Consider the following 194,174-nt stretch of genomic DNA (forward strand, 5'->3'; position numbering starts at 1 on the left):
AGCCGGCGAGGATCTCGTCGGCGCCCTGCCCGGACTGCACCACCGTGATCCGCTGCGACACCTCCTCGGAGAGCAGGTGGAACGCCACGCAGTCGTGGCTGACCATCGGCTCGCTCATCGCCGCGATGGCCTGGTGCACGGCCGGGACGAACCGCTGCGCGCCGATGCGGATCTGCTGGTGGTCGGTCGCGAAGTGGCGGGCCACCAGGTCGGAGTAGTGGAACTCGTCGCCGCTCTCCCCCGCCGCCGCCTCGAAGCCGATGCTGAAGGTGGCCAGCCCGGTCTGGCCCTGCTCGGCCAGCAGGGCGACGATCAGGCTGGAGTCGAGACCGCCGGAGAGCAGCACGCCGACCGGCACGTCGGCGACCATCCGCCGGCGTACGGCGGTGCGCATCGCCGCCATGAGCCGTTCCTGCCACTCCTCGGCGGACATCGCGGCGGCGGCGGCCCGGTTGAACTCCGGCCGCCAGTAGGTGGTGTCGGTGCTCCGGCCGTCCGCGGTGATCACCCGCACGGTGGCCGGCGGCAGCTTGCGGACCCCGGCGAGGATCGTGCGCGGTGGCGGCACCACCGAGTGGAAGCTCATGTAGTGGTGCAGCGCCACCGGGTCGAGGTCGGTGTCCACGTCACCGGCGGCGAGCAACGCCGGCAGGGTCGAGGCGAAGCGCACCCGGCCCGGCCCCTCGGCCAGGTAGAGCGGCTTGATGCCGAGCCGGTCCCGGGCCAGCACCAGGGTGTGCCTGGCCAGCTCGACCAGGGCGAACGCGAACATCCCGTAGAACCGCTCGACGCAGGCCGTCCCCCAGCGGTGGTACGCCTTGAGGATCACCTCGGTGTCCGACGTGGACCGGAAGGTGTAACCGGCGGCGGTCAGCTCGTCGCGCAGCTCCCGGTAGTTGTAGATGCAGCCGTTGAAGACCATGGCCAGGCCCAGCTCGGGGTCGACCATCGGCTGGGCGCCCGCGTCGGACAGGTCGATGATGCGCAGCCGGCGGTGCACCAGGGCCACCGGCCCCTGCTGCCACCGGCCCTCGCCGTCCGGGCCCCGGGAGGCCAGGACGGGAAGCATCCGCTCGACGGCCGCCGCGTCCGGTGGCGCCCCGTCGAGGCGGAACTCGCCTCCGATACCGCACATGGCACGCACCTCTCATCGGCTCAAGACCGCTCGGGCCGCTGACCGGTCCAGGCTTGGCGGACCGGTTTGCGTCCCGATGACGGATGGGTCAAGCGTGGGTTACACCGGTGGTTCGTCGGCTCCACCGAGCAGCCAGGTGTCCTTCGACCCACCGCCACGCGACGAGTTGACGATCATGCTGCCGGCCGGCGCCACCCGGGTCAGCGCCACCGGCGCGACCTCGGCGGTGTCCCCGAGGAACACGAACGCCCGCAGGTCGACGTGGCGGGGCGCGAGCGCCGTGCCGTCGAAGACCGGGTGGGTGGTCAGCGCGACCATCTCCTGGGCGATCCACCGGTGCGGGGCCGCGAGGATCTGCTCCCGGACCGCGTCCAGCTCCTCGGCCTCGGCCCGCGGGCCGATCACCACCCGGTCACCGCCGTACCCGTCGACCGGCTTGAGCACCAACTCGTCGAGCCGGCCCAACACCTCGGTGCGCTGCTCGGGCAACCCACACAGGTACGTCGGCACGTCGCCCAACAGTGGCTTCTCGCCCAGGTAGTACTCGATCAGCCGGGGCACGTACGCGTAGAGCGCCTTGTCGTCGCCGACACCGTTGCCCAGCGCGTTGGCCAGCGTGAGCCGCCCAGCGTGCACCGCGGCGAGCAGCGGCCAGCCCAGCGGCACCCCGTTGGCGCCCGGCGCGTGCAGCAGCGCCTCCTCGTCCATCCGCAGGTAGATCACGTCGACCTCGCTGCGGCAGCCCTCCCGGACCAGCCGAACCCGGCCCTCCTCGACGAGCAGGTCGCTGGTCTCGGTCAGCGGCACACCCATCTCGTCGGCGAGCAGCCGATGCTCGAACCACGCGGGATCACCCGGACCGCTGCTGAGCACCACCACGGCCGGGTCGTCGGCCGCGGCGGGCGCGGCGGCGACCAACGCCCGGTACAGCATCGCCGGCGTCTCGTCGGCGGGCAGCAGATCCGCCGGCACCGGCAACTCCGGCAGCACCGCCTGGGTCAGCCGGCGGTTCTGCACCGCGTAGCCGATCCCGGAGGGCACCCGCAGGTTGTCCTCCAGCACGTACCAGCCGCCGTCCGGGTCCCGGACGAGGTCGGTGCCGGACACCTGGGCCCGGGTGCCGCGCCGGCCCATCAGTGCCCCGGTCGGACGCAGCCCGGGTGAGGACTCCACCACCCACGCCGGCACCACGCCGTCGGCCACCACGGCCCGGTCGGCGTAGACGTCGCGCAGGAACGCGTCGAGGGCGCGGGCGCGCTGCACCAGGCCGGTCCGCAGCGTCCGCCAGTCGTCGGCGGGCACCACCCGTGGCACCAGGTCGACCGGGAAGAGCCGGGTGCTCGCCTCGCCGGCCACGCTGAACGTCACCCCCCGGGCGCGCTGCTCCTCGTCCCGCTCGTGCTCCCGCTGACGCAGGGTGCCGGCGCCGAGCTGGCGCAGGGCCGCGAGCATCGGGGCGTACGCCGGCTGGGGCCCGGCCGGTCCGAAGACCTCGTCCCCGGCGTCGGCGTACGTGGGCAGCGCTGGCGGTGTCGGCGCACCCGGCAGCGGCCCGCGGACCCGACCCCGGGTCTCGTCGAGCAGCAGGTCGACCACGTCGGCCAACCGGCCACGCCGCTCGTACGCCCGCCGCTGCCGGGCCGCGGAGCTGCCGCGTTCCAGTGCGTACCGGGTCAGCTCGCCGACCTGCTCCCAGTCTCCGGTCGCCTCCAACGGCGGGCGCAGGTCGGTCACCAGGCGGCGGACCGCCTCGGCGGCCGGCACCGGTCGGGCCGACCGGGGCAGGTCGAGCAGGTCACCTTCCAGCCCGGAGCGGGCCGCCCGCCACACGGCGGCGCGCAACACCGGTGGCCGTACGGCGGTGCGCTCCAGCCCGGCACGCAGCGCGGCGACCTCCCGCCGGACGATCGCCCGGAACAGGCCGGTGAGCAGGACGATGGTCTCCACATCGGCGTTGGCGTCGGTGATCCGCAGCTCCACGGTGGGCACGTGCGCCGACGGCCGGACATCGAAGTAGATCATGGCAGGGTCGGTGATGGTCTCGGAGGAGATCAACTCGGCGACCAGCGCCTCATGGTCCGCCGCGCTGCTCACCTCGCCCGGGTCACCCGCGGTGGGCCAGCGCTGCCAGACCAACGACCGGACGCTGGCGTAGCCGCTGTCCTGACCCATCCAGTACGGAGAGCTGGTGGACAGTGCGAGGAGCACCGGCAGCCACGGCTGGACCCGGCGGGTGACGGCCACCGCCAGGTCCCGGTCGGACACGCCGACGTGCACCTGCGCGCCGCAGATCAGTTGCTCCCGGGCGAGCAGCTGGTACTCGTCGAGCATCCGCCGGTAGCGGGAGGTGGGTGTGACGCTGGGGTCGCCGTCGGCGCGCAGTGGCACCGTACCGGCCGCCACGATGCCCAACGCGGCCCGGTCGGCGACCTGGACAGCCGCCTGCCGCAGCCGGGTCAGCTCGGCGCGGATCTCGTCCAGGGTGCGGCAGACCGCGGTGTTGGTCTCCACCACGCTGCGGTGCAGCTCGGCGGTGAATGAGGCAGCCGGCAACCGGTCCAACAGCTCCCCGGCCCGGGGTACCAACTCGCGGGTGTGCAGGTCGACGACGTGGAATTCCTCCTCGACACCGATCGTGGCCAGATCCGCCGGGTCGCCGTCCAGCGACAGGACCGGGTTGGTGCGGGGGGTGGGCAGCGTCCGGCCGTTGTCGGACCGGCCCACCGGCCCGTCGTACGTCGGCGCGTTCGTGGTGTTGTCGGCCATGGTCACCCCGGTTCGCGTGTCGGTGTCTCGACTGTCCGACGAGCGTTCCCAGGGTTGGTACCGGGGGTGTTTCCGGCGCGTTAAGGTGACGCGCGCGTTCTGGTCGCGCTGCTCAACGGTGCGCGAGGGCGCGCAGCACGCACCGTCGACACGGGTGTGGTGATGTCGGGGCGTCCCGTGGGCCTGGACACCCCGACATCAGCGACGCCGAGTCGATCACAACCGGCCGGCGGCCGGCGTCACCTCATGTTCGCCACCACGAACGGCGCGTGGCCGTGCAGGTAGTTGGTCCACCCGCCGGTTACCGGCGCGCCGGGGCTGAGCAGGTTGGTGGTGTCGGTGCCGACGTCGAGCTTCCACGCGGTCCAGGAGATTCCGTTCGCCCTCATCCAGTCGATCCACGACTGCGCTTCCGGCAGGCAGGCCCGGCCGTCGAGGCCGCCATCGGCGTTACTGGCGCCCCACTCGGTGACGAACAGTGCCAGACCCGCGCGGATCGCCGCGTCGCCCTTGGCGCGCAGCGAGGCCCCGTGCGTGCACGAGTAGAAATGCAGCGTGTACATCAGGTTGGTGCCGGTGACCGGGCTGGCCGCCGCGACGTCCACGTCCTGCGACCAGGTCGGGGTGCCCAGCACGATGATGTTGTCCGGGTCGGCGGCGCGGATCGCGGACACCACCGCCTGGTGGTACGGCTTGATGACGGTGGTCCAGCTCACCTGGAGCGGCTCGTTGTAGGGCTCCCAGATGACGTTGGGCAGGTTGCCGTAACGGCGCGCCAGGTCACCGAAGAACGCGACCGCCTGGGACTGATTGTTCTGCGCCTCGTGCGCGTGCCAGTCGACGATCACGTACACCCCGGCGGTGACCGCGTTGTTGATGATGGTCTCCACCTGCGCACGCGCCTTGGCCGGGTCACTGAGGTAGGCGCCCGCCGGCTCCACGCCCATCGCCGCGCGGATCACCTGGAGGTTCCAGTTGTCGCGCATCCAGCGCAGCGCGGAGAGGTTCTCGGCGTACGGGGCGGTCTCCCAGTTGAGCCACATGCTGCTGATGCCGCGCAGCTGCACCCGGGCGCCGGACTTGTCGCACATCGTCGTGCCGCAGACCCGCAGCTGCCCGTACCGCTCGACCGGCGTACCGGTGGTCGGCGGCGGAGTGGTCGGCGGCGGAGTGGTCGGCGGTGGGGTGGTCGGCGGTGGGGTGGTCGGCGGTGGGGTGGTCGGCGGTGGGGTGGTGGTCGGGGGTGGGCCGCCGGCGCAGGACGCGCCGTTCACTGTGCAGTTGACCGGGGTGCCGGTGCCGTTGACGAGGAAGCCGAACGAGGTCGAGGCACCGGCGGCGAGTGTCCCGTTCCAGGACACGTTGGCGAAGGTGTAGTGACTGCCGGCTGTCGTCTGCTGCGCGTTCCACGACTGGCTGACGGTCGAGCCGGCCGGCAGGTCGAACTCGACCCGCCAACCGGTGATCTGTGCGGTGGTGTCGTTGGTGACGGTGACCTGACCCTGGTAGCCACTGCCCCAGTAGTTCGTCACGGAGAACACGGCGGTCGCCGCGCTGGCCGGTGTGGCGGCGACCATCGCCACTCCGCCGGCGAGCAGCCCGGCGACGGCCAGAGTCGTGACAAGTCTCAGTGTGCGCATGCGGAACCCGCTTCGGATCGACGGTGGTGGTCTGAGGCGGGGCGGCGCCTTCGCGCACGATATCGATCAGTGGCTATGGAGGCAAGGTGGCGCGCCGGCCCCGGAGGTCAACGCCGCCGCCAGCGGAAACGACGTGCACCGGCCGCGTCACCGGTGGGCACGCCGTCGCGGCCCAGCAACTCGGCGGCCACGCGGAGGTTCTGGGCGGGCTGCTCGGCCGCCGGCCCCAGCAGCTTCACCAGCCGATTGCCCAGCGCCACCATGACGCCCGCGCGCTCGACGTCGCCGGCCATGGCCAGGCACCGCGCGTACACCCCGTAGGTGTCCGCCAGTTCCCGGAGGCTTCGCGGACGTGCCGGATCGAGCAGCGCCTGACGCAGCTCGCAGGCCCGCGACGCCGCCAGCGACGCCTCCCGGAGACCGTCGGCCGCCGCGGGCCGGGTGAGGTGCCGGTGCAGCAACGCGGTCGCCTGGTGGTGGTACGCCACACCCATCGCCCGGCGGGTGCGGGGCCCGGCCGCCGGCGGAGCCCCGACGGCGGCCAGGCCCACCGCGACCGCCCGGCTGAGCAGCTCCCTGCGGGTGGCCGGCTGGCCGGCGGTGAACGCGACCTCCGCGAGATCCACCAACGCGGTGATCAGCTCCGCGAGCGCGTCGTCCCGGGGAGCGGCCGCCACGTTGCCAGCCTCGGCCGCCACCGCGTCGTACACCCGCTCGAAGATCGCGACCGCCTCGCCGCCGGGCGCCATCCCCTCGGCAGCCCGGCCGTGCGCGGACAGCAGCATCCCGCGCCGCCGCAGCGCCCGCGCCAACTGCTGCTGGTCGTGACGGCCGGCGTGACCCGGGCCGCGCGCCGCCTCCCGGTAGGCGTCGATCACCCGTATCCACAGGCGGTCGGCCTCCGGCCAGGTGTCCCGTCGCCGCGACCACTCCCGCGCCTGCTCGAACAGCCGGCCCCGCTCGTCCGGTCCCACGTCCCGCACCGCCCTCCACGCCGGCCACCCGCGACACCCGCAGCGCAGACAGTGACCGTCGTCGATTCTACGGGGTTGTCGGCGGAACCCGGCCCGCAGCGCGACGGGGACCGGCCGGGGCTGCTGGTCAGCGAGCCTTGACGACGTCGACCAGTTGGTCCAGCGCCGCGCCCCAGCCCTCGTGGAAGCCCATCTCCTCGTGCGACTTCTTCGCCGACGCGTCGGCGTGGATCGCGATGGCGGTGTACTTCGTGCCGGCGCCGTCCGGCTCGATCCGGACCACCGCGGTGAACGGGAAGCCGTCCTCGGTGACGAGCGGGCGGAAGCCGGGGCCCAGGGCGGAGGTGAAGACCAGCGTGGAGCCCTCGTCGACCGCCAGGATGCAGCCGCTGCTCGGGAATTCCTGGCCCTCGGGTGAGCGCATCGTGGTGTCGAACCGGCCACCAGGGCGCAGGTCGATCTCGCAGGCGACGGTCGACCACGGCTTCGGGCTGAACCACTGCATCAGCAGCTCGGGCGTGGTCCAGGCTCGCCAGACCAGCTCGGGTGCCACGTCGACGCGGCGCTCCAGGACGAGGTCGAGTTCGGGGTTCACGGTGTAGACGGTCATTGCTGTTGCTCCTTCAGGTCATAGAGAAGCGAGTCGAGTTGGTCCAGGCGCCGGGTCCATCGCGCGCGCTGCGCGGCGAGCCAGGCGTTGAGGTGTTCCAGGGGCTGGGGGGCGAGCCGGTAGGTACGCACCCGACCCTGCTTGTCGGAGGTCACCAGACCGGAGCGCTCCAGGACGCGCAGGTGCTGGGTGAACGACGGCAGTGCCATGTCGAACGGACGAGCCAGCTCACTGGTCGCGGCCGGCCCCTGGGCGAGGCGCTCCACGACCTGGCGGCGGGTGGGGTCGGACAGCGCGTGCAGCACGCCGTCGAGCGCGTCGCCCCCCACATGCTTAGCCATGTGCCTAACTATGCCGGTGGGCATCACTTAGGTCAAGCCCTAAGTGATGCCCACCGGTCAGGGGCGCAGCGCGTTGAGCACCAGGTCGGCGTACCGACGCCACACCGCCGGGTCGCGCTCGTCGAGAACGATGAGCTGCCGGACCGCGCCGCAGAGAAGCACCCGGATGTCCAGCTCCCCGGCGTCTTGGCGGATCTTGCCGGACGATCGGGCCGCCGCCACCAGCTGCCCGATCAGGCCCAGGATGCGCGCGGCGGGCACCAGCCTGCCCTCGAAGAAGGCGTCGGCGAGGACCCGGTCGCGGGCGAGGCGTCCGAACAGGTCGGGCACGAAGGAACACCACTCCCGGTACGCGTCAACGCCGTCGAGTGCCGCCCGGATGCGCTGCTCCAGCTCCCGAAACTGCTGCTGGACGACGGCGACGATCAGGTCTTCCTTGCTGGGGTAGCTGCGGTACACCGTCGCGCGACCCACCCCGGCCCGCTCCGCCACCTGCGGCACCGTCACCTGCAGACCCTGCTCGGTGAAGAGTTCCCGGGCGGCGGCGATGACCCGCTCCTGGTTGCGCCGGGCGTCCAGCCGCCGATGGGACGCATCCGGGTCGCTCGGCGTCGGCGGGGTCATGCTGTCAGTCCGCCCGCTCGGTTTCGTCGGTCAGCAGCGGCTCGTCGCCGTACACCTTGGTGAGTTCGACGTCGAGCACCGTGGCCACCCGACCGAACGACCAGTAGTAGCCGATCACCTGGAGCACCTCGACGATCTCGCGCTCGCTGAGGATGTGCCGCACCTGGTCGAAGAGGTCGTCGGAAACGCGCGGTGACCGCACCACCTCGGCGGCGAATCGAATGAGTGTCCGGTCGTACCCGGAGAGGTGCGAATTGTCGATGTCCCGGCTGCTGATGATCTCGCGGGTCCGCTGGTCGACGCCGGCCGCCTCGGACATCGGGCGGTGCTGGGCCGCCACGAACTCGCACTCGGTGTACTCGGCCACCGTGAGGATGACCAGTTCCCGCGAGCGGGCGGGCAGTTCCAGCGAGGTGAACTGTGCCTTCGCGAGCTGGATGAAGAGGGCCACCGTGCCGACCGAGTGGGTCAGCATCTTGACCATCGGGTCGGGCGGCAGGGCGGACAGGACGTCGCGGACGTCGGCCGGAATCGCGTTCGGGTCGGGGTCGGTAAGGCGGGGCACGGCTCTCACTCCGGTCGTGGTCGTCGGGATGGGTCAGGCGGGCAGGTCGAAGCCCGTTTCGCTGAGGTGGCGGAACCGGCCGTCCTCGGCGTACGACCCGAAGATGGCGATCTCCCGCTGGGCGGTGGACCCATCGGTCAGGGTGATCTCGTAGACGTGTCGTTCGGCGTAGCGCAGACCGTCGCGCAGCTCGTCGAGGACCTGCACGGTGCCGCTGACGATCTGGCCACGCACCCGGGTCACCATCTCGACGAACTCGGCCCGGTCGAGGGTCTTGCCGTCGGTGCGGTGGGTGTAGTCGGGGGCGTAGAACTCGTCCAGCGCCTCGGCCAGGTCGCGGGTCGGCGCGAAGACCACCGCGCGCAGGGCGTCACTGATCCGTACCGGGGTCATGGGGCTCCTCGTGGGATATCCGAACTCGTGGGTCCGCTTAGCGTCCACCGTACCGGACTCCTGAGTCCACTTCCGGTGAGAGTCGTCACGCGCCCGGGAACATCCGTGCCCACCTCGGCGGATGCGGGTCGGCCCCGTCCGGTCGTAGCGTGGGGCGCATGCGAACCACCACGCTGGGCAGCACCGGTCCCGAGGTCGGCGTCATCGGCCTCGGCTGCATGGGCATGAGCCACGGCTACGACATCACCGGCCCGCGCGACGACGACACGTCCATCTCCGTCATTCGACAGGCACTGGACCTGGGCGCGACGCTGATCGACACGTCGGACGTGTACGGGCCGTACACGAATGAGGAGTTGGTTGGGCGGGCGCTGACCGGCGGTCACCGGGAGCGGGCCGTGCTGGCGACGAAGGTCGGCCTGGTGGCCACCTCCCCCACCGGCGGCCCCGGCAACTCACCGAAGATCGGCAACAACGGCCGCCCGGAGCACATCCGCGCGGCGATCGACGAGAGCCTGCGCCGGCTCGGCACCGACCACGTCGACCTCTACCAGTTGCACCGGGTCGACCCGGAGGTGCCGATCGAAGAGTCCTGGGGTGCGATGGCCGAGGTCGTGGCGGCGGGTAAGGCCCGGCAGATCGGGTTGTCCGAGGTCACGGTGACCCAGATCGTGCGGGCCCAGGCGGTGCACCCGGTGACGTCGGTGCAGTCCGAGCTGTCGCTGTGGACGCGCGACCCGTCGACCGAGGTGTTGCCGTACTGCGCCGAGCAGGGCATCGCCTTCCTGCCGTTCTCCCCGCTCGGTCGCGGTTTCCTCGCCGGCCGGTTCACCTCGTTCGACGACCTGCCCGCCGACGACTTCCGGCGCGGCCTGCCGCGCTTCCAGCAGGACGCGTTGCGCGCCAACCTCGCCATCGTCGCCCGGGTCCGGGAGATCGCCGACCGGGCCGGGCTGAGCCCGGCGCAGGTCGCCCTCGCCTGGGTGGTGGCCCAGGGTGACCAGGTCATCCCGATCCCTGGCACCAAGACCCCGAAGTACCTGGTGGACAACTGTGCGGCCGGTGACGTGCGGCTCAGCGCCGAGGACCTGGCCGACCTGGACGCGCTGCCCGCACCCGAGGGTGGCCGCTACTGAGCCTCCGGCGGCCCGGCACCACGCGGCCGGGCCGCCACCGGCGGGCCGAACCTGACCCCGACACCGGGCGAATAGAGCACGCTGACCGGCGGCCCGACCGGTGCCGGCAGCCCGGCGGCGGCGACCAGTTCGTCGTCCAGGTGCAGCAGCTCGGCCCGGTGCAGCGGCCAGCTCGGATGCCAGTTCGGCAGGTGCAGCGTGCGCCCGTACGCCCGGGTGTGCAGCCCCCAGCGGGCGGTGACGAAGTGTTCGAGTGGGGTGGGGTCGGCGATCCGCTCCCCCACCCGCACCACCATCGCGCTCGCCGCGCCCGGCGGCCCCGGCCAGCGCCGCCGGCAGCGGTAGGAACGACGGTCGCCGTCGCGGTCCAACCGCATCGACGACCAGAGGTACGGCAGACGCAGCGTCGCCCGCGCCACCAGCACCGGCACCAGGCGGGACGCGTCGAGCGACCGGAACACCACCGCTCGGCGACCGGCGTCGTCGACGGAGTAGAGCCGGACGTTGGTCTCCCAGAAGGTGCCGAAGTAGGGAATTCCAGGGCCACGGCCGAAGCCCAGCCCGACCATCCGGAAGCCGATCAGGCCGACGTAGCTGCGACCGTCCAGCGTGTCCGGGCGGGTGCCGACGGGCAGCAGCGGCGCGACGACCTCCGGGGCGACGGCCCAGTGCAGGAAGGTGAGATCCTCCCAGCGCTGCCGCAGGAGCGCCCAGGAAAACGCCTGCCGGGGAGCGTGGTCGACCGGTTCGGGATGCACGCCCTCATCGTGCCCCGGTTCAGGCGTGTGGGCCGACACTCACCCTGCCGATGGTCAGCGTGGCGTGACCCTCCAGGATCTGACCGACCCGCTCGACCTCCTCGGCCAGCTGCCGCTGCCGGCCGGGGTCGAGGGCCCACAACGGCTCGACCGTGACCTGGATCGTCCGGCCGGAGCGGCGTTGGTGCCACACGCCGGCGACCACCCCGTCGATCAGCAGCACCGGGTAGTTGCCGGCCTGTCCGCCGGCCAGCGCCCGCTCGGCGGCGGCACCGGGAAAGAGCTGCTCGCGGGGGTGGCAGCCGACGGCGTACGCGTCGAAGTAGGGCAGCAGCCGCAACCCGGACGGCTCGTCGTCGGGGAACTCGGCGTCGTCGACGGGCACCCAGGCCCGGGTGCCCTCCACCGTCACCTCGGTCAGATCGACCGACTCGAACAGCCCCGTCGCCCACGGCGGGGCCACTCCCAGCCACCGGGCGAACTGCGCCGGGGTGGCCGGCCCGTACGCGTACAGGTAGCTACGCACGAGCGCGGCCAGGGCGGCGCGACCGGGCATCGGCGCGAAGTCGGGCAGCCACCGGGCCGGGCTGGTGTACGTGGTGGCCCGACCGCGATTCGGGCCGAAGCAGATCACTCCGCCCCGGGTGGCGGCGGTCATCGCGGCCACCCACCGGGGCCACTTGTCCTGGAACGCCTCCATGACCAGGTCGCCCGCCCACGGACCGGTACGGGCGACGATCTCCTCGGTCAGCTCGGCGGTGGTCAGGTCGGCCTCGGCAACCGCGTCGGCGATGGCGGCGAAGACCTGCTCGGTCTGCCGGGGCGTCAGCAGCACCACACTGCGCTCCCACGGCGGAGCCGGCAACGCGGACAGCGCGCCGACCCACATCGGCAGGTCCGCCGCGGCGAGCAGGTGCACGGTCCCGCGCGGCCCCCGCGTCTTGACCAGCGTGCGGTCCGTCCACAGTGCTCGACGCACCAGGGCGCGGGTCGCACCCGGCACCCGCAGCCCGACGGACAGCTCGGCGGCCGACGCGATCTGGGCGTGGGCGCCGCACATCACCGACACCACGTCCGCGAGGCGTCCGACGTCCGGTGCCGCGTCCGACACCGGCTCTGCCGGTGGGCAGAGCCGGTGTCGCTGAAGTCGCCGGGCGGACACCTGCGCCCAACTCAGCTCGGTCATCGCAGGCTCCCGAAGAACTCCCGGATGTCCGCCGCGTGCGCCAGCGGCTCGTCCATCGCCACGAAGTGGCTGCCCGGGCCGCGCGCAGCAGCGCGTGATGGTCCACGCCACCGCTCAGCCACTGCTGCATCTACTCCCACTCGGCGCGCTCCACCGCGCTCATGTCCGGCACGTCGGCGGTGGTCGGGAAGCCGAACCCGCCGGTCGATGGTAAACCGGCCGGCGGCGCCTGCGAGAAACCGTAGCCGGGCGCCGACGGAACCTGCTGACCCTCGGTTGCGACCTGGAGGTGCACGAGCCGCCGGAGTTGATCGCGCACCTGCGGCAGATCGGCACCAGGGCCACCCGCGCCGCCAGCCCTTCCGCTGGGTAGGACGACACTCCGGGCCGGACATCGACCCGCCGCTCCGCCGTACGCTTGATGGAGCACAAGCGTGCGAAACCGGTATTTCGGGGAGGAACTGGCCGTGACGCAGAGCGACGCGGAGCTGGTCGTGCTCGCGCAGGCGGGAGATCCGGCCGCGCTCGGGGCGCTGCTGACCCGGCACGAGGCCGGAATGCGGGCCGTCGCGCTGAGCATCCTCGGTTACGGGCCGGACGCCGAGGACGCGGTGCAGGACGCGATGGTCGTCGCCCTGCGTCGCATCGGCGACGTCCGCGACCCGGCCGCCGTCGGCGCCTGGCTGCGGACCATCGTCCGCAACAGCAGCCGGATGGCCGTGCGCGGGCCCAGGGCCGTTCCGGTCGCCGAGCCCGAGTGGTTCGCCCAGCCCGCCGACACACCCACCCCGGAGGAGGCACTGGAGCGCAGTGCGATGCGCGACTGGGTATGGCACTCCATCGAGCAGCTGTCCGAGCCCGACCGGCTGGTCACCCTGCTGCGCTACTTCAGCGACGCGTCCTCGTACGAGCAGATCGCGGCCGTGTGTGGCGTACCGGTCGGCACCGTCCGCAGCCGCCTCAGCCACGCCCGCCGCGCGCTCGCCGGTGGCCTGCGGACGGCGGCGACCACGGCGCACGCCGACATCACCGCCGCGAACGACTCGCGGTGGCGGGAGGGCCGCGACATGATCGACACGGCGATGAGCGGCGACTTCGAGCGGGTGGTCCGCGAGAGCTGGTGGCCGGCCGCCGAAATGATCGTGCCGGGCGGCCCGCGCGGCGGCCGTGACCTGGCGATCAACGGCATGAACTGCGACCTGACCGCCGGGGTGCGCCAGCGGCTGCGCAACGTGGTGGCCAGTGGTGACGTGCTGATCTGGGAGACCGACCTGATCAGCCCGCCCGACGACCCGGAGCACTGCCCACCCGCCGCGCTGTGGTTGCAGGTGCTGCGCGAGGGCCGGGTACGCCAACTCACCCTCTTCCACCCCGTCCCGGCGCTGGTCTGAAAAAACTTCCCGACCGAGCGAACTTTCCCCTCGGCCCGCGCATCTGGTCCGCGTCATGCACCAGTCGCCGTGTCGGCGGACGCCGCGCGGGTCTCGGATCGGGAGATAGTTCATGGGTTCCATCAGCCACGACGTCAGCGCGCTCGCACCCGGTGCCCACACGTTCACCGTCGATGGCGTTCGGCAGGTCTACCACGTCGCCGGCACCGGCCCGGTGTGCGTGGCGCACTCCGGCGGCCCGGGCATCGAGTGGTCGTACCTGCGGACGCCCCGCCTTGAGGCGCACTTCACCATGGTCTACGTCGAGCCGGTCGGGACAGGCGCGTCGGGACAGCTCGACAATCACGACGATTACCGTCTCGACACGTATGTCCGGTTCCTGCACGCGGTCGTCGAGCACCTGGGGAATTCCCCGGTGTACCTGCTCGGGCACTCGCACGGCGGTTTCGTCGTCCAGCGGTACGCCCTCACCCACCCGGACCGGGTCGCCGGCCTCGCCCTGTACGACACCTCACCCGTCACCGGCGCCGAGTTCTGGTCCGAGGCCATGGCGGCCCTCGCCGCGTACCCGCAGCGGCACCCGGACCGGCCGGAGGCGGCGGCGGTCCCGGCCGCCTTCGCGCAGATCGGCGGCGCGACGGACGACGAGTCGTTGGGGGCTGCACTGCGCGCCGCGCTGCCGGCGTACTTCGCGGACTTCTGGGGTCGCCAGGACGAGTTCGCCCCGTTTCAGGCGGCCGTCCGGATCTGGTCGACGCCGGCCGGCGCGCAGGACCCCACGCCCTTCGACGTGCGGGACAACCTTGGCGAGATCACCGTGCCTGTCGTGGTGATCGTCGGCGCGTACGACTTCATCTGCGGACCCCGCTGGGCCGAGCAGTTGCACGCGGGCCTCAAGGACTCGCGGCTGGTGACGCTGGAGCACAGCGGGCACTTCGCGCACATCGAGCAGCCGGCAGAGTTCACCGAGGCCGTGGTGGAGCTGCTGAAGCGTTGACCCACGGCATTCCCCGAGGTCCGTTCGTCACAGCGGGCAGACCTCGGGGCGCGGTTTCGTTGCACGGTCATAGGCTGGGCACTTTGGTGCACCGTGACAAAGAGGAGACCGCCGTGAGCCAGACCGAGCGGATGGATTCCGTCGACGAGTGGAACGTGGCCGAGGACGACGGCGTGCTGGACGCCTCCGACACGCTGGACGACGACCTGGTTGGTGATCCCCTGGACACCGGCATCATCGCCGAGGACCACTGGACGGCGGCCAACCGGTTCGGCACGACGCCCGCCGAGGAGCGGGCGGGCGAGTCCCTGGAGCAACACCTCGCCCAGGAGGTGCCGGATGTCGACCCGTACGCCGAGGGTGGTGACGACGAGGACGAGCTGACCCGGCGGGGTTACGAGGCGGAGTCGCGCGCCGGTCGACTGGTCGAATACGACGAGGGCGTCCGCGAGGACGACGAGGCCGAGTCGGTGGCGTGGGACGCCGGAATCGACGCGGGTGCCGCCAGCGCCGAGGAAGCGGCGATTCACCTGGTCGAGGACCCGGACGGGCCCGGCGACGGTCCGCTGCGCTGACGCCGTACCCGCCGCGCTCAGCACCTGACAACGGTGCTGAGCGCGGCGAGGTCGGTCAGTGGATGACGACGGGCGTCTTGACCTGCTCGCCCTGCGGTTCGTCGAGCTGCGCCGGCTGACGTCGGCGCGGCAGCAGCGCGGCCGGGATGAGCGTCAGCACGACCAGCGCGAACGCGACCCAGAACGTGTTGGCGAACGACGTGGCGGCGAAGTCGAGCCCGCGCTCGATGATCGACGGGTCCACCGGTATCTGCTGGAGCAGCTCCGGCCGCTGCTGGGAGGCGATGGCCAGCCCGGCCTCGGTGACCGGCTTGCCACTCTCGTCCACCAGACCGGGGATCGGCCGGGAGCCGTTCAGCTCGTTGGTGAGAATCACCGACATCACGGCGGCGCCGACCGATCCGCCGATCTGCTGGAGGATGTTGACCAGCGTCGAGCCGCGCGCCACCTCCTGCGCCTGCAACGTCCGCAGCGCCGACGTCATGATCGGCATCATCGTGCCGCCCATGCCGAGACCCATCACGAACAGCGACCCGCCGAGCAGCCAGTACGAGGTCTGCGGGTCGACCTGGGTGAAGCCGAAGAACCCGACGACGATGAGCCCCAACGCGAACGGGACGGTACGTCCGATCGGCACCCGGTCGGCCAGCGTGCCGGCGATCGGCATGGTGATCATCGCGCCGATGCCCTGCGGGGCCATCAGCAGACCGGCGGCGAGCGTCGTCTCGCCGCGCACCTGCAGGAAGTAGCTCGGGAACAGCAGGCCGGCGCCCATGAACGCGATGATGAAGACGAACATCGTGACCGACGCGATGGTCAGGCTGCGGTTGCGGAACAGCCGCAGGTCGAGCAGCGGGTGCTGCGGCCTGAACGAGTAGAGCACGAACGCCACCACCAGCGCGCCGCCGACCAGCATCGGGGCCCAGACCTTGGCCTCGGCGAAGGTGCCCGCCTCCGGCAGGGACGAGACGCCGTAGAGGAAGAGCGCGAGGCCCGGCGAGAGCATGAGCATGCCGACAAAATCGAACGACTCGGACGGCTCGGGGGCGTCCTTCGGCAGCGCGAACTGCGCGTAGATCAGGGCGATCACGCCGATCGGCAGATTGATCAGGAAGATCCAGTGCCAGCTCGCGGTGTCGATCAGCCAGCCACCCAGGATCGGACCGCCGATCGGGCCCAGCAGCATCGGGATGCCCAGGACGGCCATCAACCGGCCGATCCGGTGCGGGCCGGCCGCCCGGGTCATGATGGTCATGCCCAGCGGCATGAGCATGCCGCCACCGAGGCCCTGCAGAACCCGGTAGCCGATCAACTCGCCGATCGTGTCGGCCATGGCGCAGAGCCCCGACCCGATCGTGAACAACGCCAGCGCCACCATGTAGAGCCGTTTGGTGCCGAACCGGTCCGCCGCCCACCCGCTGAGCGGGATCACGGTGGCGAGGGCGAGGGTGTAGGCGGTCATGGTCCAGGCGACGCGGGCGTAGGACGCGTCGAACTCGCTCTGGAATGTGGGCAGCGCCACGCTGACCACCGTCACGTCGAGGATCGACATGATCGCGCCAAGGACGACGACGCCCGCCACCTTGAGCACCGCGCCGTCGAGTTTGTCCGATGTCGCGACGGATTGCTGTGTCACTAACTCTCCTGAAGTCGATTGAGCCGGCCGATGGTGTGCGGTGGCGGCGATGCCGCGCCGACCGGGCGCGGGGCGCGACGTGCCAGGACGACGTCGCGCGCCAGGAAGAGTATCGGGCGGATGTGACGGTTCGCCGCCGGATTAACGCTCGTCCGGGCCTCGCATCCGATCGGCCCCTGCGACTCTGGCCGGACGTCGGGGTGGTGATCAGCCAGCAGAACCACGAGCTACGGACGGGCCGCAGCCCGGATCAGCGCCGCCTCGACAGCTGAGCCGGAGTGGAGCGTGCCGACGCTGGTTACGCGCCTCTCACCGCCTCGGTGGCTGAGCCGGAGTGGGGCCCTGGTCACGCGCCTCACTTCGCGTCGGTGGCCACGTGGAATTGGGTCGTGCTGGGCTGTCCAGTCGATCGGCCTACTGCCCCGGATGATGGTTGCGTGCTGGTGGTGCTCACGGTCGTCGGTGGTAGTGGTTACGGCGGGGGACCTGTTCGGGGTCGAGCCAGGCCGGTGGCACGAATTCGGGGTGGCCGTCGCCGGCCAATCGCACGGTCCAGTCGCTGTGGTGCAGGTGCCGGTGATGGTGGCCGCAGAGCAGGACGGCGTTGGCGAGGCTGGTGTCGCCGCCGTCGGCCCAGTGGTGGATGTGGTGGGCGTCACACCAGCGCGGCGGTCGGTCGCAACCCGGGAAGGCGCAGCCATGGTCACGCAGCACCAGGGCTCGCCGAAGGGGGCCGGTGATGAGGCGGCGTTGCCGGCCGAGATCGAGCGGCTGGCCGGCTCCGCTGAGGACGGCGGGGAGGATGCCGGCGTCGCAAGCGAGGCGGCGCACGGACTCGGGGGTGAGGTGCAGGCCGGTGTCGAGAGTGCCGCTGCCTAGTTGCCGGGTCAACCCGTCATAGCTGGTGGTGACCACGATCTGAGCATGATCGCCGCCGTGCTCGGGCAACTCGCCGGTGCGCAGGGCGAGGCGGCACACGTCGCTGAGGGCGTCGTGCCGGCGCTGCCCGGGAGTGCGCTGGTCATCAGGGCCCGAGGGTGCGCTGACGGGGTCGATGGCGGCGCGGAGCAGCCCGGCGGTCTCGGTATCGAGGATGCCGGTGAGTCGCAGGCGGCCGTCACTGAGGGTGGAGAGGGTGAGGTGGCGGTCGCGGGTGGCGCGGCGGGCCTCAGCATCGAGGGCGGCCTTGGCGGCGGCGTCGGCGATGTCGGGTGCGACGTGGTCGAGGATGCGGGTGCTGAGTTTGCGGAGGAGAGTGGGATCGAATTGCTCGGCCCACTCGACGAGCACTCCGAGGGCCTTGTCAGCAGCCTCGGGACCGGCGGCGGTCTGCACGGTGTCGACCGTGTCGGTGATGACCCGGGCCTGGTCCACCGTGATGTGACCATCGGCCAGTGCGTGGCGTACCCCAGGGTTGCCGGTGTCCAGGACGGCGGCGAGGTCGACGAGGCGGCGGGCGGCCGGGATGGTGAGGCGTAGCCGTTCGCGGAGCCATACCGCGGTGGAGGATGCCCCGTGCGTGGTGGCGGTGCCTCGGCCGTCGAGCTCACGGATCAGAGCCAGCTTCACCGACGCGAGACGCTGCTCGATGCGGTGCGCGGTGTCGAGCGCGGCGATCAGCTCACCCTCGGGCAGTGCCCAGATGGCCGTGTCGGCGCAGGCAGCGATGGCGTCCTCAGCCTGCGGCAACTCCTCGACCATCGCCCGACTCTAGAACAGGCGTACGACACTCTTAATCATCATGATCGATCTTCGGTAGGCCCCGCCACCCGAATTGAGGGCTGGCTCGTCGAAGTAGCTAGGCCGAGTGTGAGCGACTCAGTCGTTCGCGTATGTCGGCCTTGCCCGCGGTCGTCATGAGGGCGAGCGCGTCCAGGAAGTCGTCGAAGGCGCGGTCGGCTCGTGGCGTGTCGCCGGTGGCCTCAATGTCCATGATGAGGCCGCGGATGACGGCCAGCACGAGGGTGGCGAGCTCGGGGCGGCCGATAGTACGCATGCCGTCCTCCAGCGGCTGCAGCCAGTCGGTAGTGGCCTCGCGCCGGAAGTTCGGCCACAACCGCTGTTCAGCGTCCTGGCGGAGCTTACCGAACATGCTGAGGTAGGGGCGCCCCTCGGGGCCGGTCATGGCCTGCCACGTGCGCCGCAGCGTGGTCAGGTAGGGCTCGCCCGACCTGGGGGGAAACAGGTCGCCGTAGAACTCGCGTTGACGCTGCCGCGCCCGGCGCAGGGTCTCGCGCAGCAGCGCGTCGCGCGTCCCGAAGTGGTAGATCAGCATGCGGGTCGAACAGCCCGACGCCTTCACGAACGGTTCGAGACGGTCAGGGAGGCCGTGGGCGAGCGCGTGATCGACGCAGGCGTCGAGGATGCGGTCGCGGATCTCGGGTTCTTGGTGACGTCCCACCATCACACTTTTTCACGTAACTGGCGGTACGTCTAACGTTGATCCCAGCCCAAAAGGAGGCAGAGATGCGAGTGGTATTCGTGCACGGTGCGTGTGTCCGGGACGGCGCCTGGTGGTGGCACCCGACCGCCGAAGCACTGCGCAAGCGTGGCATCAGCAGCGTCGCGCCGTCGTTGCCGAGCTGCGGTGAGGGCGACCAGCCCGCCGGTTCGAACGGTCCCGGTCTGCCGGAGGACGTCGCGGCGGTGCGGGCGGTGCTAGCCGCCGGCGATGAGCCGACGGTGGTCGTGGGACACAGCTATGGCGGGATCGTCGCGGCCGAGGCCGCCGCGGGCATCGCATCGGTGAGGCACCTGGTTTTCGTGTCGAGCTACCTGCCCGAGCCGGGCGAGTCGCTGTCCACCTTCGGGGCTCCGGAACCGCCGCCGTTCCTCGACTTCGACCCCGAGGGCGGCACGTTCGGCGCGGTACCGCAGTTGTTCGCCGAGACCTTCATGCAGGACTGCCCGCTCGACATCGTCCGCGAGGGTGCGGCTCGCCTGATCCGGCAGACGATTGCCGTAACCCAGCAGCCGGTGCGGCAGGTGGCGTGGCACGACCTGCCGACAACGTACGTGGTGTGCGCCGACGATCGCGGCACTCCAGCATCGGCGCAGCGCGAGTTCTCCCGCCGCGCCGACAAGGTCGTCGAACTGCCGACAGGCCACCACCCGTTCCTGTCAGAGCCGCAGGCCGTCGCCGACATCCTGACCGGGCTCTCATGACCACGGCGCCGCAGCTGGTGTGGCGCATGTACGCCGCCTACAACCGCCGGGACGCCGACGGCCTGCTCACCCTGCTGACCGACGACGTCGACTGGCCGGACGGTGATGCCAGACTGCACGGCAAGGATGCGCTCCGCCGCTATTGGCTTGAGCAGTGGACCCGGGTCCACACCCACGACGAGCCCAGCGAGCCGGTCGAGCTGGGTGAAGGGCGCATCGCGGTCCGTGTCGACCAGACGGTCCGTACGCCGGACGGGTCGCCCGTATCGACGGCGCGCTTCGTCCATCTCTTCCGGATCCGGGATGGACTGGCCGCCCGAATGGACATCGAAACAGCTTAGGGAGTGACTCGTCTGGGACGCTCCCGCCTGCCCTCCGTGAACGTGGCCGGCCGTCCGGAACGGGGCAGGGCGGTGAGGTCGGCCAGTCCTTCGTCGGCGAACCTGCCAACTAAGGCCAACTGTGTAGCTGTTGGCTACGCCCTCCTTCACTAGTAAGGCAGCCGCCATTAGCAGTTTGACCTGCTGGGATGTGGCGGGGGTGATGTCCAACCTAGACGGAGCCGCCTGTTGATCATGTGTTTGTGAGAACTACAAGATCGAAGGTGGCTGCTGCTGCCAGGATAGAGGCTGCGCAGACAGCCCGGACCGCGGGTGAGTTGCTGGAGCAGTTGCGGTCGTGTTTCGCCCGGACGCAGACCTGGCAGCACGCGGGCCGGTACGTACCGGCGCTGGTCAGCGATATCCCGAAACGCAACGGGTGGACGATCGCGCAGCAGGCCGGGGACCGGACACCGGATCGCACGCAACGGCTACTCAACCGGGCGGTGTGGGACACCGAGCCCGGCATGATCGCGCTGACCATCCCCGAGACCGCACGCCTGCTCGCCACCATCTGGCACCGGCCGAAACCCACCGACCACGACACCCCACTGGCGCAACTGGCGACGCCGCCACCAAGCCCGAGCACGCTGGTTCCACCAACGCACCCGACTCAACCGAGAGTTTTCCCTGGTCAACTAGCATATGGCGGCTGCCGTACTAGCCTAGTACTACAGCCGTAGATCGTGATCTTCACGCCTGTCCGGCTTGTCGCTGGTAATGGCTTGCCTGGGAGCGGGTCTGGTGGCGGCGTCGCCAGTCGGACCACCCGAGCCGGTGGGCAGCGGCGTGGGCGTTCTCGATCCTGCCCACCGTGCTGGTGTTACTGGCGCTGGACTCCCACCGTCGCGGCGCCCTTCTTCAGGTCGCCGGTTTCATCCACGACGGGGACTGCCTCCTCGTCCCCGGGGTCGTCCACCACGTAGACTCCGCCCGAAGGAGAGAGTTCCGATGAGCCGCTTTTCGATGGACGAGCGCGAGGCCTTCGTGGCCATGTCCCGGTTCGTATGGCAGTTCGCGAACCGTGCCGGGGACGACCTGCTCACGCTTCTGGGAGACATCGGCATCGAGGCAGACGGTGGGACAACGGACCCCGCCGCGTGGAACGACTGGCTGGCTTGCGTTCGCTCGGTAGTAGACGGCGCAGAGAACCCGGCCGGCGGCTCGGCCGGATAGAGACCCGCCCAGCGAGCATCAACTCCAGCAGGAGAAGAGCTTCCGACAGGCCTGGACAGCAAGATCACGCTCTACGACTGGAGTACTCGGCGGTGACCACCGGCACGGCGGCGGTCAGCGCCCAGTCGTGCCCGATGTCGGCGGCCGCGCGCAGCAGCCTCGGCAGGTGCTCCTCGCGCAGGGTCTCCAGCGAGGTCTCGGCGGCGTGCACGGTCACGTTGATGGCGGCGACGACCCGCCCGTCGCCGTCGCGTACGCCGGTGGCGACGGACCGGATTCCCGGCGCCAGGTCCTGGTCGGCGAGCGCCCAACCCTTCGCCCGGACCTCGCGCAACGCGGCGTCCAACTCGCCGGGCGAGGGCTGCCAGCGGGGGGTGATGCCGGAGCGGCTGGGCTCGGCGAGGACGGCCTCCAGCGTGTCCGGTGGGAGGGCCGCGAGCAGCACCTTGCCCATTGACGTCGCGGGTGCCGGAAAGCGGGTGCCGATGGTGACGCCCAGCGTCACGATCTTGGGGACGGCCACCCGGGCGACGTAGACGATGTCGCTGCCGTCGAGCTGGGCCATCGAGGTCGACTCGTTGGTCTGCCCGACGAGCTTCTCCATGTGCGGGCGGGCCACGTCCCACATGTTCAGCGCGTTGACGTACGCCATCCCCAGCTCCAGGACGCGCGGGGTGAGGGCGTGACCGCGGCCGACCGCGCGGACGTAGCCCAGCGACTCGAGGGTGATGAGGATGCGCCGGACGGTGGGGCGGGCCAGGCCGGTGGCGGCGGCGATCTCGCTGAGCGTCATCGACGGGCAGGCCGGACGGAAGGAGCGCAGGACGTCGAGGCCGCGCGCGAGGGCCTCGATGAAGTCGGGCCCGGCGCCCCTTCCGTTGTCACTCATGTCCTAATGCTTCCATTGCGCCGAGCCGGCGTCCCACTCGGTGTACTGGTAGGGGTTCTCCAGGATCGCGGTCTCGGGGATGTCCGGGTTCATGCCCCGCCGCCACGCCTCCTCCCCCATCGTCTCGCGCAGGTGGTCGATGGTCGCCGCCACCCTGGCTCGCGCGGCGGCGAGGTCGACGCCGACGAGGCGGCCGTCCCGCTTGACGACCCGGCCGTCGACCAGCACGGTGTGCACGTCGGCGCGCTGGGCCTGGAAGACGACGTGGCCGTGCGGGTTCAGGATCGGGAACATCACCGGCGAGGCGTCGTTCTTGATCAGGACGACGTCGGCCTGGCGGCCGGGGGTGAGCGCGCCGATCGTGGCGTCCAGACCGAGGGCGCGCGCCCCGCCCCGGGTGGCCCACTCGACGACCTGTTCGGCGCGCAGGTGGCAGTGGGTGATGGTTTCCTGCTTGGCGTGCGCCTCCAGGTGCTCCCGCGAGCGGTCCGCGCCGAGCGTGCTCCGCATCGCGGAAAAGAGGTCACCGCTCCACCACACGCTGGTGTCCATCGACAGCGAGACCGGGATGTCGTGGTGGCGCAGCTGCCAGGTGGGCGGGTAACCCTGACCGGCGCTCTGCTCACTCTCCGTCGAGACGGAGACCGAGCCGCCGGTCGCGGCGATCCGGTTGTACGAGTCCTGGGTGAGGGTCGCCGCGTGCACGTAGACGGTCGACGGGCTCATGAAACCGTTCTCGTGCATCAGCCGGATGCCGTCGTCGTTGGTGGCGCCCCACACGCCGGCGTGGGTGGTGACCGCGGCGCCCAATTCCCGGGCCACCTCGAAGGCGGCCCGTTCCGGGAACGCCGGGTCACCGGTGACGTCGAACGCCAACTGGAAGCCGGCCAGCTTGCCACCGTCGATGCGACGACGGTGGAAGTCGCGGAACTCCGGCGAGGTGGCCCACTCCCACGGGCCCTGCTGGATGTTGCCGTAGGCGAGCACGAACCGCCCGTCGACCGCCTCCAGGGCGTCCACGGCGGCGTCGGCGTGCTCGGGCGTCTGCAGACCGTGCGACCAGTCGACGGTGGTGGTGACGCCCGCGTCGATCGCCTCGATCGCGCCGAGCAGGTTGCCGGCGTAGACGTCCTCGGGCCGGAAGAGCTTGCCCGATTCGAGGTAGTACCAGACGAAGTACTGCGTCAGGGTCCAGTCGGCGCCGTACCCGCGCATGGCGGTCTGCCACAGGTGCCGGTGGGTGTCGACCATGCCCGGCATGAGGATGCCGCCGGAGGCATCGATCTCCAGGGCGTCGTCGGGTGCGCTGAGGCCGACGCCGACCTCCGCGATCCGGCCGCCGGTGACCAGCACGTCGGCGCCGGGCAGCACCGTGTGCGCGTCGTCCATGGTGAGAACCAGGCCGTTTCGGAAGACCACCGGCCGGTCGGTTGCGCTCATCGCCACCCATTCCTTTCGGGTACGAGGGATGCCCGGACCGATGTCCGCTGTGCGGCCAGCCCGAGTGGCGCAAGTGTGGTCCCGGTCACGATTCATGTCAAGCGCATGTTTCTGCTCGATTAATGCACCGTTGACACGCACCTTTCGGTATCGCAAGCTGTCCCGGCGGACAGGTGTCCGTAGAACGGGCGGAAACATGGTTCAGCATTCGACGGGCCCCCTGGCCGGCTTACTCGTCGCGGACTTCTCCCGGATCCTCGCCGGGCCGTACGCGACGATGCTCCTGGCCGACCTCGGCGCCCAGGTGATCAAAGTGGAGAGCCCCGGTGGCGACGACACCCGCACCTGGATGCCGCCCACCCGCGACGGCGTCTCGACGTACTACCTCGGCATCAACCGCAACAAGCGGTCGGTCGCCCTGGACCTCAAGAAGGCGGACGACCTGGCCGCCGCGCAGGAGCTGGCCCGCCGCTCCGACGTGCTGATCGAGAACTTCCGACCCGGTGGCCTCACCCGGTTCGGCCTCGACTACGACACCGTCGCGGCGAACAACGAGAAGATCGTGTACGCGAGCATCAGTGGCTTCGGCACCGGCGCCGGTAAGGACTTCCCCGGCTACGACCTGATGGTGCAGGCCATCTCGGGCCTGATGAGCCTCACCGGAGACCCGGACGGCTCGCCGTACCGGGCCGGGATCTCCGTCTTCGACGTGATGGCCGGGCTGCACGCGAGCATCGGCATCCTCGCCGCACTGCACCATCGTGGGGACACCGGGCGAGGCCAACACGTCGAGGTCAACCTGCTCAGCTCGGCGCTGTCCGGGTTGGTCAACCACTCCAGCGGCTACGTCGCCGGTGGCACCGTCCCGTTCCGGATGGGCAACGCACACCCCAGCCTCTTCCCGTACGAGCCACTGCCCACCGCCGACGGCGAGCTGATCGTCATCGCCGGCAACGACGGACAATTCCGCAAGCTCTGCCAGGTGCTCGACCTGCCCGGCCTCCCGGACGACAGGCGTTTCGGGCGCAACCAGGACCGCACGGCCAACCGTGAGCAGTTGCGGCCCCTGCTGGTCGAACGCCTCGCCAAGCGGACCAAGGACGAGTGGTTCCGGGACCTGCTCGCCGCCGGCGTCCCGTGCGCGCCGATCAACACCATCGACGGCGGTGTCGCGCTCGCCGAGGAGCTGGGGCTCGATCCGGTCGTCACCGTCGGTGAGGTGCCCGGCGTCCGCAACCCCATCACCTTCTCCGACACCCCGGCCCGGTACGAGCTACCGCCACCCGGGCTCGACGAACACGGCGAGGAGATCCGCGCGTGGCTGAAGAACTGAGCTTCCCGACCGGTATCGGCACCTCCGACCCGACCACCATCTCCCTGCTCGGGCAGGACCTGGCCGCCGACCTGATGGGCACTGTGGGCTTCGGCGAGCTGGCGTACTGGTTGGTCGCCGGCCGCCGCCCCACCCCCGGCGAGGTCCGGGTCTTCGAGGCGGTGTTGGTGGCGCTCGCCGACCACGGCTTCACCCCGACGGCGATCGCCGCCCGACTGACGTACCTGTCGGCGCCCGAGTCGTTGCAGGGCGCGCTCGCCGCCGGCCTGCTCGGCGGTGGCTCCCGCTTCCTCGGCGTCACCGAGGACTGTGGACGGTTCCTCGCCGACACGCTCGCCCAGGCCGGCGAGGTGACCGACTTCGACGCCGTGGCGCTCGACGCGGTCACCCGGGCGAAGCGGGAGCGCCGGCTGGTCCCCGGGCTCGGTCACCCCGTGCACAAGGAGCAGGACCCGCGCACCCCCGTGCTCATCCGGATCGCCACCGAGGAGGGTCTGCACGGCCCGCACCTGCGGCTGTTCGAGGCGATCGGACGCGTGCACCCGCAGGTGCTCGGCCGCACCCTGCCGCTCAACGGCGCCGGGGTCTGCGGCGCGGCCCTCGCCGACCTCGGGCTCCCCGTCGAGATGCTGCGCGGTTTCGCCCTGCTGGCCCGCGCGGCGGGGCTGCTCGGGCACCTCGCCGAGGAGCGACGCCGACCGCTGGGCATGGACATCTACCGGACCGTCGACCGCAACGCCGTCTACGAACCCTGATCCCCTCATCCGCCCCCGAAAGGAGTGGGAATGGCCTCCATCGTCGCGGTCATCGCCTCCACCCACCACCCCTTCTACTACCGGGCCAGCACGGCCACCGGCGAGGATCGACCACCGTTCGCCGACGAGTGGACCCGCAAGATCCTGGCGTTCCGGGAGACGTTGACCCGGGCGCGACCCGACGTGCTGGTGATGGTCGGCTCCGACCACTTCCACCAGCTCTGGCTGGACAACATGCCGCAGTTCCTGGTCGGCAAGGCGCCCTTCTACGACGCCAACTGGTACAACGAGGAGCGCGAGTTCGGGCTGCCCCGGATGCTGCTCAAGGGTCAGGAGGACCTGTCCGGGCACATCCTGCGGGCCGGGCTCGACGCCGGCTTCGACCTCGCGTTCAGCAACGAGCTGCGCATCGACCACAGCGTCACCTGCCCGATCATCACGTTGCGGCCCGAGGCCGACCTGCCGATCGTGCCGATCTACACGAACATCTTCGCGCCGCCGCTGCCACAGCCGAAGCGCTTCGTCCAGCTCGGCCAGACCATCCGGGAGATCGTCGAGTCGTGGCCGTCGCACCTGCGGGTGGCCGTCATCGGCACCGGTCACCTCTCGCTGGAGCTGGGCGGCCCCCGGCAGTTCGGCCCGCACGGCCCGGACCCGGAGTTCGACCAGCGGGCCGTCGAGTGGATCGCCAACGGCGACCTGGACGGGTGCCTGCGCGAGGTCACCCTCGACAGCCTGCACGCACCGGGCAACGCCACCCACGGCTTCATGGACTTCATGCTCATGATGGGTGTGGCCGGCGCCGGTGTGAAGGCCGACTACGTGGACACCCTCGATCTGTTCCACACCATGGAGGCGTACTTCACCTGGTACCCGAACGGAGCGCCGACGGCATGAGCAAGTACCTGCTGAACAAGTTCCTCTTCATGGTCGACCGGGACCCCGAGCTGGTCGAGCGCTACCGCAGCGAGCCACGCGAGCTGGTCGCCTGGTGGGAGGCCGAGTGCGCCAACACGGTGCTCAACTGCCACACCGGCGAGGCGAGCACCTGGCTGCGCTTCGACGACGTGGAGCGCGAGGCGTTGGCGGCCCACGACCACGTGAAGCTGTTCGAGCTGGGCGCGCACCCGTTCCTCACCCTGACCCTCTTCATCGCCCTCTTCGAGCGGGACAACACCGCGCCGCTGGAATACCAGAAGTCCTACGGCGCGCGGCTGGCCCACTTCTCGATGCCCTACCCGGACATCGCGACGTGATCCGCGCGGCCCTGCTCACCGCCTGCGGCAGCCCACCGACGATCACCGAGCGGCCGGTGCCCGTACCGGCCGACGGTGAGGTGGCGGTCACCGTCGAAGCCGTGCCGATCACCCCGCTGGACGTGCTCTGCGCCGGCGGCACCAGCTACTTCGGCACGCCGGCCACCCCGTACGTGCCGGGCGTGCAGGGGGTCGGTCGGCTCGCCGACGGCACCCCGGTCTGGTTCGGCACCTCGGCCGGGATGCGCTCCGGTGTCGACGGCAGCATGGCGACCACGGTCACGGTGCCCGCCGTCGACGTGGTGGCGCTGCCGGCCGGCGTACCGCTGACCCTGCTCGCGGCCCTGGGTCTCTCCGCGGTCGCCGCCCACGCGGCGCTGACCCACGCCGGTGGCCTGGCGGCCGGCGACCAGGTCATCGTGCTCGGGGCCGGGGGTGTGGTCGGCCAGGCCGCCGTCCAGCTCGCCCTGCTCGGTGGCGCCCGCCGCGTCATCGCGGTGGCCCGGTCGGCCGTTGCACGGGCCCGCGCCGAGGAGTTCGGCGCCGCCGTCGCCATCCCGCTGCTCCCCGACGACGACGTCACGTCGATGGCCGACCGGCTGCGCCATGCCGCCGACGGGCCGGTCGACCTTGTTCTCGACCCGGTCTTCGGTGTCCCGGCGGCGGCGGCGCTGCGGGTGCTGCGCCCGGGTGGGCGGCTGGTCAACCTGGGCAGCGCGGCCGGCGCGACCGCGCCCATCGAGTCCGCCGTGCTGCGCAGCGGCGCGTTGCGGATGATCGGCTACACCAACAACGGGCTGTCGACCGACGAGCGTGCGGCGGCGCTGGCCGTGGTGGCCGGACACGCGGCGGCCGGTCGGCTCACCGTCGACCACGAGATCGTGCCGTTCGACGCCGTCGCGGACGCCTGGGATCGGCAGGACGCCGGCACCGCCGCCAGCCGGATCGTCCTCGCGCTCTGACCGGGCCGGGCCCCAGCCAGGGATCGCGGGACCCTGGATAAACCGCACCTGGTTGGGGTTCGGCAGCGGTGCGACGGTCGGTCCATGACACCTTCCACCTACACCGTCACCGGCCACTGGATCGGTGGCGAGACCGTCACCGGCTCCGCCGGCACCCTTCCCGTCGTGAACCCGGCCACCGGCGAGGTCGTCGCCGAGACCCCGGCCGGCACCGCCGCCGACGTCGACCGCGCCGTCGCCGTCGCCCGCGCGGCCTTCCCGGGCTGGTCGTCGACCACGCCCCGACACCGGGCGGACGTGCTGCGCCGCCTCGGCGCCGGCCTCGCCGCCCGCACCGAGGAGATCGCCCAGGCCATCACCGCCGAGATGGGCTCGCCGATCGGTATGTCCCGGACCGCCCAGGTCGCGTTCCCGGCTGCGGTGGTCGAGTCCATCGCCGCCCTGGCCGACGACTTCGCCTGGACCGAGGAGGTTGGTAACTCCCTGATCGTCCGGGAGCCGATCGGCGTGGTCGGCGCGATCACACCGTGGAACTTCCCGCTCCAGCAGATCGTCTCCAAGCTGGCGCCGGCCCTGCTCGCCGGCAACACGATGGTCTTCAAGCCGTCCGAGAACGCCCCGCTGACCGCGCGCATCCTCGCCGAGGTCGCCGCCGAGGCCGGCGTACCGGCGGGCGTCTTCAACGTCGTCTACGGCACCGGCGCGACCGTCGGCGAGGCGATCTCCGCCCACCCGGACATCGACATGATCTCGTTCACCGGCTCCACCCGGGCCGGGCAGCGCATCTCCGCGGTGGCCGCGGCGACCGTGAAGCGGGTCGCGGTGGAGCTGGGCGGCAAGGGCGCGAACGTCATCCTCGACGACGCCGACCTGCCGGCCGCGGTCGAGCGGGGCCTGCTGATGGCGTTCAGCAACGGCGGTCAGGTCTGCGGCGCGTGGCCGCGGATGCTGGTGCCCGCCGCCCGTCAGGACGAGGTGGTGGCGTTGGCGGTCGAGGCCGCGAAGCAGTACACCGTGGGTGACCCGAACGACGAGGCCACCCGGATCGGCCCGATGGCGTCCGAGGCCCACCGACAGAAGGTCGTCGGCTACATCGAGCGGGGCATCGCCGACGGCGCCCGGCTCGTGTTCGGCGGCTCGGCGCGGCCCGAGGGGCTGCCCGTCGGTGCCTACGTGCAGCCGACGATCTTCGCCGACGTCGACCCCACCTCCGCGATCGCTCAGGAGGAGATCTTCGGCCCGGTGCTGACGATCATCCCCTACGCCGACGAGGACGAGGCCGTGGCCATCGCCAACGGCACGCCGTACGGACTGACCAGCGGCGTCTTCGGCGAGCCGGAGCACGCGCTGGCGGTCGCCCGGCGGCTGCGCGTGGGCCAGGTCGACGTGAACGCCGGCCACTGGAACCCGCTCGCCCCGTTCGGCGGCTACAAGCAGTCCGGCAACGGCCGCGAGTTCGGTCGAATGGGCCTGGAGGAGTTCCTGGAGATCAAGTCCATCCAGCGCTGACCGCACCCGGAACACCGGCCCCGGGCTCGCCTGTTGCACTGGACAGGTCGAACCCTGCCGGCAACCAGTGATCGGAGACACCGTGGACCGCGCCCAGCTCGCCAGCTTCCTGCGCACCCGCCGCGAGGCGCTCCAGCCCGAGGACGTCGGGTTGCCTCGGGGCCCGCGTCGGCGCACCGGCGGGCTGCGGCGCGAGGAAGTCGCCACGTTGAGCGGAATGTCCACCGACTACTACAGCCGGTTGGAGCAGCAGCGCGGGCCGCGACCCTCGGAGCAGATGCTCGCCGCCCTCGCTCGTGGCCTGCGGCTCACCCTGGTCGAACGGGACCACCTGTTCCAGCTCGCCGGCCACGCCGTTCCGCGCCGGGCGGTACGCGCCGACCACGTGAACCCGGGGATGATGCGGATCCTGGACCGGATGCACGACACCCCGGCCCAGGTGGTGAACCACCTCGGCGAGACCCTGGCGCAGACCGCGCCGGCCATCGCCCTGCTCGGCGACGAAACCCGCTACACCGGGCTGGCCCGCAGCGCGCACCACCGCTGGTTCAGCGACCCGACGGCTCGGCGACTGCACCCGACGGAGGATCACCACACGCAGAGCCGCCTGCTCGTGGCGCACCTGCACGCGTCGTACACCCGCGACGGGCGCGGCTCGCGGGCCGCCGCGCTCGTCGACGACCTGCTGGCCAGGAGCCCGGAGTTCGCGCGACTGTGGCGTGAGCACCCGGTACCGGCCGGCTACTGCCCGCCGAAGCACTTCGTGCACCCCGAGGTCGGGGCGTTGGAGCTGCACTGCCAGACGCTGGTGGACCCCGACCAGTCACAAACCCTGTTGGTCTTCACCGCCGTGCCCGGGTCGCCGAGCGACGAGAAGCTGCGGCTGCTCTCCGTCATCGGCAGCCAGCTTGTCTGACCGTGCTCAGCTGCGGGCGGCGTAGCGGGCCGGGCTGACACCCAGGTAGCGCCGAAAGTGGCGGGTCAGGTGCGCCTGGTCGAAGAACCCGGCCGCGCTGGCCACCTCTGCGGGCCGCTGCCCGGCGAGGAGCAGGCGACGTGCCAGCTCGACTCGGCGACCGGTCAGGTACGAGTGTGGTGGCACGCCGAGCACGTGGGTGAACGTCCGGACCAGGTGCGTCGGGTGGGCGTGCAGCAGCTCGGCGGCCTCCCCCAGCGTGACGCCCTCCACGGTCCGGGCGTCCAGCAGCTCCCGCAGTTGGACCGCAAGTCCGGGGCCGGCGGGTTGGCCGCCGGTCGGGGGACGCTGGCGCAGCTGCCCGCGCAGCCGGTCCAGGATGAGCGCGAGTCGGCTCTCGGCCTCGAACTCGTCCCCGGGCGCGGCGAGCGCCTGGTGCAGGTGGTGGATCCGGTCGCGCAGCTGCGGATCGGCCAGGTCCGGTTCGTCGACGGCGCGACCGACCAGTTCGGCGTCGAGCGCCGAGGTGTCGAGGTAGAGGACCCGCTTGCGGAAGCCGTCCGGGGTGGCGGAGCTGCCGTCGTGCGGCACGTACGGCGGCAGCAGGGTGACCGACGTGCGCAGCGCGCCGTGCCGGTGCCGGTCCAGGTCGAAGCGGACCGCGCCGTCGTCGACGATCAACAGCGTCCACACCTGGTGGATGTGCCGGGGGTAGGCGTGATCCACGAAATGGGCGTGGAAGACCTCGGCGACCCCGGCTACGGCGGGTCGCCACGCGCTGACGTGCGAGCCCGCCGGGCGGGTGGCCACGCTAAGAACGTACAAGACCGGTCGGCGTCGAGGCGGGCAGGCTCGACGCCATGACCGAACCGATCCGCTTTCCCACCAAGATCGCCGTGCTGCTCCGCAACGACCTGGCCAGCTGGCAACGGCTGAACGTCACCGCCTTCCTGGTCAGCGGCATCGCGCACGCGCTGCCCGAGCTGCTGGGCGAGGAGTACGCCGACGCGGACGGCACCCGTTATCTGCCGATGTTCGGTCAGCCGGTGCTGGTCTTCGCCGGGGACCGGGCGGCGCTGGTCGGCGCGCACTCGCGCGCGCTCGCCCGGGGTCTGCGCCTGTCGATCTTCACGTCCGAGCTGTTCGCCACCGGCAACGACCGGGACAACCGCGCGGCCGTCCAGGCGGTCGGGCGGGAGAAGCTCGACCTGGTGGGCCTGGCGCTGCACGCGCCGCGCACCGTGGTGGACAAGGTGCTCAAGGGCGCAACCATGCACCCGTGACCCGCCACGAGAGCGTGCACCGGCTGTTCAGGTGGCGTTCCGGTCGGGGTTCCACTGTGGTGGGCGACGGCCGATTGCATCGGCCCGGCGGTAACGGCCGCCGACTTGATGCTGGAGGCAATGTGCGTACCACTTCCACAAGGGCCCGGGCCGTCGCGTCCGCCGCGGCGGCGATTTCGCTGCTCGCGGCGGCGCCGGCGCTCGGCGCGCCGACGCACCCGATCCCGGGGCACGTGGGGACGGGGGCCACCTGCGCGCCGGACGCGTCGCTGCTCGGCTTCTCCGACGCCCTCGACAAGACCACCTTCGCGGGCACCCCCGTCGCCGGCCTGTCCGCGCTGGCGTTCGCCCGTCCGGGGCGCGCCCTGGCGCTGGTGGACAACATCGGCACGACCCCCGCACGGGTCTACGAGTTGGGCCTGAAGACGGATCGGCGCGGGGTCGACGTGGGTGTCCGCGACGTCGCCGTGCTCAGCCGCCCGGATGGCACGCCGTACACCGGAGGGGACTTCGACGGTGAAGGGCTCGTCGCCGAGCGCGGCGGGGCCACCGTTCTGGCCAGCTCGGAGCGGGAGCCGTCGATCCGCCGGTTCCGACTCTCCGACGGCCGCGAGATCGCGTCGCTGCCCGTGCCGGACCGGTTCCAGGTGACCCCGGCCGGCGAAGCCGCGGTCAACCAGACCTTCGAGGCCCTGGCCGCCACCCCGGACCACCGAGTGCTCTACGCCGGGATGGAGGGTCCGCTCGCCGCGGACGGCCGCGACGCGGAGGCCCGGGGCCGGCACCGGATCCTCCGGTACGACGGCCGCGAGGGCGGCGCGTACACCCCGAGCGCCCAGTACGCCTACCGGACCGACCCCAACCTCGGCCTGGTGGAGCTGATCGCCCTCGGCGACGACCAGTTGCTCGCCGTGGAGCGCGGCTTCACCACCGGCGTGGGCAACACCGTCCGGGTGTACCGCGTCTCCGCGACCGGCGCGCCCGACGTCTCCGCCGTGTCGTCGCTGTCGACGGCGACCGACCCGCGATCGTGGCTCGGCAAGGAACTGCTGGTCGACATCACCGACTGCCCGCCATCCGGCGCGACCACCAAGCAGCCGCAGCCCAACCCGCTGCTGGACAACATCGAGGGTGCCGCACTCGGTGGGCAGCTGCCGGGCGGTCGCCGGGAGCTGTACCTCATCTCCGACGACAACGGCAGCGCCACCCAGACCACCCGGGTGTACTCGCTGTCGGTGAAGCTGCGGCCCGAGGTGACCCTGCAGGACCGGGCGCTGATCTCGGCGACCGCGTACCAGCCGGGCCCGATCTCCGGCACCCAGCTCGCCACCAACCCGGTCAACGGGATCACCGCTCCCTTCCCCGGCCAGCCCATTCCCGGCTTCTCCGCGGTGATCCCGGCGGCCGGTGACCGGTCGGGCAAGCGGCTGCTCGCCATGCCGGACAACGGGTTCGGCGCGAAGACCAACTCGGCCGACTTCCTGCTGCGGGCGTACGAGATCGAGCCGCGCTACCGCAGCCACGACGTCACCATTCGGGGGCACATCAGTTTCCGCGACCCCGACCACAAGGTGCCGTTCCCGATCGTCAACGGCAACACGCGGGAGCGGCTGCTGACCGGCGCGGACTTCGACATCGAGTCGCTGGCCCGCGACGCGCGCGGCAACCTGTGGATCGGCGACGAGTTCGGCCCGTACCTGGTCCGCACCGACAAAACGGGCAAGGTGCTCCAGGCGCCCATCCCGCTGCCGGACGGGACCAAGTCCCCGCAGTCGCCGGATCTCGCGCTGGGCGAGACCCCGACCCTGCGCGCCAGCAACGGCTTCGAGGCGATGGCGGTCAGCGAGGACGGCTGGACCCTCTACCCGATCCTCGAAGGTGCCCAGGTCAACGACCCGGACCAGCGTCGCCGGGTCGTCTACGAGTTCGACGTACGGCACAACCGGTACACCGGCCGCACCTGGTCGTTCCGGGTCGACGCCGCGTCCCTGCTGGTCGGCGACGCGGCAGTGCTCGACGGCCACCGGCTGCTGCTGATCGAGCGGGACAACGGCATGGGCCAGCAGTCGCTGGTCAAGCGCCTGGTCGTGACCGATCTGGACGAGGTGGGCGCGGACGGCTACCTGGTCCGCCGCACCGCGGTCGACCTGATGCACATCGCCGACCCGAAGGGCGTCTCCACCCCGTCCCGCCCGGGCGAGTACGGCGTCGGCCCGCTCTTCTCATTCCCGCTGCAGTCGGTCGAGTCGGTGCTGCCGCTCGGCGGTGACCGGGTGCTCGTTGCCAACGACAACAACTTCCCGGGCAACGACGGTCGTCTCCCGGGGCGCGCGGATGACACGGAGTTGATCGTGATCGACGTGCCCGGCCTGCGGTAGCCCGTCGAATCGGACGGCCCCCCGGCGCGCGGCGTCGGGGGGCCGTCCTCGTCTTGGTAGGCCCTCGGCGGACGAAGAGACATCGATATCGATGCCCACCACTGTAATAATTAACAGACTTTACAGTTGGATCCGCCGCTCGGAAGGACCCCGACATGGCGCAACGATTGGCCAGGCCAACCCCCGCCGGCCCCGCACCCGGTTGATCGCCGCGCTCGCCGTGGCCACGATCACCGAGGTCGGTTTCAACGCGATGAGCAACCGGTTGGGGAACGTCATGACCAACACCCAGACCCTCACGCTGCAACAACGTCCGGCCGGCAGCAACAACCTCTTCGTCGCCTGGGAGACGTTGACCCACGCCAACAACCCCAATTGAGCGGGCCGCCGTGGGGCGGTGCCGGATGCCCGGCCCCGCCCCACGAATGTGTTCAGCCGTCGGCACCCAGTGCCACCACCGGGCTGACCCGCGACGCCCGACGGGCTGGCAGCACCCCGGCCAGCGCGGTCAGCACGACCAACGCCACGAAGAGCCCGGCCAGCGGCAGCAGCGGCGCGGTCAGCGGCGCCTCGATCCCGAGGGTCTGCACCGCCAGCCAGGCGTACGGGATGCCGAGCACCAGACCGATGGTCGCGCCGATCACCCCGTACAGGCCGGACTCGACGGTCAGCATGGTGCGCAGGCCGGTCCGGGACAGGCCGATCGCCCGGAGCAGCCCGGACTCGCGTACGCGCTCCACCACCGACAGCGCGGTCGTGGAGCCCACGCCGACGACCGCGATCAGCACGGTCAGGCTGACCAGACCGACCGCGATCCAAACCAGGGTGCGCACCAGGGCGTCGTTGCGGTCGCGTTCATCGGCGAGCACCGCGAGACCCACCCCCTCGCTGCCGCCGATCGCCTGCCGCAGCGCCCGCACCCCGGCGGTGCGACCGTCCTCGCCGGTGCCGGCCGCGTCGGCCAGCAGACCGGTGTACGCGGCCGGCACGCCGAGCCGGTCCAGGTCGGCCGGGTCGGCGAGGATGCCGGCGTGCAGCGGGCCGTCGCCCGGCAGGACCGCGACCACCCGCACGTCGACCCGGCGCGCGGCGACGGCGAGCGACACGGTGTCGCCGACCCGCAGGCCGGCGTCCCGGGCGACCCAGCTGTTGAGCACGATCCGGCCGGGGCCACGCTCGCCCAGGCTGCCCTGGGCCACGTCCAGGTCACCGGTGCTCGGCAACGCCGCCAGGTCCAGGTCGCTGGTCGGATAGCCCGACTCGACGCCGCCGAGCTTGTCGGCACCGCGCAGCAGCGTGGCGTCGTCGACCGTCCGGTACGGCACCACCCGGGCCAGCGCGCCATGGGCCGCCTCGGCCCGGGTCACGACAGCCGGCGGTAACGTCCCGCCGTTGCTGGTGACCTCGAAGTCGGTGGGCGCCGAGAGCGCCATCTCGCGGTCGGCGAGGATCTGCAACGACGCGCCGCCGATCACCACCCCGGAGATCAGGGTCACGCCCAACGCGACCACCACGGAGACCGCGGCCGCCCGGCGCGGCGCCCCGCCGATCCCACCGACCGCCATCTTCCCGAGTGGTCCGAGCTGGCGCAGCGGCCACCCCACCACGGCCAGCACCGGGCGTAGCAGCAGTGGACCGAGGGACACCAGCGCGAAGAACGCCAGCGTGCCCGACGCGACCAGCAGGAGCAGCGGCATCGTCGGGTCGTACGTCGACTGTTCCGGCTTCGGCAACTGGCTGATCGTCGCGAGCGCGGCCAGGATCGCGCCGCCGGCCAGGAGCAGCCCGAACACCAGACGCTGCGCCCCGATGCCGCGCCGACCCGCGGTGGTGCTCGCGGTCCGCAGCGCCTCCAGCGGGGAGACCCGGGCCGCCGAGAGCGCCGGTGCCAGCACGGCCAGCACGGTGATCACGACGGCGCCGATCACCACCATGACCGCCGCCGCCACGGGCAGGCCCGGCGACGAGACCGCGTGGCCGGTGGCGCGCAGGATCGCCGGCATTGCGTACCCGACGGCGAAGGCGCCGGCGACGCCGAGGAGGCCGGCGACCAGGCCGGTCAGGGCTCCCTCGGCGGTCAGCGCCCGCACCAGGGTCCCCCGGCTCGCGCCGACCGCCCGCAGCAGCGCGAGTTGCCGCATCCGCTGCGCGAAGACGATGCGGAAGGTCGAGGTGACCACCAGCGCCGCCGCGACGACCGCGATGGAGACGAACATGCCGACCAGGATGAAGAGTTTCCCGACCTGTTCGGCCGCCGCGTTGGCCTCCGCCTGGCGCACCTCGGCGCCGGAGCGGATCGGCTGACCGGCGACGGTGGCGGTCACCCGTTGCCGGACGGCCTCCGTCGAGGTGCCGGGGACCACCCGCACGTCGACGCGCTCCACCGTCGTCAGGCGCGCCCAGGTGATCACGGCACTGTCCGGGGCGTACGCGTCGAAGCCGGCGTCGGCGTCGGTGTCGACCAGGCCGGTCACGGTGAGTGCGGCGGGGGTGATGAGTTCACCGCCCGTACCGTTGGTGGTGGTGCCCACCGAGAGCCCGAGCCGCTCGGCGGTGCGCGGCGTGATCGCGATCTCGCCGGGCTGGTCCGGATAGCTGCCCTCGATCACCCGGACCGTGGTCAGCGGGCCGGTGCCCGGGTCGGACTGGAGGTTGAGGTACCCCTCGCCAATGGAGACCCCGGTCGAGACCCGGGCCACCGCGTCGGCCACACCGGGCACGGCCCGAATCCGCTGCAGGTCCGGCACGGTGGGTGGCGGAACGTCCGTGCTGCCGATCACCAGGTCGGTGACGGCGGGGGTACCGCTGAGGTTGTCCCGCACGGTCCGTTCGGTGATCTGTTGCACCAGCACGGTGCCGAAGACGACGAACGACGCGACCAGGATCGCCAGGCCGGTCAGGATCAGCCGGCCGGGCCGCCGGGCGGCGGCGGTCGTCTGGGTACGCAGCACGGTCGCCCTCATCGGCCGGCCGCCAGGTCACGCAGGGCGTCGGTGACCGACATCTGGTTCGGCTCGTCGATCTCGCCGGCCAGCCGCCCGTCGGCGAGCAGCACCACCCGGTCGGCGTACGCGGCGGCGATCGGGTCGTGGGTGACCATGACGACGGTCTGGCCGAGGTCGCGTACCGAGTCGCGCAGGATGGTGAGCACCTCCGCGCCGGATCGGGAGTCGAGGTTGCCGGTCGGCTCGTCGGCGAAGACCACCTCGGGGCGTGCCACCAGGGCCCGGGCCAGCGCCACCCGCTGCTGCTGGCCGCCGGACAGCTCGCTGGGCCGGTGGTTCAGGCGGTCGCCGAGGCCGAGCACCCGCACCAGGTGGGCGAGGAGTTCCGCGTCGGGCTGCCGGCCGGCGAGGTCCAGCGGCAGGGTGATGTTCTGCGCGGCGGTGAGCTGCGGCAGCAGGTTGAAGGACTGGAAGACGAAGCCGATCCGCTCCCGGCGGACCCGGGTCAGCGTCTGGTCCGACTGGCCGGTCAGCTCCGTGCCGCCGAGCAGGACGCGGCCGGAGGTGGCCGTGTCGAGCCCGGCGAGGCAGTGCATCAGTGTCGACTTGCCGGACCCGGACGACCCCATGATCGCGGTGAACTCGGCCCGGCCGAAGCCGACCGAGACCCCGTCCAGGGCACGGACGGCGGTGTCGCCGCTGCCGTACACCTTCACCAGGTCGACCGCGGCGACCGCGGCGTGGCTGGTCGGCGGCGGGGCGTGGGTTGTCATCGTTCCTCCAGTGGCTGTGTGGTGACCTGGGAAGCCTCGCCGCCGCCGGGGTGTGGGCGCATCGGTCCGGGGCCGGGTATCGCCGGTGCCGGGTCTGCCTTTCGGCCGATCCGGTAGCTCCGCCTGGCTGGCTACGCTGGGTCACCATGAGCACGCCGGATCTTCGACGCTGGTGGGTACGCCTGGCCCAGGCCGCCGGACTGCTGGCCATGGGGTTGCTCGCCCTCTTCGACCTGCGGTTCAGTACGCCCGAGGGCCTGGCCGCCCTGCTGCTCCTGCTGGTGCGGGTGGGGCTCGCGGTGGCGACGGTGCCGCTCTGGCTGCCGGTGCATCGGCTGGGCTCCCGCCGGCTGCCGCTGGCCGCCCTGGCACTCGCCTCGGCGTCACTGGTCGTGACCGCAGCGATCGTGATCATTCCCGATGGCAGCTACGCGCTCGGTGGCGGCAGCTGGGGGCTCGCCGAGTCGGCCGGGCTGATCGGGGTCGTCTTCGCGGTGGCGCGCTGGGGTGCGCCTCGACTCGCCCCGGCGGCGGCAGTGGTCGCCGGGCTCGCCGTCGCCGCGCTGCCGCTGCGGTCCGGCGCCGACAGCCTCCTGGTGATCTTCGGTCTGCTTCAGGTGATCGCCGCGGCCGGCGCCGCCGGCGTGGGGCTCTACCTGCGCATCGTGGCCGCCGGCCGGGAGCGGGCGATCGCGCTGGTGCGGGCCGAGCAGCGCGCCGAGTTCGCCCGGGACCTGCACGACTTCATCGCCCACCACGTCACCGGCATCGTGGTGCAGGCGCAGGGCGCCCGGTTCGTCGCCGAGCAGGACCCGCAGCGGGTGATCGTCGCCCTGGAGCAGATCGAGCGGGCCGGCGCGGAGACGATGGCCTCGATGCGGCGGATGGTCGGGATCCTGCGTAACCCGGACGCCCCGCCGGACGCGCCGCTGGCCCCACTGGCCGGGGTGACCGAGCTGGAGCCGCTGCTGACCGGGTTCAACGGCGCGGCGAACGCGCCGGCCAGACTGCACGTCGACGGAGACTTGGACGGGCTGCCGGTGGAGGTTTCGACGTCGGCGTACCGGGTGGTGATGGAAGGGCTGACCAACGCCCGTCAGCACGCGCCGGACGCGCGGTCCGTGGACGTGGCCGTGCGGCGTACCCCGGACTGGTTGCTGATCCGGGTGGCCGACGACGGAGCGTCGCCGCTCACCGCGCCGGCCCGGGGGCACGGCTTCGGACTCATCGGCCTCACCGAGCGGGTCCGTGCCCTGGGGGGGACGATCACCGCCGGGCCGGGCGTCGCCGGTGGCTGGGTGCTTGACGCGGCGTTCCCCCTGCACCTGGCGGTGCCCCGGTGATCCGGGTGCTCATCGCCGATGACCAGGCCATGGTTCGGACCGGCTTCGGCATGATCATCGGCGCCCAGTCGGACATGGCGGTGGTCGGTGAGGCCGCCGACGGGGTGCACGCCGTCGAGTTGGCCCGACGGCTGCGGCCGGACGTGGTGCTGCTGGACATCCGGATGCCCCGCCTCGACGGTCTGGAAGCACTGCGGCTGCTCGCCGGGCCGGGCGTCGCCGACCCGATCCGGGTGGTCGTGGTGACGACCTTCGACCTCGACGAGTACGTGCACACGGCGCTCTCCAACGGCGCCTGCGGTTTCCTGCTCAAGGACTCCGGCCCGGCGCTGCTGGTGGAGGCGGTCCGCGCGGCCGTGTCCGGTGACGCGCTGATCAGCCCATCCATCACGGTACGGCTGTTGGAGCACCTGAGCCGGCCCGCCCCGGCGCGCGACGACGGCGGCCTGTCCCCGCGGGAGCTCGACGTCGTGAAACTCGTCGCCCGGGGTCTGACCAACGCCGAGATCGCCACCCAGCTCTTCATCGCCGTGGGCACGGTCAAAACCCACCTGGCCAGCGTGCAGATGAAACTCAAGGCCCGCAACCGGGTCGAGATCGCCGCCTGGGCCTGGGAACGCCGCCTCGTCGGCTGACGGGACAACGGCGCGACCAGCATTGGCCTAACATCGTCAATAGTCGATGACTGGTCCGCTGCGGTCACCCGGAAGCGAGGCAAGCATCATGCGCGATCATCAGGTGCGCGGCGTCCGATCCAGGGCCGCCGCGCTGGCCGCCTGCGTGCTCACGGCGACCCTGCTGGCGGCGGGCGCGACCCCGGCGTACGCCGCGGCAGACACCGAACGCCCCACCGCCCCCGGCCCGATCACGGTCGTCGCCATCGACACCACCTGGGTCGAGCTGACCTGGGCCGCCTCGACCGACAACGTCGGCGTGGTCCGCTACCCGGTCGGCGCGCAATTCGAGGACTTCGGCGCCCAGTATTCGACCGACACCAACAGCATCCGGATCACCAACCTGCGACCCTCGCGCACGTACACCTTCTCGGTGTGGGCTCTGGACGCGGCCGGCAACAGCTCGGTGTCCAACCCGACCCTGCGGCTGACCATGCCACCGGGGGACGACCAACCGCCCGGCGCACCCGGCCAACCGGTCGCGTACGACGTCGCCGCCACGCTGGTCTGGTTGCGCTGGGCGCACTCGGTCGAGAATGTCGCCCTCGACCGGTACGAGGTGTTCCGGGTCAACGCCGACGGCACGCTCACCCGGGTCAGCGAGGTGTACCAGTACCCGCCCGGACGCAACAGCACCCAGATCAGCGGGCTGACGCCGAGCACCACGTACACCTTCGTGGTGCAGGCCCGGGACGAGGCCGGCCATCTGTCGCCGCTGTCCGAACCGGTCACGGTGACCACGCTTCCGCCGCCACCGAGTTGCACGGTCCGGTCGACAGTGGGGCAATGGCCGGACGGCTTCGTGGCCCGCCTCGCGGTCACCAACACCGGACCGACGGCGATCGACGGTTGGACGATGAGGTGGCGGTTCTACGCCGGCCAGCAGCTGCGCAGTCTGTGGGGTGCCGAGGTCGTCGACCGCGACAGCAGCTACCTGCGGGTGCGCAACGCCCGCTACAACGCGCTGATCCCGCCCGGCGGCACGGTGTCGCTGGGGGTCGTCGCCACCGGGTCGCAGGCGCCGGAGGAGGTCACTGTCAACGGCGGCGTCTGCGTGGTGGCAGACGAGTAACACTCGCGTGCGAAGTCTGGCGTGCGCCGCGACATCTTGCGACGCTAGCCGTTGTGTATGACTACGACCTGTTGGTGCTGGGCTCCGGACCCAGTGGTCAGAAGGCCGCGATCGCCGCCGCCAAGCTGGGCAGGCGGGTCGGCATCGTGGACCGCCGCGACATGATCGGTGGGGTGTGCATCAACACCGGCACCGTCCCCTCCAAGACACTGCGCGAGGCCGTGCTCTACCTGACCGGCCTGAGCCAGCGGGACCTCTACGGCAGCAGTTACCGGGTCAAGGAGGAGATCACGGTCAGCGACCTGGCCGCCCGGACCCAGCACGTCATCACCCGGCAGACCGACGTCATCCGCAATCAACTGGCTCGCAACCGGGTCGCGATGATCACCGGCACCGGGCGTTTCGCGGACCCGCACTCGATCTGGGTCGACGGTGGCTCCGGCCGCGAGTCCAAGGTGACCTTCGACAAAATCATCATCGCCGCGGGGACCCGCCCGGCCCGCCCGGACAGCGTCGACTTCGACGACCGCACGATCGTCGACTCCGACGGCGTCATCAACCTCCAGGCCGTCCCCCGCAGCATGGTGGTGGTCGGTGCCGGTGTGATCGGCATGGAGTACGCCTCGATGTTCGCCGCCCTCGGCACGAAGGTGACGGTGGTGGAACGCCGCGACCGGATGCTGGAGTTCTGCGACGACGAGGTCGTCGAGTCGCTCAAGTACCACCTGCGCGACCTGTCCGTGGCGTTCCGCTTCGGTGAGGAGGTCGCCGCCGTGGAGAAGCATCAGGCGGCCGCGCTGTGCATCCTCAAGAGCGGCAAGAAGATCGTCGCCGACACGGTGATGTACTCGGCCGGCCGACAGGGCCAGACCGACGACCTGGCGCTGGAGGCGGCCGGGCTGGAGGCGGACCGACGCGGCCGGATCAAGGTCGACGCCAACTACCGCACGCCGGTGGAGAACATCTACGCCGTCGGCGATGTGATCGGTTTTCCCGCGCTGGCGTCCACCTCGATGGAGCAGGGCCGGCTGGCCGCCCAACACGCCTGCGGCGAGCCGATCCGGGAGATGCACGGCCTGCAACCGATCGGCATCTACACGATCCCGGAGATCAGCTTCGTCGGGCAGACCGAGGCACAGCTCACGGAAAGCTCGACACCGTTCGAGGTGGGCATCGCCCGGTACCGCGAATTGGCCCGGGGGCAGATCGTGGGCGACTCGTACGGCATGTTGAAGCTGCTCGTCTCCCCCGACGACGGCCGGCTGCTCGGGGTGCACGTGTTCGGCACCGCCGCCACCGAGATCGTCCACATCGGCCAGGCCGTGATCGGCTGCGGCGGCACGATCGACTACCTGGTCGACGCGGTGTTCAACTACCCGACGCTGGCCGAGGCGTACAAGGTGGCCGCCCTGGACGCGTCCAACAAGATCCGCAACATCACCCGCATCGACGGCTGAGGACGCCGCGCGGAACGGCCTCGGCCGACTAACCGTCGACGGCCTCGGCGAGCGAGACCGGCAGCCGCGCCTCGGGCGCGGCGCCGGTGAAGGCGTCGAAGAGCACCCGCAGGCAGCGCTCGTACCAGTGCAGGTGCGGTGGTCGTCCGGCTTCCAGGCGGGCGAACACCAGGTGATAGACGTGGCGCATCCAGTCGCGGTAGCGCGCGGCCGACGAGCCGTCCGCGACCGGCCAGCGGGTGGTGATGGTGTGGTACGCGTCGTAGAAGGTGCGGTGTACCTCGACGTCGTGCAGGACCGCCGTCGTCGCGCTCGGCACGTCGGCGATGCGGTGGTAGACGACGGTCGGCCGGGCGAGGTGCGCGATCCGGTACCCGTGACCGACCACCAGCCGCTGCCACATGTCCCAGTCCTCCTCCACCCGCAGATCCTCGTCGAAGCGTGCCCCGACCGCGCGTACGTCACGACAAACCACCGCCGACGCCGCGATGAAGTTGGTGACTCCCAGGAACTCGGGGTGCAGGGGCAGGTCGAAGGCGACCGGGAAGCCCGCGAGGTCGATCCCCCGTGGGCTCACCCGCCGGGGCGCCACCACGGCGGAGGTGTAGACGAAGTCCGCACCCGACTCCAGCCGGTCGAGGGCGGCCCGCAGGTGCCCGTCCAGGTAGAGGTCGTCGTCATCAAGGAAGGCCGTGTACCGCCCACGGGCCTGTGCGATGGCGGCGTTGCGGGCGGCGGAGGGGCCGCGACCGGGCTCGTGGGCGACGACCCGGGCACCGAACTCCGCCGCGACCGCTGTCACGTCCGCGCTTCCGTCGTTGACGACCAGCACCTCGACGCCGTCGACGTGCTGGTCGACCACACTGCGCAACGCCCACCGCAGCGTCGCCGGGCGGTCCCGGGTGGGGATGATGACGGACACCTCGATGCTCATTCGGCCTGCCTCTGCTGGTTGGCGGGTATCGGTGTGACGGCGCGAGGGGCGTCGGCGCCGACCGCGACCAACAGCAGCACCGGCAGCACGAGCGCGACGGTGAGCCCGTACGCCTCGGTGAGCGCGCCGATGACGACCGGTCCGGAGAGCACCCCCGCGTACGAGACGGTGGTGAATCGCGCGATGGCCGGGCCGACCGCGCCGTCGTTTCGCCCGAACTGCTCGCCGACCGCGCCGATCAGAACCGGCAGCAGCACCGACAGCCCCAGGCCGCAGACCCCGAACGCCAGCGCCGTAGCCACGGACGACGGTACGAGCAGGGCGACGCCGAGTGCGGCGGCCGCGCACCACGCCCCGGCGCGCAGCAGGACACCCGTGCTCCAGCGGCCACGCAGACGGTCACCGGCGAGCCGGCCGCCGGCCATGGCCACGCTCAGGGCCAGGTAGGCGAGTGCGGCGACGGCGGACGAGGCGCCCCGCTCGTCGGTCATGAAGACGGCGCTCCAGGTCAGGGCCGCGCCCTCGGCGAGGGCACCGGCACCGCCGAGGGCACCCAGTCGCACCAGGCCGGCCCTCCAGCGGGCCCGTACCCGGCGCGCGGAGGGCGCGCTACGGTCCGCCGCAGCCGGAAGCAGTCCGTCGATCGCGACCACCGATGCCACCACGAGGAGCACGCCGACCACGGCGAAGTGCCCCTGCGGTGACAGGCCCGCCCCGGCGGCCGCCCCGGCGCCGGCCGCACCTGTGATCGCGCCGGCGCTCCAGGCGGCGTGGAACCCGCTGAGCACCGGTCGTTCGAGTACGCGTTCCACGGTCACGGCGTGACCGTTCATCGCGACGTCGAGCGCCCCGACGGTCAGCCCGAAGACCGTGAGGAGGACCCAGAAGCCGCTGCCGCCGGGCGCGACGGTCGCCGCGAGGGGCAGCAGCGGCAGCCCCACGACGCTGACCCGCAGCAGCGGCGCCGTCCCCGCACGGGCGACGAACCGGCCGGCGGGGTGCATGGCGAGGATCGCGGCGCCGGCGACGACGAAGGAAGCCAGGCCGATGTCGCGGTTGGTGAGCGCCAGCGCGTCGCGTACGTCCGGCATCCGGACGAACCATGACGACAGGGTGACCCCGCTGACGAAGAAACACCAGGCCGTCGCAGTGCGGGCCGTCAATGCTCGCATGCCGGGCCCTTTCCGGTCGGATCCTGCTGCCACGAAACCGGCGAGCATGGTCAGCGATCCAAATTACACAACGAGAATGATCACTGCGTAGCCGCGATGCTAGCAGCCCTTGAACTCCTCAACAAGAGTCCCCTAAATCCGGTCAATGCGCGAGCAAGAGTGCACAACGATGGCAAATTTCGGTGATTGTCGAGCTCGCGCCTCGGTAGTATGCTGTCCGCCTTACCCTTTGGCAGTACGGGTTACAGACACAATCTGTCCATAGTGGAATGCGAGGTAAACGTGTCCACAGCATCCGCAGGCGAGACGTTATCCAATCTGACACCCGTAGCCCGACGCGCTCTGCGAATCGTCAACGCCTCGCCCGACACATTCGCATTCACCGACTTGACGAAGACAAAGATCGGGGGTGACCAGAATCGTTTCTTCCGGCTTTTCACACCGGTAAAGCGGGAGCGGATGCGGCTTCCGACGTCACTTCCGGAATTCCGGAATCTCCGGCACTACGCGCCGTTGTCGGACAGCCCCGTCACCACGGCCAGCCACCTGGGCGGGCACTGGACCGACTACAACCTCGCCGCGATCACCCAGGTCGCGGCATGCAACTTCCGGTGCTCCTACTGCTACGTGGACTTCCGTCACCTCGCCGGCGCGGACTCCTTCACCGCGGGTCCGGCTGATCTGGTGGACGAGTTCGTCGCGCTCCGCGCGGAAATGGCCACCCAGGGTCATCAACTGTCGATTCTGCGGATCAGCGGCGGCGAACCGCTCCTGGCCCCCCGCCTCCTGATCGGCGTGTACGACGAACTGGTACGCCGGCGGCTGCTGGACAGTTGCATTCTCAAGGTGGAGAGCAACGCGAGCATGCTTCCGGTCACCGCCGCGGCGCTCGACGAAGCCGACCGGGCCCGGCTGGCGGCCGTCGCCCCCCACGTCACGCTGCACGTCACCATCCACGCCCGACCGGGCACCCAGAACTGGGACAACATCGTGCATGGGCTCGGCGTCGCCGTGCGGTTGGGCTTCGACCTCTACCCGGCGATCGGCGGCGCGGACTGGCCGGAGGCCGACATGCGCCACCTCTACCGGGTGCTGGCCGGGATCGCGCCGGGACTGCCCCTGCGTCTCGCGGTCCGACCGTTCAACCTCACGTACGCGATGCTGCGGGACCGGCGCAACCTGCCCCGGCTGGGCGAGGGCAACGACCCCCCGTCGTCGGTCTGGGAGGGCGTCCTGCGCGAGTCCACCGGCATCGACTACCTCGCACGACCCCGGCACGAGATCCCCCTCACCCCCGCCGCCGAGGAGGCCGCCTGATGGTTACCCGGATCGCCCTGCCCAGCAGCACGAGCCGCATCCACAGTTCCCTGTTGGACCTGATTCGCGACGCCGTCGACCAACCCGACCTCACCTTCAACATGCGCAACCTGCACCTGCCGATCTCCGACGACTACGAGCTGATCCTGTGTCGCGGCACCGACGTTGCCACCGTGGTCGGCCACGGCGCCGCCGACATCGGCATCACCGGGTACGACATGGCCGTGGAATGGTCCTTGGAGTACGACCTGGACCTTGACATGCGCTCACTGCCGTCGCGTACGTCGTTCGTCACCTTCGCCACCGTCTCCGGGCGCACCGTGGAGCGCATCTACACCGAGTACTGGAACCTCACCAAGGCGTGGCAGGCAACCTCCAACCGCTGGGCCGACGCCGAGCTGGTACGCCTGCACGGCTCCTCGGAGGGCGTGATCCGCACCGACGAACGGTCGGCCGGTGTCCTGCTGGTGACCAGCGGCGTGACCGCCGAGGTCAACGGCCTCGACCTGACGATGCCGCTGCTGGAGACCGACGCGGTCATCGTCCGACCCAAGGGCAGTGACCACCGGATCGGGCACATCGACCCCTCCGAGCTTTCGACCCTTGGTATGCCGACCTTCGTACCCGGCAGATGACCTGGGTCACCGTCGGGCCGCCGGGCCACCTGGGCAGTCGCCGGGCGGCCCGGCACGCCGAGTGGGACGCCCGGTACGGCAGCGGCAACTGGCGGCTGCGGTGGCGGGTCGGCCCCGCCCTGCACGAGCAGGCCGCCGCCGTTGCGCTGTACGAGGACGCCTACGTCGCCCACCTCACCGCGCACCCCTGGTTGCTGGAGACCCTGGTGTCGACGGCCCGCGACGTCTGGGACCACGAACCCGCCGACACTGCGTCTGGTCTGGACTACACCGTCCAGCGCGGCCGTTCGACCCACTTGCAGGACATCGCCGTCCGCCGGGCGCTGGTGCGGCTGGGCACCTGGTTCGCCGGCTCCGAGCTGATCCGCCTGCGCCGGCCCACGGACGGGTCCACCGGCGTCGCGGCGGATCTGGGCACCCGGCTGGACTCCGGCCTGGTGCCGTTCCACCGGCCGGACCTCTGTGCCGACGACGAGCTGCCCGGCTGGTGGCAGCCGGGCAGCGTGGAGAGCTTCTACCAGTCCAATCGGGTCCTGCAACACCGCTGCGACGCCGTGGCGACCTGGTCGATGCCGGACACGCTCGCCGACCGGCCACTGGATCCCGACCTGCGGGCACGACTCGACTTCCTGGTGGAGGCCCACCGCCTGACCGGCGTCGACCGACTCAACCGGCTGCTCACCGACGCGCGGAGCGAGTCGAGCGCGGAGCACAGTTGGCACCTCGGCCTCATGGTGACGGTCCTCGGCCCGGTCCTGGCGCCGGGGCTGGACCACAGTCGCGTCACGACGATGCTCGCCATCCATGACCTCGTCGAGATCGAGGCGGGCGACGTGCCGGTCTATGACGTCGACGGGCGCTCCGACGTCGCGGCGCGCGAGGCGGAGGCGGCGGCCCGCGTCTTCGGGCGACTGCCGGCCGCGCAGTCGGCGGACCTGCACGCGCTGTGGCACGAGTTCGAGGCGGCGGAGACCGCCGAGGCCCGCTTCGCGAAGGCGATCGACCGCCTCCAACCCGTACTCCTGCACTGGGCCGGCGGCGGCCGGGTGTGGCGTCGCCGCGGGACCAGCGCGGCGGAGGAACGCCGGGTCACCGCCTCGATCCAGCGGCACTGGCCGGATCTGTGGCCGCTGACCGACGCGCTGATCGACGACGCCCGGGCACGCGGCATGTTGGCCGGCTGAACGGCGGCCCGGCCAGTGGGCCGCCCCGGTCGGCCGTCGGCAGGATGGTCTGTCGCGGTGCGTGCTGCCAGAATTCCGGGATGCGACGCGCCATCGTCGGGCGGGACGAGGTGTTCGACCGCGCCTGGCACCTGCTCAGCCGACCCGGGGCGGTGCTTCTGGAAGGGCCCGCCGGGATCGGCAAGACCGAGCTGTGGCGGGCGCTCGTCGCGCGGGCCACGCAGGCGGGGTGGCTGGTGCTGAGCTGCGCGCCCACCGAGGCCGAGGCCGAGCTGCCGTACGCCGCCCTGGCGGACCTGCTCGGTCCGCTCGGCGACCGGGTCGCCGCGCTGCCCGGACCGCAGCGGGCGGCAGCGGAGGTCGTCTTCCTCTCCGGCGACGCCCACGAGCCGGTCGACGTCCGGGTGGTCGGGGCGGCCACCCGGACGCTGCTGGAGGTCGCCGCGGCCGCGACGGCCCACCCCGGGGTGCTCGTCGCGGTGGACGACGCCCCCTGGCTGGACCGGCCCAGCGAGCGTGCCCTGCACTACGCGCTGCGCCGGCTGACCGGCCTGGCCGTCCTGGTGAGCCAGCGGCACGCTCGCGGCGCCCCGCAGGCCGTACCACTCGGGCTCGACGAGGTCCGCGACGGCGGCCCGGCCGCCCGGATCGAGATCCCGCCCCTCGACGTCGGCGCGCTGCACCACGTCCTGCGGGACCACCTCGGCGTCACGCTCACCCGGCCGATGCTGGTCCGGGTCGCGCGGGAGGCCGGAGGCAACCCGCTGCTGGCCATCGAGGTGGTCCGCGCGGTGCAACGCCTGCCACGCCAACCCGCGCTCGGGGACGACCTGCCGGTGGCCGCGTCCATGCACCACCTGCTCGCGGACGTCCTCGCCGGGCTGCCCCCACCCAGCCGCGACGCGGTACGACTGGCCGCGCTGCTGAGCGTGCCCACCCTGGCCGACCTCCGAGCGGCGGGGGTGGCGATGGCTGCGCTCGACGCGCCCGAGGAGGCCGGGCTGGTCGTGGTGACCCCGACCGCCGTGCGGTTCACCCATCCGGTGCACGCGGCGGCGGTGCGGGCCAGCATCCCGCCGGGGGTTCGCCGCCGCCTGCACCGGCGGCTGGCCGACCTGCTGACCGATCCCAACGAGCGGGCCCGGCACCTCGCGCGGTGCACCACCGACCCGGACCCGGTGGTCGCCGACACCCTCGCCGCCGCGGCCGAGCGATGGCACGGCCGGGGCGCGCCCGACCTCGCCGCCGACCTGCATGACCAGGCCGCCGAACTCACCCCGCCCGACGACCGGTTCCGCCTGGGACAACGGCGGTTCGCGGCTGCGCGCTGCCGGTTCGACAGCGGCGACTTCCCGGCCGCCCGGCGCGCTGCCGAAGCGGTCGCGCTCGAGTTCGACGGCGACGTCCGCGCGGAGTCGCTGCTGCTGCGCGCCGCCGTCGCCTGGTCCGGTGGGGAGGCCAACCGCGTGGCGGTCGACAACGGCACCCGGGCCCTCGCGGCGGCACGGCCCGACTCGGCCCTGGCCGGGCGTATCCACGCCCACCTCGCGGTCTTCGAGGACCGGACCGAGTCGGCCCGCGCGCACGCGGAGGCCGCCGCCGCGCTGCTGGACGGCCGCCACGACGACCACGACCTGCTCGCCGCCGCGCTCGTCCTGCTGTTCTTCCAAGAGGTACGACTCGGGCGGGCACCGCGTACGGACCTGTTGGACCGGGCCCTCGCCCTGGAGGGCGACGAGCCGTCCTGGCTCGCCAGCACCGTACCGGCGATCTGGTGGAAGTCCATCGACGACGCGGAGCGGGCCCGGCGGCGGCTGCACCGGATGCTCGGCCGCGCAGAGGCGCGCGGCGACGAGCCGCTGCAACACGAGTTGCTCTCCCATCTGGGCGAGGCGGAGTTGTTGGCCGGACGGTGGGACGAGGCCGAACGGCACATCGGCGCCGCCCGGGACCTCGGCGACCAGCTCGGCACCGGTCTGGTCGGTGAGACCTGGCTGGCCGCCCTGCTCGACGCCCACCGGGGCCGCCTGACCGAGGCGTCCCTGGTGGCCGAGGCCGGTCTGCGGACCGCCGACGACCTGGACGACGACTGGTGTCGACGCATCCACCAGCAGTTGGCGGGGTTCGTCGCCCTCTCCGCCGGCCGAATGGCCGAGGCCGCCGCCGCCTACACCAGCCTGGCTGCGATCATCGACGCGAACGGCCTGGTGGAGCCACTGGCCATGCGGTTCGAGCCGGACTGGATCGAGGCGTGCGTCGGGGCGGGAGACCTGGACCGGGCGGAGGCCGTGCTGGAACGTCTGACCGCCCGGCACCACCGGTTGCCGCGGCCCTGGACGACACTGGGCACCGCCCGCGCCCGCGCTCTGCTGGACAGTGCCGCCGGTCGCGATCCCGGGTCGGCACTCGAGGCGTTGGCGGCGGCGCGCGATGCCGTACCGCCGGACGTGCTGCCCCTGGACCGCGCGCGTTGCCTGTTGGTGGCCGGGATCGCCCATCGGCGGTCGCGCCGGAAGCTGGCGGCGCGGCAGGCGCTGGAGGCGGCCGTCGCCGAGTTCACCGCGATCGGCGCGGCGGCGTTCGCGGAGCGCGCCCAGGCCGAGCTGGCGCGGATCGGTGGCCGCCCACCGACGCCTCGACACCTCACCGCCACCGAGGAACGGGTCGCGCGGCTGGCGGCGCGCGGGCGTACCAACCGGGCGATCGCCGACGAGCTGTTCGTCAGCCCGAAGACGGTAGAGGCCAACCTTGCCCGGATCTACCGCAAGCTCGGCATCTCCACCCGGGCCGAGCTGGGTGCCGCGATGAGCAGGGCCGACGCAGAAGCATAGGGAAACGCCCGATTCCTCGCCGCCGGCGTCGACCTAGCCTCGACGCATGGCCGGCCACCTGTTCGCCCTGGAGCAGTACGACCTCTCTCCCGGTGCGGGCGGGACAGTTCCGGTGCTCCGCACCGCGGAGTGCCGGCTGGTCGCCGTCATCCGGTTACCCACCGACGATGTCGTGATCGCGTTCGTCGAGGGCCCCGACGCCGACGTCGTGGCCGCGGCCGTCGCGGCCACCGCCTGGCGGGTCGACCGGCTGATCCCGGCCCGATGGCTCCAGCCACCGGTGGCCAACCCCAGCAATCAGGACACCCCACGACAGGCGAGGGAATCATGACTGTACGCCGTCTGATCGCACCCCTGTGGTGCGCGCTGCTCGTCCTTCCGCTCGTCGCGTGCGGCGGGGACGACACACCGGAGCCCACCGCCGGCGCCACCGCCGACGCGGACTCCGGGGCCGACGCCGGCGGCGGGGACCTGCCGGCGGCGGCGCCCCCACCGTCGTGCCCGTTCACCGCGGCCCAGGTCTCCGACCTCGTCGGCCAACCGATGGAGGACCAGGGCAGCTGCCTGTTCGGCGACGGCAAGGGCGTCGCCGCGCTCACCGTCACGACCGCCTCCACACTCGCCGGCGACGCCACGTACGACTACCAGCGTGAGCAGGCCGCGAAGGCGTACCGCGAGGTGAAGGACGTCGACAAGGGCCGCAAGGCGTACCTCGCGGTCAAGGACATCGGGGGCGAGACGGTCGTGGTCGGCGACAAGGGCAGCTACACGGTGATCCTGAGCAGCTTCCAGCAGATCGGTGCCAGCCCTGGCGGGTACGAGCCGACGCTGCGCAAGGTCCTCGACGCCCTTCCGCTGTGATACCGACCCCGCGACCGGCGCTCTCCGGCAGAAGTGGAGCCACGATGACAGACCACGCAACCCGCCAGCGGCGGCGGATCCGGCTCCTCGCCGCCGTGGCCGCGCTGTCGGCGCTCACCGCGCTCGGCGGTTGCGGCGCGAGCGGCGACAGCGACGGCCGCGGCGCACCGGCCGCCGCGGCGCCGAGCGCGCCGGCCACACCCGACGGTGGCACCCCGCCGACCGAGGCGACGGACGCGCCGCCGGCCGGGACGGCCGTCGACGCCTGCACGCTGGTGACGAAGACCGAGGCCGAGAAGCTGGCCGGCACCCGCCTGGAGGATGCGCTGGAGAAGCCGGAGGACCGGGACACCTGCACCTACACCGGGCCGTTGAGCGGGCCGACCGCCCAGGTCGAGGTGTACGTCGGCGACGGCGCGAAGAAGTTCCTCGACATCGACCGGGAACTGGGGCACAAGTTGACTCCGATCAGCGGCGCGGGCGACGAGGCGTACGCCGAGGACGGCACCGTCTTCGTCCGCCGGGGCGAGGTGTGGGCCTGCGTACGGCTGGTCCGCAGTGAGGATCCGGCCACGTACCGCAAGGCCCTGGAAGCCGCGGCCCGTACGGCCGCCGGCCGGCTCTGAAGGGCGGGGAGACGACGTGGTGACACCCGGGTCACGCCGTCGCCGGACGATGGCCGCGCTGCTCACCGCGACCCTACTGCTGACGGCCTGCGAGCGGGGGGACGCCGATCCGACGCCGCCCCGCCCACCGGCCGGCGGCACCGGCGGGGATCAGCGGTACGGGGCAGCGCCCGCGCCCGACCCCGGGGTGACCTACCAGCCCGACGTGGTGTTCGTCGGCGGCGGGGGCGCGTCGGTGCGCGGTCTTTCGGCGGACGCGCTCACCTGGCGTCTCGATCCGGAGGCCGATGGCGCGGACAGGCTGGCCCGGGGGAAGGTCATGTTCCTCACCGGCCGGGCGGTCGGGCGGGTGCTCGACGTCCGCCGCGACGGCGGCGACCTGGCGGTGACCCTGGGACCGGTGGACATCACCGACGTGATCCGGGACGGGACCTTCGCCAGCGACGGCCCGGTCTCGCTGGCGAACCCGACTCGGTACGACGCCGGCACACCCTTCTGGGCCGAGTACGACACGGCCACCGGAGGCACCGGAGGCGGGGCCTCGACCACGGCGGTCACCCTGCGGATGCCCGGTCCGGCGGCGGAGACCCGGCAGCGGCGTCCGGGGACCACGCTGCCCCCGGAGGCTGTCGCCGCCACGCGGCGGGTGGCCGGATTCGCCGTGACCCCCATCTGCTGCAAGGGTGGGGTGGGCGCGCGGTTCAGCTACGACGGTGGCGGCATCCGCGTCGTGGGCACGGCGACGTTGCTGATGCGAAACCCCTCCGCCCGGTTCCACCTGGAGATCAGCGGCGCCACGGTACGCCGGGCCGAGTTGCGGATCGCCGGGATGGCCGGGCTGCGCATCGACATCGCGGGGGCCACCGACAGGCGACAGAACATCAACAAGAGCCTGCCCATCCCGCTGGACTTCAGCGTGCCGGTGGGTGAGATCCTCGGCGTGCCGTTCTCCGTCACCGCCAACCAGCTGATCGGTGTGCAGACGGCCTTCAGCGCCAAGGACGGCAACATCCGGGCGAGCGGCGAGTGGTCGCTGGGTGGCTCGGTGGGCTTCGGGTACGCCGACGGCGCCTTCGGCGTCACCCAGCCCTGGAACCTCAGCGTCCGCAACAGCATCACGGACTCGATCAGCGGCCCGTCGGTCGGCGTGAACGGGATCATCGTCCACTACCAGGCGGCGTTCCGGGCCGGGCTGGGCGCGCTGGGCTTCACCGCCGGGCTGTACGCCACAGTCACCGCCACGGTGGGGCTGACCGTCGGTTCCGCACTGGGAGCACCGATCGCGCTGTGCCGCAGCACCCAACTCGGCCTCTACCTGAATTACGGCGTCGGGTACCGCATCCCCGCCGGGCTGGTGACGGTGATCAACGCCTTCCTGGATCTGATCAACGCCACACCGATCGAGGCGACGGCCGGCATCGGAAAGGTTGACACCGTGTTCAACAAACTCGACATCCAGCCCGACAAGAAGATCTGCAAAACCTGACGCCCGACGGCTCTCCGGCCCACACGCGATCGGGGGTGGGCCGCAGAGGTGGGGTGTGGCCGGTGCGGAGGCGCGAGCCTCCGCACCGGCCGAACTCCGTCAGCTCGCGGAGCAGGTGGGGCTGAGGCTGCCGGCGGTGCCGTTGGCCTGGAAGCCCCACTCGGTGAACTGACCGGCGCCGACTTGGCCGTTGTAGGCGACGTTGGTCCAGTTCGTCGTGCCGGTGTTACCGCTGCGGTTGGCGTTCCACGCGTTGGTGACTGTCGCGCCGGACGGCAGGCCGATGGTGACCGTCCAGCCACTGATGGCCGACGAACCGGCGGTCACCCGCACGGTGGCCACGAATCCACCGGTCCACTGGTTCACCGACACCGTCGCGGTGCAGCCGCCCTGCCCCGGGGGCGGGGTGGTGGGCGGGGTGGTGGGCGGGGTGGTGGGCGGGGTGGTGGGCGGGTCGGTCGGCGTGGTGCCGTTGTTCAACGCGGCGAGGACCGCGTCGTACGCGGGCTTCTTCGAGCCGTTGCTGTTGAACAGCAACGGGGTCTGCGACGCCCGCCACGAGTCACTGTCGCGGATGCCCCACACCGTGATCCCGTTGCACCGGGCCACCGCCAAACAGTCCTCCACCACACTGCGGTAGGTGTTCGCCGAAGCGCCCTGGATGTCCAACTCGGTGATCTGCACGTCCACACCGAGCGCCGCGAAGCTCGACAGCGTGGTGCGGTAGTTGCTCACGTACGGCGACTCGTTGTTGAAGTGCGACTGGAAACCCACACAGTCGATCGGCACACCACGAGACTTGAAGTCCCGCACCATGTTGTAGACCGCCTGGGTCTTCGCGTGCGTCCAGTTGTCAGTGTTGTAGTCGTTGTAACACAGCTTCGCGTTCGGATCCGCCGCATCCGCCGCCCGGAACGCCGCCTCGATCCAGTCATTGCCGGTGCGCTGCAGGTTCGAGTCCCGACGCGCACCCGAACTGCCGTCGGCGAACGCCTCGTTCACCACGTCCCACGCCACCACCTGACCACGGAAATGCGTGGCCACCTGCGTCACGTGGTTGAGCATCGCCTGCCGCAACGCACTACCACTCATGCTCTGCATCCACCCGGGCTGCTGCGAATGCCAGGCCAGAGTGTGACCCCGCACGCTCATCCCCCGACTCCGCGCATGACTCACGATCTGATCGGCCGCGCCATAACTGAACCGACCCTGCTGCGGCTCAGTCGCGTCGATCTTCATCTCGTTCTCCGGCGTCACCGAATTGAACTCACGATTCAAAATCGTCGTGTACGCACTGTCGGACAGCTTGTTCGCCGCCACCGCCGTACCGAAATACCGACCCTTCTCGGCGGCGGACGCGCCGAGCGTCGTCCCGGCGGCGGCGGGTGCCGTCAGGAACAGCGCCATGCCGGCGGCGAGGGCACCCGCGCCGGTCAACGCGATGGCGGCTCTCGATGCCGCCTTCCATCTCGGGTTTCTCATCGTGCGACTCCTTCTGTGGTGGGGTGGGAAGGGGAATCAGGACACCGAACAGGCGGCACCGTTGAGGGCGAACGACGAGGGTTTGCCGGTGCCGCCGTCATGCGTGGCCTGGAAGCCGATCTCGACCGACGCGTTCGGGGCGATGGTGCTGTTGTAGGAGACGTTGCGGGCGGTCACCGCACCGCTCGCCGGGGCGTACTGGGCGTTCCAGCCGCTGGTGATGCGCTGCCCGCTGGGCAGCGTGAAGGTCAGCGCCCAGCCGTTCACGGCGGTCACACCGGTGTTGGTGATGGCCACGCTCGCGGTGAACCCGCTGTTCCAGGCGTTGACCGTGTAACCGATTCGGCAGGCACCCTCGGTCGGCGGTGGCGTCGTCGGCGGCGGAGTCGTCGGGGGTGGAGTCGTCGGCGGCACGGAGCCGTCCAGCCCGAAGAAGCGGATCACCTGCGCGGCGTCGACCGGCAGGTTGTGCGTGACACCCTGCATGCTGATCGCCTCGACCGGCGCCATCGGGCCGTTGCTGCCGTAACGGGTGCGGGTGTACCCGGACTGCGGAGAGTCGGTGTACGTCGGGGTCTGGCTCAGCCCGTGCACGTTGGTCCACTGCTTGACCTGCTCGCCGAAGTTCGGGTAGCGCAGCGTCTCATCGTTGGTGCCGTGCCAGATCTGCATCCGGGGCCGCGGGCCGGTGTAGCCGGGGTACGCCTCCCGGACGAGGTCACCCCACTGCTGCGGGGTCCGGATGAGTTGCCCGTTGGCGCACTGGCTGTTCCACTCCGAGGTGCCGCCGGTGGCGAAACAGGCGAACGGCACGCCGGCGAACGAGGCGCCCGCAGCGAACACGTCCGGGTAGACGCCGAGCATGACGTTGGTCATCATCGCGCCGGAGGAGGTGCCAGTAGCGAAGATCCGCGCAGGGTCGGCCGAGTAGCGCTGCCGCACGTAGTCGACCATCGACATGAGCCCGACCGGGTCGCTGCCGCCGCCGCGCCGTAACGCCTGCGGCGAGTAGACGTCCCAGCACTTGCTGCTGCGGGTGGCCGACGGGTAGATCACGATGAACCCGTACCGATCTGCGAGGGACGCGTACTGCGTGCCCGAGTGGAACGCCGGCCCCGTGCCGGTGCAGTAGTGCATGGCCAGCAGGATCGCTGGTCGGGTCGCCACCCGGTCCGGAACGTACAGGTGCATCTGCAGGTTGGTGGGGTTGGTGCCGAAGTTGGTCACCTGCGTGAGCGTCGCCGCCGACGCGGGAGTGGCGAACGTCAACGCGGCGGCGGCCAGCGTCACGGCCGCCATGACGGCGCCAAACGCCCTTGTCTTCAGTGTCATCGTCGCGATCCCTAGCGAAGAAGGCGCGTGGAAGGGGACTTAAGTCGAGGACTGCCCTTCGCCCGACCTTGACCGCGGCTCGCGTGACCATGCCAGCTTCAATCGAGCGTCCTCGATTGTCAAGACTTCCGGAAACCTTTCGCCGCAACGGTTTCGGCGGCCACCTGCACACCAACCGGCCCTGGCGAGCGTGGTGGGCGGCGACGGGCCACGAGCAATTACCGGGACGTTCTCGGAACGTGTCGGCCGGGGCGAGCACGGCACGAGGAGGGCCCGACCGGATGGCCGAGCCCTCCTCGCCGCCGATCAGTAGATGCGCCGCCCTCGCTCGTCCGGCACCCCGGACTTGCGGAAGAAGTACGTGTTGATCTGGTCGCGCCACTCGGTGGCACACCGCACCTGCTCGTCGAGGCGTTCGGCGACCCGCTCGTAGACACTCGGGTCGATCATCCCGTGCAGCGTCTGCCATCGTCGTCGCATCGCCGTCACCTCCTCGACGCCGGCGAAGTGGGTGTCGTAGATGTGCTGGATGACGGTCGAGCCACTGTGCAGCACATGCCCGTACGGCACGTGGTGGAAGAAGAGCAGCAGCTCGTCGGGGCAGGTCTCGGGCGACTCGTACACCTCGGCCCAGTACGGCGGGTACTGGCCGGCGAAGCCGGTGCCCGACGCGCGGCTGCGGTCGACGCCCACGCCGTCACGGTCGGCGAAGTGGTAGGTGCCCCACCGCGTGTACTCGTACCCGTCGACGCCGGGGCCGTAGTGGTTGCCGGGGTTGACCATGAAGCCGACGCCCAGCGGGGCGGTGTAGCGCTCGTAGGTGCGCCACGACTCGTCCATGATCAGGTGCAGGGTCCGCCGTACCAGCTCCGCGTCGGCGGTCGCCGACGGTGGGAAGGTGAGCGTGATCCACTCGTCGAGGATCTCCGTCGGGTCCCGACGAGGGTCCCAGGCCAGCCGGCCGAACGTGTACAGGTTGGCCTGTGCCAACGGATGCCCGGTCCAGAAGACGTCGTCGCCGACGTTGGCGACGGCGACCAGTCCGCCACCCGCCGCCGTCCCTCCGGTGACCACGTCGGCGATCGTCCGCCCGCCCGGACCCCAGGGGGCGAAGCGCAGCACCTCGCTCCACCACGGGCCGAGATGGCAGACGTGCCGCTGTTGGCCCGTGTACTCCTGGGTGACCTGCAACTCCACCGCCAACCGGGTCGCCGGCATGGCGGCGAGCACCGGTGAGACCGGCTCGCGCGGCTGGAAGTCCACCGGACCGAACTTCACCTGGACGACCGCGTTGGTGTGGAACCGCCCGTCGAGCGGGGCGAAGTGGTCGTACGCGGCCCGGGCCCGGTCGGTGGAGCGGTCCCGCCAGTCCTGGTGGTGGTTGTAGACGAACGCCCGCCAGTGCACCACTCCCCCGTGCGGTGCGAGCGCCTCGGCCAGCAGGTTCGCACCGTCGGCGTGGTCGCGCCCATAGGCGAACGGACCGGGTTGTCCCTCCGAGTCGGCCTTCACCAGGTAACCGCCGAAGTCGGGGATGCGCTCGTACACCCGCCGGGTGGTCGCGGCCCACCAGGCCCGCACGGCCGGGTCGAGCGGGTCGGCGGTCGGCAGGCCACCGAGGACCACCGGCGCGGCGAAGCTGACCGACAGGTGCACCCGGATGCCGTACGGGCGCAGCACGTCCGCGATCTCGGCCACGTCGCCGAGCCGTTCGGTGAGCAGCAGCGCCTCGGTACGGGCCACGTTGACGTTGTTCACCGAGATCGCGTTGACGCCGCAGGAGGCCAGCAGCCGCCCGTACTCGCGCACCCGGGCCAGGTCGCCGCGCGCACGGCCGTCCTGCCAGAAGATCGAGCCGCCCGCGTACCCCCGTTCGACCTGGCCCATCACCGGGTGCACGGCCACGTTGTCCCAGTGGTTGAGCATTCGCCGGCGCAGCGCCGGCTGGTGCCGCTCCGGTGGACGGGCCGGATCGAAGGCCGCCGCGCAGAGCCGGACCACGTGGAAGAGCCCGTACAGCAGGCCGGCGGGCGCGTCGGCCAGCACCACCGTCACGTCGCCGGCCCGCGCCAACAGGAAACCCTCGTCGCCGAGCGACTCACCGACGCCGCTCTCGACCAGCGCCGCCTCCCCGGCGGCGCGTGCCGCCTCCACCGACGGGTTGGGCAGCTCGTCGGCGCCCCGCAGGGCGAGCACCAGGTCGACGTCGACGTCCCAGGAGGGCGAATGCCACACCCGTCCGCCGTAGCGCGCGCAGGCGCGCGACACCTCGTCGAGGACGGTGTCGACGAGCAACCCGTCACCGTGGACGAGAACGCGGCGCGCGCCGAGCGACCGGAACGCCTCCGGGGGCAGCCAGGCCGCGTGGAAGCGCGGCACGTCACCGTCCATCGGGTCCTCGACGAACATCAGTTGCTCCAACTCCACCGACTCCTCGGCGTTCACCGGTCCTCCTCCTCCACCACGACGACCCCGTACGCCGGCAGCCGCAGGGCGGCGCCGACCGCGACGTCGATCCGAACCGCGCCGTCGCCGCGGCGGGCCGGGTTGCCCACGTCCTCGGGCCACTGTTCCGGGTTGTAGTCGCCCCCGAAGGCACCCTGGCGCTGAAGGGCAGGCTCATGGGGTGAACTCCTTCCGGATCAGGTGGATCATCGGCTCGCTGATGCGCAGGAACGCCAGGACCGCGATCGACGCGAGCAGCATCAGCACCGCCTCGGAGAAGACCGCGGTGATCCCGGCCGCCGCGGCCAGCAGCAGCGCGTTCCCGACGGTGACAGCCGGGGTACGCACGAGGAAGTGCACGGACAATCGGAGGACGTCCCGGGTGCGGAAGTCGAAGAGCGAGGTGATCACCAGGGCGTTGGCCGCGCAGAGCGTCACCCCCGCCGCGATCAGCACCAGCGGCACCGTCCACCAGCTCGCCAGGCCGACCGCACCCCGGTAGGCGAGGTTCATGGCGAGCACGGCCAACCAGAGCAGCGTCGGCACCCAGACGCGCAGTACTCCGAGGAGGTTCGCCCGGTAGCCGCGCCAGAACAGGGCTGCGGGCCGCAGGTCGGTCAGGTCGGGTCGCTGCTGGCGCAGCGCGTACAGGGCGGCGGAGATCGCCGGGCCGACCGGCACCAGGAACAGCGCGACCAGCGGCAGATTGCTGGCATCGCGGCCCAACAGCAGCAGCGGCAGCAGGGTGGGCAGCGTGGTGAGCAGCAGGAGCAGCTCGACCACGAGCAGGATGTAGACGCGCGAGGTGATCCGCGACAGGGGTCCGTCGCCGAACTGTCGCCAGGTCTGGGCCGCGCCAGTCACGATCGCTCCCTCCGGTCGAGATGGCCGACCCGTGGTCGCCGGAGGTCCGGTCGGGCCGCGACAGGCCGCCCGACCGGACCCGCTGATCAGCCGTTGTTCTTCTGGAACCGCTCGTACGCCTTGTTGACCAGGTCGATGTACTGCTCGGAGTTCTTGGCCTTCAGCTCGGCCACGTACGCGTCCCACTCGCTCAGGGGCCGCTGGCCGAGGGCGAACTTCAACGTGTTCTGGGTGACGAAGTCCTTCAGCGGGGTCTCCCAGAGCGACACCCGCTCGCGTTCCTCATCGGTGAACGGCCGCGGCGGGGGGACCTCCCTCGGCTTGCGGGCGTCCATCACCTTCTGGAACTCCAGTTCCTCCGGGGAGAAGAACCCACGGACCAGGTCGGGCGTGCCGCCGTAGGCGAAGACGCCGTTCTGGAAGCCGAAGTCCTTCTGCAGGTGCTTGGGGGCCTTCGGGTTGAGGCCGAGGAAGTCGACTCCGGGGTTGAGCGTGCGCTTGCCGGACGCGTCCTTGGTGAAGGTCGTGCCCTCGATGCCCCAGCGGGCGAACTCCAGGCCGGCGTCCGAGTACCACAACCAGTCGATGAACTGCATCATGGCCACGAAGTTCTTGCTCTCCCGGGCCTTCGAGGAGATCATGATGCCGTTCTCCAGCCGGGGGAACGGGTTGACCTCGCCGGCCGGACCGATCGGCAGCGGGATCTTGGCCATCTTCGCGTTCGGCAGGGTCTTGGCCAGGTCGGGCCGGTGGTTGTTGACCAGGGTCTGCGCGTTGCCGGTGACCACGAAGGACTTGCCGTTGGCGAGCTTCTGGCGTGCCTGGTCGTCGGTCTGGGTGAAGCTCTCCGGGTCGAGCAGGCCCTCGGAGACGAGCTTGTGCAGGTACGTGACCACCTGCTTGTACTGCTCGGACGAGCCGGTGTAGGTGAACTTCTTCGCCGCCGGGTCCCAGGTGGCGTGCTGGAAGTCCCAACCCGCGTAGGTGCCGTGCGACGAGCCGAGGATTCCCAGCAGGGCGCCGGTCGGGTTGGGCTTGCTGAAGAGGTCGGAGTACGGGTAGACGTTCGGGTACTTCGCCTTCATCGCCTTGAGCACCGCGTACAGGTCATCCCAGGTCTTCGGGGTCGCCAGGCTGAGTTCCTGCATGATGTCGGTGCGCACCAGCACCGTGTAGTCCTGTGTGGGCTTCTCGTGCAGGCCGGGCAGCAGGTAGAACTTACCGTCGGCCTGCCGCAGGTTGTCGATCTCCGGCTTGAGGTTCCACTTGGTGATCTTTTCCTTCAGGTTGGGCATCAGGTCCAGGTAGTCGCTCACCGGGAGGATCGCCCCGGAGGACACGAATGCGTCCTCCTGCGGGTGGTACGTCTTCGGGATGATCAGCGGCGCGTCGCCCGCGCCGATCAGCAGGCTGCGCTTCTGCTCGTAGTCGCTCAGCGGCACGGCCACCGGCTCGATCTTGACGTTGGTCCGCTTGGTGAGTTCCGACCAGAACAGCCAGTCCTCCTTGAGCGGATAGAACGTGTGGTTGTTGTAAAGGGTGGAGAAGGAAAGCGCTTCGGTGGCCTTGAACTGGTCGCCGACGCCGTAGTTGGCCATCGCGCCGACCCGGTTCTCGGAGAGGTCCTTCGACTCACCGGGGTCCTCGGAACAGGCGGTGGCAAGGGAGAGCGCGAGCAGACCCGCGGTGGCTGTCGCCACCCGGCGCCACGTCTTATGGAGCATGGCTCGTCCTTTCGGTGGTGGGGTTCGGAGGTGCAGCGGTGCGGTGCTCGCCGTCATCCCTTGACCGCGCCGAGCATGACGCCGGAGACGAAGTACCGCTGGACGAAGGGGTAGACCGCCAGGATCGGCAGCGTGGTGAGCACGATCGTCACGGCCTGGAACGTGGCTGCGGCCTGGACCTTGTCGGCGTCGGCGGCGGACGACTCGGCGCTTGTAGCGCCCGCGATGAGGTTGCGCAGGTACACGGTGACCGGCAGCAGGTCCTGCTCGTCGATGTAGAGGAACGCGGTGAACCAGGAGTTCCAGAAGGAGACCGCGTAGAAGAGCACCATCGTGGCCACGATCGCCTTCGACAGCGGTAACACGATCCGCAGCAGGGTGCCGTACGTGTTCAGCCCGTCGACCGCGGCGGCCTCCTCCAGCTCACCCGGCAGGCTCTCGAAGAACGCCTTCATCACCAGCAGGTTGAACACGCTGATGGCGTTGGGGATCACCACAGCCCAGATGGTGTTCTTCATCCCCAGGCTGGTGACCAGCACGTAGTTGGGGATCAGACCGCCGGAGAAGAACATCGTGAACAGCGCGACACCGATGAGAACACCGCGTCCCTTGAGCTGCGGCTTCGACAGCACGTACGCGTAACAGGTGGTCAGCACGATCGAGATGAGTGTGGCTACCACCGTGTACACCACAGTGTTGCGGTAGTTCGTCCAGAACATCGAGTCGGACATCACCAGCTTGTACGCGGTCAGGTCGAACCCACGCGGGACGACGGTGACCTTCCCGGCGAGGATGTACGCCTCCTCGCTGAGCGATCGGGCCACGATGTTGAGGAACGGGTACAGCGTCACGACCACGACGCCGAGCAGGACGACCGTGTTGACGACTCGGAAGATCCGGTAACCCCGACTGTCCACCGGTCCGCGCGTCTTCGGGGCGTCGACCTTCGTACCGAGGGTCACCACAGGCTCGTCCCCACCGTGCGACGGGAGATGACGTTGGCCGACAGAACGAGGATCAGCCCGATCACCGCCTCGAAGAGGCCGATGGCGGCCGCGTAGCTGAAGTTGCTCGACTGGAAGCCCATCCGGAACAGATAGGTGGAGACCACATCCGCGGTCGGGTACGTCAGCGGGTTGTAGAGCAGCAGGATCTTCTCGAACCCGACCGCCAGGAAGCTGCCGATGTTGAGGATCAGCAGCGTCACCATCGTCGGCCGGATGCCGGGCAGGGTGACGTGCCAGGTCTGCCGCAGCCGGCTGGCGCCGTCGATCCGGGCGGCCTCGTACAGGTCCTCGTCGATGGTGGTGAGGGCGGCGAGGTAGAGGATCGTGCCCCAGCCGACGGTCTGCCAGACCTCGGACGAGACGTAGATGGTGCGGAACCACTCGGGTTGTTGCAGGAACGCCACGGCGTCCCCACCGGCCAGCCGGACGATTTGGTTGGCCGTGCCGTCGACCGAGGTCACCTGGATGACCATCGCCGCCACGATCACGATCGACAGGAAGTGCGGCAGGTAGGACACGGACTGGACGAACCGCTTGAAGCGGCGCGCCCGAACCTCGTTGAGCAGCAACGCCAGCACGATCGGCAACGGGAAGCAGAACAGCAGGGTCAGCGTCCCGAGCACGAGGGTGTTGGTGAACACCTCCCAGAACGTCGGGTCGGTGAGGAACATCCGGAAGTACCGCAGCCCGACCCAGTACTCGCCGAAGATGCTGCCGCCCGGCTTGAAGCGACGGAAGGCGATGATGTTGCCGATCATCGGCAGGTACCGGAAGACCAGGAAGAACAGCAGCGGCAGGACGGCGAGGGAGTAGAGCTGCCAGTCGCGGCGCAGCGCCTGCCGCCAACTGCGGCGGCGCGGCGGCTGCGGCGCGGAGCTGCGCGCCAGCGTCGGAGAACGCGGTGGCGCCGGCGGTGGTGGCCGCATCGTCGATGTCATCTGGGCCTCCTATGCCGACTGTGCGACGGCAACGAGGGTCTCGACCCGCACCGACGTGAGCAACTCCCGCTCGTAGCCGAGCGGGCGCTCGGCACCGACCAGGCGCAGCGGCAGGGTGGCCGCCACCTCGCCGCTGGAGCGGCCGAACCGCAGCTCGACCCTGCCGGGCTCGACGATCCGCCGGCCGGACCGCCCGATGAACGACGTCACGTCGGCCGGTACGCCGAATGTCACGTGCGCCGCCTCGCCGGGCGCCAACGGCAGTCGGGCGTAACCGATCAGCCGGACCACCGGACGGGTGGCCTGTGCCACCGGGTCGTGCAGGTAGAGCTGCACGACCTCGGTGCCGGCCCGTTCACCGGTGTTGGCGACGGTGATCCGCACCCGCACCTCGCCGTCGACCGGCCAGGCCGTCGGCTCGTTGCCCGCCGTGCTCGCCGAATCGACCACGGTGGGGTCGGACCACTCGAAGGTGGTGTAGCTCAGCCCGTGGCCGAACGGGTACGCCGGAGTGGGGTCGATCGAGGAGACCTTGTTGCGGTGGCCGAGCGGTGGTGCGAGGTAGGTGCTCGGCAATCCGCCAACGTCACGGGGAACGCTGACCGGCAACCGCCCGGAGGGGTTCACCGCGCCGGTGAGCACCTCGGCGAGCGCCTGCCCACCGCGTTGGCCGAGAAAGAACGCCTGCACCACGGCCGCCGCGCCGTCGAACTCCGGGCCCAGCGCGTAGGGACGACCGGTCATCAACACCAGCACGACCGGGGTGCCGGTGGCGAGAATGGCGCGGACCAGGTCGGCCTGAACGCCGGGTAGCCGCAGGTCGGCGGCGTCGCAACCCTCGCCGGAGGTGCCCCGGCCGAACATGCCCGCCCGGTCACCCACGGCCACCACGCACACGTCGGCGACGGCGGCCGCGGCGACGGCGGCCGGAATGCCCGAGCTGTCCTCTCCGGTGATGGCGCAGCCCGGCTCGTGGGTGAGCAGCGGCACGCGTCGGGCCAGCTCGTCGCGCAGTGAGGGGATGTCCACGCCGAGCCCGAACTCGCTGTGATGGATGCCGACGTGGTTGGGGAAGGAGTAGCAGCCAAGCATGGCCATCGGGTCGTCGGCGGCCGGGCCGACCAGGGCCAACCGGCCGCCTGCGGGCAGCGGGAGGATGCCGGTGTTGCGCAGCAGGACGACCGATTCCCGGGCCAGGCGTACGGCGACGTCCTGGCTGGCCTCGTCGTCGAAGCGCAGGGACGCCACGTCGTCGGGCAGCTCCCGCCACCCCTCGTCGAGCAGACCGATCTCGATCTTCTGGATCAACACCCGCCGCAGCGCGCGGTCGATCAGCGCCTCGTCGACCTCGCCGCTGCGCACGGCCTCCACCAACGGTTCGCCGAAGGTGTCCACAGTGGGTAACTCGACGTCGATCCCGGCCCGCAGGGCAAGCCGGGCCGCGTCGGCGGCGCCCTCGGCGACCCCGTGCAGGGTCTCCAGGAAACGTACCGCGAAGTAGTCGGCCACCAGGGTGCCGGTGAAGCCCCACTCGTCGCGCAACAGCCCGGTGAGCACCCCGTGATCGGCGGCAACGGGCAGACCGTCGATCTCGGCGTAGGAGTTCATCACCGAGCGGGCGCCGCCGTACCGCAGCGCCATCTCGAACGGCGGCAGGATGACGTCGGCCAGTTCACGCGGCCCCATCGACACCGGGGCGAGGTTACGTCCGCCGCGGGAGGCGGAGTAGCCGGCGAAATGCTTCAGCGTGGCCACCACGCCGGCCCGCTCCAGACCCCGCACGTACGCGGTGCCGGTCGTCCCCACCAGGTAGGGGTCCTCGCCGATCGTCTCCTCGGTGCGGCCCCAGCGGTAGTCGCGGGTGACGTCCAGGACCGGGGCGAGACCCTGGTGCACACCGGCGGCGCGCATCGACCGCCCGATCCGATCGGCCATCACCTCAACGAGTTCGGGGTCGAAGGACGCGCCCCAGCTCAGCGGAGTCGGATAGACGGTGGCGCGCCATGCGGCGAAACCGGTGAGGCATTCCTCGTGCACCTGGGCCGGAATACCGAACCGACTGGCGGCCACGATCTGCGCCTGCGACGCCGCCAGCGACCGGGCGCCGAGCACCGGGTCGACCGGGGCGGTGCCGAAGGGTCGGGTGAGCTGGCCCAACCCGTGCTGGATGACGGTGCTCCACGGCGGCAGTTCACTGATCATGTCCGAGTGGTGTGGTGCGACGCCCTCGCCGGTGGCCTCGGCGCCGACCCAGACGCCGACGAGTTGGGCGATCTTCTCCTCCAGGGTCATCTTTGGCAGGAGTGCCTCGGCCCGCTCGGTCGGCGACAGCCGCTGATCGCGCCATGGCACGGCGCCGCTGTCCGCGGGCAACTGACTACTCATGCCAAGACCCCTTAGCTCCGGCCACATCCCCGCCGCCCCCGTGGAATCAGCGCCGTGGCGGACGTTTCCCACGATCCGAAACTTTCCGGAAACCTGCGTAACCTTTTCGGCAACCTAAGGTCCCCATCGATGCGTGTCAAGGGTCTCAAACGGACCGCCAGCGCGTACTCCCTGCACACGCAACTCTGCCGTCGGCGCTCGGTCGCCGTTGGATCGCGTGAATCGCGCACCGAACCGCGGTCGAGCCGGCGGATCATCGCACCGACTGGCGTAAATGTCTGATCGTGTTAAGGTCTGCCGAAACTTTCGGATGTTGTATGAGGCCGCGATGACAGAGCACCGCCCGCTCGGCCCACCCGCCTCGGCCACCATCGCCACCATCGCCAACGATGTCGGCGTCTCGGTCGCGACGGTGTCCAAAGTCCTCAACGGGCGCGGCGATGTCGCTCCCGGCACCAGAGCCCGGGTGGAGGCGAGCCTCGACCGCCACCAGTACCAGCGCCGTCCGCGGCGCCACTCGACCAGCGGCGGCCGGATCGACCTCGTCTTCCACGAGCTCGACACGGGCTGGGCCATGGAGATCCTGCGGGGCGTCGAGGCGGTGACCTCCGCGGCTGGCATCGGGTTGTCGGTCGCCCAACTCGACGGTGCGCACCGCCCGCCCGCCCGATGGCTGGACGCGTTACTCGCCGACCGCCCACTGGGCGTGGTGTTCGTCCTCTCCCACCTGGCCGAGGCGGAACAACAGCACCTGCGACGGCAGGGCATCCCGTTCGTCGTCGTCGACACCGACAGCGCGACCTTGGCCTCCGTGCCCACCGTCGGGTCGAACAACTGGAACGGTGGCCTGCTCGCCGCCCGACACCTACTGGACCTGGGGCACCGACGGATCGCCATCATCTCCGGGCCGCCCGACGTGCTGTGCAGCCGCGCCCGCGCGGCCGGCTTCCAGTCCGCCCACGACGAAGCGGGGATAACGGTCGACCGCGAGCTGATCCGGTACGGCAGTTTCTCCGCCGGAGCCGGCCACGCCCACGGGCGGCAACTGCTCCAGCGGCCGGACCGACCCACGGCGATCTTCGCCGGGTCGGACATCCAGGCCATGGGGGTGCTCCGGGCCGCCCGTCAGTGCGGCCTCCGAGTGCCCGAGGACCTTTCGGTGATCGGGTACGACAACCTGCCGGTCTCCGCCTGGACCGACCCGGCGCTCACCACGATCAACCAGCCACTGCGCGACATGGCCGGCATCGCCACCCAGATGTTGCTCGACCTGACCAGGGGCAACGAGCCCCCGACCAGCCGGATCGACCTGGTGACCGAGTTGGTTGTCCGGGAGAGCACCGCACCGCCCGCCACCCCGTACTGACCCCGGCCCGCTGCGAGGACCCGTGCCCCACTCCGCCTTCACCTTCGACGAACTCCAGCGGTACGCCCCGGAGGTCGTCGAGCCCGACGACTTCGACGCGTTCTGGCGGGACACCCTCGCCGAGGCGACCGCGGTGCCGGTGCTCGTCGACGTCCGTCCAGAGTCCACCGAGCTGCGGCTGCTCGACTGCTGGGACGTCACGTTCGCCGGCTTCGGCGGCGACCCGGTACGGGCCTGGTACACCCGTCCGGCCGGTGTACCGGAGCCGCTGCCGGCCGTGGTCGAGTACGCCGGCTACGGCCGGGGCCGGGGCCTGCCCCACGAGCGGCTGACCTGGCCGACGGCCGGGTACGCGCATCTACTGATGGACAACCGGGGCCAGGCCGGGCAGTACGGCGCTGGGGACACCCCCGACCCACACGGCGCGCCCGGCGGCCCCTGGCCGGTGACCTGGGGGATCCTCGACCCGCGTGACTACCACTACCGTCGTCTGATCACCGACGCGGTCCGGGCGGTCGAGGCGATCCGCGCCCTGCCAGGGGTCGACCGCGCGCGGGTCGCCGTGGTCGGCAACAGCCAGGGCGGTGGTGTCGCCCTGGCGGCGGCCGGTCTCGTCGACGATCTCAGCGCGGTACTGACCACCGCCCCGTTCCTCTGCGACATGCGCCGGGCCGTCCCGCTCACCGACCTCGCGCCGTACGGTGAGATCGCCCGGTACCTGGCCGTGCACCGGGAGGCCGAGGAGGCGGTGTGGCGCACCCTGTCCTATGTCGACGGGGTGAGCTTCGCGCGGCGCGCCACGGCACCGGCGCATTTCGGAGTGGGCCGGCGCGACACCGTCTGCCCACCACGGACCGCCTTCGCCGCCTACAACCACTACGGTGCCGCGAACGGACGGCCGGTCCCACCCGAGCGGGAGATGCACGTCTACCCGTTCAACGGTCACGAGGGCGGCGAGGCAGTCCACGTCCGGCGTCAGCTGCGCTGGCTGGACTCGGCGCTCCACCCGGACGGTCATCCGTCGAGGCGCGCCGGTGCTAGATTCGACAGTCATCGATACCGCTTCGTCGGCCGCTGACGCTCGACACCGGCGCCGACCTCAGCGACGGGGAGATCATGACGAGCCAAGACCCGACACCCCGTACGATCTGGTCCCGCGTCATTCCCACAGCCATCGCACTCGGCTCGCTGGTCGCGTCCACCCTGACCGGGCCGGCACCGCGCGCCGCAGCCGCGGCCCCGGGCACCGGTCCCGCCAATCCGGTGGTCGTCTGGGACCTCAATGCCCAGACGGCGATCTGGGACGTCGCGGCTCAGCAGCCGAACGAACAGGTGCGGAGCTTCGCGATGGTGAGCGGGGCTGTCTACGACGCCCTGAACGCGATCGCCGGCACGCCCTACCAGCCGTACCTGACCGCACCGCCGTCGAGGGGGACCGAGTCGGCGGAGGCCGCCGTCGCCACCGCAGCCCACGACGTACTCGCCGCTCTCTTCCCCGCTCAGCAGGAGCGGCTCCGCGCACAGTACGACGCGGCTCTCGCCGTGATCCCCGACGGACGGTCGAAGCAGGGCGGGATCACGATCGGGGCACGAGCCGCGGCCGCGATGGTCTCAGCGCGGCAGGACGACGGCGCATTCGGGGACCAGCAGTGGAAGAACGGGACACGACCCGGCCAGTGGCGACCGACACCGCCGCTCTTCCTGTCCCAGGGCGCATGGACCGGCCACATGCGGCCGTTCCTCCTCCCCCGTGCGTCGACGTTCCGCGCACCCCCGCCGCCACAATTGACCAGCGCTGCCTACGCCCGCGACCTCAACGAGGTGAAGGAGGTCGGCTCGGCGACGAGCACGGTGCGCACCCAGGACCAGACGGAGGCCGCGATCTGGTGGCACGACCGGCGCTCCGTCTCCTGGGAGGTCAAGCGACAACTCGCCACCACTCAACGACTGGACGCCCTGCAGACCGCGCGCTTCTTCGCGATGACCGACCTCGTCGTGGCCGACTCGGGAGTGGCGTGCTTCAGCCAGAAGGACCTCTGGAGCTACTGGCGTCCGGTGACCGGGATCCACCTGGCCGACACGGACGGCAACCCGAGGACGGCTGCCGAGCCGGATTGGCAGTCCCTGCTCGTCACGCCACCCTTCCCCGAATACCCATCCGGCCACGCCTGCGGCACCGGTGCGCGGATGTCGCTGTACCGGTACTTCTTCGGCCGCGACGACATCACGTTCAGCGGTTTCAGCGTCGACTCCGGCACGACCAGGCACTTCACCAGCTTCTCCCAGGCGCTCGACGAGCTGATCGGCGCACGTGTCTGGGGCGGCGTCCACTTCCGCGCCGCTGATGTCGAGGGGGCACGTCTGGGTGAGGAGGTCTACCGCTACGCGGTCCGGCACCACTTCCGCCCCCTGAGGTGAGCGGGTCCGTCGCCGCCCCTGATCCTGTGGAGGGACTCAGGAGGCGGTGACGAGCCGGGCGGTCACTGGCCCCCGGCCCGGTAGAGCCGGCTCACGGTCTCGGCCACGCAGACCGGTTTGCCACCGCTGTCGCTCTCCACGGTCACCGCGGCGACCAGCTGTACGCCGCCGCTCACCGGCGACACCTCGGCGATGGTGGCGGTGGCGCGTACGGCGGCGCCGACCCGGACCGGCGCGGGGAAACGCACCCGGTTCAGCCCGTAGTTGACCCCCATGGCCACCCCCTCGACCCGGTAGAGCCGGCCGGCCAGCGCCGGCAACAGCGACAGGGTGAGGTACCCGTGCGCGATCGTCCCGCCGAACGGCCCCGCCGCGGCCCGGACCGGGTCGAGGTGGATCCACTGGTGGTCGTCGGTCGCGTCGGCGAAGAGGTCGACGCGGCTCTGCTCGATGCGGTGCCACGGACCAGGCCCGAGGCTCTCGCCGGTCGCGGCGGCCAACTCCTCGAACGAGGTGAACACTCTCATGCCAGGTCTCCCTAACAGCTAGAAGGCGTTGACGCCGGTGAGCGCGCGCCCGATGAGGAGTTGCTGGATCTGACTGGTGCCCTCGTAGAGGGTGGCCACCCGAGCATCCCGCAGGTACTTGCCGACCGGGTACTCGTCGATGTAGCCGTACCCACCGAACACCTGGACCGCGTTGTTGGCCGCGCGAACGGCGGCCTCGCTGGCGAAAAGCTTGGCCAGCGACGCCTCGGTGGCGAACGGCTGGTCGCGGTCGATGAGGTCGGCCACCTGCCACACCAGCAGCCGGGCGGCCGCGGTGTCCACCGCGATCGCGGCGAGCAGTTGTTGGACGAGTTGGTGCCCGGCGATCGGCTTGCCGAACTGGGTCCGCTGCCCGGCGTATCCGACCGCCACGTCGAGGCAGCCCTGGGCGATGCCGACGCAGCCGGCGGCCACCGACATCCGCCCCTTGGCGAGGGTGGCCAGCGCCAGGCGGAACCCGGCGCCCTCGGCGCCGAGACGGGCCGTGTCGGGTACGCGTACCTCGTCGAAGCCCAGCTCACCCGTGGCCTGGCCGCGCAGGCCCAACTTGCCGTGGATCTCCCGACGGGTCAGTCCAGGGCTGTCGGTGGGCACCAGGAACGCGCTGATTCCTCGGTGCCCGGCCCCGCCGGTGCGGGCGAAGACCAGCGCGACGTCAGCGGTGGTGCCGTTGGTGATGAACGTCTTCGTGCCGGTCAGCAGCCAGTCCGCTCCGTCGCGGACCGCACGGGTGCGCAGCGCGGCGGCGTCCGAGCCGCTGTCCGGCTCGGTCAACGCGAAGCAGCCCAGGGCGCTGCCGGCGCAGAGTCGAGGCAGCCACTCGGCCCGCTGTTCCGCGCTCCCGTGCGCGGCGATCGACTTGGCGACCAGGCCGAGCGAGACCGAGACGATGCCGCGCACGGCCGAATCACCCCGGCCGAGCTCTTCCAGGACCAGGCAGTACGCGAGGTGGTCGCCGCCGGAGCCGCCGTCGGCCTCCGCGATGGTCAACCCCAGGAAGCCCAGGTCACCGAGCATGCCGACGATGCCGGGGTCGACCGATTCGCGGCGATCCCAGGCGGCCGCGTGGGGCAACAGCTCTCGGTCGGCGAACTCGGCGGCCAGCTGGCGGACCGCCGCCTGCTCGGCGCTGAGGGTGAGGTCCATGGCCATCAAACTAGCGGTGATAGTTTACTGCGTCCAGAGCGGACGATCACCGGTCCGAGGCCAGGCCGACGTGCCGCTCGGCGGTGAACGCGCGGGCCAGCTCGGTACGCGATCGGATGCCCAGCCGGTGGAACACGTTGCGCAGGTGATGGTCGACCGTACGGGTGGAGAGGAACATCCGGGCGGCGATCTCCCGGTTGGTGGCACCCTCGGCGACCAGCTCGGCTATCCGCAGCTGCTGGCCGGTCAGCAACCGCGCCGCGGGCAGGTCCGGGGGGCCGATCGACTCCCCGGCCGCCCGCAGCTCGGTGGTGGCCTGCTCGGCCCAGCGCGTCACCCCGAGCAGACTGAACATCTCGCGGGCCTGGTGCAGGTGCGTACGCGCGTCGCGCGGACGCCGGCTGCGGCGCAGCTCCTGGCCGAAGAGCAGCTCGGTGCGGGCCCGCTCGAACGTGCCGGCCTCGGTCGGGTGCAGGCGCAGCGCCGCCTGGAAATCCCGTTCCGCCGCCGCGCCTCCCCGCGGCGCGAGCAGCGCGTGGCACCGCGCGGACAGGGCCCGGCGCAGCGGGCTCGCGGTGCTGCTGGCCCACCTGTCGAACGCGGCGAGCGCGGCCGTTGCCGCCGGCCGGTGCGGAAGGTGCGCCGCCGCCTCCACCAGGTACGGGGTGGCCATCACCTGCACCAGGACCTGACCTCGACCGGTGCCGAGCCGGGCCAGCGACGCCAGTCGGTCCGCTGCCTCGGCGTGCCGGCCATCGACCAGATCGAGCACCGCCAGGGCCCACGCGGCCAGCGCGTGCGGGCGGCTGCCCGGCGTCGGTGACTCGCCGATCTCACGGATCCGCCGCAGGCTGGTGTCCCGGTCGGCCCGGATCGCGGCGAGGACGGCGAGCATGCCCAGATGGATGTTGGCGCAGTTGGCCTGGCCGGTGGCCCGGGCGGCGCGCAGCCCGTCGCGCGAGGTCTCCGCGGCCGCCTCGTGCCGACCCAACCAGTACTCGGCGACCGCCCGCAGCTCCAAGGCCCGGGACAGCATGGACACCTCGCCCCGTTCCCGGGCCAGCTCCACGGCGCGCTCGGCCAGCCGGTGGGCCGCGCCGTCCACGGCCACCAGCAGTCCGGCCGCCGCGGCACAGCTGAGCGCGGTGGGGGTCAGCGCCGACCCGGTCAGCCGGCCGCCCAGCACCACGGCGCGGCGCAGCGCGGGCCCGGCCCGCTCGTGGTCACCCCGCAGGGTCGCCGCCACCCCGGCGATCAGAGAGCTCATGAGTTCCATGGCCGGCGGGTCGCTCGGGTGCCGCACCGCCAACACCCGACGGCCAACCTCGGCGTACCGGTACTGGTCGCCGGCGAAACAGACCGCCTCGCCGGCCCGCACCAGCCCGACCAACGCCAGTGCGCGGTCGGTGCCGTCCACCGCCCTGGCGGACGCCAGCAGCAGCACCGACGCGCTCGACGCCGCGCCGCAGCGCAGCTCCAGCTCACCGCGGAGCAGGTCGGCGCGCCCTCGGACGACCGGGTCGGCGGACACCACGCGGAGGCGGTCGAGCAGCAGGCGGGCCACGTCGGGCTGACCCCCGGTCCAGGCGTACCGGGCGGCGGCCAGCAGGCGGGTGGCCCTCAGGCTCGGGTGGTCACTCAGCTCGGCGGCCCACCGGAGGGCCACCGAGGCGGTGGCCCAACCGCCGGCACCGCCGGCCGCCGCCTGTTCCAGCTCGGCGGCGAGGGCCGGATCGACACCCGCCGTCGCGGCCGCGAGGTGCATCGCCCGGCGCAATCGCTGCCCGTCCGCGACCAGCACCTCGGCGAGCAGGCGGTGCGCCGCGCGGCGCTCCGCGAGCGGCGCGCTGGCCGCGATCATCGTGCGCACCAGCGGCTGCGGAAAGGTGACACCCCGGTGCTCGACCCGGACCAGGCCGGCGACCTCCGCCGGGGCGAGTGCCTCGACCTCGGCGCCGGCGACCTTCGCGGCCCGGATCAGGGTGCCCGGCTCGCCGTCCTCGTCGAGCGCGGCGAGCAGCAGCACCCGCCGGGTCTCCGCTGGCAGCCGGTCGAGCCGGGCGCGATACGCCCGGCCCAGCGCCCCGTCCGCCGGCGGCGCGGCGGGCAGCGGCTCCTCCCCCCGCCACTGCCCGGCGGTGAGCACGTCGGCGAGGTCCACCAGGGCCTGCGGGTTGCCGCCACCGATCGCGGCCGCCGCGGTCAGGGCCGACGCGGCGGGCCGCTCGGGAAGCCGGTCGGCGTGCTCGCGCTCGACCAGCCCACGGAGTCGGTCGGTGAGGACCGCCGCGCTCTCGCGCTCGGTCAACGCGCGAAGTCGGTGGGTCGGTATCCCGTCGAGGTTGGCCGTGACATCCGCGGTGAGCAGGACGGCGAACGGCAGGCTTCGCAGCCGGCGGGCCACGAACGCCAGCACCTGCGCGCTCTGTGGGTCACCTCGGTCGATGTCGTCCATGGTGGCGAGTAGCGGGCGGTCCCGGGCCGCGGCGGCGAGCAGCCCGAGCACCGCCATCGACAGCGTCAGTTGCCGGTCGGCCGGGCAGCCCTTGCCGGCCAGCGCGCGCCGCAGCAGCTGGCGCTGCTGGTTCGGTAGGGTGGCGGCCCGGTCGAGCACCGGGTCGACCAGGCGTTGCAGGCCGGCGTACGGCAGGGCGGCCTCCTCGGCCAGCCCACTGGCGGCGAGCAGGGTGCAGCCCTCGGCGTGCCGGTGGGCGTAGCCGACCAGCGCCGTCCGGCCCGATCCGGGCTCGCCGCGGATCAGCAGAGCACCGCCGGCGTTGGTCATGCCGTCGAGCAGGCTTCGGACAGCCCGGCACTCGTCGTCCCGGCCACGCAGCACGGTTAGTTGCACTCTTGATGCAGTAACCATGCCTGTCAGTGTTGCCCATCGGAAACCGAATGGAAAGAGGGGGCGATATCGGGCCGGGCCGGAATCAGTCGGGCGCGACCTCGGCCAGCAGGGCGCCCACGGTCCGGGACATCACCGCTCGGGCCTGGTCCACACCCAGATCGAGCCCGTAGCGCAGCATCGACCAAGCCTGCCACGTGCTCGCCGCCACCAGGGCGTTGAGCAACTGCTCCCGCCCCTGCCCGGCCTCGGCCAGCTCGACGGCGAAGAGCGCCTCGACCTCGTCACGGACCCGCTCGATGTGCTTGAGACGGTTGCGGTGCAGCTGCTCGGAGACCGGCTCGCGCATCTGGGCGGCCCGCGCGGACGGCGCGATGAGCTGGAGCAGCCGAGCCCGCTGCCGGCAGTACGCGTCGACCCGCTTCGCCAGCGGCAGCCCTGGCGAGATCGGCCGGTAGGCGGCGTCCTGCTGGCGCAGCACCTCCGCACCGCTCGCCTCGAACAGCGTCTCCATGTCCTTGAAGTTGGTCCAGAGCGTGCGCAGCGAGATGCCCGCCCGTTCGGCGATGCGTTCCCCGGTCGGGCGGAGGTCACCCTCGGAGATGAGCGCGAGGTGCGCCTCGACGATGGCCGCGCGGGTCCGCTCGGCCCGGGCGGTACGCCCGTCGACCCGGCCCACGACGTCGACCCCGTCCATTCGCCCCCGCCCCCTCACCGCCATGGCGTCTCCCGGCACACTGCCGAGTCTAGACAGGCGGTGATCAGTGGCTCCGAACGCTCCACCGACGTCGTCATCCGGCCCGGCCGGTCAACGAGACACCGCCGCCGCAGACGATGCCCTGCCCGTTGATCCAGCTGGCGCCGCCCGAGGGTCGGCCCGAATATGCATTCACGGTGCAGATAGTAGGAGCGTCGATCGGTATCGGTCAACGCCTCGGAGCATCGGTCGGCAGACCGCCGCGCGGGAGCACGACGCAACCGTCCGACCGGACGCGGTCACGCGGAACCACGCCCGGTCGGACGTCGGGTGTACGGGTGCTCAGGAGACGGTCGGTATCCCGTTCGCCGGCGGCACGGCCGGTGGGGCGGTGTACTCGTTGACCGGCCCGTCCGCCTCGTCGGTCTCGTACGCCGGCCCGAAGTAGCTCTGCACTCCCCCACTCACCCGGCTCAACCGCTGGCCGCCGTAGCCGGAGTGGTCCTTGGCGGAGAAGCGCAGCGGCACCAGACCGGGGCCCTGGAAGCCACCCTTCTGCACGGCCTCCAGCACCTTCTCCCGGGTGAGGTCCTTGCCGGCGGCGAGCAGCGCCTGCACGAACAGGTACCCGACCGACATGCCGTAGACGGTGTTGCCGTCGAACGGTGCGTCCCCGTTGTGCTCCTTGTTGACCTTCGTGAAGAGCTGGATCCACGGATTGGCGGTGTCGTTCTGCATCGGCAGGTAGTTGGTGCCGACCATGCCCTCCAGCAGCGGCGCGGCGGCGCCGAGTTGCTTGGCCAGGGTCGGGTGGTCGGCGCCGACGTTGGAGACCAGCCACTGTGGCTTGAAGCCCAGCCGGGCGGCGGTGCCGATGGAGAGCGCGGTGAAGCCGGGCACGGTGGCGAGCACGACGACCTGGCAGCCGGCCGCCTTGAACGCGCCGATCTGCGGCGCCACGTTGGTGTTGCTGGTGACGTACGTCTGCTTGACCGCCACGGCGCTGCCGCCGAGCACCTTCTCCACGCCGGCCAGACTGTCCCGGCCGAAGTCGTCGTCCTGGCCGAGGAAACAGAGTTTCTGGCCGGCCAGGTTCGTCTTCGCGTAGTTGGCGAGGATCTTGCCCTCGACCGTGTAGTCCGGGTTGAACCCGAACGTGCCCGGATACTTGTCCGGTTGGTCCCAGCTGCGGCTGCCGGAGGCGACGAAGAGATCCGGTACCCGGTTGCTCTTCAGGAAGTCGAGCACTCCGGTGTGCGTCGGCGTGCCCAGACCATTGAGGATGGCGAAGACCTTGTCCTGTAGGACGAGCTGGCGGACCACCTGCTGGGTGTTCGCCGGGTTGTAGCCGTCGTCCATGATCTTGTAGGTGATCTTTCGGCCGTGCACTCCACCGTTGGCGTTGACGTAGTCGAAGTACGCCTTCGTCGCCGGGGCGATCTTGGAGTAGCCGGCCGAGGCCGGCCCGGTGAGCGGCATGTGGGTGCCGACGACGATCTCCGTGTCGGAGACGCCCGGCACCGACGCCCCGCCGGAGCCGGGGCCGTCGTCGCCGCTACAGCCGGCCGCGGTGATGAGCAGGGCAAGGGTGCTGGCGATCGCGAGGCCGCGATGCGCTTTACGGTGCATGGGAAACACCGACCTTTCTCGGTCCGGTTGTGGGAACGGGTGTGGTGGTGGGGCGCCCGGCCGAGGCCGGACCGAGGACAGCTCAGGAACGCCGGGTCGGCCGCCTGGCGAGCAACACCCGGCCGAGACGCGACAGCAGACCCTGCACACCGCCAGGGGCGGCGATCATGACGACGATCAGGGTGAGTCCGAAGATCGCCAAGGGAAGGTTGCCCTCCAGCCGCTGCGCCACCGCGGGCGAGAGCGTGAGCAACTCGGTCACGGAGTGGGTGAGGTCGGGCAGGGCAACCAGCAGGACCGCCCCCCACAACGCACCGGCGAGGCGGCCCAGACCACCGATCACCACGGCCATCAGCAGGAACAGCGACAGGGTCAGTGAGAACGCCCCGGGGGACACGCTCTGCGCGAGGACCGCCAGCAGTGCACCGCCGAGCCCAGCGGTGGCGGCGCTGACCACGAACGCGAGGACCTGGGTACGCGCCACGTGGATGCCGGCGAGACGGGCCGCCACCTCGTCGTCCCGGACCGCCCGGAAGGTGCGCCCGTACCGGCTGCGGATCAGGTTCGCCAGCAGCAGCAGGGCGAGCAGGGTGGCCGCGCCGGTGAGCCAGAGCTGCCACCGCTCGTAGGGAAAGTACGGGCCGAGCGCCAGCGGCGGCGGCTCCACCGGCACCGACAGCCCCTGCTCGCCGTTGAACACCCCGTCGAAGGTGACCGCCAACGCCGGCACGACCACGGCCACCGCAAGGGTGACCCCGGCCAGGTAGGGCCCGCGCAACCGGGCCGCAGCCACCCCGACCACCGCGCCGACCGCGACCGTGCTGACGATCGCCGCACCCAGCGAGAGCGGCAACAGCCAGCCGCCGGTCATCCCCCGGTCGGCGAACGCGTTCTGACACAGCGCCACGGTGTACGCCCCGGTGGCCATCAACGCCCCGTGCCCGAGCGACAGTTGACCGTTGAGCCCGGTGAGGACGGTCAGCCCGGCGGTCGCGCAGAGATAGGCGGCCACCGTGGCGAGCTGGAAGTTGCGGAACGGCTCGACGGCGTAGCTGACCCCCACCAGCAGCACCCCGACGGCGAGCACCACCGCGAGGTGACGCAGCAGGGTGGAGCCACGTCGCCGGTCGACCGGCCGACCGGCCGGGTCGGCCGGCCGGTGTCGCGGCGGCAGGGCCGCCCTCGTGGCGCTCACACCCGCCTCGCCGCGACCGGGGCGAACAGCCCACCGGGCCGGACCAGCAGCACCGCGAGCAGCAGGACCAACACCGCGAGCGGGGTGAGGTCGCTGCCGGCGTAGCCGCTCACGTAGGAGAGCAGCAGACCCACCACCAAACCGCCGACCACCGCGCCCGGCGGACTGTCCAGGCCACCGACCACCGCCGCGGTGAACGCCGAGACGAACACCAGGTCCATCGCGTGCGGGTGTAGGCCCAGTTCCGTCGGCAGGACCAGCATGGCGGCCAGTGCGCCCACTCCGGAGGCGAGCGCCCAGCCGAGCGTCAACATGCCACCGACGTTGACCCCGAGCAACCGGGAGACCTCCGGCGCGAAGGCCGCCGCGCGCATCCGCAACCCCACCGGAGTACGCGCGAACATCCAGGCCAGCCCGCTGACCACCACCCCGATCGTGGCGAAGACGAACAGGTCGTACGGGGACAGCACGGCGACCCCGCCCACGGTGAGGGCGGACCGGCTGAACGGGGCCTCGGCGGGGCGGAACTCACTGCCGTACACCATGCCCAGCACGGCCTGGATCAACAGCACCAGCCCGAGCGCCACGATCACCGGGTTGAGCGGGGAGGCGTGGTCGACGTGCCGCATCACCACACGGTCCACCACCGCACCGAGCAACAGGCCGGCGACGATCGCGACCACGAAACCCAGCCAGTAGGAACCGGTCGCGGTGCTCACGGTGTAGGCGACGTACGCGGCGGCGACGGCCATCGCCCCCTGGGCGAAGTTGACGACCCGCGCCGCCCGCCAGATGAGCACCAGGGCCAGCGCGAACGCGGCGTACACCGCGCCCCGGGACAGGCCGTCGACGGTGAGGAAGACGAAGCGGTCCAACAGTCCTCCCTCCGAGGGACGAGGTGGTGGTCAGAAACCGAGGTACGCGTGGCGCAGGTCGACGTCGTCGCGCAGCTGCGCCGCCGGGGCGGCGATCACCACGCGACCGAGGGACATCACGACGCCCTGGTCGGCGACGGCGAGCGCGCTGCGCACGTTCTGCTCGACCAACAGGACGGTCAAGCCGGTGCGGTCGCGCAGGTCGCGGAGCAGGGCCATGGTCCGGGCGACCACCCGGGGCGCCAGGCCGAGCGACGGCTCGTCCAGCAGCAGCAGCCGCGGTCGGCCGACCAGGGCCCGACCGAGCGCGAGCATCTGCCGCTCACCGCCGGAGAGCTGGTGACCGAGGTGCCGGCGGCGTCGGGCCAGCGGCTCGAAGAGCTGGTAGACCTCGTCGAGGGCCCGCCCCGCGTCGGCCCGGTCGCGTCGCCACAGCCCGCCCAGCCGCAGGTTCTCGTCGACGGTCAGCTCGCTGATCACGCCCCGGCCCTCCGGGACGTGCGCCATGCCGCGTCGGACGAGCTGCTCCACGGGCGTACCCCGCAGGTCCTCCCCGGCGAGAACGACCTGGCCGGCGGCCGGGCGGATCATGCCGGAGAGCGCGCGCAGGAGGGTGGTCTTGCCGGCGCCGTTGGCGCCGACCACCGCCGCGATAGTGCCGGCCGCAACGGTGAGGTCGATGGCCCGCAGCACGGGCGCGGCTCCGTAACCGGCCACCAGCCCCCGCACGACGAGCAGGTCGGGGGCGGTCATGGGGACACCTCCGCCTCGACGGTGGCACCGAGGTACGCGTCGGTGACCGCGGGGTCGTCGCGGATCTCGTCCGGGGTGCCGGCGGCGATGACCCGGCCGAAGTCGAGCACCACGAGGTCGTCGCAGACGGCCATCACCAGGTCCATGTGGTGCTCGACCAGGAGCACGGCACAGGGGTCGGCGTCCCGCCGGGGCAACTGCCGGACCAGCTCCGCCAGCTCGGCGATGTCGTCGGCACCGAGACCACCGGCCGGCTCGTCGAGCAGGAGCAGCCGGGGTCGGGCGGCGAGCGCGCGGGCCAGGGCGACCCGCTGGCGTACGGCGAAGGGCAGTGTGGCCGGCGCGGCTTCGGCGTGCTCGACGATGCCCAGCTCGTCGAGGATGGCCAGGGCGTCCCCGCGAAGCCGGCGTTCGTCGCGGTCACTGGCCGGCAGCCCGAGCAACGCCGGGACAAAACCCGCACGCGCGGTGTGTGAAGCGCCGGTCATCACGTTCTCCAGGACGCTCAGCCCGGCGAAGAGCCCGGTGCCCTGCAACGTGCGGGCGATGCCGAGCCGGGTCAGCCGGTGCGGCCGGGGCCGCAGCGGCCGGCCGTCGAGGGTGAGTGAGCCGATCTCCGGCGCGACGAAGCCGCAGATCACGTTGAAGAGGGTGGTCTTGCCGGCGCCGTTGGGCCCGATCACGCCCACCACCCGGTTGGGTGGCACCCGCAGGGAGACGTCGTCGAGGGCGGTGAGGCCGCCGAAACGGACGCCGATGTGGTGCAGTTCGAGGCCGCGCTCCATCACCCATCCCTCTGTCGTGGCGGGTGTTTATTTACACTCGCAGTGTACGTTTCTCGGGTATGGCGTCAAGACCTTCTATGCCCGTGCACGCAGACGGACGGGGCGGCCGCCAGCGGCGACCGCCCCGGTGACCGCCGTCAGGCGCTGGGGCAGGTGTTGCGGTACTCCTCGATCTGCGAGCCGCTCGGGCCGGGGCAGAGGAACTGCTCGTAGCGGGTGTCGTCGTCGACGAACCGCTTCAGCCAGGCCACCATCTGCCGTGCGGTCGGCGTGTTCGTGGTCTGCGGGAAGAAGTGGCTCGCCCCGTTCAGCTCCAGGTACGCCTTCTCGGCGGAGGCCGGGATGCTGGTGTAGAAGGGCACCGAGTGCGATGCGACCGGCGCGACGCTGTCGCTCTCGCCGCCGACGATCAGGGTCGGCACCCGCAGTTCGGACCAGCTCTTGTCCAGGTTCCACGGTGCCAGCGGCACCGCGGCCTGCAACGACGGCCGCGCCGAGGCGGCCTCCAGACTGCCGCCGCCGCCCATCGAGTGGCCGGCCACCGCGAGCCGGCTGCTGTCGATCCGACTGCGCACCGAGCTGCGTTCGGTGAGGTAGTCCAGCGCGGCGAGCAACTGCCGGCCCCGGCTGTCCGGCTGGTCCAGCCGACTGTTGGTCTCGATGCCGATCACCACGAAGCCGTGCGAGGCGATGCGCGGTCCGAGCCAGCTGATGCTGGACCAGGCAGCGGTGTAGCCGGGCGAGATGGCGATGGCGCCGAAGGTGCCCTCGCTGGTGCTGGTCGGGTAGTAGATGACGCCACCGCCGAAGCCGGTGACGCTCAGCGAGGACACGCTCTGCGAGGCCGTCGCGAACGGGCCGCGGCTGGCCTCCAGGATCGCGGTGGTCGGGGCCGGGCCCCGCTCGTACGGGCCGGCGGCCTGGGCGGCGCCGGACGATCCGGCCAGGACGCCGCCGGCGGCCAGGACGGCGGCCAGCGCGAACCGGGTGGCTCGGGCCGCGACGGAACGGGGACGGGTGGTGGTTGGTGAGGACACGTCGGGCACTCCCTAGAGTCGAGGGATATCGACGTGTGTCAGTTTTGGCTGGTTCACCGATCCCGGCATCGGCGAAATCACCAGTCCCCGGCGCCGGATGCTGAGGTCAGTTGTGTTTCGACCCTCTGACCAGGGGTAGCAGGGCAGGCGCCGACCCGCACACGCGCCATGGAGAGGTTCATTCAGTGGATTCCAGCAAGCCCGCCGAAGCGGTCAAGAACGCCGTGAAGACCGCCTCAGGAAAGATCGCCGATGCCCTCACCCCGGATGTCCCCGGCGCGCCGGGGAGCGCGCCACCGACCGTCGAGGAGCCGACGACGCCGCACGACCCACTGCCGCCGAAGCCGGAGCAGGGGGCACCGCAGACGCGTACGCCGACCGGTGCCCGGACCGGCGCGCCCACGACCGCGAACGGTCAGCAGGGGGCCTACCTCACGACCGCGAACGGGGCGCGGCTGCGCGACACCGACCACTCGCTCAAGGCCGGCCCGCGCGGTCCGGTGCTCCTACAGGACCACCACCTACGCGAGAAGATCACGCACTTCGACCACGAACGTATTCCGGAGCGCGTGGTGCACGCCCGGGGCGCCGGGGCGCACGGCGTGTTCACCGCGTACGGCACCGCCGAGGCGGTCACCAGGGCCGGCTTCCTCAAGAAGGGACGTGAGACCGAGGTCTTCGTCCGGTTCTCCACCGTGCTCGGTTCACGGGGTTCGGCCGACACGGTCCGCGACACCCGTGGCTTCGCCACGAAGTTCTACACCGACGAGGGCACCTTCGACCTGGTCGGCAACAACATGCCGGTCTTCTTCATCCAGGACGCGATCAAGTTTCCGGACATCATCCACGCCGGCAAGCCGCACCCCGACCGGGAGATCCCGCAGGCGCAGAGCGCCCACGACACCTTCTGGGACTTCGTGTCGCTGCACACCGAGGCGCAACACCACACCATCTGGAACATGTCCGACCGGGGCATTCCGCGTTCGTACCGGACGATGGAGGGCTTCGGCGTGCACACCTTCCGCCTGGTCAACGAGGCCGGGGAGACGGTGTTGGCCAAGTTCCACTGGAAGCCGAAGCTGGGTGTGCACTCGCTGACCTGGGAAGAGGCGCAGTTGCTCGGCGGTGTGGACCCGGACTTCCACCGCCGGGACCTCTACGACGCCATCGAGGCCGGCGCGTACCCGGAGTGGGAGCTGGGCATCCAGGTCTTTCCGGACACTCCCGAGGAGACCTTCGCCGGCATCGACCTGCTGGACCCGACGAAGATCGTGCCGGAGGAGTTGGCCGAGGTGCAGCCGATCGGGCGGCTGGTGCTCAACCGGACCCCGACGAACTTCTTCGCCGAGACCGAACAGGTCGCCTTCCACCTCGGCCACCTGCCCCCGGGCATCGACGTCACGAACGACCCGCTGCTGCAGGGCCGGCTCTTCTCGTACCTCGACACGCAGCTCACCCGGCTGGGCGGGCCCAACTTCGCGCAGATCCCGATCAACCGCCCGCACGCCGCCGTGAACGACATGCTGCGCGACGGCTTCCACCAGCACGCCGTACACGCGGGCGTCGCGCCGTACCGACCGAACTCGCTCGACGGCGGCAACCCGTTTCCCGCCGGGGACGCCGAGCACGCCTTCGTCGACGTGCCGGTCACGGTCGCACAGGCACCGAAGGTACGCGCGAACCCGGCCTCGTTCGACGACCACTACAGCCAGGTTCGCCTCTTCTGGCTGAGCATGTCGCCGGTCGAGCAGGAGCACATCATCCGGGCGTACACCTTCGAGCTGGGCAAGTGCTACCACCAGGCGATCAAGGAGCGGCAGCTGCAGAGCCTCGCCAACATCGACCCGGTGCTGTGCGAGCGGGTCGCCACCGGCCTGGGCCTGCCCGCGCCGCAGCCCACCGTGTCGCTCGCCGACGTCACACCCAGCCCGGCGCTGTCACAGGTCGGTCGGGAGTGGCCGAGTGACGGCCGCACCGTCGGCATCGTCGTCGACCCGGCCGGCGACCTGGACGGCGTCGACGAGGTCCGTCGGGCCGTGTTCAGCGCCGGCATGGTGCCACTGCTGATCGCCCCGCACGGCGGCATGGTGGGCGACCTGCCGGTGCAGCGCACCTTCGTCACCGGCCGGTCGGTCGAGTTCGACGCGATCCTGCTGGCCGGAGCGCCGGCACCCGGACCGGATGCGCTGCCCGCCCGCGACGCCAAGGCGGGCCGGCCGGATCCGGCGACGGTGGACCCCCGGGTGCTGCTCCTGGTCGAGGAGTGTTGGCGGCACGCCAAGGCGATCGGCGCCTGGGGCGCCGGCGTCACCGTGCTGGAGCAGGCCGGCGTCGCCGGCACCCCGGGCGTCGTGGCGGCGGGCTCCGGCACCGAGGCGCTGACGGCGCTGCAGCAGTTGATGGCCGCGCACCGGGTGTGGGAGCGGTTCCCCGCCTCGGTCGCCTGACCCAGCAGCCACTGACGAGGGCCGTCCTCCTCCGGGGACGGCCCTCGTCGGCGTCATCGCCGGACCCACTGCAACTGGTTGGTGCCGCCGCCACAGCTGCGCTGCTCGATCACCGCGCCGTTCGCGGTGCTCTGGCCGGCCGTGCCCAGGCACATCCCGCTGTGCGCGTTGACCAACTGCCCGTCGGTCAGGGCGAACTGCTGCGCCGGGGTCGTGTTGCAGGTGGTGAGCTGGATCGCCGCACCGGCGTCGCTGGACGCGCCGAGCACGTCCAGGCAGCGCCCACCCAACTGCACGCTCCCGTCCGATCGCATCGCCCAGAGCTGGTTGCGGGCGCGATCGTCCCGGCAGTCCCAGATCCGCAGCCGGACCGGGTCGGGTGAGTCCGGCGCGCTGACATCCAGGCACCGGTTGCTCGCCACCCCGACGAGCCGGTTGCCCGACCGCGCCGCGGGCGCGCTCGGCGTCGGTGACACGCCGCGGTCCGGAGTGGTGGACGGGGTGACGCTGCCCGACGCCGGTCGGAAGCCGGTGGTGATCCGCCGGAAGGCATCCGCCGCCCAGGCGGACTCGGGCGTCAGCCAGAGGATGCTGTAACCCTTGCGCTTCGCCGTCGTGAAGGTGCGCTGGCGGGCGTGCATCCCCGTACCCGCGTCACTGGTGTAGACCCACTCCAGGTCGGCGGCCTTGAGTTGGTAGTTGACGGTGACCAGTTCGACTCGGCGGTAGTCGCGGTACCGCTCGCCGACGGCCGGGGCACTCAGTTCGGCCAGCGGATCGCTGCGCGGCGAGTCGGTCTGGCTGACGACCAGCATCCGTTCGCCGCCCGGCTCGTGGAGTTCGACCTGCTGGCCGCGCCGGACGATCTGCCAGTCGCGCGGCGCTGGCACCGCGAAGCCGCTGCTGTCCCGGTAGACCGACCACGAGATCGGTTGGTGTGTGGCGGTCGTCGGTGCCGGGCCGGGTGTCGACGGCGCACCCGGCGCGGCGGCGTCCACCAGCTCGGCCCCGCCGCCGGTCGGCCGCGCCACACGACGCGTGGCCAGCGGAACCCCGACCGCCAGGCCGAGCACGACCAGGGCCGCCAGGCCACCGAGAAGCCAGGTCCGTCGTCGGCGGGCCGGTCGCGGACGGTCACCGTTCACCGCGGCGGCCGACGACCGGGGTACGGCGGGCGCGCCGATCGAGGGGGACGTGATCGCCGCCGGTGGAGGCGTGGCAGGCGCCGAACGCCACGTCACCGCGATGGGCGGCGTCGGTGTGGCGTCCAGCGCCGCCCGGAGCAACTGCTCGGCCGCGTCGGCGTCCATCCGCTCGGCCGGGTCCTTGCGCAGCAAGCCGGCCAGCACCGGCGCGAGCGGCCCCGCGCGCCGCGCCGCGGGTGGTGGCTCGGTGACCAGCGCGGTGAGGCTCATCAGACTCGACGGTCGGGCGTACGGCGACTGGCCCTCGACGGCGGCGTACAGGGTCGCGCCGAGCGACCAGAAGTCCCCCTCCGGACCCACCGTGCCCCGCATGGCCCGCTCGGGAGAGACGTACGCGGGCGAGCCGAGCACCACACCGCTGAGGGTCAGGTTCACGTCCTCGACGGCGGTGGCCAGGCCGAAGTCGGTGAGCACGATCCGGCCGTCCACGCCGACGAGGATGTTGGCGGGCTTGACGTCCCGGTGCATGATCCCGGCGCGGTGGGCGGCGCGCAGCGCGCCGAGCACGGCCAGCCCGATCTCGGCCGCCCGCACCGGCGGGATGGGGCCGTCGGTGGTGATGGTGTCGTGCAGCGACCGGGACGGGATGTACTCCATCACGATCTGCGGGTCACCGTCGGCACTCAACAACACATCGAAGACCCGGACGACGTTGACGTGGTCGAGCTGCGCGATGGCGCGGGCCTCTCGAAGTGACCGGATCCGCAATTCCTGTCGCGCTTCATTGGTCAGGCCGGGCGGTGGAACGATTTCCTTGATTGCGACGTCCCGTTGCAGCATTCGGTCGCGGGCTTTCCACACTCGACCCATTCCGCCCTGGCCGATGACCTCGACAACGTCATACCGATCGGTAACAAGAGGCGGTAACATCTGCGACACCCGGAGAGGCTACCTGGCACGACGTCGAACGATTTCCGGCAGCCGAGGCGAACCACCGTTTGTGATCCGGCTCATCCCCCGCTGGGAATGTCGCTTATGGAGCCCGGGACGGTGCGGGCGCACCGTTGATCCCCCGTAATTGCCCCATGTTCACCGTGGTGCCCGCACCCGTCACGGCGGAATCAACCGATGTCGGCCAGCCGGGGCAGCACCTCGCCGCCGAGCCGCTGCGCGAACTCGACCGGGTGCCGATCCGGCGTCACCTGCACCTCGCTCACCCCGAGCGCGGCGTACTCGGACACCTCGGCGAGGAACGCGTCGGTGTCGTCCAGCGGCGACCGGGAGGCGACCACCGTCTTGTCGATGGTGTCGTAGTCGCGGCCCTCGGCGGCGCAGTGCCCGCGCAGCACCTCCAGCTTGCGCGCGATGTCGTCGATGCCACCGCGACCGAACAGGTTGCAGGCGTCGGCGTACCGGGCCACCAGCAGCAGGGTCTTCTTCTCGCCGCCGCCACCGATCATGATGGGCGGCCGCGGGCGGCTCAACGGCTGGGGCGAGTTGATGGTCTCGGCGAGCTGGTAGTGCTTCCCGTTGAACGGGCCGTCGGCGGCACTCCACATCTGAAGGCAGATGCGCAGCGTCTCCTCCAACCGCTCGAACCGCTCGGCCACCGGGACGACCGGCACACCCAGCCCGAGCTGCTCCCGCTCGTACCAGGAGGCGCCGATGCCGAGGCGGGCTCGCCCGGCGGAGAGGACGTCGAGAGTGGTCACGGTCTTGGCGAGCAACCCCGGATACCGGTACATCACACCGGTGACCAGCACGCCCAACGTCATACGCTGCGTCATCGCCGCGACGTAGCCCAGCGTGGTGTACGCCTCCAGCATCGGCTCCTCGGCCGCGAACACCGCGTCCATCTGGAAGAAGTGGTCCATCACCGTGAACGACGCGACGCCGGCCTGATCGGCGATGGTCGCCGTCTGCGCCAGGGTCGGTGCGATCGCGGCCGGGTCGGCCGGGGTCGAGTAGTTCCAGTAGTGCAGCCCGAGCTTCATGTTCGGCACCTCCGCACCGAGCCTAGTGCCGCCCGGCGTCGCCGGGGCGGCGTAAGACCGCCGGGGGCACGAGCCCGGCCGCGTCCATTACCGAGCCATGACAATTCGTGGATCACGCGGGGATATCCGGCTGGCAACTTCTGGTGGGTGATCCAACAGCTGTCTCACCCCGCGCCTCGGGCGGCCGAAACGTACCGCGACGCGACGCGCGTCCGGTTCCGGCACCGGCGGACGGGACCCACACCCGCGCCCGCCTCCGGATCGGACCGGGCGCAGTGGGCCGATGCCGCGAAGGGCGTCTGCATCATCCTCGTCGTGCTGTGGCACGTCGTCGTGAAGGACTACCTCCAGATCGACTGGCACGTCGGCGTACCGGTGCCGGGCCTCTGGGGCACGCTGGGTGAGCAGTTCCTTCCGCTGCGGATGCCGCTGTTCTTCACCATCTCGGGTGTCTTCGCGGCGAACGCCGCCCAGCGGCCGTGGCGGGTCGTCGCCCGCAGCCGGATCGCCGGGTTCGTCTACCTGTACGCCGTCTGGCTGCTGATCCACACCGTGGTTCTCGCCGCCGCGCCGGAACTGCCGACCGACCGTGCCACCTCGGCTCTCGGCCTGCTGGAGCAGCTCACCATCACGCCGTCCAACCTGTGGTACCTGTACGCCCTGGCGCTGTACTTCACGATCGCCAAGGCAACCCGGCGGGTGCCCCGGGCGCTGGTCCTGGTCCCCGCAGCCGCGCTGTCCGCCGTCGCCGCCGCCGGCCTGCTCGACACCCCGGGCAACCGGGCCGGTCTCTACCAGAACCTGGTCTTCTTCCTCGCCGGCCTGTACCTGCGGCCGCAGATCCAGCGGTGGGCCGCCACCGCCAGCCGCCGTCGGCTGTTGCTGACCTCGGGGGCGTATTTCGTGTCACTCGCCGCGATGGCGGTGGCCGGCGCCCAGCAGTGGCTCGGGGTGTGGACGGCGGTCTCCGTGCTGGCAGTGATCTTCGGCATAACCGCCGCTGCCCGGCTGGCCCGGTGGTCGGCGCTCAGCAAACCGCTGGCTAGGCTCGGCCGCATCACACTTCCGATCTACGTCGTCCACATGCCGGTTTTGGCCCTGCTGCACCGGCTGTTGCTCGTACCGGTTTCCGGGCTGGATCGGCCCGCTCAGGGCCTGCTCGTGCTCGGATATCCGATTGTCCTGACCGGCCTGGTGATCAGCCTGAGCCTGGCCGCCCACCGTGGGCTGCTGGCGGTTCGAGCGGGCTGGCTGTTCGCGCTCCCCGGCCCGCGTCGGGTGGAGGCGACCAGATGAGCACCCTGGCCGAAGCGCTGGTCGACCTCGACGCGATCGCCAGCAACGCGCGGACGATCGCGTCGGTCACCGGCACCGGACTGATGGCGGTGGTGAAGGCGGACGGGTTCGGCCACGGCGCGGTGCAGGTGGCCCGTGCCGCGCTGCGTGCCGGAGCCAGGTGGTTGGGGGTGACCTCGGCAGCCGAGGCGTTGGCCCTGCGTGACGCCGGTGTGACCGCGCCCACGTTGAGCTGGCTGCACGACCCGCGCGAGGACTTCGGTATGTTGATCAACGCTGGCGTCGACGTCGGCGTCTCGACGACGACGCACCTGCACGCCCTTGCCGACGCGGCCCGTTCGCTCGGCGCACCGGCGATGGTGCAGCTCAAGGCGGACACCGGATTGTCCCGCAACGGGGCCGCCGGGGACGACTGGCCCGAGTTGGTCAGTTGGGCGCGCAAGTACGAACGGGAGGGCGGGATCCGGGTGCGCGGGGTGTGGTCCCACCTCGCCGACGCCGATGTGCCGGGCGCCCCCGGACTCACCCGGCAGGTGGCGGTCTTCGAGGAGGCGCTGCGGATCGCGCGGTCGGCCGGTCTCGACCCCGATCTCGTCCACCTGGCCAACTCGGCGGCAGCTCTCTCCGCCCCACGAACCCGCTTCGACCTCTGCCGGATCGGGATCGCCCTGTACGGCGTGGACCCGTTCGGCGCGAACGGGCCGGGCGAGTTCGGGCTGCACGCCGCGATGACCCTGCGGACGAGCGTGGTCAACGTCAAGCGGGTGCCGGCCGGCACCGGCGTCTCCTACGGGCCCGAGCACGTGACCAGCGCACCGACCACGCTGGCACTGCTGCCGCTGGGCTACGCCGACGGGCTGCCCCGGGCCACCGGCGGTCGCGCCTCGGTGTGGCTCGCCGGACGGCGGTGCCCGGTCGTCGGACGCATCGCCATGGACCAGTGCGTGGTCGACGCCGGGGACCTTCCCGTGACGATCGGCGACCCGGTCGTGGTGTTCGGCCCCGCCGAGGGCGACCCGGGCCCACCGACGGTCGTCGAGTGGGCCCGGTGGGCCGACACCAACCCACACGAGATCTTGACCGGCATCGGGGCCCGGGTGGCCCGCGACCACCTCCACGGAAGGGCACGCAATTCATGACAACCCGACTGGCAGTGCTGTACGGCGGGCAGAGCGGCGAGCACGAGGTGTCCTGCCGCTCGGCGGCGAGCATCCTCGCCCACCTGGACCGTGCGCGGTACCAGGTGACCGAGGTGCTCATCGACCGCGACGGCGGGTGGCAGGTCGGCGGTCGACCGACGCCACTCCCGGCGGCGTTGCGCGTCCTGCGCGCCCAGGACGTGGTGTTCCCGGCCCTGCATGGCCCGTACGGCGAGGACGGCACCGTGTCGTCGCTGCTGGAGTGGCTCGGCGTGCCGTACGTCGGCAACGGCGTCTTCGCCAGCGCCGCCGGCATGGACAAGGGGGTCACCAAGCGGCTCCTCGCGGCGGAGGGCCTGCGGGTCAGCCCGGGGGTGACCCTGCGCCCCGGCGAGGAGCTGTCATCCGACGACCGTCGTCGGCTGGAGTTGCCGGTCTTCGTCAAGCCGGCCCGCGCCGGGTCGAGCCTGGGTGTCGTGAAGGTGGACGACTGGGCGGGGGTTCCCGCCGCGCTGGAGCAGGCCCGCCAGGTCGACCCGAAGGTGCTCGTCGAGCAGGGGGCGCGGGGGCGTGAGATCGACGTGGCCGTCCTGCAGCACCCGGACGGTCGGGTGCAGGCCGGCCCGCCGTTGGAGATCCGGGTGACCGGTGCCGGCTTCTTCGACTACGACGCAAAGTACGACGGCGGGGCGATCTTCCAGATCCCCGCCCCGCTCGACGCGGCGACCACCGAGGTGCTACAGGACCGGGCGATCCGCGCCTTCCAGGCCCTCGACTGCCGTGGGCTGCTGCGGGTCGACTTCTTCCTGCCCGCCGAGGGGTCGCCCGAGCCCATCGTGAACGAGGTCAACACGTTCCCCGGTTTCACCGCCGCGTCACAGTTCCCGCAGATCTGGCAGCAGGCCGGCATCGGGTTCGCCGCTCTGATCGACATTCTGATCGCCGGCGCGCTGGCCGACCAGGACCGGGGCCGCCACAGCGGGTTACCCCGGCAGGCCCGCGCGGTCGACCTGGTCTGAGTTGGTGGTCGGCGCCCGGTCACTTGGCGGGACACCGGCGGGCTGGTTGGGCACCGTCGGACCCGACGATGGTGACCGGGGCCGAACTTGCCACCAGGCCGGCCTGGGCGGCGGCGTCGGCCGCCGTGCAGATGATCTGGTCGGTCGCCGTCAGCGACAACGGTCGCGCCGTCCCGGTGATTCGCACCGTTAGGCCACCGGACTGACCGGCCCCGGGCGTCACCTCGACGACGGGAATCAACCCGGCTGGCACATCGCTGGTCAGTCCCTGGCTGCGTTCGTTCTGCTCCGGGCCAGCGGCGAGCAGGGCAAGTGCCTCGCTCGGTGAGGCACCCACCTTGCTGGGGCGCAGGACCAGCACGAGTTCGTCCTGCGCGAGCAGGTAGATCCCGACGCCCTGCGCTGGGCCGCTGACGGCGGGACGACCGGTGATGACGGCGCTGGGCCGTACCCCACAACCCGCTGCCAGCAGCGTGCCGAGCAGCAGTCCGCTGGCGAGCAGCGCACGGCCGGTCCGCCGGCGGGTCACCGGGCACCTCCGGCGTCGGTCGTGTCGCGGGGCAGTCGGAGCGTGAAGACCGCGCCGCCACCGGGGCCGTTGCCGGCGACGAGAGCCCCCCGCCGCTCGCCGTGGCGGTGCAGGCGTGCGTTCTCCCAGGAGATGGCGAGGCCGAGGCCGCTGCCCTCGGAGCGGGTACGCGCGGTGTCGGCCTTGTAGAAGCGGTCGAAGACGTGCGGCAACACCTCCGGGTCCAGCCCCGGCCCCTGGTCGGCCACCTCGATGGTGATCCAGTCCGGGTCGGCGCTCAGGCGTACGGACACCGGCTCGGCACCGTGCCGGAAGGCGTTGCCGACCAGGTTGGCGACGATGACGTCCAGCCGGCGGGGGTCGAGCCGGGCCACCACTGCGGGCGGCAGGTCGGTGCGCACCCGGTCGGCCCAGCCGCGGATCCGCAGGGTCGCGGTCACCGCCGCGGCCACGTCCACGTCGTCGAGGGCGAGCCGTGCCGTGCCGGAGTCGAACCTGCTGATCTCGATGAGGTCGTTGACCAGTTGGGTGAGGTTCTGCGTCTCCTGGCTGACCAGCCGGGCGGCCCGGCCCGCGTCTCCGGGCAGGTGGTCGGCCTCCTCGTCGAGCACGTCGGTGACCGCCGTCATGGCGGCCAGCGGCGTACGGAGTTCGTGCGAGACGTCGGCCACGAAGCGGCGGGCGTCGGATTCCATCCGCCGCAGTTCACCGACCTGCCGCTCCAGCGTTCCGGCGGTGTCGTTGAAGGTCCGCGCCACGTCGGCCAGCTCGTCGACACCCCGCACCGTCAGCCGGGTGCTCAGGTCGCCCTCGCCGAGGCGGCGCGCCGCCCGGCCCAGGTCGCGGACGGGTCGCAGCACGCCACGGGCGGCGAGCAGGGCCAGCAGGACGGCGAGGATCAGGGACAGCCCACCGGTCAGCCACGCCAGGGTGGCGAGCCGGTCGACGCTCTGCTGCTCGGGCACGAGGCTGCGCACCGAGTAGACCTCCAGCCCGGATGGCCGGGAGGTGCCGTCGGGTCGGTCGAGCGTCAGTTGGGTGCCGATGAGCAGCGCGGGTTGTCCGTCCAGCGAGACCCGCTGCCAGGCGATCTGGCCGTCGGCGACCTCCTGCCGCAGTTCGGGAGTGAGCGGGTCGGGCGACAGAGAGCCCTGCGACCGCATGTCCCGGTAGATGACCACCGCCGAGCCCTCGCGGTCGGAGAGTCGCTGGGCCAACAGGTCCAGCTCGTTCTGGGACGGCGGGAGCTGGGCGATCGGGTAGACCTTGGTGAGTTGATCGGTCAGCGACATCACGGCGGCGTCCTGCGCCTGCTGCAGGATGACGGTCCGGGCCTGGAAGTAGCTGCCGCTGGCCACGACCGCCGTGGTGGTGACCCCGAGCAGCGCGAACGCCAGGAGCAGTCGGACCCGTAGGCCCGAGACCTGGGCGGCGATCGAGCGCCACAGCGTCACAGCGGCCCGAACCGGTATCCGAAACCACGTACGGTCTGGATGAAGACCGGGGCCGACGAATCGGACTCGATCTTGGCGCGTACCCGCTGGACGCATGCGTCCACGAGTCGCGAGTCGCCGAGATACCCGTGCTCCCACACGGCCTCCAGCAGTTGCTGACGGCTGAGCACCTGACCCGGCGTGTGCGAGAGTTCGAGCAGCAGCCGCAGCTCCGTCGGGGCGAGGCTGACCGGCGTCCCGTCCTTGCTGACCACCAGTGCGGCCCGGTCGATGGTCAACGCACCGTACTGTTCCGGGCCGGCCCGGTCGCCGCCGCGACGCGAGTCGCCGCCGGTGCGGCGGAGCACCGCGCGGATGCGCGCCTCGAGCACCCGGGCCTGCACGGGCTTGACCACATAGTCGTCGGCGCCGGCCTCCAGACCCGCCACCACGTCCATGTCGTCGTTACGGGCCGTGAGCATGATGATCGGCAGGTCACCGAGTTGCCGGATCCGGCGACAGACCTCGAACCCGTCCATCCCGGGCAGCATGAGATCGAGGACCACGACCTCCGACGGGGTCGTGCGCAGTCGCTCCAACCCCTGCTCACCGGTGCCTACGGCGTGCACCGTGTGCCCCTGTCGGGTGAGCGCCAGCTGTAGTCCGTCGCGCACCGTCTGGTGGTCTTCGATCAACAGCACCTGGGACATGTCGTCAAGTATCCCATCATGAGATCTTTCGCGTTTTGGACGCCGGTCGTGGCCGCCCGGAGCGCGGCACCGCGAAATCCGTCGAACGCATCAGAAACACCACCGCACCCACCAGCACCATCGTCGACGCGGCCGTGGCCGCGATGGCGACCAGCGTCGCGCGTTGCAGCGACGCGGCCAGACCGGGCACGACCACCAGTAGCGCCCAGAGCAGCACGACCAACCCGACTCCCGCCTCGGCCAGCCTGGGCCAGAGGCTGTCGCCGTCCGAATCCCTGTCCGCGTCGTGGTCGCCGGGCCAGGCCGCCAGCGCCGCGGCGGCCAGGCAGCACAGGGTCACTCCCAGCAGTACGCCACCGAGCACGTCGCTAAACCGGTGCCAGCCCGCGATCATCGTGGCGGCGGCGATCACCGAGACACCCGCCGCGCCCGGCACCGCCAGGCACCTCCGGGCCCACCCGGGCAGGACCAGCATGAACGCCAGCAGCAGAGCGGTCGCCGCCGCGACGTGGCCGCTGGGGAAGCTGTTGTGGGTGGTCGAACTCTCGATCTGCAGATCCGGGCGGGGCAGCGCCGACTTGACCGCGCCGGCCACCAGCACCGCGCAGACGACCGTACCCACGCCGACAACCCCGGCGACCAGCCGCCGGCGGAGCACACCCACCAGCAGCACCACGCCGAGCAGAACCGCGATCAGGGTCGGGTCGCCGAAGGTGGCCAGCACGCTCTTGGCCGGATCCACAAGCACGGTCTGCTGTTCGTACCCTCCGCCCCGCTCGGCGCGCGGCAGGAGCACCCCGTCCAGCCACTGCCCGGAGTCCGTCCGCACGAAGGCGGCACCGGTGAGGGCCAGGGCGACCAGACCGCAGAGCGCTGCCGCGAGCAGCCGAAGCCCCAGTGGCACCGCCGCGCGGGTGTGCGGCAGCGGTCGCGCCGGACCGGGCGTCGACCGCCCGGCGGAGTACAACGAGCCAATGGACATGGCGACCATGCTCGCCCCGGCAGGTCCGTACCCCGTCCTCGAATTGTCTTGGTTCTGTCACAACCACCCCCGCCGCTTCCGGAAAAGCGGATCGTCGGCGGTGGGCCCGGGTGGACCTGGCCGCACGGCGGGATTCACATGCTTGCATGCAACTATGTTTTACCCAGCCGAGATCAGCCACCACTAGGGTCAGGACGCCGATCGATGTTTCGGTCGGTGGTGCGAAAAATCCATCCGGAGTGAGTTGGGGAACCGGAAGGTGTTGGGGGAATGCAGGGAATTCCAGTTTCCAGCCTGGTCATCGGCATCGCATCCTCGCCGGCCGAGCGCCGACATCTGGCCCGGCTGCTCGGCGGCAGTGACGCCTTCCTGATCGTCTCGACCGTCGACCAGGCACGAGAGTTCCTCGGGGTGGTCGAGACGTCCCCCGTCCCGACTCCCCCGACCAGGAGCATGCTCGCCGAGGTGGCGCCGAGCCCACAGCCACCGCCGCCGGATCTGGCCGTCGACTCCGACCGCCGGGTGCTGCGGTGGCGCGACCAGGAGATCGACCTGACCCGGTTGGAGCACGACGTCCTGCTCTGCCTGGTGCACGCACCCGGGCAGATCTGGACCTACGAGCGGCTGCACCTGGAGGTCTGGGGCAACCGGCACCTCGGCCGCGGCTCCGACATGCACTCGGTGATCCGCCGGGTGCGCGGCAAGCTGGCCAGACTGAACGCCGCGGCGACGATCCATTCGGTACGCGGCGTCGGCTTCCGGCTCGCCCCCGTCTGATCACCCGGGACGCGGTCCGGCCCGCCTGGTCTGTGACCAGGCGGGCCGGACGTCTGCGCTAGCGCTCAGGCGTCAGCACCTGATGGGCGCCAACCCGAAGTTCTCCACGGTGGGAGTGGCGGTGTCGATCCTCGTCTGACGGGTCTGCGGCTTCCAGCCGTCCTTGGCGACGATCATCGTGAGCGGGTTGTTGCGGCGGTCCACCCAGTAGGCGTACTTGCCCTCGGCGTCGGTGGCGAAGGTGTACGACGCCGCCCACGAGTCGACCTGCACGACCGCGCCGGTGAGCGGCGAGGTCGCACCCTGGCAGCTGGTGCCGGTGACCGTACCCATGAGCTTGCCCCAGGTCTTCGGGGGGTTCGCGGTCATGGTCACGGCGACCGGTGCCACCGAGTACGGGGTGTTCTCGGAGATCCCGACCCCGCCGGAGTAGGTGCCCGGCTGGTCCACGTTCGCCGTCAGACCGACGGTGACCGTGACCTTCGCACCCGGCGCGAGGGTGACCGCCGACTTGTCGATGGTCATCCAGCTGACGTCGGCCGCCGACTCGGAGCATCCCTCGAAGCCCGGGAGCACCTCGCTGTCCGGAGCCGCGTTGAAGCTGCCGGACGAGCCACCGATCTTGTAGAAGCCGCACGCCGCGCCACCGCGGTACCGCGCGGTGTTCGCGTTCGGCAGGTTGGACCAGGAACCGGCGGCCGGGTCGAAGGCGAAGCCCGCGTTGCTGATGGCCCCACCCTGCGAACCACCGACGACAAGGAGCTTGCCGTTGGCGACGGCGTACGAGCTGGCCCAGTTGTCGGCCGGCGCGTCGGCGATGGCGGTCCAGGTGTTGGCACCCGGGTCGAAGGCGTAGCTGGACTTCTGCGCGGCGGAACCGTCGTTGCCGCCGGTGCAGTAGAGGACGCCGTCGATCCCACCGCAGGAGGCGAAGGCCACCGACTTCGGGTAGTTGGCCATCGTCTCCCACTTGTCACTGGTGGGGTCGTACCGCACGACGCTGTTCGACATCGGCAGGCAGGCCGCGGTCGTGCAGCCACCCACCGCGTACAGCTTGCCGTCGACGACGGCCTGGCCGGCGGCGGCCCGCGGTGCCGGGTTGTCGGCCAGCTCCGCCCAGGTGTTCGCCCCCGGGTCGTACGACCAGGTGGCGGAGTCCGGACCGGCGTCGGCCCAGCCACCGGTGACGATGATCTTGCCGTTCACCACCCCAGCGGTCAGGGCGTTGCGCGCGCCGGGAAGGTCGGCGATGGCCGTCCAGGTCTGCGCGGCCGGGTCGTAGGCGTAGTTCTTGGTGGTGGAGGCCGCACCGTCGCCGCCACCGAGCGAATACACCTTGCCGTCCAGGTTCACCACCCGGTTGTCCATGATCGTGGCCGGGTAGTTGGCGATGTCGGTCCACGGTGCCGCCTGTGGGCTGGCCGCCGCGGCAGCGGCCTTGGCCTCCTTGCCGGACGCCTTGGCGGCGAACGACGTCGGTACGGTGAGCCGCTGCTCCGGTGCACCGCTGGACCCGAGCACCTGCTGCCGGGTGATCGTGGACCCGTCCGCCCGGAGGAGTTCGAATCCGTTGTCCCGCTCGCTGAACTTGACCTCGACCGGCGCGCCGCCGGTGTTGGTCACCGTGAACGTCTTGCTGGTCTTGCCGTTGGGCATCTGCAGCGTCGCGCTCAGCTGGGTCGGCGTCACCGACAGCCGACCGGCCGCGAGCTGGAAGTTCGCGGTGGTCGCCCAGTCGGCCTCGACCTCGACCTGCTTGGTCTGGCTGACGTAGTTGCCGGCGGTCGCCGTGAACGGGTGCGAACCGGTCAGCGACGAGTAGATCCAGTAGAAGCCGTCGGCCAGCCCCGGGTCGTCCGGGGTCGCCACGGTGACGGCCTTCTCGGCGGGCCGGTCCTTGCTGATGACGGTCGCGCCGTTGACGTAGCTGTCGTCGTTCTTGTCGCGGACGTTGCCGACGACCAGACCGCCGTCGAGCGGTACGCAGGTGACCTGGCTGCCGATCAGGACGTTGTCGACCTCCCACCACCACTCGTACGAGGCGTCGTAGTAGTGGAACCGGACCTGCACCTGCGCCTTGCCGGCGGCCTGCGGGATCGGGATCTCGGTCACCTTCGGTCCCCGGACGTCGGTCTCCTGGCGGAGCACGTTGGTCCAGGTGGCACCGCCGTCGATGCTCAGGTCGACGTCGGCGGTGTCGTCGTTGAGCTGGTTGAAGTCCTGGTTGAACCGGATGACCGGGGCGGTGACGCTGGTCAGGTCGACCACCGGGCTGACCAGGGACGTGTCCTGGCTGGTGCCCGCTCCGTAGGCGTCGCTGTCGATCATCGCGAAGTTGCCGCTGCCGCCGGTCAGGTTGCCCCGGTCGCCGTCGTCGGTGAACTTCCAGACCTGACCGCTGCCCGCGTTGTCCACGACGGTCCAGCCGGCCGGCGTGGTCGTGGCGTCGAAGGTCTCGTACTCACCGTCGGAGCCAGTCGTGTATCCGGGCGCCGTGGTGCAGACCGTGGTGTCCACCGGCACGGCGACGTTCGCGGTGACGTTGCCCGCGCCGACCACGACCTCCTTGGTGACCGTTTGATAGCCCGGGTACTGCGGCTCGTACTTCAGGGTGTAGGTCTGCCCGGCCGGCAGCTTGATGCTGTAGCGGCCGTTCGACGGAGTGGTGTGGTCGTAGACGCCGGACACGCCCGTCACGGTCACCTTCGCGTACAACGGCCAACCGTGACCGGAGCCGTCGGTGACCGCACCGGTGACGTTGACACTCGGCACCGCCGTGAGCGCGACGTTGAGCGTCGTGGTCGCCGCCTTGGCGACCGTTGCCGACTTGGTGGTGCTGCCGTAACCGAACGCCGCCACGGCGACCTGGTAGTCGCCGGTCGGGAGTTGGGTGGAGAACTTGCCATCCGCGCCGGTGGTCAGCTCACGCGCGGCCGGGCCGGTGAGCGTCACCGTCGCACCGGCGATCGGGGCACCGGTGGCGGAGTCGGTGACCGTGCCGGCCAGCGTGCCGATGTCGCCGGTCGGGGCGGCGTTGAGCAACGCGAGGGCGTCCAGCCGGCCTTCGCCGTAGACGTTGTTGTCGGCGGCGGTGCCACCACACTGGTCGTCGGCCTTGTCGACCGCTGCGCCGTTGAGCAGCGCACGGGTCGCGTCGACGTCACCGATCAGCGACGGGGCCGCCGAGTAGAGCAGCGCGATCGCACCCGCGAGGTGCGGCGCGGCCATCGAGGTGCCGCTGATGCTGCCGTAGGAGCTGCCCGGAATGCTCGACCGGACGTTCACACCCGGCGCCGAGATGTTGGGCTTGATCTCCCCGTTCTGACCGGCGCCGCGGGCCGAGAAGCCGGCGACGTTGTTGTTGATGTCGTACGCGCCGGTCAAGTAGTTGCTGGCGAGGCTGCCCGGCGAGCCACTGGTCTGGCAGGCCGGTCCGCTGTTGCCGTTGGACCAGACGCCGAAGATCCCGGAGGCGGCCCAGGCGTTCGTGACGTCCTCCATGAACGGCTCGTTGGACGGGTCCCGGGTGCCCCACGAGTTATTGATGATGTTCGGTCGCTTGCTCGCGTCCGCGTTCTGACCGTTGAGGTCCAGCGGTTCGAGCATCCACTGACCGGATTCGATCAGAGCGGCGTCACTGGGGCAGCACCCGTTCGCCGCGATCCACTTCACCCCGGGGGCGACGCCGATCTGGTTCGCGCCGTCGGAGCCGGCCATGGTGCCCATGGTGTGCGTGCCGTGACCGTCGCCGTCGCAGGGGGCGGTCGCACAGGCACCGCTCGACTCGGCGGCGTTGAACCAGTTGTAGTTGTGGTCGAACGTCCCGTCACCGTTGTTGCCCCGGTAGGAGTTGACCAGCGCCGGGTGGTTGAACTGCACCCCGGTGTCGATGTTCGCGATGGTGATGCCCTCGCCCTTGACGCCGTACTGGGACCAGACGTCGTCGGCGTTGATGTTGGCGATGCCCCACTCCAGGGCGTTGACGGTCTTCTCGTCGGTACCCTTGGTGGTCTCGGGCACCTGGTAGGCAACCGGGGCGTAGAGTCCCTCGACCTCCGAGTGCCCGGCGAACTTCTGCGCCATCGCCAGCGAGCCGCTGCTCACCTTGATCGCGTTGGTGGCCCAGAAGGTCTGGTACTTGGCGCCCGAGCTGTCGAGATCGGCCCGGATCTTGCCCTGGCTCGCCGCGGCGGTCTTGCGCAGCGCGTCCGCCACCGCCGTGCCACGCTTCGACCAGTCCTTGATGGCACTTGCCTTGCTGAGGTCCGCGCGGTCCTTGAACCGGATCCAGAAGTCCCCTTCACTCTTGGCCTGGAGCTGCTTGGCGAGCTCCGGTCGGATCTTGTCCCCGGACGGGGCGCCCGCCCCCATCGCAGCGCCCGGCGCGGCCTGCGCGCCCGAGCCGATGGTGACCATGCATGTCGCGGCGAGGATCGTCGCCGCGCCGGCGCTCACCAGTGATCTGGCTGCGCGCCGCCATTGTGGACGTCTGAACATCGGTGCTGCCTCCCTCAGAACGACCCAGGGGTGTAATGGGCCATGGTGGAACTCCCCATGCACCGCGCGGGTCACGCCGGTTGCCCGAGTGGACACTATGATCGAGAAGAACGGACGATCAAGAACTTGCCGTGAGCAACTTGTCGCTAAGAGTTGCCCTGGCTGGCGGCGCGCCTGCCAATCATTGTCAGGACCATGACGAGAGCTGGGCAGGGATGCCCATCGATCCCGGGCGGTGCGGTGGCCGAGGACGACGAGGCAACGGCAAACAGGGGTGAGCCGGCCGACGAGCCGTTCCCACTGCTGATCGCCGTGACCCCGTCGCCGGCCGAGCGCATCCGGCTCGCGGAGCTTCTGGACGGCATCGCGCCGCTACTGCTGGTGGCCGACCTCGACGAACTGCGCCGACTGATCGCCGCTCCGCAGCAGGTCGCCGCCCCGTCCGAACCAGCGCCGGTCGCCGCCCTGGTGATCGACTCGGCACGCTCCAGCGCCCGCTGCGGGGACCGGAAGGTCGACCTCACCCGCCTCGAACACGACCTGCTGACCTGCCTCATCACCGAGCCGGCCCGGGTCTGGAGCTACGCGGAGCTGCACCGCTCGGTCTGGGGTGACGAGGGGCGCGAACGCAAGGCGGACGTGCAGTCGCTGGTGAAGCGGCTGCGCCGCAAGCTGCACGACCTGGGCACCGGGGCCACCATCGATGTCGTACGCGGTGTCGGGCTCCGGCTGACCGATCATCAGCAGGCGCGGGTCGAACGAGCCTGACAGCGAGGTCGCATGGAATGATCCCGGCGGGGTACGACTCGAAGATCAGCACCAACGCAGGCGACGAAGAACGCTGGTAAGGAGAGTCAGAATGCCATTCCCCCACCCCTCGACCGTATCCATCGGCCTGAAGACCGCCGCGCACGTCGGGATCGCGGTGAGTGACCTTGACCGCTCGGTCGCGTTCTACCAGGCCCTGCTCGGCGCGGAACCGGTGGTACGGGACGAGAGCATGCACGGAACCGGGTTCGCACAGTCACAGGGGCTGCCGACGACGAAGCTGCGGTACGCCACGTTCAACCTCGACAACCTCGGGATCGACCTGATCCAGTTCCAGGAGCCGGTCGGCGACGCCGCCCAGGTGGCGGCCAACCGGCCCGGCTCCATGCACCTGTGCTTCCAGGTGGACGACGTACGCGCGACCTTCGACCGGATGAGCGAGGCCGGGATCGAGTTCCTCGGGCAGCCGTACACCTTCGCGTCCGGCGAGGTGAACCCGGAGGCGGCGGTGGGCACCGAGGTCGCCTACTTCAACGACCCGGACGGGACGAACCTGGAGATCATCGCGCCGAAGGGTGGCTTCGCCCGCGACGAGTGAGCCCACACGGGCGGCGTGGGGTCCGGCCGGAGACGGCACGGCCCCCATGCCGTTCCGCCAGGGGACGACGGGTCAGATCAGCCCGGCCCGGGCCCACAGCAGACGCCCCGGCCCAGCCACCAGACCAACGTCCGCCAGGTTGGCGTGCACCCGCGCCGCCGACCAGCGCAGCGTGGCACGCCAGTGCGGGTTGGCGCGGGCAGTGGCACGACCGACCGCCGGTGGAATGCCCACCGCCGCGTACACGTCGGGATGGACCAGGCGGTTGGCGATCGTGTAGGCGGCGCTGGCGGCGCTGGCCACCTCGTGCTTGGTGAGCTCGACGCGCTGCTCCTGGCTGAGCTGTTCCCACAGTGACGTGCCGTAGAGGCTGCTGCGGTGCGGTGGAAGCCAGTAGCCGCCGGGGGCGTGCGGGGCGTCCCAGTCGATCTCGACGGTGGGGTCGTAGCTGGTGCGTAGTGAGGACGTGAGTAGTCGCTCGGCGACCGCCGCGCGCTCGGTTTCCGCCGGTGCGACCTCCATGACTCCTCCATATTGACGTGACGACAAGTAACTGTTACGAGTAGTAGCATGCAATCGCCGCTCACTGATGTCAATGCATCCGACCCGCCGCCGGACGCCGATCCGAAGGCGAAGGGCAACGGTCGCCGAGACCGCTGGGCAGACCATCGTGAGCATCGGCGGCAGGAGTTGGTCGGTGCCGCCGTGCAGGCGCTGCTCCGGCACGGCCCGGACGTCGACATGGAACAGGTGGCAGCCACGGCGGGCGTCAGCAAACCGGTCCTGTACCGCTACTTCGCCGACAAGTCGCAGCTCTGGATCGCGGTGAGCGAGGTGGTGGCGGCCCGGGTGGTCGACGCCATCGCGCCGGCGATCGAGCAGGTCCGCGAGGAACGTGACCTGGTCGAGGCGACGATCGACGCGTACCTCGGGGTGATCGAGTCACAGCCCACGCTCTATCGGTTCCTGATGCGACAGTCCGGTCAACCCGGCATCCACCAGGTGGTCGCCGGCACCAGCCGGCAGGTCGCCGCCGGGCTGGCCCGGGTCGTCGGTGACCGCCTACGGGCGCTGGGCCTGGACGCCGGCCCGGCGGAGCCGTGGGCGTACGGCCTGGTGGGCTTCGTGCAGGCGGTCGGCGACTGGTGGACCACGCACGGTCAGCCGATCAGCCGGGCCGCCCTCACCGAGTACCTGACCACTCTGCTGTGGAGCGGCATCGAGGGGGTACGCGCCAGCGCCGACCTGCCGCCCGAGCTCACCCGCGCCCACGAGCGGATCGTGCCGTGAGCTACCACGGCCCGGCGGGCGTCGAGGGCACCTCGGTCCGGGTGCACCTCAGCGGGCGGTGGGAGCCGGTCGACGGCCGCTTCCACTGGGGTGGGCGGATCGAGCCCGAGCCACGGGTGGCCCACCTGGTGCGCTCCGGCCGGCGCGACGTCGAGGTGCGCATCGCCGACCGTGTCCGGCCCGCCCGGCTGGCCGAGGTCGATCCGTGGGGCGGCGTACGCGTCACCGGCGTGGGCGATCCGCCCTGGCCGCCCGAGGCCGACCCGGCTGCCGCGCCCGAGCTCACGGAGGAGTGCATGGAGACAGACGTTGCCATCATCGGCGCCGGCTTCGGTGGCCTGGGCGCCGCCATCCGCCTGCAGCGGGCCGGCTTCATCGACTTTCTCGTCTTCGACCGGGGTGACGACGTCGGCGGCACCTGGCGGGACAACAGCTACCCCGGCTGCGCCTGCGACGTCCCGTCGCACCTCTACTCGTTCTCCTTCGCCCCCAACCCCCGCTGGTCGCACACCTTCTCCAGTCAACCGGAGATCTGGGACTACCTGCGTGGCTGCGTCGACCGCTTCGGCATCCGCCCGAGGTTGCGCCTGCGCCACGAGGTGCACGAGGCGAGGTGGGACGACCAGCGCCGACGGTGGCTGTTGCGCACCTCCGGCGGCGACCACACCGCCCGGGTCCTGATCTGTGCCACCGGCCCGCTCAGCGACCCCGCCATCCCCGACCTGCCCGGGATCGACGACTTCGCCGGCACCGTGTTCCACTCGGCACGGTGGCGGCACGACCACGACCTCACCGGCCGCCGCGTCGCGGTGATCGGCACCGGCGCCTCGGCCGTCCAGTTCGTGCCACAGATCCAGCCGACGGTCGAGAGGCTGATGCTCTTCCAGCGGACCCCCGCGTGGATCATGCCGAGGTTGTCGCGCCGGATCGGTGGGGTCGAGCAGGCCGCGTTCCGCAGGGTGCCCGGCGCGCAACGGGCCGCTCGGGCAGGGCTCTATCTTGTACGCGAGAGCATGGGCCTGGGCTTCCTGCACCCGGCGGTCAACCGTCTCGCCTCGCGGCTGTCCCTGCGTACGCTGCGGCGTCAGGTCCCCGACCAGCACCTGCGGGACAAGCTCACCCCCCGGTACGCGATGGGTTGCAAGCGGGTGCTGATCTCCAACGACTACTGGCCGTCGCTCACCCGACCGAACGTCGACGTGGTGACCGCCGGCATCGCTCGGATCGTGCCGGACGGCCTGGTCACCACCGACGGCGTGCACCACCCGGCGGACACCGTCATCTTCGGCACCGGCTTCCACGTCACCGACTCCCCCGTCGTCCGGCGCATCCACGGCCGTGACGGGCGCAGCCTGAGTGAGGCCTGGACGCCGAGCATGCACGCCTACCGCGGCACGGCCATCGCCGGCTTCCCCAACCTGTTCTTCCTGCTCGGCCCGAACACCGGGCTCGGTCACACCTCCGTGGTGCTGATGATCGAGGCGCAGTTACACCTGGTGCTCGCGGCTCTGCGGCACATGCGGGCCAAGGGCATCGAGGCCATCGAACCGACCGGTGACGCACAGCGGCGCTGGACCGAACGGATCGACCAGAAGATGACCGGCACCGTCTGGCAGACCGGCTGTTCGAGCTGGTACCTCGACGCCACCGGCCGCAACACCACCATCTGGCCGGGCTTCGCCACCAGCTTCCGGATGCGGCTGCGCCGGTTTCGCCCGGCCGACTACCGGATCGCCTCGACCGGCAGCACCCCCAACGAACCGGAACGGGAGCACGCCGATGCGGTATGACCTGGCGGGCAGGACCGTTCTCATCACCGGCGCGGCGCGCGGCATCGGGGCGCAGATGGCCCGCGAGGCCGTCGCCCGCGGCGCCCGGGTCGCCCTCGTCGGTCTGGAAGGCGAGCTGCTCAGGCGGCTCAGCGCCGACCTGGACGCGCACTGGCACGAGTGTGACGTCACCGACCAGGCGGCGTTGGACGCCGCGGTGGCCTCCACGGTGGACCGCTTCGGTGGCATCGACGTTGTCGTGGCCAACGCGGGCATCGCGAACCTCGGCACCGTCGCCGTCGGGCCGGTCGACGCGCTGGTCCGTACCGTCGAGGTGAACCTCTGCGGCGCGATCCGCACGGTCAGCGCGGCGCTGCCCCACGTCACCGCCGCCCGTGGCCACGTCCTGATCGTCTCGTCAGCCGCTGCTTTCACGGCGATGCCCGGCATGGCGGCCTACTGCGCGTCCAAGGCGGGTGTGGAGCAGTTCGCCAACGTGCTGCGCCTGGAGACCCGCCCACGCGGCGTCACCGTCGGCACGGCGCATCCGATCTGGATCGACACCGACCTGGTCCGCGACATCCGTGACGACCTGGCGTCGTTCCGCACCACGCTGCGCCGGTTGCCGTGGCCGCTGTCCACCGTCGTCCCGGTCGAACAGTGCGTCGATGCCCTGCTGCGCGGTATCGAACGCCGCAAACGCAAGGTGTACGTGCCACGGTCGCTCGCCCTGGTGCAGGCGCTGCGGCCGGTGGTGCTGAGCGGTTTGTCGGATGCGTTGATCACCAGGTTCGGCGGCCGGACCATGGTCGGCCAGATGGAGGACGAGGTACGCCAGCTCGGGCGGTCGTTCGGCAAGACGTCGGTGGGAGGGCGGTCATGACCATTCATTTCCGACGTGCGGGCAGCGGGGAGCCCCTCGTGCTCATCCACGGCATCGGTCACCGCCACCAGGCGTGGGAGCCGGTGTTCGACCGGCTCACCGCCCACCACGAGGTGATCGCGCTCGACCTGCCCGGATTCGGGAACTCTCCAGTGCCCAGCACCGGCATGCCCGCCGACATGGCCGCCACCGTGGCCGGAGTCCTGCCGGTCCTGACCGAGTGGGGGCTGGAGCGTCCGCACGTCGCCGGCTACAGCCTCGGTGGGGCGATCGCCCTGGAGCTCGCCGCCACCGGGGCGGTCGCCTCGGCCACCGCCCTCTCCCCCGCCGGCTTCTTCACCCCGGCGGAGCGCCGACGGGCGCTGGCCATCCTCCGGATGCTGCGGGCCAACTCGTACCTGCCCACCCCGATCATGCGGCTCGCGCTGCGCTCGGCGTACCTGCGGGCCTTGTGCTTCGCGCCGTTGATGGCCCGCCCGACGCTGCTGGATGTCGAGCGCGCGCTGGGCGACGCGCTCGCCCTGCGACGCGGGCTCGGCTTCAACGCCGTGGCCAGAGCCGCCCGCGACTACCGCTTCGACTGCCTCCGGCTGCACGACGCGACGGTGCCGGTGACCATCGGCTGGGGGGACTGCGACCGGATCTTCGGCGTCCACCAGGCCGAGCGCGCCCGGGCGGGCCTGCCGGCGGCACGGGTGGTGACGCTGCCCCGATGTGGGCACGTGCCGATGAGCGACGACCCGGACCTGGTCGCCGCGCTCATCCTGGAGACCACCGGCGCCGTGCCCCGCACCGAACGACCGGATCCATCGGTCTCCGTCTAGCGTCGCGGGTCATGTCGCCCACGTGACGTCTCCGTCCCCGCGTTTTTCGGTAACCACATGGTGTGAACCAGCTGCCACGTAACGTGAGGTGGAGCCGGTAAACGGCTGACGCCAGACGTGCGCCGGGCCGCCACCGCGGCGGCGCCGCTCGGCCAACCGCCGGGTCGGACAGCTCGGCAACGTCGCGGCCTACTCAGCCGCAGGAGGTGTGGACGATGCCCATGCTGTCGGTCTTCGATCCTCGGCACACGGTCGCTCCCCCGGGATACAGTCGCTGGCTCATCCCGACCGCGGCACTGGCCGTGCACGTGTGCATCGGTCAGGTCTATGCGACGAGTGTGTACAAGAACTCCCTCATCGCGCACTTCGACACCAGCCAGACGGCGATCGGGGCGATCTTCAGTATCGCCATCGTCATGCTGGGTTCGTCCGCGGCGGTGGGTGGCCGTTGGGTGGAGCGGAACGGACCGCGCCGGGCGATGTTCGCCTCCGCCTGCTTCTGGGCGGTCGGGTTCCTGGTCGGCGCGCTCGGCATCGCGACCCAACAACTCTGGCTCCTCTACCTCGGATACGGCGTCATCGGCGGCATCGGGCTCGGCATCGGCTACATCTCACCCGTCTCCACACTGATCAAGTGGTTTCCGGACCGCCCGGGTCTCGCCACCGGGCTGGCCATCATGGGGTTCGGCGGAGGTGCCCTGGTCGCCGGCCCGCTCGCCCGCCAACTGCTCTCCCTCTACGACTCCGGCTACAACCCCGCCAACCCGGCCGCCGTCGCGTCGGGACATGCCCTCGTGGCGCTCTTCGTCACGTTCGGTATCGGCTACTTCGTGATCATGATGTTCGGCCCGTTCAACGTCCGGGTTCCGGCGCCGGACTGGCGGCCCGCTGGGTTCGACCCCGCGAGCGTCGCCGCCAAACCTCTGGTGACAACGGCGAGCGTGTCCGCGTCGAACGCGGTGCGGACCCGGTCGTTCTGGTTGCTGTGGATCGTGCTGTTCTGCAACGTCACCGCGGGCATCGGCATCCTGGAGCAGGCAAGCCCGATGATCCAGGACTTCTTCCGGGACAACGGGACCGCCACCACGGTCTCGGTGACGGCGGCGGCCGGTTTCGTGGGAGTGCTGTCGCTGTTCAACATGGCTGGGCGCTTCGTCTGGTCGACGACGTCCGACCTCATCGGCCGCAAGCCCATCTACATGGTCTACCTCGGCGTCGGCATGGTGCTGTACCTGCTGCTCGCCGTGGCCGGCCACTCCGCGACCGCGCTCTTCGTGCTGATCGCCGCCGCGATCATCTCCTTCTACGGAGGTGGCTTCGCCACCATGCCCGCCTACCTGCGTGACCTGTTCGGCACCTTCCAGGTCGGGGCCATCCACGGCCGGATCCTGACCGCCTGGTCGGCCGCAGGCGTCGCCGGCCCGCTGATCGTCAACGGGATCCTCGACACGCAAGGCAAGCCCGGCACCCTCACCGCGGCGGCGTACCGGCCCGCACTCTTCACCATGGTCGGCATCCTCGCCATCGGGTTCATCGCGAACCTGCTGGTCCGTTCCGTGCCCGAGCGCTTCCACGAACCGGACCGAGGGGCGACCTCGCCCGTGGCGAAGGCAACCGTCACCGAGCCGGTCGCTCTCAAGCGGGAAAGCCGGCCGCCCGCGCCGCCGCGCGTCGGTAGTCAGACCGGGCGGCTCTGGTTGTCGTGGCTGCTGGTCGCCGTGCTCCTCGGATACGGCATCGTCCAGACCGCCATCACCGCCGCGAAGCTGTTCACCGGCTGACCGGTCGCGCCAGCGACAGCCCCGTCGCGGCCAGCAGACCTCGGTTCGAAACGGAAGGCGCCCGCAAGAGGGACGCCTTCCGTTTCGCCGATCCACTCAGAGCGGGGTCGCCGACCGGTTCTCGTCGAGCCGCTCCCGTTGTGGCACGACCGTGTACTTCGGATCGCGTGCCGACACCCGTCCCGCCTCGAAGACGCCGAACCGGGTGGCGACCGACGATGCCACGAGGGCGGCGCCGGAGATCGCCGACAGGACCCGGCTGCGTCGACTGACCAGCGCGGCGACGGTGCCCACGGCCAGCAGGGCGCGTCCCGCCTTGACCAGCCGGCCGCTGCGCCCGTGCGTGTAGGGCTCGCTGGTCAGGCCCTGGCGCTCCAGCCGGTGCCCTCCGCCGAGTTCGACCGCGGCGGCGGCCAGGGCGAGTCGTCGCAGCGGGGCGGTCTCCGCGGCCGGTGCCGCGATCAGCCCGACCCCGGAGGCGGCGGCGAGCGCGCTGCCGGCGAAGACGAACGGCAGCGACGGGTACGCGTCGTGCCAGGACGGCACGGCCGTGTCGGCGAGCAACACCCCGGTGTACGTCGCCAGTGCCGGCGCGGTCGCCGCGGCGGCCAGTCCGGCGACGGTGCCGATGGGCGGTGCGATCCGACGGGCGAGGCCGAGCACACCACGCTGCGGGAGCAGCGGCGCGAGCTCGGCGACGGCGGCCACGCCGGCCGCCGGCCCGAACGCGGCGAGGATCCAGGTGCCGACCGACATCGGCGAGGTCACCTTGGCGACCCGGAGCATGTGATGGAAGCGGGCCGGCTGGCCAAGGTCGTGGACCAGCAGGTACGTGCTGGCGGCGACACCGCCGAGGGCCGTCCAACGGCCCACCTTGCGCAGCCCCGGTCGTCCGGTCAGTTGGGCGCCCGCGCCGATCAGCGCGCTTCCGGCGGCGAGGCCGCCGGTGAACAGGTAGCCGGCGATGTCGTACTTCCACACCGGCGGCTTCAGAACCGGCCGGCCGTAATAGGAGGCGAAGTCGGCCGGCGGCACCGTGAGCTGCGCACCGCCGTCGCCGCCTCGTCCGCGGGGCTGCCGGTGGCGTTTCCCGTCGGGCTGACCGGGGCCGGCCTGGAACTCGCGGGGCCGGGCGCCGACCGGCTCGTTCGATGGCGTCTCGTCGGTCATTGCCGCCTACCCAGGAACGCGACCGCCGTGGCGATCGCCATCGTCATCGCCGCCAGGCCGGCACGCTTCCACATGGCCGGCAAGTCGCGGGTGGTCACAATCGGGTCCGGTGGCAGCCCGTACACCTCCGGCTCGTCCAGCAGCAGGAAGAACGCGCCATCACCACCGACGCCGTCGTTCGGGTCGTGCCCGTACAACCGCGCCTCCGGCACTCCCCGCTCATGCAGCTTCGCCACCCGCGCAGCGGCCCGCTCCCGCAACTCGTCCAGAGCCCCGTACTGGATCGACTCCGTCGGACACGCCTGCGCACACGCCGGCGTCATCCCGACCCCGAGCCGGTCGTAGCACAGCGTGCACTTCCACGCGCGACCGTCACCCTTGCGCTGATCGATGACGCCGTACGGGCAGGCGGAGATGCAGTAGCCGCAGCCGTTGCAGATGTCCTCCTGCACCACCACGGTGCCGAACTCCGTCCGGAACAGGGAACCGGTCGGGCAGACATCCAGGCAGGCCGCGTGGGTGCAGTGCTTGCACACATCCGACATCATCAACCAGCGGAAATCCGTCCGTCCCTCCGCACCCGAACCCCTTCCCGGCGGCTGCGCGCCCGGCATCCCCAGAAACTCCGGCCCGCCCGACATGCGGGCCGCCGCGGCCGGCGAGCCGGCCGGAAGGCCCGGATCCGTTCCGGTGTCGGTGCCGGTACGCGCGCCGACGGCCGCCGTGAGCGGGCTGACCGACGGCCCGTCCGGTTGCTGCTCGAACGCCGGAGTCGCCCAGCCGGCCGTGCGGGGCTGCTCCACGAACGCGACGTGCCGCCACGAGTTCGCGGTCAGGGCGCCCGTGTTGTCGTACGACATGCCCAGCAGGTCGAGCCCGCTCTCCGGCACGCCGTTCCACTCCTTGCAGGCCACCTCGCACGCTTTGCAGCCGATGCAGACGCTGGTGTCGGTGAAGAACCCCATCCGCGGCGGAGGATTCTCGTAGCCGGCGTCCGGCGCGGGGTCCAGCGGCCCGTACAGGGCGTTGGCGTGGGGCATCGGTCAGGCCTCCTGGTCGCTGCTGCTGTCGGCGACGTCGGTCGTGACCATCGGTGGGTAACGGTGGACGAGGTCCCCCGACCGCCGCCGGTAGTCGACGACGAGGTCCAACAGATCCTGTCCTCTGGGGCGTCGTCCGGGCCGGACGTCGCACGTGCCGACCTTGCTCTCCTGAATCAGGACGTTGGGGTCGAGGGTGATGCCGAACAGGTCGTTCGCCGAGTCGCCGGTCACCAGGCCCTCGTAGCCGAAGTGGTACGGCAGCCAGACCTGGTGGATGACCCGGCCATCCACGCGCAGCGGCGTGACGCGGTCGGTGACCAGCACCTTCGCCTCGACGGCCGCGCGGCTGGTGACCAGGTGGGCCCAGCCCAGGTGACTCAACCCCCGCAGCGCCGCCAACTCCGGCGACACCTCGACGAACATCTCGGGCTGCAACTCGGCCAGCGGCGACACGGTCCGGCTCATCCCACCGGCGGTGTGGTGCTCGGTGAGCCGGCTGACCGTGAACACGTACGGGAAGACCTCGCTGTGCTCCTCCGGCGGGCTCGGGTTCACCGTGTTGATCGGGTGCGTGTAGACCTTGCGGGTCGGGTTGGCCTGCTGCCGGTAGAGCGGGTTGCGCACCGGCGACTCGACCGGCTCGTAGTGGGTGGGAAGCGGGCCGTCCAGGACGCCGCTGGGCGCGTACAGCCAGCCCTTGCCGTCGCCCTGAAGGATGAACGGGTCGTCGCCGGCGATGCCCGCCACACCCGAGGTGTTGGGCGGGGGCCGGTACGTCGGCGGCTTGTTCTTCTCGAAGTCGGGCACGTCGTAACCGGTCCACTCACCCTGGTCCGGGTCCCACCAGACGTACTTCTTGCGCTCGCTCCACGGTCTGCCCTCCGGGTCCGCGGAGGCCCGGTTGTAGAGGATGCGCCGGTTCGACGGCCAGGCCCAGCCCCACTCCAGGGCGACCAGGGACTGCTCCGCGCCGGGTTTGCGGCGGGCGGCCTGGTTGACGCCGTCGGCGTACACGCCGGTGTAGATCCAGCAGCCGCCGGCGGTGGAGCCGTCATCCTTCATCTCGGTGTAGCTCGACAGCGGACGGCCGCTGGTCACGTCGTACCCGTTGATCTCGTACAGCACCGCCTCGGCGCTCGGCTCGGCGTTCGGGCCATGCGTCGGGTAGTTCCAGTTCAGGTCGAGCAGCGCCCGATCGCGCTGCCGGGTCGACTGCGCCAGCCGTTCCCGGATGATGCGGCCGAGGTGGTAGAAGAACCACAGCTCGGAGCGGGCGTCGCCCGGTGGCTCGACGGCCTTCTCCCGCCACTGCAACAGCCGCTGGGTCTGGGTGAACGTGCCCTCCTTCTCCACGTGGGAGGCGGCCGGCAGGAAGAACACCTCGGTGCGGCACTGCTCGGGCGAAATCTCGCCCGTCTCGATCTCCGGTGCGTTCTGCCAGAACGTGGCGCTCTCGATCATGAACAGGTCGCGGACCACCAGCCAGTCCAGGTTGGCCATGCCCAGCCGCTGGGCGCGGCCGTGCGCCGACCCGACGGCCGGGTTCTGCCCGAGCAGGAAGTACCCCTTGATCTTCCCGTCGATCATGTTGAGCACCTGCTGGTACGTACCGTGGTCACCGGTCATCCGCGGCATGTACCCGTAGCAGTAGTCGTTCTCGGCGGTGGCCGCGTCCCCCCAGTACGCCTTGAGCAGGTTCACCCCGTAGGCGCGGGCGTTGCCCCAGAAGCCCTTCTGACCGGGGTGCCGGATGCTGTCCACCCACTCGTCCAAGGTGGGGTGGTCGGCGTGGTGCGGCATCGGCAGGTAACCGGGCAGCAGGTTGAACAGTGTCGGGATGTCGGTGGAGCCCTGGATGCTGGCGTGCCCCCGCAGCGCCATGACCCCGCCGCCGGGGCGACCCATGTTGCCCAGCAGCAGTTGGATGATCGCGCCGGTGCGGATGTACTGCACACCCACGCTGTGCTGCGTCCACCCCACCGAGTAGACGAGCATGCTCGTCCGTTCCCGGCCCGAGTTCGCCGCCCACGCCTCGGCCAGTTCGAGGAACTTGTCCTGCGGGATGCCGCAGACCCGCTCCACCATCTCCGGCGTGTAGCGCGCGTAGTGCCGTTTGAGGATCTGGTAGACGCAGCGGGGGTGCTGCAACGTCTCGTCCCGCTCGGTCTGCCCGTTCACCGGCGCGCCGTGCGACTCGTGCTCCAACCCGGCGGCGGTTTCCCGCTGCGTCTCGGTGTCGTGCTTGGAGCCGTTGGACTCGTCACCGTTGTACTGCCAGCTGGTCTGGTCGTAGGAGGCGTTCTCCTCCTTGAAGCCGGAGAAGAGCCCGTGCAGATCCTCGGTGTCGCGGTAGTCCTCGGTCACGATCGTGGCCGCGTTCGTGTAGGCGACGACGTACTCCCGGAAGTCCAGCTCGTTGTCGAGGATGTAGCGGATCACTCCGCCGAGCAGCGCGATGTCCGTACCCGCCCGGATCGGCAGGTACGCGTCAGCCAGCGCGCTGGTCCGGGTGAACCGCGGATCGACGTGGAAGACCTTCGCACCCCGGCGCTTGGCCTCCATCACCCACTGGAAACCCACCGGGTGCGCCTCAGCCATGTTCGAACCCTGAATGACGATCATGTCGGAATTCGACAGGTCCTGCTGGTACTGGGTGGCGCCGCCGCGACCGAAGCTGGTCCCCAGACCGGGGACGGTGGCGGAGTGTCAAATACGGGCCTGGTTCTCGATCTGGAGCGCCCCCATCGCGGTGAACAACTTCTTGATGAGGTAGTTCTCCTCGTTGTCCAGCGTCGCCCCACCCAGACTGGAGATACCCAACGTCCGGTTGAGCGGTCGGCCCTCGTCGTCGACGTCCTCCCAGGTCTCGTCCCGGGCGGCCAGCACCCGATCGGCGATCATGTTCATCGCCGTGTCGAGGTCGAGGTCCTCCCACTCGGTGCCGTACGGCCGCCGATAGCGGACCTTCGTCTGCCGCAACGGGCTGGTGACCAGGCTCTTACTGGCGGCCCCCTTCGGACAGAGCCGACCCCGCGAGATCGGGCTGTCCGGGTCACCCTCGATCTGAGTAACCTGCCCGTCCTTCACGAACACCCGCTGACCACACCCGACAGCGCAGTACGGGCAGATGGACCGGGCCATCGAGTCGGCGGTATCGGTGCGGGCGGTGAGCGCCCGGGATCCGTCAGACTTGGCCGCGGCACCCCGGCCGAGCGGGTCGGTGCCGGTGAGCTGGCGGTAGACCGGCCAGCCCTCGAACCAGCTCCGCACCCCCATCGCCGCACCTTCCCGACTAATCACACCAAATGTGAACAGCCTGACAGTAGACGAGGTGCCAGCCCGGTCGCAGCGAGATCAGCAGAGAGACGCCTTCCCCGGCCCTTTTCGCGCAGGCCGGGGAAGGCGTGGTGTATCGCGGTGGTCAGCTCGGCTGGAGTTGACCGACGCCCTGCTCGCCGAAGGTGCGGTAGCGGCGCAGCTCCCAGAACAGCCAGCCGAGGCTGATGATCGCCAACACGACGAAGACCAGTGATCCGGAGAACGTGTCCCAGAGGGTGTGCAGGACGACGACACCCAGGAACGTGCCGATGAACCCGAAGAGCCGGCCGACGCTCGGGCTCGCCAACAACGCCCAGAGCGCGCCAGCGGTGAGCCCCGTCCAGGCGGTGTGACCGGCGGGCGCCGTCAGACCACGGATGAACAGCGTCTGCTCCACCGCGCCGATGTTGCCCTGCGAACTCAACAACGCGCTGAAGGCGTAACCCATCGTCTCCAACGCGGCGAACCCCATGCCGGCGGCGACACCGATGATCAGCCCGTCCGAGGGCACCCGTCGTCGGTGCTGGGCCACCACCGTGAACAGCAGCACCACCGGGACGATCAGCTTCGCCGACTCCTCGATCAGCGCCACGAACAGCATCGGCAGGGTGCCGAGGCCGCGCAGGGTGTCGTACTCCAGGGTGCCGGCGACCACCGTGCCGATCACACCACCGAAGAACGCCGACGTCACCAACACCGACGCCGGCACCTGCCACCGCCCGGTGCGGGCCTGCGCGAACGTCAGGAACGTCAGCGGCACCAGCGTCGCGCCGAGGAGGATCAGCGCTGGTACGAAATTCGGATTCTGGGTGCTGACGAGGGTCCGCAGCACCGCCATGTACAGGATCAACCCGATCACGAGCACCCCGAGCCACGCCCACCGGCGCGAACGATCACCCATACCGCGCAGTCTGGCGGACCAAGGTTACGAAGGCCAGCCACGGCGCTGAGATCCTGACGACTCCGCCTGAACCTCGCCGATCATGGAGTTGTGGTGGGCGACAAACTAACCGCCGAGCGCCATTTCGGGCACCACGACTCCATGATCGACTCGCCTTCACTCCTCGGATCGACGTGGACCTCAGACGACGTGCACCAGGCGGAAGCGTTCGGTGACCACCAGGGTGTCGTCGTCCACGGTGAAGTCGGGGTCGCCCAGTTCGACGCGTACCTCCGCGCTGCGCCAGAAACGCCTCGTGTCCCGCGCGCCACTGGGCCACCGACTCGTCGCCCTCGCCCTCGGCCAGGGCGTGTGCCAGGTCGACGTCGGCGAGCCGGACCACCCGTACGTCGGTCAGCTCGATGGCCGCGACCCGCCGACCCGCGGAGTCCACCACGGCGGACAGCTGACCCACCTCGGGTAGCGGCTCGTTCGCGCACTCGTACCCGATCAACAGGCCGGTCGTCGAGGTCTTCGCCCCGGCCAGGATCGCGCCCACCAGCTTGTCCCGCAGCGGCCCCGGAAACGCGAACTCGGCCAGCGGAAGATCATCCAGGTCCACCAGGGGAGAGTACGCGGTCGGGTACGCCGTGAGGGACCGTCTTCGACATGCTCGCCGCGAGCTGGCACGGTCTCGTCATGGCCACCTCGCGGGACACGCAGTACACGTCGCCGGAGTTCGCGGCGTGCGGCAGTTCGGCGACGTGCGCTGCCATGTCGGCCGCGGTCATCCAGCGCTGGAAGGTCATCGACTTGTCGTCGCCCAGCGCGACGTCGAAGCCGTCGAAGCCCAGCTCGGTCAGGCGATCGAGACACCGGTAGGCGACCGCGCGCGCGATGGTGGTGAACTCGAACGAGAGCGCGGGCAGTGGGCGGCTCAGGCCGGCCAGCACCTCGTCCTCGAAGCCCTCCACGTCGATCTTGGCGAAGGTCGGCACGCCGTACGTCTCGATCAGCGCGTCGACGGTGACCACCGGGACCTCGATGTCGGCGTCCCACACCTGGCCCTCCCACCCGCCCGCGCCCTCCGCCGCCCGCACGAAGTCGGGCGAGGCGGTCGACACGGTGGGGTTGGCGGAGTTGACGTGCAACCGGGTGCGCCCGGGGAGCGCGCCGCAGGCGGCGTCGACCAGCGTCACCTGGTCGTCGTCGGCGTAGATCGCCCGCAGGGCGCGCAGGCACAGCGGTTGCGGCTCCACCGCGACGACCCGGGCGCCGAGGCGACGGAAGCTGCCGATGTGGTCGCCCACGTGGGAGCCGATGTCGAAGACGAGGTCACCGCTGTTGACGAAGCGGGAGTAGAAGGCGTCCATCCGCGCGTCCCGTTCGGGATCGCCGTAGTAGACGCCCAGCGACCGGTGCAGCAGGGACAGGGCCGGGTCGGTGCGGAGCGCGGCGATCCGGGCATTGGTGACAGCCGTCATCTGTCTGGGTCCAGTCCGTGAGAGGTGGCCGGGGTTACGGCCCGAAGGCGGTCAGGAACCGGTCCCGGAAGGCGTCCATCCGCCAGACCGGGGCCTGCGGCCCGGGTTTCAACCCGTCCTGCCAACCCCACCCGGAGATCCGGTCCAACACGGCCCGGTCCCGGGTGACGATCGAGATGGGTACGTCGTGGCTGGCGTTCTCGCCGGTGACGACAGCGGCGGGTTGGTGGTCGCCGAGGAAGATGAACACGAGGTCGTCGTCTCCGTAGGTCTGCACGTAGGAGATGAGCGCGCCGAGGGTGTACTCGATGGACTTCCGGTAGTCCGCCCGGATCTGGGTGGTGTTCCGGCGTCGGTCGTCGGACTTGCCATCGTCGGCCCCGCGGTAGACCGTGCCGTCGCCGACGTCGGCCCAGTCCAGCAGCGGCGGGACGGGCGTCCAGGGTGCGTGACTCGACACCAGCGCCAGCTCGGTCATCACGTTGCCGTCGCGCTTCGCCTGCTCCAGCCGCTGCCAGCTGGCCAGCGTGTACTGGTCCGGCGGGGTGCCGAAGCTGAACTTCGGGCCGCCGTACGCCAGAGTCTTGGCGTTGTAGAACCGGTCGTAGCCGAAGAAGGAGCCCTCCGGCCACGCCCTGGTGACGGCGGGCATCACGCCCACGGTCTGCCAGTTGGCCCGTCGGAAGGCGCCGTTGAGGGTCATCCGGTCACTGGCCAGCAGGGTGCGGTGTCGCTGGTCGTTGTCGATCCAGAGCCCGGAGAGCAGCGTGTCGTGTGCGAGCCAGCTGCCGCCGCCGAAGGTCGGTGAGGTGAGGAAGCCGCTCTGCGCGGCGAACCCTGCCGCGCCCAGCTCGCTGGTGCCGCGGTCGAGGACCGCACCGACCTGCGGCGCGAACTCCGGGTCCTCGACGGCGTCCCGGCCGTAGCTCTCCACGAAGGCGACGACCACGTTCTTGCCGCGCAGCGCGGTCAGTAGCTGGTCACCCGGGGTGTCGCCGAACCTGTCGGCCTCGATCAGGGCACCGAACGTCTCCCGGTCGTCGAGCCGCAGGCGCACCTGGAAGCCGTGGCCGTTGGCCAGGGTGGTCGCGGACGTGTCGGCGACCGTGACGCCCTCGGTCACCCGCACGTTGAACGCCGCGCAGGCCACCCAGACGACCACCAGCGCGGCGACGATCCGGGTGGTCCCGGTGCGGTGCCGGACCAACAGCCGCCGCAGTCGCCGCATCGACAGCGTGACCAGCACGGGCAGGCCCACCGCCACCACCGCCAGGGTGATCGCGGCACCGATGGCGGCGGGCCGACCGTAGGACTCGCTGAGGAAGGCGAACCCCTCGTCGAGCAGCGCCCAGTCGAGCACCGGATCGAACGCCCGGCTCAGCGAGGCGGAGAAACCCAGGTCGAGCAGCTTCAACAGGCCGAGCAGGCCGAGGGCCACGCCGGCGAGCGTCGCGACCAGCCGGCTGCCACGCGACGGCAGGGCGAGTAGCAGGGCCACGACCAGCAGCGCCTCCAGGGGGATCCGGACGAACCCCGCCGGGCTGAGCCGGCCGAAGTCGTACGGCACGGTGAGCACGAGCAGCACGAGCAGCGTGGCCAGCACGGTCGTCAGCCGGGCCACGCTGGAGCGTTTCGGCCGAACCTCGACGTCGGTGCTGTCGGCGGTGCCGCCCGAGAGCTCGTCCCTCATCGCCCTCCGTCCCTGGCTCGGCAGCTGACGTACGCGCGTCATGAGCGACAACCCGGGCATCCTTCCATGATCACTGATGGTGTGGTCGCCGGGGCGGCTCAGACGCGGGCGATCCCGCGTCGGACCACGGCGACCGTCCGACGTTCCGGCCAGGACAGTCCATCGGTCTTGCCCGAGCCGAGCCCGACCAGCCCCACTCGGGCGCTCGGGGTGCTGTGGCTCACCGGGCTGCTTGCCTCCTGGGCCAGCGCGGCCGGGGTGTCGTGGCTGACGGTGTGGCGGAGGTGCCGGGTCGTCCAGAGCCACGCGACGTCCCGCCCGAACGACTCGACCAGCAGCGCCAACGACGCCACCAGCACGATGGTCGTCATGGGCCCGGGTAGCGCGTCGCCCATCGCCACCGTCAGCACCACGCCCTGGATGGCGGCGACGACCTTGCGCCAGTAGCGCGGCGGCAGGGATCCGCGCATCCAGCCCAACACCCAACTCGCAGCGACGAAGACGTACCGCATCGCGCCGATCACGAGCACCCAACCACCCACGGCGGGGGCCACGTGCAGGCAGAGCACCAGGACCAAGAAGGAGTCGATCTCCATGTCGAAGCGCGCGCCGAGCTCGCTGGTGGTCCCGGTGCGTCGGGCCGTGTAGCCGTCCACGGCGTCGAGGACCAACGCCACACTGGTGAGGACGACCATCAGGGTGACCGGCGCCGATCGGCCGAACGAGTCGGCGGCCAGAGCCGTCACGCCGCCGACGAGGATCGCCCGGCTCAGGGTCACCCGGTCGGCCGGGCTCAGCGCGCGCGCGCCCGAGCGGGACATCCCCCGGCTGAGCAGGGCGCACAGGGCCACCCCGTACGCCAGCCCGGCCACCCAGCCCGCCGCGCCCAGGCCGACCGTCTCCGCGAGCACCCCCAGCAGGACGATCTGCACGAGCAGGCCGATGACCGGACCAGTTCGAACCATTGACATCGTGCCTCCGCGACTCTGGTGGGTGCCCCTGACCGTCATCACGGAAAATATGACCGATCGGTTCATTCTGAACGCGACCCGGCAGGGTGCCACGGAGGGACGTGCCCCGTCGGTGGCCGGTAACCGTCCACCGTGGTCGTGGCGTCGGGGTCAGGACGTGGGCCGGGTGAGCACGTCCGCGCCGTCGTCGGTGATGGCGATGGTGTGCTCGCTGTGCGCCGTCCGGCAGCCGGTCACGCTGCGCAAGGTCCAGCCGTCGGCGTCGGTGACGAGCGTGGCGGTGTCCGCCATGACCCAGGGCTCCAGCGCCAACAGCAGCCCTGGGCGCAGCCGGTATCCGCGGCCGGGCCGTCCCGTGTTGGAGACGTGCGGGTCCTGGTGCATCGTCGACCCGACGCCATGGCCACCGAACTCGGTGTTGATCGAATATCCGGCCGCGCTGAGGACCGAGCCGATCGCGTGGGAGATGTCGCCGATGGGAACGCCGGGGCCGGCCGCGGCGATCCCCGCGGCCAAGGCGCGCTCGGTCGCCTCGATCAGCGCGAGGCTCTCCGGAGGTCGCGCGTCGCCCACGACGAAGCTGATGGCGGAGTCGGCGACGACCCCGCCCTGGGAGACGGCGAGGTCGAGCGAGAGCAGATCGCCGTCGGCGAGCGCGTAGTCGTACGGCAACCCGTGCAGCACGGCGTCATTTACCGACGTACAGATGTAGTGGCCGAACGGCCCGCGCCCGAAGGACGGCTCGTAGTCGACGTAGCAGGATTGCGCATCAGCCTCGACGATCATGGCCTGCGCCCACCGGTCGATGTCGAGGAGGTTGGTGCCGACCACGCAGCGACTCTTCAGCGTCTGCAGGATGCCAGCGACCAGCGCGCCGGTGTCCTTCGCGCGCAGCACGTCGGTGGGGCTCAGGATCTCGATCATGCAGCGCCTTCCTCGCGGACCAATAAGTATCCCGGCCATATTATCCCGGTACTAGAATCGGGGCATGGTCAGGTTGCCGCTCACTCCCGCAGAGGTCGAACGCGGACAGCGCCTCGGCGCCCTCTTGCGTCGAGCCCGCGGAGAGCGTTCGATGCTCCTCACCGCGCTGGACGCGGGCGTCTCGCCGGAAACCCTCCGAAAGATCGAGTCCGGCCGGATAGCCACCCCCGCCTTCCCGACCATCGCGGCGATCGCCGACGTCCTGGGCCTCTCCCTCGACGCTGTCTGGTCGGAGATCAACACGTCGGAGGGCGGTGCCGAGCTCCCCCGGCCAGCTCGCGCGGCGCGCGAGCGGCTGGCCTCGTAGTCGCGACTCCGCCGCCGCAGCGCGACGCGTCGGCCGGCGACCAAACGGAGCTGGCCCCGGCCGAGGAACGACCGGGACCAGCGGGTGGTGCGCTCAGGAGGCGGCGATGCCCTCCATGCCGATGCCGTCGGTGAACTTCGGCAGGCCCTCCACGGTGGTGACGAGCTTCAGCGAGCCGTCCCTGCCCACCTCGTAGCCCTGCACGTTGCCGGCGGTGGCGTTCTGCACGTATAGGAAGCCGTCGCTGGTGGTCATGTCGATCGACCCGCCGCCGGTGTCGGCGGCGACCGCCTTGACCAGTTCCAGCTTGCCGTCGTCGTTGACCCGGTAGGAGCTGATGGTGGAGGTGCCGGCGTTGGCGACGAAGAAGTACTCGCCGACGCGCTGGATCCAGCACGTCGCCTGCTGGCCGTTGGGCACTGACGGCCCGACCTGGTCGAGCGCGCCGTCGTCCTCCAACTCGAACCGGCTGACCGCGTTCGCGCCCGACTCGGTGACCAGCAGCGAGTCCTTCGTGTCGAAGGTGAAGCCGAACGGGGTGTTTCCCGCGTCGCTGATGACCGGGTTGCGGGACAGCTCGCCGTGGCGACCGATCTCGTAGCTGAACATGACGTTCGCGCCCTTGGTCGACACCAGCACGAACTCGCTCTCCGGGTCGATCTTGACCTGGGCCGGGGCGGTCCCGAACGCGGGCGGGTTGCCGTTGTGCAGCCCGAGCGACCGGTTGGCGTCCTCGATCCGGGACAGCCGCCCCTTGTGCAGCTCGAAGCCCTGCACCGACCCCTCGCCACCGGCGTTGAGGACGTAGACGAGATCACCCCGGGCCGCGACGCTGACCGGCAGCAGACCGCCGGACCAGATCACCTGGAGCTTGTGCAGCCTGGTGCCCTCGACCCGGAAGACCGTCACGGTGTTGCTGCCGGCGTTCACCGCGAACAGCAGCCCCTTGTGGTAGGTCAGGGAACCCTGCGAGGCCAGCGCGTCGAGCGGCGCGCCGATGGTGAAGCCGCCCAGCCCGCCGGTCTCGTACTCACCCGCCTTGGTGAGACGGCCGTCCTCGTCGCGGTCGTACACCTTGATGGTGTTGCCCTCGGCCTTGTTGGTCTGGACGAAGACCGCGCCCTCGTCGCCGTGGTGGTGATCACCCCCCTTGCGGTCGTCGTGGTACCCAGGGCCACCGCCATCGGCGAAGGCGGTCCCGGGGATCGATCCGATGCTGGTCAGACCTGCCAGGAGGGCTGCCGCGAATGCGACACTGCGCTTCATCACTGACTCCTTATGCACCCGAAGGGAGGAATACGAATTTTCCTCTCCTTCGAAAGTTATCGGAGAAGTTAGGCGCGCCCGTCGTCCTTACCCTAAAGCGGTAATTTTGTGCCGTTGCGTGGAATGAACAGACATATGCGCGGAGGTAGCATAGGGCGAAGCGAACCTTCGGCCTATCAGGGTAGAAACTCGGCGGCCAGGTCAATCAGCGCACGGCCGGCGGCCCAACCGGGCGGCCCACCGGGGTGGCCAGGGACGGCGTCCAGTTCAGGTCGGCGCCGGTGACGGTCAGCCGCACACCGTGGTCGTCGGCGACGGCGAAGCGAGGCAGCAGCGCGATGCCGAACCCGTGCCGAACGTGGTCGGCGCCGGTGGCGATGTCCGGGATCTCGATCGTGACGCGCCGGGACAGATTGGCGGCCGCGAACGCCCGGTCGGTCACGGCCCGAGCGCCCGATCCGCAGGCTGACGGTGATGGCGTCTCAGAACCACCGGATGGGATGCTGCAGAGGTGATTCGCCGACACGCCGTCTGGCTCGGTCTGGCGATCGGGCTGCTCACCGGCTGCTCCGAGCCGCCGTACCCACTACCTGACCGGAACGCGGCTGACGTGCGGGCTGAGGAGGAGCGTCTCGCGACGCTCCTCCCCGCCGAGCTGCTGGGCGGACCCGGCACCTGCGAGGTCCGACTGCTGGGGCGAGAGGGCTCTTCGTCGTTTGCCTGGGCGCACTGCGAATCAGCATCGGGAGCCGGGGTCGTCTCCGGCGTCTCCACACCCGTGCGGGTGGACGGCGATCGCGTCACACAGCCCGGCGACGGGAGCGCATACTCCCCGAGCGTGCGTCGCATGTTCCCGGAGCGGCTGGCCGAGGTTGTCCTCGATGAGGACACCAGGCTGCGGCCCTGACGGATCCGGGCGACACCGACATCGCTGAGGCGAGACGCCCCCGGAGGGCCAGCGCCATCGCCTGCTCGACCACCGGCGCGTCCTCGGCACGGCGGCGCATCCCCGAGTCGAGCGCCCGGTAGGCCGCCCGGTCGTCCATCGTGAACTCGCGCAGGATCCGCGCGTTGTCGAGCACCCGGGCCAACCCTTCAAGCTCCTTCGACCCGCCGTACTCCAGGTCCTTGGGCTCATCCCGCTGGATGAAGATGATGGTGTTGCCCGACGGGTCGACGATGCTGAACCGCGACGCCCCGGCGCGGTAGCGGGTTATCCGGGGCAGGCCCTTGACCAGCACCGCCGAGCGGCTTCGACGGGTTTCGTCTCCTACCCAGGGAGGAGGACCGCTCCGACCACCGGCCGCAACCAGGGCTCGGGGTCGGACGCGATCGACCGTCCCGGCCACGAGCATCTACAGGCATGACAACCGTGCTGCGCCGGGCGACGCGTTGGAACCGCCCCCTGATGTTCCTGGTATCCGTGATGGCGGTGCTCGCCGTCGTCACCGTGGTCGGCATCCTCGTCGACCCGCGCGTCCTCACCGGGGCGCCGATCTGGCTCAAGCCGTTCAAGTTCGCGGTGTCCTTCGTGCTGTACGGCGCGACACTCGCCTGGATGCTCTCCCTGCTGCCACGACGCAGCCGGGCCGTCGAGAGGGCGGCCGTCGTCATCGTCGCGGTGGCGGTCGTCGAGATGATGGTGATCGTCGGTCAGGTGGTACGCGGGCAGACCAGCCACTTCAACGACAGCACACCCCTGAACACCGCGCTGTTCGCGACGATGGGTGCGGCGATCATGGTGCTGTTCCTCGCGCACCTCGTCATCGGGATCGTGGTCCTGATCCAACGGATCCCCGACCGGGTCGCCGCGACCGCCGTCGGGTGGGGGCTCGGCCTGTCCCTGCTGGGCATGCTCGCCGCGGTGCCGATGGCGCTGCCGATGCAGGACCCGGGGATCGAGGGGATCGGTGGGGCGCACAGCGTCGGCGTAGCCGACGGTGGTCCGGGGTTGCCGGTGGTCGGCTGGAGCACCACCGGCGGTGACCTGCGGATCGGGCACTTCGTGGGGCTGCACGCCCTCCAGGCGCTGCCGATCCTGGCGATCCTGCTGAGCCGGTTCGCGACGCGGCTGGACGAGCGCACCCGGGCCCGGCTGCTGGTCGTCGCGGGCGCCGCGTACGGCGTACTCACGGTGATGTTGACCTGGCAGGCCCTGCGCGGGCAGCCGCTGCTGCGCCCGGACGCCGGCACGCTCGTCGCGGTCGCGGCCCTGGCGGTCGCGACGGCGACCGCCACCGTTCTGGTGCTGGCCCGCCGGCGCCGCCCGGACGTGGCGCTGGCCGCATGACCGCGACGCTGTTCTCGCTGACGTTCGCGGTGGCCGCGCCCTTCTGGGCGCTGATGATCCTGCTGCCCCGCTGGTCGTGGACCGCCCGGATCATCGCCTCGCCGCTGATCGTGCTGCCGGTCGTGGTGATCTACGCACTGCTGGTGCTGCCGGCGTTCGGCGACGTGCTGCCGGCCGTGACGTCGCCGACCCTGGCCGGGGTGCGCGACCTGCTCGGCACCTCCGACGGGGCGGCGGCGGGTTGGGCGCACATGATCGCGTTCGATCTGTTCGTCGGACGGTGGGCATGGCTGGACAGCCGGGAACGGGGGGTGCCGGCGCTGGTCATGGCCCCGGTGCTGGTGCTGACCATCCTGCTCGGACCGCTCGGACTGGCCGCGTACCTGGCGGTCCGGCCCCGGTGGCGGCGGACGTCGACCGCAGCCACCGGCCCGCAGCGCCTAGGCTGACCACCGTGAGCTGGTTGGGGCGACTGTTCGACATGCGGGACACGCTCGTTCGGATGGTGCTGCTCGACCTCAGCGGGCTGGGCTACCTGCTGTTCGTCCCGCACTCCACCAGCACACCCACGCCGACACAGTGGATCCTCGCGGTGCTCGCGTTCACCGTGGCACTGGCGGCGCACCGTCGGCCGGTGGTCAACCTGGTGGCGCAGGCCGCCCTGCTGGCGGTCGCGATCAGCCTGCTCGACGACTTCACCATCAACCAGGTCGGTGCCAGCTGGGCGTTGCTCGAGGTCACCATGCGCGCGCGCCGTCCCCGCACCATCTGGCTGGCGACCGCGCTGCTGGTCGCGGTCGACCTGACCGACTCGATCGGCGACCCGGTCGGCCAGGTCGCCTCCGGCGTCGTCGGGCTGGCCCTGGAGGTCGGCGTACCGGTGCTGCTCGGCCTCGTCATCCGCGCCAACCGGGAGCTGAGTCGGCAGGCCGTGGAGCGGGCCAGGGCCGAGCAACGCCAGCACGAGTCGGAGAGTCGCGCGGCCCGCGCCGACGAGCGCAGCGCCATCGCCCGCGAGCTGCACGACGTCGTCGCGCACCACGTGGCGTCGATGGTCCTGCGGGTCGGCGTGGCCCGACACGTGCTCACCGACCTGGATCCCCGGGTCAGCGAGGTCTTCGACGACGTGCACGGCACCGGCACCGCGGCCCTCGCGGAGCTGCGCCGGCTGGTCGCGGTGCTGCGCAACCCCGATGGGGTACGCGGTGACGCGGCGTTGACCGCGATCGAACCCGCCGCGCTGCCGGCGGCGATCGGCGCGTCCATCGACCGGGCCCGTCAGGCGGGTGTCACCGTGGAGGCCGACCTCGACCCGGCGATCGGTTCCCTCGACGCGGTGCGCGGCATGGCGGTACTGCGACTGACCCAGGAGGCACTGACCAACGTGGCCAAACACGCGGGGACGGGCGCGCTCGCGCGCCTCGTGGTCGCCGTTCGGGACGGCTCGGTGCACTGGGAGGTCACCGACGACGGGCGTGGTGGGGTGCCGGCGGGGGTGCCGGCCGGTGGTGGGCACGGCCTCACCGGGATGCGCGAGCGCGTCGAGGTCCTCGGCGGCCGGCTGGAGGCCGGCCCGACGGGGACGGGATGGCGGGTGCGGACCGAGCTCCCGGCCGCCGCCGAGCCGTCCGCCCGGTCACTGCCCCGCGAACGGGAGGCCCCGACCGGATCACCCGCGCCGGAGCCGGCGTGATCCGGGTGCTGCTGGTCGACGATCAGCACCTCATCCGAGCCGGGCTGCGCATGCTCTGCGACGCCCAACCCGACATCGAGGTCGTCGGGGAAGCCGACAACGGCCGGGAGGCGATTGCGCTCGCCGGGCGGCTCCTGCCCGACGTCGTCGTCATGGACCTGCGCATGCCCGGCGTCGACGGGATCACCGCGACCAGCCGGATCCTCACCGAACGCCCCACCACCCGCATCCTGGTGCTGACCACGTTCGGCGACGACGACCACCTCTACCCCGCCCTGACCGCCGGAGCCTGCGGGTTCCTGCTCAAGGACGCGCCCCCCACCGAGCTGCTGGACGGCATCCGCCGGGCCGCCGTCGGGGACAGCCCGTTCAGCCCGGAGGTGCTGCGCCGCCTCGTGCAGCGCGCGGTGCACGCCCGCCCCGAGGCACCCCCGGCGCTGCCGGGACTGACCGCCCGGGAACGGGACGTGCTCAACCTGGTCGCCGACGGCCTGTCCAACACCGAGATCGCCGACCGACTGCACATCGGGGTGACCACGGTGAAGACCCACATCACCAGCCTGATGACCAAGACGGACAGCCCCAACCGGGTACGTCTGGCCCTGTTCGCTCGCGGTGTCTGACGGTCAAAGCCGCACGCCCCGGCTGCAGCTCGGCAGGTTCATCGCCCGCAACGACTGGCTCTGAGCCCGAAGGCGGGGCCTGCCGGCACTGGAGGTGTCGGCAGGCCCCGGTGCTCACTTCGTGACCGTCACCGACACGGTGACCGGAGTGGACGCGCCCTTCGCACCGTTGTTGGTGACCAGCAGCGTGGCGACGTACGTGCCGGGCACCAGGCCGGTGGTGTCCACGGTGATGGTCAGCGCGCCCTTCTCCCCCGGCGACACCTCGCCGGAGGTCGCGGCAGCCAGCCACGGCACGTCGCTGTACGCCGGCAGCGAGCCGTCGACGTGGTAGACCTTGCCGCCGTACGGCCGACCGGTCGCGTTGGCGAGCACCCACAGGTTGCCCTGCTCGTCCAGGTCCAGCCCGGCGCCGCTGAGCGGGTTCGGGTCGGGGTCGGGCACCGAGGCGAGCGGCTGGCAGGTGGCCGGGTCGAGCGCCCAGATCGACTCCTTGGAGTCCTGGTTGATGCCCCACAACACGTTGTGTTCCTCGTTGAGGGCCAGGCCGGTCATCCACGGGATGGGCGGCGTGCACTCCCCCAGCACCGAACCGGGCTGCGGGTGGGACAGCCCGGCGAGGTGCCGGATCCGGTTGTCGCCGCTGAGGTAGAAGGTGTCGTCCGAGGCGCGGTAGGCGAGCCCGTAGTAGAGCTTGCCGGCCCACGGCCCGGTGATGGTCTCCTTCACCTCCAGGGTGTCCGGGTCGAAGCACACGATCGGCAGGTCCCCGACGAACGACATCTTCGGCGCGCACATCAGGTCCCGGCTCGGCACGTACGCCATGTCCGAGGGCCAGCCGTCGATCGGCAGCACACCCTTGCCCAGTGACCGGCCGTCCGTGTTGAAGCGCTGCATCTGCCCGAACAGGTACGAGTTGGAGACGATCAACTCGCCGTTGCGGTAGCCGACGCCGTAGGCGTTGTAGAGCTCCTTGAGGGGGAAGGAGCTGAGCTGCCGGCCGGGGATGCCGGTCGGCGGGGTGGGCGAGTTGATCTCCCGGGCCAGCCAGGTGGCCGGCAGGTCACCCTGGTTGGTCAGGGTCACCGTCGCGGTCCGGGTCACCCCGGCCCGGGCGGTCACCGAGACCGCGTTCTTGTTGGCCAGCAGCAGTGGCGTACGCAGCGCCAGGTCGTGCTTGACGACCGTCGACTCGACCACGTCGACGGTGCTCGCCGGCAGGTCGTAGCCCGGTTGCAGAGCGGTCACCGTGACCGGCCCGGCCGGCGCCTCGGACTGGTAGAAGCCGTCGGCGTCGGTGGTCGCGGTGATCGGTTGCGGCGCGTCCGGCGATTCGATCCGTACCGTCGCGCCGGCCAGCGGCTGACGGTCGTTCGCATCCCGCACCGTGCCCCGCAGCAAGCCACGACCGACCACCCGGAAGGTGATCGCGTCGGCCGCGTCGAGCACCTGCTCGTCCCGCGAGTACGTCAGCGCGTCGCGGCCGGTGGCGTCCTCGATGCCGACGGTCGCCGAGCCGCCGGTCCCCGCCGCGGCGGCGGCGAGCTTGCGGTACTGGATGGTGACGGTGCCGTTCTCGCCGAGGCGCACCTGGACGTCGACCCGGGTCTTCGGCGCGCTCTTCAACGCGGCGCGGTTCCAGGTGACCACGAACTGTCGGGCCGTGCCGGTGCCGGACACCTTGGTACGCACCGTCGAGGCGTGGTCCAGGACCAGGTCGTCCCAGAACGCGTAGACGGCCGGTGCCGAGACCGCCGGGGCGGGCAGCGCACCGTTGTCGCCGACCGAGGTGCCCGCGTCGCCGCCGAAGGTCAGGTACCCATCGGTGTGCACGGTGAGCTGACGGTAGGTGCTGCCGTAGAACGTCATCGGGAACGGCAGATCGACGGCTCGGCTCGCGGTGTCGCCGGTGAGGGCCAGCACGCTTCCCCCGTCGGCCCACTGCGCGGCGGCCGTCCCCGCCTGGTAGCCGTGCCGGTCGGCCTTCGCGGCGAGCGCCACGTCCACCGTCTCCGGCCCGTCGACGGTCAGCGCGACGGTCTTCGGCGCCAGCCACCGGCCGTACTCGACCAGCAGGTCGTAGTCGGCCTCGGGCAGCATCCCGGTGTAACGACCGTCGGCGTCGGTGACGAACGGCGGGAACGTCTCCCCGGCGAGCGCCAACCGGGCGCCCGCCACCGGCCGGCCCGCCGGGTCGGTGACCCGACCCTGGATCGCCTGCCACGCCGCGGGTGCGGACAGGTCCAGCGTCAGATTGGTGGTGCCGCTGCTCGACACGGTGATGGTCTGCCGTACGGTCCGCCGCGCGAAGAACGACGCGGTCAGGGTGTACTCCCCCGCCGGGACCCGACCCAGCTGGACCGTGCCGCGCGCGTCGGTGCGGGCGGTGCGGGTGACCAGGGCGGAGGTCAGGGTGATCTTCGCCCCGGACAGCGCCGTGCCGTTCAGGGTCGCGTGCACCACGACGCCGCCGAGTTGCGCCGTCGAGGCCTGGGTCACCAGGTCGTACGCGTCGAGCCGGCCCTCGCCGTAGACGTTGTTGTCGGCCGGGGTGCCACCACACTGCAGGTCGTTGACGTCGTGCGCGGTGCGGTCCAGCAGCTCGCGGGTGGTTGCCAGGTCGCGGCGCAGGTTGGGCACCGCCGACCAGGCCAGGGCGACCGCGCCGGCGACGTGCGGAGCGGCCATGGAGGTGCCGTCGCTCATGCCCCAGTCGCTGCCCGGCACGGAGGAGAGGATGCCCACCCCGGGAGCCGTGACGTCCGGCCGTACCGCGCCCTCGCGGCCCGGCCCACGGCTGGAGAAGTCAGCGATCACACCGGTGGCGTTGGTCGCGCCGACGGCGTACGCGAGGGGGTTGGTGGCCGGGTGGCCCGCCGAGCCGCACGGCTCGGGCAACTCCTTGGCCTCGTTGCCGACCGCGAAGACCGGGAAGATGCCGGCGGCGACCCAGGAGTCGATGATGGTGTCGTAGAAGGTGGGGTCACCGTCGTGGCCGCCCCAGGAGTTGTTGATGATGTCCGGCGCGAGGTCCGGGCGGGGGTTCTCGCCGTTGTGGTCGGTCGGCGCGAGCATCCACTGACCGGCGGCGAGCAGCGCGCTGTTGCTGCAGTAGTTGGCCTCGCACCCCTTGGCCGCGATCCAGCGGGCACCCGGGGCCACACCGGTGATCCGCCCGTCGCCGTCGTCGCCGACCATCGTGCCGACCGTGTGGGTGCCGTGCCCGTAGTTGTCGCAGGGCGTCGACGGCTGGCAGATCCCGGTCGGGTCGTACCAGTTGTAGTCGTGCGTGAAGGTGCCGTCGCCGTCGTTGCCACGGTATTGGCGGACCAGGGCCGGGTGGTCGTACTGCACACCGGAGTCGACGCTGCCGACGACGATGCCCTCGCCGCGGGTGCCGTACTCGCGCCAGACCTTGTCGGCGCCGAGCGACGTGAGGTTCCACGGCAGCTGCGGGTTGTCGGCGGAGGCGCCGGCGGTGCGGACCGGCTCCGCGAGCTTGGTCCCACCGATCGCGGTGATTCGCGCGACGTCCGCCCGGCCGGCCAGCTCGGTCACCAGCTTCAGGTCGCCGGTGACCTCGATGATGTTCGCGATCCAGTACGGGGTGAAGTCGGCGTGCCGATTGCGCAGCAGGGAACGGAGCCCGCGCTGGGTCTGCTCAGCATGGGCCAGCTTGGTCTGGTAGACCCGCGTGGTGCGGGCGACCCGGCCGGCCCGGCCACCGGCGGCCCGCTCGACCCGGTCCAGGTCGCTCTGGTCCAACGTGGCTTCGTCGGCCAGCTCGACGAAGAAGCTGGCGTTGGTGCCGGCACGGGCCGAGCCGAGCACCCGCGGGTCCACCTTGCGCAGTGGGTCGACCGCGCCGTTGCTCGGCGCGGGCGCGGCCACGGCCGCGCCGGTCGGCAGTGCGAGCACGATGGCCAGCGCCGCACCGACGGCACCGATGGCTCGACGTGTCCGCTGTCTGGGTCTGAGCATGACGTACGTCCCTCCCTCAGGCGGTCGCCCGGGAGGGCCGACACCGCCGTCGCCGATTCTCAGGCGACGGGCATCCGGTTGAGCCGCGTGAGCACTGGCGGAGCACGGACATGGCGGGTTTCCGCCATCCTGCGTTGGCCACGCCGACACCGGCACGCCACCACAACGGTCAGGCCCGCATCCGCGCGGACACGGCGATGACGAGCACCAGCGGCACGATCAGCAGGGCCGGGGCGACGGCCGGCAGGTGCAGAGCGACCAGGGCGCCGACCGCCGCGCCGACCATGAGGGCCAGCAGCACCTGCGCCTTGGGGCGCAGGCTGGCCCAGGGGCTGCGCGCGGCGACGCCGGCGATCAGGCTGGTGAGCGTGCCGGTCAGGTAGGTGGAGGACAGGCCGGGCACGCCGAAGCGTTGGATCGCGCTGCTCTGCACCCCCAGCGCAACGGCGGACAGCATCAGCAGCGCCAGGTGCACACGTGCGTCGGGGGCACCGAGGGTGACCTCCCAGGCGACGGCGAACACGACGAACACCGACAGCTCCAGGACCAGCGCCCAGGTGACCCGCCGTGGCCAGACCGGATCGTCCGGTTGTGCCGAGCCGACGACGCGGGCGCCCGCGAGGACGCCGACGATGAAGCTGACGATGGCGCAGCCCGACGTCAGGGCCAACTCGGCCTCGCCCCGACCGGCCGAGAGTCCGAGCAGGACCATGTTGCCGGTCATCACGCTGGCGAACGCGCCGCCGAGGGCGAGGAAGCCGAGAGCGTCGGCGCTCCCGGTGAGGAAGGTGAGGGCGACGACGAGCGCGTGCCGTCTGCGCAGCAGGCGCTGGTCCTGGTGGGGCGCGAGGCGGGGGTGGGTGACGCGGGGCGCTGTGCTCGACACTGTCGGCCACCTTCCAATAATTGTTCTTCGTATACACTTTGTCCGGACACGTTCACGGAGAGGCGACCAGGTGGCTGAAGACCTGCGGGACAAGCTCGGCGCGCAACACCTGCCGCTACGCGATCAGGTCCTCGCCGCGCTGCGGACCGCCATCATCGACGGCGACTACCCGCCCGGTGAACGGCTGACCGAGGACCGGCTCGCCGAGGACTTCGGCGTCTCCCGCAACCCCGTCCGGGAGGCGTTGCGGGTCGCCGAGGCGGAGGGGTTCGTGGTGATCCTCCCCCGCCGGGGAGCGGTCGTCGCCTCACCGAGCAGCGGGACCATCGCCGACATGTTCGCCGTACGCGAGCGCCTGGAGGCGCTGGCCGCCCGGCTGGCCGCCGAGCGGGCGACCGCGGCGGACGTGGCGTCCCTGCGTGCCCTGTTGGAGCAGGGGCGCGAGGCGACGCAGCGGCAGGACCTGGCCCGGGTCGCCGAGCTGAACAGCACCCTGCACCTGCGCATCCTCCAGATCAGCGGAAACCCCTGGCTGTCGTCGATCGCCAAGTCGCTCTACCTCCATGTCCAGTGGGTGTTCCGGCTCGGGGCCGCCGAACGCGCGCCACACTCGTGGGCCGAGCACATCCAGCTCGTCGACGCCATCGAGTCAGGCGACGGGGACCGCGCCGAGCGGGCCGCACTCGACCACCTCGACGCGGCCTCCGCCGCGGCGTACGAGAACGCCGAAGGCGGCTACGCCACCCGCTGACGGCGGCGTGGCTACGGCTAACGGCCGCACGCGTAGCCCTGCATGCCCCGGGGGTTCGCACCGGCGGAGAGCACACCCGTCGCCGGATCGCGGGTCACCGCGCAGAGCCTTCCGAGGCTCCACCCGTCGACAACCCGCACCTCGTGCCCGTACGCCCGCAGCTCAGCGAGCACGCTCTCGTCGAGGCGGTCCTCCACCACCAGGACGCCGGGCTCCATGTCCCGTGGATAGAACGACCCGGGCAGGCTGACCGTGTGCCAGGCCGGCGCGTCGATGGCCTCCTGCAACGACTGACCACCGACGAGATGCCGCAACAGGAACGGCAACTGCCACTGGTCCTGCTGGTCGCCACCGGGGGTGCCACACGCCAGCACCGGCTCGCCGTCGCGGTGCACCATCGTCGGGCTCAACGTCGTACGCGGGCGGCGGCCCGGTGCCAGCGACGAGGCCAGCCCCTCCTCCAGCCAGAACATCTGCAACCTGCTGCCCAGCGGAAAGCCGAGTTCCGGGATCGTCGGGGAACTCTGCAACCAGCCGCCACTGGGGGTCGCGGAGATCATGTTGCCCCAGCGGTCGACCACGTCCACGTGACACGTGTCGCCCCGGGTCACCCCGTCCGACTGCACGGTCGGCTCCCCCGTCGTGGCGTCCATCGGCCCGGCGTGTCGCCCGGCACCCGGCCGGACGTGGGCCGGCAGGCGCGGCTGCGCCCCGTCGGGACGCCCCGGCCGCAACTCCGCCGACGCGCGATCGCCGATCAGGGCGGCCCGCTCCCGCGCGTACTGCGGGGAGAGCAACGCCTTGGCGGGAACGTCGGCGTCATCGCCGTACCAGGCCTCCCGGTCGGCGAAGGCGAGCTTGAGCGCCTCGACCTGGGCGTGCACGCCCGCCGCGGTCCCCGGGTCGTACGCGCCGGGGTCGTCCAGCGCGTCCAGGGTGGCCAGTGACTCCAGCAGCACCGGGCCCTGTCCCCAGAAGCCGGTCTTCGCCACCGAGTAGCCGTGCCAGTCCAGGGTGGCGGGAGTCTCCCAGCTCGCCGAGTACGCGGCCAGGTCGTCGCCGGTGACCAGCCCGGCGTGCGGGCGTCCACTGGAGTCCTGGAACGGTCGCCGGCTGAACGCGTCGATCGCCTCGGCGACGAAACCGGTGCTCCAGGCCCGACGCGCGGCCTCGATCTGGGCCTCCCGGTCGCTGCCGGCCGCCTGTCCCGCCTCGACGAGCCGGCGCAGGGTGTCCGCGTACGCCGGGTTGGTGACCAGCTCCCCCGCGACCGGTGGCCGGCCGCCGCGCAGCCAGAGCGCGGCGGAGGTGGGCCAGTGTTCCTCGAACAACGACCGGACCGCCGCCACGGTGTCACCCACCCGACCCACCAGCGGGTGCCCGGCGCCGGCGTAGCCGATCGCCGGCTCCAGCACCTCGGCGAGGGTACGTGTGCCATGCTCGCGCAGCAGCAGGAGCCAGGCGTCCACGGCACCGGGCACGGCCGCCGCGAGCGGCCCGGCACCCGGGATGAGGTCCATCCCGAGGGAGCGGAAGTGCGCGATGGTGGCACCGGCCGGCGCCGGACCCTGCCCGCACAGCACCTTCGGCCGGGGGTCCCGGGCGGTGGCCACGATGGCCGGCACCTCGCCGCCCGGCCCGTTCAGGTGCGGCTCGACGACGTGCAGGACGAACCCGGCGGTGACGGCCGCGTCGAAGGCGTTGCCGCCGCGTTCGAGGATGCCCATCGCCGCCTGGCTGGCCAACCAGTGCGTCGAGGACACCATGCCGAAGGTGCCCTGCAACGTGGGTCGGGTGGTGAACGTCATGACAACACCTCACTGGGATCTGCGCTGCGAACGTCGGGGCCGGTGCCGTCCGACCGGACCAGGTGGCACGCGGCCATGCCGTCGCCGATGGCGGTCTGCGCCGGCACCTCCGTCGCGCACCTGTCGAAGGCGAGCGGGCAACGGGTGCGGAACCGGCAGCCGGACGGCGGGTCGAGCGCGGACGGCAGGTCGTCGCCGAGCAGCACCGGCTGACGCTCGCGCTGACGCACCGGATCGGCCACCGGCGCGGCGGACAGCAGAGCCTGCGTGTACGGGTGGGCGGGCCGGGCGAAGATCCGCTCGCGGCTGCCCGTCTCGACGAGTTGACCCAGATACATGACGGCGATCTCGTCGGCCAGGTATTCGACCGCGGACAGGTCGTGGGTGATGAAGAGGCAGGCGAACCCGATGTCGCGTTGCAGGTCGGCGAGCAGATTGAGCACCGATGCCTGCACGGACACGTCGAGCGCGCTGGTGGGTTCGTCCGCGATGAGCAGCATGGGCTCGGAGATCAGCGCCCGCGCGATGCTGACCCGTTGGCGTTGCCCGCCGGACAACTCGTGGGGATAGCGGCGGGCCACCTCGGCGCGCAGGCCCACCCGTTCCAACTGTGGAGCGACGCGGGCGTCCCGGTCGCGCCCGGAGATCCGCTTGCCGGCCAGCCGCAGCGGCTCGGCCACGATCTCGCCCACCAGCATCCGCGGGTCCAGCGACGCGGCCGGGTCCTGGAAGACGATCGACACCGCGCCCCGATGGGGGCGCAGCCGCCGTCGGGACAGGTGGGTGACGTCCGTGCCGGCGATCCGGACCGTTCCCGCGGTCGGCTCGACGAGCCGCACCACGCATCGACCCACCGTCGACTTGCCGGAGCCGCTCTCCCCCACCAGGGCGGTGACCCGGCCACGCGGGATCGTCAGGGACACCCCGTCCACGGCGCGGACCGGGCCGAAGTGCATCACCAGGTCCTCGATCTCCAGGGCGTTCGGCTGCGGCGTCATCGGTTCGCCTCCTGAGCTGCCGTCGGTGCCGTTGTGCAGGGGTGCCAACAGGCCGCGACGTGGTCGGCGCCGCCAAAGCCCGCCAGCGGCGGGGCGACCGACCGGCACTGCTGGTCGGCGGCCGGGCAGCGATCCGCGAAGGTGCAGGCGTCGGGTTGGGTCGCCAGCACGGGCACCAGCCCGGGGATCTCGGTCAACCGATCCGTGCCGGCGTGCCGGCCCGGTTGCGGCGACGCCGACAGGAGCCCGGCCGTGTACCGGTGCCGAGGGTTGGCGAACAGGTCGTCCACCGGCGCGCGTTCCACCACCCGCCCCGCGTACATGACGACCACGCGGTCGGCGATGTCGGCGATCACGCCGAGGTCGTGGGTGATGATGAGGACGCTGGTGCCGAGCCGGTCCCGCAGGTCCCGCAGCACCTGGAGGATGCCGGCCTGGACGGTGACGTCCAGCGCGGTGGTCGGTTCGTCGGCCACCAGCACCTTCGGGCCACAGGCCACCGCCATCGCGATCATCACGCGTTGACGCATGCCGCCGGAGAGCTGGTGCGGATAGCTGTCGACCCGCTGGGCGGCGGACGGAATCCCGACGAGCGTCAGCAGCTCGACGGCGCGCGCCCGTGCCGCCCGTCGGGACATCCGCTCGTGGACCTGCAGCACCTCCCCGATCTGTCGCCCGACGGTGAGCACCGGGTTCAACGACGTCATCGGCTCCTGGAAGATGTACGCGATCTCCCGGCCGCGGACCCGTCGAAGGGCCGACTCGCGGGCGCCGACCAGTTGCGTGCCGTCCAGGCGCGCCGACCCGGTGACCCGGGCGCTGCCCGGGAGCAGGCCGGCGATGCTCATCGCCGTGACGCTCTTTCCGCATCCCGACTCGCCCACCATCCCGACGATCTCCCCGGGTGCGAGGTCCAGGCTGACGCCGTCGACCGCCGAGACGGTGCCGGTCTCGGTCGGGAACGACACCGACAGGTCGCGAATCTCCAGCACGGGTGCGGTAGCCGTGGTCATCGCCGGTCTCCCTTCGGGTCGAGGGCATCGCGCAGGGCGTCACCGAAGACGTTGAACGCCAGCGCCAGTCCCATGATCACGACACCGGGTAAGACGGCGGCCCACGGTGCGCGGGCGGCGAACTGCTGGGCGGTGGCCAGCATGGTGCCCAGACTGGGTGCCGGGGGTTGGATGCCGAGGCCGAGGAACGACAGCACCGCCTCGCCGAGGATCGCGGCCGGGATCGCGACCGTGGCCTGCACCAGGATCACCGACGTCGCGTTGGGCAGGATGTGTTTGGCCAGCACCCACAGGTCACTCGCGCCGTCCACGATGGCCGCCGCGACGAAGTCGAGCGACTTGAGGCGCAGCGTGTCCGAGCGGACCACCCGGATCACCCCGGGGATCTGGGCGATGCCGATGGCCACCGCGGCGTTGCCGAGGCTGGCCCCCCGGATGGCCGCCAGCCCCACTGCCATGATGAGGAACGGGAACGCCAGCAGCAGGTCGGTGCAGCGGGAGATCACCGCGTCCCAGGCCCGGAAGTAGCCGGCCGCGAGCCCGAGGGGCACCCCGATGACCAGCGACGTGGCCACCGCCAGCAGCCCCACCTGCAACGACGCCCGCGCACCGAGCATGATGCGGGAGAGGACGTCCCGACCGAGGTCGTCCGTGCCCAGCGCGTGCCCGGCGGTGCCGGGAGGCGCGAACGTACGGGCGAAGTCGGTCTGGTCGGCGGAGTAGGGCGCGATCCACGGCGAGAGCAGCGCGATGACGCCGGCCAGCGCGAGCACCACGAAGCTCACCACGGCGAGCGGGTTGCGACGCAGCCGCCGTAGCACCCGGGTACGCCGGGTGACGCTGGCGGGGCCGGTCTCCGCCATCGGTACGGTGAGGACGGTCATGCCGGATCTCCCGTCACCCGGATGCGTGGGTCGATGACCGAGTAGAGCAGGTCCACGAAGAAGTTGATCACGATGTAGGCCGTCGCGGTGAGCAGGACCACGGCCTGGATCACCGGGTAGTCCCGTTGGAACACCGCGTCGATGGTCATCTTGCCGAAGCCCGGGAGTCCGAAGATCTGTTCGGTGACCACCGCGCCGGAGATCAGTCCGCCGAGTTGGAGTCCCACGACGGTCACCACCACGATGAGGCTGTTGCGCAGGGCGTGCCGGGTGATGACGGCACGCGGTCGCAGGCCCTTCGCCTTCGCCGTCCGCACGTAGTCGGAGGAGAGCGAGTCCAGCATCGCCGATCGGGTCTGCCGCATGATGATGGCGGCCAGGCCGGTGCCGAGGATGACCGCCGGCAGGACGATGTGGTGCAGGTTGTCCACGGGATCCTCCAGGATCGGCACGAAGCCGGAGGCGGGGAACAGCCCGGTCGCCACGGACAGGTAGAGGATCGCGAGCAGCCCGAGCCAGAAGTGCGGCACCGACAGGCCGATCAGGGCCAGCCCGTTGGCGAGCCACTCCGCCGGACGTCCCCGACGCACCGCCGCGAGCACCCCGGCGCCGACCCCGAGGAACGCCGCGATGAGGATCGCCAGGATGGACAGCTCGACGGTCACCGGCAGGGCGGTGGTGAGCATCGACGAGACCGGCGTACCGGTGCGGATCGACACCCCGAAGTCGCCCTGCGCCATCCGCTCCACGTACTGGGCGAACTGCATGGGCAGCGGCTGGTCCAGCCCGTAGTGCCGACGGATGGCCGCCAATGCCTCCGGTGACCGGTCCTCCCCGGCCAGCGCGAGAGCCGGGTCACCGGGGAGGGCCCGCACGCCGACGAAGACCACGATGGTCGACAACAGCAGGGTCAGCGCCGACTGCCAGGCGCGGGTGAGCAGATATCGGGCCACGACGACCTACTTGGTGTAACCGGCGAAGGCCGCCCGGATCACGCCGTCCGGGAAGACCTGCAGGCCCTGGATCTGCTTGCTGACGGCGGTCAGGTTGCGCTGCCGGTAGAGGTAGATCAGCGCGTCGTCCTGCTGGAGCAGGGTGACCGCCTCCCCGTACAGCTTTTTGCGCTCGTCGATGTCGCCGGCCTGGCGGGCCTGGGTCAGCAGGGTGTCGAGCTGCGGGTTGCTGTAGCCGGCGACGTTCTGGCTGGCGCCGGTGCCGACGAAGTTCGTGATGTTGGCGTCCGGGTCGATCCGTCCGCTCCAGCCCAGTTGCAGCAGCTCGAAGTTGCCGCGGTCCTGTTCGTCGAGGAGCGACGAGTACTCCACTGGGTTGATCTTCAGGTCGAACCCGCCGTCCTTGACCATGGACTGCAACGCCTGGGCGAGGCGCAGCGTGTCGGGCGTGTTCGAGGCGAGCATCGTCACCGGGTACGGCGTCTGCACGCCCGCCTCGGCCAGCAACTGCTTGGCCTTGGCCGGGTCGTGCGCCGGGCAGGTCTGTGCCTCGGGCGACGAGAACGTGCTCGCGGGGGAGATCGGAGAGCAGGCGACGGCGTGCAGACCGTTGAAGACCGCGTCGACCAGGGCCTTGCGGTCGATGGCGTGCTCGAATGCCTGCCGCACCTTGGCGTTCTGGGCGAGCGGGCGGTTGATCGGCTTGGGTGGGGTGCGGACCCCGTCGACGTTGCCGACGTTGATGGTCAGGCCCTGGTAGCCCAGGGACTGCGACTGGAGGACGGAGACCGAGGTGTCCTGCCGTAGCGAGGCGACGTCCTGCGTGGAGATGCTGTCGGCGACCTGGGCGTCGCCGGAGCGCAGGTTGGCGGCGCGGATGCTCGCGTCGCTGAGGATCCGCCACGAGATGGCGTCGAGGTGGACCTTGTCGGCCTCGTAGTAGTTCGGGTCCTTCACCACCTCGATGGAGTTCTGCGGCACCCGCTTCGCGAACTTGAAGGGGCCGACGCAGACCGGCGCCGAGGCGAAGTCGTCACCCCGGCTCCGCAGCGCCTCCGCGCTCATGATCATGCCGGCCCGGTCGGCGAGGGCGCCGAGCAACGGTGCGAACGGCTGCTGCAACCGCAGGACGACGGTCTGCGCGTCCGGGGTGTCGATGCCGTCGATGGGCCCGAGTTCACTCTTGCGCGCGGACCGGGCGTTGCTGAGGTGGCGTTGCAGGGTGGCCTTCACCGCCGCGGAGTCGAACGCCGTCCCGTCCGCGAAGCGCACGCCCGGACGCAGCGGAATGGTCACCGTCCGGCCGTCACCGCTCGTGGTGGGCAGGGCCGTCGCGAGCTGCGGTACGACCTGCGCCTGCTCGTCGACGTCGTAGAGCTTCTGGCACATCGCCTGGAAGACATAGCGGGAGTAGAGGCTTCTCGACAGCGTCGGGTCCAGCGCGTCGGGCTCGGCGGAGAGGGCGATGACCAACTTGCCGCCCTGCTTCACTGAGGCGGGGTCTGCGGGCGTACCGAAGGAGTCCTGGCCGGCCGACTGGTTGTCGCCGGACTGGTCGCCGCCTTCGTCGTTCGACACCGGTGAGCAGGCAACAACCGTGCAGACGACAGCGGCCGCCGCCACGGCGGCCCGGAGCACACGGCGGCGGGGCAGGCTCGTTTCGCGGACGGAGAGGTTCGTCATGGAGAGCTCCTCAAGTGGGCGATTCGGGGAGCGTATGTTGTATACGATGACCGCCGCAAGACCTCCATGAATCGGTGCTCACGCCCGGGCACGGTCGTACAGCGCCGCGTGCAGCGCCGGCCCGAAGACCCGCCGGACGTCGACTGGGGACAGCGCACCGACCGAGTGGATCGGGTTCAGGTAGCGCGTGAAGATCAGCCCGCCCAGCACGCCGACCGCGGCGGTGGCGCGACGCGTCGCGTCGGGCCCGCCGAGAAATTCAGCGATGCGGAGGCGCAGCTCACCGTCGAGGTAGTCACGCAGGGCGCGCATCGTGTCGTCATCCTGCACCGCCATCCGGCTCTGCGCCGGCCCGGCGGCGTCCCACAGACCGGTGACGGAGTCGAGCAGACGGGCGGCCAGGCCGTCCCGGCTACCGCGCAGGGCCTGGTCGAGCGCGGTGGGATCGACGCAGAGCAGGTTGAGTGACTGGCTGAAGAGGCCCTGCTTGGAGCCGAAGTGGTAGCTGATCAGGGCCGAGTCGACGCCGGCGGCGGCGGCGACGGCCCGGACCGTGGTGCCCGGATAACCGTGCTTCAGGAACAGCTCGCGGGCGACCTCGGTGATGCGGGCCTTGGTGTCGGGGTTGCCGCGGGGTCGGCCCCGGGTTTTATTCAACACGGTTGAATAATGCCCTCCCCCGGTGGCACGGTCAACGCCGTCAACCCCACAGCGAGGAGCGAGCACATGCGCACTGTCGTCTTCGGCGCCACCGGCCCCACCGGCCGTCACCTCGTCGAGCAGGCCCTGTCCGCCGGCCACGAGGTCGTCGCGGTCGCCCGCCGCCCGCACACCGGACCACCCCGGCCCGGTCTCACCGTGGTCAGCGCCGACGTCACGGACCCGGACGCCGTCCACCGGGCCGTGGCCGGCGGCGACGCCATCCTGTCCAGCCTCGGTGTCCCGCTCACTCCGAAGCCGATCACCGTCTACTCGCGCGGCAACGCGAACATCGTGGCCGCGATGCACCGCCACGGGGTCAAGCGCCTGATCACCGTCAGTTCCAGCGTCCTGGATCCCCGTTGGCGACCGACCGGCGAGTTCTTCTTCAACACCGTGCTGGATCCGCTGTTCAACCGCAGGGTGGGGCGCACCGCGCACGAGGACATGCGGCGGATGGAAGCCCTCGTCCGCGACAGCGACCTGGACTGGACCATCACCCGGCCGTCCGGGCTGTTCGACCACCCGACCGTCACCGGCTACCAGGTGGCACAGGACGTCGCGGACGGCCTGTTCACCGCACGTGCCGACCTGGCGGCGAGCATGGTGGCGCAGCTGACCGACGACCGGTACGTCCGGCGGGCGATGGCGGTGATCACCACCGAGGTCCGGCCGAGCATCGCGGGTCTGCTCTGGCGCGAGGCGGTCAGAAAGAAGAAGTGAGCGCCCCGCCCGCTCGGGCCGAAGCCGGCCGGTCGCGGTGGGAGGCGGCCGGCACAGCGCCGCCCTCCCACCGCGTCCTCCTAGGAGTTGTACGCCTGCGCGGTCACGGTGACCTGGCGGGCGAGGCCCTTGCGCGCGGGCCAGGAGATCCGTACCTCCCGGGCCTCGCCCGGCAGCAACCAGAAGTAGTTGTCGTCGAAGCGGGCCGGTAGAACCCGGTTGCCGCGCTTGTCGCGCACGGCGAGCCGGACCAGCGCGGCGACCGTACGGCCCTGGTTGCGGACCGTCGTGGTGACGGTGTTCCGCCCGTCCACGACGCGTACGGTGCTCGACGACGTGGACAGGCGGGTGCTCGGCACGTCGTTGAGCGCCCGCATCTGCTCGGCCTTGTCGTAGCGCCAGTAGGTGTTCTCCGCGAGCAACCGGTCACGGCTGTCCCGCAGCTCCAGTCGCACCAGGTGCAACCCACCGCCGTCCGGCGCGGCGAGCGGGAAGACCGCCGTCGTGGCCGAGCGGGCCACGTCCACCCGCTGACGCTGCGGCGAACCCAACGACCGGCCACTCAGGTCGTACTGTCGGGCGCTGACCGTGAGACCGCTGAGCGGCGCGGCGGTGTGGTTGACCACCCGGACCTGCCAGCTGCCCGGGTCGGCCTGCACGTGCACCGGCTCGCACCCCTTGCGGGCGCCGTAGTAGGCGCCGTTCACGTCGAGGTCGTAGTCGTAGGTCTGCCAGACGGTGCTGTGCCACGCCGGGTGCGACATCCACAGCAGCAGGCCGGTGGCGTCCTGCCACAGGTTGGCATTCCACGCCTCGAACATGGCGCGGTGGCTCTCGTAGTTGACGAACTGCGCCCGGGTGGCGAACTCGTCGAGCGAGTCGGACTCACCGAGCCGCGCGTCGATCGCCGCCTGGTACGTGCCGACACGCTGGTTACCGATGGTCGACCAGTCGTGGTAGTTCCACACCTCACCGATCGGCCACTCCGGCGCGTCGCCGACGAGGTTGCGCATGCTCTCGGTCACCGACACCACCGGCATGCCGATCTCGGTGTGGAAGCCGAACGAGTCCGCCTCGTAGATCGTCGCGTCGGTGTAGGTCGCCGGGTCGACCCAGCCGTACGGCCCCCGCCCGCTCACGATGCCGCTGGCGGAGTTGGGGATGTAGAGGATCTCCGGGTGTTCGCTGGCGACGGCCTGCTTGAGCCCGGCGTCGACGATCGGCGGCGGGTCGCCCTCGTTCGCGCCGCACCAGACCACGATGCTCGGGTGGTGGCGGAAACGGCGGATGGTGTCGGCGGCGATGTCGACGTAGCCGGGCGGGTTGGGCAGGAACGCGCCCGCCTGCCAGAAGTCGTTCCAGACCAGGATGCCCTGCTCGTCGCAGGCCCGGTACAGCTCCTCGCGGTTGCTGCTGCCCAGCCAGTTGCGGATCATCGTGAAGTTCATGTCGCGGTGCATCTCGACCGTGTCGGCCAGCCGGTCGGGCAGCACCCGGCGCAGCAGCTCGTCCCAGCCCCAGTTGCCGCCCCGGGCGAACACCGGCACGCCGTTCACACTGACCTTCAGCTCGGTGATCTTGTTGCTGACCGACTTCACGTCGATCCACGACTGCCCGTCGGTGGACACCTGGATGACGAAATCGCGGGCGTACGCCTGCTCCCAGACGATGGTGACCTGGTCGAAGCTGACCGGGGCGCCGAGGTCGACCTGGATCCACTGGTTGTCCTCGAACTTCGAGGACCACCGGGTCCGGGGGTTGCCGTCGACGGCCCGGTCGGGGCCGTTGGAGTCGCCGTCCCACGATGACGCGGTGGCCGTCCTGCCCCGGGCCAGGTCGACGCCCGGCTCGGCCTGCCGCTGCACCGAGAGCGCCCACATGGACACCCCCCACGAGGTCGCCCGCGCGCCGGCCTGGATGCGCAGGTACTGGGCCGTCTGGCTGGCGAACGTCTCGACCTGCTCGGCGCGGCTGCCCAGCGGGGTGTCGTTGCTGACCGACGTCACATCGGTCCACGCGTCCCCATCGGCGGAGACCTGGACGCGATAGTCCAGCGCGTACGCCTGCTCCCACACGATGGTGACCCGGTCGAAGTCGACCGCCGCGCCGAGGTCGACCTGGATCCATTGGTTGTCCTCGGCCTGCGAGGCCCAGCGGGTCGCCGCGTCGCCGTCGACGGCCCTGGCGGGAACGTTGGCGTCGTTCTCCGACGACGACGCCGTGGCGTCGCGGTGCAGGGCGAGATCCGGGCCGGTGCCGTCGGCCACCGACAGCGAGAACATCGAGATGCCCCACCCGGTGGCGCGCTGTCCGGCCTGGATGCGCAGGTGTCGGGCGTGCTGCCGGGCGAACGTGACCGTCTGGGTCGCGGCGCCGTCGACGAACTCCAGCGCGGGCTTGCCGGGCGGCGAGATGACGATCGGCTGGTGCCAGTCGTAGCCGAACTCGCGGACCCCGAAGCGCAGCGCACGCCGGTCGCTGACCGAGCGCTTGACGGTGGCGGTGAGCGTGAGGTCGTACAGGTGGGGGTCGCCGTAGCCGTTGGGCCACCACAGCCGCGGGTTGCGCAGGCGCAACGCGGGGAAGCGATCCGGCGTGAAGGTGACGGTGCTGCTCCCGCCGGCGGGGACGGTCACGGTGGACTCGACGCGTACCTTATCGAACTCCGCGCGGACGGTGACCGTGGTGGCGCTGGCCGCCGCGTTGCGGACCGGAACCCGGATGGTGACCTCGGCGGTGTCGGTGCCGGGCAGGTCGGGCAGGGTGGTCTGCACGTGCGGGTCGCCGATGACCACGGCGCCGGTGCTGCGCAGGCGCACGTGGTCCCAGAGACCGGTGACCCGGTCGCGGACGGCGGGCATCCAGTCCCACCCGGACACCGCCAGGTAGGTGGGCGCGTCGAGGTAGTGGTGGGCGGACTGGAGGAAGGTACGACCGTCGGGGCCCTTGTCACCGGGGGTGCCCGGGTGCGGCATCGGCGTGACCCGGACGGCGAGGACGTGCTCGCCACGGTGACCGGCCAGCGCGTCGGTGATGTCGAAGGCCGCCCGCGCGAACGGGTGCTTGACGTCGCCGACCTGCACGCCGTTGACCCAGGCGGTGGCCTCGTGGTTGATCCCGTCGAACTCCAACCAGATCCGTCGGCCGGCCGAGGTATCCAGGTCCCGCGGCAGCCGCAGCGCGCGCCGGTACCACCAGGTGTGCCGGGACAGCGCCTCCGGGATACGCATGTTGTTGAAGCCGGCCACCGGGTCGGGCAGGTGGCCCTGCTCGACCAGGGTGCCCAGCACGGTGCCGGGGACCGTCGCCGGCAGCCAGGAACGGACGTCGACGCCGGCACGGGAGAGTTCGGCGCCGTCGGCGGTGCCGGCGAAGTCGTCCATCGTCAACGACCAGCCCGACTCCAGCGGCACCGTGCCGTCCGCGGCGACCGTGAGGTCGGGTGCCTTGTCGGTGTTGCCGCCCTCCCAGCTGGTCCAGCCCTCGGCCTTCGGCCGTCCGGCCAGGGGTACGCCATAGACCTGGAAGCCGTTGAGACCCACCGGGTTGCTGTTCGAGCGCTTCGTGGCCGTCATCCGGATCCAGCGGGCGGTGACCGGCTCCGGCAGCTTGATGGCCTGCACGCCGCCCTGGCCCTCGCTGGTCTCGTACACCGACCGCCAGGTGCGGCCGTCGGTGGAGACCTCGATCCGGTACGCCGTCGCGGCGCTGGAGAGGATCTCGTCACCGTCGGTGTCGGTGTAGTTGCCGTCGAACGGACCGTCGGTGAGGGTGGCCTCGAAGACCAGGGAGACGGCCTCGATCCGGCACGGCGCCTGCAGGTCCACCGATATCCACTGCGGATCGCCGTTGGCGGCGCGCCACCCACTCCCCCGGACTCCGACCTGCGGCAGGCCGTCCACCGCGAAGGTGCCCGGCGTCGGCGCGTAGTCGGTCGAGGAGACCGTCACCGGGCGGTACCGGGCGAGGTCGGTGGCCGCCGGGGTGGCAGTCGGCGCCTTCTCGGCGGCGGCTGCGACAGCGCCCGGCAGGGCCGCGGTCACCCCGACCGACGCGAGCAGCGTCGCGCTGGCGGAGAGGAAGGTACGCCGCGATATGGGCGATGGCTCGGACATCTTGCCTCCAGACATGACAACGTTGTCAGATGGTGGGTCTGTGACAACGTTGTCAGATCCTGGCCCGATGTTTCCCGTGAGTCAAGAGCCCGCGTCCATCGTGATTCCACGAACACGTAGCGCAGTCATTCCACTTCTAACATGGACCGTGAGCGTTCGGCCTCACGGCGGCAGCGGGGGGGGGGGGGGGGGGGGGGGGGCCCCCCCCCCCCCCCCCCCCCCCCCCCCACCGCGGGACGGACTATCCGCAGGTGATCGCCCCGAACGGGGCAGGGGTCTCCGTGGTCACCGGCTTGCCGTCGACCACGCCGGTGACCTTCACCGTCGCGGTGCCGGCCGGCGCCGCCTTGGCCCGGCTGTTGAACGACTGGAACACGGACTTGCCAGGAGCGACGTTCGACACCGTCCGTGACCCGTACGGCGTGATCAGCTCGATGGTGAGCGGCACGTCGTCGACGTTCCGCGCGTTGACCGAGACGTAGCCGTTGGTGCCGGTGCACTGGGTGCGCGCCTGCACCTCGACCTCCCACGTCGGGGTCGCCGGGGGGTCGCCCACGGTGAGGGTGAGGGTGGTTCGGGTGGCGCCGGCCTGGCTGACGTACCGGGGCAGGATCAGGTCGCCGATGATGGTGTGGCGGCCGGGGGTGTTGACGATGCTCTCGTCGAAGTCCCAGTCGACACCGATGGCCTGGTTGTCCCGGGATCCGTCGTTGTAGGAGACCGCCACCTTGTTCGGCAGGTACGGCTGCTCACCCACGTCGACGGTCTGTTCGAACGTCTCGGCGCCCTGGATGGAGATGCCACCGTCGGACATTTCCGGCCGCACGTAGACGTGGGCCTCGGCGATCAGGCCGTACGTGTCGTTGGCGCCGTAGACCACGAACGGCTCCACGTTGGCCTCCGCGACCTGCGCCGGGGTGATGGCCTGCCAGTTGAACGCGACGGTCCCCCGCGTGCCACTGGCGTAGACCGCATCGAGTGCGCCCGGCAGGGTCGGCACCTGACCGACGCGGGTACGGATCAGCACCGGTGATCGCACCGAGTCGACGGTCTCGCCGTTGGCACGCCAGCGCAGCACGCCGGTGCCCTCGCCGACGCCCATCAGCCCCCAGACACGGATCCGCAGATGGCTAGCAGTGATCGGAGCGAATTCGAGGCGGTTGTAGGTGTCGGTGGCCAGGGCGTCGGCGTAGGTCGACCCGTTGGCCAGTGTGACCGGTGTCCAGGTGGTGCCGTCGGTGGAACTCTCGACGGCGTACGTGGTGGCGGTGGGGCGGCGGGTGCCGCCGTTGTCGTCGTACCAGTAGATGTCGGTCGACGACAGCCGCACCGGCGCCGTCCACCGGTACTGGATCCAGGCCGCGTTCGCGACGCTGGTGCCGTTCTGGGGCTGACCCCAGTTGCCCCAACCGTTCCCGGCGCCGGGGTTCGAACTGCTCGGGTTGGTGGCCTCGTTGACCCGGGAATGGTTCTCCCAGGACGCGGTGCCGCTGGTGCTGATCGTCGCCGAGGAGCCGAGCTCGGCGCTGACGTCCCGCTTGGCGAGGGTCACTGCCACGGTGGCCACCGACCGCTTTTCGCCGTCATCGGCGAAGAGCCGGAACACGTAGTCGCCGGCGACGGTGCCAGTGACCCGGGTGGCCAGCGCCTTTGCGTCGGCGAAGATGACGCCCGCGCCCGGCGGGGCCGAGACGGTCTCCCAGCCAAAGGTGAGGTCGCTGTCATAGGGGACACCGTCGTCGGTCGCCGTGCCGACCAGCCGGGTGGACAGGTTGCCGTCCGCCGAGCCGTCGCGGGTGGCGGTAGCGACCGGCGCCTGGTTGGCGACCTCCGGCACGTCCCGCCCGGAGTCGAACACCTGGATCTCGGAGATCGCGGTGAAGAAGGTCGGGCTGTTGGTGAACGCGATGCGCACCTTGTTCGAGGTGACGGTGTCGAACAGCGCTTCGTTGAACTTCGCCGACGGGGCGGTCGGACTCTTGAACTGGCCCGGCACCTCCTTCCAGCCGCCGTTGCCGTCGGGCACCTGGACCCACCACCGGGCCGGCTCGCGGTAGCCACCGGCCTGCCGGTCGCTGACGAAGAACGCCTTCACGTTGTCGAAGGACTTGGTCGACTTCAGGTCCAACTCGACGTAGCCGGCACGGTCGGTGGTGCCGTAATTGCCCCAGTACGGCTCATTGGCGGTGACGCCATCGGTCACCGCGCTCAGCGACACCGGCCGCTCAGTCTCGGCGATCGCACCCGGGGTGTGGTTCATCGAAGTGCTGCTCCAGCCCGGCGTGTGGAACTGCCGCCACGGCGTCGGTCGCACACCCTGCTGGGTGTACGACGAGCTGAGGTCGGCCCCCCGGGCCAGGTTCGGCGCGTCCTCGGTGAGGTCGATGCCTGCCGTCTTGAGGTAGGACACGACGCGGTCGTCAGAGATCGGGGTGTCCACGGCGCTCGGCAGGTCGGCCCCGGTGGTTGCGGTGGAGGTGACAGTTACTCCAGCCGCCGCCTGGACCTGGTTGGTGTTCGGGTCGTAGGTGAGCTTGCCCAGCTTGTCGGTGCTGACCTTCTTCACCCCGTTGATGAACAGGCTGTAGCCGGCGCCCAGGCCGTACTTGCTGCCGTCGGGGTCCCAGACCACGGTGACGTCCTGCCCGTGGTAACGCAGGTTGTTGACCATGAAGTGGTCGTAGCCGAAGTTGATCGGCCACAGCTCGATCTTGTCGTCGGAGCGCGGCTGGATGCCCGCCATGTCCTCGACGAAGATGTAGTTCATGTTGCCGAGCATCACGTGGTTCGGGTTGTTGCGGTTGAAGGTCTTGGCGGTCGGGTTCCAGTTGGAGTAGTACTCGGCCTGGTTGGGAACCCGTAGGTCCGCGTTCGGGTAGATGCTCCAGGCCATCCAGTCCAGCAGCCGCTTGGCGTACGCCGGGGTGAGGTACTTCTGCTCCGGGTCGTAGTGCCGCAGCGCCGAGCGGACACCGCGGTACTGCACAGTGAAGTTGATGTTGGAGAAGTTGTTGGAACCGCCGATCCCGTAGGCAGACCGGTCGTACTGGTTGGCGGTGTAGAACGGGAAGATCGGGAAGTTGTCGCCGTAGGTCAGGAAGCGGAAGCCGTCGACGTACTTCTGCCACTGGTCGGCCGGGACCAGGTTCTCGGCGTAGATGTCGTAGAGGTTCGACTCCTTGGCCGGGATCAGGGTGCGCGCCGACTCAGGCAGCGGGTTGGCCCGGCCGTTGGAACTGGCCGCGCTGGTGGCCCCGTGCGATGTGCCGGCCAGGAACATCCGCATGTCAGGGCTCCACAGCCGACCGAGGATCGCGGCCCGGACATCGTCGGCTCCGTTCGCCAACTGGTCGACCTTCGCCTGGTCGGCGCCGGCGATCTGGTAGAGCTGCCGGGCGGCGTCGAGCGCGCCCCATACGTACGCCGACTCGGGGCGCTCGATGGTTCGCGCGCCGGGTGCGCCGGCGTTGCTCTTCGGGTAGCCGAAGGTGATCGCGTCGGAGTCGTTACCCGGCATGTAGTTGGTGTCGTAGGCGATCAACTTGTCGTCGTTGCCGTCATAGTGTTCGAGCTGGCCGACCCCGTCGCCCTCGAAGTACCCGGCGAACTTCTTGGCGACCTCCGCGCCGCCACCGTGCACGTTGTACGCCTCGAGTCCGGCGGTGCCGAGGTACTGCGAGTAGTGGTTGTTCCAGCTCGTGTGCCCCGGGCTGTCCAGGAAGGCCGAGGAGCCCGACAACTCGCCGATGTTGAGGATCTGGCCGTACGGCAGGTACGGCGTCCGCAGCCACTTGGTGTCCTGCAGGTGCATCGGCTGGGTGAGCGCGACGGAGTTCTGGTAGAGGTTCACCCCCTCGATCGTCGTCGGGTACTGATAGACGTGGCCGGACGCGTTGGCGTCGAGGGTGTTATACCGCTCGCCCCACCACCGGTAGACGATGGCCTTCTCCAACGCCGGGTCGGGCACGTCGATGTAGGGGACGTCCTGCGCCCAGCGGCGGTTGAACTCGGTGATGCCAGTACGCACGGCCGTGGCCGGCGGCATCTGGGCGTACTCCTGGTAGCTCCGCACGGTCTCGGGCAGCGTCGCCGAGGAGACAGCGCCGACGACCGACAGCGACAGGGAGCCTCCCGCCGGTACGGTGATCTCCCGGTCCAGGTTGGTCCCGGTACGGGTGAAGCCAGCCCCAGCGAGGTCGACCCGGACGGAGTCCCAGGGGGCGTCGACGAGCCCGTTGTTGGCGCCGCTGGTGATGGTGCGGGTGCCGGTGAGCGTGGCGTTGCCCGTACCGGCCTGGGTGGCCAGCGGCGAGGCGGCGCGGACGGTGAGATTCGCCGCCGAGTCGCCGGAGTTGCTGAAGTTGATGGCGGTGACCGCGACGTTGTCGTAGGTGATGAACCTGGTCAGGTCGGCGGTGACCCCGGTGGAGCCGATCGTGTACCGACCCTTGGCGTGACTCGGCGCGTTGAACCGCTGCGCCCCGACCTCCGTGACGGTCTGGCCGGGGACCGTGACGGTGTACAGACTGCCGAGGTTGTTGGGGCCACCGACGTACGCGCTGCCGGCGAAGCCCATAACGGTGAAGTTGTTGTTGCTCGCACCCCGCAGGTAGAGGGTGCGGCCCCGGGTCATCAGCACCGTCGATCCGAGTGTTCCCGGCACGCCCAGGACGCGGTCGAGGTAGTAGTCCGTACCGCCGGCGGCGAGGTCCTTGTCGAAAATCGACTGATGCATGCTCGCCGCGGTGAACGGCACGCCGGGTTTGAGCTGGTTGGCAACGTCACCCACGTTGCCGTACACCGGGTCGCCGATGTCCATGGCATGGCTCTGCCCGTTGGTGTAAACGCCGACGTCGCCCTCGTTGCCGGGCACGACCGGGCCGGCGGCACGGGCCGGAGACGGTACGACCGCCCCGCCCACCACCAGCGTGGCGAGGGCGACCCAAAGGGGTGCCCTCCGTACGCGTCCAGGGGTCATGATCTTTTCCTCCTTCATGGGCGGTGCCGCTCCGGAGAATGCGGCGTCTCTGGAACGCGGCACCGGTGGTGGAGCCTTGAGTAGGAGTGATCGGTCGACGGCAGTTAGCGCTAACACCGCAGGGTGCCCGCGCTACTCGGTGGCCGTGGCGAGCCAGACGCGCATCGTCGAGGGCCCTCGACTGGCCCAGGCGTGGTACTCCACCAGCGATACCTCGTCGAACTCGTCGCCGGGCACGGGAGCTGACCCGGCCTCGTCAGCCCGGTAGGGCCATCCGTGGTCGCCGGCCCGCACCCGCCGGCACGTCACGGTGACCCTGCCGTCGACCAGGCGGGGCGGTCGGCGGGTATCGACGCGGAGTTCGTCGACGGTCTCGACGCCCGGGACGTCCACGGATTCCAAGGCGAACACGAGCGGGCCGCGCTCAACGGCCACACAGCCGCGGATGGCGTCGATCCGGTCGTCGGGGTAAGTGAACCGAGGCGCCATTGGCAGGGTCAGCACCATCTCGTCGCCGCGTCGCCAGGTCCGACGCTCGGTGACGACCCCCGGGCCGACCGGTCGGGTGTCGCCGACGAGGGTCACCGTCGCCCCCCGGGCCGCCCAGCCGGGCACCCGCATCGACAGTGACCACGGGCGGTCGTCATCGCTGTCGATTCGCACCCGGATCCGCCCGTCGTGCGGGTAATCGGTGGTGATGGTCACGCACAACTCACGTCCGTCGGCGAGGCGGTGCGCGACGGTGCCGGGCAGGTACTGGTGTAGCTGCAGTCCGTCGTCGTCGGCGGTGGCCACGTACGCGGTCAAGCTGGCCATGGTGCGGGCGACGTTGGTCGGGCAGCAGGAAACCTCGAACCAGGGCGCCCGCAGCGATGCCGCCGCGCGCAGGCTCGGCCGGTCTGCGTCCGGTTGGATGCCGAGTTCGCGGCGGTGCAGGGTGTTGGTGTAGAAGAAGCTGCGCCCGTCAGCCGATGGGGAGGTGGCGACCACGTTGAACAGGGTCCGCTCGATGAGGTCGGCGTACTCCGGATCGCCGTCGGCGAGCAGCAGCCGCCACGCGAGCATGACCGAGCCGACGCCGGAGCAGGTCTCAGAGTAGGCGCGATCGGGCGGCAGCACCCAGTCCCCGCCGAACGCCTCGTCCTGGTGGCGGGAACCCTGCCCCCCGGTGAGGTAGGTGCGCCGGGCAACGGTGTTCCTCCACTGGTTGCGGATCGCATCCAGCAGGCTGGTCTCCTTCAGCTCCACCGCAACGTCGACAGCCCCGGCGGCTAGGTAGTTTGCCCGAACCGCGTGTCCCCGCAGTACCGTCGCCTGCCGGACGGGAAGCTCGTCCTGGAAGTACTCCCGGCCGAACTCCACATCGCTGAGCCGGCCATGGCCCCGCCGGTCAACGAAGAGAGCAGCTTGAGTCAGGTAGCGGTCGTCACCGGTGACCCGCGCAAACTCGACCAGCGCCGGTTCGATTTCCGGGTGCCCGCAGAGGCCGTCCAGGCCGTCCGGTCCGAACGTCTCACACACGTTGTCGGCCGCGCGGCGGGCGACGTCGAGCAGCCCGTCGTCAGCGCCTGGCCGGGTCCGGGCGCGGGCGACAGCGGCCTGCAGGAGATGGCCAACGCAGTAGAGCTCATGGCCCCATTCCAGGTCGGACCAGCGCGGCGCCTGCCCCGGCCCGCCGAACCTGGTATTGAGGTAGCCGTCGGACTGCTGTGCCGCGGCCACCCGTCGCACCACGGCGCGAAACCTCGACTCGAGGTCCGCGTCGCCGCTGCGGCCGATCTCCCACGCCGCGGCCTCCAGAAACTTGTAGACCTCCGAGTCGGAGAACTCGCGTCCGCGGCGGTCGCGGGAGAGGTCGCCGTGGACGGCGAGGTCGAAGTTACGGAGCCAGCCTGCCCGCTCAAGCCAGTGCTCGATGTGCGGCAGGGTCGCAACGGCGTTGATCGATTGGCGCTCAGCCCAGAATCCACCCGTGACGCGCACCTCGGGCAACCCGAGCGGGCGGAACCGGCCGCGGATCGGCAGGACAGGGGCGGCGGTAGGTGCGATGCCGCTCATTCTCATCCCTTCAGCGCGCCGGACATGAAGCCCCGCACATAGTGTCGTTGGAGTAGCAGGAACAGGACGACGCACGGCAGGGCGAGGACGACGACGCCCGCCTCGGTCGCTCCGTAGTCGACGACACCCTGGACCTGGCCGCGCAGATTCGACACCGCAAGCGGGAGCGTCATGCGCTCGGTGTCGTTGATGAGGATCAGCGGCGCCATGAAATCGTTCCAGGCGGTGAGGAAGGCGAACAGCCCGACGGTGATGAGTCCCGGCTTCACCGCCGGCAGCAGTACGCGCCACAACGCGCCGAACGGCGAACAGCCGTCCACCATCGCGGCCTCGTCGAGTTGACGTGGCACCGCTTCGAAGGAGATGCGCATCAGGAACGTGGAGAACGGCAGCTGGAACATGGTGAGCACCAGGGCCACCCCGACCAGGGAGTTCTGCAACCCCACCTGGTTGAGCAGCACGTAGAGCGGGATCAGCAGCGTCGCGTACGGGACCATGAGAATTGCGAGTGTGAGCAGGAACAGGATGTTGCGCCCCGGGAACCGGAACCGGGCGAACGCGTACCCGCCGAGCAACGAGGTCACCAGCGTCAGGACGACCGTGAGTAGTGAGACGATCGCCGAGTTGCCGAGATAACGCCAGATGCCGGCCTGATAGTTGGCCAGCGTCTCGTAGTTGCCGAACCCCCAGCCGTTCACCTGGTTGGTGCCCGCGTGCGGGGCGACTGATGCCACCGCCGTCCAGGCCAGCGGAGCCAGGAAGATCAACGCGAGCGCGCCGGTAAAGACCCAGTACGGCGTTCGGAGCGCGATGCCGGCGACGGTGACGCCAGCTGATCTGGACCGACCGGTCGGTCTCCGGCCGGGCGATGACGGCGCTCCGGCCGATGTGGAGCTGGATCGGGAAAGGACGGCCATCGGCTCAGTTCTCCTCGGACCGGAAGACGCGCAGTTGCAGCGCGTTAACGAGAATCAGGGCCAGCAGCACGATGACGGACAGAGCCGCCGCCACGCCGAGGTCGTTCTGCCCCTGAAAGGCCACCATGTAGATGAGTTGGACAACGGTGATCGTGCTGTTGTCCGGGCCACCCTTCGTCAGGATGTAGAACTGCTCGAAGGCGAGCAGCGAGCCGGTGACACAGAGCACGGTGGTCAGCGCCAGCGTCGGGCGCAGCAACGGCAGAGTGACCATTCGGAAGGTCTGCCAGCGACTGGCGCCGTCCGAGCGGGCGGCCTCGAACACGTCGGCCGGTATGCCCTGCAGGCCGACGAGCATGAGCACCATGTAGAAGCCGGCGTAGCGCCAGACGATGAGGAAGGTGGTCGACAGCAGCGCCGAGTTCGGTGAGCCGAGGAACGTAAAACCCAGATGGTCCATCAGCGGCGCCAGCGGGCTCGCGTACGGCGAGTAGAGGACGTAGAACAGCAGGGACGCCGACGCCAGCCCCAGTGCGCTGGGAATCAGGAGCGAGGCTCGGAGCAGGTTGTTCCACCGGCTCGACTCCTGTACGAGTAGGGCCAGTCCCAGGCCGAGTGCGAGCAGCAGCACGGTCGCAAGCACTGTGTACTTGACGGTGAACACCACCGAGTCGGTGAAGAAGCGGTGGTTGATCGCCTTCACGAAGTTGTCCGGCGCGTTGATGCCCTGGTCGCCGGTCAGCAGCGGCCACCTCGACACCGACATCTTGATGACCAGCAACAGCGGCACAGCGAACAGCAGCACGACGAAGACCGCGGTCGGCGTCGCGTAGAACCAACCGAGCAGGGCCTGCCGGGCGCGCGAGCGAGCGCGGCCGCGTACCGCCGGTTCGGGGGGCGGGCGGAAGGGTGCGGTGACGCTCATCGGAGCCTCTTTGTTCCTTCAGGTGAGAGCCAACGGGCGGGTCCTACCGCAGGCGGGCGCCGGCCGACGGCACGGTCGGCACCCGCCTGTGGGGATCGGCTACTGCTTGAGCACGGCGGTGATCTCGGCGTTGTCCTTCTGGATGTCGCCGCTACCGTTGAGCACCTGGTTGCGGACGAGGGTCAGCCACGGGCTGCTCGGCGCGTTGAACGCCTGCTGGAAGTTCAGCGCGACGGGCGTGTCACCCTTGCCGGCCGCCTCGTTGATGGTGACCAGCCGTGGGTCCGCCACGGCGTACTTGTTGTTGGCGAGGTCGGCCCGCGCCACCACGTCCTTGTTCTTCGCCAGCACCTCGACCTGGGCGTCCTCGGACATCATCCAGCTCAGGAAGTTCCATGCCTGTGGCGCCTTCTTCGAGTCCTTCGAGACGCCGATGCCGTCCCCACCGACGAAGGTAGAGCCGCCACCGTTGGGGCCGGGGATGGCGGCGACACCGACATCGAACGGCGTCGACGAGAGCAGCGTCGCCGGGTAGAACATCAGACCGACTTTGCCCTCGGTGAACGCGGCGGTCCAGGTCGGGCCCGTCTCCCCCGCCGAGGCGGGTAGCACCGCGCCGGACTTCCACAGGTCGTGCCAGGTGCGGTAGACCTTCTGGGCGGTCTCGTCGGCGAGTTTGGATTCGGTTCCCTCCGCGCTCAACACCTCACCTCCACTGGCCCAGACCGACGGGAACCAGGTGAAGACCAGACACCCGCCGCAGTTCAGGCCGGCTGCCGTGCCGTAGACGCCGTTCTTCTTCGTCGCCTGGACCGCCTTGGCCGCAGCGGCGTAATCGTCCAGTGTCGCCGGGGCCTTCTCCGGGTCCAGCCCGGCGTCCTTGAACAGTTGCTTGTTCCAGAACAGCATCGACAGGTCCAGCACGAAGGGCAGGACGTGCTCCTTGCCGTCAAGCTTGCCGGCCGACAGGTGGCCCTTGTTGATCGAGTCCTTGAAGCTGAGGCCGTTGATGTTCGCGCTGATGTCCTGGAACAGCCCCTGGTTCACCCAATTTTTCACGTAGACGATGTCGGCGGCGAAGAGGTCCGGAAGGGCACCCGAGCCGGACGCCGCACCGACCTTCGCGACGTAGTCATCGTTGGGAACGACGGTCAGCTTGACCTTGTTCTTGTGGCTGGCGTTGTACGCCTCCACCAGGAGTTTCGCCTGCTTTTCCAATGGCGCGCGGGTCCACATGGTGAGTTCGGCGCCGTCGTCGACGCCGTTGGGCCCAGCCTCGGCGGCGCTCGGGCCGGTCGAGTCATCGCCGGTGCAGGCTGCCACACCGAGAGTCAGCGTCGCCACTAGGGCTCCGGCCAGCGAACGTAGGGCAGTTCGCCTGCCCAGGGCTCTCCTCATGATCTATCTCCCTTGGGTCCGTCGTTCCGAGGAAGCCGTTGCATGGCCTCCGTAAGCCGGCGATCCGGTGCGGGGTGCCCCGGATGTCCCCGTCGCGCCCTCGCCTCCCGCCGGCACCGCTCGCCCGCCACGTCGTCACCGCTGCGCCCGAGTCGTGCGTGTCACTTTTTCGCCGCTAGCGTGGCGCACGAAATCGGTTTCGGCAAGATGTCATGCGGGTAAATCCGAAACACCTTTCGGCACCGCTCGCCGCTTCCCCGGAACCGCTCTGCGCTCTACGCTTACTCAGAAAATGAGCGGGAGCCACCCTCGGCGGGTGGCCCTGAAACCTTGCGAAAGGATTTCGGTGGGGCGACGACGATCACAGTCGGTGACGCTGAGCGATGTGGCGAATCGCGCCGGCGTCTCCGTCGCCACCGCATCGAAGGCGCTGAACGGCCGCGCCGAGGTCGCTGCGGACACCCGGGAACGGGTGATACGTGCCGCCGCCGATCTGCGCTTCCAACCCAACGTGCTGGCATCTGGGCTGATCTCCGGCCGCACCCGCACGGTCGGGCTGCTCACCGACGAACTCGGCGGGCGGTTCTCGATCCCTATCCTGCTCGGTGCCGAGAATGCCCTCGGCAACGGACAGATGTCAGTCCTGCTCTGCGACGCCCGCGGTGACGCCATCCGCCGCCAGCACTACATCCGTACCCTGTTGGCACGTCAGGTCGACGGGTTCATCGTCGTCGGAGACAGCAACGACGTCAGCCCGTCACTGACCCAGGACATCCCCGTCCCGGTGGTCTATGCCTATGCCGAGTCAGTCGACCCACGAGATCTGTCGATCATCGCGGACGACGAGGGCGGCGCCCGGCTCGCAGCCGAGTACCTGGTCCTGCATGGTCGACGCAGAATCGGGCACATCACCGGACCGGACAGCTACCGCGCCGCCCGCGATCGGGCAGCCGGGCTTCGGGCGGTCCTTGACGATGCTGGCCTCTCGCTCGCCAACGATCCCCTTTTCGGCGAGTGGTCGCAGCGGTGGGGCCGGCACGCGGCACGTCTGCTGGTGGCCGCCTGCCCCGACGTCGACGCGATCTTCTGCGGCAATGACCAGGTCGCCGCCGGGGTCGCCGACGCCCTCCGCGACCTGGGTCGACGGATCCCCGAGGACGTGGCGATTGTTGGCTACGACAACTGGGAGGACTTCGCCGCGGAGTGCCGCCCGCCTCTCACCACTGTCGACCTCAACCTCGAACAACTCGGCGCCACCGCGGTCAACCATCTCCTCGCGGCTCTCGACGGCAATGCCAACTCCGGGGTCATCCGCCAGCACGGCCGTCTCGTCGTACGTGAATCCACCGGACCCGCACTTCCCCGGTAGTCCGCGCCTTAGCAGGGCGACGGCGCCGCGGTGAATGGCGAGGCGTCCGGCGGCCCCAGGGGGCGGGAGGGCACTGCGGTGCTATGCCTGATCACCAGCTCAGGCACGAGCAGCTGTCGTGTCTGCGTCGGGGCGCCCTCGGCCCGGTCCAGTTCGGACAGTAGGAGCCCCAGGCTGAGCCGGCCCAGCTCGGAGAAGTCCTGGCACACCGTAGTCAGCGGCGGCAAATAATGCGCGCCGTCGGGCGCGCCGTCGAACCCCACCACGCTGACGTCCTCGGGTACCCGCCGACCAGCCTCGTGCAGGGCCCGCAGCACACCGAGAGCCAGCTGGTCACTAGCGCAGAAGATGGCCGTCACGGACGGATCGACCGCCAGCCACTCGCCCTGCTCATACCCCGCCCTGGCACTCCAGTCTCCGGGCACTACCGCAGGGACCGGCCGATCCGCCTCCTGCAACGCCTCGCGCCAGCCACGGAGCCGCTCGCCCGCCTCCGGCCAGTCGTTCGGACCGGCCACGTGGTGGACGGTGCGGTGCCCCAGGTCGAGCAAGTGCCGGGTGGCCAGTCGCGCGCCCGCGACGTTGTCAATCCGCGCACTCGGCACCGCGTCGATACTGCCTCCACCCACGGTCACGCAGGCGATTGCGGGCGACGCCTCAGCCAGCGCGCCAGCCATCGCCGACTTGGGCGCGATGGCGATGATCCCCTCGACCGACTGCTGGCACAGCCAGTCGATCGCGTCGAGCACTGACCCGCGGTCCAGGTGGCGAACGCTGGCGACGCTCACGAAGTAGCCTGCCGCCCGGGCCGCGCCCTCGATCGCATACAACATCGAGGTCGGCCCGAACAGCGGGCTTTCGTAGCCGATGATCCCCAACATGCCGGAGCGCCGCGTGACCAGCGCGCGAGCAGCGGGATTCCGGCGGTAGTCCAACTTTCGCATCGCATCCACTACCCGCTGCCGGGTTGCGGCCGTGACGTGTGGGTGCCGGTTGATGACCCGGGATACCGTCTGGGTGGACACCCCCGCCAACTCGGCGACGTCACGCATGATGGGTCGTCCGGGCCACGCGGCCGGTCGGGTGGAAGCGTCCGGCCACGGGCCGCCCACCGCCTCGGGACCGTTCATCTTGACCACAACCCACTCTCCTCGGCCTCAGCCAATCCACGGTCTAGCCCTCGAGAATGGCCGCCGAAAAGGGTTTCGGCAAGATGCCCACCGCCCCGGATCCGGCGCAGGCCGGACCCGGGGCGGCGCATGCCGCGCCGCTCACCGCCGACGAGCGGCGCGGAAGACCAGGGCCGGCGGCGGGCGGGACGACAACCGCCCACCGCCGGTAATCCGTGCTTCTAGCCGTGTTGCCTTGATCCCCAGGAATGCCGAGCTGGTGGCGTTTCCGTCAGTAGCCGTAGCGGTTCTTCAGGTGTCGCCACCAGTCACGGAACATCCAGGTGTCGAACTCGGTGATCGTGCTGGCGCTGCCGGCCTTCATCAGGAACCCGCCGACACCACTGGGAGTCCAGTCGTAGAAGTCGTCGAGGCCGAAGGTGTGGCCGATCTCGTGCAGCAGGATGTGCATGTTCGCGGCATTGAGGTTGTTCATGAAGTACTCGCGGCCCATCCGTTGACCCCAGTCACCCCCGGCACCGCCGCCAAACCCGTCGGTCAACCACAACGACTGGTCATAGTGCCGGGCCGCACCACCCGGACAGTTCGGGTACTGGCCGCTCTGGTTGAAGAACCGCCCGCACGGCTCGGCGCACTGCGGCGCGTTCTCCCGAATGTTGTTGACATAGATATCCACCGACGTGTCCGACCACTGCAACTGCGCCCGGTCCCGAACCGCCCACCCGACGACCCGCACCGGCACCTCGCTGTACGGCCAGGCGTTATGCCCGACCATCAGATCGAACCACTTCTTGTACTGCCGAGCCAACGTCGCATGCACCTGATCACGCTGTGCCGCGCTCACCGACGCGCTGGAGTCCCACCGCACACAGACGTTGAGATACCCCCCGTTAGCGAAGACCTGATCCCAACCGTAATTCCGGAACCCGTACAGGTTGTTGTAGGTCTGCTCCTGATGCGTCCACACCTGACCGAGCGGGGTCACCAGGTTGCCCGGCGGGTTCCACCCCGACGACGGCGGCGACGTGGGCGGGTTGGTGTGTGCCTTGACCTCCAGCAGGCCTACCGAGGAGGTGCCGCTGGAGGTCAGTTGGACCCGCAGGCGGGTGGTGTTGACGGCGGCGAAGGACACCCGGTTGTACCGGTCGGCAGCCACCGGGTAGCCGCTGGCGCCAGGCACGTCGGCGAAGGCGCCGCCGGCCCAGGCCTGCACCCGCCAGGCGGACGGCAGCCGAACTCCGCCCTGGTCGTCGAAAAAGTACGCGTCCACCGCGCGGATCGTCTGAGCGGTGGCCCAGGTCAGCTCGACCCAGTGGGCGCCGGTCTGCGGCCAGGTGCCCCACCGGGGGTTGGCGGTGTCGTTGGAACGGGGTGGGTCAACTCCGTCCTTGACCGCCGCCACGTTCTCCCAGGACGAGGTGTAGGAGGCTGACGCGCTGGCGGTCCAGGCCAGATTGTCCCCGGGGGCGGCGTTCGCCGCACCACCGACCACCAGCAGGTTAGAGGCGAACAGGGCCAGGGTCACTATCAACGTCGAGATTCGCCGATTCCAGGTCATCTCACACTCCTCTCGATCAACAAAAATCTGTTTATGATGGTCAGGTCGGCTCGCTTCTCGGCGAGCGTGACCTGATCGATGCCGCCAGGCGGCAAGCTGTCAGGACCAACCGCGCGGACAGCCACGCGGGGAAGGCGATCGCCAGCAGAGCTGGCGCCTCCGAGCTGGGCATCCGCAGCGAACCGTTCCGGGCGCCGTTGGTTCGCGGCCCCAGGCGTCGGAACGGACGCGGCCGTCGAGGGCTCCGACACGAGGTGACCCGGTTTCCGGGGCGCGGGCGAGCTGCCGGTCCCTGTCGGCTCTACCAGAAGTTCGTGCCGACGACACCGCCGTCGCCGCCGCTCGATGCCGCCACACCATCGCCGGCCCGTCTGCGACCGGCGATCGTTCCCGGCCGCCCCGGGCTCGGCCGTCGACCGGGATCGCCAGCCAGCCCGACGGCCGACCAACGGTGGCGTGGAACAGAGAGAGCCTGCCTTTCATCAGACTCCTGGAGTGATGTATCTCGATGCCTTACGCCACCCTGCCGCACGGAAACCTTTTCGGCAAGATGTCAGGCGCGTAACCGCTGCCGCCTCTCGACCCGACACCACCTGCAACCCCGGCATCAACCTCAGCGGCATCGCGGCTGGCCACAGCAGATGCACCCGCCGCCACACTGACCATCAGGTAGTTTCGAAAATGTTTCGGTGATCATTCGACGTTGAGTCAGTGCCACCGAGAGGAGGCAGGCCTGCCCGGGTGATCGGCCAGTGCAACGGTGGTTTTCAGAGCTGAGGTGAGCGTCCGCGACGGTGGGAGCCTGACGGGCTGGCCCTGCGTACGGGCAGTGCCCTCGACGGTCTCGGCTTGGAGCTGCGCCTCGGTGTGCCCGCAGCCACGCTGGCCACCGCTCAGCGCGTGGTGACCCTGGCCGATGACATCCGCGTTCCGTACGACGCTCTGGTCGTGGCGACGGGGGTGCGTGCCCGCAGAATGCCGGGCTGTCCGGAGGGGGTACATGTGTTGCGCACTCTGTCGGACGCGGTGGCACTGAAGGAAAGACTACGGCCGGGGCGGCCGCTGTAATCGTCGGCGCCGGATTCGTCGGCGCGGAGATCGCAGCCACCGCACGTGGATCCGGGGTGGAGGTGACGCTGCTGGAGGCGGTGCCGGTTCCGCTGGCGCTGGCCGTCGGCACGCAGGTCGGCCGGTTCCTGACCAGCCTCCAGTGTGTAACGAGCACTGCGCCACGAGGCGCCGGCATCACCTGTGCTGGCGATGCCGGCGCGTCATCGTTCCAAGTCTTCCCAGACGGTGACGGTGTGGCCAGCCGCTGTGGGCTCATCGGCGGGCATTGGGGGTGGGTTCGGTCAGGGCGTTACCACCCTGCCGCCGAAGGTCACGACGAGACGGCCATCGGAGGCGAAGGACCAGCCCAGCGCGCCGGAGTATTGGGAGCACCGGGATCCGTTGGAGCCGGACCAGAACTGGTTTGAGCTGTCGGAGTTGCCGATGATCTTGTCGTTCGATCCGCCGTCGCACGAGGTGTTGTTACGGAACACCGAGCTGCCGCCGTCGAAGGTGAAGTTGCGCTCGGCGTTGCCGATGCTGACGTTGTTCGACACCTGCAGCGTGCCCAGATTGCGGTTGTAGGTGAACCCGTGCTTGCCGTTGTCGTAGGCGATATTGCCTCGGACGACGTGGTTGACCGCGATGTCCTCGCCACCGAGCTTGTAACCGTTGCGATCGCCGGCGCCGGCTTGTCCGCCGTTGCTCAGGGTGCCGTTGTTGTAGGCGAGGGAGGACTCGATGGTCACCGCGCCGATGGGCCCGGTGTCACTCTTGGTGTAGAGGTCGTAGCCGTCGTCGATGTTGTTGTGGGCCACGGTGTACCGGAAGACGTTGCCCGGGCCGACAGTGAGCTTCGGGGCGAAGCCGTCTGCGTCCTCTCCGTCGGAGTCGACATTGTCGTGTGACACGGTGCTCAGCACGAGGTTGTTGGACGGCCACTGGTCACGGGGCGCGCCAGCCACCAGGCGAGAGAGCTGCAGCCCCGAGTCGCGGTTGTGGCGGGTGATCACACGCTCGATGATGTTGTTGTTGCCGGCAAGGAGGATACCGTTGTCCCCGGCGCGCTCCACGGCGATGCCGTAGACGTGCCAATATGACCCGCCGAGAACAAGTCCACGGTTCGCCGGGTCTTCACTCTGTGCCGAGAAGTTCAGCACGGGGGTTTCACCCGGGTAGGCGAACAGCTTCTTGCGCGCGCTCGACGTGCCGTTGTTGCCCTGGCCGACCGTGACGGTCTGCGAGTAGCGGTAGGTGCCGCCACGCAGGTAGATCGTCCCGCCGGCAGAGATACGCGTGATCGCCGAGGTGAGCGTCGTCGGGTTCGACTCCGTCCCGGACGCGCTGTCGCTACCGTTCGGCGCCACGTACAGCGTGGTGCCCGACGGCGGCGGAGTCGTCGGCGGAGGGGTCGTGGGCGGGGCAGTCGTTGGTGGAGGGGTCGTCGAGGCGTAGGTTTCAAACTCGGCGACTCTCGGCGTGCCGGTCGAGCTGGTGATCTCGAAGTTGATCTTGCTCAGCCTGGCCGGGGCGAAGGTGATGGCACCCGCCCCGTTACCGGTGGCCAGGACGGTGCCAGTGTCGTTGTTGACGACCCGCCAGGATCCAATTACCCCGACCGCGCCGGCTGCCTCGCGGATACTGATCGCGGACACGGCGGTGGCCGCGCTCCACTTGACCGAGATGCGACCGGTCGAGCCGGCAGGCGACCAGTAGGTGCCCATGTTGCCGTCGACCACATCGCCGAAGCTGGTCCCGCTGGCCTTGCTGGAACCGTCGGCACCAGCCCCGAGGCTGAGGTTGGGGCTACTGGCGGCGGACACCTGGACCATCGGCAAAGCCACAACGGCCGCGGCGACCGCCGCGAAGGCGACGCCGCCCGCGAGAAACTTGGATCTCAATCTGGATTTCACTGTCGAACTCCTCAGAAATCAATACGAAGGAACACCACCCCGCAGGCGCGGCGCCACACAGTTCTGCATGTTTCCCTAATGCGGCCGCGAACCGAGACATCGATGGACTTCATGCTAGGAAAGCGTTTACCTGAGATGCAAGGCTTGCGATGTGCAGGTTTGTTGCAGGCCACGGTGTGGTGGCAGCCCTGACGGCCGCGCTCACCCACTGCGTAGTCGAGGTGCCGCAGCGGCTCGCCGTAATGTCGTGTTGCGGCAGGCGCACCCGCTGGATGTCGACCGACGGCGGCCGCTCTCCGGGCACGCCGCCAGGTGTCCGGTGTTCAGCCGGCCGCGGTGGCCCGATGCTGCCGATCGCCAACGGTGCCACCAGGTAATCGCCCTTGGTCTTGAAAGCGCCTGCCCGGTGTTCGGGTGCGCCTGGGCCAGGTGCGGTCAGCACGTGCCGGTGGAGTGCCGCACAGTTCCGTGCTGAGCGACTCCCAGCCGCCGCAGGCGGTCGCCGAGGAGGAGAGCTGTAGTTGAGCCGGAATGTGTGCAGCAGCCGGTCCTGGTCGAGGGAGTTCAGGTGCGCCCAGGCTCGGTCGGCGATCGCCTGGAACGGGCCGGCCAGCAGGGTGTACGCGGAGATACCGATGTTGGTCCGGGCCGTCGCGGCCGGCAGGGTGCCGGCGACCGCAGTGCCGACCGCGACGGCGGCCCCGGTCTACAGCAGGGACCGGCGGGTCAGGGCGGATTTGGGCATGTTGGTCACCTCCTGGGGCTGGGGGGGCGCCCGACCGGCCGGCCCGGGCGGCCCCGAATGACGGTTCGAGCGACCAGGTCAGTAGCCGTAGCGGCTCTTCAGGTGCCGCCACCAGTCCCGGAGCATCCAGCGGTCGAACTCGGTGATCGAGTTAGAGGTGAGGGCCTTCATGATGAAGCGAGACTGTCCGGTGGGGGTCAACTCGTAGAAGTCGTCCAACCCGTAGGTATGGCCGATCTCGTGCAGCAGGGCGTACATGTCCGTGGCGTTGATGTTGTCCATGAAGTACTCCCGGGGCAACCGCTGGCCCCAGTCGCCGCCGTGACCGGCGCCGAAGCCGTCGGTGAGCCAGAGCGATTGGTCGTAGTGCCGGGCCGCGCCGCCGGGACAGTTCGGGTACTGGCCGTTCTGGTTGAAGAACCTGCCGCACGGTGCCGCGCACTGCGGGGCGTTCTCCCGGATGTCGTTCACGTAGATGTCGACCGAGTTGTCCGACCACTGGAGCTGGGTCCGGTCGCGGACCGCCCAGCCGACGACCCGGACCGGCACCTCCGTGTACGGGAACCCGTTGTGCCCGACCATCACGTCCATCCACTTGTTGTACTGCCGGGCCAGGGCGGCGTGGATCTGGTCGCGTTGGGCGGCGGTGACGGTGGCCGAGGATTCCCAGCGGACGCAGTAGTTGATGTAGCCCCCGTTGGCGAAGAGCTGGTCCCAGCCGTAGTTGCGGAAGCCGTACAGGTTGCCGTTGTTGTAGGTCTGCTCCTGGTGCCGCCAGACCTCGTCCAGCGGGGTGACCAGGTTGGACGGCGGGTTCCAGCCGGACGATGGCGGGTTGGTTGGGCCGGGTCCGGGCGGCTGGGCGTGCGCTTTGACCTCCAGCAGGCCGACCGAGCCAGCGCCGCTGGCCATCAGCACCCGCAACCGGGTGGTGCTGACCGCGTTGAAAGTGACCAGGTTGTAGCGGTTGGCCGCGATCGGGTAGCCGCTGGCTTCGGCGACGTCGACGTAGCTGCTGCCGTTCCAGCTCTGCACCCGCCAGGAGGCCGGCAGGCGAACCCCGCCGTCGTCGTCGAAGAAGTAGGCCTCGGCGGCCGAATGGTCTGCGGCTGGGACCAGGTGAGCAGCACCCACTGCTCGCCAGTGTTGGGCCAGGTGCCCCAGCGCGGGTTCTGGGTGTCGTTCGAGCTCGTCGGGTCGATGCCGTCGCGGATCGCCCCGACGCTCTCCCAGGGTGAGGTGTAGGACGCACTCGCGGTCGCGGTCCATGCCAGATTGTCCCCGGGCGCGGCCTTCGCCACTCCCAGCCCGGTGAACACCAGGCCCAGCGCCAGCAACGGCACGAGGGCCCGGCCGGCGGTGGCCGCCGGCCGGGAAGTGCCGGTCAGTCCAGCGGCGGCAGTTCCACCCGCTGGACTGGGGTGGTGTTGCCGGCCCGATCGGACGCGGTGAACTCCAACACCTGCGGCTCCTGGCGCAGTGTTCGGCTGAACGGCTCCTGGTAGACGCCCCAGAAGGTCTCCGCGGTGCGCCACTGAATGCGGTCCACTCCGGACACCTCGTCGGTCGCGTCCAGGGTCACCTCGACGCTGCGGCCGAGCGAGCGGACCCGCGCGGTCGCGACCGGCGGCGTGGTGTCCACGTCCACCTCGCGCGTCGCGTGGAAGGTGCGGCCGGTGCTGTCGGTAGCCCGCGCCCGCAACCGGTGACGACCGTCGGGCAGCGGGCGCTCGCCGTTCACCGGCTGCCAGTTGCCGTCGCCCACGGCGGCCTCGACCCCGGACACCCCGGGCCCCGGCGAGACCACGGTGACCGTGAACGCAGGCGGGCTGGTGTACCAACCCGAGGCGGCCCGCTCGCCGACCACGTCCAGCCGGATCACCGGGACCGCGTCGGCCGCGCCCACGTCGGCGGGCAGCGACCACACGACGAGGTCCTCGACCGGATCAGCGGAGCGCCACACCCGGGCGTCCGGCACGACCAGGTCGGTGCGCTCCGACCAGTCGCGGCCGGCGGGAAGGCGCGGGTCGGTCGTGCCGCGGCGGGGCACGGCCGGGTCGTCCAGCGTGCTGCTCGACGCCGCCACCAGTACGGCACCCACCTCGGCGCGGCTGAGCAGGCCGGCCCGGGCGGCGCGCAGCGCGTGCCGGTGCGCCGCGGCGAGGAAGTCCGCGATCGTGGCGTAGCCGCCATCCGCCCACAGGCCGGTCAGGAACGACCAGCCGTGCTGGTCATGTCGGTCGGGAACGCCGGGCGCGCTCCCCCGGAACGCGATGTCCGGATCGTCCAACCGCAGGTACATGTGATGGCGGCGGTCGCCGCCAGACCAGGCCGGCTCGAAGGTATGGCCGAGCACCGTGACCAGGTCACCGTCGCTGTCGGCACCGGCCAGGCTGCCGTCTAGCAGGCGGTGCGCGGCCGGGGCTACAGACAGCGTGGTGGTCGCGTCGTCGCGGGCCAGCAGCACGGTCGGGCCGAGTTCCAGGCTGACCAGAGACGGATCGTCGAGGGTGGGCACCAGCCGTAGCGGCAGTGGCAGCGTCAGCTCGACGGTGTCGCCGCGGCGGAACTCGCGCCGCACGGTCACGAAGCCGGTCGCCGAGACCGGGGCGGGGTGCGCCGCGCCGTTCACCCGGACCTGCTGTCGTCCGCGCGCCCACGGCGGGATGCGCAGGTGCAGGGCGACCGGGCCGTCGACGTCGACCGCCAGCGTCACCCGGCCTTCACGCGGATAGCGGGTCCGCAACTCGACCTCGCCGCCGGCCTCCGCCCAGGTCAGCCGGGAAGGCACATATTGCAGGACGAACAGTTCGCCGGGCGCCGCGAACCACACCGACTCTTGGTGCTTCACGTGGCTCTCCAGCCCCGTGCCGCCGCAGCAGGTGCCCACGTTGTCGTACTCGCGGACCGCGCCTGGGTCGACCGGATACATGTAGACGACTTCGGGGCTGGTGTCCGAGGCGACGTCGGCGCGGGAGCCGACGATGTGGTTCAGCGACGCCCGCTCGACGTAGTCGACGTACCGGCCGTCCAGCGTGTGGCCGAACAGCCCGCGGGCGATCCTCAGCAGGTTGTAGGTGGCGCAGCTCTCCGCGTTGCGGCGGCCGACGAATCCAGCGATGGTGTCGGCCGGGCCCCACAGCTCGCCCTCGCCGGTGCCGCCATGCGCGAATGTGCGGCCGGGCACGATCTGATCCCAGAGCGTGAGCACCGCGTCGAGGTAGCGCCGGTCGCCAGTCGCCTCGTACTGCGTCAGGTGCCCGATGAGCATCGGCAGGTGCTGGTTGGCGTGCATGCCATCGAGCACGTCGCGGCCGGCGACCGCGGCGTCGAGCAGGCCGTCCATCTCGAACGCTGCGGCGGCCTCCAGGAAGGACGGCTCGCCGGTGTACCGGTGCAGGATGACCAAGCTCTCGTTCATCCCGCCGAACTCGCCGGCGATGTACAGCGACCACATGCGCTGCCGCTGCGCGCGGTCAACCCGAAGGATCCGGGAGGCCGCCCAGTGACCCATCCGGGCGGCCACCTCAAGCGCCGGCTTGCTGCCGGTGTGCTCGTACGCATGGAGCAGCCCGGCCAGGATCTTGTGGCAGGTGTACCACGGTGCCCAGATCTCGCCGTACGGGGCGAGCTCCTCCAGCCGGGCGAACTGCCATTCGCCGTACGCGGCGAGGAAGCCGGGGTGGCTGAACCGGCCGGTGGCGGCGAGCGCGCCCTGCACCTCGGCCAGTCCGGCGACCATTGAATCAGACTTGTCGCGGATAGCCGGGTCACCGGTCGAGGCGTAGGCGAGCGCGAGCATCGACAGGAAGTGCCCCGCGTAATGCCCGCGCAGCAGGCTGGCCGTCGGTGCCACGCCGGCGCCCGGGTAGTCCGACGCGGACCACGGCTGCTCCTCCGGGTGCCCGAAGTCCTCCCAGTTGCCGGGCGGCTCGGCGCCCCGGGTGTCAAGCCCGGCGTTGGCTCGCAAAACGGCCAGCGCACGATCGACGGGGTACACCCGGGCCAGGTGCAGCATCTGCTCCTGGGCCCGCGCCTGCACCCCGTCATGCAGGGCGACGTCACGCAGAGGGAAGGGCTGAGCGAGGGTCACCGGGTCTTCTCCAGGGTCCATTGTTCGAGTCCGAACGCGTCGATCGGCAGCGCCTCGGACAGCACCTCGTGCCCGGTCGGAGTCACCAGCAGGTCGTCCTCGAGGCGTACGCCGATACCACGCAGCTCTGGTGGCAGGGTCTCGTCGTGTGCGTGGAAATACAGCCCTGGCTCCACGGTCAGCACCATGCCGGCCGCAAGCGGGGCGCCGTGATACTGCTCGTACTCCGAAACGTCGCAGTCGTGCACATCGAGACCGAGGTGGTGCCCGACGCCGCAGACCACGAACCGTCGGTGCTGCTGCCCCTGCGGCGCGAGTGCCTCGTCCACCGACACCGGCAGCAGACCCCAGTCGGCCAGCCCGTGGACAAGCACCTCCATCGAGGCGAAGTGGAAGTCGGAATACTGCGCGCCCGGCCGCACCTGGGCCATGCCGGCCCGGTGCGCCGCCTCGACCAGGTCGTGCACCGCCCGCTGGGTGGGTGTGAAGGCGCCGCCCACCGGGAGGGTTCGGGTGACGTCCGCGGTGTACAGCGAGGTCGCCTCGACGCCCATGTCCAGCAGCAGGGTCTCGCCGGGCAGGATCGGGCCGTCGCAGCGCACCCAGTGCAGGATCGGTGCGTGCGGCCCGGAGCCGACGATCGTGCTGTACCCGGGGCCGTTGCCGAACGTCCGGGCGTACCGGTCGAAGGTGCCCTGGAGCCAGCGCTCGCCGAGGTTCTCCGCGATCGCGTGCGGCACCTCGCGGGCGACGGCGGCGAATCCGTGGACGGTGGCATCGACGGCCGCCCGCAGCTGAGCGATTTCCCAGTCGTCCTTAATCATCCGCAGGTCGGAGAGCACCCGGCCGGCGTCGACGGGGTCGGTCGGCGCCGCGTACCGGGAGATCGGCCGGACCGGCAGGTCCAGCGCGGCGGACCAGGCGTCCAGCCCGGCCGACGGGCCGACCCACAGCTCGCCATACGCCGGGCTGGCGTAGAAGTCCCGCTCCCCCGGCCGCGCCGGCGACGGCAGGTAGAGGACGGCGTCGTGGCCCCCCGGTAGCGGGGTCAGCACCAGCACGCCGCCCTCGACCTGGCACGAGGTGGCCCAGACGAAGTCGCTGTCCGGCCGGAACGCGTAGTTGGCGTCCCCGTTGCGGCGCGGCGCCCAGCCTGCCTCAATCACGATGGTCCGGCCGGGCAGCGCGGCGCTCAGCCGGGCCCGGTGCTCGGCGGCGGCCCGGGCCGCGGCGGCGTCGACCGGCGCGACCACGTCGCGTTCGGCCCAACCGTGACCGATCTGGGCGAGGAACCCGGGGCTGTCGTCGGCCAGCCGGGGCGGCTTGGTGCCGGCGTACGCCGGGCGGGTCGTGCCTGTCATCGCCGTTCTCCTCCTCGGTCGCGGACCATCTCGCGCAGCCGAGTGAACACCCGCCCGCTGCCGATGCCGTCGTGCTCGAATTCGTTGGTCACCCAGGCCTGCGCGGCACCGACCCGCGAGAGGGTGTCCAGTTGCAGGCCGGCGTCGACGAACACGTCGTCGAAGTAGACCGCGGCGGCCAGCGGGACCTCGTTGTCAGCCAGCCGCTGGAGGTCGTAGAGCGGCGTCCAGGTCTTCATCGCGGCCAGCTCGTCCATCGCGGCGGCGAACGGCCGCAGCGCGCGGATCTCCTGAAACATCCACGGGAACGTCATCTCGGAGGTGAACAGCAGCGGCCGGCGGCCTTCGGCGAACTCCGCCCGCCGGTCCCGTTCGCGCTGCGCGGACCAACGGAACGGCCCGTTCGCCCCGGCCCCGTAGATCGCCTCCTGAAGCACCCAGAACAGAGGGTTGGCGGCGTTCGAGGTGCGGGTGAGGACCGTTTCCAGGAAGCCGTCAGTCAGCTGACCGTGAGCGCCGAACGCCTCCGAGACCAGCCAGTGCAGTCGCAGGTGCCCAGGTCCGAACCCGAGGTCGTTGCCGAGCGTCTGGAAGCGGCGGACCGACAGCGGCGACCCGTCTGGCAGCGTGACCTCGCCGTCGGCGAGCCGGTCGGCGATGGCCGACACCGCGGCGATGTCCTGCGGGTAACGCGCGTAGAAGTCGGCGGTCTTGCCGGCCACCCGGGTGAACGTGCGCCGGTAGACGTCGTCCGGGTCGGGCGGCGTGCCGGGGATGCCGCCGCAGACGTAGCAGGCGGTCAGCGCCTCCGGCGCGACCGACAGGTAGGTGAGGGTCAGCCAGCCGCCGAAGCTCTGTGCGAGCGTCGCCCACCGCTCCCCGGCGTACGCGGTGCGGCGCACGTGCTCCAGGTCGCGCACGATCGAGTCGGCGCGGAACTTCAGCAGGTGGTCGGCGGCGGCCACGCCGGACGGGAAGCCGGCGATCACCGTGCCGTCGACCGGCGTGCTGCGCCCGGTGCCGCGCTGGTCGACCAGTAGCACCCGGTAATCCGGCAGCGCCTCGGCCAGCCACCCGCCGACCGTGGTCGGCCGCGGGTTGGCCCCGCCAGGGCCGCCCTGAAGGTAGGTGAGCAGCGGCAGGTCGTCGTGCCGCCGGTCGGGGTGGGTCAACTCCCGGACGAAGATTCTGATCTCCCCGGCGGACGGGTCGGCCCAATCCAGCGGCACCGGCAGGGTGAACTCCCGGACCCACGCGCCGGGGATCGGATACTCGACTGTCATCGGGCTGCCGCCTTCTGCCGCCGCGCGGCCTCCCACTCGGACCGGATCCGGGGCACGGCGGCCAGCAGCTTCCGGGTGTACTCGTGCTGCGGATGGTCGAAGACCACATCCCGCTCGCCCGCCTCGACGACCTTGCCGGCCGTTATCACCGCGACCGAGGTGGCGATCTGCCGCACCACGGCCAGGTCGTGCGCGATGAACAGGCAGCCGAAGCCCTCCTCGCGCTGTAGCTCACGCAGGAGGTTGATGATCTGCGCTTGGACCGAGACGTCCAGCGCGGAGACCGCCTCGTCACAGACCAGGACCCGGGGACCGACCGCGAGCGCGCGGGCGATCCCGATCCGCTGCGCCTGGCCGCCGGAGAACTGGGCCGGATAGCGGTCAATGTAGGCCGGATCGAGGCCGACTCGGTCGAGCAGGGCCCGCGCCACCGCCCGGGTGCCGCCAGGAATCGGCCGCTTCTGGTAACGCAGCGGCGCGGTGACGATCCGCTCGACCGTGTGGCGCGGGTTCAGGGAGGAGAACGGGTCCTGGAACACCATTTGAACAGACCGTCGCACCTCCTGGAGGTCCTTGCCCTTGAGATGGGTGATGTCCCGGCCGGCGAGGTGAACCGTGCCGGAGGTGACGTCGATCAGCCGGGCGGCCAGGCGCGCGGTGGTGGACTTACCCGAGCCAGACTCGCCGACCAACGCGAGGGTCTGGCCGGCGTGCAGGTCGAACGAGACCGCGTCGACGACGGTGAAGCTGCGGGCCGGCCGGAACAGCCCGCCCGTGCCCGCGACGGGGAACTCCTTGACCAGGTCGCGGGCACGCAGCAGCGGCTCATCGCTCATCGGTTGTCACCTCCGGTGGTGCGCAGCTCGCCGATCGCGTCGTCGATCCGCGGCACCGCGTCGAGCAGGTCCTGGGTGTACGGGTGCTGCGGGTCGGAGAAGATTTGCTCGGTCGACCCGGTTTCGACCATCTGGCCCTGCCGCATCACCAGCACGTTGTCCGCCACCTCGCTGACCACCGCAAGGTCGTGGGTGATCAGGATCAACGCGGCCCCGGTCTCCCGCCGCACCTCGGCGAGCAGGTCGAGGATCTGCGCCTGCACCGTCACGTCGAGCGCGGTGGTCGGCTCGTCCGCGATGATCAGTTCGGGTTCCGTGCTGAGCGCCATCGCGATCATCACACGCTGCCGCATTCCGCCGGAGAACTGGTGCGGGTAGTCATCGACGCGGCGAGCCGCGTCCTTGATATGCACCCGCTCCATCGCCTCGATGGCGGCTCGGCGGGCGGCCCGTCGACCGACGCCGGATCGGTGCGAGCGGTAAGCCTCGGCGATCTGCATGCCGACCGTGTAGTACGGGTTGAGCGAGGACAGCGGGTCCTGGAAGACCATCGCGATCCGGTCACCACGAATCGCCCGCATCCGCCGCTCGGTCAACGCGCACAGGTCGCCGCCGTCGAACTCGATCCGGCCGGTCCGGACGGCGCCGGGCGGGAGCAGGCCGATTACGGCGAGGCTGGTCATCGACTTACCGGAGCCGGACTCGCCGACGATGCCGAGCGTGCCGCCGGCCGACACGTCGAAGTCAATCCCGTCGACCACCCGCACGTCGCGACCGCCGGTCCGGAACGAGACTGTCAGATCCCGCACGCTGAGCAGGCTCATGCCGCCGCCCCTACTCGGACGCGCGGATCGATCGCCGAGTAGAGCAGATCGACCGCCATGTTGCCGACCACCACGAAGAACGCGGCCAGCAGGGTGACCGCCATGATCACCGGCTGGTCATTCCTGGTGATCGCGTCGGCGGCGAGCTTGCCGACCCCGTTGATCCCGAAGACCGTCTCGGTGATCAGCGCGCCGCCGAGCAGGCCGGCGAAGTCCATCCCCGCGATGGTGATCACCGGGGTCAGCGCCGGGCGCAGCGCGTGCCGCCGCCAGACCAGGTTCGGGCGCAGGCCCTTGGCCTTGGCCGTGCGCACGAAGTTCTCGCCGAGCGTGTCGATCACGTTGGCACGGGTGAGCCGGGTGTACGACGACGCGTACCCGATCGCCAGCACGGTCCACGGCAGTATGAAGTTGAGGAACCACTGGCCGGGGTCGTCGACGAACGGGACGGCCTGTGGGAACGGCAGCCATTGCAGCTGGACCACGAAGACGTACTGGAGCGCCAGAGCCAGCACGTAGTTCGGGATCGACATGCCGCCGAGGGTCAGCGAGGCGATGAACCGGTCGGCGAACTTCCCCTCGCGCACCGCGCTGATCAGGCCGCCGATCACACCGGCGAGCAACCACAGCACGGCCGCGCCGAGGGCCACCACCGCGGTCACCGGCAGCCGCTGGACGATCATGTCGGTGACGATCTGCGAGGTCTGGAAGGAGTAGCCGAGGCAGGGCGCCGGGCAGTGCACAACCGAGCTGCCGCCGCCGTAGTCCCGGCCGACCACGAGACCCTGCAGGAAGTGCAGGAACTGGGCGAGGAACGGATCGTCCAGCCCGAGGTTCGCGCGGATCTGGTCGATCCGCTCCGGCGTGCAGTTCTTGCCGCAGATCTGCACCGCCGGGTCGGGCGACAGCACGAAGAAGACGATGTACGTGAACAGGCACACCAGGAACAGCACGAGCAGCATGCCGAGCACACGGTGGACGACGTAGCGGGTCATGAGCGGCCTCCTGAGTCCACTGCCGACCGGACATCGTCACCGAGGACCATGAACGACAGCACCAGCAGGGCCAGGAACACGCCCGGCACGAGGAAGTACGTCGGGACCACCGAGTACCAGCCGACCGAGCTGGAGATCATCTGACCCCAGGACGGGGCGGGTGGCACCACCCCGACGCCGAGGAAGGAGAGGCCCGCCTCGGTGCCGATGTAGCCGGGCACCGCCATGGTGACCATCACCAGGATCGTCGAGCGCAGGTTGGGCAGGATCTCGGTGAAGACCAGCCGGGTGCGTGAGGCGCCCGAGGCGCGGGCCGCCTCGGCGAACTCGCGTTCCTTCAGTGACATGGTCTGTGCCCGCACGATCCGGGCCAGGTACGGCCAGCCAAACACCGAGATCACCACGATCAGCAGGAACTGTCGGTTGTCAGCCGGTAGCGCGGACAGCACGGCGATCATGAAGATCAGCGCCGGAAAGGCGATGAGGAACTCCATGACGCGCGATATGAGCATGTCGACCCGCCCACCGAAGTATCCGGCCAGCAGGCCGAACACGACCCCGAACACGGTGGTGAGCAGCGTTGCGCCGAGCGCGATCAGCATCGAGGTGCGCGCTCCGTACACGATCCGGGCGAAGATGTCGCGGCCGGTGCCGGGTTCCACGCCGAGCCAGTGCTCCGTGGAGATGCCGCCCCACGACCCGAGCGGGACGCCGCCCAGGTCGGGGTCGATGGCCCGCTGGTCGAACTCGTACGGGTCCCACCCGCCGAGGCGGACGATCAGCGGCGCGAACACCGCCATCAGGACCACGAGACCGATGTACGCGAGGCAGGCCACCGCCGCGCGGTCGTGTAGCAGGATTCGGACCACGCTGCGCCGCGGGTCCGTGCTGACCGCGGGGGCGTCGTGCGACGCGGCCGCGGCCTCCAGTTCGGTGGGCGAGATCGACACGTCAGCTCAGCCCTTCGAGGGGTCCTTGAGACCGACGATCCCGTAGTCGTATTCGCCCTGCGGGGCGACGATGCCGGCCAGGTTCTGGCCCGGGAGGTAGATCCGGTTCTCCACGTTCAGCGGGACGATCGGCGCCAGCTGCATGATCTTCTGGTCCAGTTCGCCCCACGCCTTGTTGGCCGCGGCCAGGTCGGTGAGGCCCTTGATCCGGTCGATCTCCTGGTTCACCGCGGCATCGTTGATCTGGGCGAGGTTCTGGTTGCCCTTGGGGGCGATCTGGCGGCCGTCGAACAGCGGCGGTAGGAAGGTCGAGGCACTGGACGCCCAGTCTGGGCACCAGCCGGTGATTGCGGCGTCGTGCTGCTGGGACGGGGTGGCGATGGTCTCGTAGTAGGTGGAGCGGTCGATGACGTTGAGTGACACGTCGATGCCGACCCGCTTGAGGCTCTGCTGGAGCGACTCGGCCTGCCGCTGCATGACCGGGTTCGAGCGGATGTCCAGGGTCAGCTTGAAGCCATTCGGGACGCCCGCCTCGGCGAGCAGTTGCTTGGCCTTGGCTACGTCGCCGGCACCGTCCGCGCTCGGGTACGGGTCGTAGTCGGTGTGCCCGGAGACGGTGCTCGGGATGATCGCGGTGGCGACCGTGGCGAACTGGTTGCCGCCGGTGGCGTTGAGGATCGAGCTCTTGTCCACCGCGTAGTTGATCGCCTGGCGGACCTTCACGTCATTCAGCGGCTGCTTCGTGGTGTTCAGGCCCAGGTAGGTGAGGCAGGTCGAGGGCGCCTTGACGACCCGGTCCTTGAGCTGCGGGGCCTGCAGCCGGGCGATGGTGGCGGTCTGCACCGTGCCGGACATTGCGTTGATGTCCGCGCCCTGGCCGGCGATCAGCCGCTCGTCGATCGTGGCACCGTCGATGCCGATCGCGAAGTGCCACTTGTCCGGGTACGCCTTGCGCACCGGGTCGGTCGCCGCGTCCCAGTTCGGGTTGCGCTTGAGGTCGATCGTGCTGCCCGGGGTAAAGCTCTCCAGGTCGTACGGGCCGGACGAGACGATGTCCTTGATGAACGTGTCACCGCCGCCGGTGCCCACCGGAAACGGCACGGCGCTGGGCATCGAGAGCACCGCGTCAAACTCGGGGAACGGCACCTTGAGGTGGAAGACCACCGTCTCGTCGTCCGGCGTCTCGATCGCGGACAGCTCACCGGAGCGGTAGGGGCCCCGGTAGTCCGTCGGTGCGTCGAGCAACTGCTTGAGGTACGGCGCGCCGATACCGATCTCCGGGTCCCAGCCGCGGCTGATCCCGAACTTGACGTCCTTGGCGGTGATCGGCGCGCCGGTGTCGAACTTGACCCCGCCCTTCAGCTTGTACGTCCACGTCTTACCGTCCGGCGACACTTGGCCCAGGCTCTCCGCCAGGTCCGGGACCATCGCGTTCGGATCGCTGGCGTCGTTCGCCGCCTTGGTCACCAGCGTCCGGTAGACCAGCCGGTAGAACGCGTTGACGCCGCCGTCGAAGCCGCGCGCCGGGTCCAGGTAGGAAAAGTCGTTGGCCTGCAGTACCTGGACCGTGCCGCCCTTGACGGCGGTGCCGCCGCTGCCCGTGGTGCTGGACGAGCCGCCGTCGCCGGAACATGCCTGCAGGGCCAGGGCCGACGCCATCAACACGACCAGGGCCACCGGGGGTGTGGTTCTCTTCAAGGGGTCCCGCTTTCTAGGATGACGCGGGCCCGACCGGTCAACGACCGGCGGTCCTGCGCTCGTCGAAAATTTGGGGTGGGCCAGCCACGACGTGGTGGCAGGGGGTAGGTCGCGGTCCCGGACGCAACGGGGCGGGGTCACCTCTGCCGTCGGCGACCGCGACGATGCCGATTCGCGATGCGACTCGGTCACTGGAAGTCAGAGTAGTATGTCACACCTCGCCGGTGAAGCTCTGACTGCAAGAAAGTTACAAAATCCGAGGAACTTCTTCGTTCTCTGGCTACCGGCCAGCATCTCGCTGCTCAGCAGGCATCCCCCGGCTGTCCGGTCTGCCACCCAACGAACGGCCGGTTGCGCTGCTCAACGGGGGCCAGGGGCTCGCCCCTCAAGCCGGCCAGACCCCGGGGATCATTCCTCGGCGCGCCCGTTCCACCAGCCCAGCACGTGCCCGATGTGCGCGTTGAGCAGGGCCTCCGCGCCCCGCCCGTCACGCGCCTCAAGCAAATCGACCAGGCTGTGATGCTCGGCCGCCGAGCGGGTCAGCTCGGCCGTCCCGACCATGTCGGCCAGGCCGACCATCCGGGTCTCCTGGCGCAGGTCCTTGACGATCGCGACCAGCCGGCGATTCCCGTGAAGCTCCAACAGCCGCAGGTGGAAGGCCATGTCGCTGGCCAGGTAACCGGGCAGGTCGGCGGCAGCCGCCGCGTCCACGATGGCCTGAGCCAGGGTCCGCAGCTCAGCTCCGGCCGACGGTTGCAGGGTGCGGGCGATCTCCCGCATCGGCGGCGCCTCCAACTGCTGGCGCAGCCGGACGATCTCCCACAGGTCCTGCTCGCTGACCTCGGTAACCCGGAAGCCCTTGTTGCGCACCACGTCGACGAAGCCGCGTTTCTGCAGGTTGAGCATCGCCTCGCGGACCGGGGTGGCGGACACCCCGAAGCGGGCGGCGAGCGCCGGGGCGGTCACCAGGGTGCCCGATGCCAGCTCACCGGAGATGATCGCGGCTGCTAACGCGTCCTCAACGGTGCCGCGCAGGCTCGCACCCACGGTCACCGGGCCGATCACCGACGAGCTCACCCGTGGCCTCCTGAACGCCGCCCGGCGAACCGGGTTTTCTCCGGCAACAATACAATGTCACACCGTGCACGAATCCCCGACAGATCCAAGTATCCCCGTTCAACGATCGCGCAGCTCCACCGGGAGCAACGCGGCCGGTGCGCTCTGGAACGCCACTGGACGCTGGAACCGGGAGATGGCCGCCAGGCCAACCGAGGTCGAGGTCGGCGCCGTGGTTGCCGGGTACGGGCCGCCGTGCTGCTGCGCGCCGGATACCGTCACCCCGGTCGGCCAGTCGTTGTAAACGATCCGGCCGGCCGTCTCGGTGAGCGCGTCGGCCACCTCGACCGCGAGCGGATCGGTCCCGGAGCTGTGCCCCTGGATCGTCCCGGTGAGCTGCCCCGGCATCCGGCGTAGCACCGCGAGCAACTCGTCCTGCGACGCGTAGCCGACGACCAGACCGGCCGGCCCGAACATCTCGACCTCCAGGACCGCCGGGTCGGCCAGCACGTCAGCGGCGTCGATGCTCAACACGCTGGCGTGCACGCCCTGCTCGTTCGCTGGGCCGTCAACCGCCGCGCGGACCCCTGGGTGCCTGCCCACCTGGCGTACCGCCTCGGCGAAGCCCTCCTCCAGCCCGGCGGTGAGCATCCGGCCGGGCACCGGCAGGTCCACCGCATTGACGAAGCCGTCGGGGTCCGGCACCAGGATCACGCCCGGGTTGGTACAGAACTGGCCGGCGCCGAGGGTCAGCGAGCCGACCCAGCCCTGGACGATCCCGGCGCCCCGCTCGGCCCACGCTGCCGGGGTGACCACCACGGGGTTGACGCTGCCCAGCTCGCCGTAGAACGGGATTGGCTCGGGCCGGGACGCGGCGATGTCGAACAGCGCCCGGCCACCCTTGGTGGAGCCGGTGAAGCCAACCGCCTTGATCCGCGGGTCACGCAGCGCTACCAGCGACGGTTCGACACCCTCGATCAGTGCGAACGCGCCAGCCGGCGCGCCCGCCCCGGCGAGCGCGCCGACCACCAGGTCGGCGGTGCGCCGGGACAGCTCCGGGTGGCCCGGATGCGCCTTGACCACCACCGGGCAGCCGGCCGCCAGCGCGGACACCGTGTCCCCGCCGAAGACGCTGAATGCGAACGGGAAGTTGCTCGCGGCGAAGACCAGCACCGGCCCGATCGGGACCACGGTGCGGCGCAGGTCGGGGCGAGGGCCCATGCCGTAGTCCGGGTCAGCGGGATCGACCCGGACTTGAAGGAGCTCGCCGGACCGCAGTTCCTGCCCGAACAGCCGGGCCTGGAAGGTGGTCCGCTTCAGCTCACCGGTCAGCCGCGGCAGCGGCAGATGGGTCTCGCCGGCCGCCAGGTCGGTCAACTCGGCGGACGCGGCCTCCAGCGCCGCCGCCACCGCGTCCAGCCACGCCGCCCGGCGCTCCGGGGTCGCGCGGCGCATCGGGGTACGGGCCGCCTCTGCGGCCGTGAGCACTGCGTCGACAGACACGAAGCTCCTCCTCAAAACTCGAACCCGGCCGGGTACGGATCGGTCGGGTCCAGCATGTACTGCCCGAAGCCGGTTACCCAGGCACGGCCGGTGATCGTCGGTAGAACGGCGGGGAGGTCCCCAATCCTGGTCTCGCTTACCAGCCGACCGGTGAACCGGCTGCCGATGAAGGATTCGTTGACGAAGTCCTGGCCGATCGCCAGCTCCCCGCGGGCGTGCAGCTCGGCCATCCGGGCCGAGGTGCCGGTGCCGCACGGCGACCGGTCGAACCAGCCGGGGTAAATCGCCATCGCGTGCCGGGAAAGCCGGGCGTTCGAGCCAGGAGCGATGAACTCCACGTGGTGACAGTGGTCCACGCCGTCGATCGTCGGGTGCTTCGGCGGCGCGCTCTGGTTGATCACGTCCATGATGGCCAAGCCGGCCCGCAGGATCTCGGCCTTGTGGCTGCGGTCGAACGGCAGCCTGAGCGCCTCCAACTCGACCATCGCATAGAAGTTGCCGCCGAACGCCAGGCTGTACGGCACCAAGCCGAGGCCGGGTACCTCGATGGTCTCGTCCAGCCGGTCACAGTACGCCGGGACGTTCTCCAGAGTGACGCTCTCCGCGTGCCCATCACGGATCGCGACCCGGGCGGTCACCAGCCCCGCCGGCGTGTCCAGCCGGATCGTGGTGACCGGCTCAACCACCTCGACCATCCCGGTCTCGACCAAGACGGTGGCCACCCCGATCGTGCCGTGCCCGCACATCGGAAGGCAGCCGGACACCTCGATGTAGAGCACCCCGAAGTCCGCGTCCGGACGGGTCGGCGGTTGCAGGATCGCCCCGCTCATCGCCGCATGTCCCCGCGGTTCGTTGACCAGCAGGCGCCGCAGGTGATCCAGGTGTGCGATGAAGTGCAGCCGCCGCTCGTTCATCGTCGCGCCCGGCAGCACGCCGAACCCGCCGGTCACCACCCGGGTGGGCATCCCCTCGGTGTGCGAGTCCACGGCGTGGAACAACCGCGACGCCCGCATGTCAGGCCACCACCGCTGGGTACGCCCCCAGGCCCGCGATGGCCCGCTCGGTGTCGGCGCGGACCTGCGCGGCGTGCTCGGCGGTGAGCGGGCCGCGCGGCGGACGGCACGGGCCGCCATACCGGCCGACCATCTCCATGCTCAGCTTGATGGCCTGCACGAACTCGGTACGCGAATCCCAGCGGAACACCGCGACCAGGTGCTTGTAGAGCTCCCGGGCCTCAATGAAGCGGCCGGCCAGCATGTGCTCGTAGATTTCCACCGACTCGCGTGGGAACACGTTCGGGAAGCCCGCGAACCAGCCCACTGCGCCGTCCGCCATCAGCTCGAAGAGCACGTCGTCGGCGCCCGCCACCACGTCGATGTCACACCGTTCGGCAATCTCGAACAGCCGCCGCACATCGCCGCTGAACTCCTTGATCGCCGACACGTTGGGCAGCTTGGCAATCTCCGCCACCAGGTCCGGCACCAGGTCGACCTTCGTATCGATCGGGTTGTTGTAGATCATGATCGGCAGGCCGACCTCATCGATCCGGGCGTAGTGCTCGACGACCTGCGCGCGGCTGGCCCGGTACGTAGTGGGCGGCAGCGCGAGCACCGCGTCGGCGCCGTCGTCGGCGGCGAGCTCTGCCCAGTGCTTCGCCTGGTGCCAGCCCGTACCGTGCACGCCGGCCACCACGAGGCCGCGACCGGCCACCGCCTCCACCGCTACCTGCACGACCTTGCGGCGCTCCTGGTCGGTCAGCGAGGAGTACTCGCCCAGCGAACCGTTCGGCCCGACCCCGCGGCAGCCCTTGCTGATCAGCCAGTCGCAGTGCGCCGCGTACCGGTCGTAGTCGACCTCCAGCCCGGCCGGCGCGGACGGGTTCTCCTTGTAGGGCAGCGCGGTGGCGACAATGACTCCGCGAAGGTTGATCGGTTCGGTACTCATTGAACCTCCCTAAGGTTGATGTTGTTCAGGGCCAATGCCCTGGTTGGGTAGGGCGGTGGGGGGTGGCTGATCTGGTGTCTGTCGCACAGCGGCTCAACCGGTACGGCCGCCCCGTCGGTCTGGACGCCCTGGCCACTGAGTCGGATCTGCTGCGGCGGCGAGCTCGCCGAGCCGCAGGGGCACCGCGAGGGGGCGGTTAGCGGTCCGGCCGGCATCGAGCAGTCCGGCCGGCCCGGTGGCGGACGCGAGGATCTCCTCGACGGCCTGGCCGCAGGTGCGGCCCTGGCAGATGCCCAGGCCCGCGCGAGTGGTGAGTTTGAGTGAGCGCACCCCACGCGACCCGGTCAGCCGGACAGCCGACCGCAGGTCGCCAGCGGTGACGTCCTCGCAGCGGCAGACCGTGGTGGTGTCGTCCACCCAGGACTGCCAACCAGGTCGGATGCCGTGCGCTGCGGCGAGCCGGCCGGCGAACTCGCGGAAGACCGCGCGGGTGCGCACCGCCCCGGGCGGGGGCGCGCCGCCGGCGGCGACCGCGCCGGCGATCTCGCCCTCGGCCAGGGCCAGATCAACGCCGCCGATCCCCGTCAGCTCGCCTGCGGCGAGGACCCCCGGCACGGACGTACGCTGGTGCGCGTCCACCACGACCACGCCGTCCACCACGCACCCGGCTGCGATGGCCAACTCGGTGCGTGGGACGAAGCCGTGGCTCACGCAGACGGCGTCCACCTCGATGGTCGTTTCGGTGCCGGGAACCGGCGCCCAGTCCGGTGCCAGCCGGGCCACGGTGACCGCCTCGACCCGGTCGGTGCCGTGGGCCGCGACCACGGCCGTACCGACCCGGTATGGAACCCGGTGGCTGATCAGATCACGCACATACCCGGCCAGTTCGCTGCCTTTGGCCTGGGTGCCGACCAGCCGCCACGGCCGCGCGCCCCAGCCGCGGCTCAGCTGCGACCAGCCCGCCGCCTCCAACACCCCGACCACTCGGGCTCCGGTACGGACCAAACTGGACATGACCGGAAGCAGGAACGGGCCGGAGCCGGCGACGAGCACCCGGCGACCGACCGCCACCCGCTCCCCCTTGGCCAACGCCTGGGCCGCGCCGGCAGTGCTGACGCCGGGCAACTCCCAGCCGGGGAACGGCAGCGTACGCTCCTGCGCACCGGTTGCGAGGACCAGCGCCGCGGGGTCGAATGTGCGGGCCGCGCGGCCCTGCCCGTCCGGCGGACCGGCCAGCAGGTGCACCAACGGCGGCTGATCGTCCCGGCGGTCGACCGACCAGACGTGCGCGGACGACACGATCTCGATGCCGGGGTCGTTGGCGAGCGCAACACGCATCGTCCGGAACCTCTCCCAGCCGTGGTGTAGCGCCCGCTCGGCGTCGGTGGCCCGGGACGCGGGCAGGTGCCGCCAGTACTGGCCGCCGACGTCGTCGCCGGACTCGACCAGCACAACCCGGGCACCGCGTCGGCGGGCGGCGAGGGCGGCCGCCATCCCCGCCGGGCCGCCGCCGACCACGAGCACCTCAGGCACCGTCGTCCTCCTGGAGTTCGACCTGATCACCGTCGACCGCGCGGCGCTGGCAGGCCCGCACGTCGCGCAGCCCGTTGACCACCACGAGGCAGTCGAAGCACACCCCGATAGCGCAGAAGATGCCACGCGGCCGGCCGGTGCGGCTACGGCGCCAGGACGTCCGACCGGCGGACAACAGGATTCCGGCGATCGTCTGGCCGACCAGGCCGTCAACCGGCTCGCCGGACACCTCGATCCGGATCGTTTCGGCTGGCGCGTCATCCATCCGGTGTGGGCCCGTCAGCGGCATCACACGACTCCTTCCAGGCTCGGCCGGTCGAGCCGGAAATCGTTTGTCGTCTCCCCGCCGAGCAGCAGGTCGCCGAGCAGGTCGGCGGTGGCGAGGCTCAGGCCGATCCCGGCGCCCTCATGGCCAGTGGCGTGCCAAAGGCCGGGCAGCCGCGGGTCCGGCCCAATGATCGGCAGGTGATCGGGGACGAACGGGCGAAACCCGCCGTACGCCCGCATCACCTGCGCGTCAGCCAGGAACGGGAACAGCACCAGCGCCTTCGCGGCCAGGGCGGCCAGCACCCGGGCCTCGATCCGGTCGTCGAAGCCACGCCTCTCCCGGGACGAGCCGATCAGCACGGTGCCGGCTGCGGTCGACTCGACCACGCTGGATACCTGAAGGTCGGCCGAGCCGGAGCCGACGGCGCCCACGTAGTCGGCGTCGTAGACCTTGCGTCGGATTCGGGCCGGCATCCGCGAGGTGACCAGGACAGTACCGCGCCGGGGGCGCACCGGGACGGGCGCGCCGAGCCGCTCGGCCACGGCGGCCGACCAGGGGCCGGCGGCGATCACGACGCTGTCCGCGGCGAGCGTGCCGGCGCTGGTGCGTACGGCGGTGAGGCGTCCATGCCGGACGACCCCGCCGACCACTTCGACGCCCTGACGCACCCGGGCTCCGTGCCGCCGGGCCGCCGCCAGCAGCGCCTCGGTCGCCACCACCGGCTGCACCTGGGCGTCTTGTGGATAGAAGACCGCAGCGGTGAAGTCCCGGGTCAGGTCGGGCTCCAGTTCGAGCGCGCGAGCGTTGTCCACCGACTCGGCCTGCACCCCCGCGCGACGCTGACTCTCGGCGAACGCCAGTAGGGCCTCGGCGCTGGTCGCGGTGGTGGCGACCACCAAACCGCCCTTGTGATCCAGCTCCAGGTCGGGGAAACCGTCGGGCAGCTCATCGCGCAGTTCCTCGCGCACCCGGGTCCACGCGCGCAGCGAGCGCTGGGTCAGCCGCAGCTCGACGCCAGGCCCCTTGTCGGAGACGAGAATGTTGCCCTCGCCGCTCGCCGACGTACCGCCAGCGCTCGGACCGCGGTCGACGACGACCACGTCGCAGCCCGACCGGGCCAGGACGCGGGCGATCGCGGCGCCGACGATGCCGGCGCCGACGATGAGCACCGACCGCGAGGAGGACATGACAGTACTATGTCACATTCCGCACTGCTCAAGGAATGCTGGTTCGAAAAAATCCCACTGTTCACGCTTAGTGCCGGACGCACTCCAGGCCTCGGCTTTCCGCCATACGCACCGCGCAAAGGCCATGTGATATTTCACTAGCGGCAGCTCAGCAACGCTTCAGCTCCCCGACAGCCGCCAAGGCGGGTGCGATCCGGCCGACCGTGCCGCCGCACTGCGGATCTGGGAGGCGGCCGCCGCGCTCGGACTCCACAGAGCCTCCGGGTCGGTATATTCGCCGGCGTGACCGCGCCCTTCCCCAGCACCGCCAACCAGGTTCCCCCGTACGGTTCACCCTCCGTCGTGATCGGTGACCGGCCGCCCGTTTTCCGCCCAGTCTGGCTGCTGATCGGGCCGACACTCGCTGCATCGCTAGGTGCTTTCTTGCTCGCCGTCACCGTCGGGCCGCAATGGGTTGCGATCCAGCGGGACATGGGCCTGCCGACCGCGGCAGTCTTCTGGATCTTCGTCGCTTACCTGCTGCCGGCGGTGCTGGCGGTTGCGGTCGGCGCTCTCGTCGGCCGGCGGTGGCCGACTGCCGTAGCGTTGCCCGCAATCGTGCTGCTGGTTCCCGGGTCGCTGCTGACCGCGCTGGCCTCGGGGGAGGCTCTGCTGCTACTCGGCCGCGCGGTGACGGGGTTCGGGGCCGGTTTGGCATGGGGCGTCACGGCCATGCTGGTGGCGCAAATGGGGACACGACGCGTGTGGGTAACACCCCTCGTCGCCGCCGTGGTGGTGCTGGCGCTGGTTCTCGGGCCCGTGGCGGGGGTGCTTGTCGGGCGGGCGGTCGGTTGGCGGTGGCCTTTCATGCTGGCCGTGCCCTTCGGGGCGGTGGCGTTGCTGGCCACCGTGGTGAGCGGGATCGTCGTGCTGATACAGCGCGCGTCCCGGCCGGCTCAGCCTCAGGCCACGTCCAGCCAGACCGTGACCGCGTCGACAGGCGGGCCAAGTGATCCCCGGAAAGTACATGAACGTGACAAGACGGCCCAGCTGCTCCTGGTGACCGTCGGCAGCGTCCAGCAAGTGACGACACCCTTCTTCGGGATGAGTCTCGTACAGGAGGTGGCCCGACTGCTCGGCTCGGAGAACATCCGATCCACCAGGCTCGGCACCGACCTGACCTTGTGGCACGCCGAGGACAGCCCTGGCCGGGCCCGACCAGGGCAGCCCAACCCCGCAGCGAGCCTGCTCGCCGCCGAGCACGGCTCGCCGCCGGTCACTGGCCCCGCCGTTATCACCGGCCCGATCTTGCACGGCAGCCCCTACCCCCTGGACGCCGATGAGGCCGACCGGATCGCGACCCGCCTGCGCGGATAGCGGAGCGGCTTCGACGTGTCGCGTCCACTGAAACCTGACGTGACGCGCAGGTTATCGATTCCATCGGCCTCGCGCGTAGTGCGGGATCGGTAGCGTTCGAACTGGTCACGTCTGTTGAATCAGCGGCCCCAGGTTAGGCCGGTGGCCGTGGAAGCCCTTGCTGTTCGATGGCCAGTGGGTGTGGGTGACCGGTGAGGGCTGCAAGCGCGGTGGCGACGGCCTGGAGGTCGGCTTTGATGTAGGTGGTGGTGGCGGGTCCGCGGCTGTCGGTGTGTCCAGCGTAGGCGCGGGCCACACCGTAGCCGAAATGCCGTTCCACCCAGGTGAGGGTGGTGTGGCGCAGCCAGTGCGTGGAGATCCCCTGGGCGGCGACCCACGGCAACTGTCGGCCGATGCGGGCCCACAGCACGTCGTAGCGGCGGTAGCTGACGGGCCGGCCGTTGCGGTAGCGCAGCAGCGCATCGGTGGGCGTGACGGCCCCGCGGGCCTGGGCATGCTCGATCAGACGGGCGGCGAGCGTCGGCGTGATGGGCTGCCAGCGTTGCGTACCGCCCTTCTCCCTCAAGCGGATCAGGGCACGGTCCGTGTCGAGGTCGATCAGGCGTAGCGCGAGGGCGCCGCCGCGTCGGCAGGCGGTTTCGGTGTGCAGGCGCAGCAGCAGGGCGTCGAGGATGATGTCGTTGCCGCCACTGCGCGCGGCGGCGTTGATGTCATACAGCTCGTCGGCGGTGAGGGCGCGGCGGGTGTTGGGCAGCCGGCGGGGTTTGCGGACCCGGTGGGCGGGGCTGTCCACGGCCGCGAGATACCCGTCGGCGATGGCCCGGTTGTAGAAGGCGCGGGCCGCGGCGATGAAGTGCTCGCCGGCGTGCCGACCCTGGCGGGAGTTGCGCCGGGACCGGGCGCCGGCGGTGGATTGCCGCATCAGGGCTTCCAGGTCGGTGGCAGCCACCTCGTCGACACGCCGCTCCCCCAGTCCGTCGGCCATTCGTCGCCAGTAGCTGCCGTAGGTGCGCCGGGTGCCCGGGCTCGCCGCCGCCACGACGCACGGCAGGTATTCGGCGACAGTCGGCACCGGACGCGGGTCGGCACCCGTGAGATCAGCGGGGCTGAGCCCAAGGTGCTTCAGCAGCGCGAGGGCGGTGCTCACGCGGTTGGGGTCAGCGCTCATCGGGGCTCTCCGAGGATGCGGGCGTGCAGGCCCGCAAGGGCTGCGGCGATGGTGTTTGAGGGGTGCACGACGATCAGATCCCGACCCACGAAGGCGGCCAGGAGCACCGGTTCACCCGCGGTGATGCCGCAGAGGTGGCGGGCGGCGGCCGGCAGGGGCAGTTCCTCCCGGGTGCCCACGACGTGCGCGCCGGCTGGCGTCGGGGTGATGAGCACGGCGGCGTGCACCACGTCGACGTGCAGGGCGAGGCCGGGAGTCCAGCCCAGGGCGCGCAGCAGCGGTCGGGCGGTGACCCGGCCGGCGGCATCGGGGCGGGCCACGTCGAACAGCACATGGGTGCTCTGGTTAGGGGGTGACGGCAACGTCGGCAGGGGCGCCGGTTGCGGCGGTGTGCCCGGCAGCGGGGCGGGTATGAGCGCGTCGACGAGCTGCTCGACGTCGCGGTGTGGGGGGTGCGGTCGGCGACTCATGGCCACTGCCAGCGGAGTCGCGCCGATATCAGCGCAGCGGGAACCGTCCCCCGATGGTTGCTATGCGCGTGGGTGCTTGTCTTTTCTGGATGATTCGCGGAGATCGGTTGATCTCTCGCGAATCCCCACAAAAACTGGTGTCCGAGGGGGGATGAACACATATTTGGAGCATCCACGCTTAGCGTGGGTGTTCATGCATTCAACTTACCAGCTCACATGCCTGAGACAAAGCATCCCACCCCAACTCCTTGATGTGGCGGCTTCGAAGCTACTGCGAACTCTCCGAAAGGGTCAAACCGCACGACTGGCTCGATGAACTGTAATCCAATCGGGTCGCCAGTCGACAGAGACAGCGGATCGCTGGCGCGCGCTCTCATGCCCGTCATAGCGGATCGCAGTTCTTCGGGTGCTGGTGACAAATCGTAACTCGGAAGGTGGATCTCCTCGTCGGGCAGTCTCCCACTCGGCGTCGGTCAGGTCAGACGGTTACCGCCGCAAACGATCCATTCCTGTCGATCGGCCGAGCTACCTCCATCGACCGGACTCACTGTGAGACACACCTGACCGACCCACATACCAAATGCGCTCTCAGGCGCTCCGGAGTGTGGCTCGACCGGCCTTCAGTGCCCGAAAGAGCCGGTCACCTATCGAACGAACGACGTCGCACGAGACGGCGTCCGAGGTTTGTCCGTGAGAGCCCGCCGGTGCTCCGTGGGCGCCATTCGGCGGACTACCCTTGACCGGCGGCGCAGATAGTAGCGGCAGGGCAAACACGGCCCAGTGCGCGTTGGTCCGTCGTGCCGCCTCGTCACCGCCAGGGTGACCACGAGGTCTCCGGTGCGTGGTGCTTCCTCGTCGTAGTACCAAATACCGGAGACCTCACCCTATATCGATCACCGCCACGCCGTGACCTGACCCGGCGCGCAACTACTAATGAAACGCGCTTTACCCGCAGCCCAACTGTTCTCATTGAATTCCGGCACACCCGCCCGAGAGTAACTGGATAGCACTGGGCCACCACACCATCCTGTCGCATCTGTACTAGGCTTCTGCCTCGTCGAACACTCGAACAACACGCGCGCTGATCCTGCCGAGGGCGGCGGCATCAGCTGCACCCAGGCTGCCGAAAAGGACGTCTCGAATTTCTGCTCGTTGCGCGCGTAGCACGCGCGCAACGAGCAGCCGACCTTGCGAGGTCAAGGTGGCTTCGTAGGCACGCCGTCCCGTTGGTACACGGTTCCGGGTGACCAGATCCTGGCGTTCCAGGACGTTCAGCGTGTGACTAACGCGGCTGGGCGAGAAGCGCAGCATGCCGGCGAGCGCTTTCAGGCCCAGCGTCTGATTCTCCGCAGCGCTCAGCAGGACCAGCAACTTGAAGTGCCCATGCGAGATGTTCCCGTCGCGCTGGGACTGTCGTTCCAGCGCGACCTCGAGGAGGTGGGCCGCCAGCACGAAGTCCTGCCATATCGCGGCCCGGTCGAGGTCGTCGTCACGTCGCATCGTCACGGTGTTCATTGTGCGTCGACGCACCGGCATGTCGACCTTCGGGCGCCTACACCATGGCGTTGCCGTTGGCGGACGCCTCGGCGGTGACGATGTCCTGGACGACGTCCCAGTGTTCGACAATACGTCCGTTCTCCAGCCGGAAGATGTCGACAATGGCCACCGGGTTCGGGGCCCAGCCACGGACGATGCTGTGGGTGAAGACCAGATCGCCCTGAGCGGCAACCCGTTGCGGTTCCCAGGAAAAGCCCTCCAGCCCCGGGACGACATTGCGCAAGGCGTCCAGCCCGTTGGGCATCTGCGGGCTGTGCTGGACGTACGGTTCGGCCCAGTATCGGTCGATCGCGGTGAGATCCTTCTCCGCGAACAACTCTCGCATCGCGGTGAGTACAATTTCAGTGTTGCGCTGTGCCTGATCGTCCTGGGTCACGGGGTGCTGGGTCATCTTCAGGCCTCCTTGATCGTTCCGACGAAGTTGTAGAGCTTGCCGCCGACGGTCACATTGGAATAGACCGTCCCGTTCTCGAAGTCCTCCAGGTGCGTAACGGTGGCCCCGCTCGCCTCGGTCCAGGAGTTCAGATACACACCTTCACGGATCTCCCGCAGGTTCAGAGCCACCGTTTCAGCGTGACCGTCGGGCGCGAGCCCCGCGCCCTGCACCACGATGAAGCTGCCCTGGGTCGGCGAATCAAAGGTGAACCGCACCTTCAGGTCACCCAGGTCGAAGCGAAAGCTACGGCCTGTTAATTGCCTGGTCATGACATGCCCTTCCGTTGCTGGTGCGGACGACGCGCCGCTGAGTTGAACTCTCAACTCAGCGGCGCGTTTCGGCAAGGGGTTGGGATGCAGGTCACCCAGGCGCCGCGAGCGGCACGTCCCGAACGTGAGCTCCGGGAGAAGCCACCATCTGCGAGCAGGACACCCATCGGGGGTTGGACAGGCCTCCTGGAAGCGCCTACGAGCCGGTCCGGTAGTGGCGCTGTGTCATCACCGCATGTGACGCGGTGTCACTGGTCGCGGCCGGTTGCTGACGGAAACTGGGGGGTGACCGCGGGATCGCCGCGTTTACCGGAACGACGCGGCGACGACTGTGCCCGCACAACTTGGCGACGTCCAGCGACGCGTTGTCCACCAAGTCCCGAAAGCAGGCCCCGGGCCCGGAGGCCGGTGACACTGAGTGACACATCAACGAAACCGAACCACCGTGGCTTGAGATCCACGCTAAAGACACATGGAGAACACGTGGCAGTAAGAGTGAGTGATGTCCCCGAGGCCAAGCGATACGAGGCCCGCGTCGACGCAGAGTCCAAGGTCGCGGGCGTCGCACAGTACATCCGTACCGCGGAACTCGTCGTGTTCGTACACACCGAGGTCTCGCCGGAGTACGAGGGAAGGGGAGTCGGGGCGGCACTGGCCCGCACCGCCCTCGACGAGGCGCGCGCCGCGAACCTGCTGGTCCTGGCCACCTGCCCATTTATCGCGGGGTGGATCGCCAGGCACCCCGAGTATCAGGACCTGGTGTACCAGGCCTACAGCAGGGTCAGTGACTGATGGCCGAGCATGGCGACGACGCGACGACGGAGGCCGCTATGAGCAGCGGAGCCAGCAAGAAGGCGTACAAGGGCCAGAAGATCACTGTCACCTTCGAGGCGAGGCGTTGCTTGCACGCCGCCGAGTGCGTCCGCGGCTTGCCGGAGGTCTTCGACACGGGCCAGCGCCCGTGGATTCGGCCCGACGGTGCCGAGGCCGAGCGCCTGGCCGAAGTGGTGCGGCGCTGCCCCTCGGGGGCGCTGCAGTACGAACTCGTGGACGGCGGGGCCGAGACCCAGACCGGCCCACGCAGATCACGCGCAACTTCGTCGGACAGTTGATCGTGCAGGGAGAGCTGAGCGCGCACCCGCCGGAAGGCCCGCGCGCCGAGACCAAGGCCGTCCTGTGTACTTGCGGGCGGAGCCGTCTTCAGCCGTCCTGCGACCACGCGGGTCAGCCCTGCCGTCAGACACAGGGCTGACCCGCCACCCCGATCGAAGTTGAGGAGAACTACGCCGCCGCGCAGTGGGTCGTTATATATGACGCCACCCACGGGCTCGACCCGGCCGCCTCACGATGGCCGGCGACTCCGTCGGCGGGAACGCGGCCATCGCTCTCATCCTGGCTGCCAAGCAGCACGGCGACGTCCCGCTCGCCGGGCAGGTCTGTTCTCCCCGGTCACCGACGCAAGTTTCGACACACGCTCGTACCGGCAGTTCGCGGAGGGCTGCTTCCTGTGCCGTGACGTCATGCAGTGGTACTGCGACCAGTACACCACCGACGCCGCGCAGCGTGGCTAGATCACCGCCTCGCCGCTGCGCGCCATCGCCGAGCAACTGGCCGGGTTGCACGCTCGGCGGAATCCGAGCGGCCGAGGCGATCCGCAAGGCCGCCAACTTCCTGTCCGCCCTTGTGCCGACCCGATGAAAGGTACTGGAATGAAATCCACCATCGTCCTTGTCCCGGCGCGTTCGCCGAGTCCGCCAGCTGGAACAGAGTGGTCCAGCAGCTGCACGCCGACGGCTACCCGGTCGTCGCCGGGCCCAATCCGTTGCGCAGCCTGTCCGGCGACGCCGCCGATGTCCCGCCCGAGCGAGCCGCCGTCGACGCGGCCGCCCAGCGCCCGCTTAACACCACGGCGCTTATCGAGGGCTCCGGCGAACCGGCGTGGAAGACCGTGCCGTCCTGGTTCGTGTACCCGGAGCTGGACTACAACATCCCGCTCGCGGCACACCGCTTCATGGCCGAGCGTGCCGATGCTCGCGCCAACGTGGAACTTCCTGGGGCATCGCATGCGATCCCCGCCTCAGAGCCCACCGCAGTGGCCGAGATCATTCTCAAGGCGGCCACGTCGACCGGCTGGGAGGGTTAGGGCGATGCAGAACGCGATCACCGGGCCCATGGCCCGGGCTGCGCGTGGCGGACTGGGCGGCTACCCGCGACACGCTGCACATGTGGATCCAGATCATTGGCAAGATTCGGATGGCCGTCGCGCCGACGGTCAACCACTGGTGGCACGTCACGCCTTATCCGACCGCGCGCGGCCTGACCACGTCGCCGGTGCCGTACCGCGAGGGGGCCTCCGACATCGAGTTCGACTTCCTCGATCACCGGCTTCACCTGCGCACCAGCGACGGCGGCTCAAGCGCCATCGCGCTCGAACCAAAGCCAGTCGCGACGTTCTACCTCGAAACCTTCGAGGCACTGGCAGCGCTCGGACTCCAGCCGCAGATCCATGCGATTCCCAACGAGGTCGAAATCGCGATCCCCTTCGCCGACGACCACAAGAACAAGTCGTACGACGGGGAGGCCGCGCGACTTTTCTGGCAGCAACTCTCGCAGGCCGAACGCGTCCTCGGCCGCTTCCGCTCAGAGTTCGTGGGCAAGGCAAGCCCGGTGCACTTCTTCTGGGGAGCGATGGATTTGGCCTATACGCGCTTCTCCGGCCGCGTCGCCCCGGCCCACCCGGGCGGCGTGCCCAACTGCCCGCCCGCGGTGATGCAGGAGGGCTACTCGCACGAGCTGGCGAGCTTCGGCTTCTGGCCGGGCGGTCGGTCACGGTTCGGCGGCACGGCCCGGACGGGCTGCTGGGCGAGCCTGTCCGGGCCGGCCGCGGGCGGGGTGACTGCGGAGCAGGTGAAGCGCAGGTCGTGGTCGCGACCTTGACGCCCTCTGCTGCGGCTTCACTGAGCCTGCACCACCCGTGCCGCTGACGGGCGCCCGGATGCGGCTTGTCAACGCAGCACGCCGCCCGTGACCGTCCACCGTCATCAGGGCGACAGTTCCAGGCTTCCTCTCCGCGGAAGAGGTCCCGTCCCTCTACTCCCTGAAGAAACTCCTTATGAACAGCGATTCCTCCATTCCCCTGTTCCGTCCGTCGTCGTCCCGAACTCCGTCCAACAAGTCTCAGCGACTGTCGCAACTGCGGCGGCTGACCCTGCTCGACCGTGAGCTCCTCCCGTGGCTCGCTGAGCACTACGTGCTGTCCACCGCCCAGATCACCCGGGCGCTGTTCCCGTCGGAACGCTCGGCCCAGCTGCGCCTGGACACCCTGCACCCGCATCGACGCCGTGCACCGGTCCGTTGACGTCGCCACCGGCGATAACCAGCACCTCTACACCCTCGGCCCGCTCGGGATGCTCGTACATCCGACCACCTACATCGATCCCGAGCGGCCGGACACTCGACCGCCACGCAGCAGCATCGAACGCACCGAACGCATCATCAGCAGCCCTCCGCTGCGGCACCTGCTCGGCGTCAACCAACTCTTCGTCGACCTGGTCGCCTACACCCGCACCGACTCGCGTGCCCACCTGTGGCGCTGGTGGTCCGAGCAGCCCGCCACCGCCGCCTACGCTCTCGCCAAGATCCGCCCCGACGGTCACGGCATTTGGACCGCCTGCGGGCAGACCGTGGGATTCTTCCTCGAAAACGACAACGGCACCGAACCGCTTGCCAGGGTGTTGGGCAAGCTGCGCGCCTACGAGCGGCTCGCCGAGTTCGGCCCTCGATACCCCGTCCTGCTGCGCGTGCCGCACCGCCGCCGTGAGGCTAGCCTGCTCGACGCCCTCGCCGGGGTGCCCACCGCTATGCCCGTGGCCACCGGCCTGCACGACGAGCACCCCGCCGGCCCTGCCTGGACCCTCACCACCGACCCCGGTCTGCGCCATTGGCTGCACGATCTGCCATCGGACCACGGTCCTCACAACACTGCCACCAACCCCGAGCGCTACATCGATCCCGACGACCACTGACCCCATCTCGCGTGACGGCTCACCCCCGCTCACACCGCAGGTCACTGTCCCCGGCACGCCTCCTGCCAGGGGCATCCCGGCGGGAGCCGGGCGGGCTCTTTACGACAACCTCGGACGCTGTCTCGTGCGACGTCGTCCGCTCGATCGGTGACCGGCACACGCGGCTCTTTCGCACCTCAGGCCGGTGGAACCACACGCCGCAGCGCCTGAGGTTCGGCGACAGCTGCACCACCTCAGCCGGTCCGGAGCCGCTCGGACAGCTCGCAGACCGCCGCCTCGTATCGGTCGTCCGTCACGCACGGCTGATGAGCGCACATCGGGGGCCAAACCGTGTCACGGCCTCGGGCATCGAGATCCTGCGGATCCCGAAGCCGGCGGTCCACCTCGGACCGCTGCCGCAGCGCGTCGTCGTCACCCCCGCGTCCGGACGTGAAGATCCAACTGCCGATGGGATCGGTGTCACGCCACAGGTTCACCCATCGCCAGCCCAATCGGCGGCCGGCCTCACTCAGCACATTTCTGCCCACGTACGCCGGGAACAGCGTGCTGTAGAGGCATCTCAGCGGGGAACCGTGCGTCAGCAGGGCAACCTTGGACAGCACGGACGGCTCTAGTTGCAGGACGCTCGCCAGAGCGAGGACCGATCCGTGGCTGTGCGCCGCTACCAGCACGCATCTTCCTTGCCGGACCAGCATGCTGATACGGGACGCGAGTTCGGGCACGGCGCGCTCGGCGTAACACGGTGGGGCGAAGGGGTGAGCGGCGCGCGGCCAGAACATCCCGAGGTCCCAGAGCATACCGATATAGCGACGAAAAGTGGTCGTACGGTAGGCGAACAATCCTCCGAAGAACAGGCCGACGAACAGCAACGCCATCAGGTAGCTTCCCAACTGAGTGCCCGCGCTGACGAAATCGGACGGCAGGCTGACCAGGCCCTCCACGGCGACACTGGGCTGCAGTTCGTCCAGGGCCAGAGCGGTGAAACCCATGCTCAGCGCGACGAGGCAGCAGTAGGTCACTCCGAGCGGAAACAGCCGTTCCGTGAATTGCGCCCGGGCGATTGCGTCGCGCACTTGTGCCCGCCGTCGGGCCGTCCCCGCATCTGCCTCAGGAAAGTCGCGCGCGACGATGTCGTCCGCTGACCGTCGTCGGTGCCTCCGCGTGAACAGCACCATCACCGCACCCGCGAACGCTGCGCCAATGACCGACACGAAGAACCCGAACATCGTCCACTTGTATGCCAGAACAGGGCTGGTGGGCAGCACGTCGGGGGTGGGTTGGTCGCGGTCGAGGTAGTCCGATACGCGGTAGTTGAATTCGGTGGCGAAGCTGACCGCCAGTCCCACCGCCAGACACGCGAACAGCGGCGCACCCGACCAGCGGAGCCTCCTCAGGCTGCCCTCCCGGCCCACCAGCGCGGCGACCCCGATCAGCACGAGTAGGACGCCCTGCGTCCCGAAGAGCAGGACGACCGCGACGTCGTGGCCGGGCAGTCCGTTTTCGGCGGGCCATTCGCTGCGGTCGAACGCGACCCGTCCGATGACGGCGATCGTCACCACCACGGCAGTCGACCGCAGGGCATGGACCACCCCATCGACCGCCGGGGTGCCGGCTACGGCGTCGATGACGGAAGGTACGCACACCAGTACGACAGTGGCGACAAGGATGAGCGCAGCGCAGAGCAAGAGCAGGACGTCGAGGAGGTTCGGTCCACGAGCGGTCCACAACGTCGCAATCAGACTGAGATCGAGCACGGCGAGACCGGTCGCCACGTGGATGGAGCGAAGTCGCACCACTCCCGGCGTGGTGTGACGTGTCCCGATCGCGCCCAGTGCCGTGTCGGCCGGCTCACCCGTAGGTGGGATGAAGTCGTCGTACCAGCGAGGGCACCGGGAGCCCACCAGCCACAACACCCAGATCGCGGCGACGGGCACCAGCGACAACAGCGCAATGCGCAATCCGACCGGTTGACCGCCGAGCCAGGACAGCCAGGTCCGGCCTCCGAGGCAACTATCCAGGGACATGCACTTGCAGGCGAGCAGGTCCAACGCCACGCCGACGAAAGACAGGACGTACAGGGCCGTGAGGCTCAGGCCGACCAGCCTGCAGCCCACCCAGACCACACTGCCGCTGACCGTCGCCCTCGGCCGCATCCATGCGGCCACGTTGCATGCCATGAACGGCAACAGCAACACCAGCGACAGTGTCCTCGCGGCGGCTCCGCTGCGGAGATCGCTCCACCGGTATGTCTCCAACACCACGCCGCAGGCGCCTCGGGAGTCGCCATAGCCTCTGCGGGGCCGGTAGAAGCCGCCCTTGCTGTCGCCGGCGACCCGCTGCACGTGCGGCCGATCCAGGATGTCATCCGCGCCGGCACCCATCACGCCGTGCACCCGCAACTCAACGACGTCACCCGGGGGGTGGCACCCGCCCCGTGCACGGCGCGGCGATGATTCCGGCATTCCTACCTCGCAGGCTGGGACAGGCCTCGGAGCGAAGCGCTGGCCAGCCGCGCATACCCGAACGGGCCTATTCCAGACGGGGGGACCCCCACCACCCTTCGCCTACGCCGACAACCCGGGGTCGTTTGGACGTGCTCGTCTAGGGGATCGGCCCGTCGTACTCCATCCAGAAGTCGACGGCGTCGGAGCGTGGGCGGGGTGCCATCCCGCTGCCGCCGGCGAACTCCATGACCTGGTCGGGCGCTTGCGCGACCGTCGGCCAGGCCGGCAGGCCTGGTGCGTTGGGGTCGCCGGTGCGGACGAAGTTGACCCAGTACGCGCTCATCTGGTCGCGGAGCCGGTAGTCGGTCTCCGTGTAGTCGGCGGCGCTGTCGGCGCCGAGGTTGTCGTATGCGTACGCGACCTCGGCGCCGTGGTAGGCGCCGTACTTCTCAAGCCCCTTCTCAGGAGGGATGTGTGAGAAGAAGTAGAGGTAGGCGTCCGACTCACCCGTCTGCGTCTGCAACTGGGCCCAGCGCCGCATGGCTCGGGTCATGATCTTGTCGGTCTCGGCCCGCAGGAGCGATTCGAGAACCTGCTCCGCTGTCTCCCCTGGATACAGATCGAGGAACCGATCCGCATCCTCACCGTATGTCTCGCGTGCGGACGACCGGTACTCGTCGACGTCGGTGTCCGGTGGGCTGGCCAGCGCGAGCGAGGCCTCGTCCGCGTTGCTGCCGACCAGGGTCGGCACGTCCAGTTGCTCTCCGGACGCGTAGGTTTCCGCCGGCGATCGGTCGAGCACGTGGCCGTCGACGGAGGGCTGCCAGTGCGCATCGAGCGCCCCCGCCGCGTCCACGAGGCGCTCGACGGGCATTTCGCGCATTTCCTCGATGGTTGCCCCTCCCAGTTGTTCGCTCAGGCGGCGGCCGGCATCCTCTGCCGCCTCGCGCGTGTCAGTCTGGTCGCCGCGCTCGGTGTTCCCCGTGGTGCCCATGCACGCTCCGCTGCCGGCGATGATGCCGTCGACGAGGTCTTCGGCGAGCGGTGTCGCACCGAGGATGCAGACGCTCTCGCCCCCGGCGGATTCGCCCGCGATGGTGACCTGGTCGGGGTCGCCGCCGAATGCCGCGATGTTGTCGCGTACCCACGCCAGGGCGGCGATCTGGTCGAGGATGCCGTAGTTGCCCGACGCGTCGTGCGCGGACTCGGCGGACAGTTCGGGATGGGAGAGGAAGCCGAGTACCCCCAGTCGGTAGTTGATCGTGACGGTGATCACCTCGCCCCGGGAGGCGAGCGACTCGCCATCGTAGAGGGGGAGCGCGCCGGAGCCGGTCGCGAAGCCGCCGCCCGGGATGTAGACGAGCACGGGCAGGTGCTCCGGGGCGCGTGTCGTGCTCCGCCAGATGTTGAGGGAGAGACTGTCCTCGCTCACGGGATACGGATTGAGGAGCGTGCCTTCCAGGGGTACCTCCACGATCTGCGAGAGCGCCCGCGTGAAGAACGTGGAGGTGCTCTGAACCGGAACGGCGGAGAACCGGTCTGCGGTGAACACGCCCTCGCGCGGCTTCAGCGGCTCCGGCGCACGCCAACGCAGATCCCCCACCGGAGCCTGCGCATAGGGGATGCCCGCGAAGACCTCGACTGTGCGCTCGTCGTTGTAGACGCCGGTGATCGGCCCCTGCCGCGTCTGCACCGGCCCGGACGGCGAGCGGTCCTCGCCGCCCGCGACGCGGGTCTGCGGCGGTGGATACGCGAACACCGCCGCCCCGAGAACGAGCGCCCCGGCGAGCAACCACGCACCTATCCGGAGCAGCGCGTGCCCCCGGGCCC

The 194,174-nt window shown here is 70.6% G+C and carries 158 protein-coding genes and 5 pseudogenes (1 of these 163 only partly in view); 61 read left to right on the forward strand and 102 right to left on the reverse strand.

Annotated features, from left to right (window positions below; all coding sequences use genetic code 11):
• From ACIBF8_RS10585 to ACIBF8_RS10625, 9 genes are all read right to left on the reverse strand, one after another.
• A protein-coding gene (locus ACIBF8_RS10585; RefSeq protein ID WP_396782236.1) for an N-acetylglutaminylglutamine amidotransferase crosses the window boundary here: on the reverse strand, positions 1-1,135 show its 5' portion. It extends 644 nt beyond the left edge of the window; the window shows 1,135 of its 1,779 coding nt (coding positions 1-1,135); it begins with the start codon at positions 1,133-1,135; its stop codon lies beyond the left edge, outside the window.
• A 99-nt stretch (positions 1,136-1,234) separates the two neighbouring features.
• Complete coding sequence (locus ACIBF8_RS10590; RefSeq protein ID WP_396782238.1) at positions 1,235-3,901, reverse strand: glutamate--cysteine ligase; 2,667 nt, start codon at positions 3,899-3,901, stop codon at positions 1,235-1,237.
• A gap of 239 nt (positions 3,902-4,140) precedes the next feature.
• A complete protein-coding gene (locus ACIBF8_RS10595; RefSeq protein ID WP_396782239.1) occupies positions 4,141-5,541 on the reverse strand; it encodes a cellulase family glycosylhydrolase in 1,401 nt (466 codons plus the stop codon).
• Positions 5,542-5,648: 107 nt separating this feature from the next.
• A complete protein-coding gene (locus tag ACIBF8_RS10600; RefSeq protein ID WP_396782241.1) occupies positions 5,649-6,524 on the reverse strand; it encodes a hypothetical protein in 876 nt (291 codons plus the stop codon).
• Between the two features lie 118 nt (positions 6,525-6,642).
• Complete coding sequence (locus ACIBF8_RS10605) at positions 6,643-7,125, reverse strand: SRPBCC family protein (protein ID WP_396782242.1); 483 nt, start codon at positions 7,123-7,125, stop codon at positions 6,643-6,645.
• The gene (locus ACIBF8_RS10610; RefSeq protein ID WP_396782243.1) at positions 7,122-7,466 is read right to left on the reverse strand and encodes an ArsR/SmtB family transcription factor; all 345 of its coding nucleotides are present in this window, start codon (positions 7,464-7,466) and stop codon (positions 7,122-7,124) included. Before ACIBF8_RS10610 ends, ACIBF8_RS10605 begins: the two co-directional genes overlap by 4 nt.
• A gap of 57 nt (positions 7,467-7,523) precedes the next feature.
• A complete protein-coding gene (locus tag ACIBF8_RS10615) occupies positions 7,524-8,090 on the reverse strand; it encodes a TetR/AcrR family transcriptional regulator (protein WP_396782244.1) in 567 nt (188 codons plus the stop codon).
• 4 nt (positions 8,091-8,094) lie between these two features.
• Positions 8,095-8,655 carry a carboxymuconolactone decarboxylase family protein gene (locus ACIBF8_RS10620; RefSeq protein WP_396782246.1) on the reverse strand — a complete coding sequence of 187 codons (561 nt, stop codon included), beginning with the start codon at positions 8,653-8,655 and terminating at the stop codon, positions 8,095-8,097.
• A 33-nt stretch (positions 8,656-8,688) separates the two neighbouring features.
• Positions 8,689-9,048, reverse strand: coding sequence for a hypothetical protein (locus ACIBF8_RS10625; protein WP_396782247.1), 360 nt, complete (start codon positions 9,046-9,048; stop codon positions 8,689-8,691).
• Between the two features lie 158 nt (positions 9,049-9,206).
• Here ACIBF8_RS10625 and ACIBF8_RS10630 point away from each other — a divergent pair, with 158 nt between their 5' ends.
• Positions 9,207-10,184 (forward strand): aldo/keto reductase, encoded by a 978-nt coding sequence (locus ACIBF8_RS10630; RefSeq protein ID WP_396782248.1) that lies wholly within the window; start codon positions 9,207-9,209, stop codon positions 10,182-10,184.
• Here the strand turns inward: ACIBF8_RS10630 and ACIBF8_RS10635 are convergent.
• From ACIBF8_RS10635 to ACIBF8_RS10645, 3 genes are all read right to left on the reverse strand, one after another.
• The gene (locus ACIBF8_RS10635; RefSeq protein WP_396782249.1) at positions 10,178-10,942 is read right to left on the reverse strand and encodes a YqjF family protein; all 765 of its coding nucleotides are present in this window, start codon (positions 10,940-10,942) and stop codon (positions 10,178-10,180) included. The two genes, ACIBF8_RS10630 and ACIBF8_RS10635, sit on opposite strands and share 7 nt — an antisense overlap.
• 19 nt (positions 10,943-10,961) lie before the next feature.
• Positions 10,962-12,128: a winged helix DNA-binding domain-containing protein gene (locus ACIBF8_RS10640; RefSeq protein WP_396782251.1), complete on the reverse strand. Its 1,167-nt coding sequence runs from the start codon at positions 12,126-12,128 to the stop codon at positions 10,962-10,964.
• A 130-nt stretch (positions 12,129-12,258) separates the two neighbouring features.
• A complete protein-coding gene (locus ACIBF8_RS10645) occupies positions 12,259-12,447 on the reverse strand; it encodes a hypothetical protein (RefSeq protein ID WP_396782252.1) in 189 nt (62 codons plus the stop codon).
• A gap of 115 nt (positions 12,448-12,562) precedes the next feature.
• On the opposite strand from ACIBF8_RS10645, the gene ACIBF8_RS10650 reads away from it, so the two are divergent.
• From ACIBF8_RS10650 to ACIBF8_RS10660, 3 genes are all read left to right on the forward strand, one after another.
• Complete coding sequence (locus ACIBF8_RS10650) at positions 12,563-13,519, forward strand: RNA polymerase sigma factor (RefSeq protein WP_396782253.1); 957 nt, start codon at positions 12,563-12,565, stop codon at positions 13,517-13,519.
• Positions 13,520-13,631: 112 nt separating this feature from the next.
• The gene (locus ACIBF8_RS10655) at positions 13,632-14,516 is read left to right on the forward strand and encodes an alpha/beta fold hydrolase (protein ID WP_396782254.1); all 885 of its coding nucleotides are present in this window, start codon (positions 13,632-13,634) and stop codon (positions 14,514-14,516) included.
• Positions 14,517-14,629: 113 nt separating this feature from the next.
• On the forward strand, positions 14,630-15,091 hold the full coding sequence (locus tag ACIBF8_RS10660) for a DUF5709 domain-containing protein (protein WP_396782256.1): 462 nt from the start codon (positions 14,630-14,632) through the stop codon (positions 15,089-15,091).
• Positions 15,092-15,146: 55 nt separating this feature from the next.
• Here the strand turns inward: ACIBF8_RS10660 and ACIBF8_RS10665 are convergent, their stop codons facing one another.
• The 3 genes from ACIBF8_RS10665 to ACIBF8_RS10675 all read right to left on the reverse strand — a co-directional run bounded on the left by ACIBF8_RS10665 (position 15,147) and on the right by ACIBF8_RS10675 (position 19,131).
• The gene (locus ACIBF8_RS10665) at positions 15,147-16,727 is read right to left on the reverse strand and encodes a DHA2 family efflux MFS transporter permease subunit (RefSeq protein WP_396782257.1); all 1,581 of its coding nucleotides are present in this window, start codon (positions 16,725-16,727) and stop codon (positions 15,147-15,149) included.
• 450 nt (positions 16,728-17,177) lie between these two features.
• Positions 17,178-18,428 carry a DUF222 domain-containing protein gene (locus ACIBF8_RS10670; RefSeq protein ID WP_396782259.1) on the reverse strand — a complete coding sequence of 417 codons (1,251 nt, stop codon included), beginning with the start codon at positions 18,426-18,428 and terminating at the stop codon, positions 17,178-17,180.
• A 97-nt stretch (positions 18,429-18,525) separates the two neighbouring features.
• Complete coding sequence (locus ACIBF8_RS10675; protein WP_396782261.1) at positions 18,526-19,131, reverse strand: TetR/AcrR family transcriptional regulator; 606 nt, start codon at positions 19,129-19,131, stop codon at positions 18,526-18,528.
• 62 nt (positions 19,132-19,193) lie between these two features.
• Here ACIBF8_RS10675 and ACIBF8_RS10680 point away from each other — a divergent pair, with 62 nt between their 5' ends.
• The 3 genes from ACIBF8_RS10680 (at position 19,194) to ACIBF8_RS10690 (ending at position 21,448) form a co-directional block, all read left to right on the forward strand.
• Entirely contained in the window at positions 19,194-19,892 is a 699-nt protein-coding gene (locus tag ACIBF8_RS10680) for an alpha/beta hydrolase (RefSeq protein WP_396782263.1), read from the forward strand.
• The gene (locus ACIBF8_RS10685) at positions 19,889-20,233 is read left to right on the forward strand and encodes a nuclear transport factor 2 family protein (protein ID WP_396782265.1); all 345 of its coding nucleotides are present in this window, start codon (positions 19,889-19,891) and stop codon (positions 20,231-20,233) included. Before ACIBF8_RS10680 ends, ACIBF8_RS10685 begins: the two co-directional genes overlap by 4 nt.
• A gap of 990 nt (positions 20,234-21,223) precedes the next feature.
• Positions 21,224-21,448, forward strand: a complete 225-nt coding sequence (locus tag ACIBF8_RS10690; protein WP_396782266.1) for a hypothetical protein — start codon at positions 21,224-21,226, stop codon at positions 21,446-21,448.
• Positions 21,449-21,512: 64 nt separating this feature from the next.
• On the opposite strand, the gene ACIBF8_RS10695 is transcribed toward ACIBF8_RS10690, so the two are convergent.
• The gene (locus ACIBF8_RS10695; protein WP_396782268.1) at positions 21,513-22,337 is read right to left on the reverse strand and encodes an IclR family transcriptional regulator C-terminal domain-containing protein; all 825 of its coding nucleotides are present in this window, start codon (positions 22,335-22,337) and stop codon (positions 21,513-21,515) included.
• Positions 22,338-22,340: 3 nt separating this feature from the next.
• Positions 22,341-23,777: an amidohydrolase family protein gene (locus ACIBF8_RS10700; RefSeq protein WP_396782269.1), complete on the reverse strand. Its 1,437-nt coding sequence runs from the start codon at positions 23,775-23,777 to the stop codon at positions 22,341-22,343.
• 196 nt (positions 23,778-23,973) lie between these two features.
• On the opposite strand from ACIBF8_RS10700, the gene ACIBF8_RS10705 reads away from it, so the two are divergent.
• From ACIBF8_RS10705 to ACIBF8_RS10735, 7 genes are all read left to right on the forward strand, one after another.
• On the forward strand, positions 23,974-25,110 hold the full coding sequence (locus tag ACIBF8_RS10705; protein WP_396782270.1) for a CaiB/BaiF CoA transferase family protein: 1,137 nt from the start codon (positions 23,974-23,976) through the stop codon (positions 25,108-25,110).
• Entirely contained in the window at positions 25,095-25,865 is a 771-nt protein-coding gene (locus ACIBF8_RS10710) for a citryl-CoA lyase (RefSeq protein WP_396782271.1), read from the forward strand. Before ACIBF8_RS10705 ends, ACIBF8_RS10710 begins: the two co-directional genes overlap by 16 nt.
• Positions 25,866-25,895: 30 nt before the next feature.
• On the forward strand, positions 25,896-26,762 hold the full coding sequence (locus ACIBF8_RS10715; RefSeq protein ID WP_396782273.1) for an extradiol ring-cleavage dioxygenase: 867 nt from the start codon (positions 25,896-25,898) through the stop codon (positions 26,760-26,762).
• Positions 26,759-27,121, forward strand: coding sequence for a hypothetical protein (locus ACIBF8_RS10720; protein WP_396782274.1), 363 nt, complete (start codon positions 26,759-26,761; stop codon positions 27,119-27,121). The genes ACIBF8_RS10715 and ACIBF8_RS10720 overlap by 4 nt, the downstream gene beginning before the upstream one ends.
• Positions 27,118-28,083, forward strand: a complete 966-nt coding sequence (locus ACIBF8_RS10725) for a zinc-binding alcohol dehydrogenase family protein (RefSeq protein WP_396782276.1) — start codon at positions 27,118-27,120, stop codon at positions 28,081-28,083. The genes ACIBF8_RS10720 and ACIBF8_RS10725 overlap by 4 nt, the downstream gene beginning before the upstream one ends.
• A gap of 84 nt (positions 28,084-28,167) precedes the next feature.
• A complete protein-coding gene (locus ACIBF8_RS10730; RefSeq protein WP_396782277.1) occupies positions 28,168-29,592 on the forward strand; it encodes an aldehyde dehydrogenase family protein in 1,425 nt (474 codons plus the stop codon).
• A gap of 82 nt (positions 29,593-29,674) precedes the next feature.
• Entirely contained in the window at positions 29,675-30,508 is an 834-nt protein-coding gene (locus ACIBF8_RS10735) for a helix-turn-helix transcriptional regulator (RefSeq protein WP_396782279.1), read from the forward strand.
• 6 nt (positions 30,509-30,514) lie between these two features.
• On the opposite strand, the gene ACIBF8_RS10740 is transcribed toward ACIBF8_RS10735, so the two are convergent.
• The gene (locus ACIBF8_RS10740) at positions 30,515-31,318 is read right to left on the reverse strand and encodes an AraC family transcriptional regulator (RefSeq protein WP_396782281.1); all 804 of its coding nucleotides are present in this window, start codon (positions 31,316-31,318) and stop codon (positions 30,515-30,517) included.
• 50 nt (positions 31,319-31,368) lie between these two features.
• Between ACIBF8_RS10740 and ACIBF8_RS10745 the strand changes: the two genes are divergently transcribed.
• The 3 genes from ACIBF8_RS10745 to ACIBF8_RS10755 all read left to right on the forward strand — a co-directional run bounded on the left by ACIBF8_RS10745 (position 31,369) and on the right by ACIBF8_RS10755 (position 34,548).
• Complete coding sequence (locus tag ACIBF8_RS10745) at positions 31,369-31,791, forward strand: DUF2000 family protein (RefSeq protein ID WP_396782282.1); 423 nt, start codon at positions 31,369-31,371, stop codon at positions 31,789-31,791.
• 122 nt (positions 31,792-31,913) lie between these two features.
• Complete coding sequence (locus ACIBF8_RS10750) at positions 31,914-34,169, forward strand: esterase-like activity of phytase family protein (protein ID WP_396782283.1); 2,256 nt, start codon at positions 31,914-31,916, stop codon at positions 34,167-34,169.
• Between the two features lie 202 nt (positions 34,170-34,371).
• Positions 34,372-34,548, forward strand: coding sequence for a hypothetical protein (locus tag ACIBF8_RS10755; RefSeq protein WP_396782284.1), 177 nt, complete (start codon positions 34,372-34,374; stop codon positions 34,546-34,548).
• A 52-nt stretch (positions 34,549-34,600) separates the two neighbouring features.
• On the opposite strand, the gene ACIBF8_RS10760 is transcribed toward ACIBF8_RS10755, so the two are convergent.
• Both ACIBF8_RS10760 and ACIBF8_RS10765 read right to left on the reverse strand, forming a co-directional pair.
• The gene (locus ACIBF8_RS10760; RefSeq protein WP_396782286.1) at positions 34,601-37,132 is read right to left on the reverse strand and encodes an FtsX-like permease family protein; all 2,532 of its coding nucleotides are present in this window, start codon (positions 37,130-37,132) and stop codon (positions 34,601-34,603) included.
• On the reverse strand, positions 37,129-37,887 hold the full coding sequence (locus ACIBF8_RS10765) for an ABC transporter ATP-binding protein (RefSeq protein WP_396782288.1): 759 nt from the start codon (positions 37,885-37,887) through the stop codon (positions 37,129-37,131). Before ACIBF8_RS10765 ends, ACIBF8_RS10760 begins: the two co-directional genes overlap by 4 nt.
• A gap of 146 nt (positions 37,888-38,033) precedes the next feature.
• Between ACIBF8_RS10765 and ACIBF8_RS10770 the strand changes: the two genes are divergently transcribed.
• The 4 genes from ACIBF8_RS10770 (at position 38,034) to sthA (ending at position 42,433) form a co-directional block, all read left to right on the forward strand.
• Positions 38,034-39,230, forward strand: a complete 1,197-nt coding sequence (locus ACIBF8_RS10770; RefSeq protein WP_396782290.1) for a sensor histidine kinase — start codon at positions 38,034-38,036, stop codon at positions 39,228-39,230.
• Positions 39,227-39,865, forward strand: coding sequence for a response regulator (locus tag ACIBF8_RS10775; protein ID WP_396782291.1), 639 nt, complete (start codon positions 39,227-39,229; stop codon positions 39,863-39,865). The genes ACIBF8_RS10770 and ACIBF8_RS10775 overlap by 4 nt, the downstream gene beginning before the upstream one ends.
• A gap of 88 nt (positions 39,866-39,953) precedes the next feature.
• Positions 39,954-40,976 (forward strand): cellulose binding domain-containing protein, encoded by a 1,023-nt coding sequence (locus ACIBF8_RS10780; protein WP_396782293.1) that lies wholly within the window; start codon positions 39,954-39,956, stop codon positions 40,974-40,976.
• Between the two features lie 53 nt (positions 40,977-41,029).
• Positions 41,030-42,433 carry a Si-specific NAD(P)(+) transhydrogenase gene (gene sthA, locus ACIBF8_RS10785; protein WP_396782294.1) on the forward strand — a complete coding sequence of 468 codons (1,404 nt, stop codon included), beginning with the start codon at positions 41,030-41,032 and terminating at the stop codon, positions 42,431-42,433.
• 28 nt (positions 42,434-42,461) lie between these two features.
• Here the strand turns inward: sthA and ACIBF8_RS10790 are convergent, their stop codons facing one another.
• Both ACIBF8_RS10790 and ACIBF8_RS10795 read right to left on the reverse strand, forming a co-directional pair.
• Positions 42,462-43,367 carry a glycosyltransferase family 2 protein gene (locus ACIBF8_RS10790; protein WP_396782295.1) on the reverse strand — a complete coding sequence of 302 codons (906 nt, stop codon included), beginning with the start codon at positions 43,365-43,367 and terminating at the stop codon, positions 42,462-42,464.
• The gene (locus ACIBF8_RS10795) at positions 43,364-44,539 is read right to left on the reverse strand and encodes an MFS transporter (RefSeq protein ID WP_396782297.1); all 1,176 of its coding nucleotides are present in this window, start codon (positions 44,537-44,539) and stop codon (positions 43,364-43,366) included. Before ACIBF8_RS10795 ends, ACIBF8_RS10790 begins: the two co-directional genes overlap by 4 nt.
• Positions 44,540-45,052: 513 nt before the next feature.
• Here ACIBF8_RS10795 and ACIBF8_RS10800 point away from each other — a divergent pair.
• The 8 genes from ACIBF8_RS10800 to ACIBF8_RS10835 all read left to right on the forward strand — a co-directional run bounded on the left by ACIBF8_RS10800 (position 45,053) and on the right by ACIBF8_RS10835 (position 53,479).
• Positions 45,053-45,856 (forward strand): radical SAM protein, encoded by an 804-nt coding sequence (locus ACIBF8_RS10800; RefSeq protein WP_396782298.1) that lies wholly within the window; start codon positions 45,053-45,055, stop codon positions 45,854-45,856.
• Positions 45,856-46,491, forward strand: coding sequence for a hypothetical protein (locus ACIBF8_RS10805; protein ID WP_396782300.1), 636 nt, complete (start codon positions 45,856-45,858; stop codon positions 46,489-46,491). The genes ACIBF8_RS10800 and ACIBF8_RS10805 overlap by 1 nt, the downstream gene beginning before the upstream one ends.
• Positions 46,488-47,675: an HD family hydrolase gene (locus tag ACIBF8_RS10810; protein WP_396782301.1), complete on the forward strand. Its 1,188-nt coding sequence runs from the start codon at positions 46,488-46,490 to the stop codon at positions 47,673-47,675. Before ACIBF8_RS10805 ends, ACIBF8_RS10810 begins: the two co-directional genes overlap by 4 nt.
• Before the next feature lie 80 nt (positions 47,676-47,755).
• Positions 47,756-50,506 carry an AAA family ATPase gene (locus ACIBF8_RS10815; protein WP_396782302.1) on the forward strand — a complete coding sequence of 917 codons (2,751 nt, stop codon included), beginning with the start codon at positions 47,756-47,758 and terminating at the stop codon, positions 50,504-50,506.
• A 46-nt stretch (positions 50,507-50,552) separates the two neighbouring features.
• A complete protein-coding gene (locus ACIBF8_RS10820; protein WP_396782303.1) occupies positions 50,553-50,837 on the forward strand; it encodes a hypothetical protein in 285 nt (94 codons plus the stop codon).
• Positions 50,834-51,367: a hypothetical protein gene (locus ACIBF8_RS10825; protein ID WP_396782304.1), complete on the forward strand. Its 534-nt coding sequence runs from the start codon at positions 50,834-50,836 to the stop codon at positions 51,365-51,367. Before ACIBF8_RS10820 ends, ACIBF8_RS10825 begins: the two co-directional genes overlap by 4 nt.
• Positions 51,368-51,411: 44 nt before the next feature.
• Positions 51,412-51,993 (forward strand): DUF3558 family protein, encoded by a 582-nt coding sequence (locus ACIBF8_RS10830; RefSeq protein ID WP_396782306.1) that lies wholly within the window; start codon positions 51,412-51,414, stop codon positions 51,991-51,993.
• Positions 51,994-52,009: 16 nt separating this feature from the next.
• Positions 52,010-53,479, forward strand: coding sequence for a hypothetical protein (locus ACIBF8_RS10835; protein ID WP_396782307.1), 1,470 nt, complete (start codon positions 52,010-52,012; stop codon positions 53,477-53,479).
• 99 nt (positions 53,480-53,578) lie between these two features.
• Here ACIBF8_RS10835 and ACIBF8_RS10840 read toward each other — a convergent pair whose 3' ends face one another.
• The 8 genes from ACIBF8_RS10840 to ACIBF8_RS10875 form a co-directional block, all read right to left on the reverse strand.
• Positions 53,579-54,961 carry an endo-1,4-beta-xylanase gene (locus ACIBF8_RS10840; protein ID WP_396782309.1) on the reverse strand — a complete coding sequence of 461 codons (1,383 nt, stop codon included), beginning with the start codon at positions 54,959-54,961 and terminating at the stop codon, positions 53,579-53,581.
• A 36-nt stretch (positions 54,962-54,997) separates the two neighbouring features.
• Positions 54,998-56,293: a PHB depolymerase family esterase gene (locus ACIBF8_RS10845; protein ID WP_396782310.1), complete on the reverse strand. Its 1,296-nt coding sequence runs from the start codon at positions 56,291-56,293 to the stop codon at positions 54,998-55,000.
• Positions 56,294-56,599: 306 nt separating this feature from the next.
• Positions 56,600-58,738 carry an alpha-glucuronidase gene (locus ACIBF8_RS10850; protein WP_396782312.1) on the reverse strand — a complete coding sequence of 713 codons (2,139 nt, stop codon included), beginning with the start codon at positions 58,736-58,738 and terminating at the stop codon, positions 56,600-56,602.
• A gap of 174 nt (positions 58,739-58,912) precedes the next feature.
• The gene (locus tag ACIBF8_RS10855; RefSeq protein WP_396782313.1) at positions 58,913-59,602 is read right to left on the reverse strand and encodes a DUF624 domain-containing protein; all 690 of its coding nucleotides are present in this window, start codon (positions 59,600-59,602) and stop codon (positions 58,913-58,915) included.
• Positions 59,603-59,688: 86 nt separating this feature from the next.
• Positions 59,689-61,326 (reverse strand): extracellular solute-binding protein, encoded by a 1,638-nt coding sequence (locus tag ACIBF8_RS10860; RefSeq protein ID WP_396782314.1) that lies wholly within the window; start codon positions 61,324-61,326, stop codon positions 59,689-59,691.
• Positions 61,327-61,379: 53 nt separating this feature from the next.
• Complete coding sequence (locus tag ACIBF8_RS10865) at positions 61,380-62,288, reverse strand: carbohydrate ABC transporter permease (RefSeq protein WP_396782315.1); 909 nt, start codon at positions 62,286-62,288, stop codon at positions 61,380-61,382.
• Complete coding sequence (locus ACIBF8_RS10870; RefSeq protein WP_396782316.1) at positions 62,285-63,271, reverse strand: ABC transporter permease; 987 nt, start codon at positions 63,269-63,271, stop codon at positions 62,285-62,287. Before ACIBF8_RS10870 ends, ACIBF8_RS10865 begins: the two co-directional genes overlap by 4 nt.
• Before the next feature lie 9 nt (positions 63,272-63,280).
• Positions 63,281-65,656: a glycoside hydrolase family 3 N-terminal domain-containing protein gene (locus ACIBF8_RS10875; protein ID WP_396782318.1), complete on the reverse strand. Its 2,376-nt coding sequence runs from the start codon at positions 65,654-65,656 to the stop codon at positions 63,281-63,283.
• Positions 65,657-65,984: 328 nt separating this feature from the next.
• On the opposite strand from ACIBF8_RS10875, the gene ACIBF8_RS10880 reads away from it, so the two are divergent.
• Genes ACIBF8_RS10880 through ACIBF8_RS10890 form a run of 3 tightly spaced genes read left to right on the forward strand, consistent with a single transcriptional unit; the run spans position 65,985 to position 69,440 of the window.
• On the forward strand, positions 65,985-67,022 hold the full coding sequence (locus ACIBF8_RS10880) for a LacI family DNA-binding transcriptional regulator (RefSeq protein WP_396782319.1): 1,038 nt from the start codon (positions 65,985-65,987) through the stop codon (positions 67,020-67,022).
• A gap of 22 nt (positions 67,023-67,044) precedes the next feature.
• Positions 67,045-68,100, forward strand: coding sequence for an acetylxylan esterase (locus ACIBF8_RS10885; RefSeq protein ID WP_396782321.1), 1,056 nt, complete (start codon positions 67,045-67,047; stop codon positions 68,098-68,100).
• Between the two features lie 38 nt (positions 68,101-68,138).
• Positions 68,139-69,440, forward strand: coding sequence for a vanadium-dependent haloperoxidase (locus ACIBF8_RS10890; RefSeq protein WP_396782323.1), 1,302 nt, complete (start codon positions 68,139-68,141; stop codon positions 69,438-69,440).
• A 62-nt stretch (positions 69,441-69,502) separates the two neighbouring features.
• Here the strand turns inward: ACIBF8_RS10890 and ACIBF8_RS10895 are convergent, their stop codons facing one another.
• From ACIBF8_RS10895 to ACIBF8_RS10940, 10 genes are all read right to left on the reverse strand, one after another.
• Positions 69,503-69,967: a MaoC family dehydratase gene (locus ACIBF8_RS10895; protein ID WP_396782325.1), complete on the reverse strand. Its 465-nt coding sequence runs from the start codon at positions 69,965-69,967 to the stop codon at positions 69,503-69,505.
• An 18-nt stretch (positions 69,968-69,985) separates the two neighbouring features.
• Positions 69,986-71,134, reverse strand: a complete 1,149-nt coding sequence (locus ACIBF8_RS10900) for an acyl-CoA dehydrogenase family protein (protein WP_396782327.1) — start codon at positions 71,132-71,134, stop codon at positions 69,986-69,988.
• A gap of 46 nt (positions 71,135-71,180) precedes the next feature.
• A complete protein-coding gene (locus ACIBF8_RS10905; RefSeq protein ID WP_396782329.1) occupies positions 71,181-74,003 on the reverse strand; it encodes an AAA family ATPase in 2,823 nt (940 codons plus the stop codon).
• Positions 74,004-74,067: 64 nt separating this feature from the next.
• Positions 74,068-74,679, reverse strand: a complete 612-nt coding sequence (locus tag ACIBF8_RS10910; RefSeq protein ID WP_396782330.1) for a TetR/AcrR family transcriptional regulator — start codon at positions 74,677-74,679, stop codon at positions 74,068-74,070.
• Positions 74,680-75,021: 342 nt separating this feature from the next.
• A complete protein-coding gene (locus tag ACIBF8_RS10915; RefSeq protein WP_396782331.1) occupies positions 75,022-76,308 on the reverse strand; it encodes an ABC transporter substrate-binding protein in 1,287 nt (428 codons plus the stop codon).
• 82 nt (positions 76,309-76,390) lie between these two features.
• The gene (locus ACIBF8_RS10920) at positions 76,391-77,503 is read right to left on the reverse strand and encodes a branched-chain amino acid ABC transporter permease (protein ID WP_396782332.1); all 1,113 of its coding nucleotides are present in this window, start codon (positions 77,501-77,503) and stop codon (positions 76,391-76,393) included.
• Positions 77,500-78,378 (reverse strand): branched-chain amino acid ABC transporter permease, encoded by an 879-nt coding sequence (locus tag ACIBF8_RS10925; RefSeq protein WP_396782334.1) that lies wholly within the window; start codon positions 78,376-78,378, stop codon positions 77,500-77,502. Before ACIBF8_RS10925 ends, ACIBF8_RS10920 begins: the two co-directional genes overlap by 4 nt.
• A 30-nt stretch (positions 78,379-78,408) precedes the next feature.
• Complete coding sequence (locus ACIBF8_RS10930) at positions 78,409-79,131, reverse strand: ABC transporter ATP-binding protein (RefSeq protein ID WP_396782335.1); 723 nt, start codon at positions 79,129-79,131, stop codon at positions 78,409-78,411.
• A complete protein-coding gene (locus ACIBF8_RS10935) occupies positions 79,128-79,916 on the reverse strand; it encodes an ABC transporter ATP-binding protein (protein WP_396782337.1) in 789 nt (262 codons plus the stop codon). The genes ACIBF8_RS10930 and ACIBF8_RS10935 overlap by 4 nt, the downstream gene beginning before the upstream one ends.
• 137 nt (positions 79,917-80,053) lie before the next feature.
• Positions 80,054-80,953, reverse strand: coding sequence for an alpha/beta hydrolase family protein (locus ACIBF8_RS10940; protein WP_396782339.1), 900 nt, complete (start codon positions 80,951-80,953; stop codon positions 80,054-80,056).
• A 185-nt stretch (positions 80,954-81,138) separates the two neighbouring features.
• Between ACIBF8_RS10940 and ACIBF8_RS10945 the strand changes: the two genes are divergently transcribed.
• A complete protein-coding gene (locus ACIBF8_RS10945) occupies positions 81,139-83,400 on the forward strand; it encodes a catalase (protein ID WP_396782340.1) in 2,262 nt (753 codons plus the stop codon).
• A 53-nt stretch (positions 83,401-83,453) separates the two neighbouring features.
• Here the strand turns inward: ACIBF8_RS10945 and ACIBF8_RS10950 are convergent, their stop codons facing one another.
• The 3 genes and pseudogenes from ACIBF8_RS10950 to ACIBF8_RS10960 all read right to left on the reverse strand — a co-directional run bounded on the left by ACIBF8_RS10950 (position 83,454) and on the right by ACIBF8_RS10960 (position 86,539).
• Positions 83,454-83,876 carry an RICIN domain-containing protein gene (locus ACIBF8_RS10950; RefSeq protein ID WP_396782486.1) on the reverse strand — a complete coding sequence of 141 codons (423 nt, stop codon included), beginning with the start codon at positions 83,874-83,876 and terminating at the stop codon, positions 83,454-83,456.
• A gap of 42 nt (positions 83,877-83,918) precedes the next feature.
• Positions 83,919-85,484 (reverse strand): annotated as a pseudogene (locus tag ACIBF8_RS10955) (serine/threonine-protein kinase); the annotation flags it as partial.
• Positions 85,485-85,666: 182 nt separating this feature from the next.
• The gene (locus ACIBF8_RS10960; RefSeq protein WP_396782341.1) at positions 85,667-86,539 is read right to left on the reverse strand and encodes an LLM class F420-dependent oxidoreductase; all 873 of its coding nucleotides are present in this window, start codon (positions 86,537-86,539) and stop codon (positions 85,667-85,669) included.
• A 147-nt stretch (positions 86,540-86,686) separates the two neighbouring features.
• On the opposite strand from ACIBF8_RS10960, the gene ACIBF8_RS10965 reads away from it, so the two are divergent.
• Genes ACIBF8_RS10965 through ACIBF8_RS10975 form a run of 3 tightly spaced genes read left to right on the forward strand, consistent with a single transcriptional unit; the run spans position 86,687 to position 89,993 of the window.
• The gene (locus ACIBF8_RS10965) at positions 86,687-87,835 is read left to right on the forward strand and encodes an acyltransferase family protein (RefSeq protein WP_396782342.1); all 1,149 of its coding nucleotides are present in this window, start codon (positions 86,687-86,689) and stop codon (positions 87,833-87,835) included.
• Complete coding sequence (gene alr, locus ACIBF8_RS10970; protein ID WP_396782343.1) at positions 87,832-88,974, forward strand: alanine racemase; 1,143 nt, start codon at positions 87,832-87,834, stop codon at positions 88,972-88,974. The genes ACIBF8_RS10965 and alr overlap by 4 nt, the downstream gene beginning before the upstream one ends.
• Positions 88,971-89,993 carry a D-alanine--D-alanine ligase family protein gene (locus ACIBF8_RS10975; RefSeq protein WP_396782344.1) on the forward strand — a complete coding sequence of 341 codons (1,023 nt, stop codon included), beginning with the start codon at positions 88,971-88,973 and terminating at the stop codon, positions 89,991-89,993. Before alr ends, ACIBF8_RS10975 begins: the two co-directional genes overlap by 4 nt.
• 19 nt (positions 89,994-90,012) lie before the next feature.
• On the opposite strand, the gene ACIBF8_RS10980 is transcribed toward ACIBF8_RS10975, so the two are convergent.
• From ACIBF8_RS10980 to ACIBF8_RS10995, 4 genes are read right to left on the reverse strand one after another with little or no spacing between them, the layout of a single operon-like run.
• A complete protein-coding gene (locus tag ACIBF8_RS10980) occupies positions 90,013-90,522 on the reverse strand; it encodes a hypothetical protein (protein ID WP_396782345.1) in 510 nt (169 codons plus the stop codon).
• Complete coding sequence (locus ACIBF8_RS10985) at positions 90,519-91,976, reverse strand: ATP-binding protein (RefSeq protein WP_396782346.1); 1,458 nt, start codon at positions 91,974-91,976, stop codon at positions 90,519-90,521. The genes ACIBF8_RS10980 and ACIBF8_RS10985 overlap by 4 nt, the downstream gene beginning before the upstream one ends.
• A complete protein-coding gene (locus ACIBF8_RS10990) occupies positions 91,973-92,665 on the reverse strand; it encodes a response regulator (protein ID WP_396782347.1) in 693 nt (230 codons plus the stop codon). The genes ACIBF8_RS10985 and ACIBF8_RS10990 overlap by 4 nt, the downstream gene beginning before the upstream one ends.
• Before the next feature lie 16 nt (positions 92,666-92,681).
• Complete coding sequence (locus ACIBF8_RS10995; RefSeq protein ID WP_396782349.1) at positions 92,682-93,647, reverse strand: phosphatase PAP2 family protein; 966 nt, start codon at positions 93,645-93,647, stop codon at positions 92,682-92,684.
• Positions 93,648-93,917: 270 nt separating this feature from the next.
• On the opposite strand from ACIBF8_RS10995, the gene ACIBF8_RS11000 reads away from it, so the two are divergent.
• Positions 93,918-94,424, forward strand: a complete 507-nt coding sequence (locus tag ACIBF8_RS11000; protein WP_396782351.1) for a winged helix-turn-helix domain-containing protein — start codon at positions 93,918-93,920, stop codon at positions 94,422-94,424.
• Between the two features lie 72 nt (positions 94,425-94,496).
• On the opposite strand, the gene ACIBF8_RS11005 is transcribed toward ACIBF8_RS11000, so the two are convergent.
• Positions 94,497-98,921: a S8 family serine peptidase gene (locus tag ACIBF8_RS11005; RefSeq protein ID WP_396782353.1), complete on the reverse strand. Its 4,425-nt coding sequence runs from the start codon at positions 98,919-98,921 to the stop codon at positions 94,497-94,499.
• 195 nt (positions 98,922-99,116) lie between these two features.
• Between ACIBF8_RS11005 and ACIBF8_RS11010 the strand changes: the two genes are divergently transcribed.
• Together ACIBF8_RS11010 and ACIBF8_RS11015 are read left to right on the forward strand one after the other, a co-directional pair.
• A complete protein-coding gene (locus tag ACIBF8_RS11010) occupies positions 99,117-99,689 on the forward strand; it encodes a winged helix-turn-helix domain-containing protein (protein WP_396782354.1) in 573 nt (190 codons plus the stop codon).
• A gap of 91 nt (positions 99,690-99,780) precedes the next feature.
• Positions 99,781-100,287 carry a VOC family protein gene (locus ACIBF8_RS11015; protein WP_396782356.1) on the forward strand — a complete coding sequence of 169 codons (507 nt, stop codon included), beginning with the start codon at positions 99,781-99,783 and terminating at the stop codon, positions 100,285-100,287.
• A 72-nt stretch (positions 100,288-100,359) separates the two neighbouring features.
• Here the strand turns inward: ACIBF8_RS11015 and ACIBF8_RS11020 are convergent, their stop codons facing one another.
• Positions 100,360-100,809, reverse strand: coding sequence for a diiron oxygenase (locus ACIBF8_RS11020; RefSeq protein WP_396782357.1), 450 nt, complete (start codon positions 100,807-100,809; stop codon positions 100,360-100,362).
• A 48-nt stretch (positions 100,810-100,857) separates the two neighbouring features.
• Here ACIBF8_RS11020 and ACIBF8_RS11025 point away from each other — a divergent pair, with 48 nt between their 5' ends.
• The 5 genes from ACIBF8_RS11025 (at position 100,858) to ACIBF8_RS11045 (ending at position 106,834) form a co-directional block, all read left to right on the forward strand.
• The gene (locus ACIBF8_RS11025; protein ID WP_396782359.1) at positions 100,858-101,577 is read left to right on the forward strand and encodes a TetR family transcriptional regulator; all 720 of its coding nucleotides are present in this window, start codon (positions 100,858-100,860) and stop codon (positions 101,575-101,577) included.
• Positions 101,574-103,367 (forward strand): DUF4873 domain-containing protein, encoded by a 1,794-nt coding sequence (locus tag ACIBF8_RS11030; RefSeq protein ID WP_396782360.1) that lies wholly within the window; start codon positions 101,574-101,576, stop codon positions 103,365-103,367. Before ACIBF8_RS11025 ends, ACIBF8_RS11030 begins: the two co-directional genes overlap by 4 nt.
• On the forward strand, positions 103,357-104,229 hold the full coding sequence (locus tag ACIBF8_RS11035; protein ID WP_396782361.1) for an SDR family oxidoreductase: 873 nt from the start codon (positions 103,357-103,359) through the stop codon (positions 104,227-104,229). The genes ACIBF8_RS11030 and ACIBF8_RS11035 overlap by 11 nt, the downstream gene beginning before the upstream one ends.
• Positions 104,226-105,053 (forward strand): alpha/beta fold hydrolase, encoded by an 828-nt coding sequence (locus ACIBF8_RS11040; protein WP_396782363.1) that lies wholly within the window; start codon positions 104,226-104,228, stop codon positions 105,051-105,053. Before ACIBF8_RS11035 ends, ACIBF8_RS11040 begins: the two co-directional genes overlap by 4 nt.
• A gap of 221 nt (positions 105,054-105,274) precedes the next feature.
• On the forward strand, positions 105,275-106,834 hold the full coding sequence (locus ACIBF8_RS11045) for an OFA family MFS transporter (protein WP_396782488.1): 1,560 nt from the start codon (positions 105,275-105,277) through the stop codon (positions 106,832-106,834).
• Between the two features lie 96 nt (positions 106,835-106,930).
• Here ACIBF8_RS11045 and nrfD read toward each other — a convergent pair whose 3' ends face one another.
• The 9 genes and pseudogenes from nrfD to map all read right to left on the reverse strand — a co-directional run bounded on the left by nrfD (position 106,931) and on the right by map (position 118,314).
• On the reverse strand, positions 106,931-108,004 hold the full coding sequence (gene nrfD / locus ACIBF8_RS11050; protein WP_396782364.1) for an NrfD/PsrC family molybdoenzyme membrane anchor subunit: 1,074 nt from the start codon (positions 108,002-108,004) through the stop codon (positions 106,931-106,933).
• Positions 108,001-109,044, reverse strand: coding sequence for a 4Fe-4S dicluster domain-containing protein (locus ACIBF8_RS11055; protein WP_396782366.1), 1,044 nt, complete (start codon positions 109,042-109,044; stop codon positions 108,001-108,003). The genes nrfD and ACIBF8_RS11055 overlap by 4 nt, the downstream gene beginning before the upstream one ends.
• 3 nt (positions 109,045-109,047) lie before the next feature.
• The gene (fdh, locus tag ACIBF8_RS11060) at positions 109,048-112,323 is read right to left on the reverse strand and encodes a formate dehydrogenase (protein WP_396782367.1); all 3,276 of its coding nucleotides are present in this window, start codon (positions 112,321-112,323) and stop codon (positions 109,048-109,050) included.
• Between the two features lie 145 nt (positions 112,324-112,468).
• Entirely contained in the window at positions 112,469-113,266 is a 798-nt protein-coding gene (locus ACIBF8_RS11065; protein ID WP_396782369.1) for a PrsW family intramembrane metalloprotease, read from the reverse strand.
• A gap of 180 nt (positions 113,267-113,446) precedes the next feature.
• Positions 113,447-113,867 (reverse strand): annotated as a pseudogene (locus ACIBF8_RS11070) (ASCH domain-containing protein).
• A 97-nt stretch (positions 113,868-113,964) separates the two neighbouring features.
• A pseudogene (locus ACIBF8_RS11075) lies at positions 113,965-114,729 on the reverse strand (FkbM family methyltransferase); the annotation flags it as partial.
• Between the two features lie 34 nt (positions 114,730-114,763).
• Positions 114,764-116,419, reverse strand: a complete 1,656-nt coding sequence (locus ACIBF8_RS11080; RefSeq protein WP_396782371.1) for a sulfatase-like hydrolase/transferase — start codon at positions 116,417-116,419, stop codon at positions 114,764-114,766.
• Positions 116,420-116,517: 98 nt separating this feature from the next.
• Entirely contained in the window at positions 116,518-117,390 is an 873-nt protein-coding gene (locus tag ACIBF8_RS11085) for a CDP-alcohol phosphatidyltransferase family protein (RefSeq protein WP_396782373.1), read from the reverse strand.
• Positions 117,391-117,540: 150 nt separating this feature from the next.
• Positions 117,541-118,314, reverse strand: a complete 774-nt coding sequence (gene map, locus ACIBF8_RS11090) for a type I methionyl aminopeptidase (RefSeq protein ID WP_396782374.1) — start codon at positions 118,312-118,314, stop codon at positions 117,541-117,543.
• A 64-nt stretch (positions 118,315-118,378) separates the two neighbouring features.
• Here map and ACIBF8_RS11095 point away from each other — a divergent pair, with 64 nt between their 5' ends.
• Complete coding sequence (locus ACIBF8_RS11095; protein ID WP_396782375.1) at positions 118,379-118,681, forward strand: helix-turn-helix domain-containing protein; 303 nt, start codon at positions 118,379-118,381, stop codon at positions 118,679-118,681.
• A 93-nt stretch (positions 118,682-118,774) separates the two neighbouring features.
• Here ACIBF8_RS11095 and ACIBF8_RS11100 read toward each other — a convergent pair whose 3' ends face one another.
• From ACIBF8_RS11100 to ACIBF8_RS11110, 3 genes are all read right to left on the reverse strand, one after another.
• A complete protein-coding gene (locus ACIBF8_RS11100; RefSeq protein WP_396782376.1) occupies positions 118,775-119,947 on the reverse strand; it encodes a lactonase family protein in 1,173 nt (390 codons plus the stop codon).
• Positions 119,948-120,152: 205 nt separating this feature from the next.
• Positions 120,153-120,473 (reverse strand): LysR substrate-binding domain-containing protein, encoded by a 321-nt coding sequence (locus tag ACIBF8_RS11105; RefSeq protein WP_396782377.1) that lies wholly within the window; start codon positions 120,471-120,473, stop codon positions 120,153-120,155.
• Between the two features lie 274 nt (positions 120,474-120,747).
• Positions 120,748-121,188: a hypothetical protein gene (locus tag ACIBF8_RS11110; RefSeq protein WP_396782378.1), complete on the reverse strand. Its 441-nt coding sequence runs from the start codon at positions 121,186-121,188 to the stop codon at positions 120,748-120,750.
• Between the two features lie 122 nt (positions 121,189-121,310).
• Between ACIBF8_RS11110 and ACIBF8_RS11115 the strand changes: the two genes are divergently transcribed.
• From ACIBF8_RS11115 to ACIBF8_RS11130, 4 genes are read left to right on the forward strand one after another with little or no spacing between them, the layout of a single operon-like run.
• Positions 121,311-122,237, forward strand: a complete 927-nt coding sequence (locus ACIBF8_RS11115; RefSeq protein WP_396782379.1) for a hypothetical protein — start codon at positions 121,311-121,313, stop codon at positions 122,235-122,237.
• On the forward strand, positions 122,234-122,686 hold the full coding sequence (locus ACIBF8_RS11120; RefSeq protein ID WP_396782380.1) for an ABA4-like family protein: 453 nt from the start codon (positions 122,234-122,236) through the stop codon (positions 122,684-122,686). The genes ACIBF8_RS11115 and ACIBF8_RS11120 overlap by 4 nt, the downstream gene beginning before the upstream one ends.
• 5 nt (positions 122,687-122,691) lie before the next feature.
• Positions 122,692-123,930 carry a sensor histidine kinase gene (locus tag ACIBF8_RS11125; protein ID WP_396782381.1) on the forward strand — a complete coding sequence of 413 codons (1,239 nt, stop codon included), beginning with the start codon at positions 122,692-122,694 and terminating at the stop codon, positions 123,928-123,930.
• Positions 123,927-124,553 carry a response regulator gene (locus ACIBF8_RS11130; RefSeq protein ID WP_396782383.1) on the forward strand — a complete coding sequence of 209 codons (627 nt, stop codon included), beginning with the start codon at positions 123,927-123,929 and terminating at the stop codon, positions 124,551-124,553. Before ACIBF8_RS11125 ends, ACIBF8_RS11130 begins: the two co-directional genes overlap by 4 nt.
• Before the next feature lie 114 nt (positions 124,554-124,667).
• On the opposite strand, the gene ACIBF8_RS11135 is transcribed toward ACIBF8_RS11130, so the two are convergent.
• Together ACIBF8_RS11135 and ACIBF8_RS11140 are read right to left on the reverse strand one after the other, a co-directional pair.
• Complete coding sequence (locus tag ACIBF8_RS11135) at positions 124,668-128,534, reverse strand: S8 family serine peptidase (RefSeq protein WP_396782384.1); 3,867 nt, start codon at positions 128,532-128,534, stop codon at positions 124,668-124,670.
• Positions 128,535-128,703: 169 nt separating this feature from the next.
• Complete coding sequence (locus ACIBF8_RS11140) at positions 128,704-129,420, reverse strand: YoaK family protein (RefSeq protein ID WP_396782386.1); 717 nt, start codon at positions 129,418-129,420, stop codon at positions 128,704-128,706.
• A gap of 70 nt (positions 129,421-129,490) precedes the next feature.
• Here ACIBF8_RS11140 and ACIBF8_RS11145 point away from each other — a divergent pair, with 70 nt between their 5' ends.
• On the forward strand, positions 129,491-130,171 hold the full coding sequence (locus ACIBF8_RS11145) for a GntR family transcriptional regulator (protein WP_396782388.1): 681 nt from the start codon (positions 129,491-129,493) through the stop codon (positions 130,169-130,171).
• 17 nt (positions 130,172-130,188) lie between these two features.
• On the opposite strand, the gene ACIBF8_RS11150 is transcribed toward ACIBF8_RS11145, so the two are convergent.
• The 7 genes from ACIBF8_RS11150 to ACIBF8_RS11180 form a co-directional block, all read right to left on the reverse strand.
• A complete protein-coding gene (locus ACIBF8_RS11150; RefSeq protein WP_396782389.1) occupies positions 130,189-131,979 on the reverse strand; it encodes a gamma-glutamyltransferase family protein in 1,791 nt (596 codons plus the stop codon).
• Positions 131,976-132,977, reverse strand: coding sequence for an ABC transporter ATP-binding protein (locus ACIBF8_RS11155; RefSeq protein ID WP_396782390.1), 1,002 nt, complete (start codon positions 132,975-132,977; stop codon positions 131,976-131,978). Before ACIBF8_RS11155 ends, ACIBF8_RS11150 begins: the two co-directional genes overlap by 4 nt.
• Positions 132,974-133,990 (reverse strand): ABC transporter ATP-binding protein, encoded by a 1,017-nt coding sequence (locus ACIBF8_RS11160; protein WP_396782391.1) that lies wholly within the window; start codon positions 133,988-133,990, stop codon positions 132,974-132,976. The genes ACIBF8_RS11155 and ACIBF8_RS11160 overlap by 4 nt, the downstream gene beginning before the upstream one ends.
• Positions 133,987-134,874, reverse strand: coding sequence for an ABC transporter permease (locus tag ACIBF8_RS11165; protein WP_396782392.1), 888 nt, complete (start codon positions 134,872-134,874; stop codon positions 133,987-133,989). Before ACIBF8_RS11165 ends, ACIBF8_RS11160 begins: the two co-directional genes overlap by 4 nt.
• A complete protein-coding gene (locus tag ACIBF8_RS11170) occupies positions 134,871-135,827 on the reverse strand; it encodes an ABC transporter permease (RefSeq protein ID WP_396782393.1) in 957 nt (318 codons plus the stop codon). The genes ACIBF8_RS11165 and ACIBF8_RS11170 overlap by 4 nt, the downstream gene beginning before the upstream one ends.
• Positions 135,828-135,833: 6 nt before the next feature.
• Complete coding sequence (locus ACIBF8_RS11175; RefSeq protein ID WP_396782395.1) at positions 135,834-137,510, reverse strand: ABC transporter substrate-binding protein; 1,677 nt, start codon at positions 137,508-137,510, stop codon at positions 135,834-135,836.
• A 78-nt stretch (positions 137,511-137,588) separates the two neighbouring features.
• Positions 137,589-138,170: a TetR family transcriptional regulator gene (locus tag ACIBF8_RS11180; RefSeq protein WP_396782397.1), complete on the reverse strand. Its 582-nt coding sequence runs from the start codon at positions 138,168-138,170 to the stop codon at positions 137,589-137,591.
• Between the two features lie 66 nt (positions 138,171-138,236).
• On the opposite strand from ACIBF8_RS11180, the gene ACIBF8_RS11185 reads away from it, so the two are divergent.
• Complete coding sequence (locus ACIBF8_RS11185) at positions 138,237-138,932, forward strand: NAD(P)-dependent oxidoreductase (protein WP_396782399.1); 696 nt, start codon at positions 138,237-138,239, stop codon at positions 138,930-138,932.
• Between the two features lie 80 nt (positions 138,933-139,012).
• On the opposite strand, the gene ACIBF8_RS11190 is transcribed toward ACIBF8_RS11185, so the two are convergent.
• From ACIBF8_RS11190 to ACIBF8_RS11215, 6 genes are all read right to left on the reverse strand, one after another.
• Positions 139,013-143,047: a discoidin domain-containing protein gene (locus tag ACIBF8_RS11190; RefSeq protein WP_396782401.1), complete on the reverse strand. Its 4,035-nt coding sequence runs from the start codon at positions 143,045-143,047 to the stop codon at positions 139,013-139,015.
• A gap of 241 nt (positions 143,048-143,288) precedes the next feature.
• Positions 143,289-148,025 (reverse strand): discoidin domain-containing protein, encoded by a 4,737-nt coding sequence (locus ACIBF8_RS11195; RefSeq protein ID WP_396782403.1) that lies wholly within the window; start codon positions 148,023-148,025, stop codon positions 143,289-143,291.
• Between the two features lie 132 nt (positions 148,026-148,157).
• Positions 148,158-150,083, reverse strand: coding sequence for a glycoside hydrolase family 127 protein (locus ACIBF8_RS11200; protein WP_396782404.1), 1,926 nt, complete (start codon positions 150,081-150,083; stop codon positions 148,158-148,160).
• Between the two features lie 2 nt (positions 150,084-150,085).
• Entirely contained in the window at positions 150,086-151,000 is a 915-nt protein-coding gene (locus ACIBF8_RS11205; protein WP_396782405.1) for a carbohydrate ABC transporter permease, read from the reverse strand.
• 4 nt (positions 151,001-151,004) lie between these two features.
• The gene (locus tag ACIBF8_RS11210) at positions 151,005-151,925 is read right to left on the reverse strand and encodes a carbohydrate ABC transporter permease (RefSeq protein ID WP_396782406.1); all 921 of its coding nucleotides are present in this window, start codon (positions 151,923-151,925) and stop codon (positions 151,005-151,007) included.
• A gap of 99 nt (positions 151,926-152,024) precedes the next feature.
• Positions 152,025-153,269, reverse strand: coding sequence for an ABC transporter substrate-binding protein (locus tag ACIBF8_RS11215; protein ID WP_396782407.1), 1,245 nt, complete (start codon positions 153,267-153,269; stop codon positions 152,025-152,027).
• A gap of 400 nt (positions 153,270-153,669) precedes the next feature.
• On the opposite strand from ACIBF8_RS11215, the gene ACIBF8_RS11220 reads away from it, so the two are divergent.
• Positions 153,670-154,692 (forward strand): LacI family DNA-binding transcriptional regulator, encoded by a 1,023-nt coding sequence (locus tag ACIBF8_RS11220; protein WP_396782490.1) that lies wholly within the window; start codon positions 153,670-153,672, stop codon positions 154,690-154,692.
• Positions 154,693-154,700: 8 nt separating this feature from the next.
• On the opposite strand, the gene ACIBF8_RS11225 is transcribed toward ACIBF8_RS11220, so the two are convergent.
• Both ACIBF8_RS11225 and ACIBF8_RS11230 read right to left on the reverse strand, forming a co-directional pair.
• Positions 154,701-155,744 (reverse strand): LacI family DNA-binding transcriptional regulator, encoded by a 1,044-nt coding sequence (locus ACIBF8_RS11225; RefSeq protein WP_396782409.1) that lies wholly within the window; start codon positions 155,742-155,744, stop codon positions 154,701-154,703.
• Between the two features lie 349 nt (positions 155,745-156,093).
• Positions 156,094-157,380, reverse strand: a complete 1,287-nt coding sequence (locus ACIBF8_RS11230; RefSeq protein ID WP_396782410.1) for a cellulose-binding protein — start codon at positions 157,378-157,380, stop codon at positions 156,094-156,096.
• Between the two features lie 849 nt (positions 157,381-158,229).
• Between ACIBF8_RS11230 and ACIBF8_RS11235 the strand changes: the two genes are divergently transcribed.
• Together ACIBF8_RS11235 and ACIBF8_RS11240 are read left to right on the forward strand one after the other, a co-directional pair.
• Positions 158,230-158,448 carry an FAD-dependent oxidoreductase gene (locus tag ACIBF8_RS11235; protein WP_396782411.1) on the forward strand — a complete coding sequence of 73 codons (219 nt, stop codon included), beginning with the start codon at positions 158,230-158,232 and terminating at the stop codon, positions 158,446-158,448.
• Positions 158,448-158,567, forward strand: a pseudogene (locus ACIBF8_RS11240) (NAD-binding protein); the annotation flags it as partial. The gene ACIBF8_RS11235 and the pseudogene ACIBF8_RS11240, both read left to right, overlap by 1 nt.
• A 165-nt stretch (positions 158,568-158,732) precedes the next feature.
• Here the strand turns inward: ACIBF8_RS11240 and ACIBF8_RS11245 are convergent.
• The 17 genes from ACIBF8_RS11245 to ACIBF8_RS11325 all read right to left on the reverse strand — a co-directional run bounded on the left by ACIBF8_RS11245 (position 158,733) and on the right by ACIBF8_RS11325 (position 180,619).
• Positions 158,733-160,343 (reverse strand): cellulose-binding protein, encoded by a 1,611-nt coding sequence (locus ACIBF8_RS11245; RefSeq protein ID WP_396782412.1) that lies wholly within the window; start codon positions 160,341-160,343, stop codon positions 158,733-158,735.
• A gap of 823 nt (positions 160,344-161,166) precedes the next feature.
• Positions 161,167-162,222: a hypothetical protein gene (locus ACIBF8_RS11250; RefSeq protein WP_396782414.1), complete on the reverse strand. Its 1,056-nt coding sequence runs from the start codon at positions 162,220-162,222 to the stop codon at positions 161,167-161,169.
• A 250-nt stretch (positions 162,223-162,472) separates the two neighbouring features.
• Positions 162,473-165,181 carry a beta-L-arabinofuranosidase domain-containing protein gene (locus tag ACIBF8_RS11255; protein ID WP_396782416.1) on the reverse strand — a complete coding sequence of 903 codons (2,709 nt, stop codon included), beginning with the start codon at positions 165,179-165,181 and terminating at the stop codon, positions 162,473-162,475.
• Positions 165,178-166,542, reverse strand: coding sequence for an aminopeptidase P family protein (locus ACIBF8_RS11260; protein WP_396782418.1), 1,365 nt, complete (start codon positions 166,540-166,542; stop codon positions 165,178-165,180). The genes ACIBF8_RS11255 and ACIBF8_RS11260 overlap by 4 nt, the downstream gene beginning before the upstream one ends.
• Entirely contained in the window at positions 166,539-167,825 is a 1,287-nt protein-coding gene (locus ACIBF8_RS11265) for an alpha/beta fold hydrolase (protein WP_396782420.1), read from the reverse strand. Before ACIBF8_RS11265 ends, ACIBF8_RS11260 begins: the two co-directional genes overlap by 4 nt.
• Complete coding sequence (locus tag ACIBF8_RS11270) at positions 167,822-168,661, reverse strand: ATP-binding cassette domain-containing protein (protein WP_396782421.1); 840 nt, start codon at positions 168,659-168,661, stop codon at positions 167,822-167,824. Before ACIBF8_RS11270 ends, ACIBF8_RS11265 begins: the two co-directional genes overlap by 4 nt.
• Positions 168,658-169,470: an ABC transporter ATP-binding protein gene (locus ACIBF8_RS11275; RefSeq protein WP_396782422.1), complete on the reverse strand. Its 813-nt coding sequence runs from the start codon at positions 169,468-169,470 to the stop codon at positions 168,658-168,660. The genes ACIBF8_RS11270 and ACIBF8_RS11275 overlap by 4 nt, the downstream gene beginning before the upstream one ends.
• A gap of 11 nt (positions 169,471-169,481) precedes the next feature.
• Positions 169,482-170,480, reverse strand: a complete 999-nt coding sequence (locus tag ACIBF8_RS11280; RefSeq protein WP_396782424.1) for an ABC transporter permease — start codon at positions 170,478-170,480, stop codon at positions 169,482-169,484.
• Positions 170,477-171,430: an ABC transporter permease gene (locus ACIBF8_RS11285; RefSeq protein WP_396782426.1), complete on the reverse strand. Its 954-nt coding sequence runs from the start codon at positions 171,428-171,430 to the stop codon at positions 170,477-170,479. The genes ACIBF8_RS11280 and ACIBF8_RS11285 overlap by 4 nt, the downstream gene beginning before the upstream one ends.
• A gap of 6 nt (positions 171,431-171,436) precedes the next feature.
• Positions 171,437-173,128, reverse strand: a complete 1,692-nt coding sequence (locus ACIBF8_RS11290) for an ABC transporter substrate-binding protein (RefSeq protein WP_396782427.1) — start codon at positions 173,126-173,128, stop codon at positions 171,437-171,439.
• A 408-nt stretch (positions 173,129-173,536) separates the two neighbouring features.
• A complete protein-coding gene (locus ACIBF8_RS11295) occupies positions 173,537-174,205 on the reverse strand; it encodes a GntR family transcriptional regulator (protein ID WP_396782429.1) in 669 nt (222 codons plus the stop codon).
• 99 nt (positions 174,206-174,304) lie between these two features.
• Positions 174,305-175,687 carry an aldehyde dehydrogenase (NADP(+)) gene (locus ACIBF8_RS11300; protein ID WP_396782431.1) on the reverse strand — a complete coding sequence of 461 codons (1,383 nt, stop codon included), beginning with the start codon at positions 175,685-175,687 and terminating at the stop codon, positions 174,305-174,307.
• An 11-nt stretch (positions 175,688-175,698) separates the two neighbouring features.
• Positions 175,699-176,700: a proline racemase family protein gene (locus tag ACIBF8_RS11305; protein WP_396782433.1), complete on the reverse strand. Its 1,002-nt coding sequence runs from the start codon at positions 176,698-176,700 to the stop codon at positions 175,699-175,701.
• A 1-nt stretch (position 176,701) separates the two neighbouring features.
• Positions 176,702-177,631: a dihydrodipicolinate synthase family protein gene (locus ACIBF8_RS11310; protein WP_396782434.1), complete on the reverse strand. Its 930-nt coding sequence runs from the start codon at positions 177,629-177,631 to the stop codon at positions 176,702-176,704.
• Between the two features lie 93 nt (positions 177,632-177,724).
• Positions 177,725-179,164 (reverse strand): NAD(P)/FAD-dependent oxidoreductase, encoded by a 1,440-nt coding sequence (locus tag ACIBF8_RS11315; protein WP_396782435.1) that lies wholly within the window; start codon positions 179,162-179,164, stop codon positions 177,725-177,727.
• A complete protein-coding gene (locus tag ACIBF8_RS11320) occupies positions 179,157-179,453 on the reverse strand; it encodes a (2Fe-2S)-binding protein (RefSeq protein WP_396782437.1) in 297 nt (98 codons plus the stop codon). The genes ACIBF8_RS11315 and ACIBF8_RS11320 overlap by 8 nt, the downstream gene beginning before the upstream one ends.
• Positions 179,453-180,619 carry an NAD(P)/FAD-dependent oxidoreductase gene (locus tag ACIBF8_RS11325; protein ID WP_396782438.1) on the reverse strand — a complete coding sequence of 389 codons (1,167 nt, stop codon included), beginning with the start codon at positions 180,617-180,619 and terminating at the stop codon, positions 179,453-179,455. The genes ACIBF8_RS11320 and ACIBF8_RS11325 overlap by 1 nt, the downstream gene beginning before the upstream one ends.
• A gap of 282 nt (positions 180,620-180,901) precedes the next feature.
• Here ACIBF8_RS11325 and ACIBF8_RS11330 point away from each other — a divergent pair, with 282 nt between their 5' ends.
• Positions 180,902-181,975, forward strand: coding sequence for an MFS transporter (locus tag ACIBF8_RS11330; protein ID WP_396782440.1), 1,074 nt, complete (start codon positions 180,902-180,904; stop codon positions 181,973-181,975).
• 133 nt (positions 181,976-182,108) lie between these two features.
• On the opposite strand, the gene ACIBF8_RS11335 is transcribed toward ACIBF8_RS11330, so the two are convergent.
• From ACIBF8_RS11335 to ACIBF8_RS11355, 5 genes are all read right to left on the reverse strand, one after another.
• Complete coding sequence (locus ACIBF8_RS11335) at positions 182,109-183,143, reverse strand: tyrosine-type recombinase/integrase (RefSeq protein WP_396782442.1); 1,035 nt, start codon at positions 183,141-183,143, stop codon at positions 182,109-182,111.
• Positions 183,140-183,613: a hypothetical protein gene (locus ACIBF8_RS11340; protein ID WP_396782444.1), complete on the reverse strand. Its 474-nt coding sequence runs from the start codon at positions 183,611-183,613 to the stop codon at positions 183,140-183,142. Before ACIBF8_RS11340 ends, ACIBF8_RS11335 begins: the two co-directional genes overlap by 4 nt.
• A gap of 1,041 nt (positions 183,614-184,654) precedes the next feature.
• Positions 184,655-185,113, reverse strand: coding sequence for a MarR family winged helix-turn-helix transcriptional regulator (locus tag ACIBF8_RS11345; protein WP_396782491.1), 459 nt, complete (start codon positions 185,111-185,113; stop codon positions 184,655-184,657).
• A 52-nt stretch (positions 185,114-185,165) separates the two neighbouring features.
• Entirely contained in the window at positions 185,166-185,561 is a 396-nt protein-coding gene (locus ACIBF8_RS11350; RefSeq protein ID WP_396782446.1) for a nuclear transport factor 2 family protein, read from the reverse strand.
• A gap of 2 nt (positions 185,562-185,563) precedes the next feature.
• A complete protein-coding gene (locus ACIBF8_RS11355) occupies positions 185,564-185,875 on the reverse strand; it encodes a MoaF-related domain-containing protein (protein ID WP_396782447.1) in 312 nt (103 codons plus the stop codon).
• A 483-nt stretch (positions 185,876-186,358) separates the two neighbouring features.
• Between ACIBF8_RS11355 and ACIBF8_RS11360 the strand changes: the two genes are divergently transcribed.
• From ACIBF8_RS11360 to ACIBF8_RS11385, 6 genes and pseudogenes are all read left to right on the forward strand, one after another.
• Positions 186,359-186,667 (forward strand): GNAT family N-acetyltransferase, encoded by a 309-nt coding sequence (locus ACIBF8_RS11360; protein ID WP_396782448.1) that lies wholly within the window; start codon positions 186,359-186,361, stop codon positions 186,665-186,667.
• Entirely contained in the window at positions 186,667-186,987 is a 321-nt protein-coding gene (locus ACIBF8_RS11365; protein ID WP_396782449.1) for a (4Fe-4S)-binding protein, read from the forward strand. The genes ACIBF8_RS11360 and ACIBF8_RS11365 overlap by 1 nt, the downstream gene beginning before the upstream one ends.
• A gap of 235 nt (positions 186,988-187,222) precedes the next feature.
• Positions 187,223-187,573, forward strand: coding sequence for a hypothetical protein (locus ACIBF8_RS11370; RefSeq protein ID WP_396782451.1), 351 nt, complete (start codon positions 187,223-187,225; stop codon positions 187,571-187,573).
• A gap of 70 nt (positions 187,574-187,643) precedes the next feature.
• A complete protein-coding gene (locus ACIBF8_RS11375) occupies positions 187,644-188,018 on the forward strand; it encodes an alpha/beta fold hydrolase (RefSeq protein WP_396782453.1) in 375 nt (124 codons plus the stop codon).
• Between the two features lie 38 nt (positions 188,019-188,056).
• Positions 188,057-188,812: a DUF5996 family protein gene (locus ACIBF8_RS11380; protein WP_396782492.1), complete on the forward strand. Its 756-nt coding sequence runs from the start codon at positions 188,057-188,059 to the stop codon at positions 188,810-188,812.
• A gap of 175 nt (positions 188,813-188,987) precedes the next feature.
• A pseudogene (locus ACIBF8_RS11385) lies at positions 188,988-189,900 on the forward strand (replication-relaxation family protein).
• A gap of 233 nt (positions 189,901-190,133) precedes the next feature.
• On the opposite strand, the gene ACIBF8_RS11390 reads toward ACIBF8_RS11385, so the two are convergent.
• Both ACIBF8_RS11390 and ACIBF8_RS11395 read right to left on the reverse strand, forming a co-directional pair.
• Positions 190,134-192,293, reverse strand: a complete 2,160-nt coding sequence (locus ACIBF8_RS11390; protein ID WP_396782454.1) for a hypothetical protein — start codon at positions 192,291-192,293, stop codon at positions 190,134-190,136.
• Between the two features lie 208 nt (positions 192,294-192,501).
• The coding region (locus tag ACIBF8_RS11395) for a carboxylesterase/lipase family protein (protein ID WP_396782455.1) at positions 192,502-194,174 on the reverse strand (1,673 nt) is incomplete at its 5' end.

Source organism: Micromonospora sp. NPDC050276 (assembly GCF_044459545.1).
Classification (GTDB): Bacteria; Actinomycetota; Actinomycetes; order Mycobacteriales; family Micromonosporaceae; genus Micromonospora.

Bases quoted from the DNA above. Each gene is read 5' to 3' on its own strand.
- ACIBF8_RS10590 (WP_396782238.1), bottom strand. From the start codon at position 3,901: ATGGCCGACAACACCACGAACGCGCCGACGTACGACGGGCCGGTGGGC.
- ACIBF8_RS10730 (WP_396782277.1), top strand. From the start codon at position 28,168: ATGACACCTTCCACCTACACCGTCACCGGCCACTGGATCGGTGGCGAG.
- ACIBF8_RS10910 (WP_396782330.1), bottom strand. From the start codon at position 74,679: ATGGACGGGGTCGACGTCGTGGGCCGGGTCGACGGGCGTACCGCCCGG.
- ACIBF8_RS10845 (WP_396782310.1), bottom strand. From the start codon at position 56,293: ATGACACTGAAGACAAGGGCGTTTGGCGCCGTCATGGCGGCCGTGACG.
- ACIBF8_RS11305 (WP_396782433.1), bottom strand. From the start codon at position 176,700: ATGCGGGCGTCGCGGTTGTTCCACGCCGTGGACTCGCACACCGAGGGG.
- ACIBF8_RS11015 (WP_396782356.1), top strand. From the start codon at position 99,781: ATGCCATTCCCCCACCCCTCGACCGTATCCATCGGCCTGAAGACCGCC.
- ACIBF8_RS11340 (WP_396782444.1), bottom strand. From the start codon at position 183,613: ATGAGTCGCCGACCGCACCCCCCACACCGCGACGTCGAGCAGCTCGTC.
- ACIBF8_RS10860 (WP_396782314.1), bottom strand. From the start codon at position 61,326: ATGCTCCATAAGACGTGGCGCCGGGTGGCGACAGCCACCGCGGGTCTG.
- ACIBF8_RS10895 (WP_396782325.1), bottom strand. From the start codon at position 69,967: ATGAGAGTGTTCACCTCGTTCGAGGAGTTGGCCGCCGCGACCGGCGAG.
- ACIBF8_RS11055 (WP_396782366.1), bottom strand. From the start codon at position 109,044: ATGCCCCACGCCAACGCCCTGTACGGGCCGCTGGACCCCGCGCCGGAC.
- ACIBF8_RS11165 (WP_396782392.1), bottom strand. From the start codon at position 134,874: ATGACCGTCCTCACCGTACCGATGGCGGAGACCGGCCCCGCCAGCGTC.
- ACIBF8_RS10690 (WP_396782266.1), top strand. From the start codon at position 21,224: ATGAGCCGCTTTTCGATGGACGAGCGCGAGGCCTTCGTGGCCATGTCC.
- ACIBF8_RS10700 (WP_396782269.1), bottom strand. From the start codon at position 23,777: ATGAGCGCAACCGACCGGCCGGTGGTCTTCCGAAACGGCCTGGTTCTC.
- ACIBF8_RS11065 (WP_396782369.1), bottom strand. From the start codon at position 113,266: ATGGGTGATCGTTCGCGCCGGTGGGCGTGGCTCGGGGTGCTCGTGATC.
- ACIBF8_RS10615 (WP_396782244.1), bottom strand. From the start codon at position 8,090: ATGACCCCGCCGACGCCGAGCGACCCGGATGCGTCCCATCGGCGGCTG.
- ACIBF8_RS10795 (WP_396782297.1), bottom strand. From the start codon at position 44,539: ATGCGAGCATTGACGGCCCGCACTGCGACGGCCTGGTGTTTCTTCGTC.
- nrfD (WP_396782364.1), bottom strand. From the start codon at position 108,004: ATGACCGACGAGACGCCATCGAACGAGCCGGTCGGCGCCCGGCCCCGC.
- ACIBF8_RS10685 (WP_396782265.1), top strand. From the start codon at position 19,889: ATGACCACGGCGCCGCAGCTGGTGTGGCGCATGTACGCCGCCTACAAC.
- ACIBF8_RS11080 (WP_396782371.1), bottom strand. From the start codon at position 116,419: ATGAGGGACGAGCTCTCGGGCGGCACCGCCGACAGCACCGACGTCGAG.
- ACIBF8_RS10605 (WP_396782242.1), bottom strand. From the start codon at position 7,125: ATGACCGTCTACACCGTGAACCCCGAACTCGACCTCGTCCTGGAGCGC.
- ACIBF8_RS11175 (WP_396782395.1), bottom strand. From the start codon at position 137,510: ATGACGAACCTCTCCGTCCGCGAAACGAGCCTGCCCCGCCGCCGTGTG.
- ACIBF8_RS11210 (WP_396782406.1), bottom strand. From the start codon at position 151,925: ATGAGCGTCACCGCACCCTTCCGCCCGCCCCCCGAACCGGCGGTACGC.
- ACIBF8_RS11280 (WP_396782424.1), bottom strand. From the start codon at position 170,480: ATGACCCGCTACGTCGTCCACCGTGTGCTCGGCATGCTGCTCGTGCTG.
- ACIBF8_RS11120 (WP_396782380.1), top strand. From the start codon at position 122,234: ATGACCGCGACGCTGTTCTCGCTGACGTTCGCGGTGGCCGCGCCCTTC.
- ACIBF8_RS10805 (WP_396782300.1), top strand. From the start codon at position 45,856: ATGGTTACCCGGATCGCCCTGCCCAGCAGCACGAGCCGCATCCACAGT.
- ACIBF8_RS11200 (WP_396782404.1), bottom strand. From the start codon at position 150,083: ATGAGCGGCATCGCACCTACCGCCGCCCCTGTCCTGCCGATCCGCGGC.
- ACIBF8_RS10610 (WP_396782243.1), bottom strand. From the start codon at position 7,466: ATGGCTAAGCATGTGGGGGGCGACGCGCTCGACGGCGTGCTGCACGCG.
- ACIBF8_RS11020 (WP_396782357.1), bottom strand. From the start codon at position 100,809: ATGGAGGTCGCACCGGCGGAAACCGAGCGCGCGGCGGTCGCCGAGCGA.
- ACIBF8_RS11185 (WP_396782399.1), top strand. From the start codon at position 138,237: ATGCGCACTGTCGTCTTCGGCGCCACCGGCCCCACCGGCCGTCACCTC.
- ACIBF8_RS10770 (WP_396782290.1), top strand. From the start codon at position 38,034: ATGAGCACGCCGGATCTTCGACGCTGGTGGGTACGCCTGGCCCAGGCC.
- ACIBF8_RS10625 (WP_396782247.1), bottom strand. From the start codon at position 9,048: ATGACCCCGGTACGGATCAGTGACGCCCTGCGCGCGGTGGTCTTCGCG.
- ACIBF8_RS11095 (WP_396782375.1), top strand. From the start codon at position 118,379: ATGGTCAGGTTGCCGCTCACTCCCGCAGAGGTCGAACGCGGACAGCGC.
- ACIBF8_RS11135 (WP_396782384.1), bottom strand. From the start codon at position 128,534: ATGCTCAGACCCAGACAGCGGACACGTCGAGCCATCGGTGCCGTCGGT.
- ACIBF8_RS10975 (WP_396782344.1), top strand. From the start codon at position 88,971: ATGACAACCCGACTGGCAGTGCTGTACGGCGGGCAGAGCGGCGAGCAC.
- ACIBF8_RS10815 (WP_396782302.1), top strand. From the start codon at position 47,756: ATGCGACGCGCCATCGTCGGGCGGGACGAGGTGTTCGACCGCGCCTGG.
- ACIBF8_RS11040 (WP_396782363.1), top strand. From the start codon at position 104,226: ATGACCATTCATTTCCGACGTGCGGGCAGCGGGGAGCCCCTCGTGCTC.
- ACIBF8_RS10675 (WP_396782261.1), bottom strand. From the start codon at position 19,131: ATGGTGGGACGTCACCAAGAACCCGAGATCCGCGACCGCATCCTCGAC.
- ACIBF8_RS11025 (WP_396782359.1), top strand. From the start codon at position 100,858: ATGCAATCGCCGCTCACTGATGTCAATGCATCCGACCCGCCGCCGGAC.
- ACIBF8_RS10995 (WP_396782349.1), bottom strand. From the start codon at position 93,647: ATGTCCATTGGCTCGTTGTACTCCGCCGGGCGGTCGACGCCCGGTCCG.
- ACIBF8_RS11100 (WP_396782376.1), bottom strand. From the start codon at position 119,947: ATGAAGCGCAGTGTCGCATTCGCGGCAGCCCTCCTGGCAGGTCTGACC.
- ACIBF8_RS10905 (WP_396782329.1), bottom strand. From the start codon at position 74,003: ATGGTTACTGCATCAAGAGTGCAACTAACCGTGCTGCGTGGCCGGGAC.
- map (WP_396782374.1), bottom strand. From the start codon at position 118,314: ATGATCGAGATCCTGAGCCCCACCGACGTGCTGCGCGCGAAGGACACC.
- ACIBF8_RS11190 (WP_396782401.1), bottom strand. From the start codon at position 143,047: ATGTCCGAGCCATCGCCCATATCGCGGCGTACCTTCCTCTCCGCCAGC.
- ACIBF8_RS10820 (WP_396782303.1), top strand. From the start codon at position 50,553: ATGGCCGGCCACCTGTTCGCCCTGGAGCAGTACGACCTCTCTCCCGGT.
- ACIBF8_RS11260 (WP_396782418.1), bottom strand. From the start codon at position 166,542: ATGACAGGCACGACCCGCCCGGCGTACGCCGGCACCAAGCCGCCCCGG.
- ACIBF8_RS10880 (WP_396782319.1), top strand. From the start codon at position 65,985: ATGACAGAGCACCGCCCGCTCGGCCCACCCGCCTCGGCCACCATCGCC.
- ACIBF8_RS10875 (WP_396782318.1), bottom strand. From the start codon at position 65,656: ATGAGTAGTCAGTTGCCCGCGGACAGCGGCGCCGTGCCATGGCGCGAT.
- ACIBF8_RS10670 (WP_396782259.1), bottom strand. From the start codon at position 18,428: ATGGTCGAGGAGTTGCCGCAGGCTGAGGACGCCATCGCTGCCTGCGCC.
- ACIBF8_RS10825 (WP_396782304.1), top strand. From the start codon at position 50,834: ATGACTGTACGCCGTCTGATCGCACCCCTGTGGTGCGCGCTGCTCGTC.
- ACIBF8_RS10705 (WP_396782270.1), top strand. From the start codon at position 23,974: ATGGTTCAGCATTCGACGGGCCCCCTGGCCGGCTTACTCGTCGCGGAC.
- ACIBF8_RS11045 (WP_396782488.1), top strand. From the start codon at position 105,275: ATGCTGTCGGTCTTCGATCCTCGGCACACGGTCGCTCCCCCGGGATAC.
- ACIBF8_RS11155 (WP_396782390.1), bottom strand. From the start codon at position 132,977: ATGACGCCGCAGCCGAACGCCCTGGAGATCGAGGACCTGGTGATGCAC.
- ACIBF8_RS10990 (WP_396782347.1), bottom strand. From the start codon at position 92,665: ATGTCCCAGGTGCTGTTGATCGAAGACCACCAGACGGTGCGCGACGGA.
- ACIBF8_RS11335 (WP_396782442.1), bottom strand. From the start codon at position 183,143: ATGAGCGCTGACCCCAACCGCGTGAGCACCGCCCTCGCGCTGCTGAAG.
- ACIBF8_RS11035 (WP_396782361.1), top strand. From the start codon at position 103,357: ATGCGGTATGACCTGGCGGGCAGGACCGTTCTCATCACCGGCGCGGCG.
- ACIBF8_RS10960 (WP_396782341.1), bottom strand. From the start codon at position 86,539: ATGAAGCTCGGGCTGCACTACTGGAACTACTCGACCCCGGCCGACCCG.
- ACIBF8_RS11325 (WP_396782438.1), bottom strand. From the start codon at position 180,619: ATGTCCTCCTCGCGGTCGGTGCTCATCGTCGGCGCCGGCATCGTCGGC.
- ACIBF8_RS10930 (WP_396782335.1), bottom strand. From the start codon at position 79,131: ATGACCGCCCCCGACCTGCTCGTCGTGCGGGGGCTGGTGGCCGGTTAC.
- ACIBF8_RS10840 (WP_396782309.1), bottom strand. From the start codon at position 54,961: ATGAGAAACCCGAGATGGAAGGCGGCATCGAGAGCCGCCATCGCGTTG.
- ACIBF8_RS10680 (WP_396782263.1), top strand. From the start codon at position 19,194: ATGCGAGTGGTATTCGTGCACGGTGCGTGTGTCCGGGACGGCGCCTGG.
- ACIBF8_RS11355 (WP_396782447.1), bottom strand. From the start codon at position 185,875: ATGACCAGGCAATTAACAGGCCGTAGCTTTCGCTTCGACCTGGGTGAC.
- ACIBF8_RS11270 (WP_396782421.1), bottom strand. From the start codon at position 168,661: ATGAGCGATGAGCCGCTGCTGCGTGCCCGCGACCTGGTCAAGGAGTTC.
- ACIBF8_RS10760 (WP_396782286.1), bottom strand. From the start codon at position 37,132: ATGAGGGCGACCGTGCTGCGTACCCAGACGACCGCCGCCGCCCGGCGG.
- ACIBF8_RS10630 (WP_396782248.1), top strand. From the start codon at position 9,207: ATGCGAACCACCACGCTGGGCAGCACCGGTCCCGAGGTCGGCGTCATC.
- ACIBF8_RS10640 (WP_396782251.1), bottom strand. From the start codon at position 12,128: ATGACCGAGCTGAGTTGGGCGCAGGTGTCCGCCCGGCGACTTCAGCGA.
- ACIBF8_RS10715 (WP_396782273.1), top strand. From the start codon at position 25,896: ATGGCCTCCATCGTCGCGGTCATCGCCTCCACCCACCACCCCTTCTAC.
- ACIBF8_RS10745 (WP_396782282.1), top strand. From the start codon at position 31,369: ATGACCGAACCGATCCGCTTTCCCACCAAGATCGCCGTGCTGCTCCGC.
- ACIBF8_RS11160 (WP_396782391.1), bottom strand. From the start codon at position 133,990: ATGACCACGGCTACCGCACCCGTGCTGGAGATTCGCGACCTGTCGGTG.
- ACIBF8_RS11225 (WP_396782409.1), bottom strand. From the start codon at position 155,744: ATGCGTGACGTCGCCGAGTTGGCGGGGGTGTCCACCCAGACGGTATCC.
- ACIBF8_RS10830 (WP_396782306.1), top strand. From the start codon at position 51,412: ATGACAGACCACGCAACCCGCCAGCGGCGGCGGATCCGGCTCCTCGCC.
- ACIBF8_RS11205 (WP_396782405.1), bottom strand. From the start codon at position 151,000: ATGGCCGTCCTTTCCCGATCCAGCTCCACATCGGCCGGAGCGCCGTCA.
- ACIBF8_RS10765 (WP_396782288.1), bottom strand. From the start codon at position 37,887: ATGACAACCCACGCCCCGCCGCCGACCAGCCACGCCGCGGTCGCCGCG.
- ACIBF8_RS11320 (WP_396782437.1), bottom strand. From the start codon at position 179,453: ATGCCGCTGACGGGCCCACACCGGATGGATGACGCGCCAGCCGAAACG.
- ACIBF8_RS11310 (WP_396782434.1), bottom strand. From the start codon at position 177,631: ATGAGTACCGAACCGATCAACCTTCGCGGAGTCATTGTCGCCACCGCG.
- ACIBF8_RS11350 (WP_396782446.1), bottom strand. From the start codon at position 185,561: ATGACCCAGCACCCCGTGACCCAGGACGATCAGGCACAGCGCAACACT.
- ACIBF8_RS11010 (WP_396782354.1), top strand. From the start codon at position 99,117: ATGACGAGAGCTGGGCAGGGATGCCCATCGATCCCGGGCGGTGCGGTG.
- ACIBF8_RS10780 (WP_396782293.1), top strand. From the start codon at position 39,954: ATGCGCGATCATCAGGTGCGCGGCGTCCGATCCAGGGCCGCCGCGCTG.
- ACIBF8_RS11000 (WP_396782351.1), top strand. From the start codon at position 93,918: ATGCAGGGAATTCCAGTTTCCAGCCTGGTCATCGGCATCGCATCCTCG.
- ACIBF8_RS10595 (WP_396782239.1), bottom strand. From the start codon at position 5,541: ATGCGCACACTGAGACTTGTCACGACTCTGGCCGTCGCCGGGCTGCTC.
- ACIBF8_RS11085 (WP_396782373.1), bottom strand. From the start codon at position 117,390: ATGTCAATGGTTCGAACTGGTCCGGTCATCGGCCTGCTCGTGCAGATC.
- ACIBF8_RS10935 (WP_396782337.1), bottom strand. From the start codon at position 79,916: ATGGAGCGCGGCCTCGAACTGCACCACATCGGCGTCCGTTTCGGCGGC.
- ACIBF8_RS10790 (WP_396782295.1), bottom strand. From the start codon at position 43,367: ATGAGCATCGAGGTGTCCGTCATCATCCCCACCCGGGACCGCCCGGCG.
- ACIBF8_RS10890 (WP_396782323.1), top strand. From the start codon at position 68,139: ATGACGAGCCAAGACCCGACACCCCGTACGATCTGGTCCCGCGTCATT.
- ACIBF8_RS11115 (WP_396782379.1), top strand. From the start codon at position 121,311: ATGACAACCGTGCTGCGCCGGGCGACGCGTTGGAACCGCCCCCTGATG.
- ACIBF8_RS10695 (WP_396782268.1), bottom strand. From the start codon at position 22,337: ATGAGTGACAACGGAAGGGGCGCCGGGCCCGACTTCATCGAGGCCCTC.
- alr (WP_396782343.1), top strand. From the start codon at position 87,832: ATGAGCACCCTGGCCGAAGCGCTGGTCGACCTCGACGCGATCGCCAGC.
- ACIBF8_RS11365 (WP_396782449.1), top strand. From the start codon at position 186,667: ATGGCCGAGCATGGCGACGACGCGACGACGGAGGCCGCTATGAGCAGC.
- ACIBF8_RS11005 (WP_396782353.1), bottom strand. From the start codon at position 98,921: ATGTTCAGACGTCCACAATGGCGGCGCGCAGCCAGATCACTGGTGAGC.
- ACIBF8_RS10900 (WP_396782327.1), bottom strand. From the start codon at position 71,134: ATGGACCTCACCCTCAGCGCCGAGCAGGCGGCGGTCCGCCAGCTGGCC.
- ACIBF8_RS10870 (WP_396782316.1), bottom strand. From the start codon at position 63,271: ATGACATCGACGATGCGGCCACCACCGCCGGCGCCACCGCGTTCTCCG.
- ACIBF8_RS10810 (WP_396782301.1), top strand. From the start codon at position 46,488: ATGACCTGGGTCACCGTCGGGCCGCCGGGCCACCTGGGCAGTCGCCGG.
- ACIBF8_RS11345 (WP_396782491.1), bottom strand. From the start codon at position 185,113: ATGCGACGTGACGACGACCTCGACCGGGCCGCGATATGGCAGGACTTC.
- ACIBF8_RS11195 (WP_396782403.1), bottom strand. From the start codon at position 148,025: ATGACCCCTGGACGCGTACGGAGGGCACCCCTTTGGGTCGCCCTCGCC.
- ACIBF8_RS10720 (WP_396782274.1), top strand. From the start codon at position 26,759: ATGAGCAAGTACCTGCTGAACAAGTTCCTCTTCATGGTCGACCGGGAC.
- ACIBF8_RS11265 (WP_396782420.1), bottom strand. From the start codon at position 167,825: ATGACAGTCGAGTATCCGATCCCCGGCGCGTGGGTCCGGGAGTTCACC.
- ACIBF8_RS11230 (WP_396782410.1), bottom strand. From the start codon at position 157,380: ATGACCTGGAATCGGCGAATCTCGACGTTGATAGTGACCCTGGCCCTG.
- ACIBF8_RS10915 (WP_396782331.1), bottom strand. From the start codon at position 76,308: ATGCACCGTAAAGCGCATCGCGGCCTCGCGATCGCCAGCACCCTTGCC.
- ACIBF8_RS10655 (WP_396782254.1), top strand. From the start codon at position 13,632: ATGGGTTCCATCAGCCACGACGTCAGCGCGCTCGCACCCGGTGCCCAC.
- ACIBF8_RS11150 (WP_396782389.1), bottom strand. From the start codon at position 131,979: ATGACGTTCACCACCCGACCCACGTTGCAGGGCACCTTCGGCATGGTG.
- ACIBF8_RS11370 (WP_396782451.1), top strand. From the start codon at position 187,223: ATGGCCGGCGACTCCGTCGGCGGGAACGCGGCCATCGCTCTCATCCTG.